This window comes from Mesorhizobium sp. BR1-1-15, assembly GCF_020165475.1.
Classification (GTDB): Bacteria; Pseudomonadota; Alphaproteobacteria; order Rhizobiales; family Rhizobiaceae; genus Mesorhizobium.
The window spans coordinates 339,398-505,559 of the sequence record NZ_JAIUIF010000002.1 but is presented as its reverse complement, the minus strand read 5'-3'; the positions used below and the strand labels follow the sequence as shown (position 1 = coordinate 505,559).

173 protein-coding genes and 1 tRNA gene are annotated in these 166,162 nt (G+C 63.3%); 95 read left to right on the top strand and 79 right to left on the bottom strand.

Annotated features, from left to right (window positions below; translation table 11 throughout):
• Positions 1-119 precede the first annotated feature (119 nt).
• Complete coding sequence (locus LB541_RS06145) at positions 120-344, bottom strand: hypothetical protein (RefSeq protein ID WP_140495997.1); 225 nt, start codon at positions 342-344, stop codon at positions 120-122.
• A gap of 322 nt (positions 345-666) precedes the next feature.
• Between LB541_RS06145 and LB541_RS06140 the strand changes: the two genes are divergently transcribed.
• From LB541_RS06140 to LB541_RS06120, 5 genes are all read left to right on the top strand, one after another.
• Positions 667-873 carry a cold-shock protein gene (locus tag LB541_RS06140; protein WP_140495998.1) on the top strand — a complete coding sequence of 69 codons (207 nt, stop codon included), beginning with the start codon at positions 667-669 and terminating at the stop codon, positions 871-873.
• 168 nt (positions 874-1,041) lie between these two features.
• Positions 1,042-1,311 (top strand): hypothetical protein, encoded by a 270-nt coding sequence (locus tag LB541_RS06135; protein WP_140516870.1) that lies wholly within the window; start codon positions 1,042-1,044, stop codon positions 1,309-1,311.
• Complete coding sequence (locus tag LB541_RS06130; RefSeq protein ID WP_140556070.1) at positions 1,308-1,589, top strand: hypothetical protein; 282 nt, start codon at positions 1,308-1,310, stop codon at positions 1,587-1,589. Before LB541_RS06135 ends, LB541_RS06130 begins: the two co-directional genes overlap by 4 nt.
• Before the next feature lie 42 nt (positions 1,590-1,631).
• Positions 1,632-1,769 carry a hypothetical protein gene (locus LB541_RS06125; RefSeq protein WP_181165218.1) on the top strand — a complete coding sequence of 46 codons (138 nt, stop codon included), beginning with the start codon at positions 1,632-1,634 and terminating at the stop codon, positions 1,767-1,769.
• An 89-nt stretch (positions 1,770-1,858) separates the two neighbouring features.
• The gene (locus LB541_RS06120) at positions 1,859-2,083 is read left to right on the top strand and encodes a hypothetical protein (protein WP_140496001.1); all 225 of its coding nucleotides are present in this window, start codon (positions 1,859-1,861) and stop codon (positions 2,081-2,083) included.
• Between the two features lie 78 nt (positions 2,084-2,161).
• On the opposite strand, the gene LB541_RS06115 is transcribed toward LB541_RS06120, so the two are convergent.
• Positions 2,162-2,566 carry a Kazal-type serine protease inhibitor family protein gene (locus tag LB541_RS06115; RefSeq protein ID WP_140516872.1) on the bottom strand — a complete coding sequence of 135 codons (405 nt, stop codon included), beginning with the start codon at positions 2,564-2,566 and terminating at the stop codon, positions 2,162-2,164.
• A gap of 581 nt (positions 2,567-3,147) precedes the next feature.
• Between LB541_RS06115 and LB541_RS06110 the strand changes: the two genes are divergently transcribed.
• The 3 genes from LB541_RS06110 to LB541_RS06100 all read left to right on the top strand — a co-directional run bounded on the left by LB541_RS06110 (position 3,148) and on the right by LB541_RS06100 (position 4,508).
• A complete protein-coding gene (locus LB541_RS06110) occupies positions 3,148-3,360 on the top strand; it encodes a cold-shock protein (protein ID WP_006202520.1) in 213 nt (70 codons plus the stop codon).
• 322 nt (positions 3,361-3,682) lie between these two features.
• The gene (locus LB541_RS06105) at positions 3,683-3,895 is read left to right on the top strand and encodes a cold-shock protein (protein WP_006202521.1); all 213 of its coding nucleotides are present in this window, start codon (positions 3,683-3,685) and stop codon (positions 3,893-3,895) included.
• A gap of 190 nt (positions 3,896-4,085) precedes the next feature.
• Positions 4,086-4,508 carry a BA14K family protein gene (locus LB541_RS06100; RefSeq protein WP_140516874.1) on the top strand — a complete coding sequence of 141 codons (423 nt, stop codon included), beginning with the start codon at positions 4,086-4,088 and terminating at the stop codon, positions 4,506-4,508.
• 88 nt (positions 4,509-4,596) lie between these two features.
• Here the strand turns inward: LB541_RS06100 and LB541_RS06095 are convergent, their stop codons facing one another.
• The 3 genes from LB541_RS06095 to LB541_RS06085 form a co-directional block, all read right to left on the bottom strand.
• Positions 4,597-5,235, bottom strand: a complete 639-nt coding sequence (locus LB541_RS06095) for an MBL fold metallo-hydrolase (RefSeq protein WP_224618063.1) — start codon at positions 5,233-5,235, stop codon at positions 4,597-4,599.
• 170 nt (positions 5,236-5,405) lie between these two features.
• Positions 5,406-5,720, bottom strand: coding sequence for a hypothetical protein (locus tag LB541_RS06090; RefSeq protein ID WP_140496005.1), 315 nt, complete (start codon positions 5,718-5,720; stop codon positions 5,406-5,408).
• Between the two features lie 146 nt (positions 5,721-5,866).
• Entirely contained in the window at positions 5,867-6,760 is an 894-nt protein-coding gene (locus LB541_RS06085; RefSeq protein WP_140496006.1) for a branched-chain amino acid aminotransferase, read from the bottom strand.
• Positions 6,761-7,018: 258 nt separating this feature from the next.
• Here LB541_RS06085 and LB541_RS06080 point away from each other — a divergent pair, with 258 nt between their 5' ends.
• From LB541_RS06080 to LB541_RS06065, 4 genes are all read left to right on the top strand, one after another.
• On the top strand, positions 7,019-7,552 hold the full coding sequence (locus LB541_RS06080) for a MarR family winged helix-turn-helix transcriptional regulator (RefSeq protein ID WP_181165219.1): 534 nt from the start codon (positions 7,019-7,021) through the stop codon (positions 7,550-7,552).
• Positions 7,539-8,258 carry a response regulator gene (locus LB541_RS06075; protein ID WP_140496007.1) on the top strand — a complete coding sequence of 240 codons (720 nt, stop codon included), beginning with the start codon at positions 7,539-7,541 and terminating at the stop codon, positions 8,256-8,258. The genes LB541_RS06080 and LB541_RS06075 overlap by 14 nt, the downstream gene beginning before the upstream one ends.
• A 48-nt stretch (positions 8,259-8,306) precedes the next feature.
• Positions 8,307-9,722, top strand: a complete 1,416-nt coding sequence (locus LB541_RS06070) for an ATP-binding protein (protein WP_224618052.1) — start codon at positions 8,307-8,309, stop codon at positions 9,720-9,722.
• A gap of 248 nt (positions 9,723-9,970) precedes the next feature.
• Positions 9,971-10,993, top strand: coding sequence for a glycosyltransferase family 4 protein (locus LB541_RS06065; RefSeq protein WP_140496009.1), 1,023 nt, complete (start codon positions 9,971-9,973; stop codon positions 10,991-10,993).
• 13 nt (positions 10,994-11,006) lie between these two features.
• On the opposite strand, the gene LB541_RS06060 is transcribed toward LB541_RS06065, so the two are convergent.
• From LB541_RS06060 to LB541_RS06050, 3 genes are all read right to left on the bottom strand, one after another.
• Entirely contained in the window at positions 11,007-11,366 is a 360-nt protein-coding gene (locus LB541_RS06060; protein WP_140496010.1) for a tRNA-binding protein, read from the bottom strand.
• Between the two features lie 16 nt (positions 11,367-11,382).
• Positions 11,383-11,883, bottom strand: a complete 501-nt coding sequence (locus tag LB541_RS06055) for a YbjN domain-containing protein (RefSeq protein ID WP_127855850.1) — start codon at positions 11,881-11,883, stop codon at positions 11,383-11,385.
• Between the two features lie 316 nt (positions 11,884-12,199).
• On the bottom strand, positions 12,200-12,502 hold the full coding sequence (locus LB541_RS06050) for an accessory factor UbiK family protein (RefSeq protein ID WP_140496011.1): 303 nt from the start codon (positions 12,500-12,502) through the stop codon (positions 12,200-12,202).
• Positions 12,503-12,716: 214 nt separating this feature from the next.
• Here LB541_RS06050 and LB541_RS06045 point away from each other — a divergent pair, with 214 nt between their 5' ends.
• The 7 genes from LB541_RS06045 to LB541_RS06015 all read left to right on the top strand — a co-directional run bounded on the left by LB541_RS06045 (position 12,717) and on the right by LB541_RS06015 (position 19,193).
• Entirely contained in the window at positions 12,717-12,956 is a 240-nt protein-coding gene (locus tag LB541_RS06045) for a BrnA antitoxin family protein (protein WP_031250360.1), read from the top strand.
• A gap of 131 nt (positions 12,957-13,087) precedes the next feature.
• Complete coding sequence (lgt, locus tag LB541_RS06040) at positions 13,088-13,948, top strand: prolipoprotein diacylglyceryl transferase (protein WP_140631833.1); 861 nt, start codon at positions 13,088-13,090, stop codon at positions 13,946-13,948.
• Entirely contained in the window at positions 13,945-15,042 is a 1,098-nt protein-coding gene (locus LB541_RS06035) for a class I SAM-dependent methyltransferase (RefSeq protein ID WP_224618051.1), read from the top strand. Before lgt ends, LB541_RS06035 begins: the two co-directional genes overlap by 4 nt.
• A 357-nt stretch (positions 15,043-15,399) precedes the next feature.
• On the top strand, positions 15,400-16,194 hold the full coding sequence (pgeF, locus tag LB541_RS06030) for a peptidoglycan editing factor PgeF (RefSeq protein WP_224618050.1): 795 nt from the start codon (positions 15,400-15,402) through the stop codon (positions 16,192-16,194).
• Complete coding sequence (locus tag LB541_RS06025; protein WP_224618049.1) at positions 16,194-17,345, top strand: M24 family metallopeptidase; 1,152 nt, start codon at positions 16,194-16,196, stop codon at positions 17,343-17,345. The genes pgeF and LB541_RS06025 overlap by 1 nt, the downstream gene beginning before the upstream one ends.
• A 43-nt stretch (positions 17,346-17,388) precedes the next feature.
• Positions 17,389-18,018, top strand: coding sequence for a hypothetical protein (locus LB541_RS06020; protein ID WP_140624150.1), 630 nt, complete (start codon positions 17,389-17,391; stop codon positions 18,016-18,018).
• Positions 18,019-18,257: 239 nt separating this feature from the next.
• Positions 18,258-19,193 carry a ribose-phosphate pyrophosphokinase gene (locus tag LB541_RS06015; protein WP_019860650.1) on the top strand — a complete coding sequence of 312 codons (936 nt, stop codon included), beginning with the start codon at positions 18,258-18,260 and terminating at the stop codon, positions 19,191-19,193.
• A gap of 118 nt (positions 19,194-19,311) precedes the next feature.
• On the opposite strand, the gene LB541_RS06010 is transcribed toward LB541_RS06015, so the two are convergent.
• The gene (locus LB541_RS06010) at positions 19,312-20,181 is read right to left on the bottom strand and encodes an AraC family transcriptional regulator (RefSeq protein WP_140556082.1); all 870 of its coding nucleotides are present in this window, start codon (positions 20,179-20,181) and stop codon (positions 19,312-19,314) included.
• A 121-nt stretch (positions 20,182-20,302) separates the two neighbouring features.
• Here LB541_RS06010 and LB541_RS06005 point away from each other — a divergent pair, with 121 nt between their 5' ends.
• Entirely contained in the window at positions 20,303-21,556 is a 1,254-nt protein-coding gene (locus LB541_RS06005; RefSeq protein ID WP_181169375.1) for an MFS transporter, read from the top strand.
• A 40-nt stretch (positions 21,557-21,596) separates the two neighbouring features.
• Here the strand turns inward: LB541_RS06005 and LB541_RS06000 are convergent, their stop codons facing one another.
• The 7 genes from LB541_RS06000 to LB541_RS05970 all read right to left on the bottom strand — a co-directional run bounded on the left by LB541_RS06000 (position 21,597) and on the right by LB541_RS05970 (position 28,654).
• Complete coding sequence (locus tag LB541_RS06000) at positions 21,597-22,355, bottom strand: ABC transporter ATP-binding protein (protein WP_140897349.1); 759 nt, start codon at positions 22,353-22,355, stop codon at positions 21,597-21,599.
• Positions 22,356-22,372: 17 nt separating this feature from the next.
• The gene (locus LB541_RS05995; RefSeq protein ID WP_224618048.1) at positions 22,373-23,371 is read right to left on the bottom strand and encodes an ABC transporter substrate-binding protein; all 999 of its coding nucleotides are present in this window, start codon (positions 23,369-23,371) and stop codon (positions 22,373-22,375) included.
• 47 nt (positions 23,372-23,418) lie between these two features.
• Positions 23,419-24,267 (bottom strand): ABC transporter permease, encoded by an 849-nt coding sequence (locus LB541_RS05990; RefSeq protein ID WP_140496422.1) that lies wholly within the window; start codon positions 24,265-24,267, stop codon positions 23,419-23,421.
• A gap of 24 nt (positions 24,268-24,291) precedes the next feature.
• A complete protein-coding gene (locus LB541_RS05985) occupies positions 24,292-25,650 on the bottom strand; it encodes an LLM class flavin-dependent oxidoreductase (RefSeq protein ID WP_140649715.1) in 1,359 nt (452 codons plus the stop codon).
• 34 nt (positions 25,651-25,684) lie between these two features.
• A complete protein-coding gene (gene msuE, locus LB541_RS05980; RefSeq protein ID WP_140649713.1) occupies positions 25,685-26,242 on the bottom strand; it encodes an FMN reductase in 558 nt (185 codons plus the stop codon).
• 49 nt (positions 26,243-26,291) lie between these two features.
• Positions 26,292-26,510, bottom strand: coding sequence for a hypothetical protein (locus tag LB541_RS05975; protein WP_140879163.1), 219 nt, complete (start codon positions 26,508-26,510; stop codon positions 26,292-26,294).
• Positions 26,511-26,683: 173 nt separating this feature from the next.
• Entirely contained in the window at positions 26,684-28,654 is a 1,971-nt protein-coding gene (locus LB541_RS05970; RefSeq protein ID WP_140517000.1) for a putative bifunctional diguanylate cyclase/phosphodiesterase, read from the bottom strand.
• Between the two features lie 321 nt (positions 28,655-28,975).
• Here LB541_RS05970 and LB541_RS05965 point away from each other — a divergent pair, with 321 nt between their 5' ends.
• The 5 genes from LB541_RS05965 to LB541_RS05945 all read left to right on the top strand — a co-directional run bounded on the left by LB541_RS05965 (position 28,976) and on the right by LB541_RS05945 (position 34,013).
• A complete protein-coding gene (locus LB541_RS05965; protein ID WP_224618047.1) occupies positions 28,976-30,010 on the top strand; it encodes a class I SAM-dependent methyltransferase in 1,035 nt (344 codons plus the stop codon).
• Positions 30,011-30,389: 379 nt separating this feature from the next.
• Positions 30,390-31,028 (top strand): 50S ribosomal protein L25/general stress protein Ctc, encoded by a 639-nt coding sequence (locus LB541_RS05960; protein ID WP_140496025.1) that lies wholly within the window; start codon positions 30,390-30,392, stop codon positions 31,026-31,028.
• Between the two features lie 23 nt (positions 31,029-31,051).
• Positions 31,052-31,765 (top strand): aminoacyl-tRNA hydrolase, encoded by a 714-nt coding sequence (gene pth / locus LB541_RS05955; protein WP_224618046.1) that lies wholly within the window; start codon positions 31,052-31,054, stop codon positions 31,763-31,765.
• Between the two features lie 95 nt (positions 31,766-31,860).
• Positions 31,861-32,964, top strand: coding sequence for a redox-regulated ATPase YchF (gene ychF, locus LB541_RS05950; RefSeq protein ID WP_140524909.1), 1,104 nt, complete (start codon positions 31,861-31,863; stop codon positions 32,962-32,964).
• Between the two features lie 143 nt (positions 32,965-33,107).
• Positions 33,108-34,013, top strand: a complete 906-nt coding sequence (locus tag LB541_RS05945; RefSeq protein WP_140582143.1) for a DMT family transporter — start codon at positions 33,108-33,110, stop codon at positions 34,011-34,013.
• 25 nt (positions 34,014-34,038) lie between these two features.
• Here LB541_RS05945 and guaD read toward each other — a convergent pair whose 3' ends face one another.
• Positions 34,039-35,403: a guanine deaminase gene (gene guaD / locus LB541_RS05940; protein WP_224618045.1), complete on the bottom strand. Its 1,365-nt coding sequence runs from the start codon at positions 35,401-35,403 to the stop codon at positions 34,039-34,041.
• Between the two features lie 135 nt (positions 35,404-35,538).
• On the opposite strand from guaD, the gene LB541_RS05935 reads away from it, so the two are divergent.
• The 4 genes from LB541_RS05935 to LB541_RS05920 all read left to right on the top strand — a co-directional run bounded on the left by LB541_RS05935 (position 35,539) and on the right by LB541_RS05920 (position 39,168).
• A complete protein-coding gene (locus LB541_RS05935) occupies positions 35,539-36,873 on the top strand; it encodes a uracil-xanthine permease family protein (RefSeq protein WP_140582148.1) in 1,335 nt (444 codons plus the stop codon).
• A gap of 269 nt (positions 36,874-37,142) precedes the next feature.
• Positions 37,143-38,117: a magnesium/cobalt transporter CorA gene (gene corA / locus LB541_RS05930; protein WP_140631822.1), complete on the top strand. Its 975-nt coding sequence runs from the start codon at positions 37,143-37,145 to the stop codon at positions 38,115-38,117.
• 122 nt (positions 38,118-38,239) lie between these two features.
• Complete coding sequence (locus LB541_RS05925) at positions 38,240-38,710, top strand: MaoC family dehydratase (protein WP_140897345.1); 471 nt, start codon at positions 38,240-38,242, stop codon at positions 38,708-38,710.
• Positions 38,707-39,168, top strand: a complete 462-nt coding sequence (locus LB541_RS05920; protein WP_140897344.1) for a MaoC family dehydratase — start codon at positions 38,707-38,709, stop codon at positions 39,166-39,168. Before LB541_RS05925 ends, LB541_RS05920 begins: the two co-directional genes overlap by 4 nt.
• A 44-nt stretch (positions 39,169-39,212) precedes the next feature.
• On the opposite strand, the gene LB541_RS05915 is transcribed toward LB541_RS05920, so the two are convergent.
• The 5 genes from LB541_RS05915 to petA form a co-directional block, all read right to left on the bottom strand.
• Positions 39,213-39,758 carry an adenine phosphoribosyltransferase gene (locus tag LB541_RS05915; protein WP_140496033.1) on the bottom strand — a complete coding sequence of 182 codons (546 nt, stop codon included), beginning with the start codon at positions 39,756-39,758 and terminating at the stop codon, positions 39,213-39,215.
• A gap of 192 nt (positions 39,759-39,950) precedes the next feature.
• Entirely contained in the window at positions 39,951-41,096 is a 1,146-nt protein-coding gene (locus tag LB541_RS05910; protein WP_140517004.1) for an alpha-hydroxy acid oxidase, read from the bottom strand.
• 186 nt (positions 41,097-41,282) lie between these two features.
• Complete coding sequence (locus LB541_RS05905) at positions 41,283-42,155, bottom strand: cytochrome c1 (RefSeq protein ID WP_140524913.1); 873 nt, start codon at positions 42,153-42,155, stop codon at positions 41,283-41,285.
• A gap of 27 nt (positions 42,156-42,182) precedes the next feature.
• Entirely contained in the window at positions 42,183-43,484 is a 1,302-nt protein-coding gene (locus LB541_RS05900; protein WP_140496035.1) for a cytochrome b, read from the bottom strand.
• Between the two features lie 16 nt (positions 43,485-43,500).
• On the bottom strand, positions 43,501-44,061 hold the full coding sequence (gene petA, locus LB541_RS05895) for a ubiquinol-cytochrome c reductase iron-sulfur subunit (protein ID WP_224618044.1): 561 nt from the start codon (positions 44,059-44,061) through the stop codon (positions 43,501-43,503).
• Positions 44,062-44,373: 312 nt separating this feature from the next.
• On the opposite strand from petA, the gene LB541_RS05890 reads away from it, so the two are divergent.
• A complete protein-coding gene (locus LB541_RS05890) occupies positions 44,374-44,718 on the top strand; it encodes a cupin domain-containing protein (protein ID WP_140496037.1) in 345 nt (114 codons plus the stop codon).
• A gap of 146 nt (positions 44,719-44,864) precedes the next feature.
• Positions 44,865-45,749 (top strand): alpha/beta fold hydrolase, encoded by an 885-nt coding sequence (locus LB541_RS05885; RefSeq protein WP_140496038.1) that lies wholly within the window; start codon positions 44,865-44,867, stop codon positions 45,747-45,749.
• Here LB541_RS05885 and LB541_RS05880 read toward each other — a convergent pair.
• The 5 genes from LB541_RS05880 to LB541_RS05860 are packed head-to-tail and all read right to left on the bottom strand — an operon-like array spanning position 45,730 to position 50,864.
• Positions 45,730-46,041 carry a DUF6665 family protein gene (locus tag LB541_RS05880; protein ID WP_140496039.1) on the bottom strand — a complete coding sequence of 104 codons (312 nt, stop codon included), beginning with the start codon at positions 46,039-46,041 and terminating at the stop codon, positions 45,730-45,732. The two genes, LB541_RS05885 and LB541_RS05880, sit on opposite strands and share 20 nt — an antisense overlap.
• 2 nt (positions 46,042-46,043) lie before the next feature.
• Positions 46,044-46,511, bottom strand: coding sequence for a GNAT family N-acetyltransferase (locus LB541_RS05875; protein ID WP_224618043.1), 468 nt, complete (start codon positions 46,509-46,511; stop codon positions 46,044-46,046).
• Between the two features lie 4 nt (positions 46,512-46,515).
• Positions 46,516-48,399, bottom strand: coding sequence for an ABC transporter ATP-binding protein (locus tag LB541_RS05870; RefSeq protein WP_224618042.1), 1,884 nt, complete (start codon positions 48,397-48,399; stop codon positions 46,516-46,518).
• A gap of 13 nt (positions 48,400-48,412) precedes the next feature.
• Positions 48,413-50,314 (bottom strand): ABC transporter ATP-binding protein, encoded by a 1,902-nt coding sequence (locus tag LB541_RS05865; protein ID WP_224618041.1) that lies wholly within the window; start codon positions 50,312-50,314, stop codon positions 48,413-48,415.
• A gap of 28 nt (positions 50,315-50,342) precedes the next feature.
• Positions 50,343-50,864: a hypothetical protein gene (locus LB541_RS05860; RefSeq protein WP_181168391.1), complete on the bottom strand. Its 522-nt coding sequence runs from the start codon at positions 50,862-50,864 to the stop codon at positions 50,343-50,345.
• 283 nt (positions 50,865-51,147) lie between these two features.
• On the opposite strand from LB541_RS05860, the gene LB541_RS05855 reads away from it, so the two are divergent.
• Together LB541_RS05855 and soxR are read left to right on the top strand one after the other, a co-directional pair.
• Entirely contained in the window at positions 51,148-51,621 is a 474-nt protein-coding gene (locus tag LB541_RS05855; protein ID WP_140582161.1) for a tRNA (cytidine(34)-2'-O)-methyltransferase, read from the top strand.
• A gap of 150 nt (positions 51,622-51,771) precedes the next feature.
• Positions 51,772-52,242, top strand: coding sequence for a redox-sensitive transcriptional activator SoxR (soxR, locus tag LB541_RS05850; protein ID WP_140496043.1), 471 nt, complete (start codon positions 51,772-51,774; stop codon positions 52,240-52,242).
• 68 nt (positions 52,243-52,310) lie between these two features.
• On the opposite strand, the gene LB541_RS05845 is transcribed toward soxR, so the two are convergent.
• Positions 52,311-52,568 carry a hypothetical protein gene (locus tag LB541_RS05845; protein ID WP_140496044.1) on the bottom strand — a complete coding sequence of 86 codons (258 nt, stop codon included), beginning with the start codon at positions 52,566-52,568 and terminating at the stop codon, positions 52,311-52,313.
• Positions 52,569-52,687: 119 nt separating this feature from the next.
• On the opposite strand from LB541_RS05845, the gene hemF reads away from it, so the two are divergent.
• From hemF to LB541_RS05830, 3 genes are all read left to right on the top strand, one after another.
• On the top strand, positions 52,688-53,602 hold the full coding sequence (hemF, locus tag LB541_RS05840; protein WP_140496045.1) for an oxygen-dependent coproporphyrinogen oxidase: 915 nt from the start codon (positions 52,688-52,690) through the stop codon (positions 53,600-53,602).
• A gap of 309 nt (positions 53,603-53,911) precedes the next feature.
• Positions 53,912-54,172, top strand: a complete 261-nt coding sequence (locus LB541_RS05835; protein ID WP_140567094.1) for a DUF1344 domain-containing protein — start codon at positions 53,912-53,914, stop codon at positions 54,170-54,172.
• Between the two features lie 215 nt (positions 54,173-54,387).
• Complete coding sequence (locus LB541_RS05830; RefSeq protein ID WP_140496047.1) at positions 54,388-54,573, top strand: DUF1059 domain-containing protein; 186 nt, start codon at positions 54,388-54,390, stop codon at positions 54,571-54,573.
• A gap of 58 nt (positions 54,574-54,631) precedes the next feature.
• Here LB541_RS05830 and LB541_RS05825 read toward each other — a convergent pair whose 3' ends face one another.
• The 3 genes from LB541_RS05825 to LB541_RS05815 are packed head-to-tail and all read right to left on the bottom strand — an operon-like array spanning position 54,632 to position 57,169.
• A complete protein-coding gene (locus LB541_RS05825) occupies positions 54,632-55,897 on the bottom strand; it encodes a CCA tRNA nucleotidyltransferase (RefSeq protein ID WP_140567097.1) in 1,266 nt (421 codons plus the stop codon).
• Positions 55,894-56,526 carry a CoA pyrophosphatase gene (locus tag LB541_RS05820; protein ID WP_140524963.1) on the bottom strand — a complete coding sequence of 211 codons (633 nt, stop codon included), beginning with the start codon at positions 56,524-56,526 and terminating at the stop codon, positions 55,894-55,896. Before LB541_RS05820 ends, LB541_RS05825 begins: the two co-directional genes overlap by 4 nt.
• Positions 56,527-56,539: 13 nt before the next feature.
• Positions 56,540-57,169, bottom strand: coding sequence for a DUF1285 domain-containing protein (locus LB541_RS05815; RefSeq protein ID WP_140517010.1), 630 nt, complete (start codon positions 57,167-57,169; stop codon positions 56,540-56,542).
• Between the two features lie 135 nt (positions 57,170-57,304).
• Between LB541_RS05815 and LB541_RS05810 the strand changes: the two genes are divergently transcribed.
• The 4 genes from LB541_RS05810 to LB541_RS05795 all read left to right on the top strand — a co-directional run bounded on the left by LB541_RS05810 (position 57,305) and on the right by LB541_RS05795 (position 64,283).
• Positions 57,305-58,309: an AAA family ATPase gene (locus LB541_RS05810; RefSeq protein WP_140496049.1), complete on the top strand. Its 1,005-nt coding sequence runs from the start codon at positions 57,305-57,307 to the stop codon at positions 58,307-58,309.
• Positions 58,309-59,322 (top strand): DUF58 domain-containing protein, encoded by a 1,014-nt coding sequence (locus LB541_RS05805; RefSeq protein ID WP_140657067.1) that lies wholly within the window; start codon positions 58,309-58,311, stop codon positions 59,320-59,322. The genes LB541_RS05810 and LB541_RS05805 overlap by 1 nt, the downstream gene beginning before the upstream one ends.
• A complete protein-coding gene (locus LB541_RS05800; RefSeq protein ID WP_140879181.1) occupies positions 59,319-62,141 on the top strand; it encodes a DUF4159 domain-containing protein in 2,823 nt (940 codons plus the stop codon). Before LB541_RS05805 ends, LB541_RS05800 begins: the two co-directional genes overlap by 4 nt.
• A 63-nt stretch (positions 62,142-62,204) precedes the next feature.
• Entirely contained in the window at positions 62,205-64,283 is a 2,079-nt protein-coding gene (locus tag LB541_RS05795; RefSeq protein WP_140496052.1) for a hypothetical protein, read from the top strand.
• A gap of 103 nt (positions 64,284-64,386) precedes the next feature.
• Here LB541_RS05795 and clpS read toward each other — a convergent pair whose 3' ends face one another.
• From clpS to LB541_RS05775, 4 genes are all read right to left on the bottom strand, one after another.
• Positions 64,387-64,692: an ATP-dependent Clp protease adapter ClpS gene (clpS, locus tag LB541_RS05790; RefSeq protein WP_140496053.1), complete on the bottom strand. Its 306-nt coding sequence runs from the start codon at positions 64,690-64,692 to the stop codon at positions 64,387-64,389.
• A gap of 100 nt (positions 64,693-64,792) precedes the next feature.
• Positions 64,793-65,116, bottom strand: coding sequence for a hypothetical protein (locus LB541_RS05785; RefSeq protein ID WP_224618040.1), 324 nt, complete (start codon positions 65,114-65,116; stop codon positions 64,793-64,795).
• Positions 65,117-65,327: 211 nt separating this feature from the next.
• Positions 65,328-65,561, bottom strand: a complete 234-nt coding sequence (locus LB541_RS05780; RefSeq protein WP_140496055.1) for a hypothetical protein — start codon at positions 65,559-65,561, stop codon at positions 65,328-65,330.
• A 38-nt stretch (positions 65,562-65,599) separates the two neighbouring features.
• Positions 65,600-65,902, bottom strand: a complete 303-nt coding sequence (locus LB541_RS05775) for a hypothetical protein (protein ID WP_140556114.1) — start codon at positions 65,900-65,902, stop codon at positions 65,600-65,602.
• A 280-nt stretch (positions 65,903-66,182) separates the two neighbouring features.
• On the opposite strand from LB541_RS05775, the gene LB541_RS05770 reads away from it, so the two are divergent.
• Together LB541_RS05770 and LB541_RS05765 are read left to right on the top strand one after the other, a co-directional pair.
• Positions 66,183-66,899 carry a response regulator gene (locus tag LB541_RS05770; RefSeq protein WP_140561408.1) on the top strand — a complete coding sequence of 239 codons (717 nt, stop codon included), beginning with the start codon at positions 66,183-66,185 and terminating at the stop codon, positions 66,897-66,899.
• Positions 66,896-68,305, top strand: a complete 1,410-nt coding sequence (locus LB541_RS05765) for an ATP-binding protein (protein WP_140496058.1) — start codon at positions 66,896-66,898, stop codon at positions 68,303-68,305. Before LB541_RS05770 ends, LB541_RS05765 begins: the two co-directional genes overlap by 4 nt.
• 15 nt (positions 68,306-68,320) lie before the next feature.
• Here the strand turns inward: LB541_RS05765 and choV are convergent, their stop codons facing one another.
• The 4 genes from choV to LB541_RS28505 all read right to left on the bottom strand — a co-directional run bounded on the left by choV (position 68,321) and on the right by LB541_RS28505 (position 71,591).
• Positions 68,321-69,502 (bottom strand): choline ABC transporter ATP-binding protein, encoded by a 1,182-nt coding sequence (gene choV / locus LB541_RS05760; RefSeq protein WP_140631799.1) that lies wholly within the window; start codon positions 69,500-69,502, stop codon positions 68,321-68,323.
• The gene (choW, locus tag LB541_RS05755) at positions 69,499-70,353 is read right to left on the bottom strand and encodes a choline ABC transporter permease subunit (RefSeq protein WP_140567114.1); all 855 of its coding nucleotides are present in this window, start codon (positions 70,351-70,353) and stop codon (positions 69,499-69,501) included. Before choW ends, choV begins: the two co-directional genes overlap by 4 nt.
• Before the next feature lie 139 nt (positions 70,354-70,492).
• Complete coding sequence (locus tag LB541_RS05750; RefSeq protein ID WP_140496061.1) at positions 70,493-71,428, bottom strand: choline ABC transporter substrate-binding protein; 936 nt, start codon at positions 71,426-71,428, stop codon at positions 70,493-70,495.
• Positions 71,429-71,465: 37 nt separating this feature from the next.
• Positions 71,466-71,591 carry a hypothetical protein gene (locus tag LB541_RS28505; protein WP_263483040.1) on the bottom strand — a complete coding sequence of 42 codons (126 nt, stop codon included), beginning with the start codon at positions 71,589-71,591 and terminating at the stop codon, positions 71,466-71,468.
• A 75-nt stretch (positions 71,592-71,666) separates the two neighbouring features.
• Here LB541_RS28505 and LB541_RS05745 point away from each other — a divergent pair, with 75 nt between their 5' ends.
• From LB541_RS05745 to LB541_RS05710, 8 genes are all read left to right on the top strand, one after another.
• On the top strand, positions 71,667-72,278 hold the full coding sequence (locus tag LB541_RS05745) for a thymidine kinase (protein WP_140516940.1): 612 nt from the start codon (positions 71,667-71,669) through the stop codon (positions 72,276-72,278).
• 136 nt (positions 72,279-72,414) lie between these two features.
• Entirely contained in the window at positions 72,415-72,804 is a 390-nt protein-coding gene (locus LB541_RS05740) for a c-type cytochrome (protein ID WP_140496063.1), read from the top strand.
• Between the two features lie 326 nt (positions 72,805-73,130).
• The gene (locus LB541_RS05735; protein ID WP_140496064.1) at positions 73,131-74,219 is read left to right on the top strand and encodes a hypothetical protein; all 1,089 of its coding nucleotides are present in this window, start codon (positions 73,131-73,133) and stop codon (positions 74,217-74,219) included.
• 40 nt (positions 74,220-74,259) lie between these two features.
• Positions 74,260-75,405 (top strand): hypothetical protein, encoded by a 1,146-nt coding sequence (locus LB541_RS05730; protein ID WP_140496065.1) that lies wholly within the window; start codon positions 74,260-74,262, stop codon positions 75,403-75,405.
• Positions 75,406-75,429: 24 nt separating this feature from the next.
• Entirely contained in the window at positions 75,430-77,340 is a 1,911-nt protein-coding gene (locus LB541_RS05725; protein ID WP_224618039.1) for an AAA family ATPase, read from the top strand.
• A gap of 42 nt (positions 77,341-77,382) precedes the next feature.
• A complete protein-coding gene (locus LB541_RS05720; protein ID WP_140516948.1) occupies positions 77,383-78,681 on the top strand; it encodes a DUF6638 family protein in 1,299 nt (432 codons plus the stop codon).
• Between the two features lie 105 nt (positions 78,682-78,786).
• Positions 78,787-79,911 carry a DUF2333 family protein gene (locus LB541_RS05715; protein ID WP_140582174.1) on the top strand — a complete coding sequence of 375 codons (1,125 nt, stop codon included), beginning with the start codon at positions 78,787-78,789 and terminating at the stop codon, positions 79,909-79,911.
• Between the two features lie 392 nt (positions 79,912-80,303).
• Entirely contained in the window at positions 80,304-81,983 is a 1,680-nt protein-coding gene (locus tag LB541_RS05710) for a formate--tetrahydrofolate ligase (protein WP_140496069.1), read from the top strand.
• Positions 81,984-82,052: 69 nt separating this feature from the next.
• Here the strand turns inward: LB541_RS05710 and LB541_RS05705 are convergent, their stop codons facing one another.
• A complete protein-coding gene (locus LB541_RS05705; protein WP_224618038.1) occupies positions 82,053-82,697 on the bottom strand; it encodes a cysteine hydrolase family protein in 645 nt (214 codons plus the stop codon).
• A gap of 132 nt (positions 82,698-82,829) precedes the next feature.
• On the opposite strand from LB541_RS05705, the gene LB541_RS05700 reads away from it, so the two are divergent.
• Entirely contained in the window at positions 82,830-83,825 is a 996-nt protein-coding gene (locus LB541_RS05700; protein ID WP_224618037.1) for a GlxA family transcriptional regulator, read from the top strand.
• A 15-nt stretch (positions 83,826-83,840) separates the two neighbouring features.
• Here the strand turns inward: LB541_RS05700 and LB541_RS05695 are convergent, their stop codons facing one another.
• The gene (locus tag LB541_RS05695) at positions 83,841-84,398 is read right to left on the bottom strand and encodes a sugar O-acetyltransferase (protein ID WP_224618036.1); all 558 of its coding nucleotides are present in this window, start codon (positions 84,396-84,398) and stop codon (positions 83,841-83,843) included.
• Between the two features lie 577 nt (positions 84,399-84,975).
• Between LB541_RS05695 and LB541_RS05690 the strand changes: the two genes are divergently transcribed.
• The 5 genes from LB541_RS05690 (at position 84,976) to LB541_RS05670 (ending at position 92,248) form a co-directional block, all read left to right on the top strand.
• Entirely contained in the window at positions 84,976-86,358 is a 1,383-nt protein-coding gene (locus LB541_RS05690) for an FAD-containing oxidoreductase (RefSeq protein WP_224618062.1), read from the top strand.
• Positions 86,359-86,556: 198 nt separating this feature from the next.
• The gene (locus LB541_RS05685) at positions 86,557-87,732 is read left to right on the top strand and encodes an MFS transporter (protein WP_140879190.1); all 1,176 of its coding nucleotides are present in this window, start codon (positions 86,557-86,559) and stop codon (positions 87,730-87,732) included.
• Positions 87,733-87,827: 95 nt separating this feature from the next.
• Positions 87,828-88,883 carry a succinylglutamate desuccinylase/aspartoacylase family protein gene (locus LB541_RS05680; RefSeq protein ID WP_140657054.1) on the top strand — a complete coding sequence of 352 codons (1,056 nt, stop codon included), beginning with the start codon at positions 87,828-87,830 and terminating at the stop codon, positions 88,881-88,883.
• 222 nt (positions 88,884-89,105) lie between these two features.
• Positions 89,106-91,295 (top strand): anthranilate synthase, encoded by a 2,190-nt coding sequence (locus tag LB541_RS05675; protein ID WP_140516966.1) that lies wholly within the window; start codon positions 89,106-89,108, stop codon positions 91,293-91,295.
• A 5-nt stretch (positions 91,296-91,300) separates the two neighbouring features.
• On the top strand, positions 91,301-92,248 hold the full coding sequence (locus LB541_RS05670; protein WP_140524935.1) for a cation diffusion facilitator family transporter: 948 nt from the start codon (positions 91,301-91,303) through the stop codon (positions 92,246-92,248).
• A gap of 339 nt (positions 92,249-92,587) precedes the next feature.
• Here LB541_RS05670 and LB541_RS05665 read toward each other — a convergent pair whose 3' ends face one another.
• Positions 92,588-92,833 carry an antitoxin gene (locus LB541_RS05665; protein WP_140524936.1) on the bottom strand — a complete coding sequence of 82 codons (246 nt, stop codon included), beginning with the start codon at positions 92,831-92,833 and terminating at the stop codon, positions 92,588-92,590.
• 66 nt (positions 92,834-92,899) lie between these two features.
• On the bottom strand, positions 92,900-93,991 hold the full coding sequence (locus LB541_RS05660; RefSeq protein WP_140672478.1) for a hypothetical protein: 1,092 nt from the start codon (positions 93,989-93,991) through the stop codon (positions 92,900-92,902).
• Between the two features lie 103 nt (positions 93,992-94,094).
• Between LB541_RS05660 and LB541_RS05655 the strand changes: the two genes are divergently transcribed.
• The 5 genes from LB541_RS05655 to LB541_RS05635 all read left to right on the top strand — a co-directional run bounded on the left by LB541_RS05655 (position 94,095) and on the right by LB541_RS05635 (position 97,191).
• On the top strand, positions 94,095-94,532 hold the full coding sequence (locus tag LB541_RS05655; protein WP_140524937.1) for a DsrE family protein: 438 nt from the start codon (positions 94,095-94,097) through the stop codon (positions 94,530-94,532).
• 66 nt (positions 94,533-94,598) lie between these two features.
• Positions 94,599-95,390 (top strand): SDR family NAD(P)-dependent oxidoreductase, encoded by a 792-nt coding sequence (locus tag LB541_RS05650; protein ID WP_140672479.1) that lies wholly within the window; start codon positions 94,599-94,601, stop codon positions 95,388-95,390.
• Between the two features lie 63 nt (positions 95,391-95,453).
• Positions 95,454-95,762, top strand: a complete 309-nt coding sequence (locus LB541_RS05645; RefSeq protein ID WP_140567149.1) for a putative quinol monooxygenase — start codon at positions 95,454-95,456, stop codon at positions 95,760-95,762.
• A gap of 5 nt (positions 95,763-95,767) precedes the next feature.
• Positions 95,768-96,025: a type II toxin-antitoxin system Phd/YefM family antitoxin gene (locus LB541_RS05640; protein WP_140739252.1), complete on the top strand. Its 258-nt coding sequence runs from the start codon at positions 95,768-95,770 to the stop codon at positions 96,023-96,025.
• A 62-nt stretch (positions 96,026-96,087) separates the two neighbouring features.
• Positions 96,088-97,191, top strand: a complete 1,104-nt coding sequence (locus LB541_RS05635; RefSeq protein ID WP_140524940.1) for an AbrB family transcriptional regulator — start codon at positions 96,088-96,090, stop codon at positions 97,189-97,191.
• A gap of 40 nt (positions 97,192-97,231) precedes the next feature.
• On the opposite strand, the gene LB541_RS05630 is transcribed toward LB541_RS05635, so the two are convergent.
• The gene (locus tag LB541_RS05630) at positions 97,232-98,308 is read right to left on the bottom strand and encodes a siderophore-interacting protein (protein WP_140567155.1); all 1,077 of its coding nucleotides are present in this window, start codon (positions 98,306-98,308) and stop codon (positions 97,232-97,234) included.
• Between the two features lie 541 nt (positions 98,309-98,849).
• Here LB541_RS05630 and leuA point away from each other — a divergent pair.
• The 4 genes from leuA to LB541_RS05610 all read left to right on the top strand — a co-directional run bounded on the left by leuA (position 98,850) and on the right by LB541_RS05610 (position 104,404).
• Positions 98,850-100,586, top strand: coding sequence for a 2-isopropylmalate synthase (leuA, locus tag LB541_RS05625; protein WP_224618035.1), 1,737 nt, complete (start codon positions 98,850-98,852; stop codon positions 100,584-100,586).
• 182 nt (positions 100,587-100,768) lie between these two features.
• Complete coding sequence (locus LB541_RS05620; protein WP_224618034.1) at positions 100,769-102,544, top strand: tetratricopeptide repeat protein; 1,776 nt, start codon at positions 100,769-100,771, stop codon at positions 102,542-102,544.
• Between the two features lie 328 nt (positions 102,545-102,872).
• On the top strand, positions 102,873-103,676 hold the full coding sequence (locus LB541_RS05615) for an alpha/beta fold hydrolase (RefSeq protein ID WP_140556143.1): 804 nt from the start codon (positions 102,873-102,875) through the stop codon (positions 103,674-103,676).
• Between the two features lie 110 nt (positions 103,677-103,786).
• Complete coding sequence (locus LB541_RS05610) at positions 103,787-104,404, top strand: hypothetical protein (protein ID WP_140496090.1); 618 nt, start codon at positions 103,787-103,789, stop codon at positions 104,402-104,404.
• Here LB541_RS05610 and LB541_RS05605 read toward each other — a convergent pair.
• Positions 104,388-105,311: a metallophosphoesterase family protein gene (locus tag LB541_RS05605; protein WP_140556145.1), complete on the bottom strand. Its 924-nt coding sequence runs from the start codon at positions 105,309-105,311 to the stop codon at positions 104,388-104,390. The two genes, LB541_RS05610 and LB541_RS05605, sit on opposite strands and share 17 nt — an antisense overlap.
• A 53-nt stretch (positions 105,312-105,364) precedes the next feature.
• On the opposite strand from LB541_RS05605, the gene LB541_RS05600 reads away from it, so the two are divergent.
• Positions 105,365-105,862: an NUDIX domain-containing protein gene (locus LB541_RS05600; RefSeq protein ID WP_140556147.1), complete on the top strand. Its 498-nt coding sequence runs from the start codon at positions 105,365-105,367 to the stop codon at positions 105,860-105,862.
• A gap of 1 nt (position 105,863) precedes the next feature.
• On the opposite strand, the gene LB541_RS05595 is transcribed toward LB541_RS05600, so the two are convergent.
• On the bottom strand, positions 105,864-106,856 hold the full coding sequence (locus LB541_RS05595; protein ID WP_140556148.1) for a glutathione S-transferase family protein: 993 nt from the start codon (positions 106,854-106,856) through the stop codon (positions 105,864-105,866).
• A gap of 287 nt (positions 106,857-107,143) precedes the next feature.
• On the opposite strand from LB541_RS05595, the gene LB541_RS05590 reads away from it, so the two are divergent.
• The 5 genes from LB541_RS05590 (at position 107,144) to LB541_RS05570 (ending at position 110,790) form a co-directional block, all read left to right on the top strand.
• Positions 107,144-107,680 (top strand): GNAT family N-acetyltransferase, encoded by a 537-nt coding sequence (locus tag LB541_RS05590; RefSeq protein ID WP_140496094.1) that lies wholly within the window; start codon positions 107,144-107,146, stop codon positions 107,678-107,680.
• A 59-nt stretch (positions 107,681-107,739) separates the two neighbouring features.
• Complete coding sequence (locus LB541_RS05585) at positions 107,740-108,501, top strand: 3-hydroxyacyl-CoA dehydrogenase (RefSeq protein ID WP_140564028.1); 762 nt, start codon at positions 107,740-107,742, stop codon at positions 108,499-108,501.
• A gap of 66 nt (positions 108,502-108,567) precedes the next feature.
• Positions 108,568-109,347 carry a HugZ family protein gene (locus tag LB541_RS05580; RefSeq protein WP_140582207.1) on the top strand — a complete coding sequence of 260 codons (780 nt, stop codon included), beginning with the start codon at positions 108,568-108,570 and terminating at the stop codon, positions 109,345-109,347.
• Between the two features lie 156 nt (positions 109,348-109,503).
• A complete protein-coding gene (locus tag LB541_RS05575; protein WP_224618061.1) occupies positions 109,504-109,848 on the top strand; it encodes an ArsR/SmtB family transcription factor in 345 nt (114 codons plus the stop codon).
• Between the two features lie 138 nt (positions 109,849-109,986).
• Positions 109,987-110,790, top strand: a complete 804-nt coding sequence (locus tag LB541_RS05570; protein WP_224618033.1) for a TrmH family RNA methyltransferase — start codon at positions 109,987-109,989, stop codon at positions 110,788-110,790.
• A 2-nt stretch (positions 110,791-110,792) separates the two neighbouring features.
• On the opposite strand, the gene LB541_RS05565 is transcribed toward LB541_RS05570, so the two are convergent.
• Complete coding sequence (locus tag LB541_RS05565; RefSeq protein WP_140879199.1) at positions 110,793-111,941, bottom strand: hypothetical protein; 1,149 nt, start codon at positions 111,939-111,941, stop codon at positions 110,793-110,795.
• A 186-nt stretch (positions 111,942-112,127) separates the two neighbouring features.
• Positions 112,128-112,664 (bottom strand): DUF1134 domain-containing protein, encoded by a 537-nt coding sequence (locus LB541_RS05560; RefSeq protein WP_224518884.1) that lies wholly within the window; start codon positions 112,662-112,664, stop codon positions 112,128-112,130.
• 387 nt (positions 112,665-113,051) lie between these two features.
• Here LB541_RS05560 and chpT point away from each other — a divergent pair, with 387 nt between their 5' ends.
• Together chpT and LB541_RS05550 are read left to right on the top strand one after the other, a co-directional pair.
• Positions 113,052-113,681 (top strand): histidine phosphotransferase ChpT, encoded by a 630-nt coding sequence (gene chpT, locus LB541_RS05555; protein WP_140496099.1) that lies wholly within the window; start codon positions 113,052-113,054, stop codon positions 113,679-113,681.
• A gap of 242 nt (positions 113,682-113,923) precedes the next feature.
• Positions 113,924-114,292, top strand: coding sequence for a PleD family two-component system response regulator (locus tag LB541_RS05550; protein ID WP_140496100.1), 369 nt, complete (start codon positions 113,924-113,926; stop codon positions 114,290-114,292).
• Positions 114,293-114,378: 86 nt separating this feature from the next.
• Here the strand turns inward: LB541_RS05550 and ctrA are convergent, their stop codons facing one another.
• Positions 114,379-115,074 carry a response regulator transcription factor CtrA gene (ctrA, locus tag LB541_RS05545; protein ID WP_006203583.1) on the bottom strand — a complete coding sequence of 232 codons (696 nt, stop codon included), beginning with the start codon at positions 115,072-115,074 and terminating at the stop codon, positions 114,379-114,381.
• Between the two features lie 451 nt (positions 115,075-115,525).
• On the opposite strand from ctrA, the gene LB541_RS05540 reads away from it, so the two are divergent.
• On the top strand, positions 115,526-115,903 hold the full coding sequence (locus tag LB541_RS05540; protein WP_140496101.1) for a flagellar export protein FliJ: 378 nt from the start codon (positions 115,526-115,528) through the stop codon (positions 115,901-115,903).
• Positions 115,904-115,964: 61 nt separating this feature from the next.
• On the opposite strand, the gene LB541_RS05535 is transcribed toward LB541_RS05540, so the two are convergent.
• Positions 115,965-116,363 carry a winged helix-turn-helix transcriptional regulator gene (locus LB541_RS05535; protein WP_140657042.1) on the bottom strand — a complete coding sequence of 133 codons (399 nt, stop codon included), beginning with the start codon at positions 116,361-116,363 and terminating at the stop codon, positions 115,965-115,967.
• A gap of 89 nt (positions 116,364-116,452) precedes the next feature.
• Here LB541_RS05535 and LB541_RS05530 point away from each other — a divergent pair, with 89 nt between their 5' ends.
• On the top strand, positions 116,453-117,379 hold the full coding sequence (locus tag LB541_RS05530; RefSeq protein WP_140657040.1) for an NADP-dependent oxidoreductase: 927 nt from the start codon (positions 116,453-116,455) through the stop codon (positions 117,377-117,379).
• A 67-nt stretch (positions 117,380-117,446) separates the two neighbouring features.
• Here the strand turns inward: LB541_RS05530 and LB541_RS05525 are convergent, their stop codons facing one another.
• On the bottom strand, positions 117,447-117,722 hold the full coding sequence (locus LB541_RS05525) for a DUF1153 domain-containing protein (RefSeq protein ID WP_006203587.1): 276 nt from the start codon (positions 117,720-117,722) through the stop codon (positions 117,447-117,449).
• 288 nt (positions 117,723-118,010) lie between these two features.
• On the opposite strand from LB541_RS05525, the gene mnmA reads away from it, so the two are divergent.
• A complete protein-coding gene (gene mnmA, locus LB541_RS05520; RefSeq protein ID WP_140496104.1) occupies positions 118,011-119,201 on the top strand; it encodes a tRNA 2-thiouridine(34) synthase MnmA in 1,191 nt (396 codons plus the stop codon).
• A 37-nt stretch (positions 119,202-119,238) separates the two neighbouring features.
• On the opposite strand, the gene LB541_RS05515 is transcribed toward mnmA, so the two are convergent.
• Positions 119,239-120,204 (bottom strand): Gfo/Idh/MocA family protein, encoded by a 966-nt coding sequence (locus LB541_RS05515; protein WP_224618032.1) that lies wholly within the window; start codon positions 120,202-120,204, stop codon positions 119,239-119,241.
• A gap of 240 nt (positions 120,205-120,444) precedes the next feature.
• On the opposite strand from LB541_RS05515, the gene LB541_RS05510 reads away from it, so the two are divergent.
• Positions 120,445-120,521: transfer RNA gene (locus tag LB541_RS05510), tRNA-Met, on the top strand.
• Between the two features lie 122 nt (positions 120,522-120,643).
• On the opposite strand, the gene LB541_RS05505 is transcribed toward LB541_RS05510, so the two are convergent.
• Positions 120,644-121,456 carry a helix-turn-helix domain-containing protein gene (locus LB541_RS05505; RefSeq protein ID WP_140518024.1) on the bottom strand — a complete coding sequence of 271 codons (813 nt, stop codon included), beginning with the start codon at positions 121,454-121,456 and terminating at the stop codon, positions 120,644-120,646.
• A 107-nt stretch (positions 121,457-121,563) separates the two neighbouring features.
• On the opposite strand from LB541_RS05505, the gene LB541_RS05500 reads away from it, so the two are divergent.
• The 7 genes from LB541_RS05500 (at position 121,564) to LB541_RS05470 (ending at position 130,471) form a co-directional block, all read left to right on the top strand.
• Positions 121,564-123,588: a CocE/NonD family hydrolase gene (locus tag LB541_RS05500; protein ID WP_140496107.1), complete on the top strand. Its 2,025-nt coding sequence runs from the start codon at positions 121,564-121,566 to the stop codon at positions 123,586-123,588.
• Positions 123,589-123,776: 188 nt separating this feature from the next.
• Positions 123,777-125,351 carry an ABC transporter substrate-binding protein gene (locus LB541_RS05495; protein WP_140496108.1) on the top strand — a complete coding sequence of 525 codons (1,575 nt, stop codon included), beginning with the start codon at positions 123,777-123,779 and terminating at the stop codon, positions 125,349-125,351.
• Between the two features lie 131 nt (positions 125,352-125,482).
• The gene (locus LB541_RS05490) at positions 125,483-126,421 is read left to right on the top strand and encodes an ABC transporter permease (protein ID WP_224618031.1); all 939 of its coding nucleotides are present in this window, start codon (positions 125,483-125,485) and stop codon (positions 126,419-126,421) included.
• 1 nt (position 126,422) lies between these two features.
• Positions 126,423-127,316: an ABC transporter permease gene (locus LB541_RS05485; protein ID WP_224618030.1), complete on the top strand. Its 894-nt coding sequence runs from the start codon at positions 126,423-126,425 to the stop codon at positions 127,314-127,316.
• Positions 127,313-128,332 (top strand): ABC transporter ATP-binding protein, encoded by a 1,020-nt coding sequence (locus tag LB541_RS05480; protein ID WP_140879240.1) that lies wholly within the window; start codon positions 127,313-127,315, stop codon positions 128,330-128,332. Before LB541_RS05485 ends, LB541_RS05480 begins: the two co-directional genes overlap by 4 nt.
• A complete protein-coding gene (locus tag LB541_RS05475; RefSeq protein ID WP_140561444.1) occupies positions 128,329-129,345 on the top strand; it encodes an ABC transporter ATP-binding protein in 1,017 nt (338 codons plus the stop codon). The genes LB541_RS05480 and LB541_RS05475 overlap by 4 nt, the downstream gene beginning before the upstream one ends.
• Entirely contained in the window at positions 129,335-130,471 is a 1,137-nt protein-coding gene (locus tag LB541_RS05470) for a succinylglutamate desuccinylase/aspartoacylase family protein (protein ID WP_224618029.1), read from the top strand. Before LB541_RS05475 ends, LB541_RS05470 begins: the two co-directional genes overlap by 11 nt.
• Positions 130,472-130,567: 96 nt before the next feature.
• Here LB541_RS05470 and LB541_RS05465 read toward each other — a convergent pair whose 3' ends face one another.
• The 11 genes from LB541_RS05465 to LB541_RS05415 form a co-directional block, all read right to left on the bottom strand.
• Entirely contained in the window at positions 130,568-131,317 is a 750-nt protein-coding gene (locus tag LB541_RS05465; protein WP_140686455.1) for an SDR family NAD(P)-dependent oxidoreductase, read from the bottom strand.
• A gap of 16 nt (positions 131,318-131,333) precedes the next feature.
• On the bottom strand, positions 131,334-132,275 hold the full coding sequence (locus LB541_RS05460; RefSeq protein WP_140686454.1) for a 3-hydroxyacyl-CoA dehydrogenase: 942 nt from the start codon (positions 132,273-132,275) through the stop codon (positions 131,334-131,336).
• Positions 132,272-133,147 carry an N-acyl homoserine lactonase family protein gene (locus LB541_RS05455; RefSeq protein WP_140518016.1) on the bottom strand — a complete coding sequence of 292 codons (876 nt, stop codon included), beginning with the start codon at positions 133,145-133,147 and terminating at the stop codon, positions 132,272-132,274. Before LB541_RS05455 ends, LB541_RS05460 begins: the two co-directional genes overlap by 4 nt.
• A complete protein-coding gene (locus LB541_RS05450) occupies positions 133,119-133,736 on the bottom strand; it encodes a hypothetical protein (protein ID WP_140728523.1) in 618 nt (205 codons plus the stop codon). The genes LB541_RS05455 and LB541_RS05450 overlap by 29 nt, the downstream gene beginning before the upstream one ends.
• On the bottom strand, positions 133,729-134,772 hold the full coding sequence (locus tag LB541_RS05445; RefSeq protein WP_140496117.1) for a LacI family DNA-binding transcriptional regulator: 1,044 nt from the start codon (positions 134,770-134,772) through the stop codon (positions 133,729-133,731). The genes LB541_RS05450 and LB541_RS05445 overlap by 8 nt, the downstream gene beginning before the upstream one ends.
• Before the next feature lie 23 nt (positions 134,773-134,795).
• Entirely contained in the window at positions 134,796-136,085 is a 1,290-nt protein-coding gene (gene hisD, locus LB541_RS05440; RefSeq protein WP_140518013.1) for a histidinol dehydrogenase, read from the bottom strand.
• Positions 136,086-136,150: 65 nt separating this feature from the next.
• Positions 136,151-137,371 carry a sugar ABC transporter substrate-binding protein gene (locus LB541_RS05435; RefSeq protein ID WP_224618028.1) on the bottom strand — a complete coding sequence of 407 codons (1,221 nt, stop codon included), beginning with the start codon at positions 137,369-137,371 and terminating at the stop codon, positions 136,151-136,153.
• A 103-nt stretch (positions 137,372-137,474) separates the two neighbouring features.
• The gene (locus LB541_RS05430; RefSeq protein WP_224618027.1) at positions 137,475-138,503 is read right to left on the bottom strand and encodes an ABC transporter permease; all 1,029 of its coding nucleotides are present in this window, start codon (positions 138,501-138,503) and stop codon (positions 137,475-137,477) included.
• Positions 138,500-139,492 (bottom strand): ABC transporter permease, encoded by a 993-nt coding sequence (locus tag LB541_RS05425; protein ID WP_224618026.1) that lies wholly within the window; start codon positions 139,490-139,492, stop codon positions 138,500-138,502. The genes LB541_RS05430 and LB541_RS05425 overlap by 4 nt, the downstream gene beginning before the upstream one ends.
• Entirely contained in the window at positions 139,489-141,024 is a 1,536-nt protein-coding gene (locus LB541_RS05420; protein WP_140522217.1) for a sugar ABC transporter ATP-binding protein, read from the bottom strand. The genes LB541_RS05425 and LB541_RS05420 overlap by 4 nt, the downstream gene beginning before the upstream one ends.
• 100 nt (positions 141,025-141,124) lie before the next feature.
• Entirely contained in the window at positions 141,125-141,433 is a 309-nt protein-coding gene (locus tag LB541_RS05415) for a hypothetical protein (protein WP_224618025.1), read from the bottom strand.
• A gap of 231 nt (positions 141,434-141,664) precedes the next feature.
• Here LB541_RS05415 and LB541_RS05410 point away from each other — a divergent pair, with 231 nt between their 5' ends.
• On the top strand, positions 141,665-142,102 hold the full coding sequence (locus LB541_RS05410) for a GFA family protein (RefSeq protein ID WP_140522221.1): 438 nt from the start codon (positions 141,665-141,667) through the stop codon (positions 142,100-142,102).
• Positions 142,103-142,130: 28 nt separating this feature from the next.
• Here the strand turns inward: LB541_RS05410 and LB541_RS05405 are convergent, their stop codons facing one another.
• The 12 genes from LB541_RS05405 to LB541_RS05350 are packed head-to-tail and all read right to left on the bottom strand — an operon-like array spanning position 142,131 to position 154,032.
• Positions 142,131-142,385 (bottom strand): cytochrome C oxidase subunit IV family protein, encoded by a 255-nt coding sequence (locus tag LB541_RS05405; RefSeq protein WP_140522223.1) that lies wholly within the window; start codon positions 142,383-142,385, stop codon positions 142,131-142,133.
• Between the two features lie 5 nt (positions 142,386-142,390).
• Positions 142,391-143,032, bottom strand: a complete 642-nt coding sequence (locus tag LB541_RS05400; protein WP_224618024.1) for a cytochrome c oxidase subunit 3 — start codon at positions 143,030-143,032, stop codon at positions 142,391-142,393.
• Complete coding sequence (gene ctaD / locus LB541_RS05395; RefSeq protein ID WP_140879247.1) at positions 143,029-144,672, bottom strand: cytochrome c oxidase subunit I; 1,644 nt, start codon at positions 144,670-144,672, stop codon at positions 143,029-143,031. The genes LB541_RS05400 and ctaD overlap by 4 nt, the downstream gene beginning before the upstream one ends.
• Positions 144,669-145,628, bottom strand: a complete 960-nt coding sequence (gene coxB, locus LB541_RS05390) for a cytochrome c oxidase subunit II (RefSeq protein ID WP_224618023.1) — start codon at positions 145,626-145,628, stop codon at positions 144,669-144,671. The genes ctaD and coxB overlap by 4 nt, the downstream gene beginning before the upstream one ends.
• Complete coding sequence (locus LB541_RS05385) at positions 145,625-146,377, bottom strand: SCO family protein (protein WP_224618022.1); 753 nt, start codon at positions 146,375-146,377, stop codon at positions 145,625-145,627. Before LB541_RS05385 ends, coxB begins: the two co-directional genes overlap by 4 nt.
• Positions 146,374-146,874, bottom strand: a complete 501-nt coding sequence (locus LB541_RS05380; protein WP_140496129.1) for a hypothetical protein — start codon at positions 146,872-146,874, stop codon at positions 146,374-146,376. The genes LB541_RS05385 and LB541_RS05380 overlap by 4 nt, the downstream gene beginning before the upstream one ends.
• Positions 146,867-147,997, bottom strand: a complete 1,131-nt coding sequence (locus LB541_RS05375; protein WP_140518007.1) for a hypothetical protein — start codon at positions 147,995-147,997, stop codon at positions 146,867-146,869. Before LB541_RS05375 ends, LB541_RS05380 begins: the two co-directional genes overlap by 8 nt.
• Entirely contained in the window at positions 147,994-148,530 is a 537-nt protein-coding gene (locus LB541_RS05370; RefSeq protein WP_140556188.1) for a c-type cytochrome, read from the bottom strand. The genes LB541_RS05375 and LB541_RS05370 overlap by 4 nt, the downstream gene beginning before the upstream one ends.
• Positions 148,527-149,054 (bottom strand): DUF3341 domain-containing protein, encoded by a 528-nt coding sequence (locus LB541_RS05365; RefSeq protein ID WP_140518005.1) that lies wholly within the window; start codon positions 149,052-149,054, stop codon positions 148,527-148,529. The genes LB541_RS05370 and LB541_RS05365 overlap by 4 nt, the downstream gene beginning before the upstream one ends.
• Entirely contained in the window at positions 149,051-150,424 is a 1,374-nt protein-coding gene (nrfD, locus tag LB541_RS05360; protein WP_224618021.1) for an NrfD/PsrC family molybdoenzyme membrane anchor subunit, read from the bottom strand. Before nrfD ends, LB541_RS05365 begins: the two co-directional genes overlap by 4 nt.
• Entirely contained in the window at positions 150,417-153,392 is a 2,976-nt protein-coding gene (locus tag LB541_RS05355) for a TAT-variant-translocated molybdopterin oxidoreductase (RefSeq protein WP_224618020.1), read from the bottom strand. The genes nrfD and LB541_RS05355 overlap by 8 nt, the downstream gene beginning before the upstream one ends.
• Positions 153,376-154,032 carry a cytochrome c3 family protein gene (locus LB541_RS05350; RefSeq protein WP_140522240.1) on the bottom strand — a complete coding sequence of 219 codons (657 nt, stop codon included), beginning with the start codon at positions 154,030-154,032 and terminating at the stop codon, positions 153,376-153,378. The genes LB541_RS05355 and LB541_RS05350 overlap by 17 nt, the downstream gene beginning before the upstream one ends.
• A 195-nt stretch (positions 154,033-154,227) precedes the next feature.
• Here LB541_RS05350 and LB541_RS05345 point away from each other — a divergent pair, with 195 nt between their 5' ends.
• From LB541_RS05345 to LB541_RS05325, 5 genes are all read left to right on the top strand, one after another.
• Complete coding sequence (locus tag LB541_RS05345) at positions 154,228-156,696, top strand: membrane-bound PQQ-dependent dehydrogenase, glucose/quinate/shikimate family (RefSeq protein WP_224618019.1); 2,469 nt, start codon at positions 154,228-154,230, stop codon at positions 156,694-156,696.
• A 420-nt stretch (positions 156,697-157,116) separates the two neighbouring features.
• On the top strand, positions 157,117-158,283 hold the full coding sequence (locus tag LB541_RS05340; protein WP_140556194.1) for an HlyD family secretion protein: 1,167 nt from the start codon (positions 157,117-157,119) through the stop codon (positions 158,281-158,283).
• Complete coding sequence (locus tag LB541_RS05335; protein WP_140522246.1) at positions 158,280-159,878, top strand: DHA2 family efflux MFS transporter permease subunit; 1,599 nt, start codon at positions 158,280-158,282, stop codon at positions 159,876-159,878. Before LB541_RS05340 ends, LB541_RS05335 begins: the two co-directional genes overlap by 4 nt.
• 101 nt (positions 159,879-159,979) lie before the next feature.
• Positions 159,980-160,144, top strand: coding sequence for a hypothetical protein (locus LB541_RS05330; protein ID WP_181165226.1), 165 nt, complete (start codon positions 159,980-159,982; stop codon positions 160,142-160,144).
• A 145-nt stretch (positions 160,145-160,289) separates the two neighbouring features.
• Positions 160,290-160,733 carry a PPC domain-containing DNA-binding protein gene (locus LB541_RS05325; protein WP_140522248.1) on the top strand — a complete coding sequence of 148 codons (444 nt, stop codon included), beginning with the start codon at positions 160,290-160,292 and terminating at the stop codon, positions 160,731-160,733.
• Positions 160,734-160,752: 19 nt separating this feature from the next.
• On the opposite strand, the gene LB541_RS05320 is transcribed toward LB541_RS05325, so the two are convergent.
• A complete protein-coding gene (locus LB541_RS05320; RefSeq protein ID WP_140522250.1) occupies positions 160,753-161,361 on the bottom strand; it encodes a cysteine hydrolase family protein in 609 nt (202 codons plus the stop codon).
• A gap of 238 nt (positions 161,362-161,599) precedes the next feature.
• Between LB541_RS05320 and LB541_RS05315 the strand changes: the two genes are divergently transcribed.
• From LB541_RS05315 to LB541_RS05305, 3 genes are read left to right on the top strand one after another with little or no spacing between them, the layout of a single operon-like run.
• Complete coding sequence (locus LB541_RS05315) at positions 161,600-162,016, top strand: GFA family protein (RefSeq protein WP_140658497.1); 417 nt, start codon at positions 161,600-161,602, stop codon at positions 162,014-162,016.
• Positions 161,968-163,023 carry an ATP-dependent DNA ligase gene (locus LB541_RS05310; protein WP_140560377.1) on the top strand — a complete coding sequence of 352 codons (1,056 nt, stop codon included), beginning with the start codon at positions 161,968-161,970 and terminating at the stop codon, positions 163,021-163,023. The genes LB541_RS05315 and LB541_RS05310 overlap by 49 nt, the downstream gene beginning before the upstream one ends.
• Before the next feature lie 13 nt (positions 163,024-163,036).
• The gene (locus LB541_RS05305; protein ID WP_224618018.1) at positions 163,037-163,453 is read left to right on the top strand and encodes an HD domain-containing protein; all 417 of its coding nucleotides are present in this window, start codon (positions 163,037-163,039) and stop codon (positions 163,451-163,453) included.
• A gap of 77 nt (positions 163,454-163,530) precedes the next feature.
• On the opposite strand, the gene LB541_RS05300 is transcribed toward LB541_RS05305, so the two are convergent.
• A complete protein-coding gene (locus LB541_RS05300; RefSeq protein ID WP_318012459.1) occupies positions 163,531-163,869 on the bottom strand; it encodes a DUF427 domain-containing protein in 339 nt (112 codons plus the stop codon).
• Between the two features lie 364 nt (positions 163,870-164,233).
• Here LB541_RS05300 and LB541_RS05295 point away from each other — a divergent pair, with 364 nt between their 5' ends.
• Positions 164,234-164,515 (top strand): hypothetical protein, encoded by a 282-nt coding sequence (locus LB541_RS05295; protein WP_140658499.1) that lies wholly within the window; start codon positions 164,234-164,236, stop codon positions 164,513-164,515.
• A gap of 99 nt (positions 164,516-164,614) precedes the next feature.
• Here LB541_RS05295 and LB541_RS05290 read toward each other — a convergent pair whose 3' ends face one another.
• Positions 164,615-165,232, bottom strand: a complete 618-nt coding sequence (locus LB541_RS05290; protein ID WP_140522254.1) for a flavodoxin family protein — start codon at positions 165,230-165,232, stop codon at positions 164,615-164,617.
• A gap of 149 nt (positions 165,233-165,381) precedes the next feature.
• Here LB541_RS05290 and LB541_RS05285 point away from each other — a divergent pair, with 149 nt between their 5' ends.
• Positions 165,382-166,095, top strand: a complete 714-nt coding sequence (locus tag LB541_RS05285) for an MgtC/SapB family protein (RefSeq protein ID WP_224618017.1) — start codon at positions 165,382-165,384, stop codon at positions 166,093-166,095.
• Positions 166,096-166,162 lie beyond the last annotated feature (67 nt).

Below are 166,162 nucleotides of genomic sequence, written 5' to 3'. Positions count from 1 at the left end.
TGAACCGCTTCGACGCCAAAACAGAAGCGGACAGATCATGTGCTACCAAACCGGACAACTTGATTAGCTACCGACAGGCTTTGCTTGATTTCTTGCGCTTGCCATCGGCGCGGACAAGATCAAATCAGCCGGTTGGTCTCGGCCGTCTGCCTGGCGCGCCGAACCGTTCCGTCAGTATCGGCGATCGTCCGCCTTTCAGCCTCGTCGCTTCTGATGGTCAGCCGCGCCGACTTGACGATCATAGGTTTGCCGGTACGCCCGATGGCGACGGCATATGCGGTGGCCGGCCTGATGGGCGGGTTGATCGCTGTGGTATTGCCTCTTGAGCTTCTCGCAGAAACCATGGTTTTTGTCCTTTTTGGAGAAATAAAACGCAAATTTCGGGAGTGGACCCCAAAATGATTTTTTGAGAATTTTTGGAAAATATCATCAAACCATAGCAGAGTTTTTCAAATGAACGCAGCAATCTTTTTCCTTTGGCTACTTATTTTTCCAAATCTTCTTGAAAACCATGCAAAGTCGAGCTACATATATACGAGCGTTTGGGCCAGAATTGGCATTTCGCGGCGTCAGAGGTTCTCGACCCGCCAATCTCACTCCAAATCATCGATATCGGCAGCGCGGCGCATTTGCTCCGCGACCGTTCTCATTCTTCGAAAGATACCCATGAACACCGGAACCGTGAAATTCTACAATGGCCAGAAGGGTTTTGGCTTCATTCAACCAACCGACGGCGGCAAGGACGTTTTCGTCCACGTCAGCGCATTGGAACGCGCGGGCTTTCCTGGCCTCGCCGAAGGCCAGAAGCTGCAATTCGAGTTGGAGCGTGATGCCAAGGGCCGCGAGTCGGCCGCCAATTTGCAACTGATCTGATCCGGCCGAATTCGATGACCGCTGACCACGGATGTACTGGCAGCTCTCGAAAATGGCTTATTTCCAGCGATTGCCGGAAATAGGAAAGCGGGGCTCGTCCCCGCTTTTTTGCTTTGAGGCTCTCCGCCTCGCATGTCGCCACAGGGCTTAAAACATCAAGGCAGGACAATGCCGGACCGCACGACCCATTCCGTCGCACATTTCATGGCTCCTTTCGTACTCGGCGGGCTGGAAGGGCAACTGCCGGCGGGCGACTACGACATCGATCACGACGAAGAGCTGATCGAGGGCATGTCGCGGCTTGCCTGGCGCCGCGTCGCCACCTTCATCCATTTGCCGGCAAGGGCGGTGAAAAACCCGACCACCAGTCAACTCGTCGCCATCGATTACCTGGACCTCGAAACAGCGCTGAAGCGCGACAGGGAGAATGCAGCATGATCCGTTTCCAGCAGAATGCGCGTCCGCGCACCGACACGCCCTCGCATCTCTTCGCCGTCGGCCAGACCGTGCGCATGAAGAGCCGCACAGGGCTCCTCAACAAGACTGCGGAGCTGTTCGAGATCAAGAGCAGGCTGCCGGTCAAGGACGGCTCCCCGCAGTACCGCATCCGCAGCGAGCAGGAGACCCACGAGCGGGTCACCACGGAAGACAATCTCGAACCAGCCGACAATCCGATTGGTGACAATCCGACTGTTGGCAACAATCCGGCGGTCTGAGACCCCGGCGCCGCCAGACCACCAGCACGAGGAGCAGACAAGATGGCCAAGGGTCAACAGCGCAGCAACCGCGAAACACGAAAGCCCAAGAAGGACAAGGTGGTGGCCAAGCCCGCCTCCCCGTTCGGCTCGTCGGTCAAGCAGGCCGAGAGCGGCCTGAAGCCTAAATCGAAGAGCTGATCGCGGACGACTTCTTCCGCGCCCATCCCTGCCGCAGAATCTCCTGCCGGAGAATCTCCCTGGCGGAACAACGCATCATGGAGGCGTCCTTGAATTTCGTCATCGAGTTTTACCGATCGCGCGAAGCCGAGGAAGCGACGCTCGACAAGGTGTCGCTGGAAGCCCCTACCCTGCGCGCAGCCTGGCAGGGCGCCACCGCGCTCTTCCATACGCTCGCAATGCCGCAAATCCCCGACCGCGTGCGCATCTGCGATGAGCACGGCAGCGAGCTTTACTCCGGGCCGGCCGACGGCGCCTATCCATCCGCGTTGTGACCGTCACACGTCCCCGAAATTTGTTTTAGACGGCATCCGCGTTTTCCCAAGGTGCGGAAAAGACGAACACCCGGCCTTTCAGCAGCGGCCCCCGCCAACGATGCGGTAGTCGGCGGCGCGTGCCTCGCAGGCGTTGGGGAAGGTTCGCAACTCTCCGCCGCGCCGGGCGCAGACCGGCGCGTATTCGCGGGTGCAGAAAGTCTGCTCGCCGCCACCCTCGCCGCCGTCACGGCAGGGACCGTCGCGCACGATGCGATAACCCGCCCGGTCGGCAAGACAGGCATTGGCGAAGGTCTGGCGGTCGCCACCGCGCCGGGCGCAGACGGGCTCGTACTGTTTGGTGCAGAATTGCGGTCCCGGCCGCGGCGGCCGTGGCCGCGGTCCCGGGCCGTCGTCGACGACCACTGTACAGGCGGCAAGAACAGCCGACAGGAACAGGACGACAAAACCCTGTCGCGAGAAGATTGCCGCAAGAAACCTCATGATCGTCTCTCCCTCGATCCTCGCCTCGCTGCGTGCCGCTCCAAATACGCAGCTGTTCGGGACAATGATATTCACGAAGCAAAGGCTCAAACCAGTCGCGCTGTTGCGATCCTCCGCATTCCATCGCCGATTGCAACCCTCGTTTGCAGCCGGCTGCTAAAAAGAACGTCGCCTGGATTATCCCGGCGCCTCGCACCGCCAGCCGTCGCCGCCGCTGGCCCATGCGTGACGGGGCTGTGGCCGATGACCCCTCAGGCAACGAGGCCTATTTGCGGCGCGTCGATGCTCGGATTGGTCGATTCATGCGTCGGGACGCGCCCATCGGGGGCGGCCCGCGGCGCTATCTTGCAACCTTCACTTTTCCGTGCGATAAATTCCGTGTTCGGGCATTTGCGACCCGGAGAGCGGAACGTTTTGGACGACCTTTCCCCGATACTGTGAATCTCTGACGGCCCCGTTTTTCGGCGGGGGGTTTGACCATGCGCCAATGCATGACTGCCGAAAGCTACCACCGGGAACTGCCCTCGACGCGAGGTGGCGGGCAGGACCATCAAGACTGAACGGGTGAAGGAGTTTCCCCAATGGCCCAGACCGGCACCGTTAAATTCTTCAACGCGACCAAAGGCTTCGGTTTCATCACGCCCGACGGTGGCGCCAAGGACGTATTCGTCCACATTTCCGCGATCGAGGCCTCGGGCCTGCGCACGCTCGTCGACGGCCAGAAGGTCACCTTCGACGTCGAGCCGGATCGCATGGGCAAAGGCCCCAAGGCCGTCAACCTCCGCGCCGCCTGAGCCATCGGCCAGCAGCACGCCCTTCCTGGCCGTGCGACTGAGGCTCCGAAGCTTGAATGACTTCGGAAGAGGCAAACGAATTTTGAAGGCGCGGCGATTTTCGTCGCGCCTTTTTCATGTCGCAGCGCAGCAAAAATGCTGTCGCCCCAAAGTGGATCCGGTGTCGGGTCAACGACATGCATCATAATGAAAACTTAAAGCGCGACGCGCTTTAAGTGCCCGCAAAACTTTCTCTTGCCGATGACGCTAAAATAAAGGACAAATTTCCATTCGGGCATTTGCCGGCCCGAGACTGGAGTTTATGGGATCAAAGGAGCTTCCCATGCCGCAGACCGGCACCGTCAAATTCTTCAACCATGCCAAAGGGTTCGGCTTCATCACACCGGATGATGGCGCGAAGGATGTCTTCGTTCATATTTCGGCCGTGCAGGCGTCGGGTCTTCCCGGTCTTGAGGATGGGCAGAAAGTGACATTCGACACCGAGCCTGACAAGCGCGGCAAGGGCCCCAAGGCCGTCAACCTGTCGATCGGCTGAGCCTGCTCCGGAACGGCGGCTGTTCTGGCAGGACAGCTTCGCTCCCTGGAGCGTTCGATAGTTGATGCCCGTGCCCTCCGGTCAGGCAAAAATTCGTTCAGCCCCCGTTCAGCCACGGTCTCATATTAATCTTTCGTAAAGCCGGACCGCATCCCCGGAATTCTTACGGGCCGGCACGAAGGAGATCGACATGAACCGAATTTTCAAGACAGCCGTGCTGTCCGCCGCAGTGGTTGCCACCACGTTCGCGGCCTTGCCCGCGGCCAATGCGGGCGATTGGCGTCACCGCCACCATCATGACCATGGCGATGCCATTGCCGCCGGCGTCCTCGGCCTCGCGGCCGGCGCGCTGATCGGCGGTGCGTTGGCCAACCAGCAGCCGCCGCCCCGCGACTACTACGATGACGGTTACTACGATCGCGATGTGCGGATTCGCCCGGCGCCGGTCCGTCGCTACTATGCCGAACCGCAAGTGGTCTACGCCGACCGCTATGCCGAACCGTGGACGCGCGGCTGGTACGACTATTGCTCCGACCGGTACCGCACCTTCAACGCCCGCACCGGCACCTTCACCGGCAATGACGGCGAGCAGCATTTCTGCACCGCTAACTGATCAAGGGCTTCCCTGCCTCAACAAAAAGCGCTGACCGCAAGGCCGGCGCTTTTTTGTCAAGCCGGCACCGGCTTCGGCGCGACGCGCTTCACGTCAAAAACGGATTGCTCCGCCGCTCCTCGCCGAAACGCCCGCCCGGACCGTGGCCGCAGATGAAGCCGATGTCGTCGCCGAGCGGCAAAAGCTTGTCCTTGATCGAGGCGATGAGTGCCGCATGATCGCCGCCCGGCAGGTCGGTGCGCCCGATCGAGCCGCGAAACAGCACGTCCCCGACATGGGCGAATTTGGCCGGGCGGTTGTAATAGACGACATGGCCGGGCGCGTGGCCGGGGCAATGCAGCACCTCGAAGAGATGCGAGCCGAACGAGACCGTCTCGCCTTCGGTGAGAAACCGGTCGGGCACGCAGTTGCGCACGCCGGCAATGCCATAGCGCTCGCCCTGGTTCTCAAGATTGTCGAGCAACATCCTGTCGGCCTCGTGCGGGCCGATGATCTCGACACCGAGCGCTTCCTTCAACTCCATCGCGCCGCCGGCATGGTCGATATGACCATGCGTGATCCAGATCGCGCCGGCCGATATCGCATTGTCCTTCAGCGCCGCCAGCACCTTGTCGATATCGCCGCCCGGATCGACGACGACACCGTGCTTGTCGTCCATGTCGAACAGGATCGTGCAATTCTGCTGGAAAGGCGTGACCGGCACGATGCCGGCATTGAGCTGACCCATGATCGTCCTTTCGATGTTCACGCCGTGATGTAGAGGCGCGAGCGAAGGGCGTCCACCCTTGGGATCGGTCGTTCCAAAGCGCGTCGCGTCGAAACGCATTCATGCGGCGCGCTCTGGAAACAGAAATGGGCGGCCGAAGCCGCCCATTTGGCCAGCCCGAGATCGCAGGCTTACTTCTTCATGGCGCCCATGACCGCGCCGATAATGCCGGTCAGGATCGCGCCGCCGCCGGCGCCGCCGACGATGTTCTGCAGGTTGAGCGCGCTGCCCAGACCACTCGTCGCTGCCGCAGCCGCTGCCGGATCGACTGTGCCGCCGAGCAGGCTGCCGAGGATCGCCGCGCCGCCGACGCCGCCAATGGCGCCGCCCAGGATCTTGGGAAGCTGCCCCAGCGCCGCCGTCTTGATCGCCGCGCCGACCGCCTGACCACCGATGATGCCTGTAATGATCTGAACGATGATCGGAAGAAGCGTATTCATGTCCATCTTACCAGTCCCTCCATAGCTGCCAGCCTCCCGGGCCGACACCATCATGGAGACGCTGAATTCGGCGAAAGTCAAATGCAGAAACGCTGAAATAAAAGGGGCGGCCCGAAAACCGCCCCTGCTTGCGTGAAAAGCTGTGACTTTCGTTATTCTGCGGCGATCGCGTGCTTCGGCTGAACGGCCGCAGAATAGTCATTCATCAGAGTCTTGGCGATCTCGCCGACCTCGAATCGGTACGGCCCGATCTCCGAAACCGGGGTCACTTCCGCTGCCGTTCCAGTCAGGAAGCACTGCTCGAAGCCCTCGAGTTCTTCCGGCATGATGGCGCGCTCCACCACCTCCAGGCCGCGGTCCTTGGCGAGGCCGATGACCGTGCGGCGGGTGATGCCGTCGAGGAAGCAGTCCGGCTTTGGCGTGTGGATCCTGCCGTCCTTGACGAAGAAGATGTTGGCGCCGGTGGCTTCCGCGACCTGGCCGCGCCAGTCGAGCATCATGGCGTCGGCATAGCCCTTGGCCTCGGCGGCATGCTTGGACATGGTGCAGATCATATAGAGGCCGGCAGCCTTCGATTTGGACGGCGCCGTGCGCGGGTCGGGCCGGCGCCACTCAGCCATATCGAGACGTATGCCTTTCAGCTTCTGCGCCGGATCGAAGTAGCTAGGCCACTGCCAGATGGCGATGGCGCAATTGATGCGGTTGTTCTGCGCCGAAACGCCCATCTGCTCGCTGCCGCGCCAGGCGATCGGCCTGACATAGGCATCCTTGAAGCCCTGCTTCTTCAGCAGGGTACTGGAGGCGTCGTTGAGCTCGGCCACCGAATAGGGGATCTTGAAGCCGAGCAGCCGCGCCGATTCATGCAGGCGCTCGGTATGCTCGTTGAGCTTGAAGATCTCGCCGCCATAGGCGCGCTCGCCCTCGAACACCGCGCTGGCATAGTGCAGGCCGTGGGTCAGCACATGGATCTTGGCCTCGCCCCATTGCACGAACTCGCCATTCATCCAGATGAAGCCGTCCAGTTGATCAAAGGGAACGGATGCCATGGTAACCTCCCGCGGGCGGCAGCCCGCATATCGTTGTTCGTTGCGTGCTCTTGTCGGCCGCGCCAACTGGTTGGGGCGCCTGCCGCTGTCTGGAAAGGTAGGCGGATAATCGTGCTCTGGCAAACTCAGGAAGTTCCGGAAAACCCGGCCTGTCTTGCCTTTTCGTTCGCAATCCGCCCAAAACCTTGTCAAAAATTACCATTGCAGAGAAATTACGTCAATAGTACTGACATAATCTTCCCTGCCCATGGAGAAAAGATGACGGATCGAAGCCGAGCAGCCGGGACACCGATCAGGACCGCGATGTCAATCGAGGATGGCATTGATTTCGCCCTCATCGAGCTGTTTTTCTTCGCCTATCGCGATTTCACCTCGGATCCCGATCAGATCCTGGCCGACTATGGCTTCGGCCGCGCCCACCACAGGGTGCTGCATTTCGTCAACCGCAGGCCGGGCCTGACGGTCGCCGAACTGCTCGATGTCTTGAAGATCACCAAGCAGAGCCTGGCGCGCGTGCTGAAGCAGCTGATCGACACCGACCATGTCGTGCAGTTGCAAGGGCCGCGCGATCGTCGCCAGCGCGAACTGTATCCGACCGCCAAGGGCCGCGCGCTGGCGCTGGCGCTGGCACGGCCACAGTCGCGCCGCATCCATGCTGCATTGGAAGATTCCGGAGCCGCCGAACGGACCCAGGTGGAACGCTTCCTCGAAGCAATGGTCAATCCGGAACTGAGAGCCCAGATCGACGTTGGGTCCGCAAAAATGTCAGGGAAAAGCCATGGAGAGCACTGAACGCGCTGATCACGCGGCCGCACCGGACGACGATGCGCCGCATTTGCTTGTGGTCGATGACGACACCCGCATCCGCAACCTGCTCAAGCAATATCTGACCGAAAACGGTTTTCGCGTCACCGTCGCCGGCAATTCGGGCGAAGCCCGGCGCAAGCTCGCCGGTCTCGACTTCGATCTTCTTGTGCTGGACGTGATGATGCCCGGCGAAAACGGCGTCGATCTGACCAAGGCGCTGCGGGCCGAGAAGAACGTGCCGATCCTGATGCTGACGGCGCTATCGGAGACCGATAGCCGCATCACCGGCCTGGAGGCCGGCGCCGACGATTACCTGCCAAAGCCTTTCGATCCGCGCGAATTGATCCTGCGCATCAACAACATCCTGCGCCGCGGCGGCCCTGCGACCACGCCCAAGGTGGAGCAGCTCGTCTTCGGTCCCTACACATTCCAGATCGCCAGGCGCGAATTGAAGCGTGGCGGCGAGGCGCTGAAGCTGACCGATCGCGAGCAGGAGATCCTGGCGATATTCGCCGCGCGCGCCGGCGAAACCATTCCACGCCACGAACTGGTCGGCGACGAATCGGATGTCGGCGAACGCACCATCGACGTCCAGATCAATCGGCTGCGCCGCAAGATCGAGCGCGATCCCTCCAATCCGGTCTGGCTGCAGACGGTCCGCGGTATTGGGTATCGGCTCAGCGTCGAATAGACTACCGCCTTCGGCCTGCCTGACGGCCACGGAGCGAGCGAAAGGTGAATGGCGACCACGGAACTGGAACAGCCGGAATCTGACGGCTTGAGCACCCGCTCCACACGGCTGCTCAAGAGGGGTCCGCGCGTCTGGAACCGGTTCTGGCGCCTCGTTTCGCTCTACATGCCCAAGCGCCTCTACGCGCGCTCGCTGATCATCGTCATCGCGCCGATGATCCTGCTGCAATCGGTGGTCGCTTTCGTCTTCATGGAGCGGCATTGGGCGACCGTGACGCAGCGCCTGTCGCAGGCGACCGTGCGCGACATCGCCGCCATCATCGACCTGATCGAGACCTATCCGCACGACGCCGACTACGCCAACATCATCCGCATCGCCCAGGACCGCATGCAGTTGAAGGTCGACCTCCTGCCGCCCGACCCGCTGCCGCCGCCCGGGCCGAAGCCGTTCTTCTCCATCCTCGACGACGTTCTCTCCGCCGAGATCACCCGCCAGATCAACCGGCCGTTCTGGATCGATACGGTCGGCAACTCCAACATCATCGAGGTCCGCGTCCAGCTCGAAGGCAAGGTGTTGCGCGTCTTCGTGCGCCGCAGCCAGGCCTATGCTTCGAACACGCACATCTTCCTGATCTGGATGGTCGGTACCTCGCTGGTGCTGCTGATGATCGCCATTCCCTTCCTGCGCAACCAGATCCGGCCGATCCTGACGCTGGCCGAAGCCGCCGAAAGCTTCGGCAAGGGCCGGCCGATGCCGCGTGATTTCCGCCCGCGCGGCGCGGAGGAGGTCCGCCGCGCCGGTTTTGCCTTCATCCAGATGCGCGAGCGCATCGAGCGCCAGATCGAACAGCGCACTGCCATGCTCACCGGCGTCAGCCATGACCTCAGAACCATCCTCACCCGCTTCAAGCTGCAGCTGGCGCTGGCGGGCGGCAAGGCCGAGACGAAGGCCGCGCTCAACCAGGACATCGACGACATGCAGTCGATGCTCGAAGGCTATCTTGCCTTTGCCCGCGGCGAGGCCTCGGAAGACACCGGGCGCTTCGATCTCGAAGCCTATTTCCAGAAGCTGAGCGAGGAAGCTCGGTTGCGCGAATGCAAATTGTCGACGACGCTTTCCGGCGATCCGACCGTGCATGTGCGGCCGAACGCCTTCGCCAGGCTGATGTCGAATGTCATCGGCAACGCCTTCCGCTACGCCAAGACGGTGGAGGTGGCCGCCAATCATGGCCGCGGCTCGCTTGTGGTCACCATCGACGATGACGGTCCGGGCATTCCGGCCGAAAAGCGCGAAGAGGTGTTCAAACCCTTCATGCGGCTCGACGAGGCCCGCAATCTCGATGCCAGCGGCACTGGCCTCGGCCTGTCGATCGCCCGCGACATCGCCCGCAGCCATGGCGGCGACATCACGCTCGACGTCAGCCCGCTCGGCGGCTTGCGCGCCGTGATCAAGGTTCCGGCCTGACAGGGATTCAATCGCGGGAAGCGGAAACCGTTTCCGGACGAGGTCATGTTCGGCCGATTTCATTGGCGCGTCATGAAACCATGCTGAAGAGCGCGCATGAAGCGCGCGACCTCACTTGATTCGAGCCCGCCGTCTGACTTCGATCCCGTACCCGCCCGGGTGTGCTGGAGCGAAGCGAGGGCAGCAGGCTGGTCGCCGTCCGGGCATCGGGCCGAGGCAACCGCCGACCTTTCGAGCAAAGGCCCGTCATGCGCATATTGATGGTCACCGACGCCTGGCGCCCACAGGTCAATGGCGTCGTCCACACGCTGGAGCGGCTCACCGAAACACTGAAATCGTTCGATGTCGCGGTGGATTTCCTGACGCCCAACATCTTTCGCACTTTGCCCTTGCCGACCTATCCCGATATCCGCCTGGCGTTGACCACGCCAGGTCATGTCGCGCGCCTGATCGAGGCCTACAAGGCAGACCACATCCACATCGTCACCGAAGGTCCGCTCGGCATCATGGCGCGGCGCTACTGCCGCAATGCCGGCCGGCCGTTTACCACCAGCTACCACACACGCTTTCCTGAATATCTCAGCGCCCGGCTGCCGGTGCCGGAAAGCTGGGCCTATCGCTGGCTGCGCGATTTCCACAATTCCGGCCAAGGCACGCTGGTCGCGACGCAGTCGCTGGCGGATGATCTTGCAGCGCGCGGCTTCAACAAGCTGAGGCCATGGACGCGCGGCGTCGACACCGATCATTTCCGGCCCGACAAGAGGAAGGATCTCGGCTTCCCCGGCCCGTTGTTCCTCTGTGTCGGCCGCGTCGCCATCGAGAAGAACCTCTCCGCCTTCCTCGATCTCGACCTGCCCGGCAGCAAGGTGATTGTCGGCGAGGGCCCGGAACTGGCGAAGCTCAAGGCGCGCTACCCCGCCGCGCATTTTCTTGGCCACCGCCCCAACGATGAACTGGCCGAAATCTACGCCTCGGCCGACGTTTTCGTCTTTCCGAGCCGCACCGACACCTTCGGCAACGTCATCATCGAAGCGCTGGCCAGCGGCACGCCGGTCGCCGCCTTTCCGGTCACGGGACCGATCGACATCGTCGGCGACGGCTTCGGCGGCGCGGTCTCCAACGACCTGCGCGCGGCATCGCTCGCCGCCCTCGATGTCGACCGCGCCCAAGCGCGAGAACGCGCTATGCGCTACAGCTGGAAAGCCTGCGCGGAAATGTTTCTCGATACGGTCCAGGAGGCGCTGGGCACGACGCGGAAACTGGCGGCCTGACGCTACCTCTCGGCTAAAACAGCCGCCCGCCGTCCGGCACCTTGCGCTCGATGGCGCCGAGCACCACGGCGCCCTCTTCGTCGGGAAAGCCGAGCGTCAGCACTTCCGACATGAACGGCCCGATCTGGCGCGGCGGAAAATTGACCACCGCGAACACCTGCCGGCCGATCAGCGTCTCGGGCGTATAATATTTGGTGATCTGTGCCGACGATTTCTTCACCCCGATCTCGGGGCCGAAATCGATCTTGAGCTTGAACGCCGGCTTGCGCGCCTGCGGAAACGGTTCGGCCTCGATGATCGTGCCGGCACGGATGTCGACACGATCGAAATCGGCGAAACTGATCTCGGGCTTGCGCTCGCTGCTTGAACTCATGTCGAAGGCATCTTGGTCAGGCGTTGCCGAAAGTCTCGAACAGCACCCCGGCCAGCGCGTCCTTGGCCGATGTGCCGGACCAGACGACGAACTGGAACGCCTGGAAGTAGCATTCGCAGGCCTCCAGCGCCGACGACAGCAGCACCTCCACCTGCTGGCTCGAAGGCTCGACCCCGCCGGCCAGAAGCAGCGACTGGCGGAACATGATCGCGCCTTCCTGCTCCCACAGGTCGAAATGGCCGAACAGCATCTGTTCGTTGATCAGCGACAACAGCCGCATCACTTCCAGCGCGCGCGCCTCCGGCACCTTGATGTCGAAGGCACAGGCCAGATGCAGCGCCTCGAAATCCTCCATCCACGAGAAGGAGACGTGATAGTCGGTCCAGCTTCCGGCGACCGAGATCGAGATTTCGTCGTCGCCGGCCCGTTCGAAGGACCAGTCATTGTTGTGGGCCACCTGCTCAATGACATCCACCGGATGGATTTCGCGGGAGAATTCGAGTTCGAGAAGTTCCATGGAATGCTTCCTGTGTTCAGGGGAGCGCCACACGCTCCGCGGGGCACACACGACGAACAATCTGATCTAGAACTCGGACGGCCAGGACTTCTCGACGCAAAGACCCCAGACCGGACCCCACCGCCCGGCGCATGACCCTGCTCCGAATCATGCAACAAATTCAGTCTATTGATCGGGAGTCGCGTGAACAGCCCATTTTTTCGCGCTGCGTCATTCGCATGTGGAAAGGCGCTGTCACACAGAGTCACGCAATGCCGGTAAGCGATTCACGGCAAAGCGCTTTTCAGGCTGGTGCTTTGTGGAAAAGTTTAACGAATTATTTTTTCGGCCTGGGCTTTGCGGAAGCCGCAGGTGTGGCCTGCCCGGTCAGTTCGGCAAGCCTGGCCTCAAGCGCCTCGATGCGGTCGGCAAGGCGAGCATTCTCTTCCCTGGCCTTGGCGGCCATCTCGCGCGCGGCCTCGAACTCCTCGCGCTGCACCACGTCCATCGAATTCAGGATGCGTTCGGCCTGTCCCTTGAAGGCGGTCTCCACCTCGCGCCGCACGCCCTGCGCGGCGCCCGCAGCATCGGTCATCAGCTTGGCGAATTCGTCGAGAATGCGGTTCGGTCCGGTCGACATGGCAAATCCTCGGTTGCTGAAATTGAGTTAGTAGTGCCGCGCGCCGAATGCAAGAACGTTGAGGGTTGCCGTTCCATCTGCGTTGCTGTGGCGCATGGCAGTGCCATTCCTGTAAGAAGCTCCCGAACGGCGCCAGAGCTGTACTTGAGGGCGCAAGCTCGCCTATTGTGTTCTCGTCTCGTATTGCCTCAAGCACACTTCAGTCAGGTCACCAATGGCAACCCCTCCGCGCCGACCGACCAATCCGATGGCAGCCGCCGAAGCTGCCTTCAAACCGGTGAAGAAGCCGGCACCGCCAATTCGCGAAGCTTCGGCCGCGCCGAACGTCCGCGAGCTTGTTTCGATCCGGATCGACCGGGCCGTGCTCGATCATTTCCAGGAAGATGGCCCCGGCTGGCAGGACAGGATCAACGACGCGTTGCGGCAGTTGGTGGCCGCCAAGCCAAGGGATTGAGCTCACCGCCCGCACGGCGCGATGGGCCTGCAAGCGGTGATCCGATCCGATCTTTGAGGCCGACCACCTTGCCTTGACCCCGCCAAAACCCTGCCGCATGGTCCGCGCCAAACGCAACCGAGAGCTCCCCGTTGAACGAATATTTCCTGCTGCCGCTGGCCTCGTTGCCCTTTCCCAACATCGACCCGGTGCTGATTCAGATCGGGCCGCTGGCGGTGCACTGGTACGGCGTCGGCTACATCGTCGGCATCCTGTTCGCCTGGTGGTACGCCAAGCGGCTCGCCGCCAATCCGAAACTCTGGGCCGACGGCATTCTGCCTATGAAGCCGGAGGACCTCGATGATTTCATCATCTGGGCGGCCATCGGCGTCGTGCTGGGCGGACGCACCGGCTACGTGCTGTTCTATGACCTGCCGCGCTATATCGCGCACCCGCTCGACATCTTCGCCGTCTGGCAGGGCGGCATGTCGTTCCATGGCGGCCTGCTCGGCGTCATCCTCGCCATGACGCTGTTTTCGATCAAGCGCGGCATCCGCACCTGGTCGCTGTTCGACGTCGTGGCCGCCGGCGTGCCGGTCGGTCTTGGCCTCGTGCGCGTCGCCAACTTCATCAACTCCGAGCTCTGGGGCCGGCCAACCGACGTGCCGTGGGCGATCGAGTTTCCCAATGGCGGGCCGTTTACCCGCCATCCGAGCCAGCTTTACGAGGCCCTGCTTGAAGGCCTGGTGCTCTTTCTCGTGCTGCGCTTCCTCACCCATTCGCGCCTCAAGCTGAAGACGCCGCGCTTCGTCGGCGGCGCCTTCATCTGCGGCTATGGCCTGTCGCGCATAGCAGTCGAATTCTTCCGCGAGCCCGACCAGCAGCTCGGCTATCTCCTTGGCACCAACTGGCTCACCATGGGCATGATCCTGTCCTCGCCGATGGTGCTGGCCGGCATCTGGGCGATGACGACAGCCAAGCCGGTGCCGCAGTCACGGCCGCAGGCGACATGACGCGGCTGAAGGCACGCATCGTCGATCTGATCGAGGCGACAGGGCCGATCCCCGTCAACGAATACATGGCATTGTGCCTGTTCGATCCCGAGGCGGGCTACTACACCACGCGCGAACCGTTCGGCGCCGCCGGGGATTTCGTCACCGCGCCGGAGATCAGCCAGATGTTCGGCGAGCTCGTCGCCGTCTGGCTCTACCAGGCCTGGCTGGCGGTCGGCCGGCCGACGCCGGTCACCATCGCCGAGATCGGCCCCGGCCGCGGCACGCTGATGAAGGACATGCTTCGCACCCTGTCGCGGCTTGAACCGGCACTGGCCAACGACGCCGCTTTCGCCATGATCGAGACCAGCCCGCGCCTGACCGAGGTGCAGAAACAGACGCTCGGCGCCACACCGTTCTCGATTCGCTGGCACGAGACCATCGACACGCTGCCGCCACAGCCGCTCCTCATCGTCGGCAACGAATTGTTCGACGCCATCCCCATCCGCCAGTTCGTCCGCGCCGGCACCGGCTGGCGCGAGCGCGTGGTCGGTCTCGACGGCGCTGACAATCTTACCTTCTTCGCCGGCGCCGGCTCGCTCGACCCGACGCTGCTGCCCGCCGATGCCGGCGAGGCGCCGCAAGGCGCGATCGTCGAAGTGGCGCCGGCGCGCAGCGCCCTGATGGCGACCATCGCCGAGCGCATAGCGGCTCATGGCGGCTCCGGCCTGTTTGTCGACTATGGCCATCTGCGGCCGGGTGTCGGCGACACGTTGCAGGCCTTGCGCCGTCATGATCACGAAGATGTTCTGGCCAATCCCGGCGAAGCCGACCTCACTTCCCATGTCGATTTCGCCGCCCTTGCCGCGGTGGTGCGCGCGCAGGGTCTCGACGCCCATCTGTCGACGCAGGGCGATTTCCTGCTCGGCCTGGGCATTCTGGAGCGCGCCGGCCGGCTTGGCGCCGATGCCAGCCAGGCGGCACGCGACAAGATCGCTGGCGATGTCGAACGCCTCGCCGGGCCGCAGGCCATGGGCGACCTGTTCAAGGTGCTTGCCATAGTGCCGCGCGGCGTTGCCGTTCGCCCGTTTGCCCAGGCACCGAGCTCGGATTGACAAGGCGTGACGACGGCCAGTCCGGTTGTGTCGGTAGCTGTTCATGGCCGGCAACTTCTCATGATAGGAATTTTTTCTTGACAGGGTGAAGGCAACTATGGTAAATATTTGGTTATGGTGCTGAGTTGCGCCAGGGACCCGCCGCACAGGCGGGTTTTTCCGTTCAATGCTCCCTCACCGCACAGCGGCGAAGGAACCGTTACCCCGGATTCGTTGCGTTGCCCCTTCGCAACGCCGGATTGACTTTTCATCGTCACCCCTCCCAATCTCCCGTCCGGTAAAAGAGCGGCTGAACGCCGGCCGTCTCGCTTCGGACTTTTTCTTGACGAAACCGCCCACACGGACAACAACGCCCACATGCTGAATCAGACCAAACTGGATCCCGTGCGGTCGCCGCTGCTGGACCTGGCGCAGGCACAAGGCATCCGCCACGGTTATTTCACCCGCGTCGGCGGCGTCTCGCCCGGCATCTATCAGGGCCTCAACATCGGCACCGGCTCGGATGACGACCAGGCGCTGGTCGCCGAGAACCGCCGCCGTGTCGCCGCCTGGATGGGCGTGCCGGCGGACCATCTCCTGACCGCCTGGCAAATCCATTCGCCTGATGTCGTCGTCGCCAGGGGACCCTTTGCAGGCGAGCGTCCCAAGGCCGACGCCATCGTCACCGACCGGCCGGGCATCGCCATCGGCGCCTCGACCGCCGATTGCGGCCCTGTGCTGTTCGCGGATGCCGCGGCGCGTATCATCGGCGCGGCGCATGCCGGCTGGAAAGGCGCCTTCACGGGGGTGCTCGAGAACACCATTGCCGCCATGGAAAGTCTCGGCGCCAGGCGTGAAAACATCGTCGCCGTGCTCGGCCCCTCGATCGGCCCGGAAAACTACGAGGTCGGGCCTGAATTCGTCGCCCGCTTCGTCGAGGCCGATGGCGAAAATGACAGATATTTCGCGCCTTCGGCGAATCCCGGTCATTCGATGTTCGACCTCAACCGCTACACGGTGGACCGGCTCGACAGGGCGGGTGTGACCGCGCAAGGTCTCGGCCGCTGCACCTATGCCGAGGAAGATCTGTTTTACTCCTACCGGCGCACGACGCACCGCAAGGAACCCGATTACGGCCGGCAGATATCGGCAATCGTTTTGGAGAGTGAATAATGGCGCTGCATTTTGAACGATCCGAATTCGACGCGCGCCGCGACCGGCTGGTGATCGAGATGGCCGAGAAGAAGCTCGACGCCATCCTGCTCTTCGAGCAGGAAAGCATGTATTGGCTGACCGGCTACGACACGTTCGGTTTCTGCTTCTTCCAGTGCCTGGTGGTGAAAGCCGACGGGTCCATGGTGTTGCTGACCCGCTCGGCCGACCTGCGTCAGGCGCGCCACACCTCGATCATCGACAACATCGTGCTGTGGACCGATCGCGATGGCGCCAATCCGGCCGTCGACCTGCGCAATCTGCTGAACGAGCTCGACCTGCTCGGCGCCCGCATCGGGGTCGAATACGACACTCATGGGCTGACCGCCTATAATGGCCGCCGCCTCGACGAGCAGCTGCAGACCTTCGGCCAGATCGCCGATGCATCCGGCATCGTCGGTCGGCTGCGCCTGTTCAAGAGCCCGGCCGAGATCGCCAAGGCCGAGAAGGCGGCGAACCTGGCCGACGACGCGCTGGATGCGGCCTTGCCGCTGATCAAGCAGGGCGGTGACGAGGCGCTGATCCTTGCCGCCATGCAAGGCGCGATCTTTGCCGGTGGCGGCGACTATCCGGCCAACGAATTCATCATCGGCTCCGGCGTCGACGCGCTGCTGTGCCGCTACAAGGCCGGTCGCCGCAAGCTCACCAAGAACGACCAGTTGACGCTCGAATGGGCGGGAGTCTTTCATCACTATCATGCGCCGATGATGCGCACGGTGCTGACCGGCAAGGCCTCGAAGCGTCACCAGGACTTGTTCGACGCGGCCCGTGCCGCGCTGCTGGCGGTCGAGAAGGCGATGACGCCGGGCAACAGTTTCGGCGACGTGTTCGACGCGCATGCCCGTGTCATGGAGGCGCGTGGACTGACCAAGCATCGGCTGAATGCCTGCGGCTACTCGGTCGGCGCCCGCTTCACCCCGTCCTGGATGGACATGCCGATGTTCTACCAGGGCAATCCCGAGCCGATCGCGCCGAACATGACGTTGTTCGCCCACATGATCATCATGGATTCCGAAACCGAGACGGCGATGACGCTTGGCCGCACCTATCTCACGACCGAATCACAGCCGAAGCCGCTTTCCCGCCATGATCTCGACTTGATCGTACAGTGAATCCACGATGGGAGGCGTTCTTCGCCAAGGAGTTAGAAGGCAAATGAGACGATCGCAGCTGACGACCGTGTCATTGCTCGTGGTCCTGGCGCTCGCCGCCTGCACCAACGCAAAAGACGTCCTCGAACCCTCCGCCATCACCCCGCCCACGGCCGCGGCGCCGGCCACGCCGGCAGCCCAGGGCAGCGCCGCCACCCCGGCGCCCGCTGGCCCTGCCACGACCACGGCGGGCGCTCCAGCAACGACCACGACGTCAGCCACGCCCGCACAGACCGCCGCAATCCTTGCCAGGACGCGCCTGCAGATCGCGCCGATCGTCGGCGCTTCGGTGGAAGCGGCGACGCCGCTGACGGCGGAGTTGCAGACGCGCGCTAGGCAGCGCGGCATCACGCTGGCCGGCAGCGCCGACCAGACCGCGACCCATGTGCTCAAAGGCTATTTCTCGGTGATCTCCGAAGGCAAGGACACCACCGTCATCTATGTGTGGGACGTCTACGATCCCTCGGGCAACCGCCTGCATCGCATCAACGGCCAGCAGAAGGCGGCTTCGGCCAATTCCGGCGCCAGCGCGGGCGGCGACAGTTGGAAAGCGGTGGCGCCAGCCACCATGCAGGCGATCGCCGACCAGACCATCGACCAGTTCGCGGCATGGCTCGGCGGCAAGGCGGGCTAGACCATCGGACCCGAATGGAAACGGCCGCGGGGAAATCCGATGCTTGAACAAGGGGAAGGAGCAGCGGCGCCGGGTCCGCTGCCCGGTGTTGTCCATACGCGATGGCGCGAACATTTCCCAGGATTAGCCGGCGGATTTCCAATCACGGTGCTTGCAATAGCCGCGCGGGCCGCTAAAAGCCCGGTTAAAGGGCGTAGGCGAGTCTGTTGGGGCTCTCCATCCTCCACCAGGAACGGTGCATGAAACTCTTCGCGGGCAATTCCAACAGGGTGCTGGCCGAGGCGGTCGCCCGCTATCTCAACATCCCGCTGGGCAAGGCCAGCGTCAGGCGCTTCGCCGACCAGGAAATCTTCGTCGAGATCCAGGAAAACGTGCGCGGCGAGGATGTCTTCATCCTGCAGTCGACTTCCTTTCCGACCAACGATCACCTGATGGAACTGCTCATCATGATCGACGCCTTCATGCGCTCGTCGGCCAAGCGCATCACGGCGGTGATCCCCTATTTCGGCTATGCCAGGCAGGACCGCCGCGCCTCCGGCCGCACGCCGATCTCGGCCAAGCTGGTCGCCAACATGATCACCCGCGCCGGGGTCGACCGCGTGCTCACGCTCGACCTCCACGCCGGCCAGATCCAGGGCTTCTTCGATATTCCGACCGACAATCTGTTCTCGGTGCCGGTCATGGCCCGCGACGTGAAGGCGAAATACAAGCAGCTCGGCAACGTCGTCGTGGTGTCGCCCGACATTGGTGGCGTGGTGCGTGCACGCGCGCTGGCCAAGCGCTTCGACGCACAGCTCGCCATCGTCGACAAACGCCGCGAGCGTCCCGGCGAATCGGAGGTCATGAACATCATCGGCGCGGTCGCCGGCAAGGACTGCCTGCTGATCGACGACATCGTCGATTCCGGCGGCACGCTGTGCAACGCCGCCGATGCGCTGCTGGCCAACGGCGCCACCAGCGTCACCGCCTATATCACTCATGGCGTGCTGTCGGGCGGCGCGGTCGCCCGCATCAGCGGCTCCAAGCTGCAGGAACTGGTGATCACCGACTCCATCCAGCCGACCCAGGGCGTGCTCGACGCCCCCAATATCCGCGTCATCTCGATCGCCGATCTGATGGGCGAAGCCATCTCGCGCACGGCAACCGAGGAATCGGTGTCGAGCCTGTTCGACTAATTGTCGATCCCGGCGGGCGCGTAGCGCAGCAAAACCGATTACAACGTGCAATCAGTGCTCCTGCAAATGGACCTTAGACCGAAGGTTGGCGCATCAGCTTGATGCTATCGGCGCTGTCTCAAGCGGCGATCGGACCGCCTATGCGCCGCGGGTTTTCGCCGGCATCTCGCGCGCCGCGCATATAGCCGCGCGGCGACGCGCCCAGCATTCGCTTGAACATGGTGATGAAGGCCGGCACGCTGTCATAGCCAAGGTCGAGCGCCACCCGGGTGATCGGCTCGCCATCGGCGAGCCTCGGCAGCGCCGCGAACAGGCATGCTTGCTGGCGCCATGTCGATAGCGACAGTCCGGTCTGGCGATGAAAGGCGCGCGTGAAGGAGCGTCGGCTCATGCCGGCGGCGTCCGCCCACTCGTCGATCGTCGCGCGCGGCGACGGTGCCGCCACGAAACGCCGGCACAGCGCGGCCAGCCTGGGATCGGAGGGGAACGGCAGGCCAAGCGGCCGCTCCGGCAAAGTCGGGATTTCGTGCAGCAGAAGATTCATGATCAGCCCGCCACGCCCTTCCAGCACGCCCCCTTGCGGCAGTTTTTCCGATTCAACGATCAGGCTGTGCATCAGGTCGGTGACGCCGACGACGCGCAAGCCTTCCGGCAGTCCGGGGATCGCTCCCGGCATGACATAGACCGAGCGCATCGAGACATCGCCCAGCATCTCGACGGAATGCTCGGTGCCCGCGGGAATCCACATGGCGTGATCGGGCGGGACCATCCAGCGCCCGTGCCGCGTCGTCACCAGCACGACACCGACCAGCGCATGCAGCAACTGGCTGCGGCTGTGGCGGTGCCGCGGCACATGGTAGCCGTCGGGATATTCGGTCGGCAACGCCACCGCCGGCCCGGCCACTTGCTCCAGCCATAGCCAGCGGCGCTCGTGCAACTGCTCGAGGTCGGCACTACCAGCGTGAAAAATTTCCCTGCCGTGCGGCATAAGCTATGGCCCACTTGCGAAACTATTGGACCAAACCACGAAAGAAGTCGTCCCGCAAGCAGCCTATAAGCCATCCGTTTCCAAGGCGGCCGCAGGAGCGTCCGCCAGCTTGCCCGCGGGTATGCCCGCCAAAAAGACTACGGAGCCTACCTTGACCGATACGACAGCCGTCGCCCCTCCCGCGACCGCCAGCCATGCTTCAGCCCAGGCGACGGCCTTCACCGTCATCCTGGCGGTGAGTTTTTGCCATTGCATCAACGACATCATGCAGTCGCTGCTATCGGCCATCTATCCCTTGCTGAAGGAGAATTACGGCCTCGATTTCTGGCAGATCGGTCTTCTCACCTTCACCTTCCAGGTAACCGCGTCGCTGCTGCAGCCGGTGATCGGGATGATCACCGACAAGCGGCCAATGCCCTATTCCCTGCCCTACGGCATGGCCTCCTCGCTGATCGGCCTGATCGTGCTTGCCTATGCCGGCCACTACACGCTGCTCCTGATCGGCGCTTCGCTGATCGGCATCGGCTCGGCGATCTTCCATCCGGAATCCTCGCGCATCGCGCGCTTCGCCTCCGGCGGCCGTTTCGGCCTGGCGCAGTCGCTGTTTCAGGTCGGCGGCAATTTCGGCCAGTCCATGGGGCCGCTGCTGGCGGCGTTCATCGTCGTGCCCTTCGGCCAGACCAGCATTTCATGGTTCGCCGTCGGCTCGCTGATCGGCATCGTCGTGTTGTGGCAGGTCGGCGGCTGGTACAGCCGCTTGCGCGCCACGCAGGCGAACCGCAAGACGTCCAGTTTCGTCTCGCCCTTCCCGCGCCGCAAGGTGATGGGGGCCCTGGCGGTGCTGACGCTGCTGGTCCTGACCAAGAACGCCTACATCGCCAGCCTCTCCAGCTACTACACCTTCTACGCCATCCATAAGTTCGACGTCTCGGTGCAGATGTCGCAGGTCATGCTGTTCCTCTTCCTCGGCGCCTCGGCGCTGGGCATCCTGCTCGGCGGTCCGTTCGGCGACCGCTACGGACAGAAGGCGATGATCTGGTTTTCCATCGTCGGCGTGCTGCCCTTCACGCTGGCGCTGCCCTACGCCAACATGGAATGGACGATGGTGCTGACGGTGCTGATCGGCCTGATCCTGTCGTCGGCCTTCTCCAACATCGTCGTCTTCGCGCAGGAACTGGTGCCGGGCCGCGTCGGCATGATCGCCGGCATCTTCTTCGGCTTCGCCTTCGGCGTCGGCGGCATAGCGGCAGCCGTGCTCGGCATCGTGGCCGACATGAAGGGCATCGACTTCGTCTTCCAGATCTGCTCGTATTTGCCGTTCCTGGGCCTGTTGACGGTGTTCCTGCCCAATATGAAGGAAGCACGAAAGGCCTAGCCTGGGAAAGCGTCTCGACACGTGCGAGCGCGTCGAGGCCTCAGTGCAGGCCGAATTCGCGCAGCAACTCTTCACGGTGGCGCACGAAGCGGCTTTCGCTGCGATCACGGGGGCGCGGCAGGTCGACGGTGATCAGACGCGCCGCGCCGCCCTTCTCCTTGGGCAGGATCAGCACTCTGTCGGCCAGATAGATCGCCTCCTCCAGATCGTGGGTGACCATGACCATGGTGACGTTTTCCTCGCTCCAGATGCGCGCCAGTTCCTCCTGCATGGAGATCTTCGTCATGGCGTCGAGGGCGCCGAGCGGCTCATCGAGCAGCAGGATCTCGGGCTGCACCGTCAGAGCCCGGGCGATGCCGACGCGTTGCGCCATGCCGCCCGAAAGCTGCCGCGGGTAAGCATCGCTGAACTCGGCAAGACCGACCAGCGCTATGTAGAAGCGCGCCCTCTGCTCGGCCTGCGCCTTGGGCACGCCGCGAACTTCGAGGCCGAAGGCGACATTGCCAAGCACGCTCAGCCAGGGCAGCAAGCGCGGTTCCTGGAAGATCACCGCCCGCTCCGCGCCGACGCCCTCGATTTGCTTGCCGTCGATCGCAACGGCGCCTTGGTCGGCGGTTTCCAACCCGGCAAGGATGCGCAGCAATGTCGTCTTGCCCGATCCGCTGGCGCCGACAATGACCAGGCACTCGCCGGAGCGGATGTCGAGATTGAGCGAACGCAGCACGGCGAGCGAGCGCCCGCCGAGCGCAAAGGACTTCGACAGGTCGCGGATCGTGACCTCGCCGCGTGCTGTGGCCATGCTGGGTGCCTCCTTGCTCAATTGGTCTTGCTTTCGCCTGGCCGGTAGAGGATGTCGGCAGCCTTGAGTTTGCCTCTCGGCAGGCGACCGTCGCGCTCGAGCACGGCCACCCAGAAGTCGATGTCGCGGTCGGTCGCCACCGCCTTTTCGCGCAGGCCGAAGCCCGTCCAGTAGCGCGCCAGTTCGCCGTTCTCGCCGCGTTTGTCGAGGATTTCGGCCAGCACCTTGCGGGCCTCGTCGGGATTCTGCCGCGACCAGTCGGCCGCACGCGCGGACTGTTCGACGAAGTTCTTGGCGGCGTCGCGATTGGCGGCGATGAAATCCCGCCGCAGCACGATGAAGCCGCCCGCGATCTCGCCCAGCACGTCGGCGTCGTTGAACACGCCGCGCACACCGCCATTGGCCACCAGGGCGCCCGCGAAAGTCGCCTGCCAGTAGCCGAGCCCGGCGACATCGACCTGATGCGAGCGCAACGTCTGCTCGAGTTGCGGCCCCGGCACCACGACGAGCTTCGCGGCGTCCGGCGGCAGGCCGAGGCTGTGCAGCGCCTCACGCACCGCGTAGTCGAGATGGGCGCCGAGCGTGTTGACGGAGATCGTCTTGCCGGCGATGTCCGCGATCGACCTGATCGGGCTGTCCTCCAGCACATAGAAGACGCTTTTGACCTGGCTGTTGATGCCGTTGCTCGGATAGGCGGCGACGAAGTCGTTGCCGCCGGCGATCGAGTTGATCACGGCCGGCGTGGCGGCCGAACCCAGGTCGACGCTGCCGGAGGCGAGCGCAAACAGCGATTCCGGGCCGCCGCCGGCATAGCCGACATTCTCGAGCTCGATGCCGAGGCCCCTGAAGTAGCCGAGTTGGTCGGCAAGCTCATGCGGCGAGATGCTGCCGCGGCTGGCGAGATAGCGTATCTTGACGGAAGCGGCCTGCGAGCGCGCGATCGATGGTAGCCCGACGGCGATGATGCCGGCGGCAAGAGGGGCGCGCAGAAGCAGCGAGCGGCGTGTGATGGTCATGATCCGGCCTTTCACTTTTCAAAAATGACGATGATGGGGGCGGCTGTTCAGCCGGCGGAACTGCTCCAGCGGCAAAGCCGCCGCTGCAGGCTGACCAGCACCTGGTTCGCGATCAGGCCGAGCGCGGCCAGGATGACGATCGACGCGAACATCAGCGGGATCTGGAAATTGTACTGCGCGTTCATCACCTGGAAGCCGATGCCTTTGTTGGCGCCGATCATTTCCGAGGCAATCAGCAGCAGCAGCGCGGTGGTCGCGCCGAGCCTCAACCCGACGAAGATCGAAGGCACGGCGCCCGGCAGCACGACGCGCCGGAATATGGTCAGCCGCCGGGCGCCGTAGACGCGCGCCATTTCGAGCAGCTTCGGATCGACCTCCTTGACGCCGCTGATCGTGTTGAGCAGCAGCGGAAACAGCGTTGCCCAGAAGATGACGAACACTTTGGAGGCTTCGCCTAGCCCCAGAAGCAGGATGAAGACGGGATAGAGTGCCAGGGCCGAGGTCTGCCGGAACAGTTGCAGGATCGGATCGAGCGCCGTCTCGACGCTGCGGGTCTGACCCATGACGAGGCCGAGCGGGATGGCGACCGTAGCCGCCGCGGCGAAGGCGAGGCCGGCGCGCTGCAGGCTGATGGCGATGTCGCCGAGCAGGCTGCCCCCGGCGAGGCCCTTCCAGAGCGCTACGACGATCATGTCGATCGGCGGCAACACCGCGGCATTGACCCAGCCGCCACTCGCCGCCGCCTGCCAGAGCGCCAGGAACCCCAAAAGCACGCCATAGCGCGACAGCAGACGCGTGAGGGTTCGGCCAGCCAGGCTCAGAATATCGGCGCCGAGCCCGTTGCCGTTTTCATGCGCGCCGATGCCGGTCGGCCGTTCAATGTGCTGCAAAGTCATCGTCATGCCTTTCGCTTCAACGCATCATTCGGCGGCGAGCACGGTCGAACGGGCAACCGTCCAGGGGTTCTGCGGCCGCTTGAGGCCAAGATTCTCGCGCAACGTCCTGCCCTCGTAAGCAGTACGAAACAGGCCGCGCCGCTGTAATTCGGGGACCACCAGGTCGACGAAATCGTCTAGCGCGCCGGGCAGCCATGGCGGCAGGATGTTGAACCCGTCGGCGGCTTCGTTGCTGAACCATTCCTCCAGCTGGTCGGCGACCTGAATGGCGCTGCCGATCACGGTGTAGTGGCCTCGTGCGGTCGCGACCCATTGATAGAGCTGGCGGATGGAGAAGTTGTGCTCGTCGGCGATCTGGCGGATCAGCGCCTGGCGGCTCTTCATGCCTTCGGTTTCGCGGCTCGGCGGCAGCGGTCCGTCGAGCGGATAGCCCCTGAGATCGAGCGTTTGTCCGGCAAGTCCGTTGAGCAGCGCGACGCCGTCCTCGGGCAGGATCAGGTCGTTCAATTGCTGATACTTGGCTCGCGCCTCTTCTTCGGTGCGGCCGACAAAGGGCGCCACGCCGGGCATGATCAGCACCTGTTCGGGATCTCGGCCGGCCGCCGCCACGCGGGCCTTGATGTCGCGATAGAATTCCTGCGCGGAGGCAAGGTTCTGATGCGCGGTGAAGATGACCTCGGCCGAGGCCGCCGCGAGCTTGCGCCCATCCTCGGACTGGCCCGCCTGCACGACCACGGGGTGGCCCTGCACCGGGCGGGGCACGTTGAGCGGCCCTTTGACACTGAAATGCTCACCCTTGTGGTCGATGTCGTGAAGCTTGTCCTTGTCGTAGAAGCGGCCCGTTTTCTTGTCGCGGATAAAGGCGTCGTCCTCCCAGCTGTCCCACAGCGCCTTGACCGTCTCGACATGCTCATGCGCTCGTGCGTAGCGCTCGGCATGGTTGGGCTGGATGTCGCGGTTGAAGTTGCGCGCCGTGTCGTCGCCCGCCGAGGTGACGACGTTCCAGCCGGCCCGGCCATTCGACAAGAGGTCGAGCGAGGCGAATTTTCGGGCAAGCGTGTAGGGCTCCTCATAGGTGGTCGATGCCGTGGCGATGAATCCGAGATGCGTCGTCAGCGGCGCCAGCGCCGCAAACAACGTCACCGGTTCGAAGCCCGCGATCTTGGCGTTGCCGCCTTCGCGGGCGCCAAGCCCGACCGTCAGGTTGTCGGCGAGGAAATAGGCATCGAACAGGCCGCGTTCGGCAGTCAGCGCGAGCTGCTTGTGAAACTCGAAATTGGTCGCGCCGTCGGCCGGAGCGTCGGGATGGCGCCACGCGGCGACATGCTGGCCGCCACCGGGTAGAAAGGCGCCGAGCTTGATCTGTCTTGATTTGATGGTCATGGCTGGGTCCCTCTGTTCGAAAACCATTTGGAGTTCAGGCGGCGAGGCCGACGCTGCGTGCCGACCCGACAACGCGGGAAACCTCGGCAACCGCCTGCCGGGCGCGGGCATGGATGGCCTCCGACACCAGGACGCCGTCGGCGAAATCCCTGTCCGATGCGTAGATCGCGGTCGGCACGGTCAGCGCCTCGAAAAAACCGAACAGCGGCCGCAGCTGATGTTCGACGATCAGCGAGTGGCGTTCGCCGCCGCCCGTCGCGGCAAGGATGACCGGTTTTCCGCGCAGCGACGACGGATCGAGCAGATCGAACAAATGCTTGAAGAGCCCGGTATAGCTGCCTTTGAAGGTCGGCGACCCCGCGACCAGCACGTCGGCGCCGACCAGTTGTTCGATGATGGCGCGGGCCGCCGGATCGAGATCGCCGAGGCGCCGAGCCGCGGGCAGCGACGGACCGAGATTTTCAATGTCGTATATAGCCGAGGTCGCCCCGATGCGGTTCGCCGTCTCGCCGGCGATATGGCTGATAAAGGCCTTGGTCTTCGATGGGCGGGTCAGGTTGCCGGATATTCCCACCACCAGCTTGTTCGTCATCGGGCTCTCCTCGCGGTCCTTATTCATTAAGACTACCGATTTTGTAGAATTAAATGAGCGAGAAGATTTCAAAACTGGCGGAATAGAGAGATTGAGTTTGCGCCGCGGCGCCCTTCAGTGGTTCGGCAGATGCGCGGTTTCGGCCAAGGGCGTCGCCATTCTCGGACGCCAGGCCGACGAGCGACAGATACAGGTCGACCCGACCGCCGCCGCAAGCTGCCCGTCCACTGCAACGCCCGAATGAGACCCCGACCGAACGCTCGGGCATGACGCTGGCCGAACTCGATGCCTGAACCGAGAGATCCAGGCGCTGTGCGCGGCGTTGACGAGCGATCGTTGGCCACACCCGCGCCTGGCAGCCGTTCCGACGGTGAATTGTGCGGGGCGAGGATCAAATCGACGACCCGCCGTGCGGGTCGGCGGGACCTGAGCCAAGACTGATCAGGCGGATTTCAGCACGGTGAATGGGCGCTTGACGGTCCGTTTAACCTGGAAACTCCCGGCCGGAGCGGGACGGCCGACATGAAAACCCTGGACCTTGTCGATGCCGAATTCGCGCATGAGAGCCATCTGCTCGTCCGTTTCCACCCCTTCGACCAGGATTTTGTGGCCGCGGTTTCGGACCAGGGCGACAATGTCCTGGAGCATTGCCTTGCCGTTCGGGGTGGCGCAGTCGTGAAGGAAGGAGCGGTCGATCTTCACCGTATCGAAATCGATCAGGCGAAGCCACGAGAGGCCAGCGAAGCCGGTGCCGAAATCATCAAGCCAGATCTTGATCCCCAGCAGCTTCAGGTCGCTGATGCAGCGAAGAATGTCCGAGTGCATCTCCATCTCCAGCCCCTCGGTGATCTCGAAGGCCAGCCTGTTGCCGGTTACGCCGGTCTCGCCCAGGATGGTCGCGACCGACGCCGCGAAGCCGGGGGTCTTGAGCTGAATCGGAGAGACGTTGACGCTGACGACGCGCACATGATCGTGCGCCAGGAGCTCGGCGCAAACAGTCCTGATGGCCCAGCGCCCGAGTTCCAGGATGGCGCCGGTTCGCTCCGCTACGGGAATGAACAGGCTCGGCGGAACCGATGTGCCGTCCAGCATTTTGAGGCGCATCAGGGCCTCCACCGCTTCAACCCGGTCCGTCGCGACATCCTGGATAGGTTGATAAACGAGTGAAACGAGATCCTGGCCGATCGCGATCTTCAGCAAAGCCGCAATGTTCTCGCTCTCGTCGCTGCTCTGGGGATCGGTTGGGTCGAACAGCCGGGCACAGTTTCGACCGCCTGCCTTTGCCAGATAGAGTGCGCGATCGGCCTCGTGGATGATCTTCTCCAGCTTGGCACCGGTCTGCGTCCTGGTGAATGCAGCGCCAACGCTTACCGTCACAACCGAGATACCGTCGCGCCGCAATTCGTGGGTAAGCGCCAGGTTCTCGACGGTGCGGCAAATGGCTTCCGCGATATCTATGATCTGATCCTTGTTCTCCATGCGGGCCAGGACGATGAATTCTTCACCGCCGTAGCGGCCGATCGAGCCATTGTATTCCCTGATCATATCCCGGAGGGCATTGGCGACATGGATAAGGCAACGGTCGCCTTCCTGGTGGCCGTAGCAGTCATTGAACTTCTTGAAGAAGTCCACGTCGATGAGCATCGCCACGAAACTGGTACCGACCCTTTGCCACTCCCCCCAGTAGTCCCTGAGCTTTTCATCGATCGCCCGTCGATTCTCCAGACCCGTAAGCGGATCGGTCCGCGACAGCCGCAGCAGGGCCTTGCCGCGTTCGGTGGCTTCCTTGTGCTGGATTTTGGCTTCCAGCGCGTTCAGGAAGACGTTGTAGCGCTCCTCGTTCAGCTTCCAGTTCACATAGGACGTGAATGTGAAACACGAAACGTAGAAGGCGCCAAATACCATCTTGTATGTTACCGTGGCGGGCACAAAATAATTCACGGCATACAAGACACACATGATGATGGTTGATGTCACGATCGATAGATTGAAACTGAATGTGAAGAATAGATTTGCACTCATCATGAAGATGGTGCCGAATACCATATAGTAGGCGACGCTTTCCTTGTCCGCGCTCATAAAGGCCGGGAACAACCAGCCGATATAGCCGAAAATGATGGCCCCGGCGCAAGTCACGTCGAGCCATTCCGTGGCCACTCCCCGGCGAAGTTGCGCCTCCAGGATCGACAGTGCGGTCACGCCGACGGCGAAGCGCGCCATGATCGTATAGGCCGCCACGTCCGGGATCAGCAGCAGATCCGTTGCCGAAAACAGGAGATAGATGGCCACGGCGATCCAAAGCCCAGGCCGGGCTTCCAGTCTTCGCTTCGCCTGGGCTTCCCTTCGGTAAAGGACGCGGAGCTCGTCGGGCCCCGGCTCGTAGCGGGCTTCGTACGGCTCTACATGCGCCATGTCGGCCAGTCTGGATGACACGCGTTCGCTCTCGACAAATCCTGGTTGAAGGGGATTTTGCGTTCCAAGTTCTTTTTTGGCTTCTGCCCCCACGCGGGCCAACTCCTTGGACGCGACGGCGACTGCGCACCTCGCACGACAATGCAACGGCGCGAAACAAATTTCGGTTAATTCAGGCCGGGAATCCAATGCGGCAGGTTTTAACGCGCGAACATGGTTGGCGGGAAATTAAGCATACCGTTAAAATGCGTTCGGGACGACATTGGCAAATCGAGCATTGTACGCAATAAGTTAACTGACTGTTAACTATGGAGTGCTCGAGTGCAAAGTGTCTTTGATGGCAAAAGCCTGATTACTGCCGAGATGATTGCCGGCAGTTTTCCTCGAAGAAAGCCCGAGCATCACGGCGAGGCGTTCGAAACCGCCCGCGCGGAACTCGCGCTCATTCTCCACGCGACACACCAGCAGGTCGAGGAAGAGAAAGACCCTGCCGAGATCGTTCGTCGCCTGCTGTCCTATCTCAACGCCCTGCGGGCCAAGGTTCACCCCGACGTTTGGCAGTCGTTGATACCGGTGGCGCAGAACCATCCGATCCTTGACTACTTTCTCCAGGACCCGCTCACCCGGTGGTCATTCACCAAGCCCAGGGGCTATTCCGGCGACGCGCAGTTGCTTGACTACATCTATTGTGATCCGCACGTGGCCGAAAGCGTGGCGAGCGCCTCGGACACAGGGAAGGCACTCTACAGCCATACCAAGGACGTACCGTCCTGCGTGGCGGCGCGGGAACGGCGCGATCTCTTGACCCGGTATGTCGACGAGACGGCGGACAAGAGCGGACCGCAAGCCGAGGTCCTGGCGATCGCCGCCGGTCATTTGCGCGAGGCCAATCGTTCGACCGCCTTGGCTGAGGGCCGCCTCAATCGTTGGGTTGCGCTCGATCAGGATCCCCAGAGCGTTGGATTGATCGCGCGAGACTTCCAGGGCACCGCGGTCGAGGCCGTCGACGGCTCGGTGCGGACCGTGCTCACCAGGGGCCACAAGCTGGGCAAGTTCGACCTCATCTACGCCTCCGGCCTTTACGACTACCTCCAGCACAACGTCGCCGTGAAACTCACGAAGACTTGCCTGCAGATGCTGAAGCCGAACGGCAGGTTCCTTTTTGCCAACTACGCCGAGGGCAATCCCGACGCCGGCTATAGGGAAACGTTCATGGACTGGGTGTTGCTGCTGCGCTCCGAGGCCGACATGTGGAACATCATCAATGCCAGCGTCGACCGCAACACCGTCGAGGCGCAGGTGTTCTTTGGCGAAAACCGCAACGTGCTGTATGGCGTCATCGAAAAGCGCGGATAGGGCAATTCCAGGAAAAATGTGCAGCGGTTTTCCCGGAGAAAGTGCGTAGCGCCTTCCCGGGCAATTGCCTAAGACAAAGAACTGGAGCGGGTCGGCGATCCTATCGACGCTGAACCGCTCCAGTGACAACCTTGGACCGGCGCCGGCGTGAAGCCTCGAGCGCTTTCGGCCGGGCGAGGCGTCCCGTCCCGGACCATTGCCTTTGGATGACTGCCTTTGGCTTGCACCTCCGGCCGCCTTCCGCTATAGAGCCGCCACCCGCGTAGACACCCTTGGAGGCAACGCGGCGGAAGGCCGCCTCACCCGGCGGCTTTCGACGTTTACGGTCCAGGCCCATTGCCAACCGCAAACGCTCCAGAACAACGCGAAAGGAAGTGCCATGAGCCACGATACTTACGAGCTCAAGGCCGAAGCGCGCGAACAGGTCGGTAAGGGGTCCGCCCGTGCAGTTCGCCGCAACGGTAAAGTGCCTGCAGTAATTTACGGTGACAAGCAGCCTCCCCTGGCGATCGCTCTCACCTACAAGGACATCTACTACAAGATCCACGGCGGCGGGTTCCTGACCACGATCGCCACGATCGATGTCGACGGCAAGAAGATCCAGGTCCTGCCGAAGGACTTCCAGCTCGACCCGGTCAAGGATTTCCCTGTCCATGTCGACTTCCTGCGCATCGGCAAGGACACCGAGGTCAATGTCGACGTGCCTGTCCACTTCATCAACGAGGACAAGTCGCCCGGCATCAAGCGCGGCGGCGTGCTCAACATCGTGCGTCACGAGGTCGAGTTCCACTGCCCGGCCAATGCGATCCCGGAATTCATTACCGTCGATCTCACCGGCGCCGACATTGGCGATTCGATCCATATCTCGTCGGTCAAGCTGCCGGCCGGCGTCAAGCCCGTCATCTCCGACCGCGACTTCACCATCGCGACCGTCGCCGGTTCGTCGGCGATGAAGCCGGAGACGGAAGAGACGGTCGAGGCTGCACCTGAGGCGGCTCCCGCCGCCGAAGAGAAGTAACTTTTTCACGCCCGGAGCTGACGATGCCGCTTGTCTTCGCAGGCCTCGGCAATCCGGGCGCGAAATATGCCGCCAACCGGCACAATGTCGGCTTCATGGCGGTGGACGCGATCGCCCGCCGCCACTCCTTTTCGCCCTGGTCTAAGAAATTCCAGGGATTGATCGCCGAGGGCACGCTCGGCGGTGAAAAGATCATCCTGATCAAGCCGCAGACCTTCATGAACCTGTCCGGCCAGTCGGTCGGCGAAGCGCTGCGCTTCTACAAGCTCGCCCCTGCGGCGCTTACCGTCTTCTATGACGAGATCGATCTTGCCGAAGGTAAGCTGCGCATCAAGACCGGCGGCGGCGCCGGCGGCCACAACGGCATCCGCTCGATCGACGGCCATGTCGGCAACGCGTATCGGCGTGTGCGCATCGGTGTCGGCCATCCCGGCGTCAAGGAGATGGTGCAGCATCATGTACTCGGCGATTTCGACAAGACCGACCGCGACTGGCTGGACCCGCTGCTCGACGCGGTTGCCGACAACGCGGCGATGATCGTCAAGGGCGACGAATCCGGCTTCATGAACAAGGCCGCCCTCGCCCTTCAGGGCAAGGCCGGCGTGGAACCGGAAAAGCCGGCGCCCAAGCAGCAAAGCCATATCCGCCAAGCACGGCCGCAACAGGCGCCCGCCAAGCTGCCGGAGAGCGGCCCGATGGCCGCCATGCTGAAGAAGCTGTTCGGCAACAAGGACTGAGCTCGGGTCCATACGGCGTTACAGGGCTTGACGTTCATCACCCCTATCGCCCATAGCCCTCACCAAATCTCAAATTCCCGATAGGACCGGACAAAATGGGTTTCAAATGCGGCATCGTTGGCTTGCCCAATGTCGGCAAGTCGACGCTTTTCAACGCGCTGACGAGGACGGCCGCCGCGCAGGCCGCCAACTACCCGTTCTGCACCATCGAACCGAACACCGGCGAGGTGGCGGTGCCCGATCCGCGTCTGCAGAAGATCGCCGCGATCGGCAAGTCGAAGGAGATCATCCCAACCCGCATCTCCTTTGTCGACATCGCCGGCCTGGTGCGCGGCGCCTCGAAGGGCGAAGGCCTGGGCAACCAGTTCCTCGCCAACATCCGCGAGGTCGATGCCATCGTGCATGTGCTGCGCTGCTTCGAGGATGACGACATCACCCATGTCGAGGGCCGCATCGACCCGGTCGCCGACGCCGAGACGGTCGAGACCGAACTGATGCTCGCCGACCTCGAGAGCCTCGAACGCCGCATCGCGCAATTCCGCAAGCGCGCGTCCGGCAAGGACAAGGAAGCCTTGACCGTGCTGCCGATGATGGAGGCAGCGCTTGAGCTTCTGCAGGCCGGCAAGCCGACCCGCATCCTGCTCGACGGCATCTCGGCGGAAGACCTGCGCATCCTGCAGGGCTTGAACCTTCTGACCTCGCATCCCGTGCTCTACGTCTGCAACGTCGCCGAGGCGGATGCTGCCACCGGCAACGAGCACACCAGGGCCGTGGAGCAGATGGCCGCCGCGCAGGGCGCCCGCACCGTCGTTATTTCGGCCGCGATCGAAGCCGAGGTTGCGCAGCTCTCCGACGAGGAAGAGATGGAATTCCTGTCCTCGCTCGGCCTCGACGAGCCCGGCCTGAACAAGGTGATCCGCGCCGGCTACGAATTGTTGCAGCTCATCACCTATTTCACCGTCGGGCCGAAGGAGACACGCGCCTGGACTGTGCACAAGGGCGCCAAGGCGCCGCAGGCCGCCGGCGTCATCCACACCGATTTCGAGCGCGGCTTCATCCGCGCCCAGACCATCGCCTACAATGATTTCGTCACGCTGGGCGGCGAAGTAGCGGCCAAGGAAGCCGGCAAGGCGCGCGACGAAGGCAAGGAGTATGTCGTCCAGGACGGCGACATCATGCTGTTCAAGTTCAACACGTGATCCTTCGGTCATCTCCGCAGGGACCACAGGCCGGACTGTGAACAGACCAAGCCGGGTCGCATTCCCGACAGGGTAAGGCCGTGCACGGGCTGCCCTCGCTAGGCCTTTCCGCTATTGGCTCAGTGAACGCGGAAGGGGACCATATGAAAAGGACCATCCCGACCCTGATCGGCTTCTCGGCCATTCTGACCTGGTCGTTCCTCGCGCTGCTGTCGACCGCCGCAGGGCCGATCCCGCCCTTTCAATTGGCGGCAATGACGTTTCTGCTGGGAGGCTCAGTCGGGGCGGCCAGCTGGATTGTCCGCCCGTCGGCGCTCAAGTCGCTACGGCAGCCATGGCAGGTCTGGGCAATCGGCACGGCAGGGCTGTGCATCTATCACTGCGCGTACTTTTTCGCCATCCAGTCCGCCCCGCCCGTCGAGGTGAGCCTGATCGCCTATCTCTGGCCATTGCTGATCGTCGTCTTCGCCGCCTTCCTGCCGGGAGAGCGGCTGAGGTCTCACCACATAGCCGGTGTGATGCTCGGCCTGGCGGGTGCCATCGTCGTCATCACCAAGGGCAGCAGCGTGGGGCTTGCTGACGGCGTGAAGCCGGGCCACGTCATTGCCCTGTTCTGCGCCTTCGTCTGGTCCGGTTATTCCGTCCTGTCGCGCCGTTTCGGCCAGGTGCCGACCGATGTGGTGGCGGTGTACTGCCTGATCACCGCGGCCGTGGCCTTCACTCTCCATCTCGCGCTCGAGATCACTGTCTGGCCGCAGACGATGACGCAATGGAGCGCTATCGTCATTCTAGGCATGATACCGCTCGGCGCCGGCTTCTACGCATGGGACCATGGCTGCAAGCGTGGAGACATCATGATCCTGGGCGCGCTTTCCTATGCCGCGCCGCTGTTCTCGGTGATCGTGCTGCTGCTGGCCGGGTTCGGCGTCTTCCACTGGTCTGTTGCGCTCGCTTGCGTCCTGATCACGGTCGGCGCGGTGATCGCCGCCAAGGACGTGTTGCTGAAGTCGCAAAAACAACCTCTTACCGAGGAACCATCGCGCGCATAGGGCCCGATCTGAGACTGCGACGTGGCTACTGCCCCACCACCGCCCGTCCACTCACCCAGACAGCAGCGATGTTGGCGCGTGCCGCGTTGAGCACGATCTTCTGGAAGACATCGTCGAGCGTGTCGTCCGCCATGCTGACATGAATGTTCGAGGCCTTCGCCGTCGTGTCGATCAGCAGCGCGTCGAATTCATGGCCGACGCGAAAGCTGCCCGTCGGCAGGTCGAGCGCTTCGGCACCGCCGGCGGTGGCCAGCCAGAACGCCTCCTGATGCGTGATCGGCGCGCCGGGCGCGCCGCGCTGCGCTGCGTCCAGGCCGGCATGGACACCGCTCTGCAGCGTCCTCGAGGCTGACAGCGCATGCCGGCAGCCGTCGAAGAGCGACGGGCTGTAGCCGCCGGAAATGTCCGTCCCGAGCCCGACATGCATGTGCCGGTCAAGCGCGTCGCGCAGCGGAAACACCGCATTGGCGAAATAGAAATTGGAAAGCGGGCAATGCGCGACGCCAGCCCCCTTCCCCTTGATGAGGTCCATATCCTGCCCGTCGATGAAGTTTGAATGCGCCAGAATGGTGCGGCGCGTCAGCAGGCCGAAATCGTCCAGGCTAGCCGCGTCGGTGCGGCCGAAGCGCGTCTCGACGAATTTTTTCGCCCAATCGCTCTCTGAGCAATGTGTCTGCACGTGGCAGCCGAACTCGGAAGCGAGTTCGCCCAGGCCTTGCAGCGCCGCATCCGTGCAGCTTGGGATGAAGCGCGGCGTGATCACCGGCCGGACCAGCGGTCTTTCGCCGGTATCCAACGATCTGACCGCCTCGATGAAGCGTCTGGTGTCGGAAATGGCGCTTGCCGCGTCGGCATCGCGATAGAAAGACGGGCACTGCTCGGGATCGTCCATCGCCACCTTGCCGACCAAAGCGCGCTGGCCCTTTTCGAGGCATATCTCGGCAAGCGCCAAGCTGGCCTCGACATGGACGGTGGCAAAATAGAGTGCCGTGGTGGTGCCGTTGGCGAGAAGATTGTCGACCAGGTCGGCATAGACCTCACGGGCGTAGCCGGTGTCGGCATAGCGCGCCTCGAGCGGAAACGTATATTTTTGCAGCCAGACCTCGAGCGGCACGTCCAGTGCCTTGCCCATTTGCGGCCATTGCGGCGCGTGGATGTGCAGGTCGATCAGGCCGGGCAGCAGGAACTGGCCTTCGCCGAGCTCCACTAGGCTGCCCGCCTGGCGGGCATCGCTCTTCCTCGCCGCGTATTCGGGATGGCCGGGTGCGACAATCTCCGCGATCCGTCCCTGTGCATCGATGCTGAACAGATGGTCCTTCAGCACCTCCAGCCGGCCGCGCTCCGGCGTGTGGAAGGCGGTGCCAAGCAGCGTGAAGGCCTCTCTTGTCATGGATCGCTCCGGTTGCGCTGGCGCGTATGGCCGTTATTGCATGGCGCGCAAGAAAACAGTTGGCAAACCTTTGCGCCGCTGTCCTTTGGCGCCGACTGATCCCATGATCGGCAGGGAAATTCCAGAGGGGACATCATGGAACGCACTGCACCGGAAATCACTTTGATTGCTCAGCCGGACGATCCGCTGCCACTGGGCAAGGCCGCCCTGCTCGGGCTTCAGCACGTGCTGGCGATGGATGTTTACATCGTGCCGTTCATCATCGCATCGGTCCTGGCCTTCAGCGCGGGCGATGCCGGCGCCTTCATCCAGTCGGCCTTCGTCGCGGCGGGCATCGCCACCCTGATCCAGTCGCAGCTTCTGATGCGCCTGCCGGTGGTGCAGGGGCCGTCTTTTGTGCCGATCGGCGCGGTGCTGGCTATCGCCTTCGGCGCCGGCGGCGGCATTGCCGGTCTTTCCGCGGTGATCGGAGCGCTCATTCCCGGCGCCATACTGGTCATGCTGCTCGGTTCGCCCACGGGAATCTTCCATCGCTTGGTGGACCGCTTTGTTCCGCCCATCGTCGGCGGCGCCATCATCATCGTCGTCGGCATCGCGCTGATGCCGGTCGCACTCCGCGAAAGCGTGTTCGCGGTCCACGGCACGGCCACCGTCGGCGGCAATATCATCCTTGCCTTTGTTGCGGCGGCGGTGCTCGTCGGCTGCATGCTGACCGGCATGGCACTCGGCGCAAAGGGCGCCTGGCTGCGCCTGCTCTCCGTAATCATCGCACTTGTGGCCGGCTGCGTGGCCGCCGCCTCCATGAGCCAACTCAACATGGGAGCGGTCTCCGAGGCGACCTGGTTTTCGATGCCGCGCATCGCCTTCCTCAATCTTGACGTGACGTTCTCGCTCTCGGCGACGCTCACGATGCTCATCGTCTATATCGTGGTCCTCGCCGAAACCACCGGCACCTGGTTCGCGGTCGGCGCCGTCATCGACAAGCCCCTGTCGAACGAACAGCTCGACAGGGGCGCCACCGGCGAAGGCCTCGGCTGCCTGGTCAGCGCACTGCTTTGCAGCACGCCGGTCACCGGCTATTCGTCGAATGCCGGCATCATCGCCATCACCGGTATCGCCAGCCGCGCCGCCTTCGCCGCGGCAGGCATCTTCCTGATCCTGTTCGGACTGATCGGCAAACTGTCGGCGGTGATCGCCTCGATCCCGGGCCCGGTCATCGGCGGCGTGTTCGGCGTGCTCTGCGTCGTCATCGCCATGAACGGGTTCCGCGTCGTGCGCGGCACGCCGCTGACGGAAAGGAACATGCTGGTCGTCGGCCTGCCGATCCTGATGGCCCTGTTTGCTACGCTTGCGCCGCCGGATTTCGTCAAGACGCTTCCCGATATCGTGCAGTACATTCTGGGCTCGTCCATCGCCTTTGGCGCCGTCTGGGCCATCGTGCTGCACCAGATCCTGCCGAGCGCCCGATAGGGGCATTCGCAGGCCGGCCCCCGCGGGTCCGGCCTGCTCTCCCCGATAAGCCCGAAGCGCGGTCGATGACCCGACCCGTCGAAGCTTTCATGCTGCCGGCTGCTCGACGGATTTTTCTGAGCGCCCCTGGTGTCGGCCCCAAGTCCGGCTTGTCTTGATTTTGTCATGCCGCAAGTCTAAGCGGCGGGCACAGGCTCGGCGCACGAAGGCTAGTGCGATCCGATACGACGCAGCAATCCGAACGCGCTTTCCGGCAAGGAGATCTGGCGATGATCAAGGCTTTCGTCGTGGACAATGATCGCCTGCGTCTCACGGACGATCTCCTGGCCAATGGCGACAAGGTCGTCTGGGCCGATCTCTTCAATCCGACCAAGGACGAAGAGGCAACAATCGAGAATTGGCTCGGCATCGCCGTTCCGACCCGCGAGGAGATGGAGGAGATCGAGATTTCCAGCCGCCTCTATATCGAGGACGGCGCCTACTTCATGACCGCCACCTTGCCCGCCCAGACCGACGTCGACGATCCCCTGATCTCGCCGGTCACCTTCGCGCTCGCCGGCAACAGGCTGGTCACCGTGCGCTATCACGAACCGAAAGCGTTCAAGACCTTCCCTTTGCGCGCCGAGAAGGTGGCGACCGGCTGCACCAGCGGCGACACCATCCTGATCGGCCTGCTGGAAGCGATCGTCGACCGGCTCGCCGACATCCTCGAGCGCGCCGGCCGCGACGTCGAAGCGATCTCGCGCGACATTTTCGAGGCGCGATCGACCAAGGTGTCGAAGCGCAACCGTGATTTCCAGGAGCTCTTGAAGGGCATCGGCCGCAAGGAGGACATCGCTTCCTCCGTGCGCGACAGCCTGATCTCCTTGCAGCGGCTGGCCGGCTTCCTCGCCCATGTCGCGACCCAGGCCAAGATGAGCAAGGACGTCCGCGCCCGCATCAAGACCTTGTCGCGCGACGTGCTTTCTCTTGCCGACCACGCCACCTTCCTGTCGCAGAAGATCTCCTTCCTGCTCGACGCCACGCTCGGCATGATCTCGATCGAGCAGAACGCCATCATCAAGATCTTCTCGGTCGCCGCCGTCATCTTCCTGCCGCCAACGCTGGTCGCCTCGATCTACGGCATGAATTTCGACGTTATCCCCGAGCTCAAATGGGAGCTCGGCTATCCGTTCGCAATCGCCATGATGGTTCTGTCGGCGATCCTGCCCTTCTGGTATTTCCGCCGCCGCGGCTGGTTATGACGCAACGGCCGGCCGGGCGCCCGCGGCTGGCTCACCAGAAAGGGCTTGACCAAACGCCGTCCGGCCTGCATCCGGGTTGCCGATCCATGTGGATCGCGCGTTCGGCAACCGGATTCCACGCCATGACTGGAAAGACATGGGCCTATGAGGACTTCGTCGAAGGAGCCTCGTTCGACCTCGGCACCAAACAGGTGAGCGCGGCCGAGATCATCGAGTTCGCCAGCGAATTCGATGCCCAGCCGATGCATCTCGACGAGGAGGCCGGCAAGGCAAGCATCCTGGGCGGCCTCTCGGCCTCGGGCTGGCATACCTGCGCCATGTTCATGCGCATGCTGTGCGATGCCTTCCTGCTGGACTCGACCTGCCAGGGCGCGCCCGGCGTCGATCAGGTCAAATGGAAGAAGCCGGTGCTGGCCGGCGACACGCTCAAGGGCAGCCTCGTCGTCCTCGCCAAGCGCCCTTCGAAATCGAAGCCGCAGCTCGGCTTCGTGACCATGCGCAGCGAACTGGTCAACCAGCGCGGCGAGAGCGTGTTCGAGCTCGAGAATTCCGTCATGTTCCTCATGCGCAATGCCGCGGGGAGCCTTGCATGACGCTGGACGAATTCTTCCGCGTCGGCACCACCGTTACGCTGGGCTCGCATACGTTCGAAGCCGAGGCGATCAAGGCCTTCGCCCGCAAATACGACCCCCAGGTCTTCCACGTCGATGAGGACGCCGCGAAGAAGAGCGTGTTGGGCGGGCTTTGTGCATCCGGCTGGCACACCGCCGCCACCTGGATGAAGCTCAACCTCGAAACCCGCATGGGCGCCGAATGGAGCGGCCCCGGCCCGACGCCCGAATTCGGCCCCTCGCCCGGCTTCAAGAACCTGAAATGGTTGAAGCCGGTCTATGCCGGACAGACCGTGACCTTCACCCGCACCGCCCTTTCCCACCGCGCGATCGCCTCACGTCCGGGCTGGCGGGTGCTGACCTTGCGCTCGGAAGCCTTCGATTCGACCGGCGACAAGGTACTGGAGTTCGAGAGCGCCGTGCTGGTCAAGGTGGAGTAGGCGCCTCTTCCTTCTCCCCAGGGGGAGAAGGAAGAACTGCTCTCTCAATGCCCCTCGAACCCGATCAGCGTCCGCACCGGCACGCCGAGCGCTTCCAGCTTGGCGCGGCCGCCGAGATCCGGCAAGTCGATGACGAAGCAGGCGGCAAGGATATCGGCGCCGATCTGGCGCAGGAGATTCACCGCCGCCTCCGCCGTGCCGCCGGTGGCGATCAGATCGTCGACCAGGATCACTTTCTCGCCCGGCGACACGCCGTCCTTGTGCATCTCCATCTCGTCCAGCCCGTATTCCAGGCTGTAGGCGACGCGCACTGTCTCATAAGGCAGCTTGCCTTTCTTGCGGATCGGCACGAAACCGGCGGAGAGCTGATGGGCGACGGCGCCGCCGAGGATGAAGCCGCGCGCTTCGATGCCGGCGATCTTGTCGATCTTCTCGCCGGCATAGGGATGCACCAGCTCATCGATGGCGCGGCGGAAAGCGCGCGCATTGCCAAGCAGCGTGGTGATGTCGCGGAACAATATGCCGGGCTTGGGATAGTCCGGAATGGTGCGGATGGCCGCCAGCAGCGTGTCTTCGAGCGAAGGTTTCATGAGGCGGCTCCGGGTGGTCCAGTTTCGGCGGAAAGGCGTGAAATGGCGCAGCGCCAAATCCTAACCCGGCGCGACCGACAACGGCTAGCGCGATGTGGCGGCCGAGACAAGCGCATCCGGCGAAAGGAGCATATAGGTCCAAGGGCTTGCCTCTGCCTGCGCTGCGATCTTTCGCATCGAAGCAATGGCCATCTACCGAAAACGCAAATTCCGGCGGGTCAACTGTTCGATCGAGCTGCACCCCATCAGCTTCATGCCGCGTTCGATCTCGATGCGCATCTGTTCGAGTGCGCGTTCGACGCCAGGCTGGCCCGCCGCCGCCAGCGGAAACAGATAGTAGCGTCCGACGCCGACGGCCTTGGCGCCGAGCGACAGCGCCTTTAGCACATGCGTGCCGCGCTGCACGCCGCCATCCATGAGGACGTCGATCTGGTCGCCGACCGCATCGACGATCTCGGCGAGCTGGTCGAAAGCCGCGCGCGAACCGTCCAGTTGCCGGCCGCCATGGTTCGACAGCACGATGCCCTTGCAGCCGATCTCGACGGCGCGTCTGGCATCCTCCACCGACATGACGCCCTTGAGGCAGAACGGTCCCGGCCAAAGCCTCACCATCTCGGCGACGTCGTCCCACGTCATCGACGGATCGAGCATTTCGGTGAAGTAGCGGCTGATCGACATCGTGCCGCCGCCCATGTCGATATGCTCGTCCAGCTGCGGCAGCTTGAACGCCTCATGCGTGAAATAGTTGATCGCCCAGGCAGGCTTCATCGCGAACTGCGCCATTCCCGCCAGGTTGAGCTTGAAGGGAATCGCAAAACCGGTGCGCTTGTCGCGCTCGCGGTTTCCCCCGGTGATGCTGTCGACGGTCAGCATCATCACTTCGACGCCGATCTCCCGTGCCCGCTGCATCATCGCCCGGTTGAGGCCGCGATCGCGATGGAAGTAGAACTGATAGACCTGCGGGCCGCTGCTGATTTTTCGGACTTCCTCGAGGCTGACCGTGCCGAGCGAGGAAACTCCGAACATGGTGCCGTATTTTGCAGCGGCCCTGGCGACCGCCCGTTCGCCCTGATGGTGGAACAGCCGCTGGAGAGCGGTCGGCGAACAGTAGAACGGCATCGCCAGCTTCTGGCCCATGACGGTCACCGACATGTCGATCTCGTTCACCCCGCGCAGCACGTTGGGAACGAGATCGCAGGTTTCGAAGCTCTCGGTGTTGCGGCGATAGGTGATCTCGTCGTCCGCCGCGCCGTCGATGTAGTTGAAGATCGGGCCCGGCAGTCGCCGCTGCGCCATGCGGCGGAAATCGGAGAAGTTGTGGCAGTCGCTGAGCCGCATCATGGAACCCCAAACGCCCTATAGGCGGCAAAGCTTTCGCCGCCGTCGGGGCGTCGAATAGCAATCGCCTGCCGCGCTGCCAACCGGCTTGTTCGACAACAAAGCGATCACCTCACGCGCCAGCCTCTTCGGCAAGCAAAAAGGGCGCTTCGCGGGCGCCCTTTTCTTAATCTCCGGCCGCGCGGCTTAGTGCGCGACGGCTTCCCAAACCTTGCGCTTGGTCATGTAGACCAGTGCGCCGAACAGGAGCAGGAACACCAGCACCCGGAAGCCGGTTTTCTTACGGGCTTCCATATGCGGCTCAGCCGCCCACGCCAGGAAAGCGGCGACGTCGCGGGAGTACTGGTCGACGGTCTGCGGCGCGCCGTCGTCATAAGTCACCTGGCCGTCGGAAAGCGGCTTGGGCATCTTCAGCGACACGCCGGACATGAAGTACGGATTGTAGTGCGTGCCTTCCGGGATGACCATTCCAGCCGGAGGCGTCTGGTCGTAGCCGGTCAGCAGCGAGTGGATGTAGTCGGGGCCGCCGGCATCATACTGGGTGAAGATGTCGAAGACGAACTGCGGAAAGCCGCGCTCCACGCCGCGCGCCTTGGCCAGCAGCGACATGTCGGGCGGGGCTGCGCCGCCATTCGAGGCTGCCGCGGCTTCCTCATTGGCGAACGGCGCCGGGAAATGGTCGGACGGCTTGCCGGGACGGTCGAACATGTCGCCGGCGTCGTTGGGGCCGTCATGGATGGTGTACTCGGCCGCCAGCGTCTTGATCTGTGCGTCGGAATAGCCGAGGTCCGAAAGCGTGCGGAATGCCACCAGGTTCATCGAATGGCAGGCCGAGCAGACTTCCTTGTAGACCTTGAGGCCGCGCTGCAGCTGCGCCTTGTCGTAGGTGCCGAACGGGCCGGTGAAGCTCCAGTCCATTTCCTTCGGTTCGTTGATCGGGAAATGCGTCGGCGCCGCCGCGTTATGCGCCTCTTCGGCCGCGGTCGCCCAGGTGCCCGTGGCCCCAAGGCCGGCGGCCACAAGGCCGATCAGCGCAAGCGAGGTGAGAATCTTTTTCATGCCAAATCCCCTTAGATTCTCTACCGCTCAGCCCTTGGTCTCAGGTGCGGCCGTGGCGCCCGCCGGATGCCCGCTGCCGCCCTTGTTCTTCTCGAGCACCGCCTCGGTGATCGAGTTCGGCAGCCTGCGTGGCGTCTCGATCAGGCCGAGCACCGGCATGATGATCAGGAAGAAGGCGAAGTAGAACAGCGTCGCCATCTGCGCCATGAACACGTAGCTGCCTTCCGCCGGCTGCGAGCCCAGCCAGCCAAGCAGGATGGCATCGGCCACGAACAGCCAGAAGAACAGCTTGTACCAGGGCCGGTAGACCGCCGAGCGCACCTTGGAGGTGTCTAGCCACGGCACCAGGAACAGCATGGCGATGGCGCCGAACATGCACAGCACGCCGCCGAGCTTGGAGTTGATCGGCCCGATGTTGAAGGTAATGGCGCGCAGGATCGCGTAGAACGGCAGGAAGTACCATTCCGGAACGATGTGGGCCGGCGTCTTCAGCGGGTTGGCGACCGTGTAGTTGTCGGGGTGGCCGAGATAGTTCGGCAGGTAGAAGACGAAATAGGCGAAGAAGAACAGGAACACGATCATGCCGAACGCGTCCTTGATGGTCGCGTAAGGGGTGAAGGCGACGGTGTCGGTCTTCGACTTCACCTCGATGCCGGTCGGGTTCGACTGGCCCACGACATGCAACGCCCAGATGTGCAGCACGACCACGCCGGCGATCATGAACGGCAGCAGGTAATGCAGCGCGAAGAAGCGATTGAGGGTCGGATTGTCGACCGCGAAACCGCCGAGCAAAAGCTGCTGGATCCAGTCGCCGACTAGTGGAATGGCGCTGAAGAAGCCGGTGATGACGGTGGCGCCCCAGAAGCTCATCTGGCCCCACGGCAGCACATAGCCCATGAAGCCGGTCGCCATCATCAGGAGGTAGATGATGCAGCCGAGGATCCACAGCAGCTCGCGCGGCGCCTTGTAGGAGCCGTAATAGAGGCCGCGGAAGATATGGATATAGACCGCGACGAAGAAGAACGAGGCGCCGTTGGCATGCATGTAGCGCAGCAGCCAGCCGGAATTCACGTCGCGCATGATCTTTTCGACCGAATCGAAAGCCAGATTTGTGTCGGACGTGTAGTGCATGGCCAGCACGATGCCGGTCAGGATCTGCGCCACCAGCATGATCGACAGGATGCCGCCGAAGGTCCAGGCATAGTTGAGGTTGCGCGGCACCGGATAGGCGACGAAGCTGTCATAGATCAGCCGCGGCAGAGGCATGCGCGCATCGAACCAGCGCTCGATACCGGTCTTGGGCGTATAGGTCGAGTGTCCCTCGCTCATCGAAATATCCCCTGCCTCAACCGATAAGGATCTTGGTATCGGAAACGAACTTGAATACCGGCACAGCCATGTTCTCGGGCGCCGGGCCTTTGCGGATGCGGCCGGCGGTGTCGTATTGCGAACCGTGGCAAGGGCAGAACCAGCCGCCGAAATCGCCTTCCTGGCCGAGCGGAATGCAGCCCAGATGCGTGCAGACCTGAACCATCACCATCCAGGCTTCCTTGCCGGGCGTGGTGCGGTTGGCGTCGGTCGCCGGCGCGTCGGCCGGCAGGTTGGCGTTGCGGGCGATCGGATCCTTGAGATCGGCGAGATTGACGGCCTCGCCGTCCTTCATCTCCTTTTCGGTGCGGTTGCGCACCACCACCGGCTTGCCGCGCCACTTGACGATCAGCGACATGCCCGGCGTCAGCGAGGAGACGTCGACCTCGACCGAGGCGAGCGCCAGCGTCGAGGCATCGGGGCGCATCTGGTCGATGAACGGCCACGCGACGGCGCCCGCGCCGACCACGGCGGCCATGCCGGTGGCGACGTAGAGAAAATCTCGACGGTTGGGATCCTGGGTGTCGGTTGCGCTCACGGGTGCCTGATCCTTTCGCCTCTTCCGTGCCGGTGGGCGAGCCTTGTTCCCCGCTCATTCACGCCAACCCGACAGCGCATGGCGAACAGGCTAGCGAATTCCTCCGGCATTTGGACTTCGGTTTATGCGTGAAGCCCGTTTTTGTCCAGACGGGTGAAGGCACAAGGGCAGATTGTCGCGGGGACGAAATCCGGCACCGCGCGACAAGGCGGCGGATGACCGTGAAACACCGCCAAACAGCCGGGAAACAGTAGCGAATCCGGGGGCCAGCCTCGCCTCGACACCTGGCTCCGGGGGGTCTATCCTGCCCCCATGGCGCATGTCATAGACCGCGAGGAATGGGCTGTTCGCCCCGACCGCTGGAAGGGCGAGTTGCAATGTGCCCCCTACGGTTCCAACTCCTGCCTGATCTTCAACTACCTGCCGGAGACCGGCGGCGGACCGCGCCTGCATTCCCATCCCTACGCCGAGATCTTCATCATCCGCCAGGGCATCGGCCTGTTCACGGTCGGCGGTGAGGAGATCGAGGCCTCTGCCGGCCAGATCGTCATCGTGCCGCCCGGCACGCCGCACAAATTCACCAATCTCGGCCCCGGCCCGCTGGAAACGACCGACATCCACGAGAACGGCACTTTCATTACCCAGTGGCTGGAGTGATCCAGGACCAGGTGATTCCTGGAAAAGCGCAATTCCTGGAAAAGTATGAAACGGTTTCCGTCCGCAAACGGGTCAAACAATCCAGCCCTGTCGGTCTTCCGATCGCCGCCTAGATCTATGGCATAGGCAGCCGGCAGGGTCAGGACATGCAAACCTCGAACATCGAAATCGAAGGGCTTAGCATAGCGATCCGCGAGGCGGGCCCGGCTGAAGCGCCTGCATTCCTGCTGCTGCACGGCTGGCCGCAAAGCTCCTATGCGTTCGAAGGGGTGATCGGCCGGCTGGCTGCCGAGTACCGTGTCGTCGCACCTGACCTGCCGTGCATCGGCGGCTCGCAAGGCATGCCTGAGGCCGGCGACAAGAGAACTCTGGCGAGGCTGATGAGAGGCGTTGCCGAGGCCTGCGGGCTGCGGCACCTCTTGGCGGCCGGTCATGATGTCGGCGGCCAGATCGTGTTCGCCCTGCTGCGCGACCATCCCGAGATCCTTTCCGGCGCGGCGATCATGGATGTCGCTGTTCCGGGTGTCGCGCCATGGGAAGAGGTCATTCGCAATCCGCGGATCTGGCACTTTGCCTTCCATGCCGTCCCGGCGCTGCCGGAAACGCTGGTGAGCGGCCACCAAAGCACCTATTTCGACTTCTTCTTCAATGTGCTTTCGAAGGATCGGACATCGATCCCGGCGCAGGCCAGGGAAATCTATGCGAGAGCCTATTCCCGGCCTGAAAGCCTCCAGGCCGGTTTCGATTGGTATCGCGCCTTCCCCGAAGATGCCAAAGCCAATGCCGCGCGGCCCGCGACGCCGACAGCGATTCCGGTGCTGTATCTCAGGGGCTCGGCCGAGTCCGGCGACATCGGCGACTATGTCGAGGGCCTCAGGGCCGCCGGGCTGTCGAATGTCGAGGGCGACATCATTGCCGACAGCGGGCACTTCGTCCCCGATGAGAACCCCGAAGCGCTCGCCAGCCGCCTGGCGAGATTCCACAGGGAGATCGGCGCGGCAAGCGCCAACCCTACATGGCGCCGAGCCTGACCAGCACCGCCTTCGGGATGTTGTATTCGCGGATGACGGCATCGTGCTTTCGAAGGCCGCACAGTTCGCGCTGGATGAAGTAGCCATGCACCGCCACCGCCGCCTCCTTGAGCAGCCGGGGACGCAACTGCTCGTCGCCATTGTTGCGCAGTCGGGCCAGCGTTTCTTCGACGCGTTGTCCGGCGCGGCCGAGTGCCGCCGCCTTCTCGGCAAGGACTTCATGGCCGAGCGCGTCGAAGGCGGCTTCGGCGGCCGAGGCACTGGTCAGACGGGACGGCGGGCGCAGGGACATTTTCAACCTCCTTTCTCGAAGATCATCCGGTGCGTGACGAATTCTTCGCCCGCCACCGGCGCGAAGCCAAGCCGCTCATAGAAGCCGAAGGCTTCCTGCGGCGCACGGGTGTTGAGCACGGTGAAATAGTGGCGTGCCCTGTCGACAACGGTCTCAACCAGCATGCGGCCAAGGCCGGTGCGCCGATGGCGCGCGCCGACGAACAGATGCCGGACCCGGCCATGGTTCCTGCCCTCGAAATAGGGATCGATGTTCAGCCCGCACACGCCGGCGAGTTCGCCGCCCTGCCATGCTCCGAACAGTGCCTCGCCGTGTTTCAGGAACTTGTTGCGGCCGCTTGTCCAGCCGTCGCGAAGCCGCACCAGCATCCAGTAGCCTTCCCGCCGGCTCTCTTCCATCAGCGCATCGAAGGCCGGTGTCGTCGGCCGCAGCCGTTTCAGCAGATAGTCGGTCTCATGCGTCGCGCCCATGCCTCTACTCCGCCGGCCGCGTCTCTTCCAGCACGGCTTCCTCATGATAGAGGAAGCCGCCGGACTGACGCTTCCACAGCCGCGCGTAGAGCCCGTCGAGCGCCACCAGTTCATCATGCGTGCCTTGTTCGACAATGCGGCCGCCGTCGAGCACGACGAGGCGGTCAAGCGCGGCGATCGTCGACAGCCGGTGGGCGATGGCTATGACCGTCTTGCCTTCCATCAGCCGCGCCAGGTTTTCCTGGATTGCCGCCTCGATGTCGGAATCAAGTGCCGAGGTCGCCTCGTCCAATATCAGGATCGGCGCATCCTTGAGGAAGACACGCGCGATCGCCACGCGCTGGCGCTGGCCGCCCGACAGTTTGACGCCGCGCTCGCCGACATAGGCCTCGTAGCCCTGGCGGTCGCGATTGTCGCGCAAGGTCAGGATGAAATCATGCGCCTCGGCTTTCCTGGCCGCCGCGATCACCTGCGCGTCGGTGGCGTCGGGCATGCCGAGTTTGATATTGTCGCGCAGCGAACGGTGGAAAAGCGCTGTGTCCTGACTGACGACGCCGATATTGGCGCGCAGCGAATTTTGCGTCACCTGCGAGACATCCTGGCCGTCGATGGCGATCTTTCCGCCTTCGAGTTCGTACAGCCGCAGGATAAGGTTGGCGAGCGTGGTCTTGCCGGCGCCGGACGGCCCGACCAGCCCGACCTTCTCGCCCGGCCGCACCACGAGATCGATGCCGTTGAGCACGCCGAACCCCTTGCCGTAGTGGAACTCGACATTCTTCACCTCGATGCGCCCGCCGGCCACGACCAGTTCCCGGGCGTCGGGTGCGTCGACCAAACCGAGCGGCTGCGAGATCAGCGCCTTGGAATTCTCCAGCACGCCGAGATTGCGCAGGATGCTGTTGAGCTGCATCATCAGCCGGCCAAGCAGCATGTTGAGCCGCAGCACCAGCGACAGTGTGAAGGCGACCGCCCCGACGGTGATCGAGCCCTGGACCCAGAGATAGACGGCAAAGCAGCCGATCGCCGTGATCATGATGCCCGACAGCGTCGTCAGCGCCATGCGCACGCCGGTCAGCCGGCGCGTGAACGGGCGCAACGCGTCGAGATAGATGTCGAAGCCGCTCCTGATGTAGCGGTCGTCGCCATCGGCGGAGAACAGTTTCAGCGTCTGTACGTTGGAGTAGGAATCGACGATGCGGCCGGTGATCATCGACCCCGCCTCGGCGGTCGCCTCGGCATGTTTGCGGATTGCCGGCAGATAGAGCCTGGCCAGCCAGGCGAAGGCCGCGATCCAGATCACCACCAGCACTGCGAGCCTGATATCGAGCCCCGCGACCAGCGCCAGCGTCGTCACCGTATAGACGATCATGAACCAGACGACCTCGATGAAGCTTTCCATCAGGTCGCCGGTCGCTTGCCCGGCCTGCCAGACTTTTGTCGCGATGCGGCCGGCGAAATCGTTCTGGAAGAAGGAGTAGGACTGGCGCGACACGTGCCGGTGCGCCTGCCAACGCACCAGATTGTAGAAGCCAGGCGTGATTGTCTGCTCGTCGACCAGGGCCGACAGGCCGACGACGATGGTGCGGACGACCAGCACCACGACGATCATGAACACAAGTTCCGGCCCGGCGGCCGTCCACAGCGCATGCCAGCTGCGTTCGCCGGGAAGCTGGTCAAGGATGTCGACCAGCCGCCCGACAAAGTAGAACAGCCCGGCCTCGACCAGCGGCGCGATGCCGCCGATGACCAGCATGGCGAAGAAGGCGAACTTGGCCTGGCCAACATAGTGCCAGAGAAAACCGGCGACGCCGGACGGCGGCCGAAGATTCGTGGGCTCCCTGAACGGATAGACCCAGTTCTCGAACCAGCGATAGACGGCTGTCATCATGCGGCGGCGGCCATCATTCAGCGGCTTGTCCCTTTGCGCCAACGTCATTGGCAACAACGTCGCTTGCGGCACCGATCGGGCCGTCATCCAGCAGGAAACCGCCCGACTGGCGCTGCCAGAGCTGCGCGTAGAGCCCGCCCTTGGCCACCAATTCCTCGTGCGAACCTTCCTCGATGACGCGTCCCTGGTCCATCACCACAAGCCTGTCCATCGCCGCGATGGTCGACAGCCGGTGGGCGATGGCGATGACGGTCTTGCCTTGCATGAGCTTGTAGAGGTTCTCCTGGATGGCCGCTTCCGCCTCGGAATCCAGCGCCGACGTCGCCTCGTCAAGGATAAGTATGGGCGCGTCCTTCAACATAACGCGAGCAATGGCGATGCGTTGCCGCTGGCCGCCGGACAGTTTGACGCCGCGGTCGCCGACATAGGCGTCGAGTCCCTTGCGGCCGCTATGGTCCGAAAGCCCGGCGATGAAGTCCAGCGCCTCGGCGCGCCGCGCAGCCTCGACAAGCATGTCGTCGCTGGCGTCGGGCCGGCCATAGAGGATGTTTTCGCGCACCGAACGATGCAGCAACGAGGTGTCCTGCGTGACCATGCCGATCTGGGCGCGCAGCGAATCCTGTTTCACCGCTGCGATCTCCTGGCCGTCGATCAGGATACGGCCGGCTTCGAGGTCGTAGAACCGCAGCAGAAGATTGACCAGCGTCGACTTGCCGGCGCCGGAGCGGCCGACAATGCCGACCTTCTCGCCCGGCTTCACCGCCAGCGACAGGTTCTCGATGACGCCCTTCTGCTTGCCATAGTGGAAGCGGATGTCCTCGAAGCGTATCTCGCCTTTGGAGACCGTGATCTCCTTCGCACCGGGCCTGTCCTCGACAAGGCGCGGCAGCGAAATCGAGGCGATGCCGTCCTGCACCGTGCCGATATTCTCGAACAGGCCCGACATTTCCCACATGATCCACTGCGACATGCCCCACATCCGCAGAACCAGGCCGATGACCACGGCGACCGCGCCGATCGTCACCGCCTGGCCCAGCCACAGCCACAACGAGATGGCGGTAACCGAGAACAGGAGAAGCGCATTCAGGATGTAGAGCGAGCCGAACAGCACCGTCACCAGCCGCATCGACCGGTAGACCGTGTCGAGGAAGGCCATCATGCCCTCCTTGGCGAAGGAGGCCTCGCGGCGGGCATGGCTGAACAGTTTGACCGTCTGGATGTTGGAGTAGCTGTCGACAACGCGGCCGGTCATGACCGAGCGCGCATTGGCCTGTTCCTCGCCGACCTTGCCCAGCCGAGGAATGAAATAGCGCAGCAGAAGGATGTAGCCGACCATCCACACGCCGAGCGGTGCGGCCAGCCGCCAGTCGGCCGAGCCGACGATGAGCAGCATGCCGAGGAAATAGACGATGACGTAGTTCAGGACGTCGATCACCTTGATCACGCATTCGCGCACGGCGAGCGCCGTCTGCATCAGCTTGGTGGCGATGCGGCCGGCGAATTCGTCCTGGTAGAAGCTCATCGACTGCTTGAGCAGATAGCGATGCACCTGCCAGCGGATACGCATGGGATAGTTGCCCATCAGCGTCTGCTGGTTGAGCAGCGAATGCAGCCATACCGTGCCAGGCAGCGCGAACAGCACGATGAAGGCCATGCTGGCGAGCTTCCAGCCCTCCGTCTGCAGGAAGGTTTCGCGGTTCTGCGCCGAAAGCCAGTCGACGATGCGGCCGAGGAAGCCGAACATCCACACTTCCGCGATGGCGATTGCCGCCACCAGCACCGCATCGACCAGGATATAGGGCCATGCGCCGCGCGTGTAATGCAGGCAGAAGGCAACCAGCGTCTTGGGCGGCTCGACCGGCTCCGCGCCCGGGAACGGATCGAGCCTTTTTTCAAACCAGCTAAACAACAACATAGGTCATGCTCATGAAATCTGTTTCCGCTCACGCGGCGCGTGAACGTACGAAGTCCTCGGACCGCATGGCGCCGAGGGCCGACGGTCCGGAATCATCCGGACCGTCGGCCTTGCTTCGCGCTATATAGGGGTTCGCGGGCTTTTCGCCGACAGGCTCTTTTGTTGATCCTGACGGTGCGGTGTCGACAAGGCGGATCTTCGCGCCCGGCCGGATCGCCCGGATGATACGGCGCACCAACGAGGGCCGGCTCGGGTCGGGAACCGCGCGCGAGAAATCGACATCGGGCAGCATGCCGCGATGCGGACGCCGGCGAACCTCGGCGTGGACCGCCGACGAATACGTTTCGCCGATCAGCAGCGCCCAGGTCGGCAGCCGGTGGATATGCAGGCTCCTCGAGCCCGGTATTCTGTAGGGATCGAACATCGGTCCGTCCTCCGTGTGAAAATAGAGATAAAAAGGGTGTTCGACGTCCTGCCGCGGGATCGGCGGCTGATCAGTCGAGACGCGTTGGGGCGGGGCCATCGGCCCCTTCGGCAGCTTGAAAAACATCGCAGGATTCCTTCGAAGACCAGGGAATGGTTTCGGCGGAAATCGGTGCGGAAGCGTCTAAGAGATCAGGAGAACCGTCGTACCGAAACCGCCAGCGGGCATGTAAGCCCACGGAGAGGGTGCTGGATGTGCATGGTCATCATGAATTACCCCTCCTTCGGTTCGGGTTGACAATTTACGCTGTATACCCGACTTCGCAGAAAATGGCCACCCGCAGGTCCAGCAATTTCCAAAACCGCGAAGCCGCTGTGGCCGATTTGCCACTTAATAGAAGGATGCGGAAATGAACGACCGTCTCCGCATCGCCCTGTACCAGCCTGACATCGCCGGCAACACCGGCACAATCCTGCGCTTCGCCGCCTGCCTCGGGATCGGCGTCGACATCATCGAACCGACCGGCTTTCCGCTCTCCGATAAAGCGCTCAGGCGCGCCGGCATGGATTACCTCGAAATGGCTGCCCTGACCCGGCATGTCGACTGGCACGCCTTCGAGGAGTGGCGCAAGGCCCGCGCGCGCCGGCTGGTGCTGCTGTCGACCAAGGCCGCGACCCCATACACCAGCTTCAACTTCGCCACTGGCGATATCCTTTTGTTCGGCCGTGAATCCGCAGGCGTGCCGGATCCGGTCCATCAGGCGGCGGACGCGCGGCTGACGATCCCGATGCAGGCCAGCGCGCGCAGCATCAATGTGGCGCTCTCCGCCGCCATGGTGGCCGGCGAAGCCACGCGACAACTGGGCCAGAATGCCATCCGCTGAAGCGGCGGCCACGGTCCCGCCGGCGCCCGCGACACGGCCCTCGCCCGTCATTCTCACCCAGGCGCACATCGCCATCTCCTGTCGTTTGCATGTCGATGGCTTCTTCGCTACAAGCTCAACTTAACTTGAGGTCAAGCGGAAAAGTGCGAGATGGCGCCAGCAGCGGAATTAACGGTTGGCCAAGTGGCCGCGCGCAGCGGTGTCGCGGTGTCGGCGCTGCATTTCTACGAAGCTCGCGGCCTGATCCGCAGCCACCGCACGTCAGGCAACCAGCGCCGCTACGGCCGCGACGTGCTGAGGCGCGTGGCCATCATCAAGATCGCGCAGGAGGTCGGCATTTCGCTGGCCGAGATAGCGACGGCGCTTCAATCCCTGCCCGAGGGCCGCACCCCGACGCGCGACGACTGGAGCCTGCTGTCGACCGCCTGGCGCGACGGGCTCGACCGCAAGATCGGTCAATTGAAGAAATTGCGCGACGGGCTGACCGACTGCATCGGCTGCGGCTGCATGTCGATCGACAAATGTCCGCTCCGCAACAAGGATGACCGGCTGGCCAGGGAAGGAACAGGGGCGAGAAGGCTGGTTCTTCCTTCTCTCGGTTCACGGAGAGAAGGTGCCTGAGCGTAGTGAAGGCGGATACAAGGGGCGACGCCTGTATTGGGTTGTCCCCGTAAACAGGGCGAGGAATTCTAATCCGCCGCCGGCAGGCGCCTTATGGTGAATTCGATCAAATCGCCCGGCCGTTCGAACCAGCTTTCGATCTCGGTCCAGTAGGCCTGCTTGGGGAAGCGCTCGAACCATTCCTTTGCCTTCAGGCGGGCGTCCGAACGCGGCAGGACGAAGGTTTCGCGCAAAAATCCGTCGCGCGGCATGCGCGCACGTTCAGCCCGGCTTTGATCGAGCTTTTTCTTCAGGCCATCCAGCGGCGGTCTTGCCGGGGTGCGCACGAAGGTCTCCTTGCTCCGATCAGATCAGACTTGACCCTTTCCCCTAAGAGATTAGGGATCGCGCCGGCAAAAGACGAGTCATTTGTAGGGGCCGGCCGCCCCGAAACCGGAGACAGCACTTGGAACGACCTGAAATACCGGTTGGCCTGCCCGCCGACATCGAAGAAAAGAAGATGAAGGCACGGCTGTGGTTCGAGGCGCTGCGAGAACGCATCTGCGGCGCCTTCGAGCAGATCGAGCAGGATCTCCAGGGCCCGCTCGCTTCGTGGTCGCCGGGCCGGTTCGAAAGGACGCCGTGGGAGCGTGATTCCGGCAAGGGTGGTGGCGGAACCATGTCGATGATGCACGGCCGAGTCTTCGAGAAGGTTGGCGTCCACACCTCGACGGTTTACGGCGAGTTCTCGCCCGAATTCAGGAAGCAGATGCCCGGCGCCGAGGAGGACCCGCGCTTCTGGGCATCCGGCATTTCGCTGATCGCGCACCCTTGGAACCCCAACGTTCCGGCCGTGCACATGAATACGCGCATGGTCGTCACCTCGCGCCATTGGTTCGGCGGCGGCGCCGACCTCACCCCGGTGCTCGACCGGCGCCGCACACAGGACGACCCCGACACGACAGCCTTCCACCGCGCCATGCAGTTCGCCTGCGAGAAGAATGCCGGCGTCGCCGACCATGCGAAATTCAAGGCCTGGTGCGACGAGTATTTCTTCCTTCCGCATCGCAACGAGCCGCGCGGCACCGGCGGCATCTTTTTCGACTGGCTGCATTCGGGCGAGGACAAAGGCGGCTGGAATGCCGATTTCAACTTCGTCCAGGATGTCGGGCGCGCTTTTCTCGTGGTCTACGGCCATCTGGTGCGGGGTAATTTTAACGAGAACTGGACCGATGGCGACCGCGACGAACAGCTCATCCGTCGCGGCCGTTACGTCGAGTTCAACCTGCTTCACGATCGCGGCACCATCTTCGGCCTGAAAACCGGTGGAAACGTCGCCTCGATCCTCTCCAGCCTGCCGCCGGAGGCTCGCTGGCCGTAAAAAGATGGTGAGCGCGCCGTGAGCCGCATTGATGTCCCATTCGCTGCGAAATGGGCACCGAATGTGGCGCGGGAGCCGTCGCAAAGTTTCTTTTTCGTCTAATAGGCATCGGAAAAGACTAGGCTATTTGTCGGGACGGGTCGGGAAGCGCCGGCGGTTCGCCTGCGCAATTCCAGGAGTGCAGAGCGGTTCTCCGTTCGGAATTGCGTCAGAACGAAGCGGATCGCGACTCGACGCAACCGGACGGCCCAGGACGATGCGGGACACCTCTGCCAAAAGGGTGCCCGCGCTTTCCAGGAGTACTTCGCAATGCGCAAGATCATTGTTTCGGCCGCAGCGGCTGCCATTCTTGCTTCCGGTTCGGTGGCATTCGCCGCCGTCAAGCACACCACCGGCACGATCAAGACCTTTGATACGGCGTCCAAAAGCCTGGTTCTCGACAATGGATCGTCTTTTACGCTTCCCCGGACCTTCAAGGATCCTGGCCTGAAGGTCGGCGAGAAGGTCAGAGTTTCATGGGACATGAGCGGCAAGGATAAGGTTGCCGAGGCAGTCAAGATCATGAAGTGATGACCTGCCCATAGGGCTGGCGTAAGCGGGCGGAGCAGCGCTGCTCCGCCTTTTTGTCGTTGACGGCAATCAATGCCACCCCATCTGTGTTATGGTTTCACCCGCTCGTGGTCCAACCAGTCTCAAGGTCGGACAACGCGCCAAGAAGATGCGGAGTCCCTGCCGCCTTTTGCAGGACGGTCGACCGGACTCCATGGAGGAAAAGGAGAAATCCCATGAAGGAATTCCACTGCGGCTCGCTCGTTCCAGGTTGTGAATGGCACACGCGCGCCGAGGAGGAAGCCGAGGTCATGCGCCGTGCCGTCGAACATATGCGCGAGACGCATGGCGAGACGATCATCCGCGAAACGATGATCGAAGCGATCCGCTCGCGCATCGAGAAGGTCCGCGACGCGGCCTGATTTGGAGCAAGTTCCGGAAATCGCGGCGATTTCCGCCCGGATTGCGTTGACTGATGCTTTATCCGGCCTTCAGGGCCTGCGCGGCGCGCTTGAGCAGCGCGTCGCGATCGGGCCCAAACCCGGCATCGACCCATTCCGCTTCGAGATTCCTGAGGATCGCGCCGAGTTTTGGCCCGGGCATCCCCCCGATCGCCGTCAGATCGGCGCCCTTGAGCGGAAACACGGGCCTTTCCCATCTCAATGCGAAGGCGAGAAGTCGGGAAAAGCCGCCTGCCTCGATGAGCGCATCGGTCTGGTCCACCGCGCGCACCCGTGCCGCTGCGAGTGACAGGCGAAGCCGGTCGACGACCCCCTGCCGGTCGCCGCGGTAGAGCGTCTTGGCCAGTTCGCCTTCGGTCGTTTTCGGCGCGATCCCCGGCGTAAGCGCCCAGTCGCGCAAACGGTTTGCTTCCGCCGTCGACAGTCTCAGCCGCTCGACCAGCGTCTTCATGCGCGCCGCATCCGGCGGCACGATCGCCTCCAGCCTGAGCAGCGGGTCCGCGGTCCAGCCCAGATCCTTCTCGGCTCTGGCCAGGCCGTGGATCGCGTCGATGCCCCATTTCTCGCTTTCCGGCAGCACGCTGGTCAAAACGCTCGCCTGCCGCATCCACAACAGCGCGCGGGACGGATCGGCCGCCGACAACAGTTTCTTGAGTTCGGACCAGACGCGCTCGGCCGAGAGCTGCACGAGCCCTCCCTTCAGCCGGGCGCAAGCCTTCAGCCCCTCGGCGTCCGGCCGGCCTTCGCCATACCAGGCGAAGAAGCGGAAAAAGCGCAGGATACGCAGATAGTCCTCGCGGATACGCGCTTCCGGATCGCCGATGAAGCGCAGCCGGCGCCCCTCTATGTCGGCGACGCCGCCGACCAGATCGACGACCGTGCCGTCGGCTTCCGCGTAGAGCGCATTGATGGTGAAGTCGCGCCGTTCGGCATCAAGCTTCCAGTCTCGCCCGAACGACACCTTGGCGCGGCGGCCGTCGGTCTCGATATCCGCGCGCAGCGTGGTGATTTCATAAGGCTTGCCGCCGGCAATCACGGTGATCGTGCCGTGCTCGATGCCGGTCGGAACCGTCTTGAACCTCGCCGCCTCGGCGCGGCGGATTGTCTCCTGCGGTAGGCAGGTGGTGGCGATGTCGATGTCGGCGACGGGCTGGCCGATCAGCGTGTTACGCACCGCGCCGCCGGCGACCCGCGCTGCCTCGCCGCCGCTCGCCAGAATGGCAAGCAGGCGCTGCAGATGCTTGTCGCCGAGCCAGTCGGCCCTGTCAGCGATCGAGACCTTCACCCATAGAGCCTTTCATAGAGCGTGCGGATGATGCCCGCGGTGACGCCCCAGATGCGCCGGTCGCCATAGGGCATATCGTAGAAGAACCATTCGAGATCGTTCCAAATGCGGCTGTCCCTGATGTGGTTGGCCGGATCCATGAGGAAGCGCAGCGGCACTTCGAAGGCCAAGTCGACCTCCTCGGCATTGAGTGTCAACTGGAAAGGCGGCCGCACGATGCCCAGCACCGGCGCGATCCTGTAACCGCTGCCCGCGACATAATCGGGCATGCGGCCGATGACCTCGATATGGTCCCGGCCAAGGCCGATTTCCTCGAAAGCCTCGCGCAGCGCCGCCGCTTCCGGACTGGCGTCGGTCGGATCGATCGTCCCGCCGGGAAAGGCCACCTGCCCGGAATGGTTGCGCAGCGTCTCGGCCCGCTTGGTCAAAAGAACCGTGGCATCGTCCTGGTGATCGACGATCGGGATCAGCACCGCCGCTTCGCGCAGCGGTTTCGCCCGGTGGAGGCGCGGATGGCCTGGATTGAAGCGATGATCGCCATAGTCGTCGCCGGCATGCGCCTGCGGCTGCGCGGCAAAGCGCGCGCGCAAATCGGCAATGGAAAAGGGCGTCGGCGTCACCTGGTCCATCATGAACTGTCCGTCACGCGCTCAGCTGCCTCAGCCTGTCGGCCGGCATGATCGGATAGGCCTGGCCTTTCGAACGAACGGCAAACATCAACCTGCCGCCGATCTCGATCTCCTCGCCATGCTCGACCAGTTCGTACATCACCGGCCGCGCCACCAGCGCCTCCAGCCGCCCGCGCACCAGCACATAAGGCTTCAGCCCGCCGGTCTCGTGCTCGTCGACGAAGCGCAGCGGCCGCTCCGGTCCGGCCTCGACGACGTCGCCGACATTGGTGCGGAACGTGATGATCTGGCCCTCGCCGCTGCCCGAGACATCCATCTCGACGGCGATGAAGGGTGCGTCGGCGACGCGGATGCCGACCTTTTCCACCGGCGTCACCAGATAGGTCCTGCCGTCCGCGTCCTTGCGCAGCACCGAGGAAAAAAGCTGTACCAGCGGCATGCGGCCGATCGGCGTGCCGAGATAGAACCAGGTGCCGTCAGCCTTGATTTCCATATCCAAATCGCCGCAGAAGTCGGGATTCCAGCGCTCCACCGGGGCCGGCCCCTTGCCGGCGCGGGCCGCACGCGAGATCAGCGCCTCGAGGCCGCGCGCCTCGGTCGCGGCCGCCAGGCTTTGCTGTCTTTGTTCGGAGCCCTCTGCCATCGTCACGAAATAGTCACTGTTGTTGCGCTTGTCAGCCTAACTCTGTGATTTAAATTTGAAGGCAGGCGCCAGACGGAGCCGAATCGCGGCATTCTGCGTCAAGCTGGTATTTCCAACCACAAGGATCGATGCTGCATGAGCGTGATGGTCAAGGAAAGCCCGATCAGCGAAAAAGACATGATCGCCGAGGCCGAGAAGGCGCTGGCCGACATTTCTAGGGTCCGCGACGGGGTCGGTCGCATCATCTTCGGCCAGGAAAGTGTCGTCGAACGCGCTCTGGTGGCGCTTCTGGCCGGCGGCCACGCGCTGCTGGTCGGCGTGCCGGGCCTCGCCAAGACCAAGCTGGTCGAGACGCTGGGCATCGTGCTCGGCCTCGATTCGCGCCGCATCCAATTCACCCCCGACCTGATGCCCTCGGACATTCTCGGCTCCGAGGTGATGGAGCAGGACGAATTCGGCAAGCGCTCCTTCCGCTTCATTTCCGGGCCGATCTTCGCGCAGTTGCTGATGGCCGACGAGATCAACCGCGCCTCGCCGCGCACCCAGTCGGCGCTGCTGCAGGCCATGCAGGAGTATCACGTCACCATTGCCGGTGCCCGCCACGACCTGCCCTCGCCTTTCCATGTGCTCGCGACGCAAAACCCGCTGGAACAGGAAGGCACCTATCCGCTGCCCGAGGCACAGCTCGACCGTTTTTTGATGCAGGTCGACATCCTCTATCCCGAACTCGAGGCCGAGCGCCGCATCCTTTTGGAAACCACTGGGGTCGAGGACGCGAAGGCACAGAATGTGCTGCAGCCGGCGCGGCTGAGGGATATCCAGACGCTGATCCGCCGCATGCCGGTGCCTGAAAGCGTGGTCGAGGCAATCCTGGCCCTGGTGCGCTCGGCGCGCCCCGGCCAGGGCAACGCCGAAACCGACAGGCATGTCGCCTGGGGCCCGGGTCCCCGCGCCAGCCAGGCACTGATGCTGTGCACGAGGGCGCGCGCGCTCTATGATGGGCGGCTGGCGCCGTCGGTCGACGATGTGCGGGCTCTGGCCGAGCCGGTGCTCCAGCACCGCATGGCGCTGACCTTCGCCGCCCGCGCCGAAGGCACCAGCGTGCGCGATGTGGTGGCCAAGCTCGTGAAAGGGATTTGATGGCGCGCATCGGCGAGCTCCAGGCTCCGGCAGCGACGCGCGACGCGCTCGCCCGCGGCCGGTTGCGGGCTTCGCTCGTGCCCGACTTGCTGGTCGAGGCGCGCCGCATCGTCAACACCGTGATCGCCGGCTGGCATGGCCGCCGCAAGCGCGGCATCGGCGAGAATTTCTGGCAGTTCCGGCCCTATGTCGAAGGCGATTCCTCGCGCATCGACTGGCGCCGCTCGGCTCGCGACGACCACACCTATGTGCGCGACCGCGAATGGGAAGCTGCCCATACGGTGTGGCTGTGGGCCGACCCCTCACCGTCCATGCTCTACAAATCGACCGGTGCCGCCGTTTCCAAGCAATCGCGCGGCCTGGTGCTGGCGCTGGCCATGGCCGAGCTGCTGTCGCGCAGCGGTGAGCGCATCGCCTGGCCCGGCCTTACCGATCCGTTCACCGCCCGCAACGGCGCCGAGCGCATCGCCGCCCAGCTCATGCATGCCGGCGACTTGCCGGCCAAACCCGATCTCTCCGGCATCCGCCGCTTCTGCGACATCGTCATCGCCAGTGATTTCCTCGACCCGGTCGAGGAAACGATGGCCTGGCTCGACGTGCTCGCCCGCCATGGCGTGCGCGCGCATCTGATCGAGGTCGCCGACCCGGCCGAGGAGACATTCCCCTATGCCGGCCGCACCGAATTCACCGACCCGGAGAGCGGCGAGAAGCTGACCGCCGGCCGCGCCGAGATGCTGGCCGATGAGTATCGCCTGCTCTATGGCGCCCGACGCCAGGAACTGGCCAGCTGGTGCAAACGGCTCGGCTGGAGCTTCACCGTCAACCACACCGATCGGCTGGCTTCCGACGCCCTGGTACGCCTGCACATGGCGATGACGGATGGCGGTCAGCCCGGGCTGACCGCTATTGGCCACGTCGGCATGATCGCCGGTGGCGATCAGCCCAGGCCGATCGCTGGCGATCGTGGCGGCATGATCGCTGGTGGCGATCAGCCAGGAAAGGCCGTCGCATGAGCTGGCTGCCGCTTTCCTTTGGCGCGCCCATGCTGCTGTGGGGTCTTTTGGCGCTGCCGGTGATCTGGTGGCTGCTCAGGCTGACCCCGCCCAGGCCGCAGACCGAGGTGTTTCCGCCGCTGAAGATCCTGGCGCGCGTGCTGAAGCGCGAGGAAACCCCGCAGCAGAGCCCCTGGTGGCTGACGCTGCTCAGGCTGCTGATGGCGGCGCTCATCGTCGCCGCCCTTGCCGAACCGGTCTTCAATCCGCGCGAGAAACTGCCGGCCGAGGGCGCGGCCCTGGCGCTGGTCGTCGACAATGGCTGGGCAAGCGCCGCCGACTGGAACAAGCGCATCGCAACCGCCGAGCGGCTGATCGCCGACGCCGGTTCGAACGGCGTGCCGGTCATCATCGCCTTCACCGCCGAAAAACCCAATGCCGAGATCGGCCCCTTCGATGCGGCCGCGGCGCTCGACCGCCTGCGCGCGGCAAAGCCGCGGCCGATCCCGACCGACCGGCCGGCGGTCTACGCCCGCGTCGCCGCCGCCCTGGAGCGCCTGCCGGGCGCCAGCGTCGCCGTGCTGGCCGACGGACTGGCGGCGAAGGGCGACGAGGCCGCCTTCAACACGCTCCTGTCCAAAAACGCCGCCCGCGCCGTGTGGGCCGTTGCCGACCGGATGTCGCTGACCGGCCTGACAGGCGCCGAGAACGACGTCGACGGTTTTGCCCTCACCGCCATCCGCGCGCCCGGCGATGCGGCCCCGGCGCAAGTCACCGCTGGCGCCTTCGACGACAAGGGCCGCCGCATCGCCGATGCGACGCTGACTTTCGCACCCGGCCAATCCACCGCCACCGGCACCATGGCGGTGCCGTTCGAGCTGCGCAACGATTTCGCCTCGATCGCGCTCGATGGCGAGCGTCAGGCGGGCGCGGTGCGCGTGCTGGACGAAAGCTCCAAGCGCCGCCGTGTCGGGCTCCTGTCGCAGGCCGAGGCCGACCAGGCGCAGCCGCTGCTATCGCCGCTCTACTATATCAGGCGCGCGCTCCAGCCCTTCGCCGACCTGGTCGAACCTTCCAGCGCCGACCTGGCCGACGCCATTCCGCAGATCCTCGACCAGAAGCCGGCGATGATCGTCATGGCCGATATTGGTACCATTCCCGCACAGATCAGGCCAAGGCTCGTCGACTGGGTTGAAAAGGGCGGCACCCTGGTGCGTTTCGCCGGGTCGCGGCTGGCCGCCGCCGGCAATGACGACGACCTGCTGCCGGTGCGTCTGCGCACCGGCGAACGCTCGCTCGGCGGCGCATTGTCATGGACCACGCCGCAGCCGGTCACCGAATTCCCCAAGGCTGGCCCCTTCGCCGATCTGGCGCCGCCGACCGAGGTGACCGTTTCCAGGCAGGTGCTGGCCGAACCGACGCCCGATATCGTCGAGCGCACCTGGGCAGCGCTTGCCGACGGCACGCCTCTGGTCACCGGCCTGAAGAAGGGCAAGGGCACGCTCGTGCTGTTCCACGTCACGCCCGAAGCAACCTGGTCGAACCTGCCGATCTCAGGCAGCTTCGTCGAGATGCTGCGCCGCATCGTGCAGCTGTCGCGCAACCAGGGAGCCGCCATCGCCAATGCCGAAGCCGCCGCCACCTCGCTGGCGCCCTACCGCATGATAGCGGCCGACGGAATGCTGGTGCCGCCGACGCCGGATGCGCGCCCGCTGGTGCCGGGCGCCGGTACACTGCCGGTGACCTTCGAAAACCCGCCCGGCCTCTATGGCTCGGAAGCCGGCGTTTTCGCCCACAATTTGCTCGATGCGACAAGCACGCTTGCGCCGCTGGCGCGCCCGCAAATCACTGTCCCGGTCACCACAATTCAGTATGCCTTTGACGAATCGCGTAATTTGAAGGGCGCGCTGGTGGCCGCCGCGCTGGCGCTGATGGTGCTCGATACGCTGGCGGTGTTCTGGATGGGCGGCCTGTTGACGCGCAGGCCGCGCCGCGCTGCGGCCGTAACCACCATGGCGGCCATTCTGATCGGGCTCGGCGCGCTGTTCGGCCATGTCGGCCCCGCGCGCGCCGACGATGCCAAGCCTGGCGACACCGCCGCGATAGAGGACATCTCCAAGACCCGGATAGCCTATGTGCTGACTGGCGTGCCCGGCGACGATTCGATCAGTCGCGCCGGGCTCGAGGGCCTGACCCGCTTCCTCATCGAGAAGACCGCGCTCGAGCCGGGCGCGCCGGCCGGCGTCGACATCTCCAAGGACGAGCTTTCGTTCTTTCCCCTCATCTATTGGCCGATCGATCCGGCCGCAGCCATGCCCAGCCAGGCCGCGATTGCCCGTATCGATGCCTATATGCAGCAGGGCGGCACCGTGCTGTTCGACACGCGCGACCAGTTCGCCAACGGCATCGGCGCCGACTCGACCAGCCCCGCCACCGAGCGGCTGCGCGACATCCTCGGCAACCTCAACGTGCCGCCGCTGGAGCCGGTGCCGTCGGATCATGTTCTGACCAAATCCTTCTTCATTCTGCCCGAATTCCCTGGCCGCTTCGCCGGCAGCCCGCTCTGGGTCGAGGCATCGCTCGACGCCAGCAATGCCGAAAACCGGCCGGTGCGTACCGGTGACGGCGTCTCGCCGATCATGATCACCGCCAATGATTTTGCTGGCGCCTGGGCCGTCGACGAGAATGGCGACCCGCTGCTGCCGACCGTGCCCAACGATCCGATGCAGCGCATCTATGCGCTGCGCGCCGGGGTCAACATCATGATGTACATGCTGACCGGCAACTACAAATCCGACCAGGTGCACGTGCCCATATTGCTTGAACGGTTGGGCCAGTAAGATGACGCTCCTTCTTGCGCCCGCCCCGCGGATCGGCCCTCCCTGCAAGGGGGAGGGTAAGACGTGAACTGGTCGATCTCCTTCGAACCGCTGATCTCCTGGCCGCTGCTGGCCCTGGTGCTGGTGCCGCTGGCCCTGCTCGCGGCCGTCGGCCTGTGGTTTCGCCAGCGCGGCGCGGTCCTGCGCCTCGTCGCATTGCTGGCGCTCGCCGCCGCTCTCTTCAATCCGGTGTTCCTCAACGAGGAGCGCGAGCCGCAGCAAAGCGTGGTTGCCCTGATCGTCGACCGGAGCCAGAGCCAGGACATCGGTGAACGGACCAAACAGACCGACGAGGCGCTGGCCGGGCTTGAGCAGCGCCTCGGCCGCTTCAAGCAGTTCGACGTCCGCGTCGTCGAGGCCGGCAAGTCGGAAGCCGCCGAGGAACGCACGGAAACGCGGCTGTTCGGCGCGCTCGAAAACGCCTTCCGCGACGTGCCGCCCTCGCGCATCGGCGGCGCCGTCATGATAACCGATGGCGAAGTGCATGACGCACCCGCCGGCGCGCCTGATTTCAATGCCCCGCTGCACGCCTTGATCACCGGCAACGACCACGAGAAGGATCGCCGCATACGTTTCGAGAACGCGCCCCGCTTCGCCCTCGTCGGCAAGCCGCTCGATATGACCTATCGCGTCATTTCAACCAGCAACGAAACCGGGCCGGTCGATGTGCGCGTTTCGGTCAATGGCGAGCAGGTCGCTGTCGAGCATGCCACCGTCGGCCAGGCCATGCCGCTGCACGTGACCATTCCCGGCGCTGGGCGCAACATCATCGAACTCGCCATCGATCGCGAGCCGGGCGAGCTCACCGACACCAACAACCGCGCCATCGCGCTGGTCGACGGCATTCGCGAGAACCTGCGCGTGCTGCTCGTCTCTGGCGAGCCGCATGCGGGCGAGCGCACCTGGCGCAATCTGTTGAAATCCGACGCCTCGGTCGATCTCGTCCATTTCACCATCCTGCGGCCACCGGAGAAGCAGGACGGCACGCCGATCAACGAATTGTCGCTGATCGCCTTCCCGACGCGGGAACTGTTCGTCGAGAAGATCAAGGATTTCGACCTGATCATCTTCGACCGCTACCAGCACCGCGACGTGCTGCCGATCCTCTATTACGACTACATCTCCGAATATGTCGAAAAAGGCGGCGCGCTGCTGATTGCGGCCGGACCCGAATATGCCGGTGAAAGCTCGATCGCGCGCACGCCGCTGATGTCGGCGCTGCCGGCGATGCCGACCGGCGAGGTCGTCGACAAGGCGTTCTACCCACGCCTCACCGACATCGGCCAGCGCCATCCGGTGACGCGCGGTCTCGACGGTTCTGCCAGCGAGCCGCCGCACTGGAGCCGCTGGTTCCGCACCATAGGCGTGCAGAATCCCGAAGGCGAGGTGGTGATGAAGGGGGCCGACAACCGGCCGCTGCTCCTGCTCGACCGCAAGGGAGAAGGCCGCGTCGGCATGCTTCTGTCCGACCAGGGCTGGCTGTGGGCGCGCGGCTTCGAAGGCGGCGGCCCGCATGTCCAGCTCTACCGCCGCATCGCCCACTGGCTGATGAAGGAGCCAGAGCTCGAGGAGGAACGGCTGACCGCCGACGGGCGCGGCATGGTGCTGGAAATCCGCCGCCAGACCATGGCCGACGACCCCGGCCCGGCCCAGATCATTACGCCCTCCGGCAAGACCATTACCGTCAAGCTCGAGAAATCCGAACCCGGTGTCTTCCTGGGCAGCGCCCAGACCTCCGAGATCGGCCTTTACCAGGTCGGCAATGGCGACCTTACCGCGCTCGCCCATGTCGGGCCGGTCAACGCACCCGAATTCGCCGACGTCGTTTCCACGCAGGACCGGCTGAAGGCTCCCGCCGAAGCCACCGGCGGCAGCGTTCGCAGGCTTGCGGGATCGACCCTTGGAGGCGGCGACGTGACCTTGCCCTCGATCGTCCCCGTACGGTCCTCGGGCGAAGCGTCCGGCGCCGACTGGATCGGCCTGCGCACCACCGACGACAGCGTACTCAAGGCGGTCTCGCGCGTGCCGCTGTTCGGCGGCTTCCTCGGTCTCGGCCTGCTGCTGCTGGCGATGGGTTCGATGTGGTACCGCGAAGGGCGGTAGCTTCCTTCTCCCCGTCACTATACGGGGAGAAAGACGCTGTCGCGGATGGTTTCGCCAATTATCGGCGTTGCGAAGGGAGCCAAGGCTATGAAGGAGCCCTGCTCTACTCCTCCGGCTCCGTCGTGAACATCAGCGGATAGCCCTTGGCCTTGCCGGCGTCGGTGGCCCGTGTCGCCTTTGTCTCGGCGACGTCCTTGGTGAAGACGGCGACGACGCAGACGCCGCGCCGATGCGCCGTGATCATCACCCGATGCGCCTGGTCTTCGCTGAGCTTGAACTCGCCCTTCAGCACCGTCACCACGAATTCACGCGGCGTGAAATCGTCATTGAGCAGGATGACCTTGTAGAGCTTCGGCCGCTCGGTCTTGGGTAGGGTCTGCGTACGGGGTTTTGTCGTGATTTCAGGCATGGGAACCGGCAATTGCGCGAGCCTCGGCTACGCCCCTATTTTCGCACGGGCGAAAGCGAGCGTCCAATCACAGAGCTATGTGGGAAGTGCGGCCCGCGGTTCAACGGCCCTGGCGGCCGAAGCCGCTCCGGGAGGGCAAGTTTCCGGCAGCATCCGACCGGCGTTCCATCCAGGATGCGACCGGCCAGGCGACGACGCAGATCAGCGTCACGCTGGCAAGTGCGATGAGCAGCCAGGTCTGCGCGGGCGTGATGTAATCCCAGTCGGTGGAAATCACAGGCGCGAACAGTGACGGCTCGGTGCGGCCGCTGGCCGCATCCGGCACGGGACTGGCGGTGAACAGGATCATAAGCCGGGCGGCGCCGGTGGCGACCAGGCTGCCGAACACGATCGAGCGCAGAATGGACGAAAGCCGCCTCTTCATGCGGATTGTCCTACGGCGCCGGCCTTGCAATCGGGTTAAGGCCGATCGAGACAAAGCCGCCGGCGCCGGCTTCGGCCACATCGTTCGGACCTGTCCGTTCGCTTCACTGCCGATACACGGCCTTCGGCTTTTTCGGACAGGAAGAAGGCCGCTCCAGCAAAACGCGACTGGAGCGGCCTTGTCATAAGGCAGGCAGTGTGCCCGACCTGGATTAAGCCTTCGGAGCGACCTTCTTGTCGGTCTTCTTGACAGTCTTCTTCGCCTTCTTGTGCTTCTTGGCAACGACCTTCTTCACCGGAGGCTTGGCGGTCGTGGTCGCCGGAGCGGTGGTCGTCGAGGAAGCAGCCGGAGCGGCGGTCGTGGTGGCAGCGGCGTTGCCGAGAGCCGGCATGGCGAAGGCGAGAGCAACGGCGAGACCGGTGGCGGAGAGGATGGACTTTTTCATGGCTTCATTTCCTTTTCATGCGGGTCGGGTTTCGAGTGTCACTGAACCGGGTCGTTCGGTGTCACCCCCAGCAACTTCAAAGCGTTGGCGAGCATCCGGATACCCTGTGCCTGTTTCTTGGCGGCGCAGTACCGGTTGCCCTTTCTCTGAAGTGCCTTTGCCGCGGTGACCTGCGTTGCCGTGGCATGGGTTTCGAGGGCTTCATCGAATTGGTGGCTGAGATTGGCACACCGCTCGGTCCGGGTGGTGGGCGTCACTTTTGCATCCGATTGTCCAGCAGCGGCTGTGACGAGCGAAATGCCCATCAACGCACCCAACAAACTGATCGACAACCTTGGCATCGGTTAATCCGTGAACCCGGAGACTTGCGTCGCGGCCAAATGACCTGACCGCCACGGCACCGTTATGCCGGCCTAGTTTTTCAGGAGTTTTTCCCGATTATAGAATTTTGTTTCTGGATTGTGTCTGTGCGCCCCGGGGGGAGGCCTCCAGCGCATTCGGTGTGGAGATTGCCAGATTTACCTTGCCTTGAAATCCAAGGCACTGGCCAACATATGGCCCGAATTCTATCGTGTGGGTGGCCGCCTGCCGGCTTGGCAGGTCAACGAAGACAGGATCCCCGTGAAATCCGACGCACACATACTGATCGTCGACGACGACAAGGGCATTCGCGACCTGCTGCAGGAGTTCTTCCAGAAGCGCGGCCTGCACACATCGGTTGCCGCCGACGGCACCGAGATGGAAACGATCCTGCGCCGTGCACAGGTCGATCTCATCGTGCTCGACGTCATGCTGCCCGGCAGGAGCGGGCTGGAACTGTGCCGTGACATCCGGGCCCAGTATTCGACGCCGATCATCATGTTGACCGCCGTCACCGAGACGACAGACCGCGTGGTTGGCCTCGAGATGGGCGCCGACGACTATGTGCCCAAACCTTTCGACCCCCGCGAATTGCTGGCCCGCATACGCGCCGTGCTGCGGCGCAACGGTGCCCCCGAGCCCAAACGCGTCACATCGAAGCAGATCTACCGCTTCGCCGGCTGGACGATGGATTGTTCGCGGCGCCGGCTGACCGCGCCCGACGATGTCAGGGTCGAACTGACCATGGCGGAGTTCAATCTGTTGCAGACCTTCGTCAAGAGCGCACAGCGCGTGCTGACCCGCGACCAGCTCATCGAACTCTCCGGCGGCGATAGCGATTATTCCTTCGACCGCAGCATCGACATCCTGGTCAGCCGGCTGCGGCGCAAGATGGAAGATGACCCCAAGACGCCCAAGCTGATCCTGACGGTGCGCAGCGGCGGCTATCAGTTCCTCCCCGAAACGACTTCCGAATGAGACGTTTCCTGCCGCAGACCCTGCCTGTGTGGGTGCTGCTGATCGTCATTGCCGGCCTGTTGATCAGTCAGGTCGCGACGCTCTACATCGTGTCGCGCGACCGCGCGGCCGCCAATGACGTGGTCGATCTCTACCGCCTCAACGACCGCGCCTATTCGCTGGTGCAGCTGATGCATGCCGCCACGCCCGAGGAGCGCAAGGCGACCGCATCCGGCCTGTTCAACGCCACCTACGCTCTCACGGTTTCAGACACCCCCGCGGTCACCTCGTCGATCGCCGGCGACGATGAACTCGCCGAGCTGGAAGACATTCTCGTTGGACGGCTGTCGAAGTTCGGCGTCACCGACGCGCGCGTCCGGCGCGATCCGGCGACGCAGGAATCCGACAGCCCCGGTGGCGAGGTCATGAACAGGGACGTCGGCCAGGTGGAACGCGATCTCCTGGTGCTGGCGGCGAATTTCGCCCAGAGTGACAAGCTGACCGCCTCGCTGCGCTTCGCCGACGGCCAATGGCTGAACTTCACCGAGCCGATCACGCCGGTCGGCCCGATCCTGAGCTTCGACAGCCTGCCGCTCTATTCGCTGATAGCGGGGCTGGTGGTGATCATGTCGATCTGGTCGCTGCGCCGGCTGACCGCGCCCTACCGGATGATGGAAACCGCCGTGAACCGGATCGGCAATGACCTCAAGAGCCCGCCGATCGCCGAAAGCGGCAGCCGCGAGGTGCGCGCCGCCGCCAAGGCGATCAACGCCATGCAGGCGAGATTGCGTGAATATGTCGAGGACCGTGAGCACCTGGCCGCCGCGCTGGCGCACGACCTGCGCACGCCGATGACCAGGATGCGGCTGCGCCTGGAACTGTTGCGCAAGTCGGCGGTTCGCGAGGCGCTGGCGCACGATCTCGCCGATGTCGAGAGCATCGCCAGTTCGGTCATCGACTTCGCCACTTTCGAGGTGAACGAGGAAAAGAGCGAGCGCATTGACTTTTGGTCGCTGGTGGAATCGATCGCCGACGGCTACGCCGAGGTCTCCTTCGACAATGATGATACGCGCTCGCGCGGCCTGATCTGCATGGCGCGACCGGTCGCGCTCAAGCGCTGCGTCACCAATCTTGTGCAAAATGCAGTTACCTACGGCAAGAAGGCGCATCTCAGCCTGTACCGGTCGGGCGACATGATCACGCTGGCCATACGCGACGAGGGGCCGGGTATTCCGCAAGCCCAGATCGACGCCGTGTTCGGATCTTTCGTGCGCCTGGAACAGTCCCGCAACCGCCAGACCGGCGGCCTCGGCCTCGGCCTCACCATCGCCCGCAACATCGCGCGTGCCGCCGGCGGCGAGATCCGCCTGTCCAACCATCCGGACGGCGGCCTGCTGACGGAGCTGCGCCTGCCGCTGGCGACTTGAGACGCGACTGAGGGATTACCGCCGCAGCACCGCGCTCAGCACGTCCCTGATGCCGATCGCGCCGACGAAGCGCGACTGGTCATCGAACAGCGCCACGGGCGCAGTCTGCGACCGGTGCATGGCCAGCATCACGGTCTTCAGCGACGTTCCGGGATTGGCCCAGAACACCTGGGCCGCTTCCTCGGGCTGGCCTTCGACGTCGGCGCAGGACACCCATACCGCCGGCTTGCCGTCACGCTCAGCCGCCGCCACAAGGCCATGGTCGTCGATCTTGAAGCGCGTCGTCTTGCGCCGGTCGAGCCACACCCAGCCGTCCTTGCCCTGTTCGAGATCGCGGCGATCGCGCATCACGTTCCAGGCGGTCAGCACCGACAGCGGATTCACATTGGCGATGAAGTCGCGGACATAATCGTTGGCGGGCTTGAGCACGATGTCCTCCGCCGCGCCGGTCTGCACGATGCGTCCACCCTCCATGATTGTGATGTGGCTGCCGATCTTCAGCGCTTCCTCGAGGTCGTGGCTGACGAAGATGATGGTCTTCTTCAGTTCGGCCTGCAGCTGCAGCAACTCGTCTTGCAGCTTGGTGCGGATCAGCGGGTCGAGCGCCGAGAACGGCTCGTCCATCAGAAGGATCGGCGCCTCGGTGGCGAAGGCGCGCGCCAACCCGACGCGCTGCTGCATGCCACCCGAAAGCTCATGCGCGTATTTCTTCGACCACTGCTCGAGATTGACCAGCTTGAGCTGCCTGTGGACGCGCTCCTTGCGCTCGGCATCCGGCACGCCGGCAAGTTCGAGGCCAAGCCCGACATTCTCTTCCACCGTCCGCCACGGCAGCAGGCCGAACTGCTGGAACACCATCGCAACCTGCTTCTGCCGCAGGCGCCGCAAGGTAGCCTCGTCGCAGGTGACGACATCGACGGTGCGGTCGCCATCCTTGACCAGAACCTGGCCGCGCGAGACGACGTTCAGGCGATTGACCGCTCTCAGCAGTGTCGACTTGCCCGAGCCGGACAGACCCATGAGGACGGAAATCTCGCCCTCATGCACGGTAAGGCTGGCGCCGGCACAACCGAGCACATTGCCGGTCTGCTCGAGGATCTCGGCGCGCGTCGCGCCCTTGTCGATCAGCGCCAGCGAACCCGCCTGGTCGGCGCCGAAGACGATATCGACGTTCCTGAAATCGACGGCGACGGTCATTTCTTGCCTCCAACGCCAATGCGGGTCATGCGGTCGAGCACGATGGCGAGCACGACAATGGCGAGCCCGGCCTCGAGGCCGAGATCGATGCGGCGCGAACCGAGCGCGCGGTTGATCTCGGTGCCGAGCCCGCCGGCGCCGATCAGCGCTGCGAACACCACCATCGACAGCGACAGCATGATCGACTGGGTCAGGCCCGCCATGATGGTGGGCAGCGCCGAGGGCAGTTCGACCTTCCACAGCAGCTGGCTCCTGGTGGCGCCGAACGCCTCGCCGGCCTCGATGATCGATTTGGGCACGGAGACGACGCCGAGATGCGTGAGCCGGACCGCGGTCGGGATGACGAAGATGATGGTGACGATGAGGCCGGGCGCGTTGCCAAGGCCGAACAGGGTCAGCACCGGGATCAGGTAGACGAAGGTCGGCAGCGTCTGCATCAGGTCGAGCACCGGCAGCATGAAGCGGTAGACCTTCGGCTTGTGCGCCGCCCAGATGCCGAGCGGCACGCCGATGGCCATCGCCATGGCGGCGGCGGCCACGACCAGCACCAGCGTCTGCACCGTCTGCTTCCACAGGTTCTGGTTGATGATGAAGATCAGGCCGAGGAAGACGCCGATGGCGAGCGGGCGCGAACGCTGCAGCAACCAGGCGATGATGGCGATGATGAGCGCCAGCAGCACCGGCGGCACGACCAGCAGGAGGTCGACCAGGCTGTCGAGAATGAAGTTCAGGCCGTTGGAAAAGGCCCTGAAGACGGTGTCGAAATTGTCGGTGAGGAACCCGAAGAACGCCTTGCCCCATGGGCCGATGGGAATCTTGTAGCTGACCAGGAATTTGGAAATCGGATCCATCTTGCCCCCTCTCCTACCGGCATCGCTTTGCCGCGGTGTCCGCTGTCGTCACGTCATCTTCTCACAGCATATGAAAAAGGGCAGCCTTTTCCAGTGGCTGCCCTTTTGTTCTCACGCGTGCATGCCGAAGTCAGTCGGCTCAGCTCCCCAGTGCGGTCTTGATGGCCGCTGCCGCATCGCCGCCGTCGAAGGTGGTCACGCCGGCGATCCAGGGTGTCACGGCATCCGGATTTTTCTTCAGCCAGTCGGTGGCGACAGTCTGGGCGTCGCCGCCCTTGAGGATGGCGTCCATCAACTGGCCTTCCATGTCCAGGTTGAACTTGAGGTTGGCAATGAGCTTGCCGGCGTTCGGGCATTCGGTGGTGTAGCCCTTGCGCACATTGGTGTGGACGGTGGCGGCACCGAAGCCGCTGTCGCCCATGCCGTCGAGATAGGTGATCTTCATGGCGCCCATCACCGGGTGCGGCGTCCAGCCGAGGAAGGCGATCCACTCATTGTTCTTCATCGACTGCTCGGCCTGCGTCAGCATGCCGGCCTCCGAGGATTCGACCAGTTCGAAGCCTTCGAGATTGTCCTTCGGGTTCTTGATCATGTCGAGGATGATGCGGTTGCCGTCATTGCCGGCCTCGATGCCGTAGATCTTGCCGTCGAACTTGTCCTTGAACTTGCCGAGGTCGGTCAGTGTCTTGACGCCGGCATCCGCCACATAGGTCGGCACGACGATGCCGTAGCCGGCGCCGGTCAGGTTCGTGCTGATGGTCTCCACCGAACCGTCGGCCGTGTAGTCCTTGATGTCGTTGGTCATCGACGGCATCCAGTTGCCCAGGAAGACATCGAGGTCCTTGTTCTTCAGCGACGCCATCGTCACCGGCACCGACAGCTGGATTACCTGCGGCTCGTAGCCGAGCGCCGTGAGCAGCACCGAGGCGATGCCGGTCGTCGCCTGGATATCGGTCCATCCGACATCGGAAAGGCGTACCGCCTTGCAGCTAGCCGGATCCCCGGCGAAGGCAGCGCTCGTCGACAAGAAAGCCGCAAGGCCGAGGCCTGCGACGAAGGAATTCATACGCGACATGAACTTTCTCCCATTTCGATTCTTTGGCGAGGCGAAGTCACGGTTTTTGTGCCCGCCTTGTTTCGTCAGCCAAACACCATTCTCGTGCGGTTTCAAGCATTAAGGCAATCACGATCAACGGCGCTGGCTGGCCGATCAGCGACACGTCAGCCGCTTTTTCCATGCGAGCCGGCTTTTTTGGTGGAAGGCCTGCCAGGGGCCTTCCCCGGGCCCGGCCAAGTGGGCTTAAAAGGGCGCCATGGCCAAACTGTATTTCCACTACGCGACGATGAATGCGGGCAAGACGACGATGCTCCTGCAGGCGTCGTACAATTACCGCGAGCGCGGCATGACGACGATGCTGTTCGTCGCCGGCCACTACCGCAAGGGCGACACCGGCCTGATTTCGTCACGCATCGGACTGGAAACGGAAGCCGAGATGTTTCGTGACGGCGACGACCTGTTCGCCCGCGTCGCCGAACATCATCAGCACGGTGCCGTGCATTGCGTCTTCGTCGACGAGGCGCAGTTCCTCGAGGAGGAGCAGGTCTGGCAGCTCGCCCGGATCGCCGACCGGCTCGACATTCCGGTCATGTGCTATGGCCTGCGCACGGATTTCCAGGGCAAGCTGTTTTCCGGCTCGCGCGCGTTGCTGGCCATAGCCGATGAGCTGCGCGAAGTGCGCACCATCTGCCGCTGCGGCCGCAAGGCGACGATGGTGGTGCGCCTCGGCCCCGACGGCAAGGTCGCTCGGCAGGGCGAACAGGTGGCGATCGGCAAGGACGTCTATGTCTCGCTCTGCCGTCGCCATTGGGAAGAAGAAATGGGTCGCGCCGCCCCCGACGATTTCATCGGCTTTGTCGCGCCTTGACCGGGCTGTGGCATCACGGCCGCCACACTTGCCGCCATCGATCGGCTTTCGCGATCCCGCCACGATGCAGCGTTTGTTAAGGCCCCGGTCCTATTCTGCGTCCTCTCGTTCCAGCCAGAACTCGTCGGGGATAGCCATGTTTCGAGCCGCTTCGTCTGCCGCAGCCTTTCTGCTTGCCGGCGTCCTTGCCGCCCATGCCGGCGGCGATCCGGCACTGGGCAAGAGGGTCTTCAACCGATGCATGGCCTGCCATGAAGCAGCGAGCGACCGCGACAAGGTCGGCCCGCATCTGATGGGTGTCGTCGGCCGCGCCGCCGGCAGTGCCGAGAGCTTCCTCGGCCATTACTCCGAAGCGATGAAGAGTGCAGGCGCCGCCGGTCTCGTCTGGGACGAGGCCAACCTCGCCGAGTATCTGAAGGCGCCGCGGCAAAAAGTGCCCGGTAACAAGATGGCCTTTGCCGGCCTGAACAACGACGAGGACATCGCCAATGTCATCGCTTATCTGAAGGCCGATCCCAAGCCCTGAGCCAGGATTATTCCGTCCCCGCGATGGACGCCGAGCTGCCACCGTCCTCACCGCGCTCAATGCTCCGTCGGATTTCAGGCATTCGTGGCAGCGGGGGACTGAATGCCTGGCCGACATCCGCCGACGTTGAAGTTCAATGACAGTTGAACCACGCGTATTCCAAACGATCCTTTCGCCATGATCGCGGATCGATTGCGTTTCAAGGGCGTGGGCAAGGTTTTTGTTTTCGAAGCGCCCCTGTCTTCACGTCTTTCAATCCCCTGAAGCCCCACATATATTCGCCGCTGTTCGCAATCAGCGACCTGATGCCGGAGCGGGAGGCCCTTATGGCGACATTGCAGAATTTCGATGCCGAAATTGCCAGGACCAAGCAGGTCGTCCAGGACATGCGCACCAAGATAGACCAGTCCGGCGCCGTGCTCGACAAACTTGCCACCGCCGACAAGAAGATCGGCGACGCCAATTTCGATATCGAGAACGCCCGCATCGAAGACGTGCTGAAGCAACAGAAGGTGATGGAAGGCAATATTGCCGACCTGATCATCGGGCTGGAGGACGCCACCAACGTTTTCGGCGCCGAGTTCGAGAGCATGAAGAACTACACCGGCTGGGAAAACTTCATCGGCATCTTCTCCAGCCAGCGCAAGCAGCGTCTGCGCACCGACCGCGTCCGCAACATGTCACTGGCGGGCAACCTGCAGGAATTGCTGGCCAAGTCCGACACCATCGTCGGCATATTGAAGGCGCAGAAAGAAGTCCTCGACCAGCGCTACAAGACCTCCGAGACCAGCCTGTCGCAGGTTATCGAGCGCCGCAAGGCCACCATGTCCAACCTGGAAACCGTGCAGAAGCGCATCGAGGAGCTCAATCCGATGCTGCTCGACATCGAAAACAAGATCGCGGCCTCCACCAGCCAGAAGGAACGCACGCAGCTCGAAGGCGAACGTTCCAAGCTCGCCACGGAATACAATGAGAAGCAGGCCAAGGAACAGGAGTTGCTGGCCGAGAGCCAGACGCTGGAGCGCTACACCTCGATGTTCCAGACCTTCGTCGATTCGCTCAACAACCAGATCGCCGCACAGTCGACCCTGATCAACAAGCTGACCATCGACACCGAGCAGCGCATCGTTCTCTACAAGGCGCTGGAGGATTCGCTGAAGACCGCGGCTCAGCAGGACGTCGCCCACAAGATCAACACGCTGGGCAGCCAGGTCGACAACACCGCCGAGGAGACCATGGCCGGCATTGGTGCCGCCTCGCAGAAGCACATTGGCGACCTGCTCGAGATGCACGAGAAGAACATGGTGGCCACCGCCGACATCCAGCGCCGCAAGAAGCTGGCCGACGACGCCTTCGCCCGCCGTTTCGACGAAGTGCTGAAGAAGCACAATTCGGCCAATTACGTGCAGTCGTAATTGCCGCCCGCACCGGTGCGACAATGCCATGGCCAATAGCATGACCTCCGAAAACGACGCGGCGGCGCGGTATTTCTCGGCAATCACGGCAGCGCTCAGCGGGCTGGAAGTGTTCATGCGCGACGATCGCTCGCCCCTCTACCGGCACGGCATCGTCGCCAAGATCGTCGCCGAATACATCGCCCGGCTCGACAAGTCGTTCTCCTGCTGGCGCAACCGGCTGGGCTTCATGGACACGTTCCGCATTTCGCGCGCCGAAAGCGGATTCCCGGTGTTCCAGAACCTGCTTGAGCTCGAAAATGACCGCCGCCAGGCTGACACGCGGCTCGCCAACATCCCGCTGGCCGACGAATTGCGCGAGGAGATGGCCGACTTCATCCTGCGCCACAAGGAATTCCCCCAAGCGCTGCAGAAGTCGATGGCCGAGAGGCTTTATCTCGAGGACGTCAAGAGCGAGCAGACCTTCGGCCCCTTCACCCTGGCGCAGACGGCCAAGGTTTCCGTCAATCCGAAGACGGCGCGGCCCTACTACCTGGTCCATTGGGCGACCTTCGACGGCAGCGCCAACCTGCCGCTGGTCTACATGGTGACGGTGGAAGATTCCTCCGAAGACATGATCCGCCAGCTCGTCGACCGCAATGGCAAGCTCAACGACCAGATCGACATTCCATTGCCAGTCGATGGCCTGCTCAATCCCGAGCTTGCCCATCGCTTCGACGATTTCACCGAAAAGAACTCGGCCTATACGCTGTCGCCGGCAACGATCGCGGTCAACCTCGACAAGGATTTCGAACCGCTCCACCCCAAGCAGTTGCGCCGCGTGGTGCTTGGCCCCTTCTATTCGGCCGGGATCACCGACAACAATTCTACGGTGACCGAGGTTCTGGCCAAGGTGCGCAAGCCGGAGAACGCCTGGCTGCTGACCTGGACCATCCAGGAGGTCTACTCCAAGGGCGAAAAACCCGGCCGCAGGGGGCTGTTTTCGAGCGAGAAGACGACGCAGGAGTTCTTCATCAACACCGACGACCTCGAGGCCGCGCGCCAGGGCGTGTCGAGCTATGAGAACCACGCATTGATCCCGCACGAGGCCTACCAGGCGCTCTATGCCGCCGGCGAAGCGCAGAAGATCTTTTCCGGCTACAAGGTTCACATCCTGTCGAATGGGCAGGTCATCTCGGACGTCTGACCGTCACACCACGGAGCAACCTTCATGGATACCGGCCTGACCACCATCCCGGAAGCGGCGATCGAGAAGCACCGCGCCACCGCGCAGAGCTTCATCACCCGCATCGTCGTGCTGGAAGACCCGTCCAGCTCCTCCGGCACCGCGCTTGCCGGCACCAATCGCCGCTTCGTCTCCACCGTCTCTGTCGGTTCGGTGCGCCGCACGCGCGAGGTCGAGCTGGCGAAGACCGTCGGCGCCGTTCACCCCGACGACCAGTTGCTGACCATCCCGCAGCACACACTTTTGTTTCGTGCCCGGCGCGGCACGGCGCTCGCGCTCGCCATATCGGATGTTTTCGCCGAAGGCTCCGATCTCGAAAGCCTGCAGGCCAGGAACACCCGCGCTCCCCTCGAAGGCGACGAGGCCACCACCTTCAAGAAGCTTCTGTCGGCCTCGGCTTACATTTCCGCCTTCAGCCTGTCCTCCTACCTGTTCCAACTCATCGACAGCGATGGCGAGGCGCCCAACGACATTCCCGAGCCGGATTTCCTCTTCGACACGCCGCAGGACGCGGTGAAGTCGATCCTGGCCGGCCTAGACAAGGCGATTTTGGGTGCATCCGACGATGCCGACCTGATGACCAGGGCGCGCGCCTTCGCCCGTGTCGCCATCGACGGCCTCCTGGCGCGAAAAGGCCGCTTCGACGGCATCGGCCCATTCGAGAACGCGCATATCCGCATCGATGCCGACGATTTCACGCTCGACGGCTTCGACGTCGCGCCGGGCAAGCGTTCCAAGCCGCTGGTGATGACCTTCAAGAAGCCGGAAGAGGTCGTCGGCAACCACATCGCCAAATATCAGTCGGTCAAGCTCGCAAAGATGCTGATGGCCTATGATTTCGAGCGCGAGCTGAACCCGTTCGTCGAGCTCGGCGGCTTCCTGTTCACCTTCATCGGCGACGGCGCGCCGGGCACCGGCAAGACGACCCTGATCCAGATGATTGCCGGTCTCGTCAATGGTTACTGCCAGGTCGCCGGTTATCCCTTCGCCTACGAGAATTTCGGCGTCGACCAGATCTCGTCCTATCAGGGCAAGTCCGGCCAGAACTGCCGCCAGTTCATCAACAATGTGTTGAACCCGCGCGTCATCGGTTTCGGCACCATCGACGACGTCGACCAGGTGGCGGCGCGCCGTTCCGACGACCGCGCCTCGGCCGGCCAGCAGGAGATCACCGGCGTGCTGATGGACGCCTTCGCCGGTGCCGCCACAGTGGTGCGCGGCAACTGCTCGTTCGGCATGTTCTCCAACTATCCCGAAAATGTCGACGATGCGCTGCGCCAGCGCGCCGGCGCCCGCTGGCTGGTCGACGGGCCGCAGACGCGTGACGATTACATCGACATTTTCGTGCTGCTCGCCGGCAAGAACCACAAGATCCCGCTCGGCGACCACGAACTCTACGCCGCGCAGGAGATCCAGCGCGCCGTGGCCGAAGCCTATGAGGAGCACGAGAAGCCGCAGGAGGACGGGCTGATCCGGGTCCATGAGCGCTACATGAAGGAGAATGGCGCGCCCAAGACCATGGCCGACATCGGCACCTATCTGCACCTGATCAAGCAGGCCGAGCCGCGCTTCACCGGCCGCGCCATCAAGAACGTCACCGACGCCATCAAGATGCGCGCCATGGACATCGAGCTTCCCGACGACTGGTTCGAAAAACCAGAGGTTTTCATGCACAAGAGCTATGACGAGAAGAAAGTGATGATCGAGCAACTGCGCGGCCCGTTCTCGATGGACATGGTCATGCAGGAGATCAACCGCTACGCCGACAGCGAGTTCCGCTACTCCGACAAGTCCGACGACTCCGCCGTGGAAAAGCTACTGCGTGACGCGCGGCTGCGCGAACGGGCAGCGCGTGAGATGGAGGAGATGAAGAAAAAGGGGCTGTGGAATGCGTGATGCGCTCCGGCCTTTCCTTCTCCCCTTGTGGGAGAAGGAATAATGGCCCGCAAACCCGATCTCCTGCGCGACAACGAGCTCATTTACGGCCGGCTGCTCGTCGTCGACGAGCCGCATCTCATCGAGCGCTACAACAAGGCGCTTGCCGCCTTTGGCCTCGAGCCCACCAAGCTGAAGAGCTTCCAGATCGACCGCACCGGTTTTTCGCCGGAAGTGGCGGAGGAATGCGGCGACTACGGCTACCTCGATCCCAATGAGGTCAACCGCCGCTTCATCATCCTGACGCCGTCGCAGATCGACCTGCCGGTGGTGCACACCGCCTTCTCCAACACCTCGCAGCTGATGTTCGAGTTCATGTCCAGGAATCAGCGCGCCATCGACGCGCTGACCATCAAGGATGTCATCTACGGCGAGATCGAGGATTCCATTCCCAAGGTCAACGATATCGAGGATCTGCTGTCGATCAACCAAGTCGAGTTCAAGGTGCTGTCGGCCGAAGATGTGCTGGGCAAGGCCGCGGAGCTCGGCAAGCTCGTCGACCGCCTGAAACAGGAGCCTGACGCCTGGCGCGACAACGCCATGCTCACCCGCATGGTGGAACTGGCCAAGATCTGCGGCGATATCCGCGAGAACGCGCTGGTGCCCGACCAGGTAATCTTCCGCCACAACGCCTACTGGACCAGTCATTTTGGCGGGCTTTACGTGTTCGTCGACCCCGACATGACGACCGTCATCAGCGATCCGGCGGCCCCCGGTTTCCGCCGCTCGCGGCCGTGGCAGGTAAGCTATCTCTCGATCAAGGACGCCGACAAGGTGTTCAAGTTCCTCGCCGCCACCGGCCGCATCGAACTGCCGCGCGCCTCCTGGATCGAAGCCTCGGGCTATCTCGAGCACCGCGCCGAGATGGTGGTGCGCGCGCTGATCCGCGACGCCGAGCCGGATCGCAATCTGACCGACGTCGACAAGGTCTGGCTGCAGACCTGGATCCAGGGCCATGCCGACCTGATCACCAGGGACGGCAATTTCCCCTTCCTCAACGCCGCCAAGCGCGAGATTGCCCAGCTCGGCCATCTCAAGATCGAGGATGTGTTCCCGCAGCAGCGCTTCCTGGTGGTCCGCGCCAAGCCCGACCATCCCGACGCCTGGCTGACCAACCGGCTGATCTCGGATTTCGTGCCGTCGGACTTCGTCTCGCGCTACGTCTTCAACAAGCAGGGCTTCTACAAGGACTATGAGGGCTTCAGCGACGCCTGGCGATCGCATGTTGTGGACGTTCTGAAAACCACATATCTGAAGGACAAGGTGGCGTTCCGCACGCGCCTCTACGGCCTGACTGACTAGAACGAAACCGGCCGTCATTTCGTTCTAACTTGTTGTTTTGGCGCATGATGTTATCCAAAAAGTCCGCAACTTTTTGACATTATGCTTTGAGGGGGTGACACAGCCATGCTCGATCCGATCGTGAACTTCTTCGTCAGGATTTTCCAATGGATCGGCCGCGGCATCGGGCTTCTGATCGGCGTCATCTTGTGGCCGTTCATCTGGGCCGGGCGCTGGTATACGCAGCGCGGTTGGATCCTCAAGGCCGTGCTCGGCCTCGCCTTGCTCGTGCTGCTCGGCCTCTATGCCAATTTCTTCTACGCCACACAGTGGTGGAACAATTTCAACCCGAACTATCCCGACACCTACACGTTCGAGAAGCGCAACATCTCGGCGGGCGAACAGGTAGCCGCCGGTGCCGGTGCCGACACTGCCAGGACCTGCGGCAACTCCGGCATCGCCCAGATTGCCGCCGATTTGACCGACTTCAACGTCAACCAGAATGCCTGGATCTCGTCGATGATCCTCTACAAGCTCGGCCTGTTCGGCATCAGCTGGGACAACACGCCGTGGATGGACAACAAGGCCTCGTTCCAGCGCGGCATCAACCAGGCGGTGCGCCGCACCGCGACCGAGCTCGCCGACAATCTCGGCCGTGTGCGCACGACATCGCAGATCGACGCCGACCTGCAGGATGCGCGCGGCAATCTGCAGTTCGACGAGTACACCTGGTATTTCGGTGTAAGCCCGTTCGGCCCGAAGACGCCGACCCCGAGCTATTATCGCGACGCCGTGCGCAAGCTGCGCTCCTTCAACGCCCGCCTCGCCACCTGCCAGGCCACCTTCGATGCCCGCGCCGACAATCTGAAGCAATATATCGACCGTATCGCCAGCGATATCGGCTCGACCTCGGCCATCCTCAAGGAACGTGCCGAAAACCATAACAATGGCTGGTTCGATTTCCGCGCCGACGACCGCTACTGGTTCGCCTATGGCCAGCTCTACGCCTATTACGGACTGATGAAGGGCGCGCAGGCCGACTTCGAGGACGTCATCAAGGAAAAGCACCTGCAGAGCCTGTGGGATACGATGGACGCGCAGTTCGTCTCGGCGCTGCGCATCCAGCCCTTCATCATCGCCAATGGCCGCGAGGACGGCTGGCTCCTGCCCACGCATCTGACGACCATGGGCTTCTATGTGCTCAGGGTGCGTTCCAACATGGTCGAAATCAGCAACGTGCTGACGCAGTAGGGCTGGTCGGCCCAATGCATGTGGCTCAAAAGTGGTCCGGCCTGGGGAGAACGACATGCATGGAGACAAATGCCTGAAGCGCGATGCGCTTTAGGCCGGCGATGGCGGATTTGCGCCGCCTTGTCTGTCGCATTCCGTGCATTGCGCGGCTGTTTTGAGACGGCGGACGCGTCCCCGCTCTGGCTTCTATACGGCGCGGCAAGCGGAGCCAGAAAGAACCGGAGGCAGGTCGGCCCGCCGCAGAGGAATTTTCTTCATAGGAAACATAGTTGCATGAAAGTTGACGCCACGGCAGCGAGAGGGCTAGAACATGCCCTTGCCCGCGCGGCGTATCGAACATGCACCAGTGATCAACCCGTCCCCTCCACCGTCCAATCCAGAGGAAAGCCGTCATGGCAGAAGTGAAGTCCGACATCGAGATCGCCCGCGGTGCGAAGAAAAAACAGATCCAGGAGATCGGCGCCAAGATCGGCATCCCGACCGAACACCTTTTGCCCTATGGCCATGACAAGGCGAAGGTCTCCGCCGAATTCATCAAATCGGTGAAGGGCAACAAGGACGGCAAGCTGATCCTGGTCACCGCCATCAACCCGACCCCGGCCGGCGAAGGCAAGACGACCACCACCGTCGGCCTCGGCGACGGCCTGAACCGCATCGGCAAGAAAGCGATCATCTGCATCCGCGAAGCCTCGCTCGGTCCGAATTTCGGCGTCAAGGGCGGTGCGGCCGGCGGCGGCTACGCGCAGGTCGTGCCGATGGAGGACATGAATCTCCATTTCACCGGTGACTTCCATGCCATCACCACCGCGCACAACCTCCTGTCGGCGTTGATCGACAACCACATTTACTGGGGCAATGAGCTCGGCATCGACACCCGCCGCGTCGCCTGGCGCCGCGTCATGGACATGAACGATCGGGCGCTGCGCGAGATCATCTGCTCGCTCGGCGGCGTCGCCAACGGCTATCCGCGCGAGGCCGGGTTCGACATCACCGTCGCCTCGGAGGTCATGGCCATCCTGTGCCTCGCCACCGACCTGAAGGACCTGGAGAAGCGCCTGGGCGACATCATCGTCGCCTATCGCCGCGACAAGTCGCCGGTCTATGCCCGCGACCTCAAGGCCGACGGCGCCATGGCCGTGCTGCTCAAGGACGCCATGCAGCCGAATCTGGTGCAGACGCTGGAGAACAATCCGGCCTTCGTGCACGGCGGCCCGTTCGCCAACATCGCGCATGGCTGCAACTCGGTGGTCGCCACCACGACGGCGCTCAAGCTTGCCGACTACGTCGTCACGGAAGCCGGCTTCGGCGCCGACCTCGGCGCGGAAAAATTCTTCGACATCAAGTGCCGCAAGGCCGGGCTGAAGCCGGCGGCGGCGGTCATCGTCGCCACCGTACGCGCCATGAAAATGAATGGCGGCGTCAAGAAGGAAGACCTCGGCAAGGAAAACATCGAGGCGGTGAAGAAGGGCTGCGCCAATCTCGGCCGCCACATCGAGAACATCAGGCAGTTCGGCGTGCCGGCGGTAGTCGCCATCAACCACTTCTACTCCGACACAGATGGCGAAATCCAGGCGATGAAGGATTATGTCGCCTCGATGGGCGAAGAGGCGATCCTGTGCAAGCACTGGGCCAACGGCTCGGCCGGCATTGAGGATCTCGCCAAGAAAGTGGTGGCGCTGGCCGAATCCGGTGCCTCGCAGTTCGCGCCGCTCTATCCCGACGCCATGCCGCTGTTCGAGAAGATCAACACCATCGTCCAGCGCATCTATCGCGGCTCGGAAGCGATCGCCGACAAGTCGGTGCGCGACCAGTTGCACGCCTGGGAGCAGGCCGGCTACGGCCACTTGCCGGTGTGCATGGCCAAGACGCAGTATTCCTTCTCGACCGACCCGAACCTGCGCGGTGCGCCAACCGGCCACACCGTACCGGTGCGCGAGGTCAGGCTTTCGGCGGGTGCCGGCTTCGTCGTCATTATCTGCGGCGAGGTCATGACCATGCCCGGCCTGCCCAGGGCGCCGTCGTCGGAAAAGATCTTCCTCAACGAAGCCGGCCAGATCGAAGGCCTGTTCTAGAAATCCTCAATTCCAAAAAGTGCAAAGGGCGCCGCAGCGATGCGGCGCCCTTTGTATTTCCGCAGACGACTACGCAGCGTTGCGAGCCAGCGCCCGCTGGTTGGAGCCGAAGATCGTATCGCGTTCCGGCAAGGTGCCGGTCTTCAGGCATTCGATCCATTCGGCGGTCTTGAGCACCGCGGCGAAGCGCGACTGCAGGATGATTGTCACCACGCGGTGGATCTCCTCGGCCGAGGCATAGCCGGCGCTGTTGGCGTAAGGCACCGAGCCGGTCGCATCGGACAGGAACTCGACGGCAAAGCCCATATGCACGGCGTGGATGATGGTCGACAGGTCGCAATTATGCGTCATGTAGCCGACCACCACGATCGTATCGATGGCGTTGGCGCGCAGCCACTCTTCGAGATCGGTGCCGGTGAAGGCGGAAGGCAGCGTCTTCTCGACATAGTGGTCGCGTGGCCGCCTCGATATCTCGGGATGCAATTCCGCGCCATGGCTGCCCTTGGCGAAGATTGGCGACGTCTCCGGCGCCATCTGCTTGACGACCACCACCTTGATACCGGCCGCTGCTGCCATGTCCATTGCGCGCGCCACGTTGACGACGCTGTCGCGGAACGGCGGATACTGGATGGCGAGATTGCCGCCGTCATAGTCATTCTGGACGTCCACGACGACGAGCGCGCGGCGCGGCGTCTTGCTGGCTGGTTCGGACATGATGCATTCCTTTCAGGCTTGATGTGATGCCCGAGCATAGGTCCGCCACCATCGGGCGAAAGTGGCCCGATTGACATCATTCGAAAGAATTGGGACAATCGGCATAACCCCGCGCAGAAATCCCCGGAAGACATGACCCACCAGATCGTCGCCGTCCTCGCCTTCGACGGCATCAGCCCGTTCCATCTCTCCGTGCCTTGCCTGGTGTTCGGCGAAGATCGCACATCGTTCGGCCTGCCGCGCTTCGACTTCCGCATCTGCGCGATCGAGGCCGGTCCCGTCCACACCGAGGCCGGGCTGAGCGTCGCCGCGCCCCATGGGCTAGAGGGCCTCGATGGCGCCGACATCATCATCGTGCCGAGCTGGCGGGATCTCGAAGATCCGCTGCCGGAACCGCTGAGCCAAGCATTGCGGCGGGCCCACCGCAATGGTGCCCTGATCGTCGGCCTTTGCCTGGGAACATTCGCAGTCGCTGCTGCCGGACTGCTTGGCGGTCGGCGTGCGGCCACGCATTGGGCCTACGCCGAGCGGCTTCAGAAGCTTCATCCCGACATCGCGGTGGATGCCGAGGTGCTCTATGTCGACAATGGCGACGTGGTGACGTCGGCCGGCGTCGCGGCCGGGCTCGACTGCTGCCTCCATATCGTTCGCGCCCGCTACGGCGCCGAGGCAGCACTGCGGCTCGCGCGGCAGATCGTGCTCTCCCCGCACCGGCAAGGCGGACAGGCGCAGTTCATCGAGCGTCCGCGGGCGAGGAGCGCCGATACCGACAGGTTCACACAAGCACTCGACGCGGTGCGTGCGACGCTCGGCGATGCGCACAGCTTGGACCGCGTCGCCGAAGCCGCCGGCATGACACGGCGCACCTTCACCCGCCGCTTCCAGAAATCGATCGGGACGAGTTTCGGCGACTGGCTGATCGAGCAACGGCTTGAACTGGCGCAGCGTCTGCTCGAGGCGACGGAAAAATCGATGGACGTCGTGGCCTTCGAGGCCGGCTTCGGCAGCGCCGCTTCGCTACGCCAGCATTTTTCGGCGCGTCTCAGGACCTCCCCGGCGCAATACCGGCGTGAATTTTCCAGGCGGGCCGACCAGGGCGACCGGTCGCCGCACGCGCTTTCGCACTGAGCGCCCGCCGGGCACTCAACCGCGTTTGACCGCCCGCGCCGGATTGCCGACCACCGTCATGTTCGCGGGCACGTCGCGCGTCACCACGGCGCCGGCGCCGACGATGGCGCCCTCGCCGATGCTGATCCCGCCGAGGATCACCGCGCTGCCGCCGATCCAGGCATTGGCGCCGATCTCGACCCGCCTGGCGATTTCCAGCCCGGCTTGTCGCCCCGCGGCCTCCCTCTGATGCTCGGCGCAATAGATCTGCACATTGGGGCCGAGCTGCGTTCCCTTGCCGATGCGCACGCTTGCCGTGTCGAGAATGATGCAGCCGGCATTGAGAAAGACGCCGTCCCCGAGAAAGATGTTGAAGCCATAGGCACAGTGGAACGGCGCCTCGATGCGGGCGCCCTCGCCCGCGCCGCCGAGCAGATCCTGCAAGGCAGGCCCGATGTTGCCGCGCTGACGGGGCGCAAGCGAATTGTGCTCGAATACGGCGCCCGCAGCCACGCCGCGCAGCGCCTCCAGTTCGTCATCCATGCACGTATACCACTCGCCCGCCGCCATTTTTGCGCGTTCGCTCTCAGCCATGCGGTGCCTCCGTCATCATTGCCACGCACCGTTGCGGCGTAAGAGAGCGCCTATGCAAGTACTGGCCAAATACCGGACCTATGGTAGCCTGCCTTTTCAGGGCTATCCCGGCCCGGGATCGAGGGGGATCAACATGCTTTACATTCTTGCACTTCTGATCGGGGTCATTGCCGGCCTGCGCGCCATGACCGCGCCGGCCGCCGTCGCCTGGGGCGCCTGGCTCGGCTGGCTGCCGGTTGCCGGCACCTGGGCAAGCTTCATGAGCCACTGGGCCGCTGTCGGCATTTTCACTATCCTGGCTATCGTCGAGCTGGTCACCGACCAGTTGCCGTCGACGCCGAGCCGCAAGGTGCCGCAGCAATTCGGCGCCCGTATCCTGCTCGGTGCCTTCAGCGGCGCTGTGATCGGCGCCACTGGCGGCGCCACCATCGTCTGCCTGATCGCCGGCGCCATAGGGGCCGTTATCGGCACGCTCGGCGGCGCGGAGGCGCGCGGCCGGCTGGCGGCCGCCTTCGGCAAGGACCAGCCCGCGGCCTTCATCGAGGACGCGGTCGCGATCGTTGGCGGCCTCTTGATCGTGGCGGCGACGGCGAAAACCTTCGATGCCATCGTCATCGGTGCCGGCCAGGCCGGCCCTCCGCTGGCCGGCCGGCTGACGGCGGCCGGCATGAGCGTGGCGCTGATCGAGCGCAAGCTGGTCGGCGGCACCTGCGTCAACACCGGCTGCATGCCGACCAAGGCCATGGTCGCCAGCGCCTATGCCGCGCATCTCGCGCGGCGCGCCGCGGACTATGGCGTGACCCTCTCCGGCCCGGTCGGCGTCGACTATGCCAGGGTCAAGGCGCGCAAGGACAAGGTGTCGAACGACGCCCGCGGCAATCTGGAAACCTGGATCGCCGACATGGATAAATGCACGCTCTATCGCGGCCATGCGCGTTTCGAATCCGCCAACACGGTGCGCGTCGGCGATGATCTCCTAACCGCCGGCAAGATCTTTCTCAACACCGGCGGCCGCGCATCGTTACCGGATCTGCCCGGCATTCACGACATCGACTTTCTCACCAACTCTTCGATGATGGACCTCGACGTGTTGCCGCGCCACCTCGTGGTGGTCGGCGGCAGCTACATCTCGCTCGAATTCGCGCAGATGTTCCGCCGCTTCGGCGCGGAGGTCACGATTATCGAAAAGGGCTCGCGGCTGATCGGCCGCGAAGACGAGGATGTGTCCGACGCCATCCTGTTGATCCTCGAAAACGAAGGCATCGCGGTCCATCTCGGCGCCGACGCCATAAGCTTCGCCAGGCAGGGCGAGGATATTGCTGTTGCCTTCTCCGCCGGCAAGCCGCCGGCCGTCGGCTCGCATGTGCTCCTGGCTCTGGGGCGAACGCCCAATACCGACGATCTCGGCCTCGACCAGGCCGGCATCGAGGTCGACAAACGCGGCTTCATCACCGTCGACGACCAGTTGCGCACCAGCGTGCCCGGCATCTGGGCGATGGGCGACTGCAATGGCAAGGGCGCCTTCACCCACACGTCCTACAACGATTACGAGATCGTTGCGGCCAATTTGCTCGACAATGATCCGCGCAAGGTCACCGACCGCATCGAGGCCTACGCTCTGTACATCGATCCGCCGCTCGGCCGCTGCGGCATGACCGAGGCGTCGGTGAAGAAGTCGGGACGCCGCGCGCTGGTCGGCCAGCGGCCGATGACCCGTGTCGGCCGTGCCATCGAGAAAGGCGAGACGCAAGGCTTCATGAAGATCCTCGTCGACGCCGACACAAGGGAAATCCTCGGCTGCTGCGTGCTTGGCCCCGGCGGCGATGAAGCCGTGCATTGCGTGCTTGATCTGATGTATGCCAAGGCACCTGTGGACACGCTGGCGCGCGCCATGCACATCCACCCCAATGTCTCGGAACTGCTGCCTACCATCGCCCAGGAGTTGAAGCCGCTGGTCTGAACTCCGGCTCAGCCGGTCGGTTCGGCCGCTCGGCCGGGTTCGGTCAGGGTCGTCTAGCCCGGCAGGGCACGGCACAAGCACCGCTGCCAGTGCCTCTTTGCTCTCCGCTTTCTGCATTGCTGCATTGCTGCAATGGCGCTTGTGCGCCATGGGGCGCTCGCGCAGTTTCCATTTGAACCGATTCAGTCTGGACCTCCCATGCCTTTGCCGATCCTTGCGCTTGCCATTGCGTCCTTCTGCATCGGCACCACCGAATTCGTCATCATGGGTCTGCTGCCGGAGGTCGCCGCCGACCTTAGCGTGACCATTCCCGCGGCCGGGCTGCTGGTCACGGGCTATGCGCTGGGCGTGGTCTTCGGCGCGCCAATCGTGGCGATGGCCACCGCGCATCTGCCGCGCAAGCCGGTGCTGGTCGGACTGGCCGCACTGTTCGTCGTCGGCAACCTGCTCTGCGCCATCGCGCCCAATTACTGGATGCTGATGGGCGCGCGCGTCTTCACCGCCTTCGGCCACGGCGCCTTCTTCGGCATCGGTTCGGTCGTCGCCGCCAGCCTGGTGCCCCGCAACAAGCGTGCCAGCGCCATCGCGCTGATGTTCGCCGGCCTGACGCTGGCTAACATCCTCGGCGTTCCCGCCGGAACGGCGCTTGGCGAAGCCTTCGGCTGGCGCGCCACCTTCCTGGCGGTGGTCGGCATCGGGCTGATCTCGGTCGCGGCGATCGCTTGGCTAGTGCCGCCGGATGTCACTGAACCAAGCGGCGACGGCTTGCGCGGCGAATTGCGCGTGCTCGGCAAGCTGCAGGTGTGGCTGGCCATGCTGATCGCGGCGCTCGCCTCAGCCAGCCTGTTTGCCGTCTTCACCTACATCAAACCCTATCTCACCGACGTGTCCGGCCTCTCGACTTCAGCGGTCACCTGGGTGCTCTTGCTGTTCGGCGCCGGCATGACCATCGGCAACATCATCGGCGGCCGGCTGGCCGACTGGAAGCTGATGCCGACGGTCATCGGCACGCTGCTGCTGCTGGCGGTCCTGTTTGTCGGCTTCATGCAGTTCGGCGCTATCGCCAGTGTCGCCATAGGCATCGTCTTCCTGTGGGGCATGCTCGTCTTCGTCGTCGTGCCGCCGTTGCAGATCCGTGTCGTGGAAGCCGCTTCCGAGGGACCGAACCTTGCCGCCACGCTGAACCAGGGCGCCTTCAATGTCGGCAACGCCAGCGGCGCCTGGATCGGCGGCGTGGCGCTCTCCTGGGGCGTTTCCTATGCCAACCTGCCGCTGGTGGGCGCGGCACTCGCTCTGCTGGCGGTCGCCGTGGCCGTTGCCTCGCAGGCACTGGACCGGCGCGCTCCGGCCGTCGCTCTTCAGCCTGCCGCGTAGTAGCTGCTTGCGCCCATAGCGCGACAGCCTGGACCAATCGACAAGCGCACGATCGAAGAGGCATGTCCTTCTCGCCTCTCGACGGAGAAAAGACCATGCAGAAATCGATCGAACGCATAGCCGGCGACAGCGAGGGCGTTTCCTATGAATTCCCGCTGTTTCGCTTCGCTGGAACCGACAAATCCGCGCCTTCGGCCTATCTGCAGGCAGCACTCCATGCCGGCGAACTGCCCGGAGTCGTCGCCATTGATGCACTGATGCCGATGCTGGCCAGGGCCGAGGCGGAGGGGCGCATCAAGGGCGACATCACCATCGTGCCCTGGGCCAATCCGATCGGCCGCGCCCAGTATCATTTCGGCGAACATCAGGGCCGTTTTCATCTGGGCACGCGCACCAACTTCAACCGCGGTTTTCCGCTGCTCGCCGCGCCCGACACGGCACTCCTGCCCGACACCGCGCACGGCACGCCCGACCAGCGGCTGAAGACGAGACTGGTGCAGCTTTCACTCGGCCACGACATCGTGCTCGACCTGCATTGCGACGACGAGGGTCTTTCCTACCTGTATGTCCACACCAGCCTGTGGCCGGCAATGGCCGACTGCGCCGCCGCCATGGGCGTCGAGGCGGTGGTGCTGTGGAGTGAAGACACGGACGGCACTTTCGAGGGCGCCTCGATCATGCCCTATCAGAACGTTCCCGCCGATGTGGCGAAGCTCGGCCGGCGCGTCGTCACGACGGTCGAATATCGCGGCATCCTCGATGTCGATGGCGCGTTCGCGGCGTCGGACGCCGCGGGGCTCTACCGGCTGCTGGTGGCGCGCGGCGTGGTCGCCGACCCGGCCCTGCCCTCACCCGGTGCCTTCACCGGGGTTGTCGCACCGCTCGAAAACATCGACATGATGCCGGCGCCCCGGGCAGGTGCCGTGCTTTACGACGTGGAGCCCGGCGACCGCGTGGCCAAGGATACGCGGCTTGCCGTCATCGTCCACGCACCGGGCGAAGCCGATGGCCGCACCGAGGTGTTCGCGCCGCAGGCCGGCATCGTCCTGACCCGGCGCTCGCGCCGTATCATCCGCGCCGGCGAGGATCTGTTGAAACTGGTGGGCGACAGGAAGAGCGCCGACGCAAGGTCCGGCACACTGGAAGATTGAGCCTCCACCGAATCCAGTTGCGCGGTCGCTCAATCGCCGCTATGGGAATCGCCATGAACATGCGTTCGATCAAGACCGTTTGGTGGTGGGCCTGCTGACAGCGGCCTGTTCGAACGCGTGCGCGTGAAAAGAGAGGGTGGCCGCAGCGGAATGTCCGGGCGGCCATTTGTTTTTTCCAAGCCATTCCCGGGTCCGTTGCCCAAGAAGCTGATGGAGACGGCAATGACGATGAAGGTTCTGGACAACGGCGCAGAGAGTTTTGTGACCGGGGGTGGCATCACCATCACCCGCGAGCGCCACGACCGGCCCTATGAAGGCGCCATCGACGCCTATGTCGACGGGCTGAATGCGCGCCGGGGCGCGGTGTTCTCTTCGAACTATGAATATCCCGGCCGCTATACGCGTTGGGACACCGCCATCATCGACCCGCCTTTGGTGATCTCGGCGCGTGGCCGGTCCATCCGCATCGAGGCGCTGAACCGGCGGGGCGAGGTGCTTCTGCCGGTCATCGTCAAGACGCTCGGCGATATCGCCGAGATCACGATCGCCGAGGCGTCGAAAAAGCTGATCCGCCTCGACGTCGCCAAGCCGGGCCGCGTCTTCACCGAAGAAGAACGCAGCCGCGTTCCTTCCGTCTTCACGGTTCTGCGCGCCATCACCGCCTTGTTCAAGACCGCCGAAGACGCCAATCTCGGCCTTTACGGCGCCTTCGGCTACGACCTCGCCTTCCAGTTCGATCCGGTCGACTACAAGCTCGAACGCAAGCCAAGCCAGCGCGATCTCGTGCTGTTCCTGCCCGACGAGATCCTGGTCGTCGATCATTATTCGGCCAAGGCCTGGACCGATCGATATGACTACGCCGGCAAGGGTTTTTCGACCGAAGGCCTGCCGCGCGACGAGATCGCCGAGCCGTTCAAGACTGCCGACCGTATCCCGCCGCGCGGCGACCATGAACCCGGCGAATACGCCAATCTTGTGCGCCGCGCGATGGACAGCTTCAAGCGCGGTGACCTGTTCGAGGTCGTACCCGGGCAGATGTTCTACGAACGCTGCGAGACCCAACCCTCCGAGATTTCGCGCAAGCTGAAGTCAATCAACCCCTCGCCCTATTCCTTCTTCATTAATCTGGGTGAAGGCGAATACCTGATCGGCGCTTCGCCCGAAATGTTCGTGCGCGTCAACGGCCGCCGTGTCGAGACCTGCCCGATCTCGGGCACGATCAAGCGTGGCGACGACGCCATTTCCGACTCAGAGCAGATCCTGAAGCTGCTCAATTCCAAGAAGGACGAATCCGAGCTCACAATGTGCTCGGATGTCGACCGCAACGACAAGTCGCGCGTCTGCGAGCCGGGTTCGGTGCGCGTCATCGGCCGCCGCCAGATCGAGATGTATTCGCGGCTTATCCACACGGTTGACCATATCGAGGGCAGGCTGCGCGAAGGCATGGACGCCTTCGACGCGTTTCTCTCGCACGCCTGGGCGGTGACCGTCACCGGCGCGCCGAAACTATGGGCCATGCGCTTCATCGAGCAGAACGAGAAGAGCCCGCGCGCCTGGTATGGCGGCGCCATCGGCATGGTCAATTTCAACGGTGATATGAACACCGGGCTGACACTGCGCACCATCCGCATCAAGGACGGCATTGCCGAGGTGCGTGCCGGCGCCACATTACTGTTCGACAGCATTCCCGAGGAAGAAGAAGCCGAAACCGAACTGAAGGCCTCCGCCATGCTCTCCGCCATCCGCGACGCCAAGACGGGCAATGCCGCCAGCACCGAACGCACCACCGCGCGCGTCGGCGACGGCGTCAACATCCTGCTCGTCGACCATGAAGACAGCTTCGTCCACACGCTGGCCAATTACTTCCGTCAGACCGGCGCCAATGTCTCGACCGTGCGCACCCCCGTGCCGGAAGAAGTTTTCGACCGGCTGAAGCCGGATCTCGTCGTGCTGTCGCCTGGTCCCGGCACGCCCAAGGATTTCGACTGCGCCGCCACCATCGGACGAGCGCGCGCCCGCGAGCTGCCGATCTTCGGCGTCTGCCTCGGCCTGCAGGCGCTGGCCGAGGCCTATGGCGGCGAATTGCGGCAGCTGCATGTGCCGATGCACGGCAAGCCGTCGCGCATTCGCGTCTCCAAGCCCGGCATCATCTTCTCCGGCCTGCCCAAGGAAGTCACCGTCGGCCGTTACCATTCGATCTTCGCCGATCCGGTGCGGCTACCCGACGATTTCGTGGTCACCGCCGAGACCGAAGACGGCGTCATCATGGCCTTCGAGCACCGCAAGGAGCCGATCGCCGCGGTGCAATTCCATCCGGAATCGATCATGACGCTCGGCCACAATGCCGGCATGCGCATCATCGAGAACATCGTCGCCCACCTGCCGCGCAAGGCCAAGGACAAGGCCGCCTAGAGACGATGGTCGAAACGCGGGACACGACGGCGGTCGCGGCGAAGGCCGCGACCAGGCGCAAGGTCGCAAGGCTTGCCTTCTGGTCGATCGTCGTCGCTTGTGTGGTGCTCGCACTCAAGCTTGCCGCCTGGTACATCACCGGTTCCGTCGCACTCTATTCGGACGCGCTGGAATCGATCGTCAACGTCATCGCCTCGGCCGCCGCGTTCTGGGCGATCCAGGTCAGCTACAAGCCTGCCGACCAGGACCATCCGTTCGGCCACCACAAGGCCGAGTATTTCTCGGCCGTCCTGGAAGGCGTGCTGATCGTGGTCGCGGCACTCCTGATCCTGAACGAGGTCTGGCAATCCTGGCTCCACCCCGTCCCGCTCCAGCAGCCTTGGGAAGGGCTTGCCGTCAACGGTGTGGCGACGGTCATAAACGCCTTCTGGGCCTGGGCGCTGATCCGTACAGGGCGCAACGCAAGATCGCCGGCACTGGTCGCCGACGGCCAGCACATCATGACCGACGTCGTGACCTCGGTCGGCGTCTTCGCCGGCCTCGTCGGCGCGGTGCTGACCGGATGGCAGATCCTCGATCCGGCGCTGGCCGTGATCGTCGCGCTCAACATTCTTTGGCAGGGCTGGCATGTTATCGGCTCGTCGATGAACGGGCTGATGGACCGCGCCGTCGATACCCAGGAGCACATGCGCATCCGCGACATCATTTCGGCTAATTGCAAAGGCGCGCTCGAAGTGCACGACCTCAAGACACGCATCGCCGGCCGCGCCACCTTCATCGAATTCCATCTGGTCGTCGATGCCGACATGTCGGTTGGCGCCAGCCATGTCATCTGCGACCGCATCGAGGATTCGCTGCAGGCGGAAATCCCTTCCGTGCGCGTCACCATCCATGTCGAGCCCGATGATGAAGCCAAGCTGCCCAAGGGCACGACGGCGGTGCCGTTCGCGTGAGGCATTTCACCACGTCTCGATTGACAGAGCTTTGATCCGCTCGAAGTCCCGGATATTGCGGGTCATCAGCGTAAGATTCCGCGAGCGCGCCTGCCCACCAGTCAACGCATCGTAGGGACCAATTGGAGTTCCCAATGTGGCAAGCGTTGCCCTCCGGCATGTCTCGCATCTTCCCGATAGAATTCGAGCACAGGAAACTGCAGAGCTTCGATACGCGCCAAATTTTCGACACAATAGGCGAGACGGCAAAGTCCTGCGGCCTATGCCGTTTCAGCAGGCAAGCAGACCCTCATCGCCCCTTCGTGACCGCGATGACGGCATTGGTGTCGAGCAGGTAGATCACTTGAAGACGTCTTCCAAGGCAGGTCGATCCTGCCCGTCCTGACGTTCCAGTGCTGCCTGGGCGAAATCATCATCAAGCGGTCCAATCACTTGGTCGAGCCACGCCCAGTCCTGCGCAAGCGGTTCCAAGATGACGGTTTGCCCGTGACGGCGTATCGAGACCTCCTCTGTGTCGAAACGGAACTCCTTCGGCAGGCGCACGGCTTGGGACCTGCCTGACCAGAACACTTTCGCTTTGTTCATCGTGCTATCCTCAAATGAGATATAGCAAAGATATATCCCTTCGTGCTGACCTAACCAGGGCTCCGCTCAAGGCGCGCAAGCCGATTGCGGCATCGGTTCCAGCCGGTAGATCTTGTCGTCCGACTTCGTCTTGCCGTCGGCTGCCTGTGAACAGAAATCGACGATCGCAAGGCTGTTGTTGGGATTGGCCAGCATCATCATGCCGTTGGCGCCGCGCTTGAGGAAAATCTCCTTCTGCGTGATATCGCAGGAGAAATCGCTCATCTTCGAGCTCGCCGCGCAGCGCCACTGGTCGGCCTCGCCCTGGCAGGAATAGACCTGCGTGACCTTGCCCGACTTTTGTCGCGTCGTGACCGAAACGGCGATGTCGGCGCCGTCAGGCCAATTGGCAAGGTCGCCGCCCGCCGCGAATGAAGCCAGTTCGACCGGCCCACGGAACACGCGGATCGACTGCGTCAGTTGGTCGGGATGCGAACCGAAATGCGCGGCATCGTAGTCGCGTCCGTAGCAGAAGGCCTGGTCGGGCTTCAGCCGGTCGCGCAGCGGCGGACCCATCGCCGGGTCGATCGGGTCGATGCGGGCGAACTCCGCCTTGCAGGTCGCTGCCGGCATCGGGTCGAGGCGGAAATTGTCGTCCTGCGAGCCCAGCGCCTGCCTGTTGTATTCAGTCGTGCCGAGTTCCTCTTCGGAACCGGCATCGAGATAGATATCGGGCTGCAGGTCCGAAAGGATCAGCCGGCCCTTGTCGTCGACTTTCAGCGACGCCAGCGTGCGGTCGCATTCCATGCCGCAATGGATCGGGTTTGATGCGCCATCCTCGGATTGGTGACTACACCAGCCGCCGGCCCATTCCGGAGCCTTGGCGCCACGCACCGTGGTGGTGACGAAGCCATTGTAGGACGTGCCGGCATTCGCGGCCGGTTCCTCGTTCGGCCTGCTGACCGGATCATGGCCGTAGTAGAAGAAGATCCGGGCCACCTTCTGCTCCGGATGCGCCTTGAGGTGCTTGGCATCGTAGATGCGGCCGAAACAGGCGTCCTGACCGTTGGGACTGAGTTCGGTGAGCTTGGCCGCCTCGTCGGCGAAAGCCGTCGCTCCCAGCAGGCTCAACAAGGCCGCTCCGGACAGGACGCTTGCCAGTCTCTGTTCGAACGCCATGTGACCCCTCCGCATCGGCAGGACGCGACGCCGATTTATGCTACACTCGGCGTCGCGGCCACGCAATTCGCGGCCATCTGTCAACCCGGGGGGAACCATCGCCATGCGTCGACGCGACATGTTCCGCGCGATTCTCGTCGGAGCCGGCACGCTGATTGGACTGCGGGTGGCGCAAGCCGCGGCCACCGAGGCCACGAGATTGAAGGTCGCCTATCATCTCAGTGACCTCGACAAGGTCAATTTCGTGCTGGGCAACATCAAGAACCATTACGAAGGCACCGGCGGCAATGTCGATATCGCGCTGGTCGTCCATGGTCCGGCTCTTGCCGGTTTCAAGTCGAAGGGCATATCGGCGGCGATCTCCGGTCGTTTCACCGGTCTCGTCCAGCAAGGGCTCGATCCGCATGCCTGCGCCAACACCATGCACGGCATGGATATTTCGCTCGCCGACCTGCTCGACGGTTTTCATGCGGCCGACAGTGGCGGCGTCGTCAAGCTCGCCGAACTGCAAAGCCAGGGCTATGCCTATCTCAGGCCTTGAAGCTGCATGGACTGAATGCAAGGGTAGCAAGACCAGCTAAGAACCGCGAATCCCGGAGAAACGACAGTGCCAGCGACAACCACTCCCCTTGGGCTTGTCATTCCCGATCTCGCCGGCAAGGCGGTGCTGGTCACCGGCGCCTCGACCGGCATCGGCGCGGCACTCGCGTTGGCTTATGCGACGCAGAAATGTCTGGTCGCACTGCACTACAATTCCAGCCGTGACGCCGCCGAGAAACTTGGCAAGGCCATTCGCGACAATGGCGGCGAGGTGCTTCTCGTCCAGGGCGATTTTTCCCTGGCCGCCGACGTCGAACGCGTCGTCGAGGACAGCGCGCAGCATTTCGGCCGCCTCGACGGGCTGGTCAACAATGCCGGCGGGATGCTCGGCCGCGTGCCCTACGCCGAGCAGACAGAGGCGCATTACGACGCGGTGATGGATCTCAACGCGCGTTCGGTGCTGACCGCCTCGCGCAAGGCGATGCCGTGGCTGAAGAGACAAGGCGGCTTCATCGTCAACACCTCCTCGATCGCCGCCCGCAACGGCGCCGGCGGTGGCGCCGGGCTTTACGGCTCGGCCAAGGCTTTCGTCTCCAACGTCACGCGCGGCATGGCCAAGGAACTGATCGGCTTCGGCATTCGCGTCAACGCGGTGGCACCCGGCACCATTCTCACGCCGTTCCACGAACGCTACTCGACCGAAGAGCAGATCAGGGGCATGGTTGCCACCATTCCGCAGGGGCGCGCCGGCACGGCTGAAGATTGCGTCGGTGCTTATCTGTTCCTCTCCTCCGATCTGTTGAGCGGCTACATCACCGGCCAGGTGATCGAGGTGAATGGTGGCCAGTTGATGCCTTGAGCCGCGACCTGCATATTGGCGAACGGTATACTCTTGTCGAAAACGCTGAAGGGAGACGAAGGGATGTACGGTCTGATCGGCAAGATGCGAGCGGCTCGCGGCCAGCGCGACGCTGTCATGGACGTCCTGCGCGCCAGCACCGGCGCCCTGCCCGGCTGCCTGAGCTATATCGTTGCCACCGACCCGGCCGATGCCGATGCCATCTGGGTCACGGAAGTGTGGACTGACCAGGCAAGCCACAAAGCCTCGCTGCAGCTTCCCGAAGTCCAGGCGGCCATCGCCAAGGCAAGGCCCTTCATCGCCGGCTTCGAGTTCCAGGTGGAAACCAACCCCGTCGGCGGCTTTGGATTGGCTGACGACAAGGCGGGCTGATCCGGGTGGATGACTCGACCCAAATCGTGAACATTAGCGATGCGAAGGCCAATCCTTCACGTCTCGTTCAGCGAGCCGCCAACGGCGAACCTTTCATGATCGCCAAGGCTGGCAAGTCATTGGTCAAGGTCATTCCTATGGATCAATCGGTGCCGGTACAATCGCGACGGGTTGGCTTTATGGCTGGTCAGTTTTCGGTGTCCGACCGTTTCGATCGCATGAGCGGTGGAGAAATCGAGCAACTGTTCGGCACAGACATCTGAGGCGATCGCTTTTCGATGCAGCGGGGGTTCGCATCCCTTACCGCTCAGTCTAAGACCAGAACATGGATTCCTCGCCCAAGCAGCCGTCTCCTGGCCAGCCGGCCGTCGAGCGCATGGCGCGCATGCGCAAGCCTTGGCAATGGCTGGCCCTCCTCGTCATTTCCGTGCTGTTTGCCGGTGCGCTCGAACTGGCCGCGCTGCCGGCGGCGCTGCTCATCGGGCCGATGCTGGCGGCCATCGTCGCCGGCACCAACGGCGCTACCGTGCGCGTGCCGCGGCTTCTGTTCGGCTCCGCCCAGGCGATCGTCGGCTGCCTCATCGCCGCTTCGATCTCGGCCGACATTTTTCGCGTCTTCTATGCCGAATGGCCGCTGTTCCTCGGCGCAGTGACAGCCACCGTCGCGGCGTCCAGCCTGCTCGGCTGGCTGATCAGCCGGTGGCGCATCCTGCCCGGCACGACCGCCGTCTGGGGATCCTCCCCAGGCGCGGCCACCGCAATGGTGCTGATGGCCGGCGCCTTCGGCGCCGACCAGCGCCTCGTCGCCTTCATGCAGTATCTGCGTGTCATCTTCGTCTCGATGACGGCGGCCATTGTCGCCAAGATGTGGGTCGACACGTCAGGCGTCGAAATCCCGCCGATTATCTGGTTTCCGCCGATCGATGCCCAAGCCTTAGCAGCAACCATTGGCATCGCGCTGGTCGGCGGGCTGGCGGGAAGGCTTTGCCGGTTGCCTTCGCCCTCCTTTCTGGGCACCTTCATCTTCGGCGCGGTGATCCACCTTGGCCTCGGCGTGCCGATGCAATTGCCGCCTTGGCTGCTGGCTGTCAGTTACGCCATGGTCGGATGGTCGATCGGGCTGAACTTCACAAGGCCGATCCTGCGCCATGCGACACGTGCCCTGCCGCAGATCGTCGCTTCGATCGTGGCTCTGATCGCCTTTTGCGGCGGCCTCGCCTTCATGATCAGCCATCTGCTCGACATCGATCCGCTGACCGCCTATCTCGCGACCAGCCCCGGCGGCATGGACAGCGTCGCCATCATCGCCGCCGCCGCCCAGAACGTCGACATCTCCTTCATCATGGCGCTCCAGTCGGCGCGTTTCCTGATCGTGCTGCTTGTCGGCCCGAGCATCGCGCGGCTGGTAGCGCGCGCGGTGAAGGAATAGGCTGCTCCGCCCCGGCTGCCGGCATACTTATGGATCGATCCTAATCCTCGTCGTCGCCCTCGGCCTGCGCGTCGCGACGCCAATAGGCCGTTACCAGGTGCCGGTCGCGGCCCAGGCCCCACTCCTTGCGCACGATCTTGCGGATCTCGCGGAAGTCCGTGAACTCGCATCCGGCCCAGACGTAGAGGTTATCGGCAAGCGCCATGTGGCTGCGCTCGCGCAGGGCGGCCGCCAGCAGGCCGGCGGTGCCGGCCGCGCGGTCGTGCCGGTAAAGCCAGGTGATTTCGATGTTGTCGCCTTGCGCCAGCGCGATGCGGTCGTCCGGGCCATCGACCTCGATGAGCGCCTCGACGCGGGTTGACGGCCGCAGTTCCCCCAGAATCCGGCCAATTGCCGGCAGCGCTGTGTCGTCGCCGACCAGCAGCAGGGTCGGCGCCGTCGGCGTCTCGCCGCCGCTTGGCCCGATCATGCCGATGACGTCTCCCGCCACCGCGTTCTGCGCGAATGTGGCGGCGGGCGTGTCATGGCCGGGGTGCAGCACGAAATCGACATCGAGCCAACCGCTTGTCGGATCCACCGCCCGGATCGTGTAGATGCGGACGGTGAGCGCATCCTCACCGGCAGGCCACACAAGCAGGCCGTCGGCGCCTATCGAGGGCCAAACGGGCGGCCTGCCCCGCGGCGGCAGCAGCAGCCGGATGTGCAGGCCGCCATGGGTAAACCGGCCAAGATCATCGCCTGCAAAGCGCAGGCGCTGCATGTGCGGAGAAATCCGCTTTGACGACACCACCGTGATTTCGCGGAAGAAGATCGGGGTGCCGGTGTCGCTGCCGTCGCCTTGCCAGCGCAGTCCGCTCGTCGTTCCGAGATGCTGCGCGACGTGGCCGGCGACCGTCATCTTCATGTAGGACAGGCAGGTTTCGTCTACGGCCGAGACGCGGATCAGCATGGAGTCGCCCTCGAGTGCCGCGCTCAGCGAACCGTAGTACAGGCGAAGTTCCCATCGATCGGCAACACCGGTCTCGACCTCGAATTCGCTGTGCTCGGTGCGCAGCCGGTCCATCACCGACCTGATCGCCGCATCGCTGATCCGGGTTTGCGCTCGCAGTTGGTCCATCGTTCGCGTCTTTCGAAACGGTTTGAAGCAATCGGCCGCAGGAGGGCCGCGCCGGCAGCGGCATGCCATAGACGTTCCGAAGTTTCCACAGAAACTTGAATACATAAGTCATCTTATATATTGAACCGCTACGTCCCGTTGGCGGCCAGGTCCGGCCTCGGCCTGTTGGAAGGGCACGCACGTCGGCGACGACGTCAGACGGAACGTGGCCCGGCACGCGCCCGGCTGTCGGCATGGCTTTCGGTACGGCTTGCCTCCGGCTGGCCGCTCCTGTATGAAAGCCGCCATGAACACGCGCGCCACCACCGCTTCCCGTCAGACCGGCTTTGCCGGCGAGACCGTGCGCGCGCTTGCCTCGACGCTGCTTCTTCTCGGCCTTATCGGCGATCGCCGGGTTCGCTGAAGGAGCGCCCGGCGGTCGAGCCGCCGCGCAAGCGCATGCTCCTTGGCAGTCACATCAAGCGAACGAAAAACTGGTAAAGGCGCCACTCGCCACCCATCCGCCTGAAGGCGGATTCGAGGGTCGCCGGGAGAAACGACGATGAACGCACGAGAAGAAATCCGCGTAAGCGAGGCCCCGGCGGGCCAGCAGAACGGCGGCATGCCGGACGCCGCCCGCAAGTACCAACCCTACCCAATCGTCGGCCTCACCGACCGGACCTGGCCCTCGAAAGTGATCGACAAGGCGCCAATCTGGTGCTCGGTCGACCTGCGCGACGGCAACCAGGCGCTGATCGACCCGATGGGCCACGAACGCAAGGCGCGCATGTTCGCGCTGCTGCTCGACATGGGTTTCAAGGAGATCGAGATCGGTTTTCCTTCGGCCTCGCAGACCGATTTCGACTTCGCCCGCTGGTGCATCGAAGAGGGCAGCGTACCGGCCGACGTTTCGCTGCAGGTGCTGGTGCAGTGCCGGCCCGAACTGATCACCCGCACCTTCGAAGCGCTCAGGGGCGCCACCAACCCGATCGTGCATTTCTACAATTCGACCAGCGAGTTGCAGCGCCGCGTCGTCTTCGAGAAGGACGTCGCCGGCATCAAGCGCATCGCCACCGATGCCGCCAAGATGATCACCGACATGGCAGCGGGTGCCGGCGGCGGCTACCGTTTCGAATACTCGCCCGAAAGCTTCACCGGCACCGAGCTCGAGGTGGCGCTGGAGATCTGCAACGCGGTCACCGAGATCGTGAAGCCGACGCCTGACAACAAACTCATCATCAACCTGCCGTCGACCGTCGAGATGTCGACGCCCAATATCTATGCCGACCGCATCGAGTGGATGTGCCGCAATCTCGACAGGCGCGAGAACCTGATCATTTCGCTGCACCCGCATAATGACCGTGGCACCGGCGTCGCCACCACCGAGCTCGGCCTGATGGCCGGCGCCGATCGCGTCGAAGGCACGCTGTTCGGCAATGGCGAGCGCACCGGCAATGTCGACATCGTCACGCTGGCGCTCAACATGTACACGCAAGGCGTCGATCCGAAGCTGGACTGCTCCGACATCAACCGGATGAAGGATGTCTACGAATATTCGAACCAGCTGAAGATTCCCGAGCGCCATCCCTATGTGGGCGAACTCGTCTACACCGCCTTTTCCGGCTCGCACCAGGATGCCATCAACAAGGGTATGAAGGCGCTGAAGAAGGCCAACACGCCAGTGTGGGAGGTTCCCTATCTGCCGATTGACCCGGCCGACGTCGGCCGCAGCTACGAAGCCATCATCCGCATCAACTCGCAGTCCGGCAAGGGCGGCATCGCCTATGTGCTGCAGGCGGATTACGGGCTCAACCTGCCGCGCAACCTGCAGATCGAGTTTAGCCAGGCAATCCAGGCGATCACCGATGCCGAAGGCAAGGAAGTGCCGGCCAGGCGCATCTATGAGCGCTTCCTCGATACCTATGTCGACCAGCCGGGCGCCAGGCTGAAATTCCTCGATCACCACACCTATCCGGACACCGAGGTAAAGGGCCGGCGCGTTGTCGAGGCGGTCATTATCGACGACGGCAAGGAGATGACGATATCAGGCACAGGCACAGGCCCGATCGACGGCTTCGTCGATGCGCTGTCGCGCCATGTCGGCGTCGATATGTCGGTGCTCGACTATTCCGAGCACTCGATGCAGCGCGGTTCGAACGCCTCGGCCATTTCCTATGTCGAGATGGAACATCCTGACGGCAAGCTGTTCGGCGCAGGCATCAACACCAACATCGTCGCTGCCTCGCTGGAGGCCGTGGTGTCCGCCGCCAACCGGATTATCGGCAAAAGAGCCGGTTGATACAGGCCTGGAACGAATTCGGGACCATCGTCGTTTAGCGATTGGTCCCGACTTTTGTGTCATTAACCACCGGGAAATTATCCGGTGTGGTACGCGATCGCATAATACGTGTATGCTTGTACGGTGGTGCGGCAACGATATGATCGCGCCTCAACCTGTGCCGACTTCGAGAGGATCGACACTTGCAGCATGCCACGCCTGCCGCCCCCGCAGTGCGCGAGACACTGGAGCGACTGCTTGCCAGCGAAACGTTCGGGAGATCCGAGCGCGCGCGCAAATTGCTTCGCTATCTCGTCGAGCGCGAGCAGGCCGGGGAAGCCGACAGGCTCAAGGGCTTTTCCATCGCCATGGATGTTTTCGGCAAGGACGGCGATTTCGATCCGTCCACCGATGCCGTCGTGCGGGTGCAGGCGGGCCGCCTGCGCGAACTGCTGCAACATTATTTCGCCAATGAAGGCATTGCCGAGCCGGTCCGCATAGCCATTCCGCGCGGCGGTTACGTCCCGGCCTACGAACTCAATGCCATCCGCCTGCCGCAAGCAGCGGAAGCCGCCAGTCACGCAGAGCCGACAGCCAGCCTGCCCGAACAGTCCGGTGCCGCCGATGATGCCGCACCCATGGCGGCCTTGCTCGGCCAGGTTCCTGCGGCGGGCCTCTCGGTGACGCGCCATCTCAGGTTCTTCTGGATCGCGATCGCCGTGGTTATCGCCATGTTGGGCGTTCTGATCCTGCGCCAGGGCGGCGGTGCCTTGCTGGCGGGAGGCGACATCCCGGCAACGTTCGAGACCGCCGGCGAAACCGGCAGCATCACGCCGTCGCCCATGGTCGAAGCGCTGCCGCTCGTCTACATCGCCCTCAGGGCCAACACTCCCAATGCCAGTCGCGTCGCCGCATCGCTGCGTGCCGGCCTGAGCGGCTTTGACACGATCGACTTCATCGGTCGCAACACCGTCAACAAAGCCGATCCGGTCGCCGATGCGACGAGTTTCATTTTCGATATCCTGCCTGGACCAGACGCGGGCGACGTTACCATCGAACTGCAAAGCTTGGCGTCCGGACGGGTGCTGTTGTCGCGCAACCTGACCGCCGCCGACAGCGCACCAACCGTAGTCGAGGATCGCATATCCGGCATTCTCAGTGCGGCACTTCCCGCTTCTGGCACCATCTACAATTACATCGAGCAGTCCAGCGCGGAGACCGGCCTGACGCAGTGCCTGCTGCTCAACGACAAATACTATCTCGACCAGAACGCCAGGACTCACGAGACCGCCTATCGTTGCCTCGAAGCCCTTGCCAACAGTGGCGCGAAATCGTCACTGGTTTATTCGGAACTCGCCTCATTGCATTTGGAGGCCGTGACCGACCACTACGCCTACCCGCCGGACGCAACGATCGAGAAGGCGATGACGTTTGCCCATCGCGCCGTGCAGATGGGGCCGACCAGCCCGTACGCACATCGCTCCTACGGCTACATCAATTCGCGCCTCGGCAATGCCGACGAGGCCCTGCGATGGATGCGCAAGGCCCATGATCTTAACCCCTACGATCTCGCCATGGCCGCCGCCTATGGCTACGGGCTGGTTTTCGCCGGCCGGTACGCCGAAGGAACACCTCTTCTGGCGCATGCCGTGGATGCCTCGAGCGGCCACCCGACCTGGTGGGACTTTGGGCTTTTCGCCGGAGAATTAATGCTGGGCGATACCAGCAAGGCAGCGATAGCCAGCAGCGCTCTGAGAACCACTGCGGCGAAATCGCACTATCTCGCCGCCCGTCTGATCGGCGCCAAGATCGCCGGTCGGGACAACCAGGCACGCAGGCTGCTTGATGAGTTGATAACCGAATTTCCGAAATTCGCCGCCAATCCGCGCGCAACCTTCATCGACAGAAAATATCCCGCCGATCTGACCGAGCGGCTGGTCGACGCCTTGCGTGCCGCCGGGCTCTTCAACGCGAGCTAGATGTGAGCCATTCCAGGGCAGCTAGTGCCGGGTTCCCTTCCGGAGTTGCGTGAAAATGAGGACTTAAAGCGGACAGCGAGTCCATCGAATAGTGAAAGGCCCAAAAGCGTTTCGCGTCGAAACGGATTCATGCGACACGCCTTAGGTCTTTTTGCTCGTGCGTGTCGTTCGCCCAAATCGAGGTCGCTTTTGGGAGCGGCATCCACCAGCAGCGGCTCGCTGTTCGGCCAATCGCCTAATCGCGAAAATTTTACTGGCGAATGCTCTGGACTAGGAGCAATTCAGCCACATTTCCATCGCGCCTTCTCGAATAAAGCCTCAATCTTTCATGACTTCATCACTTTATGCCGACGAGCGGGGTGTGGGTTCGAAGACCATCGTCCTGCTGCATGGTTTTGGCGGCAGCCACGATGTCTGGCGCGAGGTGATCTCCTTGCTGCCGCCTTCCGTACGCACATTGGCCTATGATCTGCCGGGACACGGCCTGTCGCTCGACTTTCCGTCGGCCGGACCGGCCAAGGTCGCGGCAAACGCCATCCTTGCCGACCTCTCCGCACGCGCGATCAAGCGCGTCCACCTCGTCGGCCATTCGATGGGCGGCGCGGTTGCCGCGCTGATGGCGTTGGCGGAGCCGGCAAAAGTCGCCTCGCTGACGCTCCTGGCGCCGGGCGGTTTTGGCCCCGAAATCAATGGACCGTTGTTGCGCCGCTTTGCCCGCGCGCAGGACCTGGCCGAAGTCCAGGCCTGCCTCGCCGAAATGTCCGGCCCTCGAGCCGCGCCCTCGCGTCGCATGGCCGAATTGCTTTGCGAAATGCGCGGCCGCCCCGGACAAACCGAAAAGCTCGTCGAGATCGCGGCCGCCATGACCAGGAGCGATCGACAGGGCGTCATCCCGCGCGAGCGGCTCGATGCGCTGAACATGCCGGTGATGGTGGCGTGGGGATCGGATGACGCCGTTCTACCCTTTACCCAAGTGGATAACCCGCCGGAGCGCTTCCATGTGCACCATGTGCTGGAGGCCGGCCATATGCTGGCCGAGGAAGCGCCCGACCTGATCGCCGAGATCATTCGCCGCAACAGCAATCGCCGCGTCGGACCGCAACGGGTGAAACTGTCCGCCGCGGCCAGCTGACTTCTTCCGTCTGCGCCGCCAACGGCGACCCTTGATGCATTGATCTCGCCGGTGCATTTTGCCGGCGGCTGTGTTAACTCCATGTTAACCAAACCCGCGAGGCCACGCCCATGAAGGATGCAGGCGAAAAGATCATCGACCCGTCGAGAAAATTGTCCGATGCCATTCGCGATGTAAAGAATGCCTTTGCCGATCGCGACGACGTCGTCGTCGACATGCGCGAGGCGCATCGCATGCGGCTCGACCTTCTTGCCACCGAACTCGCGCCCGTTTTTGCCGACGTTCCCGCCGACATGGACAGTTTCGACTTCGTCGTCTCGTCCGGTCTGCAGCCGCGCCTGTGGATCGACGCCGTCAGCCATGTCGCCATGGGGCGCGACCGCCGCACCTACCGTTTCCTGAAGGACACCCGCATCGGCCGTGTGGTGCTGGCCGAATCGAGCGAGATGAAGCCGGTTGCCGATTCCGTGACGCGCTATGTCGCCGAGCGGATCGTCGAACGTCAGAGAATGATGGAGGGTGGCGTCGAGGCTGCCGTTCCCGGGATGAAGCGGCACGTGGTGCCGGAAGCCGAGCCGCCTTTGCGATCGCCGCCGCGCAGCAAGGGCTGGTCGGCCGTCCTGTCCGGCCTTGGCCTGATCGCCGCAGGCGCGCTGGTGGGACTGGCGGTTTCGATCGTGCTGTTCTGGGACCGTATCGTGGCGCTGGGGCTCAGCTTGCGGCCATAGCCGGTTGCGCCCCGAGCTCCAGCGTCTGCAGATCCGAAGGTGGTATCGCCGACCCCGTCAAGCCGCGCCGCGTCAGGCGGATGCGCCAATCGCCTTTTTCACCGTCTATGTCGAACAGATTGTACTGCGCCGCCGGAGGCTTGCCGCCGGGAGCCTGGCCGGCCGCGGCGACGCCAACCACCGGGACCTTGGCGTCGCGCGGGCCGATCTGAAACAGCGACGGCAGATGTGAATGGCCATGCAGGACGAGCTCGGCACCGTGCCGGCGAATGATTTTGTGGAAGCGGGCGATGCCGAACAGCCGCTTGTGCTGCGGGACGGCGCCCCGCACCGGCGGATGATGGATCATGATCGCACGGAACAATCCTTGCTTCGCCGTCGCATCGAGTATTTTGCGCAGCCGCTCGGCCTGGCCTTCCATGAAGAAGCCGTTGGCCATGAAGGGTGCCGTCGCACGCGCCGTGGTGATGCCGATCAACGCGACATTGCCGCGCACGCGCAGATAGGGAAACGAATTGCGATCGACCGGACTGTTGACGCCGTCGCCCGTCATCCATGCCGCCCAGGACCGGCACACCTTGTCGAAGGCGCCAGGCACATAGGCGTCATGATTTCCCGGCACCACCGACACGTCATGCGGCGAGCCGAGCGTCTCCAGCCAGTGCTTGGCCATCTCGATCTCGCCATCGAGCGCCAGGTTGACGAGATCCCCGGTAACCGCGAGGTGATCGGGCGCGCTGGCCTTGATATCGGCCACGATGGTGTCGATCACCGCATCGTGCATGTGCCGGCGGCGGTTGCGCTGCCAGTTGACGTAGCCCAGCACCCGCTTGGAGGCGAGATCGCGATAGGTTACTTCAGGGAGTGGCCCCAAATGGATATCGGAAATATGTGCGAGCCTGAACATTTCTCTTTCATAGGCGACGCGCACGCGGCTTTCCACCCACGGTTTCGCGACTGATGACGACCGATCCCGAGAGCACTTTGCGCCAGACCGGCTGGCCGGGGCTGCGAGCCAGGCTGTTCCATCTCTACTTTGTGCTGCGGCGGCCAATGACGCTTGGCGTGCGCGGGCTCATCCACGAAACGGCATCCAACTCCCTCTTCCTCATCCGCCACACCTATGTGCCGGGCTGGCAGCTTCCCGGTGGCGGGGTCGAGATCGGCGAGACGATGGCCGAAGCGCTGGCGCGCGAACTGGCGGAAGAGGGCAATATCACGCTGACCGCTCCGCCGGTGCTGCGCTCGATGCATTTCAACCGCCGCGCCAGCCGCCGCGACCATGTCGGCCTGTACCTGATCGAAAAATTCAGCCAGGCGGCCCCGAAACTGCCGGACCGCGAGATCGCCGAGGCCGGTTTCTTTCCGCTCGACCGTTTGCCCCAGGGTACGACCCCGGCAACGCTGCGGCGCATCGCCGAGGTTTTTGGCGGGAAGCCGCCGTCACCCTATTGGTAGTTCAGGCAGCCGCCTTGGCGAACCGTGCCCTGTCATGCCCCGCGCCGTAGTCAATTTCCGGCCCCACAGGCACTATACGCGTCGGGTTGATCGTTTCGTGGCTGCCGTAATAGTGCGACTTGATATGATTGAGGTTCACCGTGCCGGCTACGCCAGGCACCTGGTAAAGATCGCGCAGATAGTTCGACAGGTTGGGATAGTCGGCGATGCGGCGCCGATTGCATTTGAAATGGCCGACATAGACCGGGTCGAAGCGCACCAGCGTGGTGAACAGCCGCCAGTCGGCTTCGGTGATCCGCTCGCCGACGAGATAGCGCTGATTCGACAGCCGATGCTCCAGCGTGTCGAGCGCGGCGAACAACTCCCCGAACGCTTGCTCGTAGGCGGCCTGCGTGGTGGCGAAGCCAGCGCGATAGACGCCGTTGTTGATGGCAGGATAGACCAGTGCATTGACCGCGTCGATCTCGCCGCGTAGCGCCTGCGGATAGAAGTCGAGGTCGGTGTCACCCCAAGCGTCGAAAACTGAATTCAGCATCCGGATGATTTCGGAGGATTCGTTGGAGACGATGGTCTCATCCCTTTTATCCCACAGCACCGGCACCGTGACCCGGCCGGAATAGTTAGGGTCGGCCCTGGTGTAGATCTGGTGCAGGAAGTCCAGGCTATAGAGCGTGTCACCTGTGGCTCCGTCCTGCGCCAGGAACGTCCAGCCATCGGCGCCCATGAAATGATGGACGACCGACACGGAGATGATGCCTTCAAGCTTCTTCAGCGCCCGGAAGATCAGCGTTCGGTGCGCCCAGGGACAGGCAAGCGAGACATAGAGGTGATAGCGACCGGGCTCCGCCTTGAAGCCGCGGCCGCGGCCTTCGGCAGGCGCCCCGTCACGAGTGATCCAGTCGCGCCATTGCGACTGCGCCCGCACGAATTTGCCGCCGCTGCCTTTGGTGTCGTACCAGCGGTCCTGCCATTTGCCTTCGACCAGCAATCCCATCGCTTGTCCTTTCCTGTCCAGGACATCATGTAGGGCTCCAAGTCGTTGCATGGAATCGCCGGGCGCTGAACAGATCGTCAAGCACGTCGCGGCGCCCGTTGCTCTCTACCTGCAAAACCGCCGATTGCAGCGGCGGGAAATTGATGCTAGCGGACACTCCGCATGTTCGATTTTGCTTTGATCCGGTTCGACCGACGACGAAAGGGCGCCCACGCTTGATAAAGCGCTGATTGGCGAATGCTGCCGTTTGCAGCAAACCTTTCCTCCTGTACCGGAACGCAAAGACCATGAGCCTTGCCGACGTAGAATACCTGCCGGAAACTCCGGCGCATGACCCTCAGATCGAAGCCATCAATGACGAAGCCTTCGGGCCCGGCCGTTTTGTGCTGGCCGCCTACAAGATCCGCGAGGCCGGCGGGCATGAACGCGCGCTGTCCTTCGTCGCCATGGACGGCGATCTCGTGGTCGCATCAGTTCGCATGACCCGCATCGCCGCAGGCGCCGGACGCGCGCTGATGCTCGGGCCGCTCGCGGTGCGGCCGGCCTTCAAGAATCTCGGCATCGGCCGCCGGCTGGTGGCGATCGCGCTGGAAGCGGCCGCCAAGGCCCGAGCGCCCGCCGTCATGCTGGTCGGCGACGAGCCCTATTATGGACCGCTCGGCTTCAAGCGTATCCCGCGCGGCCAGATATCGATGCCACGCCCCGTCGATCTCGACAGGCTGCTGTCGCACGAGATCATGCCGGGCGCGGTTGCAAGGCTCACGGGCGAGGTCTGCCATGCCGACCAGGCCAGGGTCGCCGAGCACTTTGCCGCGATGGCTTGACCATTCGCGCCGATTGCGCGCCTGATCCACGCCTGACTCTCATGTGAAAGGATGACGCCATGAATCCAAACGGCGAGGTCGCGGTTGTTACCGGCGGCGGCTCCGGCCTTGGCGAGGCGACGGCGCGCGCGCTGGCCGCCAGGGGCGCCCGCGTCGCCATCTTGGATGTCGGCGTCGATCGGGCGGCCAAGGTGGCGGCCGAGATCGGCGGCATCGCCGTCCAATGCGATGTCGGCAGCGCCGACAGCGGTGTTGCCGCGCTTGCCGAGGTCGCGGCCAAGCTGGGCGAACCGCGCATCCTGGTCAATTGCGCCGGCATTGCCATCGGCGTGAAGACGATCGGCAAGGATGGTCCCCATCCGCTCGATCAGTACCGCAAGGTGATCGAAGTCAATCTGATCGGCACTTTCAACATGATCCGCCTCGTCGCCGACCGCGCCGCAAAGCTCGACCCGCTGCAGGGCGGCGAGCGCGGCGTCGTCGTCAACACCGCATCCGTCGCCGCCTATGACGGCCAGATCGGCCAGGCCGCCTATTCGGCATCAAAGGGCGGGGTCGTCGGCATGACGCTGCCGGTGGCGCGCGATCTTGCCCGTTCCGGCATCCGGGTCTGTACCATCGCACCCGGCATATTCAGGACGCCGATGATGGCCGGCATGCCGCAGGAGGTGCAGGATTCGCTGGGCGCCGCGGTGCCCTTCCCCTCGCGCCTCGGCGAGCCGTCGGAATATGCGGCCCTTGCCTTGCACATCATCGAGAACCAGATGCTCAACGGCGAGACCATTCGTCTCGATGGCGCCATTCGCATGGCTCCGAAGTAGCACTTGCCAGCCTGGCGCCATCGTCTGATAAGTGGAATAGCCAAATCAACTTAGCAGGGCGAGCATTTGGCCGATCGAACGAAGGACGTGATCCGCGAGACCGACGCCGAGGCGATCCGGCAGGCCAAGACACTCATGCGCCGCGCCCGCTTCGGCGCCTTGGCGGTGTTGGAGCCGCAAACGGGTTCGCCGCTGGCGAGTCGGGTCGGCGTCGCCACCGACATCGACGGCACGCCGCTGATCCTGGTGTCGCAGCTTTCGGCCCATACGCCCGCCATACTTGCGGACCCGCGCTGTTCGCTACTGCTCGGCGAGCCGGGCAAGGGCGACCCGCTCGCGCATCCCCGGTTGACGCTGATTTGCCGGGCAGCGCGGATCGAGCGCGGATCGGACGCGCATGCACGCGCCGAACGCCGCTATCTCAACCACAATCCGAAGGCCAGCCTCTATGCCGGCCTCGGCGACTTTTCGATCTTTCGTCTCGAACCGCAGCGCGCCAGCCTGAACGGCGGCTTCGGCAAGGCCTACCTGCTTGATCGCACCGATCTCATCACCGACGGGCCGATCGTCGAGGAACTGGCAGCCAGCGAGCAATCCGCGATCGACCACATGAATGCGGACCATCTCGACGCCGTCGCCCTCTACGCGCATCATTTTGCCCGGGCATCCGGCGACGGCTGGGTCATCGCCGGATTCGATGCCGACGGCATGGATCTGGCCTCTGGCGACGATGCCGGCAGGGTCTTCTTTCCGCAGCCCTTGGTCACAGCGCATGAGTTGAGGCACGTCTTGGTCGACATGGCCAAGAGCGGCCGGGCGGCAACGTCGCCAAATAACCGCACTTAAATTACGTTTGATCAAAAGCAACGCTTGAGATTTGAACGAAATGTTCTACCCTTTGGCTGTGGCGCTGACTCGTTGGCGACCATTCACAACTGAGTTTATGGATTCAGGCACCATTGCCCCCATGGTGCCTCGATGAGCAAAGAGCATGGGGGATCGATGATCTCGACAAAGCTAGTCGCCAACGCCGGATCGGCGGCCGAATTTCTGATGCTGATGGGCAATGAAAAACGGCTTTTGATCATGAGTTATCTGATCGATGGTGAAATGTCGGTCGGAGCCATCGCCGAGAAGGTGATGCTCAGCCAGTCCGCCCTGTCGCAGCATTTGGCAAAGTTGCGGGCGCTGGACCTTGTGGACACCCGCCGCGACCGCCAGATGATCTACTACTCCTGCAAATCCGACGCCGTGCGCGAACTGCTTGCCACGCTCGACGGCATTTTCGGCAGCGGCAAGGATGATCTGTCCCAGATGGCACAAAGGCTGCGCCGCGCCGGAACTTGAACGGCTGGTCGCGTAAACGTTTACGCCACCAGCGGCCTTCGGCAATGTGCGTCCATCCTGGGCGCGCAAATACACTTTGACACTGCATCCGCGCATCATGTTCTTGGCAACCGATTCCGATTGTCAGCCGAGGCTCAGATGACCCTTGTCCACATCGACGATCCGCAGGATCCGCGCGTCGCCGCCTATCTCGACATCCGCGAGCGTGACCTCGCCGGTCGACAGGGCCGCTTCATTGCCGAGGGCAAGGTCGTGCTCGACATGCTACTGTCGGCCGCGCGCTTCCGCGCCGAATCGGTGCTGGTTCTGGAGAACCGCTTGGCCGGCCTCGAAGAAATCCTGCACAAGGCGTCTCCTGACCTGCCGGTCTATGTCACCGCCGGAGCTGTGATGGATGCCATTGCCGGGTTTCACATGCATCGCGGCATCCTTGCCATTGGTCGCAAGGAGACGCCCCAGCCGGCCGAGGCCCTGCTGGACGGCTTGCCTGCCCGAGCATTGATCGTGGTGCTCGTCGGCATCGCCAATCATGACAACATGGGCTCGATTTTCCGCAACGCCGCCGCGTTCGGCGCCAATGCGATCCTTTTGGATGCGACCTGCTGCGATCCGCTCTATCGCAAGGCGATCCGCGTTTCGGTCGGCGCGGCCTTGAAGGTCCCGTTCGCCTCGTTCAGCGACACCGCGCGGTTCGCCGCGACGCTCGACCGGCGTGGCTTTACCCAATTTGCGCTGTCGCCACGCGGGACATCAGACATACGCGATGCAAAGCCGGCCGAACGCTTGGCACTCTACCTCGGGACTGAGGGCCAAGGCCTGCCCGAAAGCTTGCTCACCCGTCTCAATACTGTTCGGATCAACATGTCGGAAGGCTTCGACAGCCTGAACGTCGCGGCCGCATCCGCCATCGCCCTGCATCATTTCTGCGCCGGTGGTGCCTGACTTCAATCTGCCGCAGCCGCCTTCTGCAACGCCCGCACGCGGTCGGCAAGGCTGCGGCCGCCGCTGTTCGGCCGCGCATCCTGCTGCGCCTCCAGCGCCTTGGCGATCGGCGACCCCGGCCCTTCGAGCTTGGCTGTCAAGTTGACGACTTCCGCCGCCAGGTCATTCATCTGTTCGCGCAGCATGGAACTTGCGTGGCGTGTATCGCCCTGCGGGCCGGCGGCCTCGGCGGCGGACAGATCCGCCTTCAGCCGCTTGTTCTCGCGTGCCAGTGCCGTCAGTCTGGCCTCCAGCCGCTCACGGTCGGCGTCGAGCCTGGCGATCGCCTTTTCGACGTCGTCGCGCCTGTCCGCCTGTACCTGCCCGCTGATCAACCGCAAGGCCGACGCGCCGTCCTCGGCCTTCGCTTTTTCGCGCTGCCGCGCCAGATCTTTCTCGCGGCGTTCGAGCTTCTCCTCTCGGTCGGCAAGCGCGGCGAGCAACCGTTCGACTTTCTTGTCCAGTTCGGCGGTTTTTTTCCTCTCGGCCTTCAGCGCCTCACGCGCGGCCTTGCTTTCGGCCGCGATCTCCTGATTGCGCCTGTCCGCCTCCTTGCGCTGGCCGCGCAGCAGCGCGATATCGCTGGCGAGCTTCTGCAACTCGGATTCGCGCGCCACAAGTTCGATCTGGCGGCTGCTGGAGGAGAAGCTGGCGTCGTCATACATGCGTTCCAGCTTCTCAAGCTCAAGCGCGCGTTTCTCCAGTTTGCGTTCGGTCTCCTTGAGCCGCTCGGACAACCGGTGCAGTTCATCCTCGCGCTGGTGCAGCGCCGCGTTCTTGGCAGCCAGTTCATCGAGCACCTGGTTCTTGTCCATGCGCTCCATCGCCAGCCCCTTCAGGGCCTCGCGGCCGCGATTGATCTCGATGAGCTGCTCGGTCGACTTCTCGCGCAGCGCCTTGACGTTCATCTCGAGGCGGCGCGTCGCCATGGCGAACTCCGCCCGGATCCGGTCCTTGTCGGCCCCGATTTCGGCTTGCGTCAGCGGGATCGAGGCTTCGATGCGTTTGCGCGTCAGAGCGACCGCCCGCCGCCAGATGGCCGGAGCCACCATCAGCGCCAGAAAGCCGGCGCAGAGAAAGCCGAGAGCAAAGAACAGGACCGACTGAACCAAGTGACTATCCGTTATCGCGCGCCGACATGCAACAATACGAGGATCAAAAGCCGTCGCGACTTTTGACCGTTACTCTGTTGGCATGACGGAAATCAGGCGCTGCGGCAAGGGCTCGCCGCGGCGCATATGGGTCATCGGATCTGGATTCTTATCGAAGCGTATACACATTCCGGTCGTGACCTCGGGTCAGAACGGATTCCACGTCGCCCGTTCGGTAAGCTTCAGGTAGCCGAGATTGACGCCGAGCCGGGCGCCGACGCCGGTGCGGATCGGCACCAGCAGCACATTGTTGTTCTTCAGCACATTGAATCCGACGCCCGCCACCACATAGGCCGAGCCGGCGACGCCGCCATAACGGTTGTAGAGATTGCCGACGTCATCGAGATTATAGACGAGCATCATCACCCGCGATCCCTCGCCGCCGAAATCCCAGCCGAGCGACGGGCCTTGCCAGAACACTTTATGGTCGCCGGCATTCTTGGTGTAGAGCGTGCCTTCGCCATAGGTCAGGCCGCCGATCAGCGCGCCGGATCCCTCCTCGCCAAGCAGATAGCCATTGGGCAAGCCATAGGAAGCAAAAATCTTCTCCACGACTGTGGCGAGGCCGCCCGATGTCGCGCCGAAGAACTTGTGACCGGAATCGACAATCTCCTGAGCGGTGTACTCCTGGGCCCGCAGGGCCGATGTCGAGAAGACGAGAACGCCCATGAGCGTGATCGCCATTGAGAGGACACGGAGAAAACTCCGGCCGTAGAATCGGGAAAACATGCTTCCAATCTCCGTCAGGGAGCACTTTCGCCGACGCCTCGCACCCGTACGGCTCTTTAGGCGGCCGTTAAGGATGGCTGTTAGGGGCAAACTATGCCGTAATCCTTTTTCAACCATTAAACTCGCACATGAAGATGGCGGTTCGAAGGCTGTTGGGGTCGTTCATACAGGCAAGCAGCCTGCGTGAACGCGCCATAGGCCCCAACGGCGATTTTGGGTTTGTTGCTGCACGCACGGGCGCTGTGTATTCAGAAAGCTCGGGAAGAGAGCGTGATTCGCGTGGGCAGGCGTCGATCGATCGCGCGGCCATGATTTATGGGATTTTTGCAGGGATTTTCGCCGATGTCCGATCTTTTCACCCTTTCCGCACCCGATCTGGCGGCACTTTTGTGCAGCCGGGTCTGCCACGACATCATCTCGCCTGTTGGCGCGATCAACAACGGGCTTGAACTGCTCGATGAAGGCGGCGCCGACGAGGACGCCATGAAGCTGATCCGCCAGAGCGCCCGCAACGCCTCGGCGCGCCTGCAGTTCGCCCGCATCGCCTTCGGCGCGGCGGGTTCCGCCGGCATGCAGATCGACACCGGCGATGCGGAAGCCGTCGCTATCGCCTTCCTCAAGAACGAGAAGCCGGAACTCACCTGGAATGGAAGCCGTGCACTGTTGCCCAAGAACAAGGTCAAGCTGCTGCTCAACCTGATCCTGGTCGCCAACGCCGCCATTCCACGCGGCGGCAAGCTTTCGGTGACGCTGGAGAATCTCGAGACCGAGCCTCGCTTCGCGCTTTCGGCGAGCGGCCCCATGTTGCGGGTGCCGCCGAAATTCCTCGAACTGCATTCCGGCCACAAGCCGGAAGAACCGATCGACGCGCATTCGGTGCAGCCTTACTATACGCTGCTTCTGGCGCGGGAGGCCAACATGACGATATCGATCCATGCGACCGCGGAAGAGATCGTGCTTTCGGCGGCCTGAGATCCGCACAAACTAGCAGCAAAGTATTTCAGTTCTGTAATATTGATTGAATGGACCTACCGGCGGAAGATCAACTTCGCCTGACAGCGCAGGCCAAAGCATCTGCAAAGAAAAGCTTGCCAACTGGCATATTTGCAAAAATTTTACCTAATGGCTTTTCGGCTTCTTTACCAGATCGGCCTATGCTGTGCGGCAGATACCCCGACGCGACCGGATTGCCACAAGGCAAAGAGGACCCGGAAATGAAACGCTGCATGTTCGTCGACGATTCTAGCGTCATCAGGAAAGTTGCGAAGCGCATCCTGGGCGGTTCCGACATGATGGTCATCGAAGCCGCCAGCGGGCTTGACGCGCTGGAGATGTGCGCCGCCGATATGCCTGATATCATCGTGGTCGACGGTGCACTGCCGGATGTACAGGCGGTCGACCTGATCCGGCGCGTGCGCGCCATGGAAAGCCCGACCAAGCCGCAGATCCTGATCTCGCTGGTCGAACTGGACATCGCCTCGATCATGCGAGCCAAACGCGCCGGCGCCCAAGGCTATCTGTTGAAGCCGTTCAACCGCCCGCAGCTACTCGAGCGCTTTCGCACCCTGAAGATCGCTGCCTGATCCGTCGGATCGCGGTTACCACCGGTCTATGACGCAAAAACCCGGCTGCCGCCGGGTTTTTGTCTGGAATTTCGATCGGCCGTCGCTCAGGCGCTGACGCGGATGTCTTCAGGTTCGCGCAGCACATAGCCGCGGCCCCAGACCGTCTCGATATAATTCTGGCCGCCGGACGCAGCATCGAGCTTCTTGCGCAGCTTGCAGATGAAGACGTCGATGATCTTCAGTTCCGGCTCGTCCATGCCGCCATAGAGGTGGTTAAGGAACATTTCCTTGGTGAGCGTGGTGCCCTTGCGCAGCGAGAGCAGCTCCAGCATCTGGTATTCCTTGCCGGTAAGGTGCACGCGCTGGCCGCCGACTTCGACGGTCTTGGCATCGAGATTGACCACCAGGTCGCCGGTGGTGATGACCGATTGGGCATGTCCCTTCGAACGGCGCACGATGGCGTGGATGCGCGCCACCAGCTCGTCCTTGTGGAACGGCTTGGTCATGTAATCGTCTGCGCCGAAGCCGAGGCCGCGCACCTTGTCCTCGATGCCGGCCATGCCGGAAAGGATGAGGATCGGCGTCTTCACCTTGGAAAGACGAAGCGTTCTCAAGACCTCATAGCCGGACATATCGGGCAGGTTGAGGTCGAGAAGGATGATATCATAGTCGTAGAGCTTGCCCAGATCGACACCCTCTTCGCCGAGGTCGGTCGTATAGACGTTGAAGCTTTCCGATTTCAGCATCAGCTCGATGCTTTGTGCGGTTGCACTGTCATCTTCTATCAGCAGAACACGCATTTCATTCCCCTTTTCTGCTGCCGGACCATCTTGCGACCCATCCGGGACCGGAGCAGTGATTGCCTGGTGCAGAGGCTGCCATGGAATGGTTAACAAAACCTAATTCCGCGTCGATGACGGTACCAGATTTTTTAACCACTTTCTACACCCTCTTGAATTTAATACCGAATCACAGGACCAAACCGCTAATGCAACACATTAAAAACCTGGACTAAGTGACTCCAGGGACTCATCGACATCGCTTCCACGTCGCCAGCCGGATTTTTACCCGGCCTTAAGTCCTGACCCGTATGATTAACAATGCCCGTAAACGAATGGTTACCGTCGGCAAAAAACTTTAGGGTTTTGTTTCCCATAGTGCGGGGAAAGCCGGTGGACACGGGCAGCGCTTGGGCCTTTCCAAGTGGTTTGGACGATATGTGCAGGTGTGCGTTTCCGGGAGTACCGAATCATGAAGTCACGTGAAAACCTCGTTCGGCTGAAACAGTTTCAGGTGAATGAGAAGCGGCGGCAGCTGCTGCAGCTCGACATGATGATCGCCGAATTCGAACGCATGGCCGCCGAGCTGGAGCTTCAGATCAGCGCCGAGGAAAAGAAGGCCGGTATCACCGACATCAATCATTTCGCCTATCCGACCTTCGCCAAGGCGGCCCGTTTGCGCCGCGACAACCTCAGAAATTCGCAAGGCGACCTCGCCCAGCAGCGAAGCGCCGCCGAATCATTACTCGGCGAAGCTGAAGCGGAGCTTTCCAAGGCGGAAATGCTCGAATCGCGCGACACCAAGATTCGCGAGGCCGAAACTGGCGGTCGTAGCGCGATGATCGGCTGAACCGCCAGATATCCGCGTCTTTGAGCACGTCCAAGCGGGCGCGCAACGCATTGGGCGAGCGCTAAACGGCCCACTCCCCTTCATTCACGGCCGCAGCCCGCGCCCGGGCCTCCTTGATGTCGGGAACGTGTTGTTCCGACCAGGATCTGATCTGGTTGAGCAATCCCGCCAGATTCTGGCCAAGTTCGGTCAATTCATATTCGACCCGAGGCGGGACGACCGCAAACACCTCGCGCCGCACCAGGCCGTCGCGCTCGAGCACGCGCAACGTCTGCGTCAGCATCTTCGGCGTGACGCCTTCGAGCTTGCGGGCAAGCTCGCCATTGCGCTGCCGGCCTTGGCGCAGCGCACAAACAACCAGGTAAACCCACTTGCTGGCCAGCGTCTCCAGCACCGTGTGTGAGGGACAGGTCCGCCGGAACGCATCATAGCCGTAGGGGGAGTCGAGATCACTATCCATACGGTGCCTATATATCAACAAGGTACATACTAGACAAGAGACCATTACTCTCCAAATGATAGTGGGACCGGTCAATCAGGAGAAATCTTATGCGTGCCATTATCCAGAATTCCGTCGGCGGACCCGATGTCCTTGTCATCGCCGAGCGCCCGGCGCCCTCGCCCAACGCCGGCGAAGTGCTGGTCCGCATCAAGGCGGCCGGCATCAATCCGGTCGATGGCGCCGTGCGCGCCGGCTATTACCCGCTGCTCGGCGAACCACCCTTCATCCTCGGCTGGGACCTTTCGGGAACCGTCGAGGCGCTGGGGCCTGGTGTCAGCGGCCTGAAACCAGGTGACGCGGTGTTCGGCATGCCGCGCTTCCCAAAGCAGGCGGCAGCCTATGCCGAACTGGCCGCGGTGCCCGCCGATGAAATCGCGCGCAAGCCCGCGCACGCCGATTACGTCCAGGCAGGCGCATTGCCGCTGGCCGGCCTCACCGCCTGGCAAGGCCTCGTGCGTCATGGCGCGATGAAAGCCGGCCAGCGCGTGCTGGTCCACGCCGGGGCCGGCGGCGTCGGCCATCTGGCGGTGCAGGTCGCCAAGGCGGGCGGCGCCTGGGTTGCCGCCACCGTCAGCACGGAAAAATTGGATTTCGTCCACAAGCTCGGCGCCGACGAGGTCATCGACTACACCAAGGATGATTTTACCGACAAGGCGAAGGACATCGACCTGGTGCTCGAGACGGTGGGCGGCGAGCACGCCCATCAATCGTTGAAGGTGCTCAGGGACGGCGGCGTGCTGGTGTCACTGCTCGACGTCAGCGACAAGACCAGGGCGGATGCCAAGGCGCGAAGCATCCGCGTCGAACGCATGTCCGTTGTTCCCGACCGCGAAGGCCTGCTGGAACTTGGCAGGCTCGTCGATGCGGGAAAGCTTACCGTGCATGTGGCAAAGACCTTCCCGCTAGAACAGGCCGGCGCCGCGCACGCTTTCCTCGCCAGCAAGCCGGTCGGCAAGGTGGTGCTGACGGTCTGAAACGCGCAAATGCTGTCAAGAAACCAAAAGGGCGCGAACTTCGCGCCCTTTTGCAGATTCTTGAGCGTCAGTGCCGGTATTGCTGGATGCGCGTCGTGCGCAGCCCGGCGAGGCCGTATTCGTCGATCGAGGCCTGCCAGGACAGGAACTCCTCGGTGGTCAGCTTGTAGCGCTGGCATGCCTCCTCGAGGCTCAAAAGCCCGCCGCGCACCGCTGCAACCACTTCCGCCTTGCGCCGGATAACCCAGCGACGTGTATTCGTCGGCGGCAGATCGGCAATTGTGAGAGGGCTGCCGTCAGGCCCGATAACATATTTGACTCGCGGTCTAACCAGATCGGTCATCGTACTCTCTACAAAAAACTCAAAGACCCAATCCCCACCACGTTACCGCCACAGCTTTAAAAATTGCCTAAGCAGACCCTAACAGCTAGGTAATGATCATGAACGCCGCGTTAGTCTTTTCGCAAACATTTGAAATATCTGCCGGGAAGTTCCGGATTCGCTCGAAAAATCTGCGCGGTCACCGGGCCGGCAGTTGCCCGCCGATCGGTCCCGCAAGCTGGCGCAGCCGCCAAGCTTGACCTATATTCGCGTCATTGGCATGCAAGCGCCGCGCAGAACGAAAGAACCATGAACAGCCTCGATCTTCCCGGACGTCCCGAAAACACCCGTATCGTCGTCGCCATGTCGGGCGGCGTCGATTCGTCCGTCGTCGCGGGTCTCTTGAAGCGCGAGGGTTATGATGTCGTCGGCGTCACCTTGCAGCTTTACGATCATGGCGCCGCGACGCACCGGGCCGGGTCCTGCTGTGCCGGGCAGGATATCGATGACGCCCGCCGCGTTTCCGAGACGCTCGGCATTCCGCATTATGTGCTCGACTACGAAGAGCGCTTCCGCAAGGCGGTCATCGATCCCTTCGCTGAGAGCTATGTCGCCGGCGAGACGCCGATCCCTTGCGTTTCCTGCAACCAGACGGTGAAATTCGCTGATCTGCTGGCCACCGCCAAGGATCTCGGCGCCGACGCGCTGGCCACGGGCCACTACATTCGCTCCGGCGCCAATGGCGCCCATCGCGCGCTCTATAGGCCGGTCGACGCCGATCGCGACCAGAGCTATTTCCTCTTCGCCACCACGCAGGCGCAGATCGATTATCTGCGCTTTCCGCTCGGCGGCCTGCCGAAGCCGCAGGTTCGCGCCATTGCCGAGGAGATGGGCCTGACGGTAGCCGCCAAGCAGGACAGCCAGGACATCTGCTTCGTGCCCCAGGGCAAATATTCCGACATCATTGCCAAGCTGAAGCCGACGGCCGCCAATCCGGGTGACATCGTCCATATCGACGGCCGGGTGCTCGGCCGCCATGAAGGCATTCTGCGCTACACCATCGGCCAGCGCCGCGGCATCGGCGTGGCCTCCGGCGAGCCGCTCTATGTCGTCCATCTCGACGCCGAGCGCGCCCGTGTCGTGGTCGGGCCGCGCGAGGCGCTGGAGACGCACAAGATCTACCTGCGCAACATGAACTGGCTTGGTGACGGCGCGCTGGCCGACATGCCCGCGGGCGGGCTGGAACTGTTCGCCAAGGTCCGCTCGACCAGGCCGCCACGCCCGGCGATGCTGCGTCACGAGGCGGGCGTCACATCGGTCGAATTGGCCGATGGCGAGTCCGGTATCGCGCCTGGACAGGCTTGCGTGCTCTATTCCGACGACGGCAACGAGGCCCGCGTGTTCGGCGGCGGCTTCATCGAACGCTCCGAGCGCGGCGCCGAGGCCGAGGCGATGTTGAGCCGACTTGCCGCGTCACCGGCGCAGGTTCCCGCCGAGTAGGCAACGATCTCTCCGCCGCGACGCGGCCCGATCTTCTTCAGGGATTGGATTTGGTGTGCGTGACCGTACCCGCGGTCAGGATGCGCAGCACCCGGATTGCCTCCTCGCCGCTGGTGCGCGGTTCGGCCCGCGTTTCGATGCAATGGATGAAGTGCTCGAGTTCGCGCGTCAGCGGCATGCCTTGGCCAACCGCGACATAGGAGGGCTCATTGGTGGTGAACGCCCATTGGCCGCTGTCCTGCCAGACCGCGTGGCGATAGACGGCGAGCTTGCGCTCCCATGGTTCGACATCGTCGAAGACAGCCATCGCCTTGGTGCCGACCACGGTCAGCCGCCGTTCGCGGTAAGGGTTCAGCCGCGAGGCGAAGAGATGGCTGCGCAAACCGTTGGGAAAGCGCATGTGCAGATGCGCGAAGTCGCTGAGATTGTCGAGCAGCGCCGCCCCTTCGCCGCGCACCTCGATCGGTTCGGTGCCGGTGATGGCCAGGATCATCGACAGGTCATGCGGCGCTAGGTCCCATAGCGCATCGTTCTCGGTGTGGAATTTGCCGAGGCCGAGCCGGTGCGAATGGATGTAGCGGACCTCGCCGAGCTCGCCCTTGTCGATGAGCGCCTTCAGCGTCTCGAACGCGGGATGGAAGCGCAAGACGTGGCCGACCATGAAGACGCGGCCCTTGTCCTTCGCCGCCTGCACCGAGCGCTCGGCATCGGCAACCGTCAACGCGATCGGCTTCTCCACCAGGACGTCCTTGCCGCTTTCGGTGGCGCGCACCGCCATCTCGGCATGAAATTGCGGCGGCAGCGCCATGACGATGGCGTCGATGTCATTGCGGACGAACAACTGGTACGGTTCGATCGCGAGGCAGTCCTGTTCGCTGGCAAAGCCTTCGGCGCGGGCACGGTTGGCGTCGGAGACCGCGTGCAGCGCGCCGAGCGCCTTGAGGGTGCGGATGTGGTTGGAGCCCCAGTATCCGCAACCGAGGACTGCAATGCGCGGCTTCATCTGTTCTCAAACTCTAAAAACTCGTGGCCGAGACATAGCGACGTGCCTCTTCGAACTCAACCCCGGCGGCTGCAACCAATTATCGGCGCGGCAAAGCTTTTCGGCAGCGAGAATAAGCGCCCCTGCCGAGCGGTTCGAAGCTTGACAGGCTCACCCTCCCAACCTTATATCCGCGCGACCTTGGCGAACGCCTCGAAATGCCTTGCGATTTAAGGCGGATTTCGGGCCTTTCGCCGCCCTGGCGGGGTAGCTCAGTTGGTTAGAGCACGGGAATCATAATCCTGGGGTCGGGGGTTCAAGTCCCTCTCCCGCTACCACCTTTCACCTGTGTACGGCCCGGAGACATAGGTAACAGAATGTACCTAAGACATGGGTGACAACCTCGTGCTGAACGGGTTGGACAGGCTCGCGCCGATGCGGGTCGCGTTGGGAGGAACGTCTACACCTCTTCCGTTTCGAGCACGAATGTCCCGGTGGGGATGCGGTTGGTGATCATGGCGCGGATGCCGGCATCGATGGCGGGGTCAGTTTCGTCGAATAGGCCGCAGGCCTGCAGCGCCTTGCGCTGGTCGACGGAGCGGCCGAGATATTCCAGAAGCACGACCGAGGCCGCTGGTCTCCGCCCTCGTAAAAGGGGCATGCCCGTCTGGATGCCGACCAGATAGGCGACGCTCGTCTGGTAGCTCGGATAGAGGATCACCTGGGTGATGCTGGTCTTGAGCAGGGTTTCGGATTCGAGCGCGAATATGCGATCGCCGAGCAGCAGCAGGGCGGCCGAATATTTCGAGGTCTTCACGCCATATTTGCCGAAATGGACGAGCCTTTCCATGCATTTCCAGAAATAGCGGCCTTCCTTTTCATAGATCACGACCAGGCATTTGATGATCTTGCCGGCATAGCCGAACGAGTAGAAATAGCGGAAATAGTAGCCGACATAGCGCCCGAGATCGCCGGAACGCTGATAGAGCTGCTCCATATGCACCAGCATGTCCGACGGCGCGTGGACGCCGAGCGGGCGGCGGCGCAGGCCGACGATCTCGGCAAAGCGCTGCTGGTCCATCAAAAGCTCGCCTTCGCTCACGCCGAAGAAATCGCAGATCTTGCGCATGTTGCGGCGGGACGGCCAGGTCTGGCCGCTCAGATATTTGTTGAACTGCTGGCGGTTGATCTGCAGGCGCCGGCACACGGCGGCGATAGACGGATAATAGCTGCACAGGAAGGCGAGGTTCTGGGGAAGCGGTTCGGTCTGCATGACCTAAAGCATACTGACGCCAGAACAGTGTCAAGTCGCGAAGGGTCGCGAAATTGTGCGGCACCGCCGATTTGCCCAAAGTGGCGCTCTCCAACAGAGGCCTCGTCATGCGCACAGTGTCCAACTTCCCCCATCCGATCCGCTCGGTCGACCATTTCGAGATTCCGATGCCGGACGGTTGCCGGCTTGCGGCGCGCATGTGGCTCCCCGAGGGTGCCGAACAAAAGCCGGTGCCGGCTATCCTGGAATACATCCCCTATCGCAAGAACGATCTGACCGCCGCGCGTGATGTCGTCATGCACCCCTACGTGGCCGGCCACGGCTACGCAGTGGTGCGCGTCGACCTGCGCGGAACCGGCGATTCCGAAGGGCTGATGCTCGACGAGTACCTTCAGCAGGAGCTGGACGACGGCTGCTCGGTCATCGAATGGCTGGCCTCCCAGCCCTGGTGCGACGGCAACGTCGGCATGATCGGCATCTCCTGGGGCGGCTTCAACGGATTGCAGATCGCGGCCATGCGGCCGCCTGCGCTGAAGGCGGTGATCAGTTGCGCCTCGACCGACGACCGCTACGCCGACGATGTCCACCACATGGGTGGCACGCTGCTCATCGACAATCTCTCCTGGGCGGCGATCATGTTCGGGCGCAACACGCTGCCGCCCGACCCACGCAACAAGCCGCACAATTGGCGCGCTTTGTGGCACAGTCGATTGAAGGAAAGCGGGCTATGGCTGAAGAACTGGCTGGAGCACCAGCACCGCGACAAGTTCTGGAAACACGGTTCGGTCTGCGAGGATTTCGGCGCGATCACCTGCCCGGTCTACGCCGTCAGCGGCTGGGCCGATGGTTATTGCCGCTCGGTCTTCCGCCTGATGGAAAAGCTGCAGGGCCCGCGCAAGGGGCTGGTCGGGCCATGGGCGCACACTTATCCCCATATCGGCAAGCCTGGTCCTGCCATCGGCTTTCTGCAGGAATGCGTCCGCTGGTGGGATCAATGGCTGAAGGGCCGTGACACCGGCATCATGGACGAGCCGATGCTGCGCCTGTTCATGCAGGATAGCGCCCCGCCGCAAACTTCCTACGAGACGCGCGCCGGACGCTGGGTCACGGAGCCGGCATGGCCATCGCCGAATATCGAGCGGCAGTCCTTCTTCCTTTCCGGCAATGGGCGCCTGTCCCTACGCCGGGCAGACGATGCGGCCGGAACGCAGACGGTCCGCTCGCCCTTGTCGGTTGGCCTGCGCGGCGGCAAATGGTGCTCCTATGCCGTGCCCGGCGACCAGCCGGCTGACCAGCGCGGCGACGATGCCGGCAGTCTGGTCTATGAGACGCAAGAGCTGGCGCACGATGTTGAGATCGCCGGCGATGCAATGCTCGATCTTGTCTTCGAAAGCGACAGGCCCGTCGCCATGGTGGCCGTCCGTCTTTCGGATGTCGCCCCCGATGGCGCGACGACGCGCGTCAGCTACGGCCTTTTGAACCTGACGCATCGCGATAGCCATGAGAGGCCCGAACCGCTCGAACCGGCAAGGCGCTACCGCACCTCTGTCCCCTTCAAGCACGTAGCACAGCGCTTCAGCGCGGGGCATCGCATACGCCTTGCCATCTCGACAAATTACTTCCCGATCGCTTGGCCTTCGCCCGAGCCGGTCACGCTCACCGTCCATCCGGCGGATTGCCGCCTTGAACTTCCGGTCCGCGTCGGGGGCGCCGGAGATCCGGCACCGGCGCCTTTTGCCGAACCCGAAGGGGCGCCGCCCTTACGGGTGGAGACGATCTCAAAGCCGCAAAAGGATTGGACGATCACGGAGAATCTGGCAGTCGCTTCGACCGTCGTTGAGATCGGCGAAGGCGCCGGCACCTATCGCATCGTCGACAACGACCTAACCATTACCTCGCTCGGCCGCGAACGCTATTCCTTCCGCGGCGACGATTTCGGGTCGGCCAGGGCCGAGGCGAAATGGGAGTTCGAATTTTCGCGCGCTGATTGGCGCATGCGTTCTGTGACCGAAACGACCATGACCGCGACGCCATCGCACTTCCACGTCGAGGCGCATCTCGAGGCATGGGAAGGCGACGAGCTTGTCCACGAACAGAAATGGACCGAGGCGATAGAGCGTCGCCTGCTGTGACATTCGCGAACTGACGCTAATCTCGCTCACATCTGCGTCGGCAGCGAAATTGACCGGCTTGCCGGCTGAATTGAAGAATGCGCCGTCCGAACTCGCGGCCCCATCAGGCGGCGCGGTACCAAAAAGAGGGATCCCGGCAATCGCCGGGAAACCCGCTCAGTTGAAAGGGGAACGAAACCGTGAATGGAATGAAATTGAATCGCAGGCATTTCCTGCAGGCAGGCGCCGGCCTCGGCGCGGGGATCATCGCCTCCGGCCTGCCCTTGTCGCAGGCCGTATGGGCGGCCGAAGGCAAGGTACTCAAGGCCCGCGCCTATTCCGATATCGACAAGCTCGATCCTGGCTTCTACCAGAACGCGTACAATGTCGACGTCATGAACTGCATCTACACCAAGCTTACGCGCTATAAACCGGGTTCGGAGTGGGGCTGGGAACTCGAGGCCGCCGAATCCGTCGAGCAGATCGATCCGACGCACATCCGCTTCCGCCTGAAGAAGGGCATCAACTTCACTGGCGGATTTGGCGAAATGACCGCCGAGGACGTGAAGTTCTCGTTTGAGCGCGTCATCCAGCACAATTCTCCGGTCAAGGGCGACTGGGGTCCGCTTGACCGCATCGAGATCGAGGACGACCATACTGGCGTGATCGTGCTCAAGACGCCTTTCGTGCCGCTCTGGAACATCACTCTTCCCTATGGTTGCGGCCACATCGTCTCGAAAAAAGCGGTGACGAAGGCAGTTGCCGACGGCGGCGATTTCGGCATGAAGCCGCCCTGCTATTCAGGTCCCTACGTGTTGTCGGACTGGAAGCCGAACCAGCTCGTCCTGTTGACCCGAAATCCCGAATGGAAAGGCCCTAGGCCGGGCTTCGACGAAATTCATATCCTGCCCATGAGCGATATCAAGACCGCCGAGCGCGCCTATCAGGCAGGCGACATCGACTTCACCGATTTCAGCCTCGATTCGCTGGCCACGTTGAAGGACAGCCCGCCCGAAAACACCAAGATCGAAGAAAAGCCTTCGCTCTACTATGTCTATATCGGCATGAACTCGGACCATCCGAAGCTGAAGGACGTCAATGTCCGCAAGGCGATTCAATGGGCCATCAATGTGCCGCAGATCATGGACGCGGCCTATTCAGGCCAGGCCCAGGTCGCGACCGGCCTTATCGCTCCAGGCTTGGTGGGACACCGGGAAAAAGCGCTGATACCGCCGGAGGGCGATCTCGAAAAGGCGAAGCAGTATCTTGAGAAGGCCGGCATCACCGAACTCAGCCTCACCATCGACGCGCTCAACGTGACCACCTTCTCCACGATCGCGGAAATGGTCCAGGCGCAGCTGTCGCAGATCGGCATCACGGTCGAGGTCAATGTTCAGGATTCCGGTTCGTTCTGGACCATCGGCATGGAATCGGAAGGCGAACGTTGGAAGGACATGCAGCTGATCGTGCAGCGTTTCTCGATGGTGCCGGATCCCTATTACGCCACCACCTTTTTCGTGCGCGACCAGGTCGGTGTGTGGAACTGGGAGCGCTTCCGCAGCGAGCGCTTCGACGAGCTCAACGCCAAGGCGGTAACCGTCGAAGACCCGCAGGAACGGGCCAAGATGTATTATGAGATGCAGGACATCATGGAAGATTCCGGCTCCTACCGGTTCCTCACCCATGAAGGCTCGCCGATCATGTACCGAACGACGCAACTCGAGGCCGAGACGCGCCCAGACGGGCGGCCGCTCTATCTCGGCTTTGAGCCGAAATCGGCCTAGGGCATTCTAGGAAAAATGCGTAGCGGTTTTCCGTCCGGAATTGCGAAAAAACAAAGGGTTAGAGCGGGTCGGCGATTCTATCAAACGCTGAACCGCTCTGACGCGGTCGCTGGGACAGGCTGAGTCAAAACATGTGGTTATATCTTGGCAAGCGTATCGTGCTGGCGGCGGCAATTGTCGTCGTTGCCGTCACGCTGCTGTTCCTGATGATCCAGGCCGTTCCCGGCGATCCCGCCGCGGTCCTGCTCGGACCGCGTGCGACGCCGGAACTGAAGGCGCAATTGCACGAGGAAATGGGCCTCGACAAGCCGCTGCCCGTGCAGATCGTCTCATTCTTCGGGGGGCTGCTGCACGGTAATCTCGGCACCGATGTCTTTACCCAGCGCCCTGTCGCGGCCATCGTTTTCGAGCAATTGCCTTACACGATCGAACTCATCCTGGTTTCGATCGCCTGGGCCGTTATCGTCGGCGTGCCGCTCGGCTGCTATTCGGCGCTGCGCCGCAACTCCGTGATCGACAAGGTCGTGGGTGTATTCGCGGTCGGAACCATCGCCATCCCGTCCTTCGTCATGGCGATCTATGCGCTGTTGATCTTCTCGGTCGGCCTGCGCTGGCTGCCGGCCATCGGCGCCGGCTCAGGCTTCCGCGACGGGTCCGTCCATCTCATCCTTCCAGCCTTCGTCGTCGGTATCGGCTGGGTGGGCTACATCTCGCGCATCGTGCGCGCCTCCATGCTGGAGATTCTTGGCGAGAACCACATTCGCATGGCGCGCTCCTTCGGCCTTTCAGAGCGGCGCATCGTGGCGCGCTACGCGCTGCCGCTCGCGATCGTGCCGACAGTGACGATCATCGGCGTCGGCATGGCGCACCTGCTCTCGGCGGCGGTTTTCGTCGAGGTGGTCTTCGCCCGGCCCGGCATCGGCGCGCTGATCGTCAAGGCGGTGGACTCGCGCAACTATCCGATCGTCATGGGCACGGTCCTCGTCACCACCGTTCTGTTCGTCATCTCCACGACGCTCGCCGACCTCGTCAACGCGGCGCTCGATCCAAGAATCCGCGAGAATTTGTAGCGTGTCCGAAGTTCAAATCATTCGCGAGGCGGTCGATGAACGCCGCGGGCCGGGCGCGGCCGCCATGTTCCTGCGGCAATTGCGCAAGTCTCCGCTCGGCATGATGGGCGCCGTGCTGGTCGTGCTGATGGTGGCGACTGCGGTCTTCGCCACCTGGATCGTGCCTCACGATCCGATCAAGATCATGGTTGGGCCCCGGCTGGCGCCGCCCTCTTTGCATTTTCTTCTCGGCACCGATCAGTTGGGACGCGATGTCTTCTCGCGGGTCGTCATGGGCGGAAGGATCGCGCTGCTCGTCGCCTTCGTCTCGTTGGGCGCCTCGCTCAGCGCAGGGCTTGTGCTCGGCCTCATCGCCGCCTTCGGTCCGCGCTGGCTGGACAATCTGCTGCTGCTGGTCTTCGACACGATCCGCTCCTTTCCGGTCATCATCTTCGCCTTGGCAGTGGTGACGCTGCTCGGGCCGAGCCTTGCCAGCGTCATCTTCGTCGTCGCGATTACGTCCGTGCCGATCTATGCGCGCGTGGTGCGCACGCAGGCCCACGCACTGCGCGAGAGCGAGTTCATCACTGCGGAGCGCGCCATGGGCGCCGGCATCGTGCGCATCCTTGCCGTGCACGTGCTGCCCAATGTGATCGGGCCGCTGCTGATCCTGGTCAGCATGGATGTTCCGCTGGTCATCACGCTGGAGGCCGGCATGAGCTTCCTAGGCATGGGTGTCCGTCCGCCGACGCCGGACTGGGGAACCATCCTCAGTGACGGCTATGGCTATATCCACAAGACGGTGTGGCTGGTGATCGCCGGCGGCATCCCGATCGTCATAACCACGCTGGGCTTCACTTTCCTCGGCGAGGCGCTGCGCGACATTTTCGACCCCAAGCTTCGGAAAGACCTATGAACACCGGCGCTCAGGCAAGACATTCTCCAAACCGCGACCCGCTTCTGGCGATCCGCGGTCTGTCTCTCGATTTCGGCACGCCGCGCGGTCGCGCCCATGCACTGCGCGATATCCATATCGACGTGTCGGCGGGCGAAGTGGTTGGCATCGTCGGCGAAAGCGGTTCGGGCAAATCGACGCTCGCCTATGCCGTGATGGGGCTGCTGGCGGAAAATGCGGAGATGGTGAACGGCGCCATCCTGTTCGAGGGGCGCGACCTGCTCGGCATGCCTCCGGCGGAGCGGCGCGGCTTGCTCGGCAACCGCATGTCGATGATCTTCCAGGATCCGATGACGGCGTTGAACCCGGTGCGCAGCATCGAAAGCCAGATGATCGATATCCAGCATCACGAGGGCGGCTCGCACCGGACCAAGCGCCAGCACGCCCTGGATATGCTTCATCGGGTCGGCATTCCGGACCCGGAGAGCCGCATCGGCGGCTATCCGCACGAGTTTTCCGGCGGCATGCGCCAGCGTATCTGCATCGCGATGGCGCTGCTGGTGAAGCCGGCGCTGCTCATCGCGGACGAACCGACCACAGCGCTCGACGCGACGCTGGAGGTGCAGATCATCCATCTGTTGAAAGAGCTGCAAAAGGAGATCGGCTGCTCGATCCTGTTCGTCTCTCACCACCTCGGCGCTGTCGCCGAGCTCTGCGACCGGGTGGCGGTCATGTATGCGGGCGAGGTGGTCGAATACGGCACCGTGCGCGACATCTTCCGCCGACCGGGGCATCCCTATACGCGCGCGCTGCTCGAATGTGATCCCGGACGCATCCGGCAACGCACCCGCCAGTTGCCGACGATCCCAGGCGAGGTGCCGAGCCTCCTCGGTACCCAGGCGGGTTGCATCTTCCGTCGGCGCTGCCCGCAAGCTTTTACCCGGTGCGTGGATGACAGTCCTGTCCCGTGCGTTATCGGCGCAACGCACACCGCACGCTGCCATCGCCTCGACGACACGTTGGTGGCGCCGGCATGAGCCCCCTGCTTTCAGTCGAGGATCTTCGCGTACGCTTCCGCACCATGGGCGCGCTGAAGGCGCTCGCCAGCGGCGTTAAGAACCCGTTCGTGGACGCCGTCTGCGGCGTTTCCTTCGAGATCCGCAAGGGCGAAACGCTCGGCCTCGTCGGTGAAAGCGGTTCGGGAAAATCCACCATCGCCCGCGCCATCATGGGCCTGCGGCCGCCAACGGGCGGCACGATACGCTTCGATGGTCAGGTGCTGAACGGCCTCGCCCCGACGGAGCGCAAGCCGCATCTTCGGCGCATGGCGATGATGTTCCAGGATCCGGTCGGATCGCTGTCGCCGCGACTCACTGTACGCTCACTGCTGATGGAGCCTTTCCGCATTCACGGCGTTACCGGCCGCGACCCCGCCGCCGAAGCGGAACGCCTGCTCAACATGGTCGGCCTGCCCGCCGATTTCGGGCGGCGATATCCACACCAGCTTTCCGGAGGCCAAGCGCGCCGCGTCGGCGTGGCGCGGGCCCTTGCATTGCAACCCGATCTTATCATCGCCGACGAGCCGACCGCGGGACTGGACGTGTCCGTTCAGGGTGAAGTCCTCAATCTGCTTGGACGTTTGCAGGGCGAACTCGGCATCGCCATTCTCATCATCACGCATAATCTCAATGTCGTGCGCCACATGACCGATCGCATGGCGATCATGTATCTCGGCCGCTTCATCGAGGTCGGCTCGACCGAGCGGATATTCGCGCAGCCGCGCCACCCCTATACGGAGGCGCTGCTGTCGGCCAATCCGGAACCCGACCCGGACGCCGTGCTCGACAGGGTCGAGCTCAGCGGCGAGGTGCCGAGCCTGATGACGCGCCCAACGGGCTGCGAGTTTCACACCCGCTGCCGCTATGCGCAGGGCATCTGCAAAAGCGCCTTCCCGTCCCGGGCAGCCGACCGGGAAGATCCCCGCCATGTCTTCAATTGCCACTTCCCGCTATCGGAACGTGCGCTCGCCGGAGCCACCAATGTCTCGTGAAATCCTCGATGTTCCTCTTGCCAACGGCACGCCGGGCAGCCAACACAGCGTGCGCATCATCCGGTATGGTGCCGCCGACGCGCGCCCGAAAGCCTACATACATGCCGCGCTGCATGCCGACGAAGCGCCCGGCCTGCTGGTGTTACACCATCTGGTCGAGCAGCTTGACGCCGCCGACGCGCGCGGCGAAATCCGGGGCCAGATCGTCGTCGTTCCCTACGCCAACCCGCTCGGCCTGGCGCAGTTCGTCAATGGCGATCATCTGGGGCGTTACGATCTGGCCAGCGGCCGGAATTTCAACCGCAAATGGCCTGATGTCGCCGGCGAATTGACCATCCGACTTGCCGATCGGCTCGGAAGCAGCGCCGACGACAACACGGTGCTCATCCGCAGCACGATTCGCGAAATTCTCGACGAACGCGGCGCAGGGCAGCCTGTCGATTCCCTTTACACCGCCTTGGCACGCGAGGCTTTCGATTCCGATCTTGTGCTGGATCTGCACTGCGACGACGAAGGGCTGATGCATCTGTTCGTGCGGCCCGAGATCTCGGCCGAATTGTCCGACCTTGCGCGGGAACTCGGTTGCCGGGCGGTGTTCTCACAGGGTTCGTCGGGCGGCTCAACCTTCGCCGAAGCAAGCGTCGAGCCCTGGATCAGGCTTGCGGCTGCCCTTCCCGATGAGGTGATCCCGATCGGCTGCCTCGCCGCGACGGTGGAACTGCGCGGCTTCATCGACATCAGTGATGAGATGGCGTCGGCTGACGCTTCCGCCTTGCTCAACGTGCTTCGCCGCCGCGGCTACGTCGCGGGGCAAGCGGGCCTGCCGCCCGCCGCGCTTTGCGAGATCACCGGCTTCGATGCGTGCGATGTGGTTCGCACGCCCGCTTTCGGTGTCATCGTCTACCGCGCCGAACTGGGTGAACGCGTCACTTGTGGACAGCCGATCGCGGACATCATCGTGCCTTCTTCGCTGGGCCGCGAGGCGCGCGTGACGGTACGGGCGCGCACCGACGGGCTCGTGGTGACGCGAAGGCTGAAGAAACTTGTCGCCGCCAATCAGGTCATTGCCAAGGTGGTGGGCCAAAAGCCCCTCGCCCACCGGACAGGCTATCTGCTGGAGGATTAGATCGATCAGCGGGCGCGGGCACTTCTTGACCGCAGATCGATGATTGGCGGCCACGCGTAGAAACGAGGTCCGTTCGACCTGATCCTGTCCCGGGCTCTAGGCCAGGGGCCGACCGCCGTCGACCGGAATGATAACGCCGGTCACGAAACGGAGATGGGTCGCAGCCGCCAAAACCGCCTCGGCGACATCGTCGGGCGTGCCCAGCCGCCCCAGCGGCGTCCGGCTTGCCTGTTCGTCCCGCCAGGATTCGTCACGGCCCTTGATGAAGTCGGTGTCGACCACGCCGGGCGAGACCGAAACGACCCTGATTCTCGGGGCTAGGGCACGCGCCAGCGACTTGGTCAGATTATCGACAGCGGCTTTCGACGCACAATAGGCGACGTTGCTGCCCATGGCGGTGACCCCTGCGATCGACGAGATGTTGACAACAACCCCGCTGCCGGTGCGGTCGAGCAGCGGCCGCATGGCCCGCGTCGCAGCAATCACACCGCGCACGTTGACGCTGAAGATGCGGTCGATCAATTCATCGTCCAGGCTGTCGAGGTCCGGATGTGGCACGAAGCGGGTTGTCCCGGCGCAATTGACCAGGACATCCAGCCGGCCAAAGCTTTTCTCGATCTGACCAGCGAGGCGCGCGAGGCAATCGCTGTCCGTCACGGTCGCCTCGGCGACGAAGTGATCGCCGTACGCCAATGACGAAACCAGATCGTCGGCCGCCTGCCGCGAACGGTTGTAGCCGATGACAACCGAAGCCCCTTCCGCAGCAAGCCTGGATACGATCCGCGCGCCGATGCCGCCGGTTGCTCCAGTGACCAGGGCAACCTTGCCTGTGAGTGTGGCTGTCATGGCCGTCTCCTGAGTGTCAAACCCCGGTGCTTCGCTTATGGGCGGCCAGCGCCATTAGATTGCGGTCGCGCCAGGCGCTGCGTTCGGCGAGTTGGGATGCTGACAACTTTTCGCGGCGCGCTTCCTCGGCCTTGGCAACCAGCCCTTCCGACCAGGGGGCCGGATCGCGCCTGGCGAGGGCGATCGAATGGTAGAGCGGTCCCAGACGTCTCGCGTAGTCCGCGATCCCGCCGGGCGCATTCAGATCGATCGTCTCGAAAGGCCCCATGAAGGACCACCGGTAGCCGAGCCCATGCGACACCGTAAGGTCGATATCGGCGGCACTTGCCACGCCCTCCTCGAGCAGGGCCCAGGCTTCGTTCAGCAATGCCCCCTGAAGCCGGTTGAGGACGAACCCTTCGACTTCCTTGCGCACGATCACGGCAGCCTGCCCTACGGCCTCCATCTGCACCCGCAGCCACGCAACGGCCTCCGCGTCGGTCCAGGGCGCCGGGACCAGTTCCACCAACGGGATCAAATGCGGTGGATTGACGGGATGAGCGACAAGAAAACGCCGGCGGTTGGCACAGGACCCAGCGAAGGCCGAGGCCGGAATGCCGGAGCTGGAGCTGCCTACGACCGCGTCGGGCCGCATCGCCCGGTCAATCTCCAGACAGACCGCCTCCTTGATGTCGCGCACTTCCAGCACCGACTCCTGGATGTAGTCGGCATCCGCTACCGCACCCTCCAGCGTATCGACAACGTTCAGCCGCCGCATGACTGCATCGACGGCATCTACCAGCCCGGCCTCTTGCATATCGGCAAGGCTGGCCCGGATCTTGTCGAGCACCGCGGCGCGGATGTCGGCGCTGCCGTCATAGATGGTCACATCATGGCCGGCCCGGGCGAAGACGATCGCCCAGCCACGGCCGACCAGTCCGGCACCGACAATGGCGACTTTGCGGATTGCATCCATCATTGCACCCGTGACGTCTCGCCGTCCGCGAGGCAAATTTCGGTGATCCGCAGGCCATCCTGAGTGATGCGGGATGGGAACCGGTCCTTCAACCGCTCTTCGTGGATGGGAATGACCCGCCGTGCCTCGTGGCCCACCTGCTTCATCATCTCCTCGGTAGCGAGAACGAGATTGGTCTGGCTGCCGACCGCAAGCCCCACCGGAACGTAGAGCGTCTCGATATCGACGGCAGCTCCCGAGCCCTCGATGTTATCGAAGACGTAGACCAGATCGCCAGCCAGCACCCAGGTGTCGTCCTTGCCGTTGCGCACGGTGACCCACATCGACCCGTAGGTATGGCTGTCAAAAGCGGCATGGAGATCGATGTCGGGCAGGACGTCCTGTTTCGATCCGTCGATCGTTACCAACCGCTTCTGACGGGCCAGATCGACGCCGCGCACGATGTCGCCGGGGTCGACGGCTACGTTCATCCAGCGCATGCGGTCCGGCAGCGACATCGCCCAGACCCACTTCGCGATCTCCCTCTCCTGGATGTAGAAGGTCGCATTCGGGAAGTCCTCGACATTGCCGAAATGGTCGAAATGCGCGTGCGTGACAAAAACTGTGTCGACGTTCTTGGGCGAGAGGCCGATTTCGCCAAGAACGGCGTCGGGCGAGTGCCAGTTCTCGACGCCAAATTTGTCGGCGAGATGCTTGCCGTAGTCCTTGTTGTTGTAGCCGACATCGACCATCGCGACGCGACCGTTGCCCTTGATCAGCGCGTAGCAGTAAGGAAGCTTGACGTAACCCTGGTTGTGGGCGCCGTAGAGCACCCCGCTCTTGTGGTAGTTGCTGACATAGCTGTACTCAAGCACCCAGATCGAATATTGGCCCATTGCTTCCTCCCTGTTGTCGCCAGCGCTGCACACAGCTGCAGCAGGCGTGATTGAAATCGACCGGCGTCATACCGGCCCGCGGTTCCGACGCCGCCTGCAGCCCGGCGTAGGCGCGTTTGATCCTCTCCCCGGCCCGGTCGAGCTCCTGCTGCCAGTCGCGCCGCAGTCGGGCCGAACCGAAATCGTCCAGGACCTCGCCCAGCGTTGCATGAGCGGCCCGCAGACGCGCGCAATGGCTTTCGAGCCCATGCGGCGCGTGCAAGGCGCCCAGCCGCTGCTCCACCTCCGTCCACCGTTCGCGGGCCACCGGAATGTCAGGCAGATCGAGCACGTCGCGGCGTCCGCCGGCCTGAGCCAGGACCAGCAGGCCAGCGAGTTGGCCGATCAGCCGGCGCAGGCCTTCGTAGACGGGGCGGGTTGCCACGACGTAGCGGACGATGGCTTCGTCGGCCAACGCGGCATCGTTCACGGTGGCGACGGGTTCCTCGCTTCCGGTGACGGAGACATGGGGCGCCGCGACGACCTCGCAGTCATAGCGGTGGACGCTTACCGCCCGCTCGAAGAAGCGCTTTCCCGGGATATCAGCCATGGTGCCTTTTTCGCGTCGTCGCGCGCTCGATCACCGCGCCGGGCGGGATTAGTTGAACGATCGGCTCCCGGCCGGAATTCGTGCTCAATTCCTTCGCCAGGCTGACCGTGGCCTCGAGCATCTGGTCAATGGGCTGCCGGACGGTCGTCAGCCCGTGCGAAGGCCAGTGGGCCATCTCGATATCGTCGAAGCCGACGATCGAAATGTCGTCCGGCACGCCGAGCGCCAGCTCTCGCCGCACGCCGTCGAGAAAGCCAATGGCGAGAATGTCGTTGGCGCAGAAGACACCGTCGGGAACCTCTTTCAGGTCACGCAGCTTGCGCGCCGCTTCGTAGCCGGCGTGATAGCTGAACTGGCCTGCCTCGATAACTATCGGCGCGGCGAGGCCACGCTCGACGGCGCGTTCGCTGAAGCCCCTGTGGCGTGCGACATTGGTGGAGGCATCGGGCAAGGCGGCGATGTAGGCCAGGCGCCGGTGGCCGGTATCGACGAGATAGTCGGCGATGCTGCGGCCGCCGAGTATATTGTCGCAGGAAATGCCGAACGCGTGGTCGTCGGCCGAGAGTCGGTTGAAAAAGATCACCGGAGTGCCGGCCCTACGGCATTCCTGCGCGGCCGCCGAAGACAGGGTGGCCGCCAGGATGATGGCAAGATCTGGCTGGTAGTTGAGCAGCAGGCGTAGCGCCTGGTCGACGTCTCCCGACTGGTCGGCGGCGACGAGCATCACGTTCATGTCGATGGCACGAAGGGCGGTGGTCAGCCGCGTCAGCACTTCCGGATAGAACGGGTTCTTGATGTCCGCGACGACGATACCCACGATACGCGTCTTCTTGGTGATGAGGCTGCGCGCGAAAGGGTTCGGCGAATAGCCGATCTCCCTCGCACGGTTCAGCACCAGGTCCCGCGTATTCTTGGCGATCACGGCATCGGCGTGAAAGGCCCTGGATACGGTCGAAACAGACATGCCGAGATCGCGCGCCAGATCCTTCACGGTCAGGCGGGGCTTGCTGTTCTTGTTGCGGGCGATGATCGACATGAAAACTCCGTTGGCGCGCTGGCTTAGGCCTGGTTGCGACCTCCATAGCGGCGGACCCGGATGTTGGCCTGCTCGGCATGCCCATAGAATCCCTCGAGGACACACAGGCGCGAACAGTACTCGCCTATCATGGCGCTCGCTTCGTCGGTCAGAACGCGCTGATAGGTGCAGGTCTTGATGAACTTGCCAACCCACAAACCGCCTGTGTAACGGGCCGCCTTCTTGGTCGGCAGCGTATGGTTGGTGCCGATGACCTTGTCGCCATAGGCAACATTCGTACGCGCTCCCAAAAACAGAGCGCCGTAATTGCGCATGTTGTCGAGGAAGTAGTCCGGATCGCGCGTCATGACCTGGACGTGCTCGGATGCGATCCGGTCGGCCTCCGCGACCATTTCCTCGTAGGAAGCGCAGACGATCACTTCGCCATAGTCCGCCCATGCCTTGGCGGCGATCTCGGCGGTCGGCAGGATCTTCAGCTGCCGCTCGATCTCGGCCAGGGTGTCGCGCGCGAGCCTCTCCGAATTTGTCAAAAGCACGGCGGGACTGGTCGGACCATGCTCGGCCTGGCCGAGCAGATCGGTCGCGCAGATCTCGCCGTCGACACTGTCGTCGGCAATGACCAGCGTCTCGGTCGGGCCGGCGAACAGGTCGATGCCGATACGGCCGTACAATTGCCGCTTGGCTTCAGCGACGAAGGCATTGCCAGGACCGACGAGCATGTCGACGCGCCCGATGGTTTCGGTTCCGAGCGCCATGGCGCCGACGGCCTGCACACCGCCCAGAACGTAGATCTCGTCCGCGCCGGCCATGTGCATCGCGGCCACGATAGCCGGATGCGGACCGCCCTGGAACGGCGGCGCGCAGGCGATGATCTTCTTCACCCCGGCGACCTTGGCCGTCACCACGCTCATATGCGCGGAGGCGACCATCGGGTATTTCCCGCCCGGCACGTAGCAGCCGACTGTTTCCACGGGAATGTTCTTGTGGCCGAGGACAACGCCGGGAAGCGTTTCCACTTCGAGGTCCTGGAGGCAGGCGCGCTGCTTCTCGGCGAAATTGCGAACCTGGGCCTGGGCGAAGCGAATATCCTCGATGTCGCTTGCCGACACCTTGGACATCGCCTGCTCGATCTCGCTGTCGCTGAGCCGGAAGCTTGGCGGCGACCATTTGTCGAAACGCTCCGACAACTCCCGGACAGCGGTATCGCCTCGCTTTTCTATGTCGGCAAGGATCGTCTCGACGGTCGTCCGGACGGCCGCATCGCTCTGGGCGACAGCTTCGGGATCCCTGCCCCGTTTCAGAAAAGTCGGCATATTCTCATCCTTATGTTGAGTCAGGTGGGCGGCAGGATGCCGTCCACCTGTTGCATTGCTGATCGTCAGGGTTTTACCGTCGGCTCGATCTTGGTGAGCTTGTATTCGTCGGCCGGAGCCTTGCACGATGAGCAGTTGATGCCAGGGGCATCGGGCGCCTGCTTCACGTCCGCAGGCAATGCCTGAATGGTCGCTCCTGGTGTTGGCTTGCCCTCGAGCGCCGACTGCAGCGACAGTTCCGGCAGCAAATCGGGATTGAAGACCTCGGTGACGAAGGAACTCGGGACCTTGTCGGACGGGAAAACATTGCACCCGTCGGCGAAGGTATCGCCTTTGCAGGGTTTTACTTGATCCGCTGGCACCCAAGGCAGCGGGTACTCGATGTTCATCGGCTTCAGGTCGCGCTTCTTGGTCAGGATCTCCATCATCAGCTTGAAGGCATAGCCTGACGTAGCAGGCGGCGAACCGGCGGACACACCCTTGAGACCCATGCCTTGCATCTTCGGGTCTGCCAGTCCGAGACGAAAACCGTCCGAGTTCTCGCCGGTCATCGGAACCAGTTTGTTGCCCTTGTCGAGCAGCGCTTGAACGGCGCCATATTCGCCTGCCTGAGCCCAGATGCCGTCAACATCGGGATGCGCAGCGAGAGCCTTGGCCGTCTCCTGCTGTGTGGTGCGGTCATCCCAGTAGGAGTAGTATTCCGCGACGACCTTGATGCCGGGATACTGGTTGAAAATGTGCATCGCGCCGTCGGTGTGGCGCTTATCCACCGAGTTGCCCGGGACGCCACGGCTCAGGAAGATCTTGCCCTTGCCTCCCAGGATATTGACCAAGGCCTGGGCGGTGTTCTCGCCGAAGCCTGCGGTGATATAGCTGACATTGTAGGCGCAAGGCTCGGTCACCGTGGCGTCGTACATGAAGAAGAGCACGCCCTTCTGGCAGCCGCGATGGACCGTGCGGTTCAGCGCCGTCGACGAGATCGGGAAGCTGATGATGCCGTCGGCGCCAGCCTGTATCATGCTTTCATAGGCCGAGATCTGAGCCTGGGGGTCGGTTCCCGAGATGACTTCCTTCAGCTCCACCGTCTTGTCGTAGGGCGGCGTCTGCGCCAACGCCTTGACGATGTTCGCGGCCTCCGACTGCCACGAATTGCCGCTGTAGCTCAGCGACAGATATATCTTGAACTTCTTGTCCTGCGCTTGGGCATGGTCGACAACCATCCCAACGCCCATGGCGGTGGCAAGCGTCAGCGACGCGGCCAGTCCCAGTCTTTTTAACAGCCTCATTTCGATCAACCTCCCGTTGGAATTTGGCCCTTGCAGGTGCCGGACCAGAGCTTGTGAGAACGTTCTCACAATTGGACAAAACGCATTTCACGCACAGGCATGGTCACTTCCTCCGCGTCAGCATTCGATTTCCGAGATCGGCCAGGAATTCACCGCGCAGCACCAGCAGGGCGGCGACAATGATTGCGCCCTCTATGACGGTGCGCCATCCTTCGTTGAGGCCGATAGCGGAGATAACGGTGCCAAGCGTCGTCAGAAGAATTGCGCCGCCGACCGTCCCGATGAAAGTTCCGCTGCCGCCGAGGATCGAGGAGCCGCCGACCACGACGGCAGCGATGGAAGGCAGCATGTAGCTGTCGCCCATCCTCAGCGTCGCCCCGTTCGAATAGCCCACCAGCATCATGCCGACGAAGCCTGCGCAAGCGGCACTGATCGCATAGGGGACGAGCTCGAGCCGATTGACAGCGACGCCGGCGATGAGAGCGGCGTTCCTGTTGGTGCCAAGGGCGTAGAGCCGGCGGCCGAGCGCAGTGAAATTCTGCAAGAACCAGCCGAACAGGATGAAAGCGACGGTGAAGTAGATGACCAGCGGCACGCCGAGGAACCATTCCTTCATCAGCCACAGCAAGGCGGACGGAGAACCGCCGCGCGGCGTCCCGCTGGTGTAGCCCAGCGCCACCGATGCCACGACGATCGAGGTCGCCATGGTCATGATGAAGGGAGGAACCTTCAGCCAGACAATTCCCAGTCCGCTGATCGTGCCGACCAGCGCGCAAATGACCAGAATGGCCGGCAGCATGTACCAGATGCCGGCATCGCCGCTACCAATCCACGTCGTCGTCAACACGCCGCCGAGCGTGATGAGGGCGGGGACCGATAGGTCGAGCCCACCGATCAGGATGACGAGCCCTTGCCCAAACGACAACACGATCAGGAAGGACGCGAGGATGAGAACCGTCAGCACCTGATCCCAGGAACCCAGCGCCGGACTGATGAAGCGCGAGCACACCACAAGCACGACACTCAGCCCAAATACGACAAGCGTATTGACCACCTCCCGGTCGAGCCTTTGCCTGCCGCGCCGGTCGGAGTTGGCCTCGAAACGCGTCGCAACGTCCTTATGCGCGTTCACCGGATCTCTTCCTTCTTGAGCAGGCGCGCCACGGCGCTGCCGAACACGATCGCAAGCACCAGCACGAAACCTTGGAATATGCCGGTGTAGAAGGACGAGACCCCACCCGAGAAAAGCACCTTCTGCAAAAGCATCAGCGTACCGGCGCCCAGGATCGAGCCAACGAGGCTGCCCCGGCCGCCACTCAACGGCGTGCCGCCGAGCGCCACTGCGGCAAAGGTGAGCATCAGGAATGGCGTGCCGGCTGTCGGATTTCCTGTCGCCGTCTGGGCGCTCAGCATGAAGCCGGCGACGCCGTAAAGGATGCCGGCGCCGACAAAGGCCGTGATGCGTACCCCTGCCACGGGCACGCCGGAGAAGCGAGCCGACTGCTCGTCGGCGCCGATCGCATAGAGGCCGATCCCGGTATTGGTCCGCCGGAAGGCAAGCCAAAGCGCGATGGCGGCAACCAGAAACAGCCCGGCGATCGGGATGATACCGAACAGGGTGTCGGTCAGCGTATAGGTGACGAAGTCGGCAACCATACCGCCAGGCGCGTCCAGGATAACCAGCGCAAGTCCCTGGCAGACGATCATCGTGCCGAGCGTCGCCGCGATGGTCTGCAGTCCAAGCCTGGCCACGAGAATGCCGTTGATTGCGCCGACGGCACCGCCGATCGCACAGCACATCAGGAGGCTGGCCAGCGCACCGCCCGGACCACCGAACGGATAGACCGCCATCAGCACATTGGTCAGCGAGACGACGCCTGCGACGGACAAGTCGAAGCCGCGGCTGATGACGACCAGCGTCTCGCCCGCTGCCGCGAGCGCCAATGGCGTCGAGTTGTTGACGAGATCGGTGAAGGTGTAGACCGAAAGCGCATCCGGTTGCCAGAACGCGTAGAGCGCATAAAGCAGGACATAGATCATCGCCACGATGCCGGTGCCGCTGATGATAGCCCTCCATAACGCGGAGCGGCGGGGCGCGGGATTTGCCTGGACCGCGGTCATGCGGCCACTCCATTCACCGCGCCCGCAGCGTGGCCGATCAGCGCGCCGACGATAGTCGGCTCATCGATGGCATCGCCCTGATATTCGGCGAAGACGCGGCCGCCATAGAGCACCATGCAGCGATGCGCGAGATGGACGAGTTCCGGCAGTTCGGACGAGTAAAAGAGCACCGAGCCGCCATCGGCAGCGAACTTCCGGATCGCCTCGTAGATCGACTGCTTGGTTCCGACATCGACTCCACGCGTCGGATCGAAAAGCAGTAGAGTGCGCGCACCCGTCATCATGACGCGCGCCAGAAGCGCCTTCTGCTGGTTGCCACCGGAAAGCTCATCGATCTTGAACTGCAGATAGCGCTCCTGCAGTTCGACCGCCTCAGCGGTTTTTTTCGCAATGCGACGCTCGCTGGCCGGCCAGACGACGCCACCCTGCGCGATACGCGAAATGATAGGCAACACCATGTTGCTGGCGGTGCTGAGGCCGGCGAAAATCCCTTCCGACTTGCGGTCCTCCGGCAGGTAGGCAAGGCCGTTGCCGAAATGGAGCGCGGCGCCCGGGCTGGCGATCTGGGCGGGCACGCCGTCGATCTCGATGCCGCCGCTTTTCGCCTTGGAGAGGCCGATCATCGTCCTGAACAGGTCGCGTTGGCCCTGCCCCTCGAGCGCGGCGATGCCGACGATCTCACCTCGCCTGACATCAAACGACACGTCGCGCAAAATGCCGCCGGAGAGGCCCCGAACGCTGAGCGCGACGGGCGCGGTGTCGGCGACCAAAGGCTGCGAGGCGGTCGTCTCACGCGCGCTTCGGCCGACCATCATCTCGAAAATGTTCTCGTCCGAAGCGCCGGACAACTCGACGGTGCCGATGCTGCGGCCATTGCGCAGGATGGTGGCGCGCGAACACAGGGTGCGCACCTCGCCGAGGCGGTGGGAAATGTAGAGGATGGCGGTCTGCAGGTTCTTCTGCCGGCGCACGAGCTCAAACAGCCATTCGACGTCCGCCAGCGCGGCCGTCGGCTCATCGAGGATCAAGAGCTTCGAGGCATGGGTGAAGGCGCGCACGATCTCAAGCCGCTGACGATCCGAAAGCGAAAGCACGCCGACGGGCGTGTCAGGATCAAAGTGGGAGAGAGCGTAGTCGTTAAGAACCTTGCCAGCTGATGCCTTGGCGGTGCGGCGCGAGACGAGACCTAGCTTGCCCTTCGGCATTTTCGGCAGCACGAGATTCTCGGCGATGCTGAGATTCGGCAGCAGGCTGAGTTCCTGAAAGGCCGTCGCCACGCCCTGCGCCCGCGCATCGATGATGCCATGCGGCGCATAAGGCTTGCCGAAGATCGACATGGATCCGCCGTCAGGCGTCACGACGCCGCTGAGGATTTTCACGAGCGTCGATTTGCCGGCGCCGTTCTCGCCCAACAGCGCATGGACTTCCCCTGGCCGCAGATCAATGGAGACGGAATCGAGTGCGACTGTGGGTCCGTAGGATTTTGCAATATTCGCGATGCGAACAGCCAGCCGGATCTCGTCGGTACCCATACCTCCTCCCAAAAGGTAAGTCCGCCGCAGCGGTGAGAACGTTCTCTGAGAACGTTCTCACTAATCCCCAAGCACCGCCGGCTTGTCAATTGTGAATCGTTCATTCCTTGTCGAACGCACCAGGCTCCCGGCCTCCGGGCGGCACTTGGCCGTCTTTTGAGTGCTCAGAAGTGGCTGAGCCGGCGCCTTTTCTGGGCGGCTGGTCGGGGAGCGCCCGCCGGGATGGATTCTGCCCCTCGGACTGATGCGTTTTCTCATTCACCTCGCCTGAAGGGCGCGTCAGGCCTTGCCCGGACGCCGGCGGCTTGTTGCCTGCGGCGTCCTGGGAGAATGAATCGGCGGGATCGCCGTCGCTCCTGGCCGGATATTTGGTGGCACCAGTCTCGCGGCGATTTTCGCTTCCAGTCATGGCCGGTCCTCCTTTGGCACAGTCATAACCTGGTTTCGACCGGCAGGTTCCAGCGGCTAGGCCGGAAGCGCAGATTTGAATCCGCCGCCGCTCCTATGGCCGAAACCAATTTGGCGGCGCTGCGTTGACCCCGCAGGATCAGATCCCCCAACAGCTTCGGAGAAAATTCATGCTCGACCGCAGCGGAAGCGCCGTCCTGACGACCGACAGTCTCTGACAACGGGCAGCAACATGGCTCGCATCGAGCGCGGACATTGTTTTTGCGGTGCCGTCATGGCGGTGATGGAAGGAGAGCCTTTCTGGATCTGCTTCGATCATGACGACGATTGCCGGCGGGCGACCGGCGGACCGATGACCATCTGGATCGGCTATCGCCCGCACCAGGTCGAGCTGACCGCCGGGAAGCCGAAGACCTTTTCGAAGACGAAGGGGGTCATCCGCTCCTTTTGCGCCGATTGCGGTACCTCGATCTTCTATGCCGACGAAGGCCTGCGTGACGAACTCTATGTCTCGATCGGCTTCATGGACGCGCCGGAGCGGTTTCCGCCACAGGCACAGGCCTATTGGGATATGCACCTGCCATTCATCGACATGGCCGACGGCTTGCCCCGCGTCGACGGCTACACGAGGCGCCGTGATCCAGCCCTGGGCAATCCGCGCGAACGTTGATGACGCGCGCCACACTAGGCCCCGCAGGCTATTGCCCGATCAGGGTCAGGCCAAAGAGAATGGCCAGCCACAGGCCCACCGCCGCGACCGCGAGCCTGGGGAGGATGCCCTCGCCCGCCAGATGCATGAACAGCAGCGCGATCACCACTGTCTTGGCAGCCGCCGCGGCAAGGTTGATCGCGGAATTGAACCCACCGAGGTCGACAAACGAAGAGCCGACGGTAAGCGCCAGCAAGGCGAGCAGCGCGAGATAGGCGAATGTGAGCTTGGCGAGGTCGCTCATCGTCGTCAGGCCCGGTTGATCAGATAGAGGACCGGGAACAGGAACACCCAGACGATGTCGACGAAATGCCAGTAGAGTCCGATCGCCTGCACGCGGCGCGCCCGGCTCGCCTGCGCGGTCCTCGGCCTGAGCAACAGCATGCCGGCAATCACCGCGATGCCGCCTATCAGATGCAGCGCGTGCAGCGATGTCATGGCGAAATAGAGCGCGAAGAAGAATTCGGCATGGGCCGGATCTGGGCCTGCGAAGCGGAACGGCGCGCCGAGCACCGGCGCCAGGCCCTCGCTGAATTCCTTGCTGTATTCGACGGCCTTGATCACCAGAAAGATGCAGCCAAGCAGGCTCGTGGACATCAAGGCCCAGAAGGCGGGCCGCCAACGCCGGGCAGCCGTGAACATATGGGCAAGCGCCATCGCGAAGCTGCTGGTGATCAGAACCGCCGTATTCAGCGTGCCGAGCGGCAATGACAGATGTTGCGACGCCGCGGCGAATGCCGCGCCATAGCTCAATCGGGCGTAGAGGAACACCAGCACGATCGCGCCGAACAGCATCGCCTCGGAGCCGATGAAAATCCACATGCCGAACGCATCGGCCGCCTTCTCGCGGGCCCGTGTATCGAAGGCAATGCTTTCGGTCGGCCCGCTCATGAGGCTTCGTCCCTGTGCGGGCTGAACGTCTCGTGCCTCAGGCCTTTCATGGCATAGTCATAGGCCTGCCGCCTGACCACGGGCATGGTGTCGAAATTATGCGGGGGCGGCGGCGAAGCCGTCTGCCATTCAAGGCCGGTCGCGCCCCACGGGTTGGCCGGCGCCCGCGTCCCGCGAAACAGCGACCAGCCGAGATAGAGCAGCGGCATAAGATAGCCGACGGCCAGAACGACCGCGCCGGCCGAGGACAATACGTGCCAGAACTGAAACTCCGGCGGATAGGTGTGATAGCGCCGCGGCATGCCGAGAAAACCGAGCACGAATTGCGGGAAGAAAGTCAGGTTGAAGCCGAGGAAGGTCACGGTCGCGGCGATACGGCCCCAGGTTTCGGAATAGACGCGGCCGGTGATCTTCGGCCACCAGAAATGCAACCCCGCCATGTAGGCCGTCACCATGCCGCCGACCATGATGTAATGGAAATGCGCCACGACGAAATAGGTGTCATGAACGTGGACGTCGACGGCGAGAGCGGCCAGGAACAGGCCGGCCAGCCCCCCGAAAGTGAACAGCGCCAGGAAAAACAGCGCATAAAGCATGGGCGTCTCGAAAGTGATTTCGCCCTTGCGCAGCGTCAGCGTCCAGTTGAACACCTTTATCGCCGAGGGGATCGCGACGCAGAACGACAGGAACGAGAACACGATGCCGGCATAGGCCGACTGGCCTGATACGAACATATGGTGACCCCAGACCAGGAAGCCGAACACGGCAATCGCCATCGAAGACATCGCCACCGCCTTGTAGCCGAACAGCGGGCGCTTGCTGAAGCAGGGCAGCACTTCGGAAACCACGCCCATGCCGGGCAGGATCATGATGTAGACCGCGGGATGTGAGTAGAACCAGAACAGATGCTGGAACAGCAGCGGGTCGCCGCCCAGCGCGGGATTGAAGATGCCGATACCGAAGGCACGCTCCAGCACGATCAGGATCAGCGAGGCGGCCAGCACCGGCGTCGCCAGCACCATGACCAGCGCGGTCGCATACATCGTCCAGACGAAGATCGGCAGTCTGAACCAGGTCAGCCCCGGCGCGCGTAACGTGTGGACGGTGACGATGAAGTTGATGCCGGTCATGATCGTCGAGAAGCCGACGATGAAGACACCCAGCGCGGCCATCGAAACGAAGCCGTTGGCATAGAGCGTCGAGAGCGGCGTGTAGAAGGTCCAACCCGTGTCGACACCGCCGGCGAGCACCGCGGCCAGGGCAAAGGCGCTGCCGAAGATGAACACGTACCAGCTGGCGAGATTGAGCCGCGGAAAAGCGAGATCGCGCGCGCCGATCATCAGCGGCAGCAGGAAATTGCCGAGCGTCGCGGGGATCGACGGCACCAGGAAGAACCACACCATGATGATGCCATGCAGGGAAAACAGCCTGTTATAGACATCGTCCGACACCAGATCGCCCGCAGGCGACGCGAGTTCGATCCGGATCATCACGGCAAAAGCACCGCCAAGAAAAAAGAACGCCGTCAGCGACATCAGGTAGAGCCAGGCGACGCGCTTGTGGTCGGTGGTCAAGAGCCAGGCGGCAGGTCCGGCCTCCCCATGCAGATAGCTCGAAGGCGCCAAGGCTTGCCTGCTCATTGGGTCGCCCCGCTTTCCCTGGTTGCTCGCGGCGACAGGGATTTGAGATACGCCAGCAGCATCTGTAGCTCCTGCTCGTCGACAAGGCCGTCAAAGCTCGGCATCACGGGTTCATACCCGGCGGCGATCTCCTTCTTCGGATTGAGGATGGAATCGCGCAAATAGCGGTCGTCGGCAATGACGGTCTGTTGATTGTCCAGGGCCACCGGCCGTCCGAAGACCCCAGCCAGATCCGGCGCCCTCACCTTGGTGGAATTGCCGTGGCAGCCGGAGCAGCCGAGCGCGCGGAAGAGTTTTTCGCCGTCGGCCGCAAGCGTTTCACCCTGGCCCTGCTTGCCCAGCCACGCCGCATATTCTTGCGGCGGCATCACGGTCACCCAGCCGCCCATCTCCGAATGCTGGGTGCCGCAATATTGCGCGCAGAACAAATGATACCGCCCGGGCTCGCTGGCGATGAACCAGACATGCGTGGTGCGCCCCGGCACCGCGTCCTGCTTGACCCGGAAGGCAGGTACGAAGAATGAGTGGATCACGTCCTGCGATGCCAGCGACACGATCACCGCCTCGCCGACCGGCACATGCAGTTCGTTGATTTCACGCTGGCCGCCAGGATGACGGAACTCCCACATCCATTGCTTACCAAGGCCGGCGATCTCGAGTGCGTCAAGGGGCGGGTGTTCGCGGCGCAGGAACAGCACGGCTCCCCATCCGAAGATGGTGAAAGCGATCAGCAGGCTGGCGACTGTCCAGGTCACCTCGAGCGGCGTGCTGCGCGCACGCTCCCCCGTTCGCTCCACCTTGGAGCCGGCGCGATATTTGATGGCGTAGAAAACGACCAGGCTGGTCAGGAAGACGCCCAGCGCGACGGTGAAGGCAAGCAGCACGTAGAACAGGGCGTCGACACTGCCGGCAATCGAGGAGGCCTGCGGCGGCGTAAAAGGGATGCCGAACGTCAAATCGGCCTCCTTCGCGACAGAACGAGGATGGTGGCGCCAAGGCCAAGCAGCGTCGCCATGCCAGTCACCTTCACGACTGCCCGGACCGCTGGCGTGTACTGGCCCTTTGATGCATCGAAGCCGGCACACAGCAGAAAGATGTGATCGGCGATAGAGCCAAGCCGCCCGGCCGACGCCTCGACCAGGGCAAGCCTGAGATCTCGCGGCTCGAAACTCAGCGCCGGAAGCACTTGCGCGATGCGGCCTTGCGGCGTCAGCGCGATGACCGCGATCGGGTGGACATATTGCGAGATCCGGTCGCGCCGGTCGAATGTGATGCCGGCCTCCGCGGCAAGGGCGGCGCCAGCGCCATCCTCGCTGGTCAGGAAGCGCCACGCGGACAACCCTGCCTGACCGGCGGACCGCCCGACTTCGGCTTGGATGGACGCCGCATCCGCGACGGTCTCGGAAGCATCTATCGAGACGAAGAGAGCGTGGTAGGTCGCGGGATCGAGGCCGGTCTTGTTCAGATCCGAGGCAACCGCCTGCTGGGTCACGCCGCAGAGATTGGGGCATTTGTCGTAACCGAAGATGAGCAGCGCCGGCCGCCCGCCGAGAATGCCGGAAAGCGTCTGCCGTCCGCCCGAAGCCTCGCGGAAGACTGTGTCGAGGCTGAGCTGCGCGCCGATCTGCGGTTCGAAAACCGGCCGCGCGCGCACGCTGGCGGTCATTGCAGCCAGGAGCACGAGCGGCAGGACCAAACGCCTCATGGCCTCGCCCCCATGGCCGGTGCGGCCTGGCCCTGCTGCGGCGCCCTGGCGTTTGGCTGCGCCGCGTCCGCTCGGGCGCGGCAAATGCCGGCCTGCGGCGCGCGCGGAACCTGGCCTTCGAGCAAGGCGCAGTCCTCACCGGCCGCAGCGGGCGTTACCGCCTCCGGCAGTCCCTGCGCGGCGATCAGCTTCATGGCGTCGTCGATCGGAATGCGCGCGATGCCACCATTGCGGTCGACCCATGCAAGCATGCCGAGTTCACGATCTTCCTGCTGACGGAACGCGGCAAGATCGGCCCCGGGGAAATCCTGCAAGGCGGGACCTGCGGCGCTGCCGTTCATCTGCGTGCCCGCAAGTGGCCAGAACGGGGCCGTATCGAAAATCAGTCTCAGCCCAAGCGCGGCGAGCGCCAGGAAGACAAGCAGGCCGAGGCCAATGAGCACGAGCGCCCTCGGCCAGACATCGCGTGTTTCGGGATGACGCACGACCTTAGCCACGGGCCAGCCTCCCGCGCCAGACGACGATGCGATCAGGCCTGGTCCAGATATAGACGAAGCACCCGAACCAGATGCCGCCCGCGCCGACCATTGCCGCGAGGTCCGGCCACGACACTCCTGCACCGAGGGCGGACAAAGCCGGCCGGACGCGCCAGGCGACATCGGCGAAATGTCCGGCCAGCAGGAACGCGCCGAGCCCTATCAGGCCAACGCGGCTGCGCTTGACGGAGCGGTTCAGGAAACCGGCGAAGGGCAAGGCAAATTGCAGCGCGATCAGCAGCCAAAGCAGATACTGCCAGCCATTTCGACCACGGATGACATACCAATGGATTTCGTCGGGCAGGTCGCCGCCCCAGACGACCAGCCACTGCATGAATGCCAGATAGGCCCAGATGAGCATGAAGCCGAACATCATGTTGGCGAGGTCTTCGCCGAGCGCCACGTCCTCCTCGCCACCCGGCGCCGACTCGATCGCACGGCCGGCCGAGAGCACCGCCAGCGCCAGCCCGCACACGCCGACGACCTCGGCCGCCGCTTCGAGCATCGCATAGATGGTGGAGGAAAAATCCGGCTCTATCGACATCATCCAATCGATGGCAAACACCGTCACGGCAAAGCCGTGCGCGACGAGCCCGATGGCGTAGCCGCCGCCGGTCCTGCTTGCGGCCGAACCGGGCGCCGTCCAGCCAAGTACAAGCCAGGCCAGCGCCAGCCAGACGACAGCATAGACGATGAAACGAACGACGAAGAATGGCACGTTGAGATAGGTCATTTTCTGGCGCACCGCTTCCGTCAGCGCCGGGTCGGCTCCTGCCCAGGGAAAGACCAGATCGAGCCGCGCAAGCACCGGCAGCATCAACAGCAGCGCGACAGGCAAGGTCGCGACGGCGGCCCGCAGCGGCGGCCGCAACGCGTCGCCCCAGCGCCCCCCGGTCAGCCCGTGCACCATGAGCAGGGTCATTGCGCCAAGCGGCAATCCGAGCAGGAACACCGCCGTCATCAGCCAGCCGGCCAGTGTCGCGCGCGGGGCGACGAACAGCCCGGCCGCGCACAGAGAGAGCCCTGCGGCGGCGGCTGCGAGCAGCAGGACGAGGTGGTCGTCGGGCCGGGCGGCGCGCTTCATCGTGCCGCCTCGGCATCGAGTTTCGCGCGAAGAGATTCGGGCAGCGTGCCGGCCGCAGCATGACGCGAATATTGCAGCGCCCGGATATAGGCCACGATCGCCCAGCGGTCCCGCGGCTCGACACGCGCGGCATAGGGATACATTGCACCGTAACCGTCGGTGATGACGTCGTAGAAATGCCGGTCCGGCGCCTTGCGCAGCGCATCTTGATGGTAGGTCGGAGGCGGCGGGAAACCACGCCTGACCACCATCCCGTGCCCGTCGCCGGTGCGGCCGTGGCAGGGAGAGCAGAATATGTCGAAGCGCTGCTGCCCACGCTGAAGCAGTGCCATGGTGATCGGGTACGGGAATTTGTCCGGCGTCGCCGCCAGGTCGGCGTCACGCGTCACCGTGCCTTCGACCGGTGTCCTTGCCGACATGCCGTCGGCGAACTCTCTGCTGTTTTCGAGCGGATCGTAGCGAGGCTGGTCGGCCATGTCCTGCTTGCAGGCGCCGAGGAGCAGGCAAACCGGCAAAAGCAGCCGCGGGTTCATATCGCCACCTCTTCGACCGTCTCGGCGCCAAGCCGTGTCAGCTGCCCCTTGGTGACGCCCTTGCGGTATTTCGGGTCGGTGGCCTCGATCAGCAGGTAGAACTTGCCGCCGCTCGCGTAGGTGAAGCTCTCGGCGTTGAAGACGGGGTGATAATATTGCGGCAGCCGGTTCTCGGCCAGCATGCCGAAGAAGCCGGCAAACACGCTGGCCAGGATCGCGGCTTCGAAGGCGATGACCGTGAACGGCGGCCAGGAATGCAGCGGCCGGCCGCCGACATTGACCGGATAGTCGATCTCGACGGAATAAAGGATCAATGCATAGACCAGCACGCCGCCGGCGACACCACCCGCCAGCATGACCCATGGCAGCCGTGTCTTTCGCATGCCCAATATGTCTGTCAGGCCGTGCACCTCGAACGGCGAGAACGCATCCATATGCCGGTAGCCCTTGTCGCGCATCGCTTGCGCCGCCCTGGTCAGCGCATCCGGATCGGCGAAAGCCGCGATGACGCCATGGACGCTCATGCCGCGCCGCCTTTCTGCTCGGCCAGTTCCTCGACCTCGAAGATGGTTATCGCCGGCAGGATGCGGATAAACAGGAAGACCAGCGCGAAGAAGGTGCCGATCGATCCGAACAGGATGCCGAAATCGAGCCAGGTCAGCGACTGCTCGCCCCAGGACGACGGCAGGTAGTCGCGGCTCGGGCCGGTCACCACGATGATGTAGCGCTCCAGCCACATGCCGATGTTGATGACCAGAGCGATCGAAAACAGCAGCGGCATATTGGATCGCACACGGCGAAACCAAAGCAGTTGCAGCACCGCGCAATTGCAGAAGAGCATGGTCCAGAACAGCGGCGCATAAGGGCCGACGGCGCGCTGGACCATCATCGCGCGCTCGTAAGGCTCACCCGAATACCAGGAGAAGAACGCTTCCGATGTATAGCCGTAAATGACGACCATGCCGGCCGCGATCATCAGTTTGGCGGCGTTGTCCATGTGGCGCGGCGTGATCAGGTCTTCCACAGCGAATGCCCAGCGCAAGGGAATGGCTATGGTCAGCACCATGGCGAAGCCGGAGAGGAGCGCGCCGGCGACGAAATAGGGCGGAAAGATCGTCGAATGGAAGCCCGGCGCTATGGCGAAGGTGAAATCGAGGGCGACGATCGAATGCACCGATACGACCAGCGGTGTCGCAAGCGCCGCCATCAGGAAATAGACCGTCCGATAGCGCGCCCAATGATAGGCCGAGCCGCGCCAGCCAAGGGCGAGGGCGCCGTAGAAAAGTTGCCCACCGCGCGACTTCGCCCGGTCGCGCAGCACGCCGAGATCAGGCAGCAATCCCGTGTACCAGAACAGCAGCGAGACGGTGGCGTAGGTGGAAATTGCGGCGAAGTCCCAGACCAGCGGGCTGCGCCATTGTGGCCAATGCATGTGGGTGTTGGGCAGGGGCAGGAGCCAATAGAAGAACCACGGCCGGCCAAGATGCAGGATAGGGTAGAGGCCGGCCATCGCCACGGCAAACAGCGTCATCGCCTCGGCGAAGCGGTTGATCGAGGCGCGCCAGGGCTGGCGCAGCAGCAGCAGCACCGCTGAGATCAGCGTACCGGCATGGCCAATGCCGATCCACCACACGAAACTCGAGATCATCGTGCCCCAGACCACAGGAATGTTGACCCCATAGGCGCCAACGCCGACCGAGACCAGGTAGGTGATGGAATAGAGGAACAGTAATACGAAGGCGAAGCAGACGAAGAACGCCGACCAGAAGAACCGCGGCAACTTCCCTTGCAGGACCACCGCGCTGATACGGCCGCTGATCTCTGGAAAATCGTGACGCCCGCGCAGCACAGGTGTCATGCCTTTGCTCGTCCTGCGGGCGGCCACGTCAGCCATCGCCGCCCTCCGAGCCGGATGTCGCGGCGAGCCTGTCGCTAGGGTTGCTGACCTTGCCCAGATAGGTGGTGCGCGGCCTTGTGTTCAGTTCTTCGAGCAGCGCGTAATTGTGTGGCGAGGCCTTTTCCTGGACGACCTGCGAATCCTTCCTGTTGAGATCGCCGAAGGTGATGGCCTGTGTCGGGCACGCCTGCTGGCAGGCGGTGACGATTTCACCGTCCTCGATCTCCCGGTTCTCGATCTGGGCGCGGATCCGTTTTTGCGAAATGCGCTGTACGCAGTAGCTGCATTTTTCCATGACGCCGCGCGAACGCACTGTGACATCGGGATTGTGGACAGCCTGCTCCGGTCCCGCGCTGTCCTTGTCGAACTCCTGGTACTCCAGAAAATTGAACCGCCGCACCTTATAGGGACAGTTCTGCGAACAGTAGCGCGTGCCGATGCAGCGGTTGTAGACCTGCGCGTTCAGACCGTCATGCGTATGGATGGTCGCATTGACCGGACAGACGACCTCGCAGGGGGCCTTCTCGCAATGCATGCACGGCACTGGCTGGAAGAACATGTCCGGATCGTCGATCCCGCCCGCATAGTAGCGGTCGACGCGCAGCCAGTGCATTTCGTGTCCGAGTGCCGCCTCGTCCGGCCCCACCGTTGCGATGTTGTTCTCGGCCTGACAGGCCGACACGCAGGCCATGCAGCCGATGCAGGCCGACAGGTCTATCGACATGCCCCAGGCTTCCTGGTCGTAGCTCCAGTCGGGGTAGAGCGATTCCACGGGCGCTGGGGGCGCGTGGGCGCGCACGAAATGGGGATTTGCCCTGAACGCATCGAGCGAAGCATGGCGGATGATCGCCCTGCCCTCCATCGCTTGATGATGCTGGGTCGTGACTACACGCGCCGAACCGCCGCGCGGGCTCAGGACGACATCGTCGGCAAACCATGGCGCATCGCTGGTCCGGATCGCGAAGGCATCGTAGCCGCCTGCGAGTGCCGCCACCGAGCCGGCCTTGCGTCCAAAACCGAGCGACAGCGTCACTGTGTCGTCAGGCTGTCCCGGCGTGATCCAGACGGGTGCGTCCAGCGTCCTGCCGTCCCGCGCCAGGTTGACCACCTGCCCGTTTTCGAGCCCCAGGCGCTGCGCGGTGGCTGGCGAGACCAGCGCCGCATTGCCCCAGACGAGCTTGCTTAACGGCCGGGGCAATTCCTGAAGCCAGGATGAATTGGCGTGGCGGCCGTCGCGAAGCCAGGGATCGGCGACGAAGCGAACCTCCAACCCTTTGGTGGCGGCATTGGGTGCCGAGCCATCGCTATCCGGCGGTGCCGAAACGGCAGCGGGACCAGCAGCAGTGTTCGGCACGATGCCGTCGCGCAGCGCCTTGCGCCAGGCCACCTCGTCCATGGCGACCCACGTCCGGCGCACCGGTGCCTGCGCATTGGCGCCGAATTCACCGCCCAGCGCGGCAAGCAACTGATGCAGGCTCTTGCCACCGAACAGAGGCTCTATGAGCGGCTGCACGATCGAAACCGTACCGTCATAGGCCCGGATATCGCTCCAGCTCTCCAACTCGTGCGCGGCTGGGATATGCCAGCGAGCCAGAAACGCCGTCTCATCGCGGTAGAGTCCCCAGTGGACAAGAAGCTTCAGGCTCGAAAAAGCCTTCCGTGCATCGAGGTCCGATGGCGCCGTGTGCAAGGGATTGGCGCCGAGCACGACGGTCTTGTCGATCGAACCATCCGTGATGGCCCCGCAGAGCGTGGCAAGATCGCCATCCGCCGGCATGGCATCAGGCGGCTCGATCAATTGCAGCGTGTTGCCAAGGGCACCAAGCCTGGCGTTCATAGCGAAGGCCAAGGCATGCACGAACGGTGCCTGGTGCGCTCCGGGCACCACAAGCGCATTGCGGCCGGCGCTGCGCAGATCGTCGACAAGCGCGTTTATCCATTCCGGATCGAGCGGCGACAAGCCGACCGCGGCATTGTCGCCATCAAGGGCGGCCTTGATCGCCGCCGCAACGCTTGCGACGGCGCTTGGCCTGATAGCTCGGCGATGGTCGGCGGCAGCACCCGTGATGGTGGGAGTCGTCTCGACGACATAGAGGCGACTCATCGTGTCCGTCGATTTGCGCACCCGCCGCCGCTGCGCGAAATCACGAGCATAGGCCAGGCGCCCCGGACCATCGCCCAGGAAATCGGCATCCAGGCTGACGATCACATCGGCGCGGTCGAAACGGTAGATCGCCGTCAACGGCCTGCCGAACAATGTACCCGTTGCCTGTTCACCGGAATTGGCCGCAAGCGGATCGTGGCGGAAGACGCGAAGTCTGGGATAGCGCACCCTCAGCGCCGCGATCTGCGCCTTCGTCGTCGGCGATGTCGTCGCCTCGAGCAGCAATGCCAGCCCTTGCCCGCCTGAAGCAAGGAATCCACCAGCCAGTTCGGCGATATCTTTCAGGAACTCATCGTAACTTGCGGGCTCGCCCAGCTTGAGCGGCGTGCGAGATCGCTCGGGATCGAACAGCGACAACACCGCCGCCTGCATGACGGCATCGGTGGCGCCGCGCGATGCCGGATGATCCGGGTTGCCCTCGACCTTTGTCGGCCGGCCCTCATGGCTCTCGATCACGGCTCCGATGCCGTAGCCGTCGCTGGAGAGGGCTGTCGCGTAGTAGAGCGGCCGGCCGGGAATGATGTTCTCCGGCTGGCGGACATAAGGCACGATGCTCTCGGCCTCGCTGCAGGCGGCCAGTCCGGCCAGCGACAGCGATGCACCCATCAGTTTCAGGACGGTGCGCCGGTCGAAGCCAGGCTGAAGGGGATCGGCCATCGCGGGGAATTCCGCCTCCACAAAGCGCTGGAACTCCGCCGTGTCAGCCAGTTCGTCCATGCTTCGCCATGGCTCGCGCCCCGCCGCGGCGACCCGCAATGCCGCAAGATCGAAAGCCGGATTTCGGTCAACGGTGGCAGACATAGCAATCCGTCATGGTCTCGGGATGAATGTCGAGCACGCTGATCAGGGAACGCCGGATCTGCTCGATGTCGTTAGGCGGCTTCCAGTGCATCAGGAAAACGGCTTGCGGCGGGCGAAGGTTGGGACCGGGGTCGCGGTGGCAGCCAAGGCACCATTCCATCGACAATGAATGCGCCCGTCGCGTCAGCGGCATCTCGTCGACCGCGCCATGGCAGGTCTCGCAGGCGATGCCCTTGGCGATATGGATGGAGTGGTTGAAGTAAACGAAATCCGGCACCGAATTGACCCGCTGCCATTGCAGCGGCTGTCCCGAGGCGAGACTTGCGCGCACCGGCGCCAACATCTCGGCATTGGTGAAGAGCTGCGAATGACAGGTCATGCACACTTCTGTCGCCGGCAGCCCCGCCGAGGCTGATGTCTCGACCCCGTTGTGGCAATAACGACAGTCCAGTCCGATATCGCCGACATGATGCTTGTGGCTGAACGGAACGGCCTGGGCCACCGGTTGCCCCACGCCGGTAACGAACCCTGAACGCAAAAACGCCGTGCCGCCGACGGCCGCCAGAAGCGCGAAACAGCAAACACCCCACAGAAAGAAGCGGGCAATCCCATTGGCGTTGCTGGAAAAGACCTGCGGCATCCTCGCCGATTTTTCGCTTGGAACAAGCTTTTGGATCGAGCGCCTAACGGCGGCAAAGCGACAAAGGTTCCGTCGGCGCGGAATGCTCACAAAATGGTGAGTTGGGAGCACCCTCGAAAACCGCGGCCGATCGCAACCATGCGGGACGGCCAGCGTTCGAAACAATCATGAGCCTGTCGTAATGGAAATGCTGTCATGACTTCTGCCAATCCGAATCTCGCGGACAGGCGTCGCTCCGGCGTCGCCTTCTGGTGGACTATGTTCGTGGGTGTGCTGCTGGCAATACTTGGTCTGCTGATCGGCGCAGGCGGCGCCTGGCTCGTCGCGCTGGGCGGCTCCTGGTACTATTTGCCCACCGGAGTGGCTCTCCTGGCGGCGGGTGTTTTGCTTTTGAGCGGCAATGCCGCCGGAGTCTGGCTCTACGTCCTGACCTGGATCGCGACGCTCGCCTGGGCTTATTGGGAAGTTGGCATGGACGGCTGGGGGTTGATGCCCCGGGTGCTCGCGCCGACGGTCATCCTGATCTTCGTTCTTTTGACCTTGCCTGCCTTTCGCGCCGGGCACGCGAAACGGGTTCGCGACCGCGGCTGCGCGGCCGCATCCGCTGCCCTTTTCATTGTCGGCTGCGCGATCGGGCTTCAGCATTTCACGCCCTCGGCACAATCCCAGGAGGCATCCCCGGTTGCCCCGGTCACGCCACCCGCCGCAGGAAGCGCATCTGGTCAGTCTCCGGTCAGCCCTCAGCCCAATGTCGCGATACACCAGGCTGGACCGAATTGGCCCGTCTATGGCGGCTCGGAACTTGCCACCCGCTATTCTCCCCTCAAACAGATCACCGCCGACAACGTCGCGAAGCTGACCAAAGTTTGGGATTTCCACACGGGCGATATGCCAAGCAAGGCGGCGACCGACAAATACTCCCCGGAAAACACCCCCCTCGAAGTGGACGGGCACCTGTTTGCATGTTCGGCCAAGGGCATCGTCATCTCGGCCAACGCGGCAACCGGCAAGGAGGAGTGGCGCTATGATCCGAAGGTATCCGACGCCGCCATCCCATACGGCGCCAGTTGCCGGGGCGTCGCCTACTACGCCGTTCCAGGCGCAAGCGCCGATCGACCATGCGCAACACGCATCCTGTGGGGCACGCTCGATGCAAGGCTGATTGCCATCGACGCCAGGACCGGGAAGGCATGTGGCGATTTCGGCCAGCAGGGCGTTGTCGATCTCACCCAGGGGCTCGGCAAGACCGTGCCCGGCTGGTATTCGGTGACGGCGCCTCCGACCGTCGTGCGCGGCATTGCCGTGCTTGGCGCCCAGGTGCAGGACGGCCAGGCCGAGGATGCGCCGTCAGGCGTCGTGCGCGGCTATGACGTGATGTCGGGGAGACTGGTCTGGGCTTGGGACATGGGCCATCCGGACCGCACGGGCGCACCGCCCCAGGGCGATACCTACACGCGCGGCACGCCGAACATGTGGACCGTGGCCGCCGCCGATCCGCAGCTCGGCTATGTCTTCCTGCCGCTCGGCAACGCCGCCGTCGACTATTACGGCGTCGATCGCAAGGACTTCGAAAACCAATACAATTCCTCAATCGTCGCCATCGATGTCACGACGGGCAAGCCGGTCTGGCATTTTCAGACCGTTCATCATGACCTTTGGGACTATGACCTCGGTTCGCAGCCGACGCTCGTCGATTTTCCGTCAGTTAATGGAAAGGTTCCCGCAATTATCGTGCCCAGCAAGCAGGGCCAGATCTACGTGCTCGACCGCAAGACCGGAAAATCGCTGTTCCCGGTCGAAGAACGGCCGGTGCCGTCGGGCGGCGTCGAACCAGAGAAATTGTCCAGGACGCAGCCTTATTCCGACTATGCGCATCTCGACCAGCCTGTGCTGACCGAGAAGGATATGTGGGGCATGAGCCCGCTCGACCAGCTCTACTGCCGCATCCAGTTCCGGCAGGCTTCCTACCAGGGCGAATATACGCCCCCCACGGTGGACAAGCCTTTCATCGAATATCCCGGCTACAATGGCGGCTCCGACTGGGGAAGCGTCGCCGTCGACACCGATGCCGGCATCCTGGTCGCCAATTACAACGACATGCCCAACTATGATCAGTTGATACCGCGCCAAAAGGCGGACCAGATAGGCTTCAGGTCGATCGAACAGGGCGGCGCTTCGAAAAGGGCCAAGGACATGGGTGACCCGCAGATGGGTTCGCCGTACGCCATTGCCGTCAACGCGGGCTGGCGCCTCTCGACGGGGCTGCTTTGTTCCGAGCCGCCTTACGGCCATATCCGTGCCATCGAGTTGAAGACAGGCAAGACGCTCTGGGACAAGCCGCTCGGCGAGGCGGTCGAGAATGGCCCCTGGCGCATCCCGTCCATGCTGCCGCTGGATATCGGCACGCCAAACAATGGCGGGCCGCTCGTGACCGCCGGCGGCCTGATCTTCATCGCGGCGGCGACGGACGACAAGCTGCGCGCCATCGACATCAAGACCGGCAAGGTGGTCTGGCAGACGGATCTGCCCGCTGGCGGCCAGACCACCCCGATGACCTATGAGGTCGGCGGCCGGCAATATGTCGTCATCGCGCCCGGCGGTCATCATTTCATGGAGACGAAGGTCGGCGACGACGTGATCGCCTATGCGTTGCCGGCCGACTGATGGCGCGCCCGGCGTGGCCCGGACTGGCTTGCGCTTGTCGGCTGGCAAAGCGTGACCCCGGCCGTCAGCTCCCGTGATTTCTGGGGAACCTTGCCGGGATGAGCAGGTTTAGCTGCCTGAGACACTCCAAATTCGTCGGAAGGAGCAGCTCATGAGCAACGATCCCGACAAGGAGGGGCCTGTTTTTCCGCAGAGGATGCGCGGCAAGGCGAGATTATCCTGCGAACGCGAACGCGCCGTATCATCTTCATTGCGGGACTTGTCGGCATCGTGCTGGTGATGATGCTGCTGCACTTCGCCTAGCGCGGCCGGCCACAAACCCTCAATCTGAAACAGGAACTTTTTCGGACGCGGGTCCGTTGATTTACGTCCTTCCAGTACGCGGCTTTTGCCGCACCAACCCTACCGCGGACCGCTAACGTGGACACGAATTCTCCAGACGTCGCACCGGTCGACGAAAGACCTCAAACAAAACGTCGCCCCGATGCACGACCGAAGCGCGCCTCGTCGCGCCCACAACCGAAACAGGACCTCGATGCTTCCGCCGGGAACAAAGAGGGCCTGTTCGGCTCGCTCAGGCGGCACCCCTACGTCACCGCGGCGGTCATCCTTGTTCTGCTGCTGGCATCGGCCGCAGCGATAATCTGGTGGCTCCAGGCGCGACAGTATGAATGGACCGACGATGCCTTCATCGACGCCCGTACCGTAACCATAGGTGCCGAAATCGCCGGCCGCATCACCGATGTGGCGGTGACCGACAATCAGAGCGTAAAGGCCGGCGATGTCCTGCTGCGCATCGATGACAGGGATTATCAGGCATCCCTCAAGCAGGTTCAGGCGCAGGTGGCGCAGGCCGACGCCGAAACCGCTGACATCGCAGCCCAGATCGAAGCGCAGCAGGCCAAGGTGGACCAAGCCCAGAAGCAGGTGTCGCAAGGCCGGGCAGCGCTTGATTTCGCGAAAGCCGAAAATCAGCGCAACAGCGAATTGCTTGCCAAGGGAACCGGAACGCTGCAGCAGGCGCAACAGGCTGCCTCGACGCTTCGCCAGGCCCAGGCGACGCTCGACAGCTCGCAGGCGAACGTCGTGGCGGCCCAGAGACAAGTCGCCGTCCTCGAGGCCCAGCGCAAAAGCGTGGCGGCAAAACTCGACCAGGCCCATGCCAGCGAAGAGCAGGCCCGCACCGCGCTTTCCCGCACCTCGATCACCGCTCCGGTGGCCGGACGGGCGACGAACATATCCGCCGCCGTGGGCGCATATGCCCAACCGGGGCAAGTGCTGATGATGTTCGTGCCCGAGGACGTGTGGGTGAAGGCCAACTTCAAGGAAACACAACTCGACCTTATGCGGCCTGGCCAGCCCGTCGAGATCGATATCGACGCCTACCCGGAGCAGACCTTCAGGGGCCACGTCGACAGCATCCAGGCCGGCAGCGGAACCGCTTTCAGCCTGCTGCCCGCAGAGAACGCGACCGGCAATTTCGTCAAGGTGGTGCAGCGCGTGCCCGTGAAGATCGTCTTCGACAAGAAGACCGGCCTGCTGCTCGGGCCCGGCATGTCCGTCGTGCCGACGGTCAAGGTGCGATGACCGGCCAGGCGACCGCGCAAGCCGGCGAAAGCCGGTCCGCCGCGGGCGGGCGCAATCCCTGGCTTATCGCCATCGTCGTCTCCATCGCCACCTTCATGCTGGTGCTCGATACGTCCATTGCCAATGTGGCGCTGCGCAACATAGCCGGCAGCCTCGCGGCCGGAATGGACGAAAGCACCTGGATCATCACCACCTATCTGGTCGCCAATTCCGTCATCATCCCGATCAGCGGCTGGCTCGCCGGCGTGATCGGCCGCAAACGCTACTACATGATCTGCGTCGCTACCTTCACCCTCGCGTCGCTGCTCTGCGGCCTCGCGCCGAACCTGGAAATGCTGATCCTGTTTCGCATCCTTCAGGGGCTGGGCGGCGGTGGGATGGCGCCCAGCGAGCAATCGATCCTCGCCGATACTTTCCCGCCCGAAAAACGCTCGCAGGCCTTCGCGCTCTACGGCATCGCCGTCATCGTTGCACCGACGGTCGGGCCGACCATCGGCGGCTGGCTGACCGACCATTTCTCCTGGCATTGGATCTTCTTCATCAACGTGCCCTTCGGCATCATGTCGTTGGCCCTTGTGCAATGGCTGCTGGTCGAACCAGACGTGCTGGAGCGCGAGCGCCAGGAGAGGCTGAAGGATGGCCTCAAGATCGACTGGATCGGCTTCATCTTCGTCGTGCTGGCGCTCGGATCCCTTGAGATCTTCCTTGACGAGGGCCAGCGCAACGACTGGTTTGCGTCGGGCTTCATCACGACATTCGCCGTGATCTCGGCCGTCTCGTTCTTTTTCCTGATCCCCTGGGAGTTTCGCCATCGCGATCCGATCGTCGACATGCGGCTGGTTTTCACCCGCCAGTTCGGCACATCCTTCCTGGTGATGATGGCGGTCGGCGCGGTGCTGTTCAGCACAACGCAGATATTGCCGCAGCTCCAGCAGACCACCTTCGACTACACCGCGACGCTTTCGGGACTTTCGATGATGCCTGGCGGCATCGCCATGCTGATGCTGATGCCGATTTCCGGCTTCGCCTCCGGCTTCGTGCAGCCGAAATACCTGATCATGATCGGCATGTCGGCGGTTGCCGTGGGATTGTGGCACCTGACTTCACTGTCGCCGAATGCCGGTTTCAGCTATTTCACCTATGCCCGCATTTTCATCACGGTAGGGCTTCCCTTCCTGTTCATCCCCATTTCGACGGCCGCCTATGTCGGCCTGCCGCCGCAAAAGACCAACCAGGCCTCGGCGCTGATCAATGTCGCCCGCAATATCGGCGGCAGCGTCGGCGTATCGCTCTCCAACACCGTCGTGGCGCAGAACGCACAACTGCATCAGACCCATCTGATCGGCAACACGGCGCAGTCCTCGCCTGTCTATCAGCAGATGCTTCGGCGCATGACTGACTATTTCGTCGCTCAGGGCTCGCCCGCGGTCGAGGCGAAAGTCCAGGCGGTCGGCTGGATTGGCCAGACGATAGGCCGGCAGGCGACGCTTCTGGCTTACGTGGACTTGTTTCGCTACTCCGCGATCGCGACCGCCCTGCTCGTGCCGCTCGCACTTTTGCTGCGCTCTCCCAAGTCGAGTTCCTCCGCGAAATAGCTTCTACCGAGGCAGGCGCTCCTTCGAGCAAGGCAGTTTCATGGAACCGGGCGGCGCTTGTCTGGTTACGTCCCATGACACGGAAAAAAGGAGACAGACCGATGGCCAAGGAAAAGATCCGGCCACAAGACGAAGATCGCGAAGCCGTGCATCTGGCCGAAACGACCGACGTCTCGCCCAAGCAGGCGAAAGATCTTATCCGCAAGCACGACAACGACAGGAAAGAGGTGAAAAAGGAAGCCAAGAACTTCAAGGCTGAGGGGTAGGCGTTCGGGCGGATACTGCCGGCCGCTTCGACGCCGCGCGCCTGCCGCAATATGGAACCGGGACGCGAACGGTTCGTTCGAATAAGTGGGCCGGCCTGAAAATTCACCGCCAAGGTTTCTGCACCTTGGCCACAGGACAACGGCAATGAAATCGAAACTGGTTTCGAAAGTCGCGGGACAGAGGACCTTCGTGGTGGTGCTCGAGCCTGGCGAAGAGGCGATTGGCGTGCTCACTGCCTTTGCCAGCGAAGAACAGATCGACGGCGCATCGCTGACCGCGCTCGGCGCGTTCGAGCGAGCAGCGGTCGGTTGGTTCGATTTCGAGGCAAAGGACTATCGCAAGATACCGGTCAACGAGCAGTGCGAGGTTCTCAGCGCGATCGGCGACATTGCCTTGGGCGATGACGGCAAGCCCAGCCTCCACCTGCATGCCGTGCTCGGACTGAGCGACGGAGCGACGCGGGGCGGACATCTGCTGGGCGGCGTGGTGCGACCGACCCTGGAGGTCACACTGGTCGAGTCCCCCGCTCATCTGCGCCGCACGAAACACGCCGATCTCGGCATCGCCTTGATCGACCTGAGCGCCTGACCTGGACATTGCTTCGAGATCAGGTCCAGTTGGAAAGAACCGTCTCCATCTCGACCGTTTCGACCTGCTGCGCGAACCGCTGATGATAGACGGTCATCAGCGCGTCGTGTGTTGCATCCGAAGAGCTGCACAGGGCATCCGTCACCAGAACGACGCGGTAGCCGATATCGATCGCGCCAAGCACTGTCGCCAGAACGCAGACGTCGGTCTCGCCGCCGGTGATGACGAGAGTGTCGATCCGGCGGGATGAAAGCAGCGTGTGCAGATGCCCTTCGGGCCACGGTGAGTAGATGTGCTTGTCGACAACGATCGCCGGCGGGCAGCATGCCGCCAGCGGCGGCAGGAGTTCGATCATCTCCTCGCCGATCCTGTCGATGGTCATCGATGCCCAGCGTTCATAGTACCGCTTCCAGGTGCCGGTGCCCTGCCCCGGGCGTCGCGCCGGAAGGAAGCGAGTGAAGATCGTTTGTGAAGGATATCTTTCGGCAAGGCTGACGATCCGGGGAAGGACACGGGTGATCCAGGGTGTCGCCCACTCCGACGGCTCGGCGAACAGCCGCTGCATGTCGACACACAGATGGGCACAATGATCGCCCAGAGGTCCATATGCCAGACCCGGAGCCGACATCAGCAGCGACCCGCTTTGTCGTCTTCGGCGTCGAGCCGGCACAAGGCGGCCAGGGACGGATACCTGAACGCACATGCCAGCCGCATAGGGGTTCCGTTCAAGTCGACATCCTTGCGCTAGTCCCCAGTTTCTCGAGTGCCGACCAAACGCGAGGCAGCGAAACTCGTTCCCCTCGGGCTCTCGGAAACCACATCATCGGTGGAACGTTGACCAGCATCGAGGTTCGAGAGATCGGCCAATGGTCGCGCAGCAAGAAATGAGAGAACGAACCGGGGGATGCCTGTGCGGCAACGTCCGCTATCGCACCATCTCCAGGCCGCGCACTCACTATTGCCACTGCGACATGTGCCGACGCTCGACCGGCAGTGCGTTCGCAGTCCTGGCGTGGGTACCATCAGCCAGCTTGGAATGGCTTTCCAACAAGCCTTTCTGCCGCAGGTCATCACCCATCGCACAAAGAAGCTTCTGCCGCGACTGCGGATCGCCCATCGCGTTGGCCTACGATGCATCGCCGGATGAGATCGCCCTGCATGTCGGAACCTTCGACGATCCCGCCGATCTCGAGCCACGCTACAATTACGGATCCGCGCAACGGCTCGGATGGACATGCTGCGGTGTGGACCTGCCGCACCACGACGCCGAAGAGCGGTGGTAGAAGCCGTGGCCGCTGCTTTTCCGCTGCCTTTGGATACCCGCCCCATGGAGGCCAAGGCGGCCGACGCACTGCCGGGCGACGACGGTCTCTGGCAGTATGAGCCGAAGTGGGACGGATTCCGCTGCCTGGCCTTCAAAGGCACCGCAAGCGTCGATCTCAGGGCCAAGTCCGGCAAGCCGCTCGGCCGGTATTTTCCGGAAATAACGACACTGTTGCGCGATCTCGATACCCAGTCTTTCGTTCTTGACGGCGAGATAGTCATCGAAGTGAATGGCGATCCTTCCTTCGAGGCCTTGCAGATGCGGCTTCACCCTGCCGAAAGCAGGATTCGCATGCTGAGCGCGCAAACCCCGGCCCGTCTCGTCCTGTTCGATATTCTCGCCGATCCGGACGGGGGGATCATGCTCGACAAGAGCTTGACGGAACGACGGGCCGCGATTGAGCGCTTCGTCATGAGGTCGGGCGTTTCCTCGTTGCGGTTGTCGCCGCGCACCACCGACGTGACCACCGCCAGGCGCTGGCTGGGCGAGGCCGGCCACGGCTCCACCGATGGAGTTGTCGCCAAACTGCTGATGGACCCTTATCGGCCGGGCGAGCGCACCATGATCAAGGTGAAGCGGCTGCGCACCGCGGACTGTGTCGTCGGCGGGTTCCGCTACCTGACGGGCAGCAGCCAGGTCGGATCCCTGCTGCTCGGTCTCTATGACGACCACGGCAAACTCGACCATGTCGGGTTTACGTCGACGATCGGCAAGGACGACAGGGCAGAAATTACCGCGAAGCTCGAGAACCTGAGAGGCGGACCCGGCTTTACCGGCAAGGCTCCCGGCGGGCCGAGCCGCTGGAGCACCGAACGCAGCGGGGAGTGGGAGCCCGTGCGGCCGGAGTTGGTGGTCGAAGTCCGTTTCGATCACGTCACCGGCAATCGGTTTCGCCATGGAACGAAACTGCTGCGATGGCGGCCGGACAAGGCGCCCCGGCAATGCGGGTTCGAACAGATTGAATGAAGGGAGGCTGGCAATGAGCATGCTCTACCGCGCGGCCAAGATTGCCGAGGACGCGCATCGATCGCAGACCGACAAGACCGGGCAACCCTATATCGAACACTGCAGGCGCGTGGTCGACACGGTCGAAACCCTTGACCAGAAGATCGTGGCTTATCTGCATGACGTCCTCGAAAAAGGGGAAGGCTGGACAAGGACAAGGCTGAAATCGGCGGGGTTTGGTCCCTCGATTGTCGCTGCGGTCGATGCGCTGACGAAGAGGCCTGGCGAGAATGAAATCGCTCTCGTGCGCCGGGCTGCGTCAAATCCCCTGGCGCGGCCGGTCAAGCGTGCGGATCTGGCCGACAACCTGTGGCAAGCGCGGCGGGCCGGGATTCCCCTCGCGAAATTTGAAGAGGGCCTGCGCATTCTCGACGAAGACCGCGCAGCGTGAAGGCGACCTGGGCCCGGTGTCATCGCACGACAACCCAATGGAATCGGTTCCCTTGGATAAATCCTGCCGCTGTCCTGCTATTCCACTATGTGAGGCGTGTGGCGCTCGTCTTCAGCGGGATCGGCGTCTATGCGAGCCTTGCCGGGATCGAAGGCGGCGTGGCGAGCAAGCACCCGGACAGGCGCCTCGGGCTCTTCATACGCCCACATGAAATCATCCGCCGATCCGCCAACGGCATGCACGCGCCAATAGCTCGCAGTGCCTTTTGGCGATATCGAGGTGGTATCGGTTTTCTCGAGCAGGTCGAAATAGATGTCCTGGAACGGGATGTAGAACACAGGATCCCTCCCCGTTTCCTGGACCTGCAGCGCATGTTCGGTGGAGGCGATGATGGCGTCGGAGAATCTGACAGTCACCGTTCCATGGAAAGGCTGAATATGGAGATTGTTTCCCGACGGTGATCGGGGCTCGGCTGAAGGGTTCATTTGAGTGTCTCTGAGATTTCCAATTGGTAAAGTTCAAGGGCCGGTCTCAAAGGCAAAACGAGGTAATGCGGGATTGGTTGCGCGAATGCGGCGGCTACCCCGCGATGCTGCATCCCAGGCCCAAGGCGGAACACCAACCGATCCCACTGAGAGGAACAACGGGCCGGGTCGGCGGTTATCCGTTAGCCTTTCCGATTCCACGACCCATCAGGATAGCCGAGTTCTGACGGCGGAAAGCGACGCAACTCGCGACAAAGGGGCCACATGAGGCACCCGTTCATATCGGAGACATGAGATGGAACCGCGCAAGAAGCAACGATCCGAACAACGGGACGAAACTGAAGTCCCGGCAATCCAGCAGGCGGACTGGGATGCAATCAAGGGCGGCAGGGTTCTTCCAGACAAGGTGTCCGACAATGTCGACGCCGTCGTCGACGTCGAGAAGGAAGGCGACCTGCCGGAGGAGGACGATGACAACGCCTACCAGAACAGCGACGAGGCATTGCCCGATGACGAAGAGGAAGGTGCCATATCGCGCGATCTGGCCAGGCGAGCCGGGCCTTTTGACGAGCCCTGACCCCAAGGGCGCCGACACTGATCTTGCTGGCGCCCGGCAACCATCGAGTGGCCGATGGTGTCAGGGCAACGGGCACTCTGTGCCGCCACGAAAATCTCTTCACTTTCCGACGCCGCGATACTGCCTTTCCTTCAGCACGCTGGCCAGATGGGCCGCATTCGAAGCCGTCATTTCGATCATCTCGACCACGGCTTCCGGCGTTCCGGGCAGGTCGACATAGTTGACGTCGCCCATAGCCTGCCCAACCCAATACACGCCGCCATTGGCAGGAATCGTGAAGCCGACGTCGTTTAGCGCCTGAAAGCACGCCGCGTGACAGGCGTGAGCGCCGTCTTCATTGCCGACGATCGCCACGATCGCGACCTTGCCGGCGGCCGGCATCCGGCCTTGTTTGTCGGTCTCCGATAGAAACGCATCCATGCGCTCCAGGATGCGCTTGGCGACACTCGACGGCTGGCCGAGCCAGATGGGCAGGCCCAGCACGAAGATGTCGGCGTCGAGGATCTTCCTGCGGAGCTGCGGCCAACCGTCTCCCTCGCCCATGTCCGACAGCACGCCGGGTTTGACGTCATGGTCGAGGGCGCGAACAATCTCGCCGCGGACCCCATGCGGCACCATTGCCGCCAGCAGATCCGCCAGCAGGCGGTCCGTGGACGATTTCTCGGCGTCGTCGGAGGCCTTCAAGGTGCAATTGAGCGCAAAGGCGGTGAGCGGCATGGAAAGATCTCCCGAGTGCGTTCTGTGCCAAACGCAGCGGGACGTCGTGGGTTGCCTGAACCCGACAAGAAGCTTCACCTTCCACCTAGGGAACCATCGAACGCTCCGCGGTGTTGGAGAACGAGCCCGTTGCGTGAGTCGTCCCCGCTATGACCATGCCGCTTCATCCAACCTTGACCGACCTAGCCCTGCGCCTGGCTCTTGCTTTTGTTGCCGGCGTGATCATCGGAATGAACAGGGAAGCCCGCGGCCACACCGCCGGGCTCAGAACAACCATCCTAGTCGGCCTGGCGGCCGCGATCGCGATGATGCAGGCCAATATCCTGCTCGAGGTGGGCGGCAAGGGCCCCGATTCGTTCAGTGTGATGGACGTGCTCCGTTTTCCGCTGGGCGTGCTGACGGGTGTCGGTTTCATTGGCGGCGGAGCCATTCTCCGCCGCGGCGATTTCGTGACGGGTGTCACCACGGCCGCCACCTTGTGGGTCATGACCGCAATCGGCCTCGCCTTCGGCGGCGGGCAACTGGCACTTGGCACAGCGGGGACGGTTTTGACGTTGATAACGCTTCAGGTGCTGAAGCAGGTCGATCTGTGGGTCCCACGAACCCATCATGCGATCCTGGCGATCTCGTCGGCGAACGGCGTTCCGCCTGACCTCGACGCGCTGGTTCAACCGCTGGGCTATCGCTGGCGCTTTCTCGGAATGCAGCACGACATCGAGCGCGGCCGGTTCGTATTCTCCTTCGAGCTGAGCTGGAAACAGCCCGACGCGGCCAAACCCTCCGTCGAGATACTGGCGCGGATCAGTCCGCGCTACGACATCGAACGGTTTGACGCGATCAGCGATAAAGGTCCCCGACCATAGGCAGGGCAGCGATGCGTCCTCGTCCCTGCCTTGGATTCGACCGGAGCCGGAACAAATCCGGACTTCG

Excerpts from the sequence above, each read along its gene's own strand:
- LB541_RS06145 (WP_140495997.1), bottom strand. The coding sequence starts at position 344 with ATGGTTTCTGCGAGAAGCTCAAGAGGCAATACCACAGCGATCAACCCG.
- LB541_RS06140 (WP_140495998.1), top strand. The coding sequence starts at position 667 with ATGAACACCGGAACCGTGAAATTCTACAATGGCCAGAAGGGTTTTGGC.
- LB541_RS06135 (WP_140516870.1), top strand. The coding sequence starts at position 1,042 with ATGCCGGACCGCACGACCCATTCCGTCGCACATTTCATGGCTCCTTTC.
- LB541_RS06130 (WP_140556070.1), top strand. The coding sequence starts at position 1,308 with ATGATCCGTTTCCAGCAGAATGCGCGTCCGCGCACCGACACGCCCTCG.
- LB541_RS06125 (WP_181165218.1), top strand. The coding sequence starts at position 1,632 with ATGGCCAAGGGTCAACAGCGCAGCAACCGCGAAACACGAAAGCCCAAG.
- LB541_RS06115 (WP_140516872.1), bottom strand. The coding sequence starts at position 2,566 with ATGAGGTTTCTTGCGGCAATCTTCTCGCGACAGGGTTTTGTCGTCCTG.
- LB541_RS06110 (WP_006202520.1), top strand. The coding sequence starts at position 3,148 with ATGGCCCAGACCGGCACCGTTAAATTCTTCAACGCGACCAAAGGCTTC.
- LB541_RS06105 (WP_006202521.1), top strand. The coding sequence starts at position 3,683 with ATGCCGCAGACCGGCACCGTCAAATTCTTCAACCATGCCAAAGGGTTC.
- LB541_RS06100 (WP_140516874.1), top strand. The coding sequence starts at position 4,086 with ATGAACCGAATTTTCAAGACAGCCGTGCTGTCCGCCGCAGTGGTTGCC.
- LB541_RS06095 (WP_224618063.1), bottom strand. The coding sequence starts at position 5,235 with ATGGGTCAGCTCAATGCCGGCATCGTGCCGGTCACGCCTTTCCAGCAG.
- LB541_RS06090 (WP_140496005.1), bottom strand. The coding sequence starts at position 5,720 with ATGGACATGAATACGCTTCTTCCGATCATCGTTCAGATCATTACAGGC.
- LB541_RS06085 (WP_140496006.1), bottom strand. The coding sequence starts at position 6,760 with ATGGCATCCGTTCCCTTTGATCAACTGGACGGCTTCATCTGGATGAAT.
- LB541_RS06080 (WP_181165219.1), top strand. The coding sequence starts at position 7,019 with ATGACGGATCGAAGCCGAGCAGCCGGGACACCGATCAGGACCGCGATG.
- LB541_RS06075 (WP_140496007.1), top strand. The coding sequence starts at position 7,539 with ATGGAGAGCACTGAACGCGCTGATCACGCGGCCGCACCGGACGACGAT.
- LB541_RS06070 (WP_224618052.1), top strand. The coding sequence starts at position 8,307 with ATGGCGACCACGGAACTGGAACAGCCGGAATCTGACGGCTTGAGCACC.
- LB541_RS06065 (WP_140496009.1), top strand. The coding sequence starts at position 9,971 with ATGCGCATATTGATGGTCACCGACGCCTGGCGCCCACAGGTCAATGGC.
- LB541_RS06060 (WP_140496010.1), bottom strand. The coding sequence starts at position 11,366 with ATGAGTTCAAGCAGCGAGCGCAAGCCCGAGATCAGTTTCGCCGATTTC.
- LB541_RS06055 (WP_127855850.1), bottom strand. The coding sequence starts at position 11,883 with ATGGAACTTCTCGAACTCGAATTCTCCCGCGAAATCCATCCGGTGGAT.
- LB541_RS06050 (WP_140496011.1), bottom strand. The coding sequence starts at position 12,502 with ATGTCGACCGGACCGAACCGCATTCTCGACGAATTCGCCAAGCTGATG.
- LB541_RS06045 (WP_031250360.1), top strand. The coding sequence starts at position 12,717 with ATGGCAACCCCTCCGCGCCGACCGACCAATCCGATGGCAGCCGCCGAA.
- LB541_RS06035 (WP_224618051.1), top strand. The coding sequence starts at position 13,945 with ATGACGCGGCTGAAGGCACGCATCGTCGATCTGATCGAGGCGACAGGG.
- pgeF (WP_224618050.1), top strand. The coding sequence starts at position 15,400 with ATGCTGAATCAGACCAAACTGGATCCCGTGCGGTCGCCGCTGCTGGAC.
- LB541_RS06025 (WP_224618049.1), top strand. The coding sequence starts at position 16,194 with ATGGCGCTGCATTTTGAACGATCCGAATTCGACGCGCGCCGCGACCGG.
- LB541_RS06020 (WP_140624150.1), top strand. The coding sequence starts at position 17,389 with ATGAGACGATCGCAGCTGACGACCGTGTCATTGCTCGTGGTCCTGGCG.
- LB541_RS06015 (WP_019860650.1), top strand. The coding sequence starts at position 18,258 with ATGAAACTCTTCGCGGGCAATTCCAACAGGGTGCTGGCCGAGGCGGTC.
- LB541_RS06010 (WP_140556082.1), bottom strand. The coding sequence starts at position 20,181 with ATGCCGCACGGCAGGGAAATTTTTCACGCTGGTAGTGCCGACCTCGAG.
- LB541_RS06005 (WP_181169375.1), top strand. The coding sequence starts at position 20,303 with ATGCCCGCCAAAAAGACTACGGAGCCTACCTTGACCGATACGACAGCC.
- LB541_RS06000 (WP_140897349.1), bottom strand. The coding sequence starts at position 22,355 with ATGGCCACAGCACGCGGCGAGGTCACGATCCGCGACCTGTCGAAGTCC.
- LB541_RS05995 (WP_224618048.1), bottom strand. The coding sequence starts at position 23,371 with ATGACCATCACACGCCGCTCGCTGCTTCTGCGCGCCCCTCTTGCCGCC.
- LB541_RS05990 (WP_140496422.1), bottom strand. The coding sequence starts at position 24,267 with ATGACTTTGCAGCACATTGAACGGCCGACCGGCATCGGCGCGCATGAA.
- LB541_RS05985 (WP_140649715.1), bottom strand. The coding sequence starts at position 25,650 with ATGACCATCAAATCAAGACAGATCAAGCTCGGCGCCTTTCTACCCGGT.
- msuE (WP_140649713.1), bottom strand. The coding sequence starts at position 26,242 with ATGACGAACAAGCTGGTGGTGGGAATATCCGGCAACCTGACCCGCCCA.
- LB541_RS05975 (WP_140879163.1), bottom strand. The coding sequence starts at position 26,510 with ATGCCCGAGCGTTCGGTCGGGGTCTCATTCGGGCGTTGCAGTGGACGG.
- LB541_RS05970 (WP_140517000.1), bottom strand. The coding sequence starts at position 28,654 with ATGGCGCATGTAGAGCCGTACGAAGCCCGCTACGAGCCGGGGCCCGAC.
- LB541_RS05960 (WP_140496025.1), top strand. The coding sequence starts at position 30,390 with ATGAGCCACGATACTTACGAGCTCAAGGCCGAAGCGCGCGAACAGGTC.
- pth (WP_224618046.1), top strand. The coding sequence starts at position 31,052 with ATGCCGCTTGTCTTCGCAGGCCTCGGCAATCCGGGCGCGAAATATGCC.
- ychF (WP_140524909.1), top strand. The coding sequence starts at position 31,861 with ATGGGTTTCAAATGCGGCATCGTTGGCTTGCCCAATGTCGGCAAGTCG.
- LB541_RS05945 (WP_140582143.1), top strand. The coding sequence starts at position 33,108 with ATGAAAAGGACCATCCCGACCCTGATCGGCTTCTCGGCCATTCTGACC.
- guaD (WP_224618045.1), bottom strand. The coding sequence starts at position 35,403 with ATGACAAGAGAGGCCTTCACGCTGCTTGGCACCGCCTTCCACACGCCG.
- LB541_RS05935 (WP_140582148.1), top strand. The coding sequence starts at position 35,539 with ATGGAACGCACTGCACCGGAAATCACTTTGATTGCTCAGCCGGACGAT.
- corA (WP_140631822.1), top strand. The coding sequence starts at position 37,143 with ATGATCAAGGCTTTCGTCGTGGACAATGATCGCCTGCGTCTCACGGAC.
- LB541_RS05925 (WP_140897345.1), top strand. The coding sequence starts at position 38,240 with ATGACTGGAAAGACATGGGCCTATGAGGACTTCGTCGAAGGAGCCTCG.
- LB541_RS05920 (WP_140897344.1), top strand. The coding sequence starts at position 38,707 with ATGACGCTGGACGAATTCTTCCGCGTCGGCACCACCGTTACGCTGGGC.
- LB541_RS05915 (WP_140496033.1), bottom strand. The coding sequence starts at position 39,758 with ATGAAACCTTCGCTCGAAGACACGCTGCTGGCGGCCATCCGCACCATT.
- LB541_RS05910 (WP_140517004.1), bottom strand. The coding sequence starts at position 41,096 with ATGCGGCTCAGCGACTGCCACAACTTCTCCGATTTCCGCCGCATGGCG.
- LB541_RS05905 (WP_140524913.1), bottom strand. The coding sequence starts at position 42,155 with ATGAAAAAGATTCTCACCTCGCTTGCGCTGATCGGCCTTGTGGCCGCC.
- LB541_RS05900 (WP_140496035.1), bottom strand. The coding sequence starts at position 43,484 with ATGAGCGAGGGACACTCGACCTATACGCCCAAGACCGGTATCGAGCGC.
- LB541_RS05890 (WP_140496037.1), top strand. The coding sequence starts at position 44,374 with ATGGCGCATGTCATAGACCGCGAGGAATGGGCTGTTCGCCCCGACCGC.
- LB541_RS05885 (WP_140496038.1), top strand. The coding sequence starts at position 44,865 with ATGCAAACCTCGAACATCGAAATCGAAGGGCTTAGCATAGCGATCCGC.
- LB541_RS05880 (WP_140496039.1), bottom strand. The coding sequence starts at position 46,041 with ATGTCCCTGCGCCCGCCGTCCCGTCTGACCAGTGCCTCGGCCGCCGAA.
- LB541_RS05875 (WP_224618043.1), bottom strand. The coding sequence starts at position 46,511 with ATGGGCGCGACGCATGAGACCGACTATCTGCTGAAACGGCTGCGGCCG.
- LB541_RS05870 (WP_224618042.1), bottom strand. The coding sequence starts at position 48,399 with ATGATGACAGCCGTCTATCGCTGGTTCGAGAACTGGGTCTATCCGTTC.
- LB541_RS05865 (WP_224618041.1), bottom strand. The coding sequence starts at position 50,314 with ATGTTGTTGTTTAGCTGGTTTGAAAAAAGGCTCGATCCGTTCCCGGGC.
- LB541_RS05860 (WP_181168391.1), bottom strand. The coding sequence starts at position 50,864 with ATGTTTTTCAAGCTGCCGAAGGGGCCGATGGCCCCGCCCCAACGCGTC.
- LB541_RS05855 (WP_140582161.1), top strand. The coding sequence starts at position 51,148 with ATGAACGACCGTCTCCGCATCGCCCTGTACCAGCCTGACATCGCCGGC.
- soxR (WP_140496043.1), top strand. The coding sequence starts at position 51,772 with ATGGCGCCAGCAGCGGAATTAACGGTTGGCCAAGTGGCCGCGCGCAGC.
- LB541_RS05835 (WP_140567094.1), top strand. The coding sequence starts at position 53,912 with ATGCGCAAGATCATTGTTTCGGCCGCAGCGGCTGCCATTCTTGCTTCC.
- LB541_RS05830 (WP_140496047.1), top strand. The coding sequence starts at position 54,388 with ATGAAGGAATTCCACTGCGGCTCGCTCGTTCCAGGTTGTGAATGGCAC.
- LB541_RS05820 (WP_140524963.1), bottom strand. The coding sequence starts at position 56,526 with ATGGACCAGGTGACGCCGACGCCCTTTTCCATTGCCGATTTGCGCGCG.
- LB541_RS05815 (WP_140517010.1), bottom strand. The coding sequence starts at position 57,169 with ATGGCAGAGGGCTCCGAACAAAGACAGCAAAGCCTGGCGGCCGCGACC.
- LB541_RS05810 (WP_140496049.1), top strand. The coding sequence starts at position 57,305 with ATGAGCGTGATGGTCAAGGAAAGCCCGATCAGCGAAAAAGACATGATC.
- LB541_RS05805 (WP_140657067.1), top strand. The coding sequence starts at position 58,309 with ATGGCGCGCATCGGCGAGCTCCAGGCTCCGGCAGCGACGCGCGACGCG.
- LB541_RS05800 (WP_140879181.1), top strand. The coding sequence starts at position 59,319 with ATGAGCTGGCTGCCGCTTTCCTTTGGCGCGCCCATGCTGCTGTGGGGT.
- clpS (WP_140496053.1), bottom strand. The coding sequence starts at position 64,692 with ATGCCTGAAATCACGACAAAACCCCGTACGCAGACCCTACCCAAGACC.
- LB541_RS05785 (WP_224618040.1), bottom strand. The coding sequence starts at position 65,116 with ATGAAGAGGCGGCTTTCGTCCATTCTGCGCTCGATCGTGTTCGGCAGC.
- LB541_RS05780 (WP_140496055.1), bottom strand. The coding sequence starts at position 65,561 with ATGAAAAAGTCCATCCTCTCCGCCACCGGTCTCGCCGTTGCTCTCGCC.
- LB541_RS05775 (WP_140556114.1), bottom strand. The coding sequence starts at position 65,902 with ATGCCAAGGTTGTCGATCAGTTTGTTGGGTGCGTTGATGGGCATTTCG.
- LB541_RS05765 (WP_140496058.1), top strand. The coding sequence starts at position 66,896 with ATGAGACGTTTCCTGCCGCAGACCCTGCCTGTGTGGGTGCTGCTGATC.
- choV (WP_140631799.1), bottom strand. The coding sequence starts at position 69,502 with ATGACCGTCGCCGTCGATTTCAGGAACGTCGATATCGTCTTCGGCGCC.
- choW (WP_140567114.1), bottom strand. The coding sequence starts at position 70,353 with ATGGATCCGATTTCCAAATTCCTGGTCAGCTACAAGATTCCCATCGGC.
- LB541_RS05750 (WP_140496061.1), bottom strand. The coding sequence starts at position 71,428 with ATGTCGCGTATGAATTCCTTCGTCGCAGGCCTCGGCCTTGCGGCTTTC.
- LB541_RS28505 (WP_263483040.1), bottom strand. The coding sequence starts at position 71,591 with ATGGAAAAAGCGGCTGACGTGTCGCTGATCGGCCAGCCAGCGCCGTTG.
- LB541_RS05745 (WP_140516940.1), top strand. The coding sequence starts at position 71,667 with ATGGCCAAACTGTATTTCCACTACGCGACGATGAATGCGGGCAAGACG.
- LB541_RS05740 (WP_140496063.1), top strand. The coding sequence starts at position 72,415 with ATGTTTCGAGCCGCTTCGTCTGCCGCAGCCTTTCTGCTTGCCGGCGTC.
- LB541_RS05735 (WP_140496064.1), top strand. The coding sequence starts at position 73,131 with ATGGCGACATTGCAGAATTTCGATGCCGAAATTGCCAGGACCAAGCAG.
- LB541_RS05730 (WP_140496065.1), top strand. The coding sequence starts at position 74,260 with ATGACCTCCGAAAACGACGCGGCGGCGCGGTATTTCTCGGCAATCACG.
- LB541_RS05725 (WP_224618039.1), top strand. The coding sequence starts at position 75,430 with ATGGATACCGGCCTGACCACCATCCCGGAAGCGGCGATCGAGAAGCAC.
- LB541_RS05720 (WP_140516948.1), top strand. The coding sequence starts at position 77,383 with ATGGCCCGCAAACCCGATCTCCTGCGCGACAACGAGCTCATTTACGGC.
- LB541_RS05715 (WP_140582174.1), top strand. The coding sequence starts at position 78,787 with ATGCTCGATCCGATCGTGAACTTCTTCGTCAGGATTTTCCAATGGATC.
- LB541_RS05710 (WP_140496069.1), top strand. The coding sequence starts at position 80,304 with ATGGCAGAAGTGAAGTCCGACATCGAGATCGCCCGCGGTGCGAAGAAA.
- LB541_RS05705 (WP_224618038.1), bottom strand. The coding sequence starts at position 82,697 with ATGTCCGAACCAGCCAGCAAGACGCCGCGCCGCGCGCTCGTCGTCGTG.
- LB541_RS05700 (WP_224618037.1), top strand. The coding sequence starts at position 82,830 with ATGACCCACCAGATCGTCGCCGTCCTCGCCTTCGACGGCATCAGCCCG.
- LB541_RS05695 (WP_224618036.1), bottom strand. The coding sequence starts at position 84,398 with ATGGCTGAGAGCGAACGCGCAAAAATGGCGGCGGGCGAGTGGTATACG.
- LB541_RS05685 (WP_140879190.1), top strand. The coding sequence starts at position 86,557 with ATGCCTTTGCCGATCCTTGCGCTTGCCATTGCGTCCTTCTGCATCGGC.
- LB541_RS05680 (WP_140657054.1), top strand. The coding sequence starts at position 87,828 with ATGCAGAAATCGATCGAACGCATAGCCGGCGACAGCGAGGGCGTTTCC.
- LB541_RS05675 (WP_140516966.1), top strand. The coding sequence starts at position 89,106 with ATGACGATGAAGGTTCTGGACAACGGCGCAGAGAGTTTTGTGACCGGG.
- LB541_RS05670 (WP_140524935.1), top strand. The coding sequence starts at position 91,301 with ATGGTCGAAACGCGGGACACGACGGCGGTCGCGGCGAAGGCCGCGACC.
- LB541_RS05665 (WP_140524936.1), bottom strand. The coding sequence starts at position 92,833 with ATGAACAAAGCGAAAGTGTTCTGGTCAGGCAGGTCCCAAGCCGTGCGC.
- LB541_RS05660 (WP_140672478.1), bottom strand. The coding sequence starts at position 93,991 with ATGGCGTTCGAACAGAGACTGGCAAGCGTCCTGTCCGGAGCGGCCTTG.
- LB541_RS05655 (WP_140524937.1), top strand. The coding sequence starts at position 94,095 with ATGCGTCGACGCGACATGTTCCGCGCGATTCTCGTCGGAGCCGGCACG.
- LB541_RS05645 (WP_140567149.1), top strand. The coding sequence starts at position 95,454 with ATGTACGGTCTGATCGGCAAGATGCGAGCGGCTCGCGGCCAGCGCGAC.
- LB541_RS05635 (WP_140524940.1), top strand. The coding sequence starts at position 96,088 with ATGGATTCCTCGCCCAAGCAGCCGTCTCCTGGCCAGCCGGCCGTCGAG.
- LB541_RS05630 (WP_140567155.1), bottom strand. The coding sequence starts at position 98,308 with ATGGACCAACTGCGAGCGCAAACCCGGATCAGCGATGCGGCGATCAGG.
- leuA (WP_224618035.1), top strand. The coding sequence starts at position 98,850 with ATGAACGCACGAGAAGAAATCCGCGTAAGCGAGGCCCCGGCGGGCCAG.
- LB541_RS05615 (WP_140556143.1), top strand. The coding sequence starts at position 102,873 with ATGACTTCATCACTTTATGCCGACGAGCGGGGTGTGGGTTCGAAGACC.
- LB541_RS05610 (WP_140496090.1), top strand. The coding sequence starts at position 103,787 with ATGAAGGATGCAGGCGAAAAGATCATCGACCCGTCGAGAAAATTGTCC.
- LB541_RS05605 (WP_140556145.1), bottom strand. The coding sequence starts at position 105,311 with ATGTTCAGGCTCGCACATATTTCCGATATCCATTTGGGGCCACTCCCT.
- LB541_RS05600 (WP_140556147.1), top strand. The coding sequence starts at position 105,365 with ATGACGACCGATCCCGAGAGCACTTTGCGCCAGACCGGCTGGCCGGGG.
- LB541_RS05595 (WP_140556148.1), bottom strand. The coding sequence starts at position 106,856 with ATGGGATTGCTGGTCGAAGGCAAATGGCAGGACCGCTGGTACGACACC.
- LB541_RS05590 (WP_140496094.1), top strand. The coding sequence starts at position 107,144 with ATGAGCCTTGCCGACGTAGAATACCTGCCGGAAACTCCGGCGCATGAC.
- LB541_RS05585 (WP_140564028.1), top strand. The coding sequence starts at position 107,740 with ATGAATCCAAACGGCGAGGTCGCGGTTGTTACCGGCGGCGGCTCCGGC.
- LB541_RS05575 (WP_224618061.1), top strand. The coding sequence starts at position 109,504 with ATGATCTCGACAAAGCTAGTCGCCAACGCCGGATCGGCGGCCGAATTT.
- LB541_RS05570 (WP_224618033.1), top strand. The coding sequence starts at position 109,987 with ATGACCCTTGTCCACATCGACGATCCGCAGGATCCGCGCGTCGCCGCC.
- LB541_RS05560 (WP_224518884.1), bottom strand. The coding sequence starts at position 112,664 with ATGGCGATCACGCTCATGGGCGTTCTCGTCTTCTCGACATCGGCCCTG.
- chpT (WP_140496099.1), top strand. The coding sequence starts at position 113,052 with ATGTCCGATCTTTTCACCCTTTCCGCACCCGATCTGGCGGCACTTTTG.
- LB541_RS05550 (WP_140496100.1), top strand. The coding sequence starts at position 113,924 with ATGAAACGCTGCATGTTCGTCGACGATTCTAGCGTCATCAGGAAAGTT.
- ctrA (WP_006203583.1), bottom strand. The coding sequence starts at position 115,074 with ATGCGTGTTCTGCTGATAGAAGATGACAGTGCAACCGCACAAAGCATC.
- LB541_RS05540 (WP_140496101.1), top strand. The coding sequence starts at position 115,526 with ATGAAGTCACGTGAAAACCTCGTTCGGCTGAAACAGTTTCAGGTGAAT.
- LB541_RS05535 (WP_140657042.1), bottom strand. The coding sequence starts at position 116,363 with ATGGATAGTGATCTCGACTCCCCCTACGGCTATGATGCGTTCCGGCGG.
- LB541_RS05530 (WP_140657040.1), top strand. The coding sequence starts at position 116,453 with ATGCGTGCCATTATCCAGAATTCCGTCGGCGGACCCGATGTCCTTGTC.
- LB541_RS05525 (WP_006203587.1), bottom strand. The coding sequence starts at position 117,722 with ATGACCGATCTGGTTAGACCGCGAGTCAAATATGTTATCGGGCCTGAC.
- mnmA (WP_140496104.1), top strand. The coding sequence starts at position 118,011 with ATGAACAGCCTCGATCTTCCCGGACGTCCCGAAAACACCCGTATCGTC.
- LB541_RS05515 (WP_224618032.1), bottom strand. The coding sequence starts at position 120,204 with ATGAAGCCGCGCATTGCAGTCCTCGGTTGCGGATACTGGGGCTCCAAC.
- LB541_RS05505 (WP_140518024.1), bottom strand. The coding sequence starts at position 121,456 with ATGCAGACCGAACCGCTTCCCCAGAACCTCGCCTTCCTGTGCAGCTAT.
- LB541_RS05500 (WP_140496107.1), top strand. The coding sequence starts at position 121,564 with ATGCGCACAGTGTCCAACTTCCCCCATCCGATCCGCTCGGTCGACCAT.
- LB541_RS05495 (WP_140496108.1), top strand. The coding sequence starts at position 123,777 with ATGAAATTGAATCGCAGGCATTTCCTGCAGGCAGGCGCCGGCCTCGGC.
- LB541_RS05490 (WP_224618031.1), top strand. The coding sequence starts at position 125,483 with ATGTGGTTATATCTTGGCAAGCGTATCGTGCTGGCGGCGGCAATTGTC.
- LB541_RS05480 (WP_140879240.1), top strand. The coding sequence starts at position 127,313 with ATGAACACCGGCGCTCAGGCAAGACATTCTCCAAACCGCGACCCGCTT.
- LB541_RS05475 (WP_140561444.1), top strand. The coding sequence starts at position 128,329 with ATGAGCCCCCTGCTTTCAGTCGAGGATCTTCGCGTACGCTTCCGCACC.
- LB541_RS05470 (WP_224618029.1), top strand. The coding sequence starts at position 129,335 with ATGTCTCGTGAAATCCTCGATGTTCCTCTTGCCAACGGCACGCCGGGC.
- LB541_RS05465 (WP_140686455.1), bottom strand. The coding sequence starts at position 131,317 with ATGACAGCCACACTCACAGGCAAGGTTGCCCTGGTCACTGGAGCAACC.
- LB541_RS05460 (WP_140686454.1), bottom strand. The coding sequence starts at position 132,275 with ATGATGGATGCAATCCGCAAAGTCGCCATTGTCGGTGCCGGACTGGTC.
- LB541_RS05455 (WP_140518016.1), bottom strand. The coding sequence starts at position 133,147 with ATGGGCCAATATTCGATCTGGGTGCTTGAGTACAGCTATGTCAGCAAC.
- LB541_RS05450 (WP_140728523.1), bottom strand. The coding sequence starts at position 133,736 with ATGGCTGATATCCCGGGAAAGCGCTTCTTCGAGCGGGCGGTAAGCGTC.
- LB541_RS05445 (WP_140496117.1), bottom strand. The coding sequence starts at position 134,772 with ATGTCGATCATCGCCCGCAACAAGAACAGCAAGCCCCGCCTGACCGTG.
- hisD (WP_140518013.1), bottom strand. The coding sequence starts at position 136,085 with ATGCCGACTTTTCTGAAACGGGGCAGGGATCCCGAAGCTGTCGCCCAG.
- LB541_RS05435 (WP_224618028.1), bottom strand. The coding sequence starts at position 137,371 with ATGAGGCTGTTAAAAAGACTGGGACTGGCCGCGTCGCTGACGCTTGCC.
- LB541_RS05425 (WP_224618026.1), bottom strand. The coding sequence starts at position 139,492 with ATGACCGCGGTCCAGGCAAATCCCGCGCCCCGCCGCTCCGCGTTATGG.
- LB541_RS05420 (WP_140522217.1), bottom strand. The coding sequence starts at position 141,024 with ATGGGTACCGACGAGATCCGGCTGGCTGTTCGCATCGCGAATATTGCA.
- LB541_RS05415 (WP_224618025.1), bottom strand. The coding sequence starts at position 141,433 with ATGACTGGAAGCGAAAATCGCCGCGAGACTGGTGCCACCAAATATCCG.
- LB541_RS05410 (WP_140522221.1), top strand. The coding sequence starts at position 141,665 with ATGGCTCGCATCGAGCGCGGACATTGTTTTTGCGGTGCCGTCATGGCG.
- LB541_RS05405 (WP_140522223.1), bottom strand. The coding sequence starts at position 142,385 with ATGAGCGACCTCGCCAAGCTCACATTCGCCTATCTCGCGCTGCTCGCC.
- LB541_RS05400 (WP_224618024.1), bottom strand. The coding sequence starts at position 143,032 with ATGAGCGGGCCGACCGAAAGCATTGCCTTCGATACACGGGCCCGCGAG.
- ctaD (WP_140879247.1), bottom strand. The coding sequence starts at position 144,672 with ATGAGCAGGCAAGCCTTGGCGCCTTCGAGCTATCTGCATGGGGAGGCC.
- LB541_RS05385 (WP_224618022.1), bottom strand. The coding sequence starts at position 146,377 with ATGAGGCGTTTGGTCCTGCCGCTCGTGCTCCTGGCTGCAATGACCGCC.
- LB541_RS05375 (WP_140518007.1), bottom strand. The coding sequence starts at position 147,997 with ATGAAGCGCGCCGCCCGGCCCGACGACCACCTCGTCCTGCTGCTCGCA.
- LB541_RS05370 (WP_140556188.1), bottom strand. The coding sequence starts at position 148,530 with ATGAACCCGCGGCTGCTTTTGCCGGTTTGCCTGCTCCTCGGCGCCTGC.
- LB541_RS05365 (WP_140518005.1), bottom strand. The coding sequence starts at position 149,054 with ATGAGCGTCCATGGCGTCATCGCGGCTTTCGCCGATCCGGATGCGCTG.
- nrfD (WP_224618021.1), bottom strand. The coding sequence starts at position 150,424 with ATGGCTGACGTGGCCGCCCGCAGGACGAGCAAAGGCATGACACCTGTG.
- LB541_RS05355 (WP_224618020.1), bottom strand. The coding sequence starts at position 153,392 with ATGTCTGCCACCGTTGACCGAAATCCGGCTTTCGATCTTGCGGCATTG.
- LB541_RS05350 (WP_140522240.1), bottom strand. The coding sequence starts at position 154,032 with ATGCCGCAGGTCTTTTCCAGCAACGCCAATGGGATTGCCCGCTTCTTT.
- LB541_RS05345 (WP_224618019.1), top strand. The coding sequence starts at position 154,228 with ATGACTTCTGCCAATCCGAATCTCGCGGACAGGCGTCGCTCCGGCGTC.
- LB541_RS05335 (WP_140522246.1), top strand. The coding sequence starts at position 158,280 with ATGACCGGCCAGGCGACCGCGCAAGCCGGCGAAAGCCGGTCCGCCGCG.
- LB541_RS05330 (WP_181165226.1), top strand. The coding sequence starts at position 159,980 with ATGGCCAAGGAAAAGATCCGGCCACAAGACGAAGATCGCGAAGCCGTG.
- LB541_RS05325 (WP_140522248.1), top strand. The coding sequence starts at position 160,290 with ATGAAATCGAAACTGGTTTCGAAAGTCGCGGGACAGAGGACCTTCGTG.
- LB541_RS05320 (WP_140522250.1), bottom strand. The coding sequence starts at position 161,361 with ATGTCGGCTCCGGGTCTGGCATATGGACCTCTGGGCGATCATTGTGCC.
- LB541_RS05315 (WP_140658497.1), top strand. The coding sequence starts at position 161,600 with ATGGTCGCGCAGCAAGAAATGAGAGAACGAACCGGGGGATGCCTGTGC.
- LB541_RS05310 (WP_140560377.1), top strand. The coding sequence starts at position 161,968 with ATGCTGCGGTGTGGACCTGCCGCACCACGACGCCGAAGAGCGGTGGTA.
- LB541_RS05305 (WP_224618018.1), top strand. The coding sequence starts at position 163,037 with ATGAGCATGCTCTACCGCGCGGCCAAGATTGCCGAGGACGCGCATCGA.
- LB541_RS05295 (WP_140658499.1), top strand. The coding sequence starts at position 164,234 with ATGGAACCGCGCAAGAAGCAACGATCCGAACAACGGGACGAAACTGAA.
- LB541_RS05290 (WP_140522254.1), bottom strand. The coding sequence starts at position 165,232 with ATGCCGCTCACCGCCTTTGCGCTCAATTGCACCTTGAAGGCCTCCGAC.
- LB541_RS05285 (WP_224618017.1), top strand. The coding sequence starts at position 165,382 with ATGACCATGCCGCTTCATCCAACCTTGACCGACCTAGCCCTGCGCCTG.